General features: G+C 69.3%; 200 protein-coding genes, 4 tRNA genes, 2 rRNA genes and 3 pseudogenes (1 of these 209 cut by a window edge). 90 read left to right on the top strand and 119 right to left on the bottom strand.

Features of this window, described 5'->3' with window-relative positions; translation table 11 throughout:
- From BLQ75_RS09935 to BLQ75_RS09925, 3 genes are all read right to left on the bottom strand, one after another.
- Positions 1 to 75 carry the 5' portion of a DUF397 domain-containing protein gene (locus BLQ75_RS09935; protein ID WP_092600865.1) on the bottom strand. Its footprint begins 117 nt before the window's first position, so 75 of the gene's 192 nt are visible here — the first part of the coding sequence; it begins with the start codon at positions 73 to 75; the stop codon falls past the left edge of the window.
- A 77-nt stretch (positions 76 to 152) separates the two neighbouring features.
- The gene (locus BLQ75_RS09930) at positions 153 to 365 is read right to left on the bottom strand and encodes a DUF397 domain-containing protein (RefSeq protein ID WP_092600863.1); all 213 of its coding nucleotides are present in this window, start codon (positions 363 to 365) and stop codon (positions 153 to 155) included.
- Complete coding sequence (locus tag BLQ75_RS09925; protein ID WP_092600861.1) at positions 365 to 1,240, bottom strand: helix-turn-helix domain-containing protein; 876 nt, start codon at positions 1,238 to 1,240, stop codon at positions 365 to 367. Before BLQ75_RS09925 ends, BLQ75_RS09930 begins: the two co-directional genes overlap by 1 nt.
- 151 nt (positions 1,241 to 1,391) lie before the next feature.
- Here BLQ75_RS09925 and BLQ75_RS09920 point away from each other — a divergent pair, with 151 nt between their 5' ends.
- Positions 1,392 to 1,712, top strand: coding sequence for a hypothetical protein (locus tag BLQ75_RS09920; RefSeq protein WP_092601074.1), 321 nt, complete (start codon positions 1,392 to 1,394; stop codon positions 1,710 to 1,712).
- A 325-nt stretch (positions 1,713 to 2,037) separates the two neighbouring features.
- Here the strand turns inward: BLQ75_RS09920 and BLQ75_RS24700 are convergent.
- The 4 genes and pseudogenes from BLQ75_RS24700 to pgsA form a co-directional block, all read right to left on the bottom strand.
- Positions 2,038 to 3,427 (bottom strand): annotated as a pseudogene (locus BLQ75_RS24700) (amidase).
- 2 nt (positions 3,428 to 3,429) lie between these two features.
- Positions 3,430 to 4,884 carry a sodium:solute symporter family protein gene (locus BLQ75_RS09910; RefSeq protein WP_092600859.1) on the bottom strand — a complete coding sequence of 485 codons (1,455 nt, stop codon included), beginning with the start codon at positions 4,882 to 4,884 and terminating at the stop codon, positions 3,430 to 3,432.
- Positions 4,881 to 5,090, bottom strand: a complete 210-nt coding sequence (locus BLQ75_RS09905) for a hypothetical protein (protein ID WP_211481272.1) — start codon at positions 5,088 to 5,090, stop codon at positions 4,881 to 4,883. Before BLQ75_RS09905 ends, BLQ75_RS09910 begins: the two co-directional genes overlap by 4 nt.
- A gap of 366 nt (positions 5,091 to 5,456) precedes the next feature.
- The gene (pgsA, locus tag BLQ75_RS09900) at positions 5,457 to 6,062 is read right to left on the bottom strand and encodes a phosphatidylinositol phosphate synthase (protein WP_092600857.1); all 606 of its coding nucleotides are present in this window, start codon (positions 6,060 to 6,062) and stop codon (positions 5,457 to 5,459) included.
- Between the two features lie 193 nt (positions 6,063 to 6,255).
- On the opposite strand from pgsA, the gene BLQ75_RS09895 reads away from it, so the two are divergent.
- Positions 6,256 to 6,795: a YceI family protein gene (locus BLQ75_RS09895; protein WP_092600855.1), complete on the top strand. Its 540-nt coding sequence runs from the start codon at positions 6,256 to 6,258 to the stop codon at positions 6,793 to 6,795.
- Positions 6,796 to 7,090: 295 nt separating this feature from the next.
- Here the strand turns inward: BLQ75_RS09895 and BLQ75_RS09890 are convergent, their stop codons facing one another.
- The 4 genes from BLQ75_RS09890 to BLQ75_RS09875 form a co-directional block, all read right to left on the bottom strand.
- Positions 7,091 to 7,666, bottom strand: coding sequence for an HIT family protein (locus BLQ75_RS09890; protein WP_092601070.1), 576 nt, complete (start codon positions 7,664 to 7,666; stop codon positions 7,091 to 7,093).
- 50 nt (positions 7,667 to 7,716) lie between these two features.
- A complete protein-coding gene (thrS, locus tag BLQ75_RS09885; RefSeq protein ID WP_092600853.1) occupies positions 7,717 to 9,741 on the bottom strand; it encodes a threonine--tRNA ligase in 2,025 nt (674 codons plus the stop codon).
- 249 nt (positions 9,742 to 9,990) lie between these two features.
- Positions 9,991 to 12,192 carry a putative bifunctional diguanylate cyclase/phosphodiesterase gene (locus tag BLQ75_RS09880; RefSeq protein ID WP_092600851.1) on the bottom strand — a complete coding sequence of 734 codons (2,202 nt, stop codon included), beginning with the start codon at positions 12,190 to 12,192 and terminating at the stop codon, positions 9,991 to 9,993.
- A 3-nt stretch (positions 12,193 to 12,195) separates the two neighbouring features.
- Positions 12,196 to 13,002 carry an SAM-dependent methyltransferase gene (locus BLQ75_RS09875; RefSeq protein ID WP_092600849.1) on the bottom strand — a complete coding sequence of 269 codons (807 nt, stop codon included), beginning with the start codon at positions 13,000 to 13,002 and terminating at the stop codon, positions 12,196 to 12,198.
- 415 nt (positions 13,003 to 13,417) lie between these two features.
- Here BLQ75_RS09875 and BLQ75_RS09870 point away from each other — a divergent pair, with 415 nt between their 5' ends.
- A complete protein-coding gene (locus BLQ75_RS09870) occupies positions 13,418 to 14,764 on the top strand; it encodes an FAD-dependent oxidoreductase (protein ID WP_092600847.1) in 1,347 nt (448 codons plus the stop codon).
- A gap of 135 nt (positions 14,765 to 14,899) precedes the next feature.
- Positions 14,900 to 16,345: a lipase maturation factor family protein gene (locus tag BLQ75_RS09865; protein WP_092601068.1), complete on the top strand. Its 1,446-nt coding sequence runs from the start codon at positions 14,900 to 14,902 to the stop codon at positions 16,343 to 16,345.
- A 129-nt stretch (positions 16,346 to 16,474) separates the two neighbouring features.
- On the opposite strand, the gene BLQ75_RS09860 is transcribed toward BLQ75_RS09865, so the two are convergent.
- The 7 genes from BLQ75_RS09860 to BLQ75_RS09830 all read right to left on the bottom strand — a co-directional run bounded on the left by BLQ75_RS09860 (position 16,475) and on the right by BLQ75_RS09830 (position 24,763).
- Positions 16,475 to 17,665: a globin domain-containing protein gene (locus BLQ75_RS09860; protein WP_092600845.1), complete on the bottom strand. Its 1,191-nt coding sequence runs from the start codon at positions 17,663 to 17,665 to the stop codon at positions 16,475 to 16,477.
- A 96-nt stretch (positions 17,666 to 17,761) separates the two neighbouring features.
- Positions 17,762 to 18,202 (bottom strand): RrF2 family transcriptional regulator, encoded by a 441-nt coding sequence (locus tag BLQ75_RS09855; protein WP_092600842.1) that lies wholly within the window; start codon positions 18,200 to 18,202, stop codon positions 17,762 to 17,764.
- 311 nt (positions 18,203 to 18,513) lie between these two features.
- Positions 18,514 to 19,746 carry an SAM-dependent methyltransferase gene (locus tag BLQ75_RS09850; protein ID WP_092601066.1) on the bottom strand — a complete coding sequence of 411 codons (1,233 nt, stop codon included), beginning with the start codon at positions 19,744 to 19,746 and terminating at the stop codon, positions 18,514 to 18,516.
- Positions 19,747 to 19,892: 146 nt separating this feature from the next.
- On the bottom strand, positions 19,893 to 21,278 hold the full coding sequence (locus BLQ75_RS09845) for an FAD-binding oxidoreductase (RefSeq protein ID WP_092600840.1): 1,386 nt from the start codon (positions 21,276 to 21,278) through the stop codon (positions 19,893 to 19,895).
- 125 nt (positions 21,279 to 21,403) lie between these two features.
- Complete coding sequence (locus BLQ75_RS09840) at positions 21,404 to 22,357, bottom strand: adenylate/guanylate cyclase domain-containing protein (protein WP_244515380.1); 954 nt, start codon at positions 22,355 to 22,357, stop codon at positions 21,404 to 21,406.
- A 4-nt stretch (positions 22,358 to 22,361) separates the two neighbouring features.
- Positions 22,362 to 22,811, bottom strand: a complete 450-nt coding sequence (locus BLQ75_RS09835) for a universal stress protein (protein WP_092600836.1) — start codon at positions 22,809 to 22,811, stop codon at positions 22,362 to 22,364.
- Positions 22,812 to 23,140: 329 nt separating this feature from the next.
- Positions 23,141 to 24,763, bottom strand: coding sequence for a PucR family transcriptional regulator (locus BLQ75_RS09830; RefSeq protein ID WP_211481295.1), 1,623 nt, complete (start codon positions 24,761 to 24,763; stop codon positions 23,141 to 23,143).
- 217 nt (positions 24,764 to 24,980) lie between these two features.
- On the opposite strand from BLQ75_RS09830, the gene pruA reads away from it, so the two are divergent.
- Together pruA and BLQ75_RS09820 are read left to right on the top strand one after the other, a co-directional pair.
- Positions 24,981 to 26,609, top strand: a complete 1,629-nt coding sequence (gene pruA / locus BLQ75_RS09825) for an L-glutamate gamma-semialdehyde dehydrogenase (RefSeq protein ID WP_092600834.1) — start codon at positions 24,981 to 24,983, stop codon at positions 26,607 to 26,609.
- Between the two features lie 256 nt (positions 26,610 to 26,865).
- Positions 26,866 to 27,792, top strand: a complete 927-nt coding sequence (locus BLQ75_RS09820) for a proline dehydrogenase family protein (protein WP_092600832.1) — start codon at positions 26,866 to 26,868, stop codon at positions 27,790 to 27,792.
- Positions 27,793 to 27,880: 88 nt separating this feature from the next.
- Here BLQ75_RS09820 and BLQ75_RS09815 read toward each other — a convergent pair whose 3' ends face one another.
- Positions 27,881 to 28,468 carry an MmyB family transcriptional regulator gene (locus BLQ75_RS09815; protein ID WP_139182946.1) on the bottom strand — a complete coding sequence of 196 codons (588 nt, stop codon included), beginning with the start codon at positions 28,466 to 28,468 and terminating at the stop codon, positions 27,881 to 27,883.
- Between BLQ75_RS09815 and BLQ75_RS24695 the strand changes: the two are divergent.
- Positions 28,467 to 29,181 (top strand): annotated as a pseudogene (locus BLQ75_RS24695) (SDR family NAD(P)-dependent oxidoreductase). The gene BLQ75_RS09815 and the pseudogene BLQ75_RS24695 sit on opposite strands and share 2 nt — an antisense overlap.
- A 182-nt stretch (positions 29,182 to 29,363) precedes the next feature.
- On the opposite strand, the gene BLQ75_RS09805 reads toward BLQ75_RS24695, so the two are convergent.
- The 4 genes from BLQ75_RS09805 to BLQ75_RS09790 all read right to left on the bottom strand — a co-directional run bounded on the left by BLQ75_RS09805 (position 29,364) and on the right by BLQ75_RS09790 (position 30,235).
- Positions 29,364 to 29,435 (bottom strand) — tRNA-Val (locus tag BLQ75_RS09805).
- A gap of 1 nt (position 29,436) precedes the next feature.
- Positions 29,437 to 29,508 (bottom strand) — tRNA-Cys (locus BLQ75_RS09800).
- A 47-nt stretch (positions 29,509 to 29,555) separates the two neighbouring features.
- Positions 29,556 to 29,627, bottom strand: a tRNA-Gly gene (locus tag BLQ75_RS09795).
- 182 nt (positions 29,628 to 29,809) lie between these two features.
- A complete protein-coding gene (locus BLQ75_RS09790; RefSeq protein WP_043574427.1) occupies positions 29,810 to 30,235 on the bottom strand; it encodes an SsgA family sporulation/cell division regulator in 426 nt (141 codons plus the stop codon).
- Positions 30,236 to 31,060: 825 nt separating this feature from the next.
- Here BLQ75_RS09790 and BLQ75_RS09785 point away from each other — a divergent pair.
- Both BLQ75_RS09785 and BLQ75_RS09780 read left to right on the top strand, forming a co-directional pair.
- A complete protein-coding gene (locus BLQ75_RS09785; RefSeq protein ID WP_092600828.1) occupies positions 31,061 to 31,471 on the top strand; it encodes a TIGR02611 family protein in 411 nt (136 codons plus the stop codon).
- A 49-nt stretch (positions 31,472 to 31,520) separates the two neighbouring features.
- Positions 31,521 to 31,595 (top strand) — tRNA-Val (locus BLQ75_RS09780).
- Positions 31,596 to 32,213: 618 nt separating this feature from the next.
- Here the strand turns inward: BLQ75_RS09780 and BLQ75_RS09775 are convergent.
- Positions 32,214 to 32,612 (bottom strand): phage holin family protein, encoded by a 399-nt coding sequence (locus BLQ75_RS09775; protein ID WP_092600826.1) that lies wholly within the window; start codon positions 32,610 to 32,612, stop codon positions 32,214 to 32,216.
- A 391-nt stretch (positions 32,613 to 33,003) separates the two neighbouring features.
- On the opposite strand from BLQ75_RS09775, the gene BLQ75_RS09770 reads away from it, so the two are divergent.
- Entirely contained in the window at positions 33,004 to 34,050 is a 1,047-nt protein-coding gene (locus BLQ75_RS09770; protein WP_092600824.1) for an LLM class F420-dependent oxidoreductase, read from the top strand.
- Between the two features lie 141 nt (positions 34,051 to 34,191).
- On the opposite strand, the gene BLQ75_RS09765 is transcribed toward BLQ75_RS09770, so the two are convergent.
- Positions 34,192 to 35,238 (bottom strand): D-2-hydroxyacid dehydrogenase family protein, encoded by a 1,047-nt coding sequence (locus tag BLQ75_RS09765; RefSeq protein ID WP_092600822.1) that lies wholly within the window; start codon positions 35,236 to 35,238, stop codon positions 34,192 to 34,194.
- A 194-nt stretch (positions 35,239 to 35,432) separates the two neighbouring features.
- Between BLQ75_RS09765 and BLQ75_RS09760 the strand changes: the two genes are divergently transcribed.
- Positions 35,433 to 36,221: a cupin domain-containing protein gene (locus BLQ75_RS09760; protein ID WP_092600820.1), complete on the top strand. Its 789-nt coding sequence runs from the start codon at positions 35,433 to 35,435 to the stop codon at positions 36,219 to 36,221.
- 570 nt (positions 36,222 to 36,791) lie between these two features.
- Entirely contained in the window at positions 36,792 to 37,031 is a 240-nt protein-coding gene (locus BLQ75_RS09755; protein ID WP_092600818.1) for a hypothetical protein, read from the top strand.
- Between the two features lie 100 nt (positions 37,032 to 37,131).
- Here BLQ75_RS09755 and BLQ75_RS09750 read toward each other — a convergent pair whose 3' ends face one another.
- From BLQ75_RS09750 to BLQ75_RS09730, 5 genes are all read right to left on the bottom strand, one after another.
- A complete protein-coding gene (locus tag BLQ75_RS09750; RefSeq protein ID WP_092601062.1) occupies positions 37,132 to 38,202 on the bottom strand; it encodes a Gfo/Idh/MocA family oxidoreductase in 1,071 nt (356 codons plus the stop codon).
- 63 nt (positions 38,203 to 38,265) lie between these two features.
- Positions 38,266 to 39,000: a response regulator gene (locus BLQ75_RS09745; RefSeq protein WP_092601060.1), complete on the bottom strand. Its 735-nt coding sequence runs from the start codon at positions 38,998 to 39,000 to the stop codon at positions 38,266 to 38,268.
- A 20-nt stretch (positions 39,001 to 39,020) separates the two neighbouring features.
- A complete protein-coding gene (locus BLQ75_RS09740; protein ID WP_092600816.1) occupies positions 39,021 to 40,274 on the bottom strand; it encodes a sensor histidine kinase in 1,254 nt (417 codons plus the stop codon).
- 196 nt (positions 40,275 to 40,470) lie between these two features.
- The gene (locus BLQ75_RS09735; protein WP_092600814.1) at positions 40,471 to 41,100 is read right to left on the bottom strand and encodes an MBL fold metallo-hydrolase; all 630 of its coding nucleotides are present in this window, start codon (positions 41,098 to 41,100) and stop codon (positions 40,471 to 40,473) included.
- Positions 41,097 to 42,182, bottom strand: a complete 1,086-nt coding sequence (locus tag BLQ75_RS09730) for an S-(hydroxymethyl)mycothiol dehydrogenase (RefSeq protein WP_244515378.1) — start codon at positions 42,180 to 42,182, stop codon at positions 41,097 to 41,099. Before BLQ75_RS09730 ends, BLQ75_RS09735 begins: the two co-directional genes overlap by 4 nt.
- 299 nt (positions 42,183 to 42,481) lie before the next feature.
- Here BLQ75_RS09730 and BLQ75_RS09725 point away from each other — a divergent pair.
- Positions 42,482 to 43,270 (top strand): annotated as a pseudogene (locus BLQ75_RS09725) (SAM-dependent methyltransferase); the annotation flags it as partial.
- Between the two features lie 48 nt (positions 43,271 to 43,318).
- Here BLQ75_RS09725 and BLQ75_RS09720 read toward each other — a convergent pair.
- The 3 genes from BLQ75_RS09720 to BLQ75_RS09710 form a co-directional block, all read right to left on the bottom strand.
- On the bottom strand, positions 43,319 to 44,512 hold the full coding sequence (locus BLQ75_RS09720) for an MFS transporter (RefSeq protein WP_139182945.1): 1,194 nt from the start codon (positions 44,510 to 44,512) through the stop codon (positions 43,319 to 43,321).
- Positions 44,513 to 44,726: 214 nt separating this feature from the next.
- Positions 44,727 to 45,917 carry an acyl-CoA dehydrogenase family protein gene (locus tag BLQ75_RS09715; RefSeq protein WP_092600810.1) on the bottom strand — a complete coding sequence of 397 codons (1,191 nt, stop codon included), beginning with the start codon at positions 45,915 to 45,917 and terminating at the stop codon, positions 44,727 to 44,729.
- 23 nt (positions 45,918 to 45,940) lie between these two features.
- Positions 45,941 to 47,161, bottom strand: a complete 1,221-nt coding sequence (locus BLQ75_RS09710) for a CaiB/BaiF CoA transferase family protein (RefSeq protein WP_092600808.1) — start codon at positions 47,159 to 47,161, stop codon at positions 45,941 to 45,943.
- Between the two features lie 307 nt (positions 47,162 to 47,468).
- On the opposite strand from BLQ75_RS09710, the gene BLQ75_RS09705 reads away from it, so the two are divergent.
- Complete coding sequence (locus BLQ75_RS09705; protein WP_092600806.1) at positions 47,469 to 48,125, top strand: GntR family transcriptional regulator; 657 nt, start codon at positions 47,469 to 47,471, stop codon at positions 48,123 to 48,125.
- A gap of 90 nt (positions 48,126 to 48,215) precedes the next feature.
- On the opposite strand, the gene BLQ75_RS09700 is transcribed toward BLQ75_RS09705, so the two are convergent.
- The 3 genes from BLQ75_RS09700 to BLQ75_RS23020 form a co-directional block, all read right to left on the bottom strand.
- A complete protein-coding gene (locus BLQ75_RS09700; protein WP_170837414.1) occupies positions 48,216 to 49,076 on the bottom strand; it encodes a 3-hydroxybutyryl-CoA dehydrogenase in 861 nt (286 codons plus the stop codon).
- A gap of 261 nt (positions 49,077 to 49,337) precedes the next feature.
- Positions 49,338 to 50,042 carry a dienelactone hydrolase family protein gene (locus BLQ75_RS09695; RefSeq protein WP_244515376.1) on the bottom strand — a complete coding sequence of 235 codons (705 nt, stop codon included), beginning with the start codon at positions 50,040 to 50,042 and terminating at the stop codon, positions 49,338 to 49,340.
- Complete coding sequence (locus tag BLQ75_RS23020; protein ID WP_139182944.1) at positions 50,032 to 50,547, bottom strand: hypothetical protein; 516 nt, start codon at positions 50,545 to 50,547, stop codon at positions 50,032 to 50,034. The genes BLQ75_RS09695 and BLQ75_RS23020 overlap by 11 nt, the downstream gene beginning before the upstream one ends.
- A 290-nt stretch (positions 50,548 to 50,837) precedes the next feature.
- Here BLQ75_RS23020 and BLQ75_RS09685 point away from each other — a divergent pair, with 290 nt between their 5' ends.
- Entirely contained in the window at positions 50,838 to 52,070 is a 1,233-nt protein-coding gene (locus tag BLQ75_RS09685) for a serine hydrolase domain-containing protein (protein ID WP_170837413.1), read from the top strand.
- A gap of 152 nt (positions 52,071 to 52,222) precedes the next feature.
- On the opposite strand, the gene BLQ75_RS09680 is transcribed toward BLQ75_RS09685, so the two are convergent.
- Complete coding sequence (locus BLQ75_RS09680) at positions 52,223 to 52,552, bottom strand: DUF2795 domain-containing protein (protein WP_092600798.1); 330 nt, start codon at positions 52,550 to 52,552, stop codon at positions 52,223 to 52,225.
- An 81-nt stretch (positions 52,553 to 52,633) separates the two neighbouring features.
- Positions 52,634 to 53,224: a type 1 glutamine amidotransferase domain-containing protein gene (locus tag BLQ75_RS09675; protein WP_092600796.1), complete on the bottom strand. Its 591-nt coding sequence runs from the start codon at positions 53,222 to 53,224 to the stop codon at positions 52,634 to 52,636.
- A gap of 150 nt (positions 53,225 to 53,374) precedes the next feature.
- On the opposite strand from BLQ75_RS09675, the gene BLQ75_RS09670 reads away from it, so the two are divergent.
- From BLQ75_RS09670 to BLQ75_RS09660, 3 genes are all read left to right on the top strand, one after another.
- The gene (locus tag BLQ75_RS09670) at positions 53,375 to 53,827 is read left to right on the top strand and encodes a peroxiredoxin (protein WP_092600795.1); all 453 of its coding nucleotides are present in this window, start codon (positions 53,375 to 53,377) and stop codon (positions 53,825 to 53,827) included.
- Between the two features lie 146 nt (positions 53,828 to 53,973).
- Positions 53,974 to 55,176, top strand: a complete 1,203-nt coding sequence (lhgO, locus tag BLQ75_RS09665; protein WP_092600794.1) for an L-2-hydroxyglutarate oxidase — start codon at positions 53,974 to 53,976, stop codon at positions 55,174 to 55,176.
- A gap of 206 nt (positions 55,177 to 55,382) precedes the next feature.
- Positions 55,383 to 57,053, top strand: coding sequence for a serine/threonine-protein kinase (locus BLQ75_RS09660; RefSeq protein ID WP_092600793.1), 1,671 nt, complete (start codon positions 55,383 to 55,385; stop codon positions 57,051 to 57,053).
- 172 nt (positions 57,054 to 57,225) lie between these two features.
- Here BLQ75_RS09660 and BLQ75_RS09655 read toward each other — a convergent pair whose 3' ends face one another.
- Entirely contained in the window at positions 57,226 to 58,059 is an 834-nt protein-coding gene (locus tag BLQ75_RS09655; protein WP_092600792.1) for an SGNH/GDSL hydrolase family protein, read from the bottom strand.
- Between the two features lie 319 nt (positions 58,060 to 58,378).
- Here BLQ75_RS09655 and rocD point away from each other — a divergent pair, with 319 nt between their 5' ends.
- The gene (rocD, locus tag BLQ75_RS09650) at positions 58,379 to 59,620 is read left to right on the top strand and encodes an ornithine--oxo-acid transaminase (protein WP_092600791.1); all 1,242 of its coding nucleotides are present in this window, start codon (positions 58,379 to 58,381) and stop codon (positions 59,618 to 59,620) included.
- 19 nt (positions 59,621 to 59,639) lie between these two features.
- On the opposite strand, the gene zapE is transcribed toward rocD, so the two are convergent.
- A complete protein-coding gene (zapE, locus tag BLQ75_RS09645) occupies positions 59,640 to 60,677 on the bottom strand; it encodes a cell division protein ZapE (RefSeq protein ID WP_092600790.1) in 1,038 nt (345 codons plus the stop codon).
- A 55-nt stretch (positions 60,678 to 60,732) separates the two neighbouring features.
- Between zapE and BLQ75_RS09640 the strand changes: the two genes are divergently transcribed.
- The 10 genes from BLQ75_RS09640 to BLQ75_RS09595 all read left to right on the top strand — a co-directional run bounded on the left by BLQ75_RS09640 (position 60,733) and on the right by BLQ75_RS09595 (position 66,057).
- On the top strand, positions 60,733 to 61,503 hold the full coding sequence (locus BLQ75_RS09640) for a pyrimidine reductase family protein (RefSeq protein WP_092600788.1): 771 nt from the start codon (positions 60,733 to 60,735) through the stop codon (positions 61,501 to 61,503).
- On the top strand, positions 61,500 to 62,084 hold the full coding sequence (locus BLQ75_RS09635; protein ID WP_092600786.1) for an RNA polymerase sigma factor: 585 nt from the start codon (positions 61,500 to 61,502) through the stop codon (positions 62,082 to 62,084). The genes BLQ75_RS09640 and BLQ75_RS09635 overlap by 4 nt, the downstream gene beginning before the upstream one ends.
- Positions 62,081 to 62,656 carry an anti-sigma factor gene (locus BLQ75_RS09630; protein WP_092600783.1) on the top strand — a complete coding sequence of 192 codons (576 nt, stop codon included), beginning with the start codon at positions 62,081 to 62,083 and terminating at the stop codon, positions 62,654 to 62,656. The genes BLQ75_RS09635 and BLQ75_RS09630 overlap by 4 nt, the downstream gene beginning before the upstream one ends.
- Before the next feature lie 146 nt (positions 62,657 to 62,802).
- Positions 62,803 to 63,339 (top strand): Asp23/Gls24 family envelope stress response protein, encoded by a 537-nt coding sequence (locus BLQ75_RS09625; protein ID WP_092600781.1) that lies wholly within the window; start codon positions 62,803 to 62,805, stop codon positions 63,337 to 63,339.
- 76 nt (positions 63,340 to 63,415) lie between these two features.
- Entirely contained in the window at positions 63,416 to 63,757 is a 342-nt protein-coding gene (locus BLQ75_RS09620; protein ID WP_092601053.1) for a hypothetical protein, read from the top strand.
- Entirely contained in the window at positions 63,754 to 64,050 is a 297-nt protein-coding gene (locus tag BLQ75_RS09615) for a hypothetical protein (RefSeq protein ID WP_170837412.1), read from the top strand. The genes BLQ75_RS09620 and BLQ75_RS09615 overlap by 4 nt, the downstream gene beginning before the upstream one ends.
- A 66-nt stretch (positions 64,051 to 64,116) precedes the next feature.
- Positions 64,117 to 64,296, top strand: coding sequence for a DUF2273 domain-containing protein (locus BLQ75_RS09610; RefSeq protein WP_092600779.1), 180 nt, complete (start codon positions 64,117 to 64,119; stop codon positions 64,294 to 64,296).
- Complete coding sequence (locus tag BLQ75_RS09605) at positions 64,293 to 64,703, top strand: Asp23/Gls24 family envelope stress response protein (RefSeq protein WP_092600777.1); 411 nt, start codon at positions 64,293 to 64,295, stop codon at positions 64,701 to 64,703. Before BLQ75_RS09610 ends, BLQ75_RS09605 begins: the two co-directional genes overlap by 4 nt.
- Before the next feature lie 169 nt (positions 64,704 to 64,872).
- Positions 64,873 to 65,406 carry a DUF6286 domain-containing protein gene (locus BLQ75_RS09600; RefSeq protein ID WP_092600774.1) on the top strand — a complete coding sequence of 178 codons (534 nt, stop codon included), beginning with the start codon at positions 64,873 to 64,875 and terminating at the stop codon, positions 65,404 to 65,406.
- A gap of 24 nt (positions 65,407 to 65,430) precedes the next feature.
- A complete protein-coding gene (locus BLQ75_RS09595) occupies positions 65,431 to 66,057 on the top strand; it encodes an Asp23/Gls24 family envelope stress response protein (protein WP_092600772.1) in 627 nt (208 codons plus the stop codon).
- A gap of 15 nt (positions 66,058 to 66,072) precedes the next feature.
- On the opposite strand, the gene BLQ75_RS09590 is transcribed toward BLQ75_RS09595, so the two are convergent.
- Positions 66,073 to 66,975, bottom strand: a complete 903-nt coding sequence (locus tag BLQ75_RS09590) for an EamA family transporter (RefSeq protein WP_092600770.1) — start codon at positions 66,973 to 66,975, stop codon at positions 66,073 to 66,075.
- A 333-nt stretch (positions 66,976 to 67,308) separates the two neighbouring features.
- Here BLQ75_RS09590 and BLQ75_RS09585 point away from each other — a divergent pair, with 333 nt between their 5' ends.
- The 3 genes from BLQ75_RS09585 to msrB all read left to right on the top strand — a co-directional run bounded on the left by BLQ75_RS09585 (position 67,309) and on the right by msrB (position 70,189).
- The gene (locus tag BLQ75_RS09585; RefSeq protein ID WP_211481268.1) at positions 67,309 to 68,856 is read left to right on the top strand and encodes an alpha/beta hydrolase; all 1,548 of its coding nucleotides are present in this window, start codon (positions 67,309 to 67,311) and stop codon (positions 68,854 to 68,856) included.
- Positions 68,857 to 69,387: 531 nt separating this feature from the next.
- Positions 69,388 to 69,696, top strand: a complete 309-nt coding sequence (locus BLQ75_RS09580; protein WP_092600766.1) for a hypothetical protein — start codon at positions 69,388 to 69,390, stop codon at positions 69,694 to 69,696.
- Positions 69,697 to 69,760: 64 nt separating this feature from the next.
- Positions 69,761 to 70,189: a peptide-methionine (R)-S-oxide reductase MsrB gene (msrB, locus tag BLQ75_RS09575; protein ID WP_092600764.1), complete on the top strand. Its 429-nt coding sequence runs from the start codon at positions 69,761 to 69,763 to the stop codon at positions 70,187 to 70,189.
- A 542-nt stretch (positions 70,190 to 70,731) separates the two neighbouring features.
- Here the strand turns inward: msrB and hemQ are convergent.
- Genes hemQ through hemE form a run of 3 tightly spaced genes read right to left on the bottom strand, consistent with a single transcriptional unit; the run spans position 70,732 to position 73,991 of the window.
- The gene (gene hemQ, locus BLQ75_RS09570; protein ID WP_043574357.1) at positions 70,732 to 71,430 is read right to left on the bottom strand and encodes a hydrogen peroxide-dependent heme synthase; all 699 of its coding nucleotides are present in this window, start codon (positions 71,428 to 71,430) and stop codon (positions 70,732 to 70,734) included.
- A 58-nt stretch (positions 71,431 to 71,488) separates the two neighbouring features.
- Positions 71,489 to 72,898 (bottom strand): protoporphyrinogen oxidase, encoded by a 1,410-nt coding sequence (gene hemG, locus BLQ75_RS09565; RefSeq protein ID WP_092600762.1) that lies wholly within the window; start codon positions 72,896 to 72,898, stop codon positions 71,489 to 71,491.
- Positions 72,899 to 72,911: 13 nt separating this feature from the next.
- Positions 72,912 to 73,991, bottom strand: coding sequence for a uroporphyrinogen decarboxylase (gene hemE / locus BLQ75_RS09560; RefSeq protein ID WP_092600760.1), 1,080 nt, complete (start codon positions 73,989 to 73,991; stop codon positions 72,912 to 72,914).
- 730 nt (positions 73,992 to 74,721) lie between these two features.
- Here hemE and BLQ75_RS09550 point away from each other — a divergent pair.
- The 6 genes from BLQ75_RS09550 (at position 74,722) to BLQ75_RS09525 (ending at position 82,288) form a co-directional block, all read left to right on the top strand.
- The gene (locus BLQ75_RS09550; RefSeq protein ID WP_092600757.1) at positions 74,722 to 75,300 is read left to right on the top strand and encodes a DUF3000 domain-containing protein; all 579 of its coding nucleotides are present in this window, start codon (positions 74,722 to 74,724) and stop codon (positions 75,298 to 75,300) included.
- Positions 75,301 to 75,835: 535 nt separating this feature from the next.
- Positions 75,836 to 76,489 (top strand): response regulator, encoded by a 654-nt coding sequence (locus tag BLQ75_RS09545; RefSeq protein WP_017976119.1) that lies wholly within the window; start codon positions 75,836 to 75,838, stop codon positions 76,487 to 76,489.
- 89 nt (positions 76,490 to 76,578) lie between these two features.
- Positions 76,579 to 77,844: an HRDC domain-containing protein gene (locus BLQ75_RS09540; protein WP_092600755.1), complete on the top strand. Its 1,266-nt coding sequence runs from the start codon at positions 76,579 to 76,581 to the stop codon at positions 77,842 to 77,844.
- Between the two features lie 281 nt (positions 77,845 to 78,125).
- Entirely contained in the window at positions 78,126 to 79,319 is a 1,194-nt protein-coding gene (locus BLQ75_RS09535; protein ID WP_092600753.1) for a thiolase family protein, read from the top strand.
- Positions 79,316 to 81,424 carry a 3-hydroxyacyl-CoA dehydrogenase NAD-binding domain-containing protein gene (locus tag BLQ75_RS09530; RefSeq protein ID WP_092600751.1) on the top strand — a complete coding sequence of 703 codons (2,109 nt, stop codon included), beginning with the start codon at positions 79,316 to 79,318 and terminating at the stop codon, positions 81,422 to 81,424. The genes BLQ75_RS09535 and BLQ75_RS09530 overlap by 4 nt, the downstream gene beginning before the upstream one ends.
- Before the next feature lie 285 nt (positions 81,425 to 81,709).
- A complete protein-coding gene (locus BLQ75_RS09525; RefSeq protein ID WP_092600749.1) occupies positions 81,710 to 82,288 on the top strand; it encodes a Uma2 family endonuclease in 579 nt (192 codons plus the stop codon).
- 58 nt (positions 82,289 to 82,346) lie between these two features.
- On the opposite strand, the gene BLQ75_RS09520 is transcribed toward BLQ75_RS09525, so the two are convergent.
- From BLQ75_RS09520 to BLQ75_RS09500, 5 genes are all read right to left on the bottom strand, one after another.
- Positions 82,347 to 83,519, bottom strand: coding sequence for a sensor histidine kinase (locus BLQ75_RS09520; protein ID WP_092600747.1), 1,173 nt, complete (start codon positions 83,517 to 83,519; stop codon positions 82,347 to 82,349).
- Positions 83,519 to 84,238 carry a response regulator transcription factor gene (locus BLQ75_RS09515; RefSeq protein WP_092601049.1) on the bottom strand — a complete coding sequence of 240 codons (720 nt, stop codon included), beginning with the start codon at positions 84,236 to 84,238 and terminating at the stop codon, positions 83,519 to 83,521. The genes BLQ75_RS09520 and BLQ75_RS09515 overlap by 1 nt, the downstream gene beginning before the upstream one ends.
- Positions 84,239 to 84,292: 54 nt before the next feature.
- The gene (gene dxs / locus BLQ75_RS09510; protein ID WP_092600745.1) at positions 84,293 to 86,233 is read right to left on the bottom strand and encodes a 1-deoxy-D-xylulose-5-phosphate synthase; all 1,941 of its coding nucleotides are present in this window, start codon (positions 86,231 to 86,233) and stop codon (positions 84,293 to 84,295) included.
- A 232-nt stretch (positions 86,234 to 86,465) separates the two neighbouring features.
- A complete protein-coding gene (locus BLQ75_RS09505) occupies positions 86,466 to 87,725 on the bottom strand; it encodes a class I SAM-dependent RNA methyltransferase (protein ID WP_092600743.1) in 1,260 nt (419 codons plus the stop codon).
- Between the two features lie 133 nt (positions 87,726 to 87,858).
- Complete coding sequence (locus BLQ75_RS09500) at positions 87,859 to 89,865, bottom strand: APC family permease (RefSeq protein WP_092601047.1); 2,007 nt, start codon at positions 89,863 to 89,865, stop codon at positions 87,859 to 87,861.
- Between the two features lie 418 nt (positions 89,866 to 90,283).
- On the opposite strand from BLQ75_RS09500, the gene BLQ75_RS09495 reads away from it, so the two are divergent.
- A complete protein-coding gene (locus BLQ75_RS09495) occupies positions 90,284 to 90,949 on the top strand; it encodes a potassium channel family protein (RefSeq protein ID WP_092600741.1) in 666 nt (221 codons plus the stop codon).
- Entirely contained in the window at positions 90,949 to 91,620 is a 672-nt protein-coding gene (locus BLQ75_RS09490) for a potassium channel family protein (protein WP_092600739.1), read from the top strand. Before BLQ75_RS09495 ends, BLQ75_RS09490 begins: the two co-directional genes overlap by 1 nt.
- A 186-nt stretch (positions 91,621 to 91,806) precedes the next feature.
- Here BLQ75_RS09490 and BLQ75_RS09485 read toward each other — a convergent pair whose 3' ends face one another.
- From BLQ75_RS09485 to dut, 4 genes are all read right to left on the bottom strand, one after another.
- Complete coding sequence (locus BLQ75_RS09485; protein WP_092600737.1) at positions 91,807 to 92,619, bottom strand: DUF3159 domain-containing protein; 813 nt, start codon at positions 92,617 to 92,619, stop codon at positions 91,807 to 91,809.
- Complete coding sequence (locus tag BLQ75_RS09480; RefSeq protein ID WP_092601045.1) at positions 92,616 to 92,993, bottom strand: OB-fold nucleic acid binding domain-containing protein; 378 nt, start codon at positions 92,991 to 92,993, stop codon at positions 92,616 to 92,618. The genes BLQ75_RS09485 and BLQ75_RS09480 overlap by 4 nt, the downstream gene beginning before the upstream one ends.
- A 158-nt stretch (positions 92,994 to 93,151) precedes the next feature.
- The gene (locus tag BLQ75_RS09475) at positions 93,152 to 93,787 is read right to left on the bottom strand and encodes a DUF3710 domain-containing protein (RefSeq protein ID WP_092600735.1); all 636 of its coding nucleotides are present in this window, start codon (positions 93,785 to 93,787) and stop codon (positions 93,152 to 93,154) included.
- Between the two features lie 4 nt (positions 93,788 to 93,791).
- The gene (gene dut, locus BLQ75_RS09470) at positions 93,792 to 94,298 is read right to left on the bottom strand and encodes a dUTP diphosphatase (RefSeq protein WP_092600733.1); all 507 of its coding nucleotides are present in this window, start codon (positions 94,296 to 94,298) and stop codon (positions 93,792 to 93,794) included.
- A gap of 24 nt (positions 94,299 to 94,322) precedes the next feature.
- Between dut and BLQ75_RS09465 the strand changes: the two genes are divergently transcribed.
- Positions 94,323 to 94,841 carry a DUF3093 domain-containing protein gene (locus tag BLQ75_RS09465; protein ID WP_170837411.1) on the top strand — a complete coding sequence of 173 codons (519 nt, stop codon included), beginning with the start codon at positions 94,323 to 94,325 and terminating at the stop codon, positions 94,839 to 94,841.
- A gap of 316 nt (positions 94,842 to 95,157) precedes the next feature.
- Here the strand turns inward: BLQ75_RS09465 and BLQ75_RS09460 are convergent, their stop codons facing one another.
- On the bottom strand, positions 95,158 to 95,460 hold the full coding sequence (locus tag BLQ75_RS09460; protein ID WP_092600731.1) for a DUF4193 domain-containing protein: 303 nt from the start codon (positions 95,458 to 95,460) through the stop codon (positions 95,158 to 95,160).
- 522 nt (positions 95,461 to 95,982) lie between these two features.
- Between BLQ75_RS09460 and cei the strand changes: the two genes are divergently transcribed.
- Positions 95,983 to 96,696: an envelope integrity protein Cei gene (cei, locus tag BLQ75_RS09455; RefSeq protein ID WP_170837410.1), complete on the top strand. Its 714-nt coding sequence runs from the start codon at positions 95,983 to 95,985 to the stop codon at positions 96,694 to 96,696.
- Positions 96,697 to 96,881: 185 nt separating this feature from the next.
- Here cei and BLQ75_RS09450 read toward each other — a convergent pair whose 3' ends face one another.
- Complete coding sequence (locus BLQ75_RS09450) at positions 96,882 to 97,712, bottom strand: inositol monophosphatase family protein (protein WP_092600727.1); 831 nt, start codon at positions 97,710 to 97,712, stop codon at positions 96,882 to 96,884.
- A 63-nt stretch (positions 97,713 to 97,775) separates the two neighbouring features.
- Here BLQ75_RS09450 and ppgK point away from each other — a divergent pair, with 63 nt between their 5' ends.
- The 3 genes from ppgK to BLQ75_RS09435 all read left to right on the top strand — a co-directional run bounded on the left by ppgK (position 97,776) and on the right by BLQ75_RS09435 (position 101,360).
- The gene (gene ppgK, locus BLQ75_RS09445) at positions 97,776 to 98,534 is read left to right on the top strand and encodes a polyphosphate--glucose phosphotransferase (RefSeq protein WP_092600725.1); all 759 of its coding nucleotides are present in this window, start codon (positions 97,776 to 97,778) and stop codon (positions 98,532 to 98,534) included.
- 354 nt (positions 98,535 to 98,888) lie between these two features.
- Positions 98,889 to 100,376, top strand: a complete 1,488-nt coding sequence (locus BLQ75_RS09440; protein ID WP_092600723.1) for an RNA polymerase sigma factor — start codon at positions 98,889 to 98,891, stop codon at positions 100,374 to 100,376.
- A gap of 789 nt (positions 100,377 to 101,165) precedes the next feature.
- Positions 101,166 to 101,360, top strand: a complete 195-nt coding sequence (locus BLQ75_RS09435) for a DUF7455 domain-containing protein (RefSeq protein ID WP_092600721.1) — start codon at positions 101,166 to 101,168, stop codon at positions 101,358 to 101,360.
- A gap of 154 nt (positions 101,361 to 101,514) precedes the next feature.
- Here BLQ75_RS09435 and BLQ75_RS09430 read toward each other — a convergent pair whose 3' ends face one another.
- Positions 101,515 to 103,329, bottom strand: a complete 1,815-nt coding sequence (locus tag BLQ75_RS09430; protein ID WP_092601041.1) for a DEAD/DEAH box helicase — start codon at positions 103,327 to 103,329, stop codon at positions 101,515 to 101,517.
- A 226-nt stretch (positions 103,330 to 103,555) separates the two neighbouring features.
- Here BLQ75_RS09430 and BLQ75_RS09425 point away from each other — a divergent pair, with 226 nt between their 5' ends.
- The gene (locus BLQ75_RS09425; RefSeq protein ID WP_092600719.1) at positions 103,556 to 104,671 is read left to right on the top strand and encodes a YihY/virulence factor BrkB family protein; all 1,116 of its coding nucleotides are present in this window, start codon (positions 103,556 to 103,558) and stop codon (positions 104,669 to 104,671) included.
- Between the two features lie 216 nt (positions 104,672 to 104,887).
- Here the strand turns inward: BLQ75_RS09425 and BLQ75_RS09420 are convergent, their stop codons facing one another.
- Entirely contained in the window at positions 104,888 to 105,139 is a 252-nt protein-coding gene (locus tag BLQ75_RS09420) for a DUF3039 domain-containing protein (RefSeq protein ID WP_043574325.1), read from the bottom strand.
- A gap of 84 nt (positions 105,140 to 105,223) precedes the next feature.
- Entirely contained in the window at positions 105,224 to 105,550 is a 327-nt protein-coding gene (locus BLQ75_RS09415) for a DUF3099 domain-containing protein (protein WP_092600717.1), read from the bottom strand.
- A gap of 173 nt (positions 105,551 to 105,723) precedes the next feature.
- On the opposite strand from BLQ75_RS09415, the gene BLQ75_RS09410 reads away from it, so the two are divergent.
- The 3 genes from BLQ75_RS09410 (at position 105,724) to BLQ75_RS09400 (ending at position 109,395) form a co-directional block, all read left to right on the top strand.
- Positions 105,724 to 107,241 carry a DUF7782 domain-containing protein gene (locus BLQ75_RS09410; protein WP_092601039.1) on the top strand — a complete coding sequence of 506 codons (1,518 nt, stop codon included), beginning with the start codon at positions 105,724 to 105,726 and terminating at the stop codon, positions 107,239 to 107,241.
- Positions 107,238 to 107,663, top strand: a complete 426-nt coding sequence (dtd, locus tag BLQ75_RS09405; RefSeq protein ID WP_092600715.1) for a D-aminoacyl-tRNA deacylase — start codon at positions 107,238 to 107,240, stop codon at positions 107,661 to 107,663. Before BLQ75_RS09410 ends, dtd begins: the two co-directional genes overlap by 4 nt.
- A 763-nt stretch (positions 107,664 to 108,426) precedes the next feature.
- Positions 108,427 to 109,395: a sigma-70 family RNA polymerase sigma factor gene (locus tag BLQ75_RS09400; protein ID WP_092600713.1), complete on the top strand. Its 969-nt coding sequence runs from the start codon at positions 108,427 to 108,429 to the stop codon at positions 109,393 to 109,395.
- 77 nt (positions 109,396 to 109,472) lie between these two features.
- Here the strand turns inward: BLQ75_RS09400 and BLQ75_RS09395 are convergent, their stop codons facing one another.
- From BLQ75_RS09395 to BLQ75_RS09375, 5 genes are all read right to left on the bottom strand, one after another.
- On the bottom strand, positions 109,473 to 110,204 hold the full coding sequence (locus BLQ75_RS09395; protein WP_092600711.1) for a tyrosine-protein phosphatase: 732 nt from the start codon (positions 110,202 to 110,204) through the stop codon (positions 109,473 to 109,475).
- Positions 110,205 to 110,504: 300 nt separating this feature from the next.
- Positions 110,505 to 111,002, bottom strand: a complete 498-nt coding sequence (locus BLQ75_RS23405; RefSeq protein WP_170837409.1) for a hypothetical protein — start codon at positions 111,000 to 111,002, stop codon at positions 110,505 to 110,507.
- 76 nt (positions 111,003 to 111,078) lie between these two features.
- Positions 111,079 to 113,754 (bottom strand): bifunctional acetate--CoA ligase family protein/GNAT family N-acetyltransferase, encoded by a 2,676-nt coding sequence (locus BLQ75_RS09385; RefSeq protein WP_092600709.1) that lies wholly within the window; start codon positions 113,752 to 113,754, stop codon positions 111,079 to 111,081.
- Between the two features lie 65 nt (positions 113,755 to 113,819).
- Positions 113,820 to 114,995 carry an acetoin utilization protein AcuC gene (locus BLQ75_RS09380; RefSeq protein ID WP_092600707.1) on the bottom strand — a complete coding sequence of 392 codons (1,176 nt, stop codon included), beginning with the start codon at positions 114,993 to 114,995 and terminating at the stop codon, positions 113,820 to 113,822.
- A gap of 45 nt (positions 114,996 to 115,040) precedes the next feature.
- Positions 115,041 to 115,895, bottom strand: a complete 855-nt coding sequence (locus BLQ75_RS09375; protein ID WP_092600705.1) for a sulfurtransferase — start codon at positions 115,893 to 115,895, stop codon at positions 115,041 to 115,043.
- A gap of 308 nt (positions 115,896 to 116,203) precedes the next feature.
- On the opposite strand from BLQ75_RS09375, the gene BLQ75_RS09370 reads away from it, so the two are divergent.
- From BLQ75_RS09370 to galE, 3 genes are all read left to right on the top strand, one after another.
- A complete protein-coding gene (locus tag BLQ75_RS09370; RefSeq protein ID WP_092600703.1) occupies positions 116,204 to 116,899 on the top strand; it encodes an iron-dependent transcriptional repressor DtxR in 696 nt (231 codons plus the stop codon).
- Complete coding sequence (galK, locus tag BLQ75_RS09365; RefSeq protein WP_092600701.1) at positions 116,896 to 118,077, top strand: galactokinase; 1,182 nt, start codon at positions 116,896 to 116,898, stop codon at positions 118,075 to 118,077. The genes BLQ75_RS09370 and galK overlap by 4 nt, the downstream gene beginning before the upstream one ends.
- 99 nt (positions 118,078 to 118,176) lie before the next feature.
- Positions 118,177 to 119,136 (top strand): UDP-glucose 4-epimerase GalE, encoded by a 960-nt coding sequence (galE, locus tag BLQ75_RS09360; protein ID WP_092600699.1) that lies wholly within the window; start codon positions 118,177 to 118,179, stop codon positions 119,134 to 119,136.
- Positions 119,137 to 119,265: 129 nt separating this feature from the next.
- On the opposite strand, the gene BLQ75_RS09355 is transcribed toward galE, so the two are convergent.
- The 4 genes from BLQ75_RS09355 to nrdR all read right to left on the bottom strand — a co-directional run bounded on the left by BLQ75_RS09355 (position 119,266) and on the right by nrdR (position 126,299).
- Positions 119,266 to 120,357: a DUF4192 domain-containing protein gene (locus BLQ75_RS09355; RefSeq protein ID WP_092600697.1), complete on the bottom strand. Its 1,092-nt coding sequence runs from the start codon at positions 120,355 to 120,357 to the stop codon at positions 119,266 to 119,268.
- Positions 120,358 to 120,578: 221 nt separating this feature from the next.
- On the bottom strand, positions 120,579 to 122,405 hold the full coding sequence (locus BLQ75_RS09350) for a Xaa-Pro dipeptidyl-peptidase (RefSeq protein ID WP_092600695.1): 1,827 nt from the start codon (positions 122,403 to 122,405) through the stop codon (positions 120,579 to 120,581).
- A gap of 371 nt (positions 122,406 to 122,776) precedes the next feature.
- A complete protein-coding gene (locus tag BLQ75_RS09345; RefSeq protein WP_092600693.1) occupies positions 122,777 to 125,602 on the bottom strand; it encodes a vitamin B12-dependent ribonucleotide reductase in 2,826 nt (941 codons plus the stop codon).
- 154 nt (positions 125,603 to 125,756) lie between these two features.
- Entirely contained in the window at positions 125,757 to 126,299 is a 543-nt protein-coding gene (gene nrdR / locus BLQ75_RS09340; protein WP_092600691.1) for a transcriptional regulator NrdR, read from the bottom strand.
- A gap of 1,005 nt (positions 126,300 to 127,304) precedes the next feature.
- Here nrdR and lexA point away from each other — a divergent pair.
- A complete protein-coding gene (lexA, locus tag BLQ75_RS09335; RefSeq protein ID WP_092601035.1) occupies positions 127,305 to 127,994 on the top strand; it encodes a transcriptional repressor LexA in 690 nt (229 codons plus the stop codon).
- A 259-nt stretch (positions 127,995 to 128,253) separates the two neighbouring features.
- Here lexA and BLQ75_RS09330 read toward each other — a convergent pair whose 3' ends face one another.
- The 4 genes from BLQ75_RS09330 to miaA all read right to left on the bottom strand — a co-directional run bounded on the left by BLQ75_RS09330 (position 128,254) and on the right by miaA (position 132,855).
- Positions 128,254 to 129,303 (bottom strand): hypothetical protein, encoded by a 1,050-nt coding sequence (locus BLQ75_RS09330; protein WP_092600689.1) that lies wholly within the window; start codon positions 129,301 to 129,303, stop codon positions 128,254 to 128,256.
- A complete protein-coding gene (gene hflX / locus BLQ75_RS09325) occupies positions 129,300 to 130,670 on the bottom strand; it encodes a GTPase HflX (protein WP_092601033.1) in 1,371 nt (456 codons plus the stop codon). Before hflX ends, BLQ75_RS09330 begins: the two co-directional genes overlap by 4 nt.
- A 288-nt stretch (positions 130,671 to 130,958) precedes the next feature.
- Positions 130,959 to 131,837, bottom strand: coding sequence for a diaminopimelate epimerase (gene dapF, locus BLQ75_RS09320; protein WP_092600687.1), 879 nt, complete (start codon positions 131,835 to 131,837; stop codon positions 130,959 to 130,961).
- A 91-nt stretch (positions 131,838 to 131,928) separates the two neighbouring features.
- Positions 131,929 to 132,855, bottom strand: a complete 927-nt coding sequence (gene miaA, locus BLQ75_RS09315) for a tRNA (adenosine(37)-N6)-dimethylallyltransferase MiaA (protein WP_092600685.1) — start codon at positions 132,853 to 132,855, stop codon at positions 131,929 to 131,931.
- A gap of 523 nt (positions 132,856 to 133,378) precedes the next feature.
- On the opposite strand from miaA, the gene BLQ75_RS09310 reads away from it, so the two are divergent.
- Positions 133,379 to 134,701 (top strand): DUF349 domain-containing protein, encoded by a 1,323-nt coding sequence (locus BLQ75_RS09310; protein ID WP_092600683.1) that lies wholly within the window; start codon positions 133,379 to 133,381, stop codon positions 134,699 to 134,701.
- A gap of 164 nt (positions 134,702 to 134,865) precedes the next feature.
- On the opposite strand, the gene BLQ75_RS09305 is transcribed toward BLQ75_RS09310, so the two are convergent.
- On the bottom strand, positions 134,866 to 135,390 hold the full coding sequence (locus BLQ75_RS09305; RefSeq protein WP_092601031.1) for an Rv2732c family membrane protein: 525 nt from the start codon (positions 135,388 to 135,390) through the stop codon (positions 134,866 to 134,868).
- Complete coding sequence (gene miaB / locus BLQ75_RS09300; RefSeq protein ID WP_092601029.1) at positions 135,384 to 136,868, bottom strand: tRNA (N6-isopentenyl adenosine(37)-C2)-methylthiotransferase MiaB; 1,485 nt, start codon at positions 136,866 to 136,868, stop codon at positions 135,384 to 135,386. The genes BLQ75_RS09305 and miaB overlap by 7 nt, the downstream gene beginning before the upstream one ends.
- Positions 136,869 to 137,438: 570 nt before the next feature.
- On the opposite strand from miaB, the gene BLQ75_RS09295 reads away from it, so the two are divergent.
- The 4 genes from BLQ75_RS09295 (at position 137,439) to BLQ75_RS09280 (ending at position 140,692) form a co-directional block, all read left to right on the top strand.
- Entirely contained in the window at positions 137,439 to 138,167 is a 729-nt protein-coding gene (locus BLQ75_RS09295) for an amino acid ABC transporter ATP-binding protein (RefSeq protein WP_170837421.1), read from the top strand.
- Between the two features lie 57 nt (positions 138,168 to 138,224).
- The gene (locus BLQ75_RS09290) at positions 138,225 to 139,112 is read left to right on the top strand and encodes a glutamate ABC transporter substrate-binding protein (protein ID WP_092600679.1); all 888 of its coding nucleotides are present in this window, start codon (positions 138,225 to 138,227) and stop codon (positions 139,110 to 139,112) included.
- Between the two features lie 66 nt (positions 139,113 to 139,178).
- Positions 139,179 to 139,829, top strand: coding sequence for an amino acid ABC transporter permease (locus BLQ75_RS09285; RefSeq protein WP_092600677.1), 651 nt, complete (start codon positions 139,179 to 139,181; stop codon positions 139,827 to 139,829).
- The gene (locus BLQ75_RS09280) at positions 139,826 to 140,692 is read left to right on the top strand and encodes an amino acid ABC transporter permease (protein ID WP_092600675.1); all 867 of its coding nucleotides are present in this window, start codon (positions 139,826 to 139,828) and stop codon (positions 140,690 to 140,692) included. The genes BLQ75_RS09285 and BLQ75_RS09280 overlap by 4 nt, the downstream gene beginning before the upstream one ends.
- A gap of 110 nt (positions 140,693 to 140,802) precedes the next feature.
- Here BLQ75_RS09280 and BLQ75_RS09275 read toward each other — a convergent pair whose 3' ends face one another.
- Positions 140,803 to 141,456 carry a type 2 periplasmic-binding domain-containing protein gene (locus tag BLQ75_RS09275; RefSeq protein WP_092600673.1) on the bottom strand — a complete coding sequence of 218 codons (654 nt, stop codon included), beginning with the start codon at positions 141,454 to 141,456 and terminating at the stop codon, positions 140,803 to 140,805.
- Between the two features lie 194 nt (positions 141,457 to 141,650).
- Here BLQ75_RS09275 and edd point away from each other — a divergent pair, with 194 nt between their 5' ends.
- Complete coding sequence (edd, locus tag BLQ75_RS09270; RefSeq protein WP_092600671.1) at positions 141,651 to 143,507, top strand: phosphogluconate dehydratase; 1,857 nt, start codon at positions 141,651 to 141,653, stop codon at positions 143,505 to 143,507.
- A 29-nt stretch (positions 143,508 to 143,536) separates the two neighbouring features.
- A complete protein-coding gene (gene eda, locus BLQ75_RS09265; RefSeq protein ID WP_092600669.1) occupies positions 143,537 to 144,160 on the top strand; it encodes a bifunctional 4-hydroxy-2-oxoglutarate aldolase/2-dehydro-3-deoxy-phosphogluconate aldolase in 624 nt (207 codons plus the stop codon).
- Between the two features lie 233 nt (positions 144,161 to 144,393).
- Here eda and BLQ75_RS09260 read toward each other — a convergent pair whose 3' ends face one another.
- From BLQ75_RS09260 to recA, 4 genes are all read right to left on the bottom strand, one after another.
- The gene (locus BLQ75_RS09260; protein WP_092600667.1) at positions 144,394 to 145,452 is read right to left on the bottom strand and encodes an iron-siderophore ABC transporter substrate-binding protein; all 1,059 of its coding nucleotides are present in this window, start codon (positions 145,450 to 145,452) and stop codon (positions 144,394 to 144,396) included.
- Positions 145,453 to 145,543: 91 nt separating this feature from the next.
- Positions 145,544 to 146,224, bottom strand: a complete 681-nt coding sequence (locus tag BLQ75_RS09255; protein ID WP_244515360.1) for an HAD family hydrolase — start codon at positions 146,222 to 146,224, stop codon at positions 145,544 to 145,546.
- Positions 146,225 to 146,342: 118 nt separating this feature from the next.
- Positions 146,343 to 146,969, bottom strand: coding sequence for a regulatory protein RecX (locus BLQ75_RS09250; protein ID WP_092600665.1), 627 nt, complete (start codon positions 146,967 to 146,969; stop codon positions 146,343 to 146,345).
- Positions 146,970 to 146,986: 17 nt separating this feature from the next.
- Positions 146,987 to 148,066 carry a recombinase RecA gene (gene recA / locus BLQ75_RS09245; RefSeq protein ID WP_092601025.1) on the bottom strand — a complete coding sequence of 360 codons (1,080 nt, stop codon included), beginning with the start codon at positions 148,064 to 148,066 and terminating at the stop codon, positions 146,987 to 146,989.
- A gap of 284 nt (positions 148,067 to 148,350) precedes the next feature.
- Here recA and BLQ75_RS09240 point away from each other — a divergent pair, with 284 nt between their 5' ends.
- A complete protein-coding gene (locus BLQ75_RS09240; protein ID WP_092600663.1) occupies positions 148,351 to 149,082 on the top strand; it encodes a DUF4383 domain-containing protein in 732 nt (243 codons plus the stop codon).
- Positions 149,083 to 149,120: 38 nt separating this feature from the next.
- On the opposite strand, the gene BLQ75_RS09235 is transcribed toward BLQ75_RS09240, so the two are convergent.
- Positions 149,121 to 149,315 carry a DUF3046 domain-containing protein gene (locus BLQ75_RS09235; RefSeq protein WP_092601023.1) on the bottom strand — a complete coding sequence of 65 codons (195 nt, stop codon included), beginning with the start codon at positions 149,313 to 149,315 and terminating at the stop codon, positions 149,121 to 149,123.
- Between the two features lie 347 nt (positions 149,316 to 149,662).
- Between BLQ75_RS09235 and BLQ75_RS09230 the strand changes: the two genes are divergently transcribed.
- The gene (locus BLQ75_RS09230; RefSeq protein WP_092601021.1) at positions 149,663 to 154,258 is read left to right on the top strand and encodes an ATP-dependent helicase; all 4,596 of its coding nucleotides are present in this window, start codon (positions 149,663 to 149,665) and stop codon (positions 154,256 to 154,258) included.
- A 110-nt stretch (positions 154,259 to 154,368) separates the two neighbouring features.
- Positions 154,369 to 154,941 (top strand): GNAT family N-acetyltransferase, encoded by a 573-nt coding sequence (locus tag BLQ75_RS09225; protein ID WP_092600661.1) that lies wholly within the window; start codon positions 154,369 to 154,371, stop codon positions 154,939 to 154,941.
- A gap of 117 nt (positions 154,942 to 155,058) precedes the next feature.
- On the opposite strand, the gene BLQ75_RS09220 is transcribed toward BLQ75_RS09225, so the two are convergent.
- On the bottom strand, positions 155,059 to 156,741 hold the full coding sequence (locus tag BLQ75_RS09220) for a DUF885 domain-containing protein (RefSeq protein WP_092600659.1): 1,683 nt from the start codon (positions 156,739 to 156,741) through the stop codon (positions 155,059 to 155,061).
- A gap of 170 nt (positions 156,742 to 156,911) precedes the next feature.
- On the opposite strand from BLQ75_RS09220, the gene BLQ75_RS09215 reads away from it, so the two are divergent.
- Together BLQ75_RS09215 and BLQ75_RS09210 are read left to right on the top strand one after the other, a co-directional pair.
- The gene (locus tag BLQ75_RS09215; protein WP_092600657.1) at positions 156,912 to 157,538 is read left to right on the top strand and encodes a DUF3153 domain-containing protein; all 627 of its coding nucleotides are present in this window, start codon (positions 156,912 to 156,914) and stop codon (positions 157,536 to 157,538) included.
- A 163-nt stretch (positions 157,539 to 157,701) separates the two neighbouring features.
- Positions 157,702 to 158,823 carry a polyprenyl synthetase family protein gene (locus tag BLQ75_RS09210; protein WP_092600655.1) on the top strand — a complete coding sequence of 374 codons (1,122 nt, stop codon included), beginning with the start codon at positions 157,702 to 157,704 and terminating at the stop codon, positions 158,821 to 158,823.
- Positions 158,824 to 158,860: 37 nt separating this feature from the next.
- Here BLQ75_RS09210 and BLQ75_RS09205 read toward each other — a convergent pair whose 3' ends face one another.
- Positions 158,861 to 159,226, bottom strand: a complete 366-nt coding sequence (locus tag BLQ75_RS09205; RefSeq protein WP_223208055.1) for an Rv2175c family DNA-binding protein — start codon at positions 159,224 to 159,226, stop codon at positions 158,861 to 158,863.
- Positions 159,227 to 159,435: 209 nt separating this feature from the next.
- On the opposite strand from BLQ75_RS09205, the gene pknB reads away from it, so the two are divergent.
- Positions 159,436 to 161,448, top strand: coding sequence for a Stk1 family PASTA domain-containing Ser/Thr kinase (gene pknB / locus BLQ75_RS09200; protein ID WP_092601019.1), 2,013 nt, complete (start codon positions 159,436 to 159,438; stop codon positions 161,446 to 161,448).
- A 99-nt stretch (positions 161,449 to 161,547) separates the two neighbouring features.
- Here the strand turns inward: pknB and BLQ75_RS09195 are convergent, their stop codons facing one another.
- From BLQ75_RS09195 to BLQ75_RS09180, 4 genes are all read right to left on the bottom strand, one after another.
- Complete coding sequence (locus BLQ75_RS09195) at positions 161,548 to 162,987, bottom strand: class II 3-deoxy-7-phosphoheptulonate synthase (RefSeq protein ID WP_092601017.1); 1,440 nt, start codon at positions 162,985 to 162,987, stop codon at positions 161,548 to 161,550.
- Positions 162,988 to 163,276: 289 nt separating this feature from the next.
- The gene (locus tag BLQ75_RS09190; RefSeq protein WP_092600653.1) at positions 163,277 to 164,314 is read right to left on the bottom strand and encodes a 6-phosphofructokinase; all 1,038 of its coding nucleotides are present in this window, start codon (positions 164,312 to 164,314) and stop codon (positions 163,277 to 163,279) included.
- Between the two features lie 242 nt (positions 164,315 to 164,556).
- Positions 164,557 to 165,060 (bottom strand): polyadenylate-specific 3'-exoribonuclease AS, encoded by a 504-nt coding sequence (locus BLQ75_RS09185; protein ID WP_092600651.1) that lies wholly within the window; start codon positions 165,058 to 165,060, stop codon positions 164,557 to 164,559.
- Between the two features lie 99 nt (positions 165,061 to 165,159).
- A complete protein-coding gene (locus BLQ75_RS09180; RefSeq protein WP_092600649.1) occupies positions 165,160 to 165,918 on the bottom strand; it encodes a lysophospholipid acyltransferase family protein in 759 nt (252 codons plus the stop codon).
- A 430-nt stretch (positions 165,919 to 166,348) separates the two neighbouring features.
- Here BLQ75_RS09180 and BLQ75_RS09175 point away from each other — a divergent pair, with 430 nt between their 5' ends.
- Entirely contained in the window at positions 166,349 to 166,819 is a 471-nt protein-coding gene (locus tag BLQ75_RS09175) for a hypothetical protein (RefSeq protein WP_092600647.1), read from the top strand.
- Between the two features lie 144 nt (positions 166,820 to 166,963).
- Here BLQ75_RS09175 and BLQ75_RS09170 read toward each other — a convergent pair whose 3' ends face one another.
- The 4 genes from BLQ75_RS09170 to BLQ75_RS09155 all read right to left on the bottom strand — a co-directional run bounded on the left by BLQ75_RS09170 (position 166,964) and on the right by BLQ75_RS09155 (position 170,256).
- A complete protein-coding gene (locus BLQ75_RS09170; RefSeq protein ID WP_092600645.1) occupies positions 166,964 to 167,428 on the bottom strand; it encodes a hypothetical protein in 465 nt (154 codons plus the stop codon).
- Between the two features lie 259 nt (positions 167,429 to 167,687).
- On the bottom strand, positions 167,688 to 168,914 hold the full coding sequence (locus BLQ75_RS09165) for an ArsA family ATPase (protein WP_092600643.1): 1,227 nt from the start codon (positions 168,912 to 168,914) through the stop codon (positions 167,688 to 167,690).
- A gap of 49 nt (positions 168,915 to 168,963) precedes the next feature.
- Positions 168,964 to 169,407 (bottom strand): SRPBCC family protein, encoded by a 444-nt coding sequence (locus BLQ75_RS09160; RefSeq protein WP_092600641.1) that lies wholly within the window; start codon positions 169,405 to 169,407, stop codon positions 168,964 to 168,966.
- A gap of 60 nt (positions 169,408 to 169,467) precedes the next feature.
- Complete coding sequence (locus BLQ75_RS09155) at positions 169,468 to 170,256, bottom strand: metallophosphoesterase family protein (protein ID WP_170837408.1); 789 nt, start codon at positions 170,254 to 170,256, stop codon at positions 169,468 to 169,470.
- Between the two features lie 235 nt (positions 170,257 to 170,491).
- On the opposite strand from BLQ75_RS09155, the gene BLQ75_RS09150 reads away from it, so the two are divergent.
- Positions 170,492 to 172,303 carry an AMP-dependent synthetase/ligase gene (locus BLQ75_RS09150; protein WP_092600639.1) on the top strand — a complete coding sequence of 604 codons (1,812 nt, stop codon included), beginning with the start codon at positions 170,492 to 170,494 and terminating at the stop codon, positions 172,301 to 172,303.
- 342 nt (positions 172,304 to 172,645) lie between these two features.
- Here the strand turns inward: BLQ75_RS09150 and BLQ75_RS09145 are convergent, their stop codons facing one another.
- Together BLQ75_RS09145 and BLQ75_RS09140 are read right to left on the bottom strand one after the other, a co-directional pair.
- Positions 172,646 to 173,698 (bottom strand): C40 family peptidase, encoded by a 1,053-nt coding sequence (locus BLQ75_RS09145; protein ID WP_092600637.1) that lies wholly within the window; start codon positions 173,696 to 173,698, stop codon positions 172,646 to 172,648.
- A 437-nt stretch (positions 173,699 to 174,135) separates the two neighbouring features.
- Entirely contained in the window at positions 174,136 to 175,707 is a 1,572-nt protein-coding gene (locus BLQ75_RS09140; protein ID WP_211481265.1) for an MFS transporter, read from the bottom strand.
- A gap of 97 nt (positions 175,708 to 175,804) precedes the next feature.
- Here BLQ75_RS09140 and BLQ75_RS09135 point away from each other — a divergent pair, with 97 nt between their 5' ends.
- Complete coding sequence (locus tag BLQ75_RS09135; RefSeq protein WP_092601013.1) at positions 175,805 to 176,467, top strand: TetR/AcrR family transcriptional regulator; 663 nt, start codon at positions 175,805 to 175,807, stop codon at positions 176,465 to 176,467.
- Positions 176,468 to 176,805: 338 nt separating this feature from the next.
- Here the strand turns inward: BLQ75_RS09135 and BLQ75_RS09130 are convergent, their stop codons facing one another.
- On the bottom strand, positions 176,806 to 178,200 hold the full coding sequence (locus BLQ75_RS09130; protein ID WP_211481264.1) for an NYN domain-containing protein: 1,395 nt from the start codon (positions 178,198 to 178,200) through the stop codon (positions 176,806 to 176,808).
- A gap of 124 nt (positions 178,201 to 178,324) precedes the next feature.
- On the opposite strand from BLQ75_RS09130, the gene BLQ75_RS09125 reads away from it, so the two are divergent.
- Entirely contained in the window at positions 178,325 to 180,043 is a 1,719-nt protein-coding gene (locus BLQ75_RS09125; RefSeq protein WP_092600631.1) for a DEDD exonuclease domain-containing protein, read from the top strand.
- An 88-nt stretch (positions 180,044 to 180,131) separates the two neighbouring features.
- Here the strand turns inward: BLQ75_RS09125 and BLQ75_RS09120 are convergent, their stop codons facing one another.
- From BLQ75_RS09120 to ctaE, 5 genes are all read right to left on the bottom strand, one after another.
- Positions 180,132 to 180,563: a TIGR03618 family F420-dependent PPOX class oxidoreductase gene (locus BLQ75_RS09120; protein ID WP_092600629.1), complete on the bottom strand. Its 432-nt coding sequence runs from the start codon at positions 180,561 to 180,563 to the stop codon at positions 180,132 to 180,134.
- A 133-nt stretch (positions 180,564 to 180,696) separates the two neighbouring features.
- Positions 180,697 to 182,382, bottom strand: coding sequence for a cytochrome bc1 complex cytochrome b subunit (qcrB, locus tag BLQ75_RS09115; RefSeq protein ID WP_092600627.1), 1,686 nt, complete (start codon positions 182,380 to 182,382; stop codon positions 180,697 to 180,699).
- Positions 182,379 to 183,581 (bottom strand): cytochrome bc1 complex Rieske iron-sulfur subunit, encoded by a 1,203-nt coding sequence (gene qcrA / locus BLQ75_RS09110; protein ID WP_244515357.1) that lies wholly within the window; start codon positions 183,579 to 183,581, stop codon positions 182,379 to 182,381. The genes qcrB and qcrA overlap by 4 nt, the downstream gene beginning before the upstream one ends.
- Positions 183,578 to 184,384 carry a cytochrome bc1 complex diheme cytochrome c subunit gene (gene qcrC, locus BLQ75_RS09105; protein WP_092600625.1) on the bottom strand — a complete coding sequence of 269 codons (807 nt, stop codon included), beginning with the start codon at positions 184,382 to 184,384 and terminating at the stop codon, positions 183,578 to 183,580. The genes qcrA and qcrC overlap by 4 nt, the downstream gene beginning before the upstream one ends.
- 113 nt (positions 184,385 to 184,497) lie before the next feature.
- Positions 184,498 to 185,109: an aa3-type cytochrome oxidase subunit III gene (gene ctaE, locus BLQ75_RS09100; protein WP_170837407.1), complete on the bottom strand. Its 612-nt coding sequence runs from the start codon at positions 185,107 to 185,109 to the stop codon at positions 184,498 to 184,500.
- Between the two features lie 86 nt (positions 185,110 to 185,195).
- Here ctaE and BLQ75_RS09095 point away from each other — a divergent pair, with 86 nt between their 5' ends.
- The 3 genes from BLQ75_RS09095 (at position 185,196) to trpD (ending at position 187,251) form a co-directional block, all read left to right on the top strand.
- Positions 185,196 to 185,660 (top strand): hypothetical protein, encoded by a 465-nt coding sequence (locus BLQ75_RS09095; protein ID WP_211481263.1) that lies wholly within the window; start codon positions 185,196 to 185,198, stop codon positions 185,658 to 185,660.
- A gap of 105 nt (positions 185,661 to 185,765) precedes the next feature.
- Entirely contained in the window at positions 185,766 to 186,176 is a 411-nt protein-coding gene (locus BLQ75_RS09090; RefSeq protein WP_092600622.1) for a hypothetical protein, read from the top strand.
- Between the two features lie 22 nt (positions 186,177 to 186,198).
- Positions 186,199 to 187,251, top strand: a complete 1,053-nt coding sequence (trpD, locus tag BLQ75_RS09085; RefSeq protein WP_092600620.1) for an anthranilate phosphoribosyltransferase — start codon at positions 186,199 to 186,201, stop codon at positions 187,249 to 187,251.
- Between the two features lie 380 nt (positions 187,252 to 187,631).
- Here trpD and BLQ75_RS09080 read toward each other — a convergent pair whose 3' ends face one another.
- The 3 genes from BLQ75_RS09080 to ctaC form a co-directional block, all read right to left on the bottom strand.
- Positions 187,632 to 187,913: an Lrp/AsnC family transcriptional regulator gene (locus BLQ75_RS09080; RefSeq protein ID WP_043574225.1), complete on the bottom strand. Its 282-nt coding sequence runs from the start codon at positions 187,911 to 187,913 to the stop codon at positions 187,632 to 187,634.
- Positions 187,914 to 187,979: 66 nt separating this feature from the next.
- Positions 187,980 to 188,378, bottom strand: coding sequence for a cytochrome c oxidase subunit 4 (locus BLQ75_RS09075; protein ID WP_043574223.1), 399 nt, complete (start codon positions 188,376 to 188,378; stop codon positions 187,980 to 187,982).
- A gap of 66 nt (positions 188,379 to 188,444) precedes the next feature.
- Positions 188,445 to 189,389: an aa3-type cytochrome oxidase subunit II gene (ctaC, locus tag BLQ75_RS09070; protein ID WP_092600618.1), complete on the bottom strand. Its 945-nt coding sequence runs from the start codon at positions 189,387 to 189,389 to the stop codon at positions 188,445 to 188,447.
- Between the two features lie 363 nt (positions 189,390 to 189,752).
- On the opposite strand from ctaC, the gene asnB reads away from it, so the two are divergent.
- A complete protein-coding gene (asnB, locus tag BLQ75_RS09065; protein WP_092600616.1) occupies positions 189,753 to 191,681 on the top strand; it encodes an asparagine synthase (glutamine-hydrolyzing) in 1,929 nt (642 codons plus the stop codon).
- 246 nt (positions 191,682 to 191,927) lie between these two features.
- On the opposite strand, the gene BLQ75_RS09060 is transcribed toward asnB, so the two are convergent.
- Both BLQ75_RS09060 and BLQ75_RS09055 read right to left on the bottom strand, forming a co-directional pair.
- Positions 191,928 to 193,355: an FAD-binding oxidoreductase gene (locus BLQ75_RS09060; RefSeq protein WP_092600614.1), complete on the bottom strand. Its 1,428-nt coding sequence runs from the start codon at positions 193,353 to 193,355 to the stop codon at positions 191,928 to 191,930.
- A 211-nt stretch (positions 193,356 to 193,566) separates the two neighbouring features.
- Positions 193,567 to 195,723: a glucan 1,4-alpha-glucosidase gene (locus BLQ75_RS09055; protein WP_092600612.1), complete on the bottom strand. Its 2,157-nt coding sequence runs from the start codon at positions 195,721 to 195,723 to the stop codon at positions 193,567 to 193,569.
- Positions 195,724 to 196,092: 369 nt separating this feature from the next.
- Between BLQ75_RS09055 and BLQ75_RS09050 the strand changes: the two genes are divergently transcribed.
- Positions 196,093 to 197,400, top strand: coding sequence for a glutamate-5-semialdehyde dehydrogenase (locus BLQ75_RS09050; RefSeq protein ID WP_092600611.1), 1,308 nt, complete (start codon positions 196,093 to 196,095; stop codon positions 197,398 to 197,400).
- A gap of 181 nt (positions 197,401 to 197,581) precedes the next feature.
- Here BLQ75_RS09050 and BLQ75_RS09045 read toward each other — a convergent pair whose 3' ends face one another.
- Positions 197,582 to 197,947 carry a HesB/IscA family protein gene (locus tag BLQ75_RS09045; protein WP_043574215.1) on the bottom strand — a complete coding sequence of 122 codons (366 nt, stop codon included), beginning with the start codon at positions 197,945 to 197,947 and terminating at the stop codon, positions 197,582 to 197,584.
- Positions 197,948 to 198,207: 260 nt separating this feature from the next.
- On the opposite strand from BLQ75_RS09045, the gene BLQ75_RS09040 reads away from it, so the two are divergent.
- From BLQ75_RS09040 to BLQ75_RS09025, 5 genes are all read left to right on the top strand, one after another.
- Positions 198,208 to 198,846, top strand: coding sequence for a DUF3043 domain-containing protein (locus BLQ75_RS09040; RefSeq protein WP_092600609.1), 639 nt, complete (start codon positions 198,208 to 198,210; stop codon positions 198,844 to 198,846).
- 56 nt (positions 198,847 to 198,902) lie between these two features.
- Positions 198,903 to 199,889, top strand: a complete 987-nt coding sequence (locus BLQ75_RS09035) for an aldo/keto reductase family protein (RefSeq protein WP_092601007.1) — start codon at positions 198,903 to 198,905, stop codon at positions 199,887 to 199,889.
- Entirely contained in the window at positions 199,886 to 200,443 is a 558-nt protein-coding gene (gene cobU / locus BLQ75_RS23835) for a bifunctional adenosylcobinamide kinase/adenosylcobinamide-phosphate guanylyltransferase (protein WP_211481262.1), read from the top strand. Before BLQ75_RS09035 ends, cobU begins: the two co-directional genes overlap by 4 nt.
- Positions 200,444 to 200,662: 219 nt before the next feature.
- Complete coding sequence (cobT, locus tag BLQ75_RS23830; protein WP_244515354.1) at positions 200,663 to 201,730, top strand: nicotinate-nucleotide--dimethylbenzimidazole phosphoribosyltransferase; 1,068 nt, start codon at positions 200,663 to 200,665, stop codon at positions 201,728 to 201,730.
- A 5-nt stretch (positions 201,731 to 201,735) separates the two neighbouring features.
- A complete protein-coding gene (locus BLQ75_RS09025; RefSeq protein WP_092600607.1) occupies positions 201,736 to 202,479 on the top strand; it encodes an adenosylcobinamide-GDP ribazoletransferase in 744 nt (247 codons plus the stop codon).
- 211 nt (positions 202,480 to 202,690) lie between these two features.
- Here BLQ75_RS09025 and BLQ75_RS09020 read toward each other — a convergent pair whose 3' ends face one another.
- The 4 genes from BLQ75_RS09020 to BLQ75_RS09005 all read right to left on the bottom strand — a co-directional run bounded on the left by BLQ75_RS09020 (position 202,691) and on the right by BLQ75_RS09005 (position 206,744).
- Positions 202,691 to 202,975 carry a MoaD/ThiS family protein gene (locus BLQ75_RS09020; protein ID WP_092601005.1) on the bottom strand — a complete coding sequence of 95 codons (285 nt, stop codon included), beginning with the start codon at positions 202,973 to 202,975 and terminating at the stop codon, positions 202,691 to 202,693.
- Positions 202,976 to 203,023: 48 nt separating this feature from the next.
- Positions 203,024 to 204,094 (bottom strand): WD40/YVTN/BNR-like repeat-containing protein, encoded by a 1,071-nt coding sequence (locus BLQ75_RS09015; RefSeq protein ID WP_092601003.1) that lies wholly within the window; start codon positions 204,092 to 204,094, stop codon positions 203,024 to 203,026.
- A 127-nt stretch (positions 204,095 to 204,221) separates the two neighbouring features.
- The gene (locus tag BLQ75_RS09010; RefSeq protein WP_092600605.1) at positions 204,222 to 205,325 is read right to left on the bottom strand and encodes a branched-chain amino acid aminotransferase; all 1,104 of its coding nucleotides are present in this window, start codon (positions 205,323 to 205,325) and stop codon (positions 204,222 to 204,224) included.
- A gap of 123 nt (positions 205,326 to 205,448) precedes the next feature.
- Positions 205,449 to 206,744 carry an APC family permease gene (locus BLQ75_RS09005; protein WP_211481259.1) on the bottom strand — a complete coding sequence of 432 codons (1,296 nt, stop codon included), beginning with the start codon at positions 206,742 to 206,744 and terminating at the stop codon, positions 205,449 to 205,451.
- Positions 206,745 to 206,986: 242 nt separating this feature from the next.
- On the opposite strand from BLQ75_RS09005, the gene BLQ75_RS09000 reads away from it, so the two are divergent.
- Positions 206,987 to 208,480 (top strand): leucyl aminopeptidase, encoded by a 1,494-nt coding sequence (locus BLQ75_RS09000; RefSeq protein ID WP_092600603.1) that lies wholly within the window; start codon positions 206,987 to 206,989, stop codon positions 208,478 to 208,480.
- Between the two features lie 247 nt (positions 208,481 to 208,727).
- Here BLQ75_RS09000 and BLQ75_RS08995 read toward each other — a convergent pair whose 3' ends face one another.
- Positions 208,728 to 209,078, bottom strand: coding sequence for an oxidoreductase (locus tag BLQ75_RS08995; RefSeq protein ID WP_092600601.1), 351 nt, complete (start codon positions 209,076 to 209,078; stop codon positions 208,728 to 208,730).
- A gap of 231 nt (positions 209,079 to 209,309) precedes the next feature.
- On the opposite strand from BLQ75_RS08995, the gene lpdA reads away from it, so the two are divergent.
- From lpdA to lipB, 4 genes are all read left to right on the top strand, one after another.
- The gene (gene lpdA / locus BLQ75_RS08990) at positions 209,310 to 210,680 is read left to right on the top strand and encodes a dihydrolipoyl dehydrogenase (RefSeq protein WP_092601001.1); all 1,371 of its coding nucleotides are present in this window, start codon (positions 209,310 to 209,312) and stop codon (positions 210,678 to 210,680) included.
- A 66-nt stretch (positions 210,681 to 210,746) separates the two neighbouring features.
- Positions 210,747 to 212,510: a 2-oxoglutarate dehydrogenase, E2 component, dihydrolipoamide succinyltransferase gene (sucB, locus tag BLQ75_RS08985; protein WP_092600599.1), complete on the top strand. Its 1,764-nt coding sequence runs from the start codon at positions 210,747 to 210,749 to the stop codon at positions 212,508 to 212,510.
- Positions 212,511 to 212,754: 244 nt separating this feature from the next.
- Positions 212,755 to 213,639, top strand: a complete 885-nt coding sequence (locus tag BLQ75_RS08980) for a TIGR01777 family oxidoreductase (RefSeq protein ID WP_092600597.1) — start codon at positions 212,755 to 212,757, stop codon at positions 213,637 to 213,639.
- Between the two features lie 143 nt (positions 213,640 to 213,782).
- Positions 213,783 to 214,529, top strand: a complete 747-nt coding sequence (gene lipB, locus BLQ75_RS08975) for a lipoyl(octanoyl) transferase LipB (protein WP_092600999.1) — start codon at positions 213,783 to 213,785, stop codon at positions 214,527 to 214,529.
- A gap of 103 nt (positions 214,530 to 214,632) precedes the next feature.
- On the opposite strand, the gene BLQ75_RS08970 is transcribed toward lipB, so the two are convergent.
- Both BLQ75_RS08970 and BLQ75_RS08965 read right to left on the bottom strand, forming a co-directional pair.
- Entirely contained in the window at positions 214,633 to 215,580 is a 948-nt protein-coding gene (locus BLQ75_RS08970; RefSeq protein WP_092600595.1) for an LLM class F420-dependent oxidoreductase, read from the bottom strand.
- Positions 215,581 to 215,633: 53 nt separating this feature from the next.
- The gene (locus BLQ75_RS08965) at positions 215,634 to 216,242 is read right to left on the bottom strand and encodes a TetR/AcrR family transcriptional regulator (protein WP_092600593.1); all 609 of its coding nucleotides are present in this window, start codon (positions 216,240 to 216,242) and stop codon (positions 215,634 to 215,636) included.
- Between the two features lie 105 nt (positions 216,243 to 216,347).
- Between BLQ75_RS08965 and BLQ75_RS08960 the strand changes: the two genes are divergently transcribed.
- The 3 genes from BLQ75_RS08960 to lipA all read left to right on the top strand — a co-directional run bounded on the left by BLQ75_RS08960 (position 216,348) and on the right by lipA (position 218,967).
- Positions 216,348 to 216,839 carry a hypothetical protein gene (locus tag BLQ75_RS08960; protein WP_092600591.1) on the top strand — a complete coding sequence of 164 codons (492 nt, stop codon included), beginning with the start codon at positions 216,348 to 216,350 and terminating at the stop codon, positions 216,837 to 216,839.
- Positions 216,840 to 216,890: 51 nt separating this feature from the next.
- On the top strand, positions 216,891 to 217,826 hold the full coding sequence (locus BLQ75_RS08955) for an oxidoreductase (RefSeq protein ID WP_092600589.1): 936 nt from the start codon (positions 216,891 to 216,893) through the stop codon (positions 217,824 to 217,826).
- A gap of 139 nt (positions 217,827 to 217,965) precedes the next feature.
- Entirely contained in the window at positions 217,966 to 218,967 is a 1,002-nt protein-coding gene (gene lipA / locus BLQ75_RS08950) for a lipoyl synthase (protein ID WP_043574188.1), read from the top strand.
- Between the two features lie 72 nt (positions 218,968 to 219,039).
- On the opposite strand, the gene BLQ75_RS08945 is transcribed toward lipA, so the two are convergent.
- Both BLQ75_RS08945 and BLQ75_RS08940 read right to left on the bottom strand, forming a co-directional pair.
- Positions 219,040 to 219,534 carry a hypothetical protein gene (locus tag BLQ75_RS08945; RefSeq protein WP_425286446.1) on the bottom strand — a complete coding sequence of 165 codons (495 nt, stop codon included), beginning with the start codon at positions 219,532 to 219,534 and terminating at the stop codon, positions 219,040 to 219,042.
- 1 nt (position 219,535) lies between these two features.
- Entirely contained in the window at positions 219,536 to 220,909 is a 1,374-nt protein-coding gene (locus tag BLQ75_RS08940; RefSeq protein ID WP_092600995.1) for a molybdopterin-dependent oxidoreductase, read from the bottom strand.
- A gap of 182 nt (positions 220,910 to 221,091) precedes the next feature.
- Here BLQ75_RS08940 and BLQ75_RS08935 point away from each other — a divergent pair, with 182 nt between their 5' ends.
- Positions 221,092 to 221,817, top strand: coding sequence for a DUF4191 domain-containing protein (locus tag BLQ75_RS08935; protein WP_092600587.1), 726 nt, complete (start codon positions 221,092 to 221,094; stop codon positions 221,815 to 221,817).
- Positions 221,818 to 221,968: 151 nt separating this feature from the next.
- On the opposite strand, the gene BLQ75_RS08930 is transcribed toward BLQ75_RS08935, so the two are convergent.
- Positions 221,969 to 222,424, bottom strand: a complete 456-nt coding sequence (locus tag BLQ75_RS08930; protein WP_170837406.1) for an RDD family protein — start codon at positions 222,422 to 222,424, stop codon at positions 221,969 to 221,971.
- A 206-nt stretch (positions 222,425 to 222,630) separates the two neighbouring features.
- On the opposite strand from BLQ75_RS08930, the gene glnA reads away from it, so the two are divergent.
- Complete coding sequence (gene glnA, locus BLQ75_RS08925) at positions 222,631 to 224,055, top strand: type I glutamate--ammonia ligase (RefSeq protein WP_092600585.1); 1,425 nt, start codon at positions 222,631 to 222,633, stop codon at positions 224,053 to 224,055.
- Positions 224,056 to 224,374: 319 nt separating this feature from the next.
- Here the strand turns inward: glnA and BLQ75_RS08920 are convergent, their stop codons facing one another.
- The 6 genes from BLQ75_RS08920 to BLQ75_RS23825 form a co-directional block, all read right to left on the bottom strand.
- Positions 224,375 to 225,310: an NADP-dependent oxidoreductase gene (locus BLQ75_RS08920; RefSeq protein WP_092600583.1), complete on the bottom strand. Its 936-nt coding sequence runs from the start codon at positions 225,308 to 225,310 to the stop codon at positions 224,375 to 224,377.
- A 127-nt stretch (positions 225,311 to 225,437) separates the two neighbouring features.
- Positions 225,438 to 228,518, bottom strand: coding sequence for a bifunctional [glutamine synthetase] adenylyltransferase/[glutamine synthetase]-adenylyl-L-tyrosine phosphorylase (locus BLQ75_RS08915; RefSeq protein WP_092600581.1), 3,081 nt, complete (start codon positions 228,516 to 228,518; stop codon positions 225,438 to 225,440).
- A gap of 104 nt (positions 228,519 to 228,622) precedes the next feature.
- A complete protein-coding gene (locus BLQ75_RS08910) occupies positions 228,623 to 229,375 on the bottom strand; it encodes a type 1 glutamine amidotransferase (protein WP_092600579.1) in 753 nt (250 codons plus the stop codon).
- A gap of 31 nt (positions 229,376 to 229,406) precedes the next feature.
- Positions 229,407 to 230,258: a GNAT family N-acetyltransferase gene (locus BLQ75_RS08905; protein ID WP_170837405.1), complete on the bottom strand. Its 852-nt coding sequence runs from the start codon at positions 230,256 to 230,258 to the stop codon at positions 229,407 to 229,409.
- 112 nt (positions 230,259 to 230,370) lie between these two features.
- Positions 230,371 to 230,488, bottom strand: a 5S ribosomal RNA gene (gene rrf, locus BLQ75_RS08900).
- 112 nt (positions 230,489 to 230,600) lie between these two features.
- Positions 230,601 to 230,686, bottom strand: a 23S ribosomal RNA gene (locus BLQ75_RS23825); the annotation flags it as partial.

Raw genomic sequence — 230,686 nt, 5'->3', positions numbered from 1 at the left:
CCGGCTGAGCTCGACGCGACCGCTGTTCGGCCCGGACCGGCTCGACTTCCGCCATCCGCGCGGGAGTGCCTTCATACCCGCCCTGCCGTCCCGTCGCTGGTTTCGTCGGTGAGCCCGGCCGGGTTGTCCGGGCCCACCGCACACCGCCGGACTCAGCGCAGCGAACGCAGGAACGCCGTCCACGCCCGACGGTCGAACAACAACGCCGGACCGTGCGGACACTTGGAATCCCGCACCGCCGCGATCTCACCACCCGACAGAGAAGCCGCCTCCACACACGATCCCCCATTGGGGCCACTGCGGCTGCTGCGCCGCCAGGACACTCCGGCCAACTCGGCCGCGTTCCGAACACACCCGTACCGCATCACGTGATCTCCTTAGCGAGCTCGGACAGAAACTCGGCTGACTCCGCCGGGGACAACGCCTGCTCGGCCAACGACTCGAACACCCCGTTGAACATCGCCACCTCATCGACCTCCTCCAGGTAGATCCCACCCCGCTGGTTCTCCAGATACACCACGCCGGGATCACCGACGCGCGGAAATCCCAGCCACTGGAAAGAGCCGAGATGACCTCGATGCGGCCCCACGACGAACGGCAGCACCTGAACGGTGACATTCTCCCACCGGCCCGCCCGCGCCAGATAACGCAGTTGTTCACGCATCACCTCCGCGTCGCCCACCCGTCGTCGCAGCGCCGCCTCGTCGACCACCGCGTGCATCCACAGCGGATCCTCGAGGCGCCAGAGCGCCTCCTGGCGCCGCAGCCGGGCCTCGACCAGCTCGCGCACCTCGACGTCGGAAGGGCCGTCCTCGCTACGCACCAGGGCCTCGACGTAGGGGCGGGTCTGCAGGATGCCGGGCGGGAAGCCCAACTCCCACTCCCGGATACGGTCGGCGCCCCACTCCAGTCCGACGTAGAGCGAGAACCAGTCCGGCACCGCGCGGTTGCCGTCCCACCAGCCCTTCTCCTTGGCCAGTTCGGCCAGCCGCAGGTACCACTCGACGCGATCGGCCGGGACCTCGAAGAGCGCGAGCATCACCTCCAGGTCAGGACCGCTGATCGTGTTGCGCATGCTCTCCATATGAGCGACTTTCGCGGTGCCACATCGAAGTCGCTTCGCGACGTCGCTCTGCTTGAGTCCGGCGGCATCACGCAAGCGTCGGACTTCTTCTGCCAACCAACGTCGCCCGACAGTCGGGCTGACAGTCGGAATCTCCGGCAGTTCAACGTGGTTCACATCTACTCCTGGTAACCACTCAAGCTCGAACGCAGAACTCACCCAAACAGGGAGTAGTGTCAGCAAATTTTGCTATGTATATTTCAACACGACGGTGATCTACTCCACATCATCGTTGCCACTCGTCACGAACACCGCCAAGGAGATAACCATGCGTAATGCCATGACGCTGTACCGGGTGGTCAATCCCGACTCGTTGGGTTCCTACACCGAACTGCTGCACCACGAGCCCACCGAGCACCGTGTGGACGACGCCGCCGCGTGGCCCCGGCTGCGTGAGTGGGCGCTGGCCGTGCTGGGCCGCACCGAAGAACGGTTCGGGATGTACCAGATCGCGATCATGCCGCTGAACGCGCGCGGCCGGCCCGACGAGAACGCCTTCCACGACCTCATCGCCGACGACGTCGAGGTCCTCGAGGACTACCTGTGCTGGTCCGGATGCTCCGAACTCGTTCCCGCACCGGGGAGGTGAGTTTCCGGCCGGTCCGCTTGGGTGGTTGCTCGGCGGAACCTCGCGGCTGGCCGAGCTGGGTGAGTGGTGGGAGTGCGAGCCGCGAGGGGGCTGGGAGTGCGGTCTGCGGGGGTGGTTGGTGTTCGACTTCGGGACCGAAGTCGAACCGCTTGAAGCGGAACGAAAAATCGACACCCGACCGGGAAGGCCCACCACACGCGCCGGTCTCGCTCCGTCTTACGTGGATCACTGGAATACCGGGGAAAACGCCGTTGCGCCGAACCTGAAAACCGCGAGGGCGGAAGTTCGGCACAGTGCCGCGGCGGAAAGTACCGCTCCGGTCGGCTCAGGTCCCGTCGGCGGCCCGCTCGAAGGCGTGCGCGACCCGGAGCAGCTCGAAGTCCTCCCGGTACCGGCCCACGAGCTGCACCCCGACCGGCAGCCCGTCGGCGGTGGAACCCGCCGGAACGGACAGCGCCGGATGGCCGAGCACGGACACGTACGAGCACGAGGCCATCCAGTCCAGGTAGTCCCGCCCGGCCACTCCGGCCACCTCGCGCGGGTACTCCAGCTCCGCGTCGAACGGCGGAAGCTGGCTCACCGGCAGCAGCAGCACGTCGTGGTCACCGAAGAACACCCGTGCCCGGTGGTAGAGCTCGGCCCGCGTCACGGCGGCCCGCCCCAGATCGGGCCCGGACAACTTCCGCCCCTCCTCGATGTTGGCCGCCAGGCTCGGCTTCACCAGCTCCGGGGACTCGTCCAGCAACCGCCCCAGCGACAGCTCGAACTGCCAGGCCCGCAGCGTCCGGAACGTCTCGTCGGCACCGGTGAAGTCCGGGCAGGCCTCCTCCACCCGGCACCCGAGCTCGGCGAACCGCTCGGCAGCGGCAAGCACCACCTCGGCCACCTCGGATTCCACCGGGACACTTCCGCCGAGATCGGCGGACCAGCCGATCCGCAGCCCGCGAAGGTCGCGGTCGAGTTCACCGGCCGACGTCGAGGCGGGCTGGTGCGCCGAGAGCGGGGCCCGCTCGTCGGCGCCCGCCATCACCGACAGCAGCAACGCGACGTCGGCCACCGTGCGGGCCATCGGTCCCTGCGTCGAGAGCGGCGACCAGGGTGTCGGGTTCGGGTAGCTCGGCACCAGCCCGGGGGGACGGGCGCAGCCCGACCACGCCGCAGAAGGACGCGGGATTGCGCAGCGAACCGCCCATGTCGCTGCCGTCGGCCAACGGTTGCATGCCGCTGGCCAGCGCGGCAGCCGCCCCGCCGCTGCTGCCGCCCGCCGACCGGCTGGGGTCGTGGGGATTGCGCGTCACCCCGAACACCGGGTTGAAGGTGTGGGAACCGGCGCCGAACTCGGGGACGTTGGTCTTGCCGAGGCGGATCGAACCAGCGGCACGCAACCGGGCGACGAGCAGCTCGTCCTCCGCCGGGACGTGCTCACGCATCGCGGGGGATCCGAAAGTGGTCCGTACTCCCCCGGTGAGGTGGGTGTCCTTGTGCGCCATCGGCAAGCCGTGCAGCGCACCGACGGGCTCACCGCGTGCGAGACGCCGGTCGGCCTCACCGGCCTCGCGCCGGGCGCGCTGCTCGGTCAGGGTGACGATCGCGTTGATCCCGGGGTTGCGTTCCTCGACGCGCGCCAGGTGCGCCTCCAGGACCTCCCGGGGGGAGAGTTCGCGACGTCGTAACGCGGCGCGCAGCGCCGTGGCGGACATCTCGCGGATGTTCATGATCACTTCCTCGCGGGTTGGGGCCGTTCCACGGACGTGGCCGGGATGCCCTCGTTCCGGGAACGGGCGCGTCGGAGGAACTCCGCCGTCGCGGCCACGGCGATGTTGACCGCGAGACCGAACAGTCCGACGTTGACGTCGCCCGTGGCGACGTCGGCGAACGTCAGCCACACGACGACGAGCTCACCGGCGAGCAGCCCGGACATCGCCGACCGTGCGGACAACCACGGACGCTCCCCGAGCGCCGCGACGAAGGACGGCGCCAGCTGGGCCAGCCCGCTGAAGGTCAGCAGCAGCAGGTTGGCCAGCAGGTCCGGCCGGACGATGCCCAGCACGAGCGCCAGCACCGCCACCACCACGACGACTCCGTGATTGACCGCCAGGCTCAGCCGGTGGTCACGCGCGCGCACGACGTTGTTGGCGACCAGAGTGGACATTCCCATGCACAGCGCCGCCGCGGGCACCATCGCCGCCGAGGCCGCAGCGACCGCGACCACCCCGGTGACCCAGTCCGGCAGCGCACCGGCGGCGAGCGTGAGCAGCACACCGTCGCCGTCAGTCCCCGGGGGAAGCACGAGCGCTCCGGTGTAGCCGATGAGGATCGGCAGGATGATCACGACCTGGTACAGCGGCAGGAACATGTAGTTGCGCCGCAGCGCGCGCGGCCCGCCCGCCGACAGCAGCGGGGGCCACAGGTGCGGCAGCGTCAGGAACATACTGCCGATGGTGCTGATCAGCATCCCGGTGAACCACCACACCGGACCGTACTCACCACCCGAGACCCGCAGCATCTCCGGTCTGCTCGTGCCGATCTCGGCGAACACCGAGCCGATCCCGCCCGCGTAGTGCAGGGGTATCACCACCGCGAGCACCACCATCGCGAGGAGTATCAGCGCGTCCTTGAGGTAGGCGGTGGCCGCGACACCGCGAATGCCGGACCACAGCACGAACAGCACGGTCAACCCCGTGGCCACGACCATGCTCAGCGTCCCGCTGCTCTCGCTGCCGGTGACCAGCGTGACGATCATGCCCAGCCCGGTGATCTGCAACTGGAGGTAGGGCAGCAGGAAGACCACTCCGGTGACCGCGACCAGGGTGCCGAACGCCCCGCTGTCGTAGCGGTGCTCGTAGAAGTCGGCCTGGGTCACGTAGCCGTGCCGACTGCCCAGCCGCCACACCCTCGGCCCCAGGAAGTACAGCCCCACGAAGGCCAGCGGCATGTAGGGAACGGCGTAGGTGGCCGCCGCGCCACCGGTGAACGCGAGACCGGCCACCCCCAGGAAGGTGAAGGTCGTGAAGACCTCCCCCGCCTGGAGGAACCACGTGGTGAGGACGCCGAACCCCCGGTTGCCGACGGCCCACTGCGACAGCTCGGTGGTTCTGCCGCGACGTCCCAGGAAACCGAGCACTCCGATCAGGAGCATTCCCGCGAGCGCGACGCCGAACGTGACGGTCATCGGCCTTCACCGCCGTTCCCGTCACCCCTCCCCCACTCCACGACCGCCAGTGCGGGTGGGATGAGCATCACCCAGACCGATATCCAGACGAACAGCGACGGCACCCCGAACCACAGCCGTGCCGTGTTGACGAACGGCAGCCACACCGACGCGAGCAACGCGACGACCGGCAGCAGTGGAACCAACAGGACGGCTCCGCGTTTCACGATCCCTCCTCGTAGGATGCCGGGGCGAGCCGACCAGGACGCCCGCTCGGCGGAACCCCCACCCCCGTGGAGCGAACCGCCGAGGGCCTGGAGGCGGAACGCCCGGCTCCGTCGGAGCGAACGAGAACCGCGGCCGCCCAAACCCGATCACCGCCCCACGAAACCACGATCACTCCGCGTCGCCAAGCGGCCACCTGGATGCGAACCACGACGGTCCGCGTCGAGGTGGTGTTCGCCCGGTCCGCGGCATCACGTTCGGGAAGATCGGGAAGGCGACCCGCTCACCACCGCCTCGGTCACCGCGCGGATTCGACCGGGGCTCCCCGGCCACCGTTCGGGTGCCACGTCCACGAGCGAGTGGCCCGCTCAACCACCGCGTCGTCCCCGATACGCGCCGAACAGCCGCTGGCCGACGGTGAACACCGACATCGCCGCCAGCCCCCACAGCGCGACGTCGAGCACGTAGGGGACCCCCATACCGTGCAGACCGGTGCCCACCAGCAGGACAACCAGCCGCTCGGCTCGTTCCGCCACCCCGGCCGTGGCCGAGATGCCCTGGGCCTCGGCCCTGGCCTTGACGTAGGAGATGACCTGTGCGGCCACCAGGGAGATCAACAGGGCGAGCCCGCGCACCTCGTCCCCGGTGGTCACCAGCGCCCACCACAGCAGTGCCCCGAACACGGCCCCGTCGGCTATCCGGTCGCAGCCCGCGTCCAGCACGGCCCCGAAGTCACCACCGCTGCCCCGCGCCCGGGCCATCGCCCCGTCGAGCAGGTCGAACAGCAGGAAGACGGTCACCACCAGGGTTCCCGCAAGCAGGAAGCCGGGCGGGAACAGCGTCACGGCGGCCAGGACGCTGCAACCGGTCCCCACCACTGTCACTACGTTGGGTGACACACGGTGTCGCACCAGCCAACCACCGATCGGATCGGTGAGCCTGGAAACCGAGGATCGCGCGAAAACGTTCAACATCGCTTCGTTTCATCCGCCGCCATGCGGGCGATCGCCCGCACCGCGAAGCCTAACCGGCGACAATCGGTGGGCCGAAGCGCACCACGCGCCACGCGCACGGCGAATGAGGTCCGCCACAGCCGGGATGGTTCGAGCACGAACAACCGTTCCCTTCTCCGGAAAGCCCGTTCCCCGACACTCAGGAGGTCCGAACATGACCGAAACCGCTCCCGTCCCCGGCTACACCGTGGGCACCTGGGACATCGACGCGGTGCACTCCGACGTCGAGTTCACCCTGCGCCACATGGGAGTGGGGCGCTCGCGCGGGCGTTTCGACAAGTTCGAGGGCCAGATCGTCACGGCGGAGAACCCGCTGGAGTCGAGCGTCACCGCCACCATCGACACCGCCTCGGTCAACACCGGCAACGCCGACAGGGACGCCCACGTGCGCAACGAGGACTTCCTGGACACGGCCAACCACCCGACCGCGACCTTCCGCTCCACCGGAATCCGCCAGGACGGTGACGAGTGGGTCATCGACGGCGACTTCACCCTGCACGGCGTCACCCTGCCGGTCTCCCTGGAAGTCGAGCCCGGCGGCATCACGGACACCGCCGACGGCGGCAAGATGCTGGGACTGTCCGCGAGCACCACGCTGAACCGCACCGACTTCAAGGTCGGCCCCGACGGCGGCGCGATGCTCGGCGAGAAAGTGAAGATCACCCTGGAGATCGAGGCCACCCTGCGGAAGTGACACCGAAGTGACACCGGCGAGAGCCCGGCGCGCTTCGTCGTGGCGGACCTCGCGGAGCCCCGAACCTCGCGGCCCCGCCCGGGCGGCGTATCCCGCCCCCTCGCTCCGGCGGAGGCGGCTCCGGGCGGGCACCGCTGCCGAACCGGCCGCCCGGCGATCACAACCGGGCCCGGTGGAGCACCGCCGGGGAACCATCGGGGTCGCGCGTCAGTCCGCGCGACCCCGATCTCGCGCTCGCACCCGCCCGCGTTCCGTCATACCGGATCCCGTGGGGCCGGTCCCGGGCGGCGGAGCCTCAGTCCAACCGCTGCCAGGCGTCGGAGAGCAGCTCGCGGGTGTCGCCCAGCAGTTGGGGCAACACCCGGGTGTGACCGATCACCGGCATGAAGTTGGAGTCCCCTCCCCAGCGGGGGACGACGTGCTGGTGCAGGTGCGCGGCGATACCCGCACCCGCCACCGGCCCCTGGTTCAGGCCGATGTTGAACCCGTGCGGCGCCGAGACGCTCCGGATCACCCGCATGGCGCGCTGGGTGAACCCGGCCACGGCCACCGTCTCCTCGTCGGTCAGGTCGGTGTAGTCGGCGACGTGTCGGTACGGCAGCACCATCAGGTGCCCCGGGTTGTAGGGGTAGAGGTTCAGCACCGCGAACACGAGCTCGTCCCGGGCCACGATGAGCGTCTCGTCGTCGGAACGCTCGTCGCCGAGCAGATGGCAGAACGGGCACCCGTCGCTGTTGTCCCCGGTGGGTTTGTTCTCACCCTGGATGTAGGTCAACCGGTGCGGGGTCCACAGCCGCTGCAACGCGTCCGGAACCCCGATGCCGTGCTGCGTGGCCGTCTCGGGCCCTGACTCCTGCCCGGAGCCTCCCATTCCTGTCACGGGCTTCTCCGACTCGTCATCGGCGCCGTTGGGCAGTCGTGTCACACGAGCTCCGCTCCGAAGTTCTCCGCCGTGGGCGAGGCGTTCTCACGACGCTCGACCCAGTGGGAGAGGGCCGCCACGGCCTGCTCGACCGGGACCGCGTTGAGCTGACTGCCGTCACGGAACCGGAACGAGACCGCGTCGGCCTCGACGTCCTTGCCCCCAGCCAGCAGGAGGAAGGGCACCTTCTGGGTGGTGTGGTTGCGGATCTTCTTCTGCATCCGGTCGTCACCACCGTCGATCTCGACCCGCAGTCCCTTGGACCTCAGGAGGTCGAACACCCGCTCCAGGTGCGGCACGTGCTCGTCCGCGATGGGGATGCCGACCGCCTGCACCGGCGCCAGCCAAGCCGGGAAGGCACCGGCGTAGTGCTCGGTGAGCACCCCGAAGAAGCGTTCGATGGAGCCGAACAGCGCACGGTGGATCTTGATCGGGCGCTGCTTGGAACCGTCCGCGGCGGTGTACTCCAGGTCGAACCGCTCCGGCAGGTCGTAGTCCACCTGGATGGTCGACATCTGCCAGCTCCGCCCCAGCGCGTCCTTGGCCTGCACGGAGATCTTCGGGCCGTAGAACGCGGCCCCACCCGGATCGGGGACCAGTTCCAGCCCCGAGCTCTCGGCGGCCTCCCGCAGCGAGTCGGTGGCGCGCTGCCACTGCTCGTCGGTGCCCGAGTACTTCTCCTCGTTCCTGGTGGACAGCTCCAGGTAGAAGTCCTCCAGACCGTAGTCGCGCAGCAGGTCCAGCACGAACCCCAGCAGCGACTTCAGCTCCTCCTGGAGCTGGTCGGGGCTGCAGTAGATGTGCGCGTCGTCCTGCGTCATCCCGCGCACCCTGGTGAGGCCGTGCACCACGCCGGACTTCTCGTAGCGGTACACCGAGCCGAACTCGAACAACCGCAGCGGCAGCTCCCGGTAGGAACGACCGCGCGAACGGTAGATGAGGTTGTGGAACGGGCAGTTCATCGGCTTGAGGTAGTAGTCCTGCCCGGGCTTGCGCACCTCCCCGTTCTCGTCGCGCTCCTCGTCCAGGTGCATCGGGGGGAACATGCCGTCGGAGTACCAACCGAGGTGTCCGGAGGTCTCGAACAGGGTGCTCTTGGTGATGTGCGGCGAGTTGACGAACTGGTAGCCGGCCTGCTCGTGCCTGCGCCGGGAGTAGTCCTCCAGCTCACGGCGGATGATGCCGCCCTTGGGGTGGAACACCGGCAGCCCGGAACCGATCTCCTCGGGGAAGGAGAACAGGTCCAGCTCCGCCCCCAGCCGACGGTGGTCCCTGCGCTCGGCCTCGGCCAGCCACTCCAGGTGCTCGTCGAGCGCTTCCTTCGATTCCCAGGCCGTCCCGTAGATCCGCTGCAGCTGGCGGTTGCTCTGGTCGCCCCGCCAGTACGCCGCGGCCACGCGGGTGAGCTTGAAGGCGGGCAGGAAACGGGTGTGCGGCACGTGCGGACCGCGGCAGAGGTCGCCCCACACGGTCTGGCCGTGGCGGTCGATGTTGTCGTAGACGGTCAGCTCGCCGTCACCGACCTCCATGACCTCGCTGGTGTCGACCTCGTCGGAACCGGACTTGAGGTCGACGAGTTCGAGCTTGTAGGGCTCCGAGGCCAGCTCGGCACGGGCCTCCTCCAGCGAGCCGAACTCGCGGCGCTCGAACTTCTGCCCGGACTTGACGAGCTGCTTCATGCGCTTCTCCAGCGCCCGCAGGTCCTCCGGGGTGAACGGCCGGTCGACGTCGAAGTCGTAGTAGAAACCGTCCTTGACCGGCGGGCCGATCCCCAGCTTGGCCTCCGGGAACAGCTGCTGGACCGCCTGCGCCAGCACGTGGGCCGTGGAGTGGCGGATGACGCCGCGCCCCTCCTCGGTGTCGGCCGGTACCGCGGTGACCTCGACATCGGTTCCGGGTGCCCAGGCCAGGTCGCGCAGCTGTCCCTCGTCGTCGCGTACGACGACGATCGCCTCGGGGCCTTTGGAAGGCAACCCCGCCTGCTGGACGGCGTCGCCGGCCGTAGTGCCCGCCGGTACCTTCACCCGGGACTCCTGCTGGGCTTGGGGCGGCGAGACTGACACGGTTACTCCTACGGTTTGCTGATCGAACGAACGCGAGCCGAAAACCGCTCCGGCGGCGGCGCCACCGAGACGCCCACCGAATACGGAACTCTCCCGTCGATGCTATCGGGCACCGCCACGGCGCCCACCATCCGGCTCGTGGCTGATTCCGCCCTTCCGCGTCCCCGGCGCACCCGGGACTGCCGCTCGGCTCGGCGGCGAGCGGGAGACTCAGGAACTCGTCCCACCCACCCCCTTCACTGGGGCGGCCAGGGCCCGTTCGACCTCCATGGCCGCGAAGGGCTCCCCGGCGTGGTCACCCTGCACGGCGTGAACACCCATCTCGTGCAGCCGTTCGGCCTGCCGCCGGGTGTGCACCCCGCCCGCCACCACCGACATGTTCAGCAGTCTGGCGGCCGTGACCACGCTGCCCACCAGGTGCTCGTCGAGCGGATCGGTCAGCGGCCGCTCGGAGAGCCGTTCCAGGTAACCACCCGCGATGCGTGCCGAGGTGACCGGCAGCTCCCGGAGTCTGCGGGTGTCGGTGTAGCGGGCACCGAAATCGCGGATCACGAGCGCCGCGCCCAGTTCTCGGACGATTTCGACGGTGTCCACGGGGTCACCCACCTCGTCGAACAGCGCGTCCTCCGGGACTCCCAGCCGCAACCGCTCGGCGGGCATCCCGCTGTCGGCGAGGACGCTCCGGAACTCGTTGACCAGGTCGGGATCGCGGAAATACCTGCCGGAGAGATCGACGGCGACCACGGGAGCCCGCTCCCCCAGCCGCCGCATCCACTCCCCGGCGTGTTCGCAGACCTGCCGCAACAGCCAGTTGCTCAGCCTGGTGATCATCCCGGTGTTCTCCGCCAGCTCGACGAACCACGGCGGGGTGAGCTCGCCGAGTTCGGGGTGGTCCCAGCGCAGCTCGGCGTGCATCGCCACGAGACCACCGTCGTCGAGTCTGCGCACGGGGCGGTACTGCACGAAGAACTCGTTGTTGTCCAGCGCGGCCGGCATCTTGGCCGAGAGCTCGAACCGGCGCCGCGCGGCGCTGTTGCGCTCGGCGTCGAACAGCACCCACTGCGCCTTGCCCTCCTCCTTGGCCCGGTACAGCGTGATGTCGGCCTCGCGCAGCAACCGTTCGGCGTCGGTACCCGCGACCGGCTGTTCCACGACTCCGGCACTGGCGGATGCCTTCAACTCGTGCCCGCCGATCCGCACGGGCCTGCGGATCTCCTCCAGCGTCCGCTCGACCAGCGGCACCATGCCCCGTGGCCCCTCGGTGTCCGGCACGAGCAGCACGAACTCGTCACCGCCCATCCGGGCGGCGAGCGCGCCCCACCGCTCGGCGACGGCCTCCATCCGCCGGGCCACGGCGAGCAGCAGATCGTCGCCGATCGGGTGACCGAGGCTGTCGTTGATCGTCTTGAAGCCGTCCAGGTCGAAGTAGCAGATCCCCACCCGTCGATCGGCGGGGACCGGGGAGAGCGCCTCCTCCATCCGGTTGCGCAACCGGGTGCGGTTGGCCAGCCCGGTCAGGGGATCGGTGCTCGCCTGCAGGTTGAGCCGTTCGTAGAGCAGGTGCCGGTCGGTGACGTCGGCGTAGAGCAACACCTGGTACTCCGGCACACCGTTGCCGTCCCGCACCAGCGCGCCGGAGACCTGGGTCCACACGAGCGTCTCGTCAGGGGCGGTGTAACGGACGTCCACCATGAACCGCTCGGACACCTCGGCGACGAGTTCGTCCTCCTTCTCGCGGAGGGAGTCACCGTACTCGGCGTCACACAGCTCCAGCACGTGCCTGCCGAGCAGCTCGGGGCCGGTGGTGCGGAAGATCACCCCCATCGAGTCGTTGACGTCCTGTATCAGGCCGTCCAGTCCCACGATGGCGATCCCCAGCGCGGAGGAGTTGAACACCGCCCGGAAACGTGCCTCGCTGGCACGCAGCGCCTCCTCGGCGTCGTCCCGGGCCTGGCGCACCGCCCGTTGGATGACGTCCTGATCGGCGAGCACGCGTCGCCGAACGGCCCCGACGAACCCCTCGCCGAGCGAGGCGAGCAGCCCGACCGTCCGTTCGGAGGTCTCGGCCGGGGGACGTCCCAGCTCCCGCGCCAACCCGGGCAACCGCGAACCGAGCAGTTCGAGCGTGCGGCGCAGCGCGAGGGGATCGACGAGGTGGACCCCGGCCAGGTCGGCTCCGACCTCGGCCGCGGCCCCGGCGTCGAAGGGCTCCGCCGCGAGGGCCGACAGCAGTCGCTCGGTCCGCTCCTCCAGGAAGCTCCACAGCTCGGGACGGCTCATCGGCACGTAACTGGTGCCGAGCACCGTGCGCGCCCACTGTCGCGCGAACTCCGCCACCCGCGGGTCCGGCGTCCCCTCTCCGGCGGGGGCGGCCGTGTCGGAGCGCTCCGCTTCCGAGGGAGTGTCGTTCATGAGCTACACCTTGTGCCCGACGGCGCCGTAGACCAGTGAACGCGCCGGGTCCTGCCAACGGTCCTCCTCGGTGTCCGGGCGCCACTCCGGCACGTAGACCAGGCCCGGCTCCACCAGTTCGAAGTCCTTCAACAGCCCGCTGATCTCGCCGTGGCTGCGCGCTGTCACCGGATTGCTGCTGTCGGCGTAGAGATCGACGATACTCCGCAGTAACTCTGGATAGTGGTCGCCGGTGACGTGCGAGAAGCCGAGGAAACTGCCCGGGGCCATCCACTCGTGGTAACTCCGCAGGATCTCGGCCGGGCGCGCCGAGTCGGGCACGAAGTGGAACAACGCGACCATCATCACCGCTATCGGACGCTCGGGGTCCAGCAGCCTCGCCGCCTGCTCCGAACCGAGGATCCCGTCGCTGTCGGCCAGGTCGGCCTGGACCACGTCGGCACGGTCGTTGCCCTCCAGGATCGTACGGCTGTGCGCCACGGCCACCGGCTCGTTGTCGACGTAGAGCACGCGTGCCTCCGGGTCGAGCTCCTGGGCGATCTCGTGCACGTTGCCGACGGTGGGGATGCCGGAGCCGATGTCGAGGAACTGCCTGATCCCCTGCCGCAGGCAGTACCGAACAGCCCTGCGCAGGAAGGCCCTGTTGTCCTGCGCCAGCGGTTTGACGTGCGGGACGCGGGACTCGACCTTCCGGGCCAGTTCGCGGTCAACTTCGAAGTTGTGCGAACCGCCCAGGTAGTAGTCGTAGCACCGCGCCGCGCTGGCCTTCTCCAGATCCACGTCCGAGGGCAGCCGACTCGGGTCGGTCATGGAAGCTCCTTTGATCGTGGGCCACCAACGGCACCCCCCGATACCTCGGCCCGTTTCCGGTTCGTCCGTTCGGTCCACGGCGCGGCCACCCCGCTCCCGGTTCCCCGGGACCACCACCGAGAGATCAACACGAATCATATCTGCGACTCGGCGCACTCGATCACTCACCGTCGGTGCTGTTCCTCGCCCGGGGCTCCCCCCTTACTCCTTTCGTGGTGTAACCAGCCTCACCCGTCCACATGGCGGGCCGCACGGTTAGGTATGCCTAAGCTGTTTCGTGGAGAGTCCCACTCGCCGGGCGACCGAGCCGGACCGAAAACCACGGCGCGCCGGAGCGGCACCGTGGTGACACCGCCGCCCAGGAACCGAACCGACACCGTCAACGACGCGAGGGCACCGCCCCGGGAGGAACCCCGTGAGCCATCCGCTTCGAGTAGCCGTCATCGGAGCCGGCCCCGCCGGCGTGTACGCCTCGGACATCCTGACCAAATCGGAGACGCCGGTCGAGATCGACCTGTTCGACAGAATGCCCGCGCCGTACGGGCTGGTGCGCTACGGCGTGGCACCCGACCACCCTCGGATCAAGGGCATCGTCAACGCCCTGCACAAGGTGCTGGAGAAACCGGAGATCAGGTTCTTCGGAAACGTGGAGTACGGCGTGGACTGCAAGCTGACCGACCTGCGCCGGCACTACGACGCGGTCGTGTTCTCCACCGGGGCCGCCGACGACCGCGAGCTGGACATCCCGGGAATCGACCTGCCGCACAGCCACGGCGCCTCCGAGTTCATCTCCTTCTACGACGGGCACCCGGAGGCCCCGCGCGACTGGAACCTGGACGCCAGCGGTGTGGCCGTGCTGGGCGCGGGCAACGTGGCCCTGGACATCGCGCGGGTGCTCGCGAAGCAGCCCGACGACCTGCTGAGCACGGAGATCCCGGACAACGTCCACCGCGCACTGAGCGCCTCCTCGGTGACCGACGTGCACCTGTTCGCGCGGCGCGGTCCCGCCCAGACCAAGTTCACCCCGCTGGAACTGCGCGAACTCGACCACCAGTCGGAGATGGAACTGATCGTGCACCCCGAGGGCTTCGAGCTCGACGAGGCCAGCGAGGAGGCCGTCAGGACCAACAACCAGGTCAAGTCCGTGGTCAAGACCCTGCAGGACTGGGCCCTGCGGGACCCCAAGGGCGACACGCGCCGCCGGCTGCACTTCCACTTCCTGCGGCGCCCGGTCGAGGTGCTGGGAACCGACCGGGTCGAGGGGCTGCGCACCGAGATCATGGAACTGGACGGCAACGGCTCGGTGAACGGTACCGGCGAGTTCGAGACCGTCGAGGTGCAGTCGGTCTACCGCGCGGTCGGCTACCTCAGCTCGGCGCTGCCGGACATTCCCTTCGACCACCGCTCCGGCACGATCCCGCACCACGGGGGACGGGTGCTGGACATGGACGGCGAGCACATCCCCGGCGTGTACACGACCGGCTGGATCAAGCGCGGCCCGGTGGGCCTGATCGGGCACACCAAGGGCGACGCGATGGAAACCGTGAACAACCTGCTGGCGGATGTGACCGAACCCGCGGGCCACGACCGCGAGGCCACCCCGCGCATGTTGGCCGAACGCGGGATCGCCTACACGACCTGGCAGGGGTGGAACCTGCTGGACGAGCACGAACGCGCTCTCGGTGAGCAGCGCGGCAGGGAACGCATGAAGGTCGTCGAACGCGACGAGATGGTGCGCATCAGCCGCGAGGGCACCACCTGACGCGGTGACATCGCACGCCACCGTGCGAGGCGGGTTCGACCGGAATCGATGACGCTCCTACCGTTCGAGCGGTAGGAGCGTTCGCGCCGTGGGCGGGCGCGCGGACCGGTCGACGCCGTGGAGCTGGAGCGGGCGATGAGCTGGGACTGGTTCTGGGCGCCGGAGTACGCTCCGGCGCGGTTCGTGGTGCGGCGGCTGCTCGCGCTGTGCTACGCCATGGGGTTCCTCTGCGTGATCAACCAGTTCCCCGCCCTGCTGGGTACGAACGGGCTCACCCCGGCACCGCGCTTCCTGCGGGCCGTGAGCTTCCGACGCGCGCCCAGCCTGTTCCACGCGCACTACTCGGACCGGTTCGTGGTGGGCTGCGGCTGGTTCGGACTGCTGCTGAGCGCTGTCGCGTTCCTCGGGCTCACCGACCCGCTGCCGCTGTGGGCCTCGATGGCGGTCTGGTTCCTGCTGTGGGGCCTGTACCTTTCGGTCGTCAACATCGGTCGGATCTGGTACTCCTTCGGCTGGGAATCCCTGCTGCTGGAGACCGGGTTCCTCGCCGCGTTCCTGGGCCCCGCCCACACCGAGCCGCCGGTGCTGGTGATCTGGCTGCTGTGCTGGTTGCTGTTCCGGGTCGAGTTCGGCGCCGGTCTGATCAAGATGCGGGGAGACCCCGTTTGGCGGAACCTGACAGCGCTGCACCACCACCACGAGACGCAACCGATGCCCGGCCCGTTGAGCCGGGTCTTCCACCGCCTTCCCGGCCCGCTGCACCGGGTGGAGGTACTGGCCAACCACTTCACCCAACTCGTCGTGCCGTTCGGGTTGTTCGCCCCGCAGCCGGTGGCGACGACCGCCGCGGTGATCATGATCGTCACACAGGGGTGGTTGATGCTCAGTGGGAACTTCGCCTGGCTGAACCTGATCACCATCACACTGGCGTTCGCCGCGATGGACACCACACTGCTCGGTTGGGTACCGGTCGGGGCGCTCACACCGGGTTCCGCCGCCGTAACGGCCACTCCGCTGTGGCACCGGGCTGCGGTGCTGGCCCTGACCGTGCTGATGGTGGTGCTCAGCTACTGGCCGGTCCGCAACCTGCTCGGACGCGCCCAGGTGATGAACCGCAGCTTCAACAAGCTGCACCTGGCCAACACCTACGGAGCCTTCGGCAGCGTCACACGCGTTCGCTTCGAAGTGGTGCTGGAGGGGCGCGGCGCGGAGGACGATCGGTGGTACGAGTACGGCTTCCGGGGCAAACCCGGGGAGGTGACGCGGCGTTCACCGCAGGTGGCCCCGTACCATCTGCGGCTGGACTGGCTGATGTGGTTCGTGGCGATCTCGCCGTCCTACGGCAGGGGCTGGCTGGAGCGACTGGTGGTGGCGATGCTGCGCGACGAACGGCGGATCCTGTCGCTGCTGCGGCACAACCCGTTCCCGCACGCCCCACCGCGTCACGTCCGGGCCCGGCTCTTCCGGTACCGGTTCAGCACTCCGGCCGAGAGACGCGAGTCCGGTGCCTGGTGGGTGCGCACCCCGGTGTCCGAACTGATCCCGGCCGTCTCCCTGGACGACGTGACACCGGACGACTGAACGGCCGCCCCGCCACGGGGACCGAATCCGTCGGTCGCGACCGGCCGCTCACGAGCACGGCCCCACCCTCCGTTCCCGGGACACACCCCGGCGGAACGGCACCATTCGCCCTGTCGGGGCGAGCCCCGGTCACCCCTCGGCGAACCAGGAGTCGGGTTCGAAGATCTCGTAGTGGACGTCCGTCTCGGCGACACCGGCGGAGACCAGCTGCCGGTGCGCCTCGCGCATGAAGGCGGGTGGGCCGCACAGGTAGGCCTCGGTGCCCGGCGGAATCCGCAGTCCCGCCAGGTCGGGCCGCCCCGTCCGCTCTCGCGGCCAAGGCCCTTCGGGACTCTCGTACCAGACGTGCGCCTCGGCGTCGTCGAGCTCGCCGACCAACCGTTCGAACTCGGCACGGAACGCGTGTGTACTCGGGGACCGGTCCGCGTGCACGGCGATGACCCGGCGGGTGGAACCGGTGGCGACGAGGTGGCGCAACATCGCGATCACGGGGGTGCACCCGATCCCGGCGGAAGCCAGCAGCACCGGACCGCTCCCCTCCCCCAGGACCACATCGCCGAACGGGGCGCTCAGCCACAGCACGTCTCCTTCGCGGACGTGGTCGTGCAGCCGGTTCGAGACCTCGCCCTCCGGCTCGCCGTTCACCCTCCTGACGGTGATTCGGAGCGCGTCGTCACGGGGATCGCCGGTCAGGCTGTACTGGCGGATCTGCCGTGCCCCGTCCGGCAGCCTGACCCGGACCGAGACGTACTGTCCGGGCCGCCATTCGGGTGCCGGCCCGCCGTCCACCGGGCGCATCAGGAAGGTCACCACATCCGTGGTCTCGGAAGTGCGACCGTCGACCCGGTACTCGCGCCAGGTGTCGCCGTCCGGCGCCCCCGCCGCCGCGTACAGCTTCTCCTCGCGGGTTACCAGGGACTCGGCCATCAGCCAGTAGACCTCGTCCCAGGCCCTCACGACCTCGTCGGTCGCGGCGTCCCCCAGCACTTCGGCGATCGCCGCGAATAGATTCGCCCGCACGATGCGGTACTGCTCTTGGGTGACGCCCAGCGAAGCGTGCTTGTGCGCGATGCGTGAGAGCATCCGCTCGGGCGAGGTGCCCGGTTCGTCGATCAGCGCGGCGGCGAAGACGGTGATCGAACCGGCCAGCGCCTCCCGCTGCGTCCCGTTCGCCTGGTTTCCCCGGTTGAACAGGTCCCGTGACAGCTCCGGACGCTCGGCGAAGAGCTTGCTGTAGAAACGAGCGGCGATCTCGCTGATGGCACCGCGCACGACCGGCAGAGTGGCGCGGACGGTCTCGGCCGACCTCTCGGACAACATCGGGAACCTCGAATTCGCATCTCGGATTCGTATTTGACGGCGTGCGAAGCCACGATGCCGGTACCTACCGGCACCGGGGCTCGATTCACGGGACGATCAACCGCTCGACGGCGTGGACAGACTCAGCAGGACCGGCCCCGCCGGAGCAGCGACGAGGTCTTCGACGGCGATCGGGTCCAACGAGACGAAGAAGGCTTCCTGGGCGTCCCGCAACGCGGTACGCAGCCGACACGCGTTCCGCAGCGGACAGGGCGGATCATCCTCACAGCCGACGACGTCCCCCTGACCCTCCAGCTCTCGCAACAGCCATCCGACCGAGGCGGAGCGACCCGACACGGTGAGGCTCAGCCCACCACCTCGGCCACGCCGCGCCTCCACCAGACCGAGACGCTGCAACCGGGTGACGACCTTCGCCGCGTGGCTGTACGGAACGGCGACGGCGGCGGCCACCTCACGAGTGGTCGGCGTCGTCTCCTCCAGCACCGCCAGACGCATCACGATACGCAAGGCGAGATCGGTGCTCTTGGTCAATCGCACGGTCGAAGCCTAGCCAAATACGAATCCTGGATTCCACTTCAAGTGATCGGAACCACGCGGGTCGTGGCACTTCGACTTCGCCGTTCGCTGTCGAGCCCCTCACTCACCGGCGGGACCGGCACCGACGGCGCGGCGGCCGGAGAAGAGCGGGAAAGCACTTCCGGCACCGCCCCCGCCCCCAGCTGGCGATCCGACCCTCCGGGTGCGTCTCGCGGGGAAACCGGGGCACGGAACGCCCACCCGTGACCACGCCGCCGCGTCGGGGGCCGGTGGGTCCCCGCCGGACGCCCTCGGCCGAGGAAGCGCCCGGCTCACCAGTCCGGGCGCAGCGGCATGGGACTGATCGTTCCCTCCGAGCGAACTCCCAGCATCTGGTGCAACTGGATCTGGTCGCGCTCGAAGGCCAACCGGGAGGCCGCCATGTACAACCGCCACACGCGAGCGCGGCCGTGTCCGACCTCGGCCACGGCCTTGTCCCAGTTGCGGTCCAGGTTGGCACACCAACCGGCCAGCGTCAGCGCGTAGTGCTCACGCAGGTTCTCCTCGTGCCGGACTTCCAGACCGCTGTCGTGCATCCGGGACATGAGCTCGCCCGGCGGCTCCAGCTCACCGTCCGGGAAGACGTAGCGGCTGATGAACTTGCCCGTCCTCGCCGGGTAGGAACTGTCGGGGCGGGTGATGCAGTGGTTGAGCAGCTTTCCGCCCGGACGCAGCTTGCCCCGCAGGAAGCGGAAGTAGCTCGGCAGCTGCTGCCGTCCGATGTGTTCGGTGAGCCCGATCGAGCTGACCGCGTCGAAGTCGGTTTCCGGCACGTCCCGGTAGTCCTGGTGGCGCACCTCGGCCAACTCACTCAACCCCCGGTCCGCGATGACCCGTTGCGCCCACTCCGCCTGGGACCGCGAGAGCGTGACCCCGACGGCGCGCACGCCGTAGTGCTCGGCCGCGTGCAGCACCATGCCGCCCCAGCCCGCACCGATGTCCAGCAGCCGCATGCCCTCGGTCAGTCCGAGCTTTCGCGCCACGAGGTCGTGCTTGGCGTACTGCGCCTGCTCCAGGGTCGCGTCACCGTGCTCGAACACCGCGCAGGTGTAGGTCATCGAGGGCCCCAGCACCCACTCGTAGAACAGGTTCGACACGTCGTAGTGGTAGGAGATGCTCTCGCTGTCCCTGCGCTTGGAGTGCCTCCTGCCGCTGTTGCCGCGGTTCTCCTGCGGCGGGGGCTGGACGGGCCACCAGAAGCGGTACCCCACCAGCCTGGCCGCCAGTTCGGCACGCAGTTTCCAGGGGATGTCGGAGACCCGGAAGGACGGGAACGCGGCCAGCGCGGTGTACATGTCGCCCAGCACTTCGATGTGGCCGTTGACGTAGGCACGCGCCAGGCCCAGCTCACCGGGAGCGGCTGCCAGGTGCGCCAGTGCCAGCGGAGAGTTGACCACTATGGCGGCGGGCGATCCGGAGGATCCGCAACGACTTCCGTCGTAGGCGCGGAACTCGATCGGCGGATCGTCACCGAACAGACGTGCGAACACGGCTGCCAATGCCATCGTCAAACCCTCCATCTGCGATTACGGGAACATCGTGGACGGGACCGAAGCCGCTCGCCCCGGCCTTTCCGTCGTGTCCGCGACCGGGCGTGCCGCTTCCGGGGCCGGACCGGTGGCGAACGGGAAGAGTGGGCGCGACTCCTCGCTCAGGTACCCAGCACGCACTTGTCGTAGAGGCCGGGGAGCCTGCCCGACTCGTCGTAGCGCCGTTTCAGCCGCTGGTAGGTGGCACCGTCGTAGCGGCGCCAGAACTCCTCCGGCCCGTAGTAGGCGGTCGAGTACAGGGACTTGTGCCCGTCGAGCTCGCTGACCTTGGCCTCGATGGCGCGGTTGTGCGTACCGTCGGCCTGCCCCTCCCGCAGGGGCACCGTGGCCCAGAAGCCGACGTTGACGTACAGCGTCGCCGGGTCCATGGGGTAGAGCGGCCAGCCCTCCCCGTCGCGCAGTCGCACCGGGCAGAGCCAGACGGGGCTGATACCGATCTCGGCGTGGAAGAACTCCAGGAACTCGGCCAGCCGGTCGAGCGGGATCTCCACGTCCTGGATCACCGGTTCACGACTCGGGCGCCCGCGCAGCCGGTTGAGACGGTCGGAGAGGCGGTACCGCTGGTCCAGCGCCACCAACCTGCGGTAGACGTCCGAGCGCAACCACCGACGGGGCCAGAACGGGCGGATCGCCGGGTGCTGCGCGCCGAACGCGTGGGAGCACCAGAACCAGTCGGTGTCCCAGCGCCACAGGTAGTCGCGCACCCGCAGGTGGTCCACCTCCCGCTCGCGGATGGACCGGTAGTAGATCCTGTTACCGGTGTAGTCGCTGTCGTAAGGGGCCCGCGAGGTGAAGGTTCCCAACGTCAGGTACAGCTCGTCCGGGCCGAACACGGTTCCGTCCAGGAAGTCCACCCGTCGGTCCTCCCAGGTTCCGGAGCCGCTGATCCGCCCGATGGCCTCGGCGCACTCCGCCGCGGACCCGAACCGCACGTGCCGCAGCCGTACGTGGTCCCGCACCGGTTGGAGCTCGATCAGCAGCCGCAGCGCGTAACCCAGCGACCCGTAGGAGTTCGGGAAACCACGGAACAGTTCGGCGTGCTCGTTGTCGGGACGTGCCAGCACGACCCTGCCGTCACCGGTGAGGATCTCCATCTCGAGCACGGACTCGTGCGGCAGTCCGTTGCGGAACGAGGAGGACTCGATGCCCAGCCCCGCCACCGCGCCACCGAGGCTGATCGTCTTCAGCTGCGGCACGACCAGCGGCATCAGGCCGTACGGCAGGGTCGCCGCCACAAGGTCCTCGAAAGTGGTCATCCCCTGCACGTCGGCGACCCGCCGATCCGGGTCCACCCGCAGCACCCTGTCGAGCCCGGTGACGTCGAGCCCACCGCCGCTGACCGGCGAGCGGAAACGGAACAGGTTGGACGTGGACTTGGCCAGCCGAACTCGTTCGGAAGCGGGAATCCGGCGGTAGCGAGCTGCCAGCGCGGCGACCTCGTCGGAGTGCTCGACATCACCGGGCGGCGCGGGTGGAACGCTCTCCATGATCTACGACTCTAAGCCGCGACGGCGGTGAAGGCATCCCGTTTTGGGCATCGTCGCGCCCGACCGGGGTTGCGCGTCCGGGACCGCCGGGGAGTCTCCGCCGCTTCCCGTCGGCCCGACAGTCCTCATCCGGCGCGGCGCAGCGCCCAGGCGCGTAGTCCGCGGAAACCGGAAACCTTGTTCGGCCCGAGGGGAGTCAGGGAGAAACGATCCTGATCACGCAGCTCGTCCGCGCACTCCCGGTCCACGAGCACCGACGCGGGCCTGGCCAGCGTGGTGAGCCTGCTGGCGATGTTGACGGTGGAACCGTACACGTCGCCGAACCGGGCCAGCACCCTGCCGTGCGCCAACCCGATCCGCAGCGGTGGCAGGCGCGGCTCCTCGGCGACTTTCTCGTTGAGTGAGAGGGCTATCTCGGCGCCGTCACGGACCGTGTCCGCCACGAACAGCACCTCGTCCCCGACTGTCTTGACGATCCGGCCGTGGTTCTCGGCGATGACCCGGGTGACCAGGTCCTCGAAATCGTCGATCAACCGTGCCAGCTCGCGCTCGCTGTAGTCGCGCACCAGCCTGGTGTAGCCCACGATGTCGGCGAACCCCACCACCACGTTGGGCTCCTCCGGGCCGGTGTCGGCCTCGTCGAGCTCCCGCGCGGCGATGGCCGAGAGGTGCCTGCGCCAGACGTAACCCTGCAGGTTCTCCATCACCGGCAGGATCGCCTCGGCGACCTCGGCGGTGGTCTCGACGTCGGCGGCGAAGGTGTCGCCGAGCACGGCCCGGAAGATCCCCATCTGCCACTCGGCCAACCGCGACATCGTCTGCGCCAGCGAACGCGCGACCGCTGTCTCCAGCTCCGGAGGTATCACCTCGGCCGAGACGAGCTGGTCCACCGTCCGCATGGCCTCCACGTCGTAGTCGGTGAACACCACCGCGTCGGCGGCCACGTGCGCGAATCCCATGGCCTGCCAGAGCCGCTCGGCCCTGGAGAGCTCGACGCCGGCGAGCCGAGCCACGTCGGCCTTGCGGTAGCGGGGATCACCACCGAGCAGCGCCCGCTCCACCGGGTTGTCCGGTGCCACGAAATCATCGTGTGGTTCGAACGACGAGCACATCACACTCCGAACGTCGGGATACCTCCGAGGGAACCGAGCCCAGGATCCGCCCCTTCAACGTGTTCAGGCCACGGCTGCCGACCACGAGCAGATCGGCCGAGCGCCGCTCGGCCGCCTCGATCAGCGAGTCGATCGGCGGACCCAGCACGGGCACGGTATCGATACTGCGCGCTCCGGCGGAACGGGCTTGATCGGTGGCATCCCGCAGGCTGTCCTCGGCGGGCGCGGAACCGACCACCTGGAAGGCCTCCTGCCCCATCTCGTCCAACGCCTGTTCCACCTCGCGTCTGCTGTTGGGATAATACGCGCAGACGATCACCAGGTCGGCGGCGTCACCCGCCAACTGCCCGGCCCGGCGGACAGCACCCATCGAGGGGGACGATCCGTCGGTCCCGACGACCACCGTGCGGTAACCAGTCATCGATCTCTCACTCCCCGCCCGCCGGGCCGCCACCTCGGAACTCCGAGATGTTCACGGGGCGGGAAAACCAGTGTTCCGCCCGGCCCCGCGGCCGACCGGCGTTCCCGTCACAGCGCGGGAACAGCACGACGCAGCGGGACGACAAGCACCCGAAGACCGAAGTGACCCCTTACCGGACGTTGGCGGTAACAACTCGGACGTGTGACTCAACGACCGAGCGGCGAGAGCGTCACGGGGGTCTCGCGCCGTTTACGCCCGACGACTCCCGGACGCCCCACCACCCTCGTGGCAGCACTTCGGACGGCCTCGGACGGAAAGCACCCACCGGATCAGCCGCGCCCGACACCCTCGGTGCGTCTGAGCAGCAGCAGTTGCAGCTGAACGCTGAGCCGTTCGGCCGAGTCGTCCAGATCGAGACCGCCGATCTCGGCGGCCCGCCGGACACGGTGGCGCAGCGTGTTGGGATGGACGTGCAGCGCCAGGCTCGCCCCCCGGACATCGCCGAAGAACTCCAGGTAACACAGCAACGAGCGGGTGAACTCGGTGCCGTTGTCGGCGTCGTGCTCGCGCAGCGTCGCCAGCCTGGGGTCACGCACCCGTTCGTTGTCCCGCAGCATCGTCAGCACCTCACTGAGCAGCACGCGAGAGCGGACGTCGTCGATGGTGGCGACCTCGGCGCTGACGTCGTGTCCGAGCGCGTCGAGAATGCGATCCGCCTCGATCCGGGACACCGGGACCTCGTCCAGCGTGGCGACCACCGAGCCGATCCCCGCCTGGACACCGGAGCGAAGCTGGCCCCGTGCCGCCGTGACGATCTCCTGGGCGAGTCCGGACACCGCCGCGTCGGCGTTGCGGTCCGGCAGGTCCGGCAGCAGCACGTAGACCCGGGAACCGATCGTGGTGACCAACGCGCTGCGGCGGTACGAAGCGGCGTGCACCGAGATCAGGCTGGTCATCTCGGCGCGTTCCAGCTCGATCTCGGAGCGGTTGGACACCTCGGTGTGCTCCCTCGGACGCAGGGTCAGCACCACGACCACGGCCGGTTTCCGGGGATCGGCACCGATGTTCGCCGCGGCGGAGTCGCCGTCTATGCGGCTCTCCAACAACCCCGTCAGCAGGTTCTCCCGGAACCTGGGCGCCATCGTCGACTCGCTGCGCTGCCGGATCAGCTGCAGGGCCGCGACCCGTGCCGCTCCGATCAGCGCGCGGTCGCTGCTCAGGCTGAGCGGTCTCGCCCCCTCCTGCACCCATATGGTGCCCAGCGGCTGCGTCCCGGCGTGGATACCGACCGCCATCCGCCGCCGGATTCCCAGGTCGGGCCGGGGCTCGATGCGGACGACCTCCTCACCGGAGCGCAGCCGCTGGTAGATCCCCCACTCCCGCAGCATGACCAGATAGGGCTCCGGCCCCCGCCTGCCCAGGATGGACAGCCTGCGCAGCTCGTCCACCTCGTCGTCGGAACGCGAGTAGGCGAGCACCCGGTTGGCGGTGTCCTCGATGCTGACGATCCCCTCGGTCATGGCCGCCACGGTCTGCGCCAGCGAGAACAGGTCCCCCAGCGCCTCCCCCACCTCGGTCTCGCCGGTCAGCCTGGCGTTGTCCACGGCCGAGCGGGCGAACGACTCCAGCTGCTCCCAGCGCACCTCGGGACTCACCCCGAGCAGCGCGATCCCGCCGTCGATGGCGGCGTCCCGCAGCGCTCGCGCGTCCTGATCGGCGTCCACCTTGACCGCCACCGCCGCCGCACCGGAACGGGCCACCCGCCGCACCAGCGGGATCGCCGAACGTCCCCGGGAACCGATCACCAGCACGAGATCCCCGGTCCCCGTCCCCGGGGGCTCCTCCGGATCGACGATGACCACGTCGTGAACACCGACGTCGAACCCGCCCGGAGCGGCCAGCACGTCGACCAACGGCTCTCCCACCGCGATCAGCAGCTGGCGCAACGCCACCCCCGAGGTACGCGGTCTTACCTCTTCCCCACCCGTGGCGGCCGGATACCGCTCCTCGGCAGCCAGTTGTTCGATCGTCCAATCCATCACCGACAACGATAGCCGCTCGTACAAGCCGGAGGGGCGGCCGAACTTCTATCCTCGACAGGAGGGAAGGCCGGTGAGCCAAGGTCCGGCCCGCACCCGACACCGACGTCGCGCGAGGAGGCGTAAGACCATGGATGCCATCACTTCGGTCCCGGTGCCGGCCAATGAGCCGGTGAAGTCCTACGCCAGGGGGAGCGCCGAGCGGGAGTCGTTGCAGCGGCGCCTCGCCGAACTGCAGGCCGAGCCGATCGAGCTGACCATGACCATCGCCGGCAAGCAGCGCATGGCGAGCGGAGAACGGTTCAACGTTGTCCAACCGCACAATCATTCCCGCGTTCTGGGCGTCTGCGCGCAAGCGACCAACGCCGACGTCGCCGAGGCGGTGCAGGCCGCCAAGGACGCCGCGGCGGGCTGGGCCGCCATGCCGTTCGACGAACGCGCCGCCGTGATGCTGCGCGCCGCGGATCTGCTCTCCGGCCCGTGGCGCGACACCATCAACGGCGCGACCATGCTGGGGCAGTCCAAGTCGGTGCACCAGGCCGAGATCGAGGCGGTCTGCGAGATGGCCGACTTCCTGCGGTTCAACGTGCACTTCGCGCGCCGCATCCTCGCCGAGCAGCCCAACTCGGTGCCCGGCGAGTGGAACCGGATGGAGTACCGGCCGCTGGACGGGTTCGTCACGGCGATCACGCCCTTCAACTTCTCCGCCATCGCGGCCAACCTCCCGACAGCACCCGCGCTGATGGGCAACACGGTGGTCTGGAAGCCCACCCCCACCCAGCAGTTCGCGGCGCACTACACGATGCGCATGCTGGAGGCGGCCGGACTGCCGCCGGGAGTGATCAACATGGTCACCGGCGACGGACAGGCGGTCGGCGAGGTCGCGCTGACCGATCCGGACCTGGCGGGACTGCACTTCACCGGCTCCACCGCCACGTTCAAGAAGCTCTGGAAGACCATCGGCGAGAACCTGGACAACTACCGGAGCTACCCGCGCATCGTCGGTGAGACCGGCGGCAAGGACTTCGTGGTCGCGCACCCCTCGGCGGACTCGGACAAGGTGGTCACCGCCCTGGTACGCGGCGCCTTCGAGTACCAGGGGCAGAAGTGCTCGGCGGCCTCGCGCGCCTACGTGCCACGCTCGCTCTGGGAGTCCGGGCTGCGGGAGAACCTGATCGAGGCCACCCGGCGCGTCACCTACGGTGACCCGACCGACTTCTCGCACTTCGGTGCGGCGGTCATCGACCACCGCGCCTTCGCCAAGCACAAGGCCGCGATCGACCGGGTGGCCGAGGAGCCCTCGCTGGAGATCCTGGTGGGCGGCGAGTACGACGACTCGGTGGGCTACTTCGTGCAGCCGACCGTCATGGTGGGGACCGATCCCTACGACGAGGCGTTCACCACCGAGTACTTCGGGCCGATCATGGCGGTGCACGTCTACGAGGACAACGACTACGAGCGGATCCTGCGCACCGTCGACGAGACGAGTCCCTACGCCCTGACCGGAGCGGTGTTCGCGACCGAGCGCGGCGCGATCGAACGGGCCCACGAGCAGCTGCGCCACGCGGCGGGCAACTTCTACGTCAACGACAAGCCCACCGGTTCGATCGTGGGAAGGCAGCCGTTCGGCGGCGGACGCGCCTCCGGCACCAACGACAAGGCGGGCTCGATGTTCAACCTGCAGCGCTGGGTCAACCCCCGCGCCGTCAAGGAGACGTTCGACGCGCCCACGAACCACACCTACCCGCACCAGGACTGATTGAAGTTTTCCGGTCGGATTGTCGGACCGCTCGGTCAGCGGGAACCTCCCGCCGACCCTCGCGCCGTCGGGGCCCGACATCGGGTAGGTACTACACAACGTCGGGCCTTCCTCGCGAGAGCGCGGCGCGAGAGTCCCCGCGGGCGATCGGCTGGTGCCGTGGCTCCCGTGCTTCGGAACCGAGAAGCCCCGCGTTCCTCGACAACACGACAGGAAAGCATCAGTGAGCCCGGCACGATCCGCGAGGAGATGAGACATGCTGCGCAGTGTGATGCTGGCCGCGGCCCGGTCCGGTGCGATGCGCCGGCTCGTGGAGGCCAATCCGCTGACCCGGACGGTGGTGGACCGGTTCGTGGCCGGGTCCGAGTCCGACCAGGCGATCGGTGTCACCAGCCGCCTGGCCGAGGAGGGCCTGCACGTCACCCTGGATCACCTGGGTGAGGACACCACCGACGCCCAGCAGGCCGAGGACACCGTACGGGCGTACCAGGGACTGCTCTCCGAACTGCACGCCGCCGGTCTGGCCGGGCGTGCCGAGGTGTCGGTGAAGCTCTCGGCCGTGGGGCAGCAGCTCTCCCCGGACGGGGAGAAGATCGCGCTGGACAACGCCCGCAGGATCTGCGAGTCCGCGGCCGCCGTGGGGACCACGGTCACCCTGGACATGGAGGACCACACGACCACGGACATGACGCTGCGGACCCTGTCCGACCTGCGCGTGGACTTTCCGTGGGTGGGAGCGGTGCTGCAGGCCTACCTGCACCGCACCGAGGAGGACTGTCGGGAGCTGGCCACGGCGGGATCCAGGGTCCGGCTGTGCAAGGGCGCCTACTCCGAGCCGTCCTCGGTCGCCTTCCAGGACAAACAGGAGGTGGACCGGTCCTACGTGCGCTGCATGCGGGCGCTGATGACCGGCGAGGGGTACCCGATGATCGCCACCCACGACCCCCGCATGATCGCCATCGCCACCGAGCTGGCCGGCCGTGCCGGTCGGAGCGCCGACAGCTACGAGTTCCAGATGCTCTACGGCATCCGGCCCGCCGAACAGCGCCGCATCGCCGCCGGGGGGCACAACGTGCGCGTCTATGTGCCCTACGGCGAACAGTGGTACGGCTACTTCATGCGCAGGCTGGCCGAGCGACCGGCCAACATCGGGTTCTTCCTGCGCTCACTGCTGACGCGCTGAGTACGCGCTTCCGCCCGCTCGTCCCGCTGTCACCGCCGATCGGGGGACGGGCGGGCGGAGTTCGTGCGCGGAACGGCTTCGGTACGCGTTACTCTCGCAGCCGGTGCAGTGCTCGTTCCTCGAAGCTGCCCCGGTCCGCGGTCACGAACACCAGCTGCTGGTCGTCCTCGGGCAGCGGCATCACGTCACAGTTGAGCCGCAACGGGCCCGCTCGCGGATGAGTGATCGTCCTCCGGCGGTGACTCGGCACGCGCACCAGGGCCGTGTGCCACGCCCGTTCGAACTCCCGGCTCTCGGTTCGCAGCTCCGACACCAGCGCGTCGAGTGACTCGTCCAACGGGTAACGCGCGAGGGAACCGCGCAGCCGCGACACCGCGATCCACGCGAACTCCTCCCCGCCGGAGGTTTCCCGGATCTCGCCACCCGGGAAGTGCCTGCGGATCGGGTTCGGCTCCCGCCGGAGGTCACCGAGTAGTACGTCCGCGAGCGGGGTGAACGCGACGACATCGTAATGAGCGTCGGTCACCACCGCCGCCACGTCCGGCATCCGGCGCGGCATTCGTTCCACCCGCTGACCAACCCGGTGGGGAGGACGAAGCGGGGGCTCCGGACTCACCCCGGCCGTCCGGAACAGGTGAACGCGTTCGGCCGCGCCGAGCCGCACGCTCGATGCCATGAACGATTCCACTGCACTGGTGGCCGGTGCCAACAAGGGCATCGGCAAGGAGATCGCGCGCCTCTTGGTCACGGCTGGGGACGGGTCCACCTCGGTTCGCGAGACCCCGCACGGGGACTCGCGGCCGCCGAGGAGATCGGTGGTGACGTCGCGGTGCCGCCGATCGACGTCACCGACGACACGAGTATCGCACGCGCCGCGCGGGAACTCGACGAGCTGGACATCCTGGTGAACAACGCGGGGCATCAGCGCCGACGAGGTGCCGGTGACGGAGACCGATCGCGACAGCTTCCGGCGGACCTACGAGACGAACCTGTTCGGGGTGGTGGCCGTCACGAACGCCTTCGTGCCCGCGCTGCGCCGTTCCCACCGTCCCAGGATCGTGAACGTGTCCAGCGGCACCGCCTCGCTCGACCTGAGCACCGGGGCCGAACCAGTGGTTTTCCACCACGGGGACGGACGCGGCCTACCGTTCCTCTGAAACGGCGCTGAACGCGCTGACGGTGTTCTACTCCCACGAACTCGCGGAGGAAGGATTCAGAGTGAACTCGTTGGCCCCCGGGCTGCGGGAAACGGATCTCAACGGGCGCGCCGCCAGGAGCGGCGGGGATCCGGCGGAGGCCGCCGAGGCAGCGATCCGGCTGGCCATGCTGGCCGACGACGAACCGACCGGCCTGTTCCACTCCTGGGACGGCAGCCAGATGCCCTGGTGAGACCAGCGGGAAAAACGACCCGAACCGCGCGGAACCAGCGGTGAGGGGATCCCGGCCATCGACTCGGGCCGCCGGGATCTCCCCGCCCGGGAGAAGCACGGAAAAAACCACGCGCGAGCAGAGCGGTAGAGGCTCCTGAGCCGCTGTCCGGACAACCGGCGAAAGCCGGATCGCTCATTCGGTGCGCGATACTGGGATCGAACCAGTGACCTCTACCGTGTCAAGGTAGCGCTCTCCCGCTGAGCTAATCGCGCGAGGCGGAGGCGGGAATCGAACCCGCGTACAGGGCTTTGCAGGCCCTTGCCTAAGCCACTCGGCCACTCCGCCGAAACCACCGGCCGACAACGTCGGTCAGACGAGCCGGGCGGCCACCGAGCGGATGACGGGATTCGAACCCGCGACCCTCACCTTGGCAAGGTGATGCGCTACCGCTGCGCTACATCCGCATCCCACGACGTCACCGAAGTTCTCCGCTCGGCGCCTCCGCCGTGTTCGGACAAAACTCTAGACCACGCCGTGAACGGCGATCAAACCGGGGGGTCCCATCCGAGACACGAGCACTGCAGCGGGCCGGAGCCCGCCACCACCGTAGAGCCTGCCGCCGCGACACCGGACCCCCCCAACACGATCACGACAGGTCGTGCGGAAGCAGCCTCGTCAGCGCTTCGTCGATGCTGACCCAGAGGCTCTCGTTGCCGGGCACCACGACGTCGTAGGTGCGGTCCAGGAAGTCCGCGAGTTCCTGGGCCGAGGCCTCGAAGACGGCGTGCCCCGAGGGGGAGCTCAACTCGATCACCACGACCTCCGGATCGTCGGCGGCGGGCCTGATCGCCACGTCGCCCTCGCCCGCGTGCGCGATCAGCCCGTCGGCCAGCAGATCACGGGCGAACACCCACTCGACCCAGCCTGAACGACCGGTACGGAACGCCGCGACAACGGCGTAGGGGTCGCGGGTGTCGTAACGCAGCTCCACCTGAACGGGCACGGCGGGCGTCTGCGGAGCCAGCAGATCGAACACCGCTGTCGAGCGAAGGGTCACATGATCGTTACGCATCGTCCTCGCCTTCCTAACTCCCTCCCGGCCGTCGCGAAATCGACCGAGCAACACAGTTGTGACGGTTATCCGGGTCCGTTCGCTCGCAACCGACGAATAGATCACCCGTACGGGGTAAAATTAATTCGCTGAGCTACCACCGAACTCCGCAGCGTAGTCAACGACTCCGAAGGGCGAGAAATTCCACGATTCACCAACCGAGCCTCACCCCCGCCACGCCGGAGAAAACCAGCGGGCACCGATCCCACGATCGAAAACCCGGCCGGTTCCGCGGTAACCCGTAATAGTGCTTCCGGACCTTTCGCACAGCCCACTCGCACCACCCACGGTGGAGCTCGTGCACGAACCCGTAGTCAACGCCCCCAGACGGCCACCACAACGCTCCAACTCCCGACCGACGCTTCGACCACCGCGGGACGCTGATTTCAGGATAGTCGATAGTTATACGACGAGCCGTTTCGCACAAGAGCCGAGGGAGAGGCACACCACAAATATTCACCAAAACGGGCTAATATCAAATACTCCCGGGAAGGGTTCTCACGCCTGAACCCGACGCCCAAAAGCGAGACCGGGGTCACATTGTGATATACACGATCGCGATACCGCCGCGCACGCGACCGGGGGCCACGAACGGAAATATGCGCCGCACGAGCCACTCTACAGACGCCCCCGCGCCACGTAGGCTGGGACACTAGCGGGCGAGGCCCCCCGAAGGAGTAGGATCAGTCAGCTGGCAGGTGTGTTCTGAGCAAGACAGCAGAGCCCGGTTCACAGCAGCGGGAGAACGAGCCGCAGCACGCACACCTCTCGGACTGGCGGGCCCGCGTGCACCGCCTGCGAGAGCGACTCCGCTCGCGCAGGGAACGGATACGCGCCAAGCCGGCACTGAACACCCTGTACCGCTTCACTCTCGGCCTGGTCGGCGGGATCGTCCTGCTGTTGGGAATCGTGATGATCCCTTACCCGGGACCCGGGTGGCTGTGCGTGTTCGCGGGCCTCGGCCTGCTCGCCACGGAGTTCGCCTGGGCTCATCACGTGAACATGTTCGCCAAACACCACTACCAGCGCTGGATCGGTTGGCTGTCCCGCCAGCACCCCGTCACACGCCTGGCGGTGATGACCGCCACCGGACTCGTCGTGGTGGCCACCCTCTGGCTCATCGGCGCCTTTGAGCTGGTCGCAAACGCTCTCGGTCTGGAATGGAGCTGGTTGGCCTCCCCCCTGTTCGACGCCTGAAAAGGATCGTGTAAGCTTCTCGGTGTCGTTGACAGAGGACGGCGACGACGGGCGATTAGCTCAGCGGGAGAGCGCTTCGTTCACACCGAAGAGGTCGCTGGTTCGAACCCAGCATCGCCCACCACGGAACTCACTCCCCGGGGTATGCCGCCTCGGGGAGTTTCACTTTCGGAAGTCCTGGTTTCCTTCCCTCGGGTAAACCCTGGAATCACACTGTAATTCGTGCGCTTTACTCGTCTCCCACGATCGTGTAGAGCTCCGGCTCGACCGAAGTCCTCCCCTGGGCGGGGTTTCTTCCTCCCCCGAGACCTCGATATCCACCGAGCCCGTCACCGACAGCGACCGATCGGCGACAGCGAGTCGAAATCACAATCTCGAGCGGGGATTCATGTACGGCTCGGGGTTCGTTCCTGGTTTTCACACCCGCGCGGTAACACGGTGAATCCTTACATTCGGCCCGCACCGGGCGGAACGCTCCGATCAACCGTGGCAAGAACGCCCTTCGCCCCGGACACCACAATCATTTGACAACCGTTCGCGCCCAACCGAAAACCGAATGTGTCGTCAGGACCGCGAACACCGAGCGCTCATCGTCCCCGCTCGGAACGGATCGATTCTTCCGGCCGCTCGACAACCGAAGACCCGACCGCGGGGAGAGCGATCAACGGATACCCAGCACTCCCCTGCCGCGGCCCCGAGCCGAAAAGCCGACAACCCGGTAACCGGTACGGCGCAACAGCTCTCAGTCGCCGATCGAGGTGGTCCGGCGGACTATCCCGTGCAGCACGCTGCTGACGACAGTGACGATGATCGCTCCCCAGAAGGCGGCCCAGAAACCGTCGACGTGGAACGGCAGCTCAAGCCTGCCCGCTATCCAACCGGTCAACCAGAACAGCAACGCGTTGACCACGAGCCCGAACAGGCCGAGCGTGAGCACGTAGAGCAGGCAGCCCAACGTCTTGGCGACCGGTTTCAGCACCGCGTTGACAACGCCGAACACCACGGCCACGACCAGCAGTGTCAACGCTTGGGCGGCGACGCCCTCGGTTCCCGCTCCCTGGTCCCCGAGCGTGATACCGGGCAGTGCGGTGGTCAACCAGACCGCCACGGCTGTGATCAGGATGTGCACTACGAGCGCCACGATGCTTCCTCCCGTGGTTGCTGCCGTCCGCGGCCACCACGCTACTCGGAAAGATCACCGTGTTCCGGCCCACCGCCGTGATTCCTCCGGTCGTGCTACTGGAGGCTCGGGGCGGACGCCCCTCGCCGGGAACTCGCCACGCGCGCTTCCTGCTCCGAGTGCCCCGCACGGCCGCCCTCTCGGGTTCCACCGGGGTTCCTGTCAGCCGCCGCTCAGCGGTTCGGGCCTGCTCACCCCTCGACGGCGAGAACCAACCTGGAGGATTCCAGGTGCGGGACTGCCGAATCGCCGTACTCGTCGGTAACCTGTGTGCGATCGGTGGCCCTGTCGCGGCCCGTGCCAACACGAACGCGACCCCCACAGCCGACGCAACCGGCAGAAAGCGAGCAGCATGCGGATCGGGATGCCGCTGAACTTCAGCGGAGGTTTCAAGGAGACGGTCGACGAGTTGATCGACTACGAGAAGGCCGGGCTGGACATCGTCTACGTCCCGGAGGCGTACTCGTTCGACGCGGTCAGCCAATTGGGGTTCATAGCGGCCCGCACCGAGCGCCTGGAGATAGCCTCCGGCATTCTGCAGATATACACCAGGACACCGACGCTGACCGCAATGACGGCCGCCGGGTTGGACTTCGTCTCCGACGGTCGCTTCACCCTGGGCATCGGTGCCTCCGGGCCGCAGGTGATCGAGGGTTTCCACGGGCTGCCCTACAGCGCACCGCTGGGCCGCACCCGTGAACTCGTCGAGATCTGCCGTCAGGTGTGGCGCAGGGAGAAGGTCACCCACGAGGGCAAGCACTACAACATCCCGCTGCCCACCGAACAGGGCACCGGTCTCGGCAAGCCCCTCAAGCTCGTCAACCACCCCGTCCGGGAGCGTATCCCGATCATGATCGCGGCGATCGGTCCCAAGAACGTGGCGATGACCGCCGAGATCGCCGAGGCATGGGAACCGATCTTCTACGTCCCGGAGAAGGCCGCCGAGGTGTGGGGAGAACCGCTGGCCGAGGGCAAGGCCAAGCGGGACGACTCGCTGCCCGAGCTGGACACGGTGGTGCAGGCACCGCTGGCCATCGGTGAGGATCTGGAGGAGCTGCTCGACTCGATGCGCCCCATGCTGGCGCTCTACATCGGCGGGATGGGCTCCAAGGGCAAGAACTTCTACAACAATCTGGCCCGTCGCTACGGGTACGAGGCCGAGGCGGAGCGGATCCAGGATCTCTACCTGGACGGCAAGAAGGAGGAAGCCGCGGCGGCGGTGCCTCGCGAACTGCTGACCAAGACCTCCCTGATCGGCCCGGAGAGCCACGTGCGCGAGCGCATCGCCGCGTTCCGCGACTCGGGGGTTACCACCCTGAACGTGACCCCGCTGGCGGGCAGCGCCGCCGAACGCACCGCACTGATCGAGCGGGTGCGCAAGCTGGCCGACGAGGTCTGACCGTCGCTCCCGCGCCCGGCGGGGCGGACGGGCGCGGGAGTGCCCACCGGTGCTCCGCTGTCGAGCCGACGCGCTCGGCGGCGCCCTCGGGTCCTGCCGGGAAGGGGGAAACCTCCCCGCCCCGAAGCGGGGAAAACTCGATCAGCTCGCGTTGAGCACCCGCACCGGTGCCCCCGCCAAGTACTGCCGGACGTCCTCCACCGCTTCGGTGAAGAACGCCCGGTAGACGGTTTCCGAGACGTAGCCGAGGTGCGGGGTGAGCACCGTGCGGGGGGCGCGGCGCCACGGATCGTCGGCGGGGAGCGGTTCGCGCTCGTAGACGTCGACACCGGCACCACCGATGCGGCCCTCGTGCAGCGCGGAGAGCAGCTCCCGCTCGTCGACGATCGGCCCGCGTGAGGTGTTGATCAGGTATGACTCCGGCCCCAGCAGGTCGAGTTCCGCACGCCCCACGAGACCGCGGGTTCGCTCACTCAGCTTCACGTGAATGGTCACCACGTCGGACTCGGCGAACAGCTCCCGCCTCCCGACCGCTCGAGCTCCCACCTGCCGTGCGCGCTCCTCGGTGATGTTCTCGCTGTGAGCGAGCACCTCCATCCCGAACGCACGTCCCACGGTGGCGACCTGGGAGCCGAGGCGCCCCAGCCCGAGGACGCCGAGCGTACCGCCGAGCAGGTCCTTGCCCACGGTGTGCTGCCAGCCGCCCTCGCGCACCGAGCGGTCCTCCTCCGGTATCCGCCGCGCCAGCGCGAGGATCAGCCCCCAGGTGAGCTCCGCGGTGGGAGCCCACTCGGCTCCCTCCCGCATCCCGTTGCCGGTGCCGCACACCGTCACGCCCTGTTCGGCGGCGGCGGCCATGTCGATGACCGCGTTTCCCATACCGGTGGTGACCAGCAGTTCCAGGTTCGGCAGCCGGCGCAGCACCGTCGCGGGAAAGGGAGTCCGCTCCCGCATCGCGACGACAACGTCGAACGGTTCGAGCTCGCGCACCAGCTCCTCGGGATCGGCGATGTGCTCGTCGAACACAGCGACCTCGGCATCGGGGGGAAGGGTGTGCCAGTCCCCGAACTCCCGGGCGACGTTCTGGTAGTCGTCCAGTACGGCGATCCCGAGCGGGCTACCCCGCCCGTTGGCGCTGTCGGCGGAGGCGGAGGAACCGCCGCGGACGAATGTGCTGTCTGCTCGCATGTCTCTCCCGGCTCTCTGGTCGGCTCGTCGGCGCACCCGGCTGCTTACCACCGGGGGCGGCAACACTACTCGGCGGAACGGCCGAGACGGAGGGCGTCGGCGGCATCGCGGGTCGGCGGCCCCGCTCCCACTCGGGCGCGCTGCCGCGCGGGACCGTCCGCGAGCCCCACGAAGTCCACCGGGAGACTGGCGACATGAATACCTCGACCGTGTTCCACCTGCTGCCGTCGGAGTCGTACCACTCGGCCCCCGGGGAGCCGATCACCGCCGCCTCCCTGGAGCGGGAGGGGTTCGTGCACTGCTCCCCGGACGCGGAGACGGCGTTGGCGGTGGCCAACTCGCTCTACCGTTCCACCGAGGAGCAGCTGGTGCTGCTGGAGCTCGACGCCGCCTCCCTCTCCGCACCGGTGCGCTGGGAAGCTCCCGCTCCGGTCCCGCCGGAGGGGGTTCCGGCGGGGACGCTGTTCCCGCACGTCTACGGAGCACTGGACCGGGCGGCGATACGCGGGGTCAGCTACGCACGGCGGGACGCCGAAGACCGCTTCGTCTCGTTCGAGAGCAGGGGCGAGATCGCCGAGCGACTGGATCTGCTGCCCCACCCGGAGGGTGGTTGGTACCGGCGCACGTGGACCTGTGCGCAGACCTCGCGTCCGGAAGGGCGTGGTGTCCGCCCCAGCGCGACGGCGATCTACTACCTGCTTCCCGCGGGGCAACGCTCCCGGTGGCACCGGGTGGAGTCGGACGAGCTGTGGATGTGGCACCGCGGTCCGGCGTTGCTGCTCCGCGGCGCCGGTCGCGGACGGGAGCCCGAGGAGCGTACGGAGGCGGTCAAACTGGGGCCGGGCCTGGCGGACGGACAAGTACCCCAGTCACTCGTTCCCGCCGACAGTTGGCAGTGCGCCGAGAACACCGGGGACACCGACACCCTGGTCAGCTGCGTGGTCTCGCCCGGTTTCGACTTCGCCGACTTCCAGATGATCTGACTCGGTCCCGACGGGACAACGGGGGTCCGACAGGGAATCGTGCGGTTCCGGCCGGCCCGGAGCGGCGGGGAGTCGTGTTGGGCTGAAAGGCACGGTGCCGACGCACCGCCGCTCCACCCAGCTCATCGCCAGCGAGGCGATCACGATGGTGCCCGTGCACGTGGTGGCCGTGACAGCGAAGACGGCAAGAGAGTTCACCAGCAACCACCCCCGAGGATGCTTCGACTCGTGCGTCCGCGTCGGAGCGGCGTGTCCCGCGAGGATCCGTACGGAAGGATTCCGGCCACGCGAACTGACCGTTTCGAGTGCGTCGACTCCCGGTCAACGGTAGAGGCAGGTGCGAAGCAGCGCCGGACGGCGGACCGCGCATCCCCCGAACAGGTGAGCCGGAGGTGTCGCGGCCCCGCGGCGAGGAACCGGCTCCGCGGCACCACCGTGCTCCCTCGGCGGCGGGCGTACCCGCGAGCGCGGCGGTAGCATCACCTCGACGACCCGCGGAGTACGCGTTCGGGGCGATGGCCAACCCCATGACCACCGGGGAGAGACGACCGCTCGGGAGAGGGGATCGGGGTGAGGAACTACTCGGTCCACCTGATCTGCCACCTGCTCGTCGTGCTGACCGGACTCGCGGGCGGCACCGCCTTCGGACTGTGGTTGTTCGACGACAACGCAGCCGCCGGGTGGTTGGCGCTCCTCGCACTGGGAGTGGCGCTGGGTGTGCTGGCGCTGCAGGCCGGACACCTGCGGCGGGAACGAGCAGCGCGTGTACCGCGCGGCCGACGGACGCTGCCGGACCTCGGAACGCGCTGAAGAGCACGCACGTCCCGGACGGACGCGCCGCGACACACCGTCCGGTGCCGCGCGGTGTTCCCGGCCCCCGCGGGAAATCTCACCGGAGCGGAACCGGGACTCACCGAGCCGCTCGGATGTGCTCCACCGAACCGCCCGCCGCCGAGCGGCGCGCCGCCTCGATCACCTCCAACCCCCGCAACGCGTCCGCGGGATCCACCGGAGGCGCCGCGCCCGACTCCAACGTCTCCACCACTGCCGCGTAGAAGTCCTGGTAGCGACCGGGAGCGCTCGGGTGGGGACGCGTCTCCGGCTCGACCCCGAGCGAGCCCCAGCTCTCCCTCGGTTCCTCTCCCCAGCCCTGCTCACCGGGAACGCGGCCCTGCCGCAGCGCCGCCTCCTGGGGATCGAGCCCGTACTTGGTGAACGCCGCCCGGTCCCCCAGGACCCGGAACCTCGGTCCCTGCTGCGCGGCGAGTTTGCTCACCCAGAGGTGGCTGTGCACCCCACCGGTGTGCCGCAGCGAGAGGAAGGTGTCGTCATCGGCGCCCACACCGGGACGGATGGTCTCCGTCTCCGCGTAGACCGACTCGACGTCGCCGAACAGGCACAGTGCCTGGTCGACGAGGTGACTTCCCAGGTCGTAGAGCACTCCGCCCGCTTCCTCCGGGCCTCCCCGGTCGCGCCAGGAGTCCTTGGGCACCGGAACCCAGCGCTCGAAGCGGGACTCGAAACGGTGCACCTCGCCCAGCGCCTCGGAGTCGAGGAGCTCGCGCAGCGTGAGCATGTCGCTGTCCCAGCGACGGTTCTGGAAGACGGTGAGCGGCACCGCGCGGTCGTTCGCACGCGAGATCAGTTCGCGGGCCTCCGCCGATGTGGGGGTGAACGGCTTGTCCACTACGACCGGGATGCCGGCGTCGAGCGCACGTGCCGTCAGGTCCGCGTGACTGCTGTTCGGGGTGGCCACCACGACGAGATCCAGTTCATCGGCACGCTCGAAGAGCTCCTCGGCCGTGGTGTGCACCCGGGTCCTCGGATGCCGCGCAGCCACTCGCTCGGCCCGCTCCGGACTGGAGGTGACCACCGCGTCGAGGCGCAGTCGTGGCTGCGCCTCGATGAGCGGTGCGTGGAAGGCCGCTCCCGCCAGACCGTAACCGAACAGGCCGACCCGAAACTGCCCCGTCGAATCCATGCCCTTCATTACACCAAGCCGCCACATCGCCCCGGATCACGGCACCGGGACGGCGGAGCGTTCTCAGGCGGACTCGCCGCTCCCGCGCCGGGCGGCGGACTCGGCGCCGAGAGCCTCTCCCCGCACCGAGACGTCGTGCCCCGGACGGACCAACCCGGTTTCGTAGGCGAGGATGGCGAGTTGGGTGCGGGAGTTCAGGTTGAGCTTCTGCATCACGTGGTAGACGTGCGACTTGACGGTCAGCTCCGCCAGCCCGAGGCTCTCGCCGATCTCGGCATTGGAACCGCCGCGCGCCACTTCCAGCAGCACGTCGCGTTCCCGGTCGGTCAGCGCGGCCAACTCCACCGAGGCGTCCCGCATCTCCAGCGAGGCGAACCTGTGCAGCAGTCTGCGTGTGACGCTCGGCGCGAGCAACGCGTCCCCGGAAGCCACCGTGCGGACGGCTCTGAGTAGCTCCTCCGGGGGCGCGTCTTTGAGCAGGAAACCGCTGACCCCCGCCCGTAGCGCCGAGTAGACGTACTCGTCCAGGTCGTAGACGGTAAGCATGATCACCGCGGTGCGCCCCTCGGTGCTCCGGACGATCTCGCGGGCGGCGACGATGCCGTCGGTGCCGGGCATCCGCACGTCCATCAAGACCACGTCGGGCCTGCGCCGCCGCACCGCGGCCACGGCACCGCGACCGTCGTCGGCCTCGGCCGTCACTCGGAGGTCCGGCTCGGCCGACAGCAGGGCCACCAACCCACCACGGATCATCGCCTGGTCGTCGGCGACCAGTACGTCCGTGACCGACTGCGTCACCACGAGCGGACCTCCTCGGATCACTCCGGGTCCGAAGTTTCCGGGCACGGTAGCACGGCCGACAAGCGAAACCCGTTCGGAACAGGATGCGCCGTCAACGTTCCGCCGAGCAACGACACCCGCTCGCGCAGCCCGATCAACCCGTGCCCGTTGGCCCCCGAATCGCTCTCCGGCGCCGGTGCGGCGGATCCCGTCCTTCCGAGCACGTCGGTGGTGTGGTTGCTCACCTCGATGTCCAACCTGGTGGACTGGTAGCACAGCGACACGCGGGCGTAACCCCGGCCGGCGTGCTTGAGCACATTGGTTATCGCCTCCTGCACCACCCGGTAGGCCGTCATCTCGATCCCGGGGTCGAGTTCGCGCACTCGGCCGCACCGCCGCAATCGCCAGCTCACCCCGGTGCCGCTCACCGACTCGATCAGTTCGTCCAACCGGGCCAGACACGGTACGGGAGCCCGATCCCCGTCCTCCCCCGGGGCGGCCTCTCCTTCCTGGCCCCCGTCCGGGACGACGCGCAACGCGCTGAGCAACTGGCGCATCTGCTCCAACGAGGACCGAGAAGTCCGTTCGAGCTCGCCAAGCGTGTCCCTGGCGTGGTCGGGGTCACGGTCCACCAGGGAGCGTGCCACTCCGGCACGGAGCGCCACCACCGACAGGTTGTGCGAGACGATGTCGTGGAACTCCCGGGCGATCCGGGCCCGCTCCACCGCCGCCGCGTCCCGGGCGAGCTGGTCGCGCGCCTGCTCCAGCAGGCTCACCGCCTGTTCCAGCTGGGCCGCCTGCCTGCGCTTGACCCGCATGGCCCTTCCCCAGCCGAGCACCATGACCACGTTGACCAGCGCGCCGAGCAGCATCACGGTAGCGGCGTGCGGTGGCAACGACGGCAACCTGCTGATCGGCCAGATCATGGCCAGCGCGCCCGCGCCGAGGGTGGCGGGCAGCTCACCGCGCACGCACACCGAGTACACGCTGATCAGAATGGCCAGATTCAGCGGGCCGACGGGTTCCTCGATCCGGGTGAGCACGATGGTCACCGTCACCAGCACGACCAGGCTCACCCACGGCAGGAAACGCCGTAGCAGCAGGGTCGCCACGGCGGGCAGCCCGAGCAACAGCGACCAGCGAAACGTCTCCTGCTGGTTGGACGGCAGGAAGACGACGAGCAGGTGGCAGCCCACGAAGACCGACACCAGCCCCAGTTCCAGCAGTGTTCTGCGCCATCGCCACCGAACCGGGAGCGGTGCGGAGGTGGCGCCGGGATTCCCGCCACGCAAGAGGGTGTCCTTTCGGAGTGCGGGCCCGACCGTACCGGGCACACCGAACAGCCGTTACCCCCTCGCGCGGCGGGAGTCGCCCACGTGCTCTCGTGCGGAGGGATGATACGTGACGTGGTTCCCGCTCGGCGTACCACTTCACCCGCCGCTACTGAGGGACCATCAGGGGCCAACCCCGAAACCCGAGGTGACGGACTTAATACCCCCGGTCCCGCCACTCACCCAAGTGGGGTCGCTCGGTCGCGATCGTGGTGCTGGGGCCGTGCCCGGGACGGACCGTGGTCTCGTCGGGCAGGGTGAACAGCCGGTTCTCGATCGAGTCGATGATCACGCCGAAGTCCGAGTAAGAGCGCCCGGTGGCCCCCGGGCCACCGGCGAAGAGGGTGTCACCGGTGAACACCGTGTTCAGATCCACCGAGTACAGGCTCACCGCCCCGGGAGCGTGGCCCGGTGTGTGCAACACCCGCAGCCCGGTCCCGGCGACCCCGATCACCTCCTGGTCGGCCAGCATCCGGTCCGGCTCCCGCTCCGGATGGGTCATCCGCCACAGCACCAGATCCTCCGGGTGCAACAGGATCGGTGCTCCCACGGCCGCCGCCAGCTCGGGGGCGAACCGCACGTGGTCGTCGTGGCCGTGGGTGGCGACGATCGCCAGCACGTCGCGGTTACCGACCAGCTCCAGGATCGCGGACACGTCGTGGGGTGCGTCCACGACGACGCACTCGTGGTCGTCCCCGACCACCCAGACGTTGTTGTCCACTTCGAAGGTCTGCCCATCCAGGGAGAACGTCCCGGAGGTGGTGGTGTGGTCGATACGCGCGCTCACAACACCACCACCGAACGGAGAACGTCACCGTTGCGCATCCTCCCGAAGGAGGACTCCACGTCCTCCAGTCCGATCTGTTCGGTCACGAACTTCTCCAGCGGAATCCTGCCCTGCAACGACATCTCCACCAGCGCGGGAAAGTCCCTCGTGGGCAAGCAGTCCCCGTACCAGCTCGACTTCAGCGCCCCACCCCTGGCGAACACGTCCAGCAGCGGCAGGTCGAGCCGCATGTCGGCAGTGGGCACCCCGACCAGCACCACCGTGCCCGCGAGATCACGGGCGTAGAAAGCCTGCTCGTAGGTGCGGGGGCTGCCGACGGCCTCGATCACCAGATCAGCGCCGAACCCGTCGGTGGCATCGCGGATTCCCGCCACCGGATCGGTCCGAGCGGCATCCACCGTGTGGGTGGCGCCGAACTCGCGTGCCCACTCCAGCTTGCGGGGGTCGGTGTCCACGGCGATCACGCGGCGCGCTCCGGCCATGACGGCACCCGTCACGGCGCCGTCGCCCACGCCACCGCAGCCGATCACGGCCACGGTGTCACCCGGACCCGCCGCCCCGGTGTTGACGGCCGCGCCGATCCCCGCCATCACTCCACAGCCCAGCAGACCGGCCACGGCGGGCCGGGCGGCCGGATCGACCTTGGTGCACTGCCCCGCGGCCACCAGCGTCTTCTCCGCGAAGGCCCCGATCCCCAGTGCGGGGGACAGCGCGGTGCCGTCGCGCAACGTCATCGGCTGGGTCGCGTTGTGGGTGTCGAAGCAGTACTGCGGGCGTCCACGGCGGCAGGCCCGGCACCGGCCGCAGACCGCACGCCAGTTGAGCACCACGAAGTCGCCGACGGCGGTGTCGGTGACATCGGGGCCTACGGCCTCGACCACCCCGGCGGCCTCGTGCCCCAGCAGGAAGGGGAACTCGTCACTCACCCCGCCGTCGCGGTACTGCAGGTCGGTATGGCACACCCCGCAAGCCTGTACGCGCACCAGGGCCTCCCCCGGGCCGGGGTCCGGAACCAGCACCGTGGTCACCTCGACCGGCCGGGACGCGCCGGTCGCGACCACCCCACGAACCTCGTTCGCCACCAACAACCTCCGGGAATCGAGCGGAACACCACAGCTTGATCATCGTCGTACGACAGCCGGGCGAGCACAACCACGGCATCGGGATCATCGCTCGATCGAATTGTCGGAGAACCACGGCCATCGTGCGGGTCGGTCCACCGTCCGATCACATGTTAAGCACACTCAGTCACCGTGGAACTACACTGTGATTGCGCCCTTCGCCGTCACCCCGCCGGAACGGCACGAGTTCCACGGTGAACCTCCCGCACCGGGCCGCTCCGTAACGTTCCACCACCGGAAGAGAGAAACAGGATGTGGGCATGATCTGGGAAGAGTCCCGATACCGACGGCAGATGGACCTGACACGTCCCTGCGGCGCGCGAATCACCGATGCCTTCCTGGGCGGTTGCCACAACTTCGGGGTGGAGCGCGAGTTCGTGGAACGTGCCGAACGGGCGGTACCGGGGATCACCACCACCGTCCGGGAGAGCCGGGCCTTCCTGCGCCGCACGGTCGACCACTCGCTGAGATCGGGAATCAGGCAGTTCATCGATCTCGGCTCCGGGCTGCCCACGGTAGGACACATCCACGAGATAGCGGGCAGGATCACCTCGGACCACCGAGTCGTCTACGTGGACAACGAACCGCTGACCGCCGCACACGGTTCACGGCTGCTCGCGGACCACCCGCAGGCGGCGCTGCTGCACGAGGACTGCCGCGAGATCGACTCGATACTCTCGGCCCCCGAGCTGCGGCGGCTCATCGACCTGGACGAACCGGTGGCGCTGATACTGACCGGGGTGGTGCACTCCCTCCCGGAGAGCTCGGACCCCCGCTCGCTGGTCAGGGCCTACCGGGACAGCCTCGCGGTGGGTAGCCACCTGGTACTGGCGCACTTCACCGACAGTTTCTGCCCGGAGCGGACACGGGCGCTGCAACGGTTGTACGCGGAGAGCTCGGACCCCATGTTCGCTCGCAGCACCGGCTGGATCGACAGCCTGTTCGGCGACTTCGAGATACTCGATCCCGGAGCGAGGCCGCTCACCGAGTGGCGCCCCGATCCCCGTGGCACCGCCGAGGCGGAACGGTGCCAGGTGCTCTACGGCGGGATCGGCCGCAAGCGGTCCGGAAGCGAGCTGAACCCGCCCGCGGTGAGTTCAGTGGGCGCGCCGCGCGGCGGTGCGGCGCCGGACGACCCACAGCGCGAGGGCGGCGAGCAGGGCGACGAATCCCGCGGCGGACCACGCCTCGGCCAGCCCCGCGCGAGCGGCCAGTACGCCGAATAGCAACGGGCCGCAGCTGCCACCGATGTAGACACCGGTCTGGCTGACCGAGGTCGCGCTGGCCACTCGCCCCGGGTACAACCCGGCGACCGCGAAGTTCAGCAGCCCCGGCCAGGCCCATCCCGCGCCGAACGCGACGACCGCGCCGACGAGGAAGGCCGCGGGCAGCGGAAAGGCCATCAGCACGAAACCCGCGGAACCGACCGACAGCAGCAGGACGATCACCCCCACGGGGTTCGGGTTCCTGCGGTCGGCCAGCACCCCCATCGTCAACCTCATGCACAGCCCGGCCACCGAACCGACCGCCAGGACCATTCCGGCGGCACCCGGCCCGAACCCGACATGGACCCCCGTGGTCGTCACGAAGGACCCCAACGAATTCGCCGCCGCCGAGGCGAAACCGGCGGCCAGGGCTATCAGCAGCAGTACGTCCCTGCCCGGCGGAGCGATCCCGGTCTCGGCGCTCGTGGCGCGCTCCCCGTGTACTACCACCCTCGCGGGCGCGAAGACCGCCGCGCACAGTCCCACCAGCGCCGCGCCCGCGAAGGCCCACCGCCAGCTGAACGTCAGCGCGACTGCCGGGACCGCCAGCCCTGCCAGCAGGGTGGAGGCCGGGATCGCGGACTGCTTGATGCCGAAGGCGGTGGCACGGCGGTTCGGGGGCACGCACTGGGAGATCAGCAGGTTCGAGGCCGGCTGCCCCAGGGCGTTGGGCAGACCGGCCAACCACGTCATGACCAGCAACCAGCCCACGTGTCGCGAAGCGGCGATCCCCGAGGAGCACACCGCGCTGCCCACCGCGGCCAGCCGCATCGCCGGGACGGCACCGATCCGTTCGGACAACCAGCCCATCAGGCGTGAGGAGAGCGCCGCCACCGCGAAGAACCCCGCGGCACCGAGACCGAGCACGGCCGGGCCGAAACCGAACTCCCGCTGGAGCTGCACGCCGAGACCGCCGACGAGGAAGGCGGGCAGGATTCCCACGGTCACCACGGCCGCGACCGCCAGCAACGCACGTCCGGGCAGTCGAACCGTGGGTTCGCGCGTCAACGGCATCGCGTCCGGCATCACGGCACCCGTTCCTGGTCGGCTCCGACGGTCGGCCCAACGGCGTCATAGCACTCCGGGCCGCTGCGCCGAACGGAGGAGTGACCGATCCCTCCCCGAGATGCCACCCCGTCACCGCCTCGGCCGATCCGGAATCGCCGGTTCGGGACCGTCGGGACGGCGACCTCCCGGGAGATCCACGGCAGCGGGCACCGATCCGGCCTCGGTCCCGTTCTCAGTCCCGGAAGGCCTGCACCCCCGTCATGGCCGCCCCGATCGTCAGCGCGTGCATCTCGGAGGTTCCCTCGTAGGTCAGCACGGACTCGAGGTTGGTCATGTGCCGCATCACCGGGTACTCCAACGAGATCCCGTTGGCCCCCAGCACGGTCCGCGCGGTGCGGGCCACCTCCAGCGCCCCGCGCACGTTGTCCAGCTTGCCGAAGCTGACCTGTTGCGGCAGCAGTTTGCCCTCGTCCTTGCGCCGCCCCAGGTGCAGCGCCAGCAGTCGACCGTTGTGCACCCGCACAGCCATGTCGGCGAGTTTGGACTGGGTGAGCTGGTGACCGGCCAGCGGCTTGCCGAACTGTTCGCGGGTGGTGGAGTAGTCCAGGGCAGCACGCAGACAGCTGTGCGCCGCACCGTTGGCTCCCCAGACGATGCCGTACCGGGCCTCGTTCAGGCAGCTCAGCGGGCCGCGCAGTCCCACGACCTCCGGCAGCACCGCGTCCTGCGGCAACCGGACCTCGTCGAGCACCAGCTCACTGGTGACCGAGGCGCGCAGCGAGAGCTTGTGGTGGATCTCCGGCGCGCTGAAACCCGGTGTGCCGGTGGGAACCACGAACCCTCGGATTCCCTCCTCCGTGGTGGCCCACACGACGGCCACATCGGCGATCGTGCCGTTGGTGATCCACATCTTCCGGCCGTTGAGCACCCAGTCCGTGCCGTCCCTGCGTGCCGAGGTGCGCATCGAGGCCGGGTCCGACCCGTGGTCCGGCTCGGTCAATCCGAAGCAGCCGATGGTCTCCCCCGCCGCCATGCTCGGCAACCAGTACTGCTTCTGCTCCTCGGACCCCCAGCGCCATATCGCGAACATGGCCAGCGAGCCCTGCACCGAGACCAGCGAGCGGAGACCGGAGTCGCAGGCTTCCAGCTCCTCGCAGGCCACCCCGTAGTCCACCGCGGACATCCCGGCGCAGCCGTAACCGTCCAGGTGCATCCCGAGCACGCCGAGCTTGCCGAGTTCGCGCGCCAACTCGCGTGCGGCGGGAAGCTCGCCGCGCTCGAACCAGTCCCCCACGTAGGGCCCCACCCGGTCACGGCACAGTGCCCGCACGCTCTCCCTGACGGCCAGTTGTTCGGTGGTGAGCTCGTCGTCGATCCCCAGCGGATCACGGGGGTCGAAGTCCGGGCGGAATCCGGCGTTCATCTGCTCCAGCCTCCAGGCAAGCGTCAGATCGGGTGAATGTCCATCCCCGACCCAGTGAGGTCGCGGGAGTACGACTCGGGTTCGGGAGCGGCCGGTGGGCCACCACGGCCGAAGAGCCAGTCCAGGATCTCGGTGGTGTGTTCTCCCAGCCGGGGCGGCGCCGTGGGGCGAGCGTGACCGGACTCGGAGAGCCCTATCGGGTTGCGCACCCCCACCGCCTCCCCATCCTCATGGGAGATCGTGGGCGCGAGCCCCAGGGACTCCGCGTAACGCACCGCCCCCGAGAGGTCGTTGACCTGCCCACAGGCGATCCCCACCCGCTGCAGTCGTTGCTGCCAGGCGGCAGCGGGGCGCGCACCGAGCACGTTCTCCAGCTCGGCCACGAGCTCCTCCCGGTTGCGCACCCGGTCGGCGTTGGTCGCGAACCGCGCGTCCTGCGCCATGCCGACGAGCCCCAGCGTCTCGGTGAGCCTGCGGAACTGCTCGTCGTTGCCCACCGCGACGGCGAGGGAGGCGTCCTCGCAGCGCAGCGTCTCGTACGGGGCGATGCTGGGGTGGCGGTTGCCCATCCGCTCGGGGCTCTCCCCGGTCGCCAGGAAACCGCCGACCTGGTTGACCAGACCGGACAACAGGCTGGAGAGCAGGTTGACCTCGATGTGCTGACCGGTTCCGGTGGACTCGCGCCGGCGCAGCGCCGCCATGACGCCGAGAGCCGCGTCCTTGCCGGTGAGCACGTCCACGACGGCCACGCCCACCTTGGTGGGAGGCCCGTCCGGTTGACCGGTGATGCTCATCAACCCGCCGACCGCCTGCACGACGAAGTCGTACCCGGCCAGTTCCGCCCCCTCGGCTCTGCCGAAGCCCGAGATGGAGACGTACAGCAGCCCGGGATTGTCCGCCCGCAGGGTCTCGTAACCGAGCCCGAACCGTTCCAACGAGCCCGGCCGGTGGTTCTCCACCAGCACGTCAGCGCGACGCGCGAGCTCGACGGCGGCCTCCCGGTCGCGCTCGTCGGTGAGGTCGAGCGCGACACTGTGCTTGCCACGGTTGAGCGACTCGAAGTAGGCCGAGCTCGACTCCGTCCAGGGCGGCCCCCAGGACCGGGTGTCGTCCCCGCTGCCGGGGCGCTCGACCTTGACGACGGTCGCGCCGAGATCGGCGAGCAGCATCGTCGCGTAGGGGCCTGCCAGCACCCGGCTGAAGTCCGCGACGAGCACACCCTCCAGCGGCAGAGTCCGCGCCATTCGGCTCTCACCTTTCCGCACTCACGGCGCGTTTCGCGTTCTGTGACTGCCCACCCACCGCCGTTCGGAGGCGACCGCGGTCCCCGGACGCGCGGACGGCCGCCGCACCGGTTTTCCGGAGAGGCGGACGGCTTGCGCCAGCGTAAAGTTGGATCCAATATACAGTTGAACGGGCACCGGTCAAGCCGAACCGGACGTGCGCGGACCCGTCGGCCCGGCCGCATCGGTCAAGTAGCGGCCCTAACGAGGAGGACACGGGCCCGCTCCCACGGGACGCTCGGCTCCGACCTCGGACCACGGGAGCGAGATGCCACGACCGCCGACGACCCAGCAGTTCGTGCTCGACGAACTGCGCAGGGCGATCCTGTCCCGCGAACTGGCACCCAACCAGCCGATACGCCAGGACAGCATGGCCCACACTCTGGGGGTCAGCCGGGTACCGCTCCGGGAAGCCCTCAAGACGCTCGAAGCCGAGGGGCAGGTGGTCTACCGTCCGCACCGGGGTTACACGGTCGCCGAACTCTCGCTGGCCGATCTGCTGGAGGTCTACCGGCTGCGTGAACTGCTGGAGACCGAGGCCGCGACGCTCGCCCCGGCCAGGGCCGGTGAAGAGGACGCGGCGCGGGTGCGGGAGGAGCTGCACGCGGTCGCCGGGGCGGCGGCGCACGACGACCTGGTCGAGATGATCTCGTCCAACCGCCGGTTCCACTTCGCGCTGCTGGAACCGGCCGGGATGCCGTGGCTGATGCGCATGGTGCGCACGCTGTGGGACACCACGGACGCCTACCGCGCGGTGTACTACAACTCTCCCGAGAACCGGGACCGCGTGCTGGCGGAGCACGAATCGATCGCGCGTGCCTTCGAGGCACGCGACGGCGCGGAACTGGCCCGGCTGCTGCGGCAACACCGGGAACACGCCGTGACGGCGTTGCGGGCGACGTTGGACCCACCGGCGAACGACTGACGTCGCTCGCGGGCCCGGCCACGGAGCACGTCGCCCGGCGGGATCCCGCCGGGCGAGCGCCCCGCCGACCGGCGGGCCGGAAAACGGCGGTCAGTACTGGTAGAAGCCCTTTCCGGACTTCTTGCCCAACAGCCCGGCGTCGACCATGCGTCGCAGCAGCGGCGGAGCCGCGTAGCCTGGGTCGCCGTACTCGGTGTGCATGGAGTCGGCTATGGCCACGACAGTGTCCAGTCCGACCATGTCCGCCAGCGTCAGCGGCCCCATCGGGTGGGCACAGCCGAGCACCATGCCGTTGTCGATGTCCTCGGCCGAGGCGAAGCCGCTCTCGTACATCCGCACGGCCGAGAGCAGGTACGGCACCAACAGCGCGTTGACCACGAAACCGGCCCTGTCCTGGGCCCTGATCGGCTGCTTGCCGAGCTGTTCGGTCGCGAACTCGCCCGCCCGTCGCACGGTCTCCTCGGTGGTGACCAGCGAGGGCACCAGTTCGACGAGTTTGAGGACCGGGACCGGGTTGAAGAAGTGAATGCCGATGACGTTGCCGGGACGCTCGGTGGCCCCGGCCAGTTTGGCGATCGGGATGGACGAGGTGTTGGAGGCCAGCACCGCCTCCCGGTCGGTGACGATCCGGTCCAACTCGGCGAACACGGAAGTCTTGACCTCGGGGTTCTCCGCCACGGCCTCGACCACCAGCTGCCGGTCCGCCTGGTCCGCCAGCCGGGTGGTGATGTTCAGCCGTTCCAGGGCCGAGTCCCTGGTGGTCTCGTCGAGCTTGCCGTTGCCGACCGCGCGGTCCATGGACTTCTGGATCCTCGCCCGGGCCGCCGCCGCGGCGTTCTCGTCGATCTCGGAGAGCACCACGTCGAGTCCGGCCCGGACACTGACCTCGGCGATGCCCGAGCCCATCAGGCCGCCGCCCACGACACCCACACGTTGGATCTGCCCCACCACTGAGTTCCTTTCGCCTCACACCCGGCCGGGGAGCGACCGCTCGCCGTCCGGGCACCGCTCGATCCGACTATTACCGACCAGTAACCTCGGTGGCCGACAACTCTAGTAGCCCGGTACCGGAACGGAAACCAGGCCGTGTCACCCCGGGCTCGTGCCGACGCTCGGTGATGTGCCGCCGAACCCGCGTCCGGAGTCGGCGCGAGCCGACCGCGAGTGCGCGCCCGCAACCCGAACCGAGGGAGGACCGAACGAAAATCCCGATCAGGAGGTGGTCGTCGGAAGCAGGTAACGAGAGAACCAGGCACCGGCCGCCTCGGCCACCCGTTCCAGCGCCCCCGCCTCCTCGAACAGGTGGGTGGCGTGGGGCACCCGATGCACCTCGTGCTCGACGGTGAGCTCGCGGGCGACATTCTCGTTGAGCCGCAGCACCTCGGCGTCCCGCTCACCCACGATGAACAACGCGGGCGCCCGCAGCCCGGCGAGCCGCTCCGTCGCCAAATCGGGGCGCCCGCCCCGCGAGACCACCGCGCGCACCTCGCGCGGGCGACGGACCGCGGCTCCCAGCGCGGCAGCGGCTCCGGTGCTGGCGCCGAACAGCCCCAGCGCGCGGTTCCGGAGATCCTCACGCTCGGCGATCCGGTCCAACACTCCCAGCACCCTGGCGGTCAGCAGCTCCACGTCGAACCGTATCCTGCCGTCCCGCTCGTCCTGGAGTCGCTCTGACGGCGTCAGCAGATCCAGCAGCAACGTGGCCAGCCCCATCCCGTTCAACCACCGGGCCACGGCGACGTTGCGCGGGCTGTGCCGCGAGGAACCGCTGCCGTGCACGAACACGACCAGCCCGGCCGCTTCGTCGGGCCCGGTCAGATCCCCGGTCAGCTCCTCGCCGCCCGCCGCCTCCCGGGCGGGCAACGAGATCTCCGCCCTCACCGGACCACCGGCTGTGGGGTACCGTTCAGCGTTCACTGTCCTCCACCCGTTCGGCGTCCTCCTCAGGGGCCCGCTCCACCACCTCGGGATCGGTGGCATCGATCCCCTCGGTGGAGGAAGCGCTCAACCCGGTGCTCTCGACCCGCTCGGCCTCCACCACGGTCGCGCCGTTCGTACGTATCGGCCACTCCTCGGCCGTGCCCGTCTCCCCACCGGACTCAGGGGCTTCGGACAGCTCCCCGGGTCCGACCGCCGATGCGGAGTCGGCGGACTCGGCCGCCCGCTCACCGAAGTCGGGGCGCTGCTCGGACAGCCGCTGGTCCAGATCGGGCACCTCCGCGTGCTCACTCGGCGTCGGACGCCGCCTGGTGACCTCGGACCAGTCCTCCGGCGGTTCGAGCCCACCTTCCAACGGGTCGACCGCTAGCTCGTCCTCGTCCAGATCGGCGGCCGACTGCAATCGCGCTGGATCCGTCGGCTGATCACCGCTGGAAACGGCCTCGTCGGCCGAAGGTGTCTCACCGTCCAACGGATCCGACATCGTCACCTCCGTCTTCCACGACGGTTCACCCCGTCGACCGTGGGGCTCGCCGCCCGCACGATTACCCGCTCGGGTCCACCGCGCAAACTCCGGGGACGACCTCTCGGGCGGGCTCAACGGGCGCGGAGCACCACGGGCCGCTGTGGTGCCTGTCGCGGACGGGCAGGATGTACGAGAATGCGATGGGATCGGGGCTTTCCGCCCCGGAGGACGGACCACCGTCCTCGCCGGGAACCGGCACCGGCGGGACGGGCCCGCTCGCGCGGCGGCCGTGGAAGGGAGTTCACGACGTGGGGCAGCTACAAACCGAGGTCGAGGCCACCGACGTGGGGCTCTGCCCCGAACGGCTGGAACGGATCGAACAGCACTTCGCGGAGTACGTCACCGACGGCAGACTGCCCGGCTGGCTGGTGCTCATCGCACGGCACGGCAAGATCGCCCACCTGCGCACCCACGGGATGCGCGACCTGGAAGCCGGGCTCCCGGTGGAGACGGACACCATCTTCCGCATCTACTCGATGAGCAAACCGGTCACCTCGGTGGCGGCGATGATGCTCTACGAACGGGGGCTGCTCGAACTGACCGACCCGGTCGCCGAGTACCTGCCGGAATTCGACCAGCCCCGCGTCTACACCGGCGGTTCCGCCGCCGCCGCGCAGACCCGCCCCGCCACCGAGCCGATCAGGATCTGGCACCTGCTCACCCACACCGCCGGGCTCACCTACGGCTTCCACCGGATCCACCCGGTGGACCAGATGTATCGCGATCAGGGCTTCGAGAACGGCTACCCGGAAGGACTCGACCTGGCGGGCGCCTGCGCCGCTTGGGCACGACTGCCGCTGCTGTTCGACCCCGGTGATGCCTGGAACTACTCCGTGGCGACCGATGTGCTCGGACGCGTGGTCGAGGTGGTCTCCGGCAGCACGCTCGACGAGTTCTTCCGCGGGAACATCTTCGAACCACTGGACATGCGCGACACCGACTTCGCCGTCGCCGAGTCGGAACAGGACCGGCTGGCCGCGCTCTACAGTGTGGACCGCAACCGTCGCGCGGTGCGCAACGAGCGATTGAACCGGGTGGGTACCGAGTTGCCGCACGTGCTCTCCGGAGGGGGCGGGCTGGTCTCTTCAGCCCGCGACTACCACCGCTTCACGCAGATGCTGCTCGGCGGCGGAACGCTCGACGGCAACCGGCTGCTGAGCAACCGCACCGTGGGATTCATGACCCGCAACCACCTGCCCGGCGGGGCGGACCTGGCCGACATGGCGATGGGGTCGTTCTCCGAGGTCACCAACGCGGGCAAGGGATTCGGACTCGGCTTCTCGGTCAACGACCGCCCGCAGGCGTCGAAAGTGCTGTCCTCACAGGGGCAGTACGCCTGGGGCGGCATGGCCAGCACCGCGTTCTGGGTCGATCCGGCGGAGGACCTCACGGTGCTGTTCCTGACCCAGCTGATGCCCTCCAGCGTTCACCCGATCAGGACGCGCCTGCAGGCGCTGGTCTACCAGGCACTGGTCGACTGACCGGGCTCTTCGACCATCACAGGGTGAGCGTGCGGTGGCACCTCGCCACCGCTCCCGGCCCGGTGTCGAGCGGTCGGCGACGCGAAGCACCCGGACGGACGCCCCGAACACCACCGGCCCCCGTGCCTGGGAGCCGTATCCCTACGGAGCGCTCAGCTACCGCGGTTGTACCCCAGCTCCTCCACGATGGGATTGCTCGCCGTCTCCGTCTCGTGCTCGGCGAGCCCGTCGGCGGTGCGCCCGGTGTTCTGGTCCGCCTTGTCCGCCTCGGTCTGCCCCGCCTCGGCGGCCGGGTCGAGTTGGAGCGAACGCCCCACCTCGGTGAGGTTCCCGTACTCGTCGGCGCGCGGCATGGCGCGCAACGCGGCCAGCGTCTCCTCGTCGGCCTCGTTGGCCTCAGCGTGCGCGACGAGCTGGTCCTTGTCCGCCGGGAAATCCACCCCGGACAGACTGGCTCTCAGCTTGGCTCGATCGACTGCCACTGTCTTCTCCCTCCTCCGCGCTCCGGTGCTCCCGGTGGATTCCCCGGCACCGCGCCCCTGACGCGGTTGCCCACCCCGCGATCAACCGACATCGGTGCTGGGGGCGCTGCGGGACTGGGAACGATGTCTGCCCTCGGCGATCTCCTCGACCGCCTTGGCGCAGAAGGCGTCGAGGTCATCGGGATCACGACTGGTGACCAGGCCGGAGTCGACGACCACCTGTTCGTCTGTCCACTCGGCCCCGGCGTTGCGCAGGTCCGTGGCCAGACTCGGGTAGGAGGTCAACCGACGGCCACGCACCACGCCCGCCTCGATGAGCGTCCAGGGCGCGTGACAGATCGCCGCGACGGGCTTCTGCGCCGCGAAGAAGTCCGCGACGAATCGAACGGCCTCCGGCACCCGGCGCAGCGCGTCCGGGTTCGCCACCCCTCCCGGCAGGACCAACCCCGCGTAGTCCTCGACGTCCGCGTCCCCGACAATCTGGTCCACCGGAAACGTGTCCGCCTTGTCGAGGTGGTGAAACGCCTGCACCGAACCGGAGGAGACCGAAACCAGCTCCGGCTGCCCGCCGGCCCGCTCGACGGCCTGCCAGGGCCGCGTCAGCTCCACCTGCTCGATTCCCTCACCGGCGACCAGGAAGGCCACCCGCAGTCCGCTCAGGCTTCCGGACATGTCGGGGACCACCTCCCCTCGACATCGACGGACGCGATCCGTGGCATCGCGGTACCCGGCGCGGACGAGCGCCAAACCTCGCTCCGACCGGCGCGGGGATCGCCCCGGGTAGGTTGGGGCGGGAGCGAAACCGATCATCGGAGGCGTCAAGTGCAGTCGGGCGAACTCGTACCGGATTTCGAGCTGGCGGACCAGTACGGAGCGCGCCGCTCGCTGTCCGAACTGCTGACCGGAGGCATCGTCGTCCTCTTCTTCTACCCGGCGGCCATGACCCACGGCTGCACGGCCCAGAGCTGTCACTTCCGGGATCTGGCCGCCGAATTCGCCGTGCTGGGGGCCCAACCGGTCGGCATCAGCCCGGACCCGGTGGACAAGCAGGCTCGGTTCGCGAGCACGAACTCGCTGGAGTTCCCGCTGCTGTCCGACGCGGACGGCGCGGTGGCCCGCCGTTTCGGCGTTCGACGCCGCTTCGGACCGCTCCCCGTGAAGCGCCACACCTTCCTCATCGACCGCGACAGCCGGATTCTGCGGGTGATCCGCGGCGAGTTCCGGATGGCGGCCCACGCGGACAAGGCGATCGAGTTCCTGCGGCAACGTGCTTGACAGCGGCCCACGCCTCGCGGGGTTAGTGCGGCGGGCCAGCGCGAACGAGCTCAACCACTCCGCTCCCGGCCCGGCCCCGGTCGCGTCGACCGGCGGCCACGTCCGGGGCCATCGCCGCGGGAACGGCGTACTGGAAGGGGAGACCCGTGACCGAACAGACCGTCGGCGTCATCGGTGGCGGCATCGTCGGGCTCGCGGTGGCGCGCGAGCTCAGCCGACGACACGAGAGCGTGCGCGTCCTCGTGTTCGAGAAGGAGGACCGGCTCGGGGCGCACCAGACCGGGCACAACTCCGGTGTCGTGCACGCCGGTATCTACTACCCACCCGGCGGCCTCAAGGCCGAGCTGTGCAAGCGTGGGCGCTCTATGCTGCGCGAGTACTGTTCCGAACGGTCGGTGCCGTACGTCGAGTGCGGCAAGCTCGTGATCGCCGTCGACGAGTCCGAACTGGGCCGCTTCGACGCCCTGGAGGTGAACGCGCGCCGCAACGGCGTACCGGGGCTGCGGCGGGTGTCGGGCTCGGGTATCACCGAGATCGAACCCCACGCCGACGGAGTGGCCGCGTTGCACTCCCCGGAAACCGCGATCACCGACTACGCGGCGGTGGCCGCCGCGCTGGGCGAGGACGTCGGGCGGGCCGGTGGCCGCGTGCTGCTCTCCACCGCCGTGACCGGGTTGCGGCGTCGGCACGACGGCATCGATGTGGTCACCACCGGCGGGGTGCACCGAGTCGACCGGCTCGTCGTCTGCGCCGGACTGCGTTCCGACCGGGTCTCGCGTTGGGCGGACGGCGCGGACGGGCCGCGAATCGTGCCGTTCCGCGGGGAGTACATGCGCCTCGCGCCGTCGGTTCGTGAACTGGTCCGCGGCATGATCTACCCCGTGCCGGACCCGCGCTACCCGTTCCTGGGAGTGCACTTCACCCGCCGCGTCTCGGGCGAGGTCGAAGTCGGCCCGAACGCCGTACTGGGGCTCGCCAGGGAAGGCTACCGTCGTCGGGACGTCTCCCCCGGACAGCTGCGCGACATGGCCTCCTGGCCCGGGTTCTGGCGGATGGCCCGCGCGCACTGGCGCACCGGGGTGCGGGAGGTGGTGGGCAGCCTGTCGGTCAGGGCCTACATGCGTTCGGCGAGCCGGTACGTCCCCGCCGTCGGGCCGGCCGACGTGCGACGCGCCGGTTCCGGAATCCGCGCGCAGGCCGTGGACCGGGACGGGTCGCTGGTGGACGACTTCCGGATCAACCACGCCGACGGCGTCACCACGGTGCGCAACGCGCCTTCCCCCGCGGCCACCTCCGGCCTGGCGATCGCCGAGCACGTGGTCGACCGGATGGAGTCGGAGTCCCCGTAGCGGATTCCGGAGAGCGCTCGGCGGTGTCGGGGAGCGCGTGGATCGCACCCGGCGGTGTACTCGGGCGTGTGGAGCCGGCCCGCTCAACGCGGACCTTCCGGTTGTCCTCGTCAACCCTCGGACGGTGCCGAACGTCCCCGGTTCGGAACCGTGTGCCCGTCCCGACCCATTAGGCTTGGTTGGCGAGACGGTGAAGGGGGAGCTCAGTGCAGCCGCTGTTGAGCAGCGAGCCGAGCAAGGTCGGGGACTATCGGCTGTTCGCCCGTATCGGCAAGGGGGCGATGGGTGCGGTTTACCTCGGATGTTCCCGGGGAGGGCGTCCGGTGGCGGTGAAGGTGGCCAAACCGGAGCTCGCCGAGGACGCCGAGTTCCGCGAACGGTTTCGTCGGGAGGCCAGCATGTCGGCCTCGGTCGGCGGTTTCTGGACCGCCACCGTGGTCGACTCCGACCCCGAGGCCGAGCACCCCTGGCTGGCGACCGAGTACGTGCCGGGGCCGACGCTGCACCAGGCGGTGACCGAGCACGGCCCGTTCCCGGAGCACACCGTGCGCAGGCTCGGGGCCGGTCTGGCCGAGGCGTTGCAGGCGGTGCACCGGGCCGGGCTGGTGCACCGCGACCTCAAGCCCTCGAACGTGCTGCTCGGCCCGGACGGCCCACGTGTGATCGACTTCGGGATCTCCAGAGCCATGGCGGCCACGGGCATGACCGCCACCGGAATGTTCTTCGGAACGCCGGGCTTCTTCTCCCCCGAGCAGACCACCGGCGGGGAGATAGCCCCGCCCAGCGACGTGTTCTCGCTGGGCGCGGTGCTGGTGTTCGCCTCGACCGGAACCGCGCCGTTCGGCAACGAGAACAGCGCCGCCATGCTCTACCGGGTGGTCCACACCGAGCCGGACCTGGGCCCGGTGCCCGAGGGTCTGCGCTCGCTGATCGCCTCCTGCCTGGCGAAGGATCCCAACGCGCGCCCGAGCACCGGTGAGCTGCTCGACCACCTCGGGCACTCCGGTTCACCCGACGGCGAGTGGCTACCTCGGGGGGTCACGGCGCTCATCTCGGCACACACCGCAGAGCTGGACCGGGTGTTCCGCGGCGATCTCCCCTCGACGGGTGGCGGGGCGAAAGGCACGCGGGGCGCGGAACCCGTGCCGCCGGACCACTCCCCCACACCCCGTGACAGCGGGAACCACGACCGGCACGGGTCGGTCGCGGCCGGCGCGACACCCGCCGCCGCGCCAAAGGGGACGGCGGTCGCTCCGGCTTCCCGTCCCCCGGAGGCGGGGCGGCCCGAAGCTCGCCCGAACGGCGGAGCACACGTGGCCGCACCACCGCCGGACCAGACGGAGCAGCCGCTGGTGCGGCCGGACCTGCCGGGGCCGACCTTCCACAGCGGCAGGCGGATCAACGCGCTGCTGTGGTCGGCGTTCTCCGGGCTGCTGGCCTACGGCACGGTGGTGCTGGCGGCGAACACCGGAGCCGGGGGCTCGGCGCGGGTGCTGCTGGTCCTCGGGGTGTTCCTGCTCGTGCTCAGCAGCGTGCTGTGCCTGGGGCAGGCGCTTACTCCCGGCATCCGTGTACGGATCAACAGCGACGGGCTGCGGATATCGCGTATGGGACTGCACCGCGAGATCCCCTGGAGCCGGGTCAGCAGGGTCGGTCTGGTCGGCAACGGCAAGAAGCAGGCCCTGACGGTGTGGGTGCACCGCGAATTCACCCCGCATCCCAAGTGGTGGCACCGTACCCGCGAGTACTACGGGGGCAACAAGATCTTCTCCGTGGGGGCCACCGGAGGGTGGTGGCGGAGGCGGCGCGAGGCCCGAAGGCTTCGCGCCGCCCTGCGGCAGTACGCGCCGCGCAGTTACGATCCCCGACTGCTCTGAGCTCTCGGTACGGTCCTCCGCGCCCCCCGGCGGCGGGCCGGGGATCGTACCGGCACTTCCCCGCGTCGCGGGAAGTTCGAGGTGGTCACGTCCGGCCCCGAGAAGCCGCCGGATCGTACTCGGCTACGGGCGCGGTGCCGGTCCGGCGACCGGACCGGCACACCCGAGGGAATCACCGCACCCGTGAGCTCTGCGCGTCGAAGAACCCGGCGAGTTCGGGCAAAAAGCCCTGTTCGTGCCCGGCGGCGTTGGGGTGGAAGGACTCCTCGATCGGGTAAGACAGGCCGTTGATCCAGGGCTGCCCACCGCACACACCGTGCCCGGCGAACTCCTCACGCACGTCGCGGAACGAGAATCCGGCCGCCTCGGCCTGTTCGGCGATCACGCTGTTGAGCGTGTCGGCGGCCTCGTTGAGCCTGCCCCGTTCGAACTCGCTGAGCAGCGACAGGCAGGGCCCGAGCTCGAACAGCCGGGGGTAGCCCACCACCGCCACCCGAGCGGCCGGAGCCGCATCCGCGATCGCGTCGTAGGTACCGGCGAGTTCGGCGGGAAGCTGCTGGGTCGCGTAGTTCTCCGCCTCGGTGACCACGTCGTCGCACGCCTGGTCCCCGCCGGTGGTGCAGGTGGTGACGACCTCACCGAATCCCGCGTCGTTGCCGCCGACCGAGACGGTGACCACATCGGTGCTCGCGCTCAGCGCGGCGACCTGCTCGTTGACGACGTCCGGGGTCTTCGCGCCGCCGCAGGCGACGAAATCCAGGGAACCGACCAGGCCTCGGTCGGCTATCAGTTCGGGGTAGGCCTGCGGGCTCCGCAGGCAGTCACCGCTCTCGGGGGTGTAGTTCCCGATCCCCACGCCGGAGGCGTAGGAGTCCCCGAGGGCCACGTACTCGACCGCATCGGCACGGTCCTCAGCGGTGGCCGCACTCGCGACGGGGGCCAGGAACGGGAGCAGGACGGCAGCCAGAACGGTGGAACAACGGTTCGACAGCGCGGATTTGCGCACGGGACACCTCCGGTGGCCTTGATCGACCGTTCGTGATTATCAACACACCGGAGATCACGGAAGACGAACACGACGAATCCGGCCGAATTGGCTGCGATCGTGTGAGAGGCCGTCGCCGGAAAGCCGGAAGGCCCCGGAGTCCGCACGGAGCAGCGGGCACGCGCAGCACGCGAAGGCGGCACCGACCGGCGTTCGCGAACACCCGACAGTGGGATGTACGCAACGAACGATCATTCGTGGCACCGACGACGCAACGAACAACCAAAGGAAGCAATGTGTCTCGGCTGAAAGTGTCGCCGTGACGACATAACCTGTTGCCATGACAGCGGCCGTACCCGGCGTGCGCGGCACGCCTTCCGAGACATCCGAGTTCCTGGCACTGGACGAGACCTACTCCGCGCACAACTACCACCCGCTCCCCGTGGTGCTCGCGAAGGCGTCAGGAGCGTGGGTGACCGATGTGGAGGGAAACGACTACCTCGACTTCCTCGCCGGGTACTCAGCGTTGAACTTCGGGCACCGGCACCCGGAGCTGACCGCTGCCGCGATGGAGCAACTCGAACGGGTGACGTTGACCAGCAGGGCGTTCCACCACGACCAGTTCGGCCCGTTCTGCCGGGAACTGGCGGAGCTGACCGGCACTGAGATGGTGCTGCCCATGAATTCGGGGGCCGAAGCCGTGGAGTCGGCGGTCAAGGTCGCCCGCAAGTGGGCCTACCGGGTCAAGGGCGTCGCCGAGGACCGTGCGGAGATCGTCGTAGCCGGCTCCAACTTCCACGGGCGCACCACCACGATCGTCTCGTTCTCCACCGACCCCGAGGCCCGTGCCGACTACGGCCCCTACACACCGGGTTTCGTCGTCACCGAGTACGGCGACGCGACCGAGGTGGAATCGGCGATCACCCCGAACACGGCGGCGGTCCTCGTGGAACCGATCCAGGGCGAAGCCGGGGTGATCGTCCCGCCCCCGGGCTACCTGCGCGAACTGCGGAGGCTGTGCGACGACAACAACGTGCTGCTGATCGCCGACGAGATCCAGTCGGGACTGGCTCGCACCGGCGAGCTGCTGGCCAGTTCGCACGAGGGCGTGCGAGCGGACCTCTACACCCTGGGCAAGGCCCTCGGCGGCGGTATCCTGCCCGTCTCCGCGGTGGTGGGCAGCCGGGCGGTGCTCGGGGTTCTGCGTCCCGGCGAGCACGGTTCGACGTTCGGGGGCAACCCGCTGGCCTGCGCGGTGGGCCGGGCCGTGGTGAACCTGCTGTCCACCGGACACTTCCAGCAGCGGGCGCGTGAACTGGGTGCCCGACTGCACCAGCGTCTGGAGGGGCTGGTCGGACACGGGGTGTCCGAGGTCCGGGGGCGTGGCCTGTGGGCGGGCGTGGACATCGCCGCGGGCGGCCCCGATGGGCGCGACGCGGCCGCGGAACTGATGCGGCACGGCGTGCTGTGCAAGCAGACCCAGGACCGCACGCTCCGGATCGCCCCGCCGCTGGTCATCACCCCCGAGGAGCTGGACTCCGGTCTGGACGCCGTCGAACGGGTGCTGACCGCGAGCCGGTGAGCACCCAGGCCCGATCGGCTCAGGAGGTCTCCAGTTCCCGCGACAACGCGGTGAGCCTGCTCAGCGCGCGGAGGTACTTCTTGCGGTAACCGCCCGCCAACATCTCCTCGCCGAACAGCGCGGACAACGGCTCGCCGGAGACGCGCACCGGCACCGCGCGGTCGTAGAGGCGGTCCGCCAGCGCCACGATCCGCAGCGCCACCCCCTGGTTCGGCACGCTGTGCAGCCCGCCGAGGTGGACCGCGGTGACGTCGTCGACCATCCGCCCGTACTTCGACGGGTGGACCCGCTGCAGGTGGGCGCACAGCTGTTCGAAGTCGTCGAACGTGGCACCCGGTGTCAGGCGTGCCCGTTCGGCGAGTTCGGTCTCGTCGAGCGGCTCCGGCGGCTCGGGCAGATCGCGGTGGCGGTAGTCGGGTCCGTCGATGCGCACGACGCGGAACCGCTCCGCCATCGCGTGGATCTCCCGTAGGAAGTCGACCGCGGCGAACCTGCCCTCCCCCAGCTTGTCCGGCAGCGTGTTCGAGGTCGCGGCCACCTTCACCCCGGCTTCGGTGAGCTTGCTCAGCAACTGGGTGACCAGCATCGTGTCGCCGGGATCGTCCAGCTCGAACTCGTCGATCGCCAGCAACCGGTGGTCGGAGAGCCTGCGCACCGCCTCGTTGAATCCGAGCACACCCACGAGGTTGGTCAGCTCCACGAACGTCGCGTACGCCTTCGGTCCCTCCACCTCGTGCCAGAGCGAGGCGAGCAGGTGCGTCTTGCCGACGCCGAACCCCCCGTCCAGGTAGAGTCCGGGCAGGCTCCGAGCGCCGCCGCTCCTGCTGCCCCGGCCGAACAGCGCCCGCAGCCAGGAACCTCCCCCCGAGGCGGAGCGCCGGGTCTCGGCGGCGAACTCGCGGCAGGCGACGACGGCGTCGGCCTGGCTCGGTTCCCCGGGGTTCGGCAGGTAGTTGTCGAAGCTGACCTCGTCGAAACGCGGCGGGGGCGTCAGCGCGGCGACCAGCTCGTCGGAACCGAGCTCGGGATGGCGGTCCACCAGGCGCGGCATGCTCATGTGGGCACTGTAACCGGAGGCTCCCGCTCGTCCGCCGCCGTGCTGAGATGGGGGCATGCATCAGCTGTGGCCCCTTCCCGGACCGAAACAGGTGGACAGCGGGTCGGAAACGGCCGACGACCTGGAGCGCTTCTACGAGTACCCCTCCGCCCTGACCCGCCCCTGGCTGAGGGTGAACTTCGTCTCCAGCCTGGACGGCTCGGCCGCGGTGGACGGCGGTTCGCGCGGCTTGTCCAGCCCGGCGGACCGCCGTGTGCTCTCCCTGGTCAGGGACCTCTCCGATGTCGTACTGGTGGGGGCGGGCACCGCCGCTGCCGAGGACTACCGGGGGCTGCGACGCACCGAGAACCGCACCAGGCGACGAGCGGAGCGCGGACTGGGCGAGGTTCCCCCCGTGGCGGTGGTCACCGGGAGCGGTTCCGTCGACCCCGACTCGCCGCTGGTGACGGACACGATCGTCCCCACGATCGTGCTCACCAGCGAGACGGCGCCCTCCGACCGCCTCGCGGCGTTGAGAGCGGCGGGCGCGGAGGTCGTCACCGCCGGACGAACCGAGGTCGATCTCCCGACAGCACTGCGCGAACTGGCGCGGCGCGGGTTGTATCGCATCGGCTGCGAGGGAGGTCCCGGCTTGTTCGGCTCGCTGATCGCCGCCGACCTCGTCGACGAGCTCTGCCTGACGGTGTCTCCGCTGCTGACCGGCGGGAACAGCAGTAGGATCGCCACAGGCCCGGTGACGAGGACGCCGCGCGGCATGCGGCTGCTCTCGGCGCTGTACGCCGACGAATCGATGCTCCTGCTGCGCTACGGGAGATTGACCGAGTGACCGACGGGGTCGATTCCGCCCAACAGGCCGACGAGCGCGTCGGGGACGACAGCGCCCTGCTCATGGCGGCCAAGAGCGGCGACACCTCGGCCTTCGACCTCCTGGTTCGCACGCACACCGACAGGCTCTACCGCGTGGCGCTGCGGATCGTGGGCGACCCCGCGGAGGCCGAGGACGCGGTCCAGGACGCCTGGGTGTCCGCCTGGCGCTCGCTGTCGACGTTCCGCGGTGACTCCGCCGCGGCCACGTGGCTGTACCGGGTGGTAACCAACGCCGCGCTGAGCCAGATCCGCAAACGACGTCCCACGGTGCCGATGGACCTGACCGACGAACATCTGGCACCGGCGGGAAACACGGGCAATCCCGAGGGCACGGCGTTACGGGAGGAAGAGACCAGAAGAGTGCACGCGGCGATATCCCGCCTCGAACCCTCCCAGCGGCTGCCACTGGTGCTGCGTGAACTCGAGGGGATGAGCTACGAGGAGATCGCCGAAGTGCTGGAGGTGAACATCACCGCGCTGCGGGCGCGGCTGCACCGAGCCCGTCTGGCACTGTTGGCCGAGCTGAAGGAGGTGCCTTGAACGAAGAGACCTTCGCTTCGGAGCGGCTCCTGCCCTGTGGTCACCGTGTCGGCGAGCTGATCGGTTATCACCTGGACGGTTTCTCCTCCGAGTTCGCGGAGCACCTGCGGGGGTGTCCGCACTGCCGGGCCGAGCTGGACGAGATAGCCCGCCGGTGGCAGCCGGTGCGCCGACTGGCGCGGACGCGCGTGGTTCCCTCGGACGATCTGGTCGAGCGGACGCTGACCACCCTGCGGGGGTTGCGCGACAGACACGGTGGTGACCCGCTGGAGCTGTCGCAGGAACACGGCACCCTCCGGATCCAGTCGCCCGCGACGTTGACCCTGACCCGCAGGCTGAGTACCGAGGTGCTGGCGGACTTCCCCGGCATGGCGGTGCGTTCCTGCCTGGTGACCGACGACGCGGTTCGCGTCGACCTGGTGGCCACCTACCCGGCCGCCGCGCACGAACTGCTTCCCGAGATCCACCGGCGCCTGACGGCGGCCTTGCACGACTTCCTGGGGGCGGGCACCCCCGAACTCTCCGTGCGGCTGGTCGACGTCGCGGCACCACGCGACGGCACCGAGCAGTGAGCCGAACAGGGCACTCCCCGATCGGGTGATACCGCGCACTGAGCCGTAAGGGTGGGGGACGAATTAGCATCTGATCGGGTAGGAGCCCACACCGGGAGCACGTCACGCCGCGGACGACGACCGGTACTTTCCCGAAAGGAGTCGGCATGACGCAGTCAGGCAGCACCTCCGCCCGTTCCACCAAATCAGGGTCGTCCCAGTCGGAGCAGTCGGAGACCCCGGACGTCACCGGCATTCCCGAGTCCCGTTCGGGAGGAACCCCCGCCCGCCTCGCCGACGACACCTCGCAGGGCAAGACCAGCATCTCCTCGTCGGTGGTGCAGAAGATCGCCGGGATCGCCGCGCGGGAGATCTCCGGGGTCTACTCGATGGGAGGAGGCGTGTCCCGGGCGTTCGGCGCCCTGCGCGAACGGATTCCGGGCGGCAGCGGGAGTTCGAACATCTCGGGTGTGCAGGTGGAGGTCGGGGAACGACAGGCCGCGATCGACCTGGACATCGTCGTGGAGTACGGTGCCGCCATCGTGGACCTCGCCCGCGCGGTGCGCCGCAACGTGATCCACAGCGTGGAACGCATGTGCGGACTGGAGGTGACCGAGGTCAACATCTCGGTCAACGACATCCACCTCCCCTCCGAGGACGAGGAGGAGGCGCAGCAGAACGGTGCGGGGTCCCGCGTGCAGTGACAGCACGGGAACGGCCGCCGACGAGCGACCGCTCCGGGAACGCTCCGCTCCCCAGCCACGGCACGAGAGCACGAGGATGAGCACGGACCAGGGCACCGAACGGGCACACGAACACCTCGCCGAGCGGATAGCGGCGGCGGTCCTCGAACATCCCTGCGTGGCTCGACTCGACGGCGGGGAGCACGGCACCGTCGCCACGTACCTGCCGGGACGTCGGGTGACCGGCGTTCGCACCGGGGCGGACACCGAGGGTCCCACCGAGGTGTGCGTCGTGCTGCTGCCGCGGCGCCCGCTGCCCGACCTGGTGGCCGAGATCCGCGAGAGGGTCCGTGAAGTGACCGGCGAAGCGAGGACCGACGTGACGGTCGCGGACGTGGTGGAGCCGGAGTCGAGCCAGCGGGCGGGTGAGCGGACGTGACCGCCCCGCGCCGACACCCCGGGGACACCCGGAACGCCCGTACCCGGCTGCGGGAGTTCGTGCGCACGAACCACCCCGACGTCGGTGGCGATCCGGAGGTGTTCGCGGCCGGGCTGGCGGAACTGCAAGCGGCACGGGACGGTGTGCCTCCCTCCCCCGAAACACCGACCCCCCTACCGGCCGATCACGGGGACGGCCCCGTCGTGCTCGTGCACCGGCACGGGCTGCGCGGACTGCTGGCCCGGATGCGGGACTGGCGGGAGCGCCGCAGGCGCGGCCCGCGAGTCGTGTGACCCGCGCGGGGTCGGCCGAGTACCGGGCGAACGCACTGGCTCGCTGATGAACAGGAAGGTTGTGCCATGAACGCGACGCAGACCGGCTTGATAGCCGGGCTGATTCTCGGCGTAGCGGTTACCACGGGAGGTTTCACCGCCTTCCTGGTCACGTTGGCGGTCGGTCTGATCGGTTTCGCGGTGGGCCGGTTCGTGGACGGCGACATGGAGTTCGGTGATCTGTTCGGACGGGGCAAGGTCTGTTGAGCGGGACAGCCGGCACCACCGAGACCTCCACCACCACACCCCCGGCGCGGGGGAGCGTGGCCGAACCGGCGGAACGCGGCGGACTGCGGATCGACCGGAGCGTGCTGCGCAGGATCGCCGAACACGCGGCGGACGCCGAACCGGACTGCGTCCGGGTACGCCGCCGCGTGGCGGGCCTCGGCATGGGCGAGCACGGCGCCACGGCACGAGTGGCCGGTCCGGACAAACAGCTGCGGATACGTCTCGACCTGGCGCTTCGCTACCCGGCGCCGATCTCCGTCGCGGTGGGATCCATTCGCGAACGGGTGCGCACCGATCTCGAACGCATGGCGGACTGCCGCGTGTCCTCGGTCGACGTGACTGTCACGGCACTGGTCCCGCACCCCCGCGCACCACGAGTGGAGTGAGGGGCGGTTGAGCGCCACCCGTCGCGGCCGGAGCGGCCGAGGCTCCGCGGCGACCCGGTTCGCACCGCTCTCGGAGGAGCCGCCCCGGAGGGATCGGACCGGCCCGGACGCTCAACCGGTCACCGCCACCGATGACCTGACCGACTCACGCCGGAAGGATCCCTGAACGATGCGCGCGTTCGTCCGAGTTCTCACCACGCTGTTGGGACTGCTGGTCCTGGCGGCGGGGCTGCTGCTGGTGGTCGAGGCGGTCAGGGCGGCCGCCTTCCCCGGAGCGGATCCACTGCCGGTGGACCGGGCCACGCTGCGAGAAGCGCTGGTCGGGGTCTCCTGGCGGGACACCGCGGTGCGGACGGGGGCGGCCGTGACGGCCGTGATCGGTCTGTTGCTGATCCTGGTGGCGGCCCGAGCGGGCAGGGGCTACGTCAGGCTGCACGACCCCGCGCCGGAAGTGGTCGTGGTGACCCGCCCCCGGGCGTTGGCCCGGATGGTGGGCCACCTGGTCCGGGAACAGGACGGCGTGGCGCGGGCCTCGGTGGTGGCGCGCCGCAAGGCGGTGCGGGTCAACGCCGTCAGCGAGTTCACCGAGGTCGGCGACCTCGAACCACGGCTGCGGGAGACGGCGCGAGCCGCGACGGAGGAGCTGCCGCTGGTCACGACGCCCAGGGTTTCGGTCGCGGTCAAACCCGCCAGAAAACGATGAGCACGGCCCTGTCGAGGAGCGATCATGGCGGTCGAACAGTCGAGCACACCACGACGCACCGCGCGCGGCCCGAACCGGCTGGGGCGCTCGCTGACCTTCGAACGGTCGGTCGTTCACGCGGTGGGTGGGCTGGCCGTACTGGTGGGTGCGCTGGCACTGCTGGTGGGCTCGGGCGTGCTCGGGACCTACCGGGCCCGGCGCCCCGTGCTGGACCCGCTGCTGGAGCAGTGGATTCGGGACAATCCTCGGTTGAGCCTCATCGTGGTGGCCGCGCTCGGGGTGCTGCTGGTGCTGCTGGGCCTGTGGTGGACGATCCACGCCCTTCGCCCGGAGACACGCCCCAACGTCCACATCGGTGGCGGTGACGCCGGAAGCACCTCGCTCGCCGCCGGGGCGTTCACCGACGCGGTGCGCACGGACGCGCGCGAGGTCACGGGCGTCACACGAGCACGGGTGCGCACCACCGGAACACCCGAGAACCCCGGACTGCGGTTGGTGCTCTCGCTGCAGCAGGGCACCGACGTACGACAGGTCTGGGAGGAACTCGACGACAGGGTGCTCTCCCGCGCACGGGAGGCGCTGCGCGTCGAGACGCTCCCGACAGTGGTCCGCTTGGAGCTGGACAGCTCACCGGCCCAGCGCGTGCGTTGACGCCCGTCGCACCGCTCACGCTCCCTTGGCGCTCCTGGTGGAGCCGATCGACGCGAGCACCACGCAGCCCACCGCCAACCACTGCACGGCGCCGAGCGCCTCCCCCAACACGAGGAGTCCGGCCAGGGCCGCCACGGCCGGCTCCAGGCTCATCAGCACACCGAACACCCGGCGCGGTATGCGCCGCAGGGCCTCCAGCTCCAGCGAGTAGGGCAGCACGGAGGACATCAGCGCCACGACGAGCCCCACGGCCAGCACGTGGGGGTTCAACAGGGCGGTGTTCGACTCGACCACGCCGAACGGCAGCACCAGCACCGCCCCCACGGCCATCCCCACGGCGAGCCCACCGCCTCCCGTGGTGCGATCCCCGAGTTTGGCCCCCATGAGGATGTAGCCCGCCCAGAACACCGCGGCCAGCAGCGCGAGGCCCACCCCCACCGGATCGAGCCCTCCCTCCACGCGGGAAAGCAGCAGCACCCCGGCCGCCGCGAGCAGTGCCCAGACCACGTCGAGCTTGCGCCTCGATCCGAACACCGCGACGGCCAACGGCCCGAGGAACTCGATCGTCACCGCGACACCGAGCGGTACTCGCTCGAAGGAGTGATAGATGCTGGTGTTCATCCCGGCGAGCATGGCGCCGTAACCGGCCACCACCAGGAAGGTCCTGAGCTCCATCCGCAACGAGGGACGCCACACCAGCAACAGCACCAGCGCGGCGAAGGTGAGCCTGATGGCGCTCACCCCGAACGCACCGGCCATGGCGAACAGCTGTTTGGCGAAGGCCGCACCGACCTGCAGACTGATCATGCCGGTGACCACGAGCATCGGTGGCGGCACCGCCCCGAAGGCCCTCGCGGTGAGCGCGCCGAACCGCCCGGCGTTGTGACCGGTGCCCGATGCCTCGTCCAACTGTGCCACGGTCGCGTTCCACTCCTGTCCGATTCGATGTTTCCGGACCCGCCGCCACCGGCTCGACGCGTGCGAGTGCCCGCCGCGCCCCGGCTGTCCGGGATATCGGGGCCGGTGGTGCCGACGGATGTCGAGGGGTTCGGTGACCGGTGTCGTCACCCCGGCACGTGTGAGGGACCGGCCGGACGGCAGACTACTGCAACGCCGCACCGCCGGTACCACCGATGTGCGCGCCGCGACCGTTCACCCGCTGCTAACGCCGAACGTGCGATGATCCTCGGAGTGCACAGCGGGCGGAGGGCGCCCGTCCGAACCGGCACACCGCGCCAAGAAGGAGTTCCCGTGCCGCGCGTCATCGGCAGAGTCGGTGCCATCCTGCTGCTTCTGGTGCTCACGGCGTGCTCCGCCGGGCCTTCCGACCGCCCGGCCGTCGCCTACCGCGGGGAGGAGCAGCCCGGCACCGGAAGTCCCGGTACTTCCGAGCCGCGAACCGTGCCCCCGCTGGGACCGTCGAGTCGGGACGCGCTGGACTGGTCGGACTGCACCGAGGCGACCAGGCGAGAGCTGCCTCCGGGAGGCCCCTCCGGGGACGTGCGGTTCTCGTGTACCCACCTGCTGACCAGTCTCGACCCACCCGGTGCCGTCCGAGGCGGCACCACGCGGCTCGCACTGCTGGCAGCGGGCTCCGGTGACGTCCCGCTGGTGGTGGTCAACGACGTCAGGGGTGAGCCGGGAACCGTGTTCGCCGCCCGCCTGGCCTCGGAGCTGCCCGAGGAGGTGCTGCGCGAGTTCAGGATCATCGGCATGGACCGCAGAGGCACCGGGGACTCGGATCCGGCGAACTGCGTCCCCGAGCGGGAACGCGAGGACATCCTACGGTTCGACACGCGGGCCAGCGACGACTCGACGCTGGACGAGCTGCTGGAATCGGTGCGCACGGCCAGCCAGAAGTGCCTGCTGGAGCTGGAACGACGAGCCCAGGCGTACGACACGCGCCACACGGCGGACGACCTGGAGGAGCTGCGACTGCGACTCGGGGTTCCCCGACTGCACGCCATCGGACGTGGTGAGGGATCGCGCGTGTTGAGCGTCTACGCCCGGGATCACCCCGACGCCGTGGGCAGGATGGTCCTCGACGGAGCGCCCGATCCGACGTTGCGAACCCAGGCGCAGCTGAAACGACGTGCCGAGAGCGCCGAGCGGACCTTCGACGTGTTCGCCGAGGACTGCGTGAATTCTGGTGGGTGTCCGCTGGGCGACTCCCCCCGGGAGCGGCTGGACGCTCTCATCGAACGGACCCGCGAGCGCTCGCTGCCGACGGGCGGGGCTCCGCTCACTTCGGGAGAGCTGACCAGGGCTGTGCTGCACGGGCTGGGCGACCGGCAGAACTGGCCGCGGCTGGGCGAGGCCATCGCCGCGGCGGAGAACGGGGAGGGCGGCCCGTTGGCCGAATTCGTCCGGAACTCCGAGGCCGGGGCCGATCGCCTGGGGCAGCGGATGGTGACGCGCTGCAACGACACCATGCTGCGGCTCCCGCCGGAGCGGGCGGCCGACACGGCCGAGGAGTGGGTGAACAGCGGACCGCTGTTCGGCGGAGTTTTCGCCCAGCGGCTGATCAGGTGCTCCGCATGGCCCAGACCACAGCAGGCGCTACCCTCACCCGGCAACGTCCAGCTGCCGCGCATACCGGTGATCGCCACCGAGAACGACCCGCTCACCCCCGCGACCGGCAGTGAGAACGCGGCGGCGGCGCTGTCGAACGGAAGCACGGTGAACTGGCTCGGCAGCGGGCACGGCGCCCTGGGACGTTCCGAGTGCGTCACGGGACTGGTCAGCGACTTCCTCGTCTCGGGGGAGCCACCGCCCCGAGACGCGGCCTGTCCGGCGTGATCCACCGCCCCCCCCCCCCGACCCCGCCGGTCGTCGTGACGCCCCCGTCCCGGCGACCGGCACGGCCGCAGCGTGCTCCCCGCGACTCGCACTCACCGCGAAGGCCCGGCTGGGTCGTGGATGCACGACCGGTTCCGAGTCTGCCGGATCGGGAGTCGGTGGGGGCTGCCGGCAACCACCCCCACCCACCGGGGTCGGGTCGACGAAGTCCTGTCAGCAGCTGCTGCAGCACCCGCAGGACGGTCCGCTGCAACTGGCGCAGCAGCTGCAGCCGCCGAACTGTGTCTCCGTCGCGGTCTGTGCCACGGCTTGCTCCATGACGGCCTCCCTGTCGCAGGAATATCGACACATCGATCCTGCCCCGCTTCCCGGGCCACCGATACCGCTGGACGGGCGACAAAACGTCGATGAACACCATGGCCGCCACGTCGTTCCGCTGACGGGCTCCTCGACGGCATCCGTACCGATCAGGTGGGTTCCGCCCGGGACGAAAGGAACGCACGGAGGAGCACGTACGGTTACCGTGGGGATATGGCACGCGCCGAGCACGGCGAACCGGACGAGCCGGCCGGCCGTTTCGCCGACGACCTGATAGGACTCGACCCGCACGACCCGGAGGCGCAGGCGTTCGCCGCGCATCTGGACCGGATGCAGCACTGCGGCTCCCGGGCCACCGTCGAGGGCATGTTGCAGGGAGTCGACGAGTTCGCGCAGAGCGCGAACCGGCTGCGGGGCGAGCGCAGACTGCTCGCGGTGGTCGTGGTCGCCCTGATCCTGCTCGGAGTGGTCTTCACGATATGGAACGCCCTGGTCTTCGTGGTGGCCGCGTTCTCAGCCTGAGATCCGTCCCCGAGATCCCCTCGCCTACGGTGCCGCCGCCGGCACACGGAACTATCGTGGAGGTATGGATCCGGTAGTGGGAGCCACCCCGAAGGTCGTCAAGTCGGAACAGCAGTGGCGCGAACAGCTCAGCCAGGAGGAGTACGCCGTGCTGCGCAACGGAGCCACTGAGGCCCCGTACAGCGGTGATTACGTGGAGGAGAAGACGTCGGGCGTCTACGAGTGCCGCGCCTGCGGCGCCGAACTCTTCCGCAGCGGCACCAAGTTCGAGTCGCACTGCGGCTGGCCCTCCTTCTGGGACCCCAGCGACTCGGAGGCCGTCCTGCTGCGGGAGGACCGGTCCCACGGGATGGTGCGGGTGGAGGTGCTGTGCGCGTCCTGCCACAGCCACCTGGGGCACGTCTTCGAGGGTGAGGGCTACCCCACCCCCACCGACCAGCGCTACTGCATCAACTCCGTCGCACTGCGGCTGGAGCCGGACGAGAACGCTTGACGGAAGCGATCGGGCGGGCGGAACTCCGGCCGGCAGCGACTCACCCGGGAGGTGACGCGTAGCGCCCTCGCCCAGGTGGGGAGGGTTCCGGCCGGGGTTCCCCGACGCCCGGGCGGGGCAGGCCGGTCACCGTCAGCCACCGCGAAGCCGGGACGACGTGCGTGGCGCCGCCGGAACCCCGACCACACCTGACGATTCGCGGTCGCCTCGGGAGCGGGAAAGAGCGGACGGTCGAAACCACGGTGACGGCCACGGTTTCACCGAGGATCCGTCTCCGGGGTTTCGAAGAAACTGGCGACGGTCACACCGGTTCCCGTGTTCGTCCCGAGCGCTCGCTCCCGCTCAGCGAGGAGATCCGGTTCGGGCCGCTGCCGCCGACGCGGTCTTCCGAGGGGCGGGATCACGCGAACAACGACCCACCGGCGACACGGGAGCGGCGGGACGGCCCCCTCAGCCACGTCCGGACGAGCCACCGCACCGGAACACGACCACGAAGCGGCACGAGCACCGGATCGACAAGACGTCCGACGCCGCACAGAACCTCACGGCAACCGCGCGACCAGGTCCTCAGCGCCGACACGCGGGCCGGTGTAGAACGGGGTCTCCTCACGCACGTGCAGCCGGGCCTGGGTCCCGCGCAGGTGCCGCATCAGGTCGACGAGCCGGTGGAGCTCATCGGCCTCGAAGGACAGAATCCACTCGTAGTCGCCCAGCGCGAAGGCGGGAACGGTGTTCGCCCGCACGTCCGGGTAGTCGCGGGCCTCCTTGCCGTGCTCGACGAGCATGTCCCGGCGTTCCTCGTCCGGGAGCAGGTACCACTCGTAGGAACGCACGAACGGGTAGACGCAGACGTAGGCACGCGGCTCCTCCCCCGCGATGAACGCGGGCACGTGGCTCTTGTTGAATTCAGCGGGGCGGTGCACGGCCACGTTGCTCCACACCGGCTCACTGGCCCGGCCGAGCGGCGTGTCGCGCCGGAAGTCCGAGTAGGCAGCCTGCAGGTCCTCGATCCGGGAGGCGTGCCACCAGATCAGGAAGTCGGCGTCGGCGCGCATCCCGGAGACGTCGTAGAGGCCGCGCACCACCAGGTCCGAGGACTCCTCGACCCCTTCCAGGAACCGCCTGGTGGTCACCCCGGCCTTCTCCCGGTCCTCGGGGAGCTCCCCGGGCCGGACGCGGAACACCGACCACATGGTGTAACGGATGGTCTCGTTCAACTCGGCGTAGTTCAGGCGGGCCATGACGCCAGTCTGCCACCGGGCGGCTCGGCCGCCGTCGGGAGGTCGGCGGGAGTGTGCCTCAACTCGCTCCGAGCCGATCGGCGATCGTCGTGGCCGCCGACTCGCCGGTGGCCACGCACGCGGGCACCCCGACACCGTGCAACGCGGCACCCGCGACCGCCAGACCCGGCGTCCGGGACACCGCGTCCTCGATCTCGGCGACGATCTCCCGGTGCCCCACGCCGTACTGCGGCAGTCCACCACCCCACCGGACGACACGGCTCTCCAGCGGCGCGTCGGGGACCCCGGTGAGCTCGGCCAGGTCGGCGCTCACCCTGCGCACCAGCTCCCCGTCGTCCGGGCGCAGGTCCGCCGGGTCCCCCCTGCCGACCGAGGCCCGGACCAGTGCCTGACCGCCGCCGCCACGCAGGTGCGGCCACTTGCGGCTGGAAAAGGTGAACGCCTTCGCGGTGAACGGGGTGCCGTCCGCGTGACGCTCCCCACGCGCCAGCAGGACACCGGAGGCGTCCGGCAGCTCGACGTGGGACGGCAGGGCCAAACCGATCACGGCCATGGAGGCGAGCCGGATGCGACCGAATCCCTCGGCCGCCCGGGGAACCGCTCCGGCGAGCAGTCGGCGGGCGGCTGGGGGTGGAACGGCCAGCACGAGCGCGTCCACGTCGAGGGTGCGGGGGCTGGGGGCCGTACCGATCGACAGGCTCCAGCCACGGCGCAGCGGACGCAGCTGGCGCACCGGCAGTCCCAGTTCGAAACTAGCCCGCGAGCGCTCGCGCAGTTCGGACAGCAGGGTGTCGTAGCCGTCCCGGAACGCCCCGAACACGGGGGGCTTGTCCGCACCCGGCGGGGTGGGCTCGGGCATGGCCGCGTTCACGGCGGCGGTCAACGACTCGGCCCCCGCGTCCAACGCGTCGGCCAGCGCCGGCATCGTGGCACGCAGCCCCAACGCGTCGGCGGAACCGCCGTAGACGCCCCCCAGCAACGGCTCCACGAGGCGTTCGACCACCTCGTGGCCGAACCGCTTCCGCAGCAGGTCGCCGACCGAGGCGTCGCCCCCGGTCAGCAGCGGCGGTTCGAGTTCGGGCTCCCGTTCGACGGCGCGGACCCCGCTGTCCGAGAGGACTCCGCTGACGGCCCGGCCGGAGGCCGGGACCCCCATGAGCATCCCCGCCGGTAGCGCCCGGTTCTCGCCTCCGGCGCGCACCCTCGCCGAGGCGGGTCCGGGGTGGACCAGTTCGCCGTCGAGTTCGAGCTCCTCGGCCAGCCGGAGCACCTCCGGGCGCCGCGCCAGGAACGCCTCGGCTCCGAGGTCGTAACCGCGGTCGGCGAGCCGAACGGTGCGCAGTTTCCCACCCGTGCGCTCGGCCTGGTCGAACACGAGGATCTCGGCGTGCTCCCCCAGCAGCTCGCGCAGCCGGTAGGCGGCGGTCATCCCCGCCACGCCACCGCCGATCACCGCGACCCTGGACATCCCACGCCCTCCGTCAGCCTCGGTGGGAGTGCACGAAGTCGACCAGCCTGGTCAGCATCTCGGGATCGGTGTCCGGCAGCACCCCGTGCCCGAGGTTGAAGACGTGCCCACCGGCCGACTCGCCCTCGGCGAGTATCCGTTCGGTCTCACCGCGCACCGCCTGCCAGTCGGCGAACAGCACGGCCGGATCCAGGTTTCCCTGAACCACGGGACGCGACTCCCCTCGCCGCTCGATCCGAGACACCGCGGTGTCCAGCGGAACCCGCCAGTCCACGCCGACCACGTCCGCACCGGACTCGTGCATCGCCCCGAGCAGCTCGCCGGTCCCCACCCCGAAGTGAATCCGGGGGACCTCGCCACCGGTGTACTCCGCGATCCCCCGCAGGATCCGGCTGGTGTGCGGCTGCACGTAGGTGACGTAGTCGCGGGGGGAGAGCGCACCGGCCCAGGAGTCGAACAGCTGAACCGCGTCCACCCCGGCGTCGACCTGCACCCGCAGGAAGTTCAGCGTGGTCTCGGCGAGCTTGCCCAGCAAGGCGTGCCAGGTTTCCGGATCGGAGTGCATGAGCGCCTTGGTGCGCTCGTGGTTGCGGCTGGGGCCGCCCTCGACCAGGTAGGAAGCCAGGGTGAACGGCGCCCCCGCGAAACCGATCAGCGGGGTCCGCCCCAGCTCGTCGAGCAACAGCCGGATCGCCTCGGAGACCCCCTCGACGTGCTCGGGTTCCAGCTGCGGCAGGGCCGCCACGTCGGCGGCACCGCGAACCGGCTGGTTGACCACGGGACCCGTCCCGGAGACGATGTCCAGCCCCACGCCCGCCGCGTAGAGCGGGAGCACTATGTCGCTGAACAGGATCGCGGCGTCCACCCCGTGCCTGCGGACCGGCTGCATGGTGATCTCGCAGACCAGGTCGGGGGTGAGACAGGCCCGCAGCATGGGGACGCCTTCCCGTACCCGGCGGTACTCGGGCAGGGAACGGCCGGCCTGTCGCATGAACCACACCGGGGTGTGCTCGGGTGTCCCCCCGTTCGCGGCCACCAGCAACGGAGCATCGTCGAGTCGGCGCCGGTTGGAGACGTGCGTGGGATCGGTCATCGGGAGTCCTCCGCTGGTTCGAAAGAGCTGGCGGCGCCGTGGGGCCGGTGCGGGGCCCCGATCGCCGACACGACGAAGTGTCGCGGAGTGGGAAGGAGCGCGGCCGAGCGGGGGCCGCCCGGTACCGCGGCGGCTCCGGCGAGCGGCCCGTTCGGGTGTCCGGTCTCCGGAGGCAACGCCCGTGCCCCGCCCTGTTCCGGGGACCGTCGAAACGAAGTCACGGGATGTGCCCCGGTGCCCGGCGCCCCGTCACGCGCTGTCCGGACCATCGCCATCGGCGTCGGCAGCGCGCGCCGCTCGTCGAAACGGGCCATTCCGAAAGTACCCCTCGGTAGTGCTCTGCCGGATCCTGCCGCGTCGGTCGCGCGTCGTACCCGCTGGGACGCTCACAGCCCGCACCGCCCCACGCGAGCGGTGTGCCACGACGGGTTCACCGCCTCGCGCTCCCACGGTCACCGCGGCACGGTACCCGCCCGGAGCGGGACCACCGCGGGCGAGCGCCGACGGACGGCTCCACCGCGCGACCGCACCGGAGTCCGGAGCCACGACGTCCCACCGGTTTCCGTGGAACGGGCCGGTTCCGTTGCCGGGCCGGAACGGCGGATCCGCCGGGACGAGTCCTTCCTCATGCTCGCACGTCCGGATACGGGGACACGCGTCCGGTGGACTGTTCGTGATCTCCGGCGTGGCGCCGCCAAGTGGTTCCGGAGGGGTCCTACAGTCCCCTGCTGTGACCGAGATGTCGGCGATTCCCATGGTTTTCCGGGACGCGGTGGAAACACTGAAGTCCCCTCCTCCGCGCAGGGAGATCGAGCTCAGCGAGATCCGCCCCCCGAAGCGGCTCGCACCGTGGACGCACGCACTCGCCGCCGAGGCGAGCGGCCCCGAGGGGACGGCTGTCACGGCACGGCTGGTGCTGTTGCACGACCCGGACGGGCAGCCGTCCTGGGACGGTGTGCTGCGACTGGTCGCCTACCTGCGTACCGACGTGGGCAGCGACCTGGCCTCCGACCCCGGCGTCGCGGAACTGGGGTGGTCGTGGCTGGCGCGGGCACTGCACTCGTGCCGGGCGGAGTACACGGCGCTGGGGGGCACGGTGACCGTGACCTCCTCGGCCCGGTTCGGTGAGATAGCGGAGCCGGCTCAGGAGCACGAGCTGGAGTTGCGGGGTTCGTGGACCCCCTCGGAGACCGACCTCTCGGCGCACGCCCGGGCTTTCCAAGAGATGATCACCGCCGCGGCCGGGTTGCCGCCGGTAGGGGTGAGTGTGTTGGGCAACCGCACCCCCGAACGCCGCAGGCACGTCTGAACCGCCCGCCCGGCGGCGAGACCGTGCCGGGAAGCGGTTCATGCCGGACCAGCCCCGGCAGTCCGCTCAACACGGGCGTACCGGTCACCGAAGCCCCTTCCGGACGAACGGAATCCACCTGCCTGTTCCGGGCAGCGAGCCGTTCGCTCTCGGCGAAAACCACCGAGGCGTCACACCCCGGTGCTCCGTACCGGACCGGAAGGATCGAGCACACGAAGATCGAAAGCGCTGTATCGAATCATTACGTTCCGGCGTTAACACTGTTTTTTATTACCACCCGAAAGAAGTAGGCAGCGTCACATCGAAGGCAACTCGATCGGGATACATACCCGTTTGATCGTCCCAATAATCCGCTCGGACGGTTACGCTACAACCTGAACGACACCACTTTCGGTCGATCAGTGGCGCGGCTGATCGGCCGAGAGTCCCGGTGCCGGTCGGGGGGCACGACCGACTCCAGGGAGGTAGTGACGTGGCTGCCGTCGGCTTAGGTCAGGCCGCTCGTACCACGCCAGCCGGTGCATTGCCGGCTAACATGGTTCCGCATCCGCGGGAAGAGCTGTTCACGGTGCTCGTGGTGGACGACCATCCGCTGCTCCGGGAGGCCATATCCTCCCGGCTGCTGCAGATGGGCGCCGGCACGGTGCACGAAGCCGCATCGATGGCCGAGGCCAAGGCACGCGCCTTGGCCACCGGTCCGTGCGATCTGGCAGTACTCGATCTGGGACTGCCCGACGGGACGGGTGTAGACCTGGTTACGGAACTGCGTACCCAGGGCTGGCCACGCATCGTGGTGCTCGCCTCGTCCGACGACCCCTACGCGGTTCGGGCCGCCTTTCAGGCAGGGGCACAGGCCTACCTGCTGAAATCGGCCTCACCCACAGTGGTCACGGACGGAGTGCGCCGCGTGCTGGACGGCGGGGTCTACGCCGATCCGAACGTGGCTCCGGTACTGGCTGCCGGTACCCGGGTTCCGGGTACCGACAACACGCCGCGCGAGCTGTCCGCTCGTGAGATCGAGGTGTTGCAGCTGGTGGCCGATGGTCGATCCAACAAGGAGATCGGCGAGACGCTCAATTTGTCCGCTCTCACGGTGAAGAGTCACCTGTCGCGGATCGGGCGCAAATTGGGCACCGGAGACCGAGCCCAAATGGTCGCGTTGGCAATGCGGGCCGGAGTGATTCGATGACCTGACAACGCACATCGAACCGGTCCGGGACCGGTGAATCGGACCGTTCGGCTCCCTCAGTCGACAGAGGGACGTATCGTCTGGGAGCCGTGGATGCTGTTCACCCCGAATCCGCCGAACCGGACCGCTCCGAACCAGTGTTGCTGACACGTCCCGCTGGTGGTGTTCCACCCGTGGTCGAGCAGCCCCGATCCCTTCGCCTCGCCGCAGCGGCTCTGACCGCGGGCAGCGGGCCGATCGCGATCGACACCGAACGTGCCTCCGGGTACCGCTACTCGCAGCGGGCTTACCTGCTGCAGTTACGCCGCGAGGGCAGCGGCACGGTGTTGATCGACCCGATCGCGCTCAACGGGGATCTGGGGCCGCTCGTCTCCGCACTCGGCGACACCGAATGGGTACTGCACGCGGCCTCGCAGGACCTGCCGTGCCTGGCCGAGCTCGGCCTGCGCCCGAACCGGCTCTTCGACACGGAGCTGGCGGCCAGGCTGGCCGGTTACGAACGGGTGTCACTCGGCGCGCTCACCGAGCGGCTGCTGGCGTACCGGCTGGAGAAGGGCCACGGCGCGGCCGACTGGTCTCGCAGGCCGCTGCCACGCGAATGGCTGGTGTACGCCGCCCTGGACGTGGAACTGCTGGTCGAGCTGCGTACCGCGTTGCACGCGGAGCTGGACAGGCAGGGCAAGCTGGACTGGGCGACGCAGGAGTTCGAGGCCGTCCGCACCACACCGCCCACCCCCGCCCGCTCGGAACCATGGCGCCGCACCTCCGGTATCCACCGGTTGCGGACCCCGGTACAGCTGGCGATAGTGCGTGCGCTGTGGGAGCTGCGCGACGACATCGCCCGTCGCCGGGACATCGCACCGGGCCGAATCCTTCCGGACAATGCGATCATCCGAGCGGCACAGGAGAACCCCGCCACCAGGGAGGATCTGGTCGCGCTGCCGGTGTTCGGCGGCAAGCAGCAGCGCAGGCGCTCGGGACAGTGGTTCGAGGCGCTGCGTGGCGCCCGGGAACTCGACAAGGACGCGCTGCCCTCCACCGCCGCCCCGACCGACGGCCCGCCCCCCGCGAACAGGTGGGCGGAGCGGGACGCCACCGCGGCCGCCAGGCTGAACGCGGTCCGGAACGTGCTGAACGGGATCGCCGAGGAGAACAGGCTTCCGGTGGAGAACCTGCTGCTGCCCGATCTGGTACGCAGGTTGTGCTGGCAGCCGCCCTCGGAGATCGCGGTGGAGCCGATCGCGGAACACCTGCGGGAGCGTGGTGCCAGGCGGTGGCAGGTCGAGCTGACGGCGGAACCGATCGCGAAGGCGATCCGCGAGTCCGACGACACCCATGCCGACCAGGGGGGATAATCCTCCCGGCAACCGGCGGAGGCACGCGTTCCCCGTTCTCGTGGCAACGGCTCGGCGGGTGTGGTCCAGTAGACACCGATCCCGGTGGTTACCGTTCGGTAATGAGCGCTAGAGTGCACGTTACCGGCCGGTAGCGGCATGGCCCGCCGTCGGGCAGCGTGGCCGCCCGGTCTGCGCGTACCCACATCGACAAGGAGCACGCCGTGGCAGCACCTGCGTCGGCAACAGCCGACACGAGCAGCGGCCCCGCATCGGCGGGAGCGCCGCGTGCCCTCAGGAACGTGGTCTTCGTCGACGGCGTCCGCACGCCGTTCGGCAAGGCAGGCACCAAGGGCATGTACGCCGAGAACCGCGCGGACGACCTGGTCGTCAAGGTCATCCGCGAACTGTTGCGGCGGCAGCCCGAACTCCCCCCGGAACGGATCGACGAGGTCGCGATCGCGGCCACCACCCAGATCGGCGACCAGGGACTGACTATCGGCAGGAACGCGGCGCTGCTGGCGGGACTGCCCAAGTCCGTCCCGGGATTCGCGATCGACCGGATGTGCGCCGGCGCGATGACGGCGGTAACCAACATCGCGGGCGGCATCGGGTTCGGAGGCTACGACATCGCCATCGCGGGCGGTGTCGAGCACATGGGCAACCACCCCATGGGTGAAGGGGTGGACCCCAATCCACGGTTCGTCTCCGACAACCTGGTCGACTCCTCCGCGCTGGTGATGGGCTCCACCGCCGAGAACCTGCACGACCGCTACCCGAACCTGACCAAGCAGCGCACCGACGCCTACGCGGCCCTCAGCCAACAGCGCTACGAAGCGGCGGCCGCGGCGGGCAAGATCGCCGCCGACCTCGTTCCGGTCGCCACCCGCTCCAGCGAGAGCGGCTGGGGGCTGGCCACCGCCGACGAACCGCCGCGTCCGGGAACCACCGTGGAATCGCTGCAGGGCCTCAAGACGCCCTTCCGCCCCCACGGGCGCGTGACCCCCGGTAACTCGGCGGGGCTCAACGACGGCGCGACCGGCTGCGTGGTCGCCGACGAGGAGACCGCCCGTGAACTGGGGCTCTCCGTCGGGATGCGCATGGTCGGCTACTCCTTCGCCGGTGTCGAACCGGAGGTCATGGGAGTGGGGCCCGTCCCGGCCACCGAGAAGGCGCTCAAGCGCGCCGGGCTGACCATCGACGACATCGGGCTCTTCGAGATCAACGAGGCGTTCGCGGTCCAGGTGCTGGCCTTCCTGGAGCACTTCGGAATCGCCGACGACGACCCGAGAGTCAACCAGTGGGGCGGAGCCATCGCCTGCGGGCACCCCCTGGCCTCCTCCGGCGTGCGGCTGATGACCCAGCTTTCCAGGCAGTTCGCCGAACACCCCGAGGTCCGCTACGGCATCACCACGATGTGCGTCGGCTTCGGCATGGGCGGCACGGTGATCTGGGAGAACCCGAACCACGACGAGACCGCCGGGGGCGCCAAGTGAGCATCGACAGCGAAACCACAGCCCTGTTTCCCGACGAGGTCGTGACCCACGCCCACACCCGGGTCGTCGAGGTGCCGGGAATACGCGGCAGGGTCGCGCTGATCACGGTCGACAACGGCTACGACCACACCAGGCCGTCCACGTTCGGTCCCGCCGGACTGGCCTCGCTGGACGCCGCGCTGGACGAGGCGTTCGCAGCCGAACCCGCCGCCATCGCCGTGACCGGCAAACCGTTCGTGTTCGCCGTCGGGGCCGACCTCTCCGGCATGGGCCAGCTCGGGGAGCGGGAGTACGCGCACCGCATCGCCAAGGCCGGACACGACGTGTTCCGGCGGCTGACCGAGTCCGAGATCCCCACCTTCGCCTTCGTCAACGGCGCCGCCCTGGGTGGGGGACTCGAACTCGCGCTGTCCTGCCACTACCGCACCGTGGCCGACAACGCGGGCGCGATCGCGTTCCCGGAGTGCTTCCTGGGGCTGTTCCCCGGGTGGGGCGGCACGCAGCTGCTGCCCAACCTGATCGGTGCCGACCAGGCGGTAACCGTGATCCTGGAGAACGCGCTGAACCAGAACAAGATGCTCAACCCCGAGAAGGCCACCGGGATGGGCATCTTCGACGTCCAGCTGGAATCCCCCGACTTCCTGGAGGAGTCGCTGCGCTGGGCCGCTGACGTGATCAACGGCTCCCGCACGGTGCGGCGCGCCGAGATCGACCGCGGCCAGGCCTGGGACGACGCGCTCAACCGCGCCAGGGAGATCGCGGCGAGCAAGACGCACGGCGCCTCCCCCGGCGTGGACAAGGCCGTCGAGCTACTCGAGATCGCCAGGAACGGCGACCTCGACGCCGGTTACGCGGCCGAGACCGAGGCCTTGGCCGACGCGCTGATGACCGACGAGCTGCGCGCCGGTCTGTACGCCTTCGACCTCACCCAGAAGCGGGCGAAGAAACCCGCCGGTGCCCCGGACAAGTCGTTGGCCAGGGACGTCAACAAGGTGGGTGTCGTCGGTGCGGGGCTGATGGCCGGACAGCTGGCCCTGCTGTTCGCGCGGCGCCTGGAGGTGCCGGTGGTGCTCACCGACATCGACCAGGAGCGCATCGACAAGGGCGTTGCCTACGTGCACGGCGAGATCGACAAGCTCGGCGCGAAGGGGCGGCTCTCGCAGGATGGGGTCAACCGGCTCAAGGCGCTGGTCACCGGTTCGCTCGACAAGGGGGCCTTCGCCGACGCCGACTTCATCATCGAGGCCGTGTTCGAGGAGATGTCGGTCAAGCAGCAGGTGTTCGGCGAGCTGGAGCAGCACGTCTCGCCGGAGGCGGTGCTGGCCACCAACACCTCCTCGCTCTCGGTCGGCGAGATGGGCGCCAAGCTCGCCCACCCCGAACGGGTGGTCGGCTTCCACTTCTTCAACCCGGTCGCGGTGCTGCCGCTGCTGGAGATCGTGCGTGGCGAGCGGACCGACGACGCCACGTTGGCCACCGCGTTCGCCGTGGGCAAGAAGCTCAAGAAGTCCTGCGTGCTGACCGCCGACACCCCGGCGTTCGTGGTCAACCGACTGCTCACCCGTTTCCTCGGCGAGGTCATCGCCTCGGTCGACGAGGGGACCCCCTTCGAGGTTGCCGACCGGGCGCTGAACCCGCTGGGGTTGCCGATGAGCCCGATGGTGCTGCTGCAGCTGGTCGGGCCCGCCATCGCACAGCACGTCAACGAGACCATGCACGCCGCCTACCCGGAGCGGTTCGGGATCAGCGACAACCTGCGGCGGTTCGTCGACGCGGGCAAGACGGCCGTGTGGACCACCGACGAGGCGGGCAACCAGATCGTCGACCCCGAGGTCGCCGAGCTGTGGCAGCAGGGCGACAACCCGCTCTCCGAGGAGCAGGTCCGTGATCGCGCGCTGCGCGCGCTGGCCGAGGAGGCGCGGATCATGCTGGACGAGGACGTCGTCGTCGAGGCCGCCGACCTCGACCTGTGCATGCTCCTCGGTGCGGGCTGGCCGTTCTGGTTGGGCGGCATCACTCCGTACCTGGACCGTTCGGGCTACTCCGAGCTGGTCAACGGCAAGCGCTTCCAGCAGCCGGGGGTGGCCAGCCTGCCCAGCAGCTGAGCGAGCGTTCCGGAGACTCCGGCCGGGAGTCACGGAGTGGCCGGTGCTCGAGGGCCGGGACGGTACCCACCGTCCCGGCCCTTCTGGTGTGGAGTGGTCCGCGACGCCCCGAGCGGAGCAGGCGTCGCGCACGGATTCCTCGGAGCCCGTGCCGATTCGTTCCCGGTGACGGCGCTCGCGTGGGTAGCCTCGGAGCACAGCTGTCCCCGGCGCACGGTGAATCGCACGCACGGCGGCTCGCCGGTCGTGGCAGGATGGATCGCGAACGAGGTGAGGTGATGCTCGGTGACCGCGCTTGTACAGCACGAGATCGGCCCGTTCACGATCGACGACTGGCACGCGCTGCCCGCCCGCGCCGACGGGTCGCGCCTGGAACTGCTCGAGGGGTACTGGCTGGTGACGCCACCACCGAGCGGCCCGCACCAGTGGGCCGAGAAACAGCTCGTGAACTTGCTCGACAGGGCCATCGCGTCCACGCCGAACGCGCTGTACGCGGTGGGCGGCATCGGCGTGGAGCTCGGCACCGCGCGGCGGACGGCGCTGATCCCGGACTTCGTGGTGCTGGACACCGCCCCCATCGGCAACTCGTTCGGCGCCGAGCACGTACGGCTCGCCGGAGAGATCTGGTCACCGGGCAACACCGCACGGGAACAGCGCGACAAGCTGGACGCCTGCGCCGATGCGGGCATCCCGTTCTTCTGGAGCGTGGCCCAGGACGGTCGTGGGCCGACCGAGCTGGTGGCCTACCGCCTGGACGGGGGACGGTACACCCCCGCCACATCGGTGCGCCTGGGTGACGGACCGGTACACATCGAGGAATCACCCGCACCGCTGGAACCGGACATCGCCACCCTGCGGCTCTGAGAGCCCTCACGCGGGCGCTTGCCGAGGTGGTGGTTACCCGGGGTTCAGCCGGGGCTCGTCACCGCGCGGCGGGAAGCCGCACGGTCACCGAGAGTCCGCCTCCGGGAACCGGACACGCCGAGACGCTGCCCCCGTGCGCCCCGGCCGCCGCACGTACGATGGACAGGCCGAGCCCGGCGCCGGTACGGGCGGTGCGCTCCGCACCGACCCGTCGGAACGGTTCGAACAACCCCTCCACCTGGTCCGGGGAGATCTCGGCTCCCGAGGAGGCGACCGTCAACGAGGTCCACTCCCCCGAAGTGCCGGTGATCACGGCGATCCAGCCGTTGTCGGTGTTGTACCGCACCGCGTTCTCCAGCAGGTTGCCCACCACCCGTTCCAACAGCGCCGGATCCCCCATGGCGAAGGCGGAGGCGGGACTCACGTCCGTCCGCAACCCCGACCCGCGCGTCTGTTCGTCCAGGGTTCGCAACGCGCCGCGCGCCAACTCGGTGAGGTCGACCGGCTCGCGGCTCGGCAGTTCGGCCCCCTCGGTGCGGGCCAGCAGCAGCAGCGACTCGACGAGTCGCTCGGACTTGGTGGTCGCCTCGCGCACCACCTCCGCCATCCGGCGCAGCTCGGCCGCGTCGGCATTCGGGTCGGACAGCGTCACGTCGAGTTCGGTGCGGATCACCGACAGCGGCGTGCGCAGCTCGTGACTGGCATTGGCCACGAAGCGGTGCTGGGACTCGAACGCGCTCTGCAGCCGGTCCAGCATCCCGTCGAAGGTGTCGGCCAGCTCGGCGACCTCGTCCCTGGGGCCGTCCAACCGGATCCGTTCCCCGAGCGAACGCGCGGAGAGCCGCCGCGCGGTGCCGGTCACCTCGTGCAACGGCCGCAGCACCCTGCCACAAACCGTCCAGGCCAACACGGCGGCCGCGAGCACGACGGCCACGAACGCGAAACCGCCCGCCAGCAGCACCCGTTCGCGCGCGCGGCTTCGCAGCGCCTTCCCGAGCTCGTCCGCCGAAACCGACACGCCGTCCACGCGCACCGTGGTTCCGGAGGGAATGCGGGGCACCGCGGCCACGACGTCTCCAACCAGCAACCAGCCGAGCCACAACAGCAGACCGCTGACCAGGGCGACCAGCACGGTAGACAGAATCGTCAGTCGTAGTCGCAGTCCGGGCCCCCGCCGCTCGGCGGGCTCCGAGCCCGTGAAGCGCCGCGCGGGACGAACCCGGAGCGGCATCACTTCTCGCCCGTACCGGAGACCTCGGCGTCCGGGGCCTCGGAGGAGCCCCGGGAGTCAGCAGAGGGAACGCGGTATCCCGAGCCGACCACCGTCTCGATGACGCTCGGTTCGCCGAGCTTCTTGCGCAACGTCATCACCGTCACCCGCACGGTGGTGGTGAACGGATCGGCGTGCTCGTCCCACACGCGTTCCAGCAGCTCCTCGGAACTGACGACGGCACCGCGCGCGGCCAGCAACACCTGCAGGACCCCGAACTCCTTGCGGGTCAGCTCGATTTCGCCCCCACCGCGGCGGACCCGCATCCTGGCCGAGTCCAGTTCGAGGTCCCGCGCGGTCAGCAGCGGCGGCGTGGCGGGGGTGGAACGCCTTCCCAACGCCCGCACCCTGGCCACGAGCTCGTCGAAGGCGAAGGGTTTCGCCAGGTAGTCGTCGGCCCCCAGCGAGAGCCCCTCGACCCGGTCGTCGACCGTCCCACTGGCCGTGAGCATCAGCACCCTGCTGAGCTCCTCGGCCTCGACCAGCTCGGCGCACAACCGGTCTCCCGACAGCGAGGGCAGATCGCGGTCCAGCACGACCACGTCGTAGCGCGTCACCGCGATCTTCTCCTGGGCCGCCAGGCCGTCGTAGGCGACGTCCACGGCGAGCCCCTCGCGTCTGAGCCCGCGCGCGACCGCGTCGGCGAGCGGCTGTTCGTCCTCCACCACAAGGATCCGCACGTGTTCACCGTGCCACAGCACGGTGGTGCCGGACGATCAGGGCGACGGCTCGCATCACTCCGGTCGCGGAGTGTCCAGATCGGTGGCGATGTCCCCCTCCTCGTCGAGTCGCCCCTCCAGGCGGTCGGCGACCCACTCGGTGATCCTGCGCGCCACGTCCTGCTCGGTGAGTCCGAGCTCGGCGAGCACCTCCCCGCGCGAGGCGTGGTCCAGGAAACGGTTCGGAACCGCGAGATCGCGCAACGGGACGTCGACGTCGGCGTCGCGCATGGCGGCGGCCAACGACCAGCCGAACCCACCGTGCCTGCCGCAGTCCTCGAGGGTGACGACGAGACTGTGCTCACGGGTCATGTCGAGCACCGCGTCGGGAACGGGGAACACCCAGCGCGGGTCGACGACGGTGACTCCGATCCCCTGCGCCGAGAGCCGCTCGGCCGCGGCGACGGCGAGTTCGCCGAAGGCACCGACGGCGCTCAGCAGCACGTCCCGGTTCTCGTGCTCGCCGGGGCGGCGCAGCACGTCCACTCCTCCGACCCGTTCGAGCGCGGGCACCTCGTCTATGACCGTTCCCTTGGAGAAGCGCACCACGGTGGGGCCGTCCTCGACCGCGACCGCCTCGCGCAGCTCCTCGCGGAGGGTGACGGCGTCCCTGGGGGCCGCGACCCGAATGCCGGGGATCACGCCCAGCACGGACAGGTCCCACATGCCGTTGTGACTGGGGCCGTCGTCCCCGGTGATCCCGGAACGGTCCAGGGTCACGGTCACCGGCTGCCGGTGCAGCGCCACGTCCATGAGCAACTGGTCGAAGGCCCGGTTGAGGAAGGTGGAGTACACCGCGAACACCGGGTGCAGACCACCCATCGCCATCCCCGCGGCCGAGGTCATGGCGTGCTGCTCCGCGATGCCCACGTCCACACACCGCTCGGGGTACTTCTTGGCGAACTTGTCCAGTCCGGTCGGACCGAGCATGGCCCCGGTCAGGGCGACGATGTCGTCGCGCTCCCCACCTATCCGGACCAGTTCGTCCGAGAACACGTTGGTCCAGCTGGTGGCGCTGGGGCCAGTGGGGGCTCCGGTGGCGGGATCGATGACCTTCACCTGATGCATCTGGTCGGCCTCGTGGTTCTCCGCCGGGGCGAAACCGTTCCCCTTCTGAGTGACAGCGTGCACGATCACCGGACCACCGAACGCCTTGGCCATCCCGAGGGCGTAGTCCAGCGCCCTGAGATCGTGCCCGTCCACCGGGCCCAGGTACTTGATCCCGAGGTCGGAGAACATCACCTGCGGGCTCAACGCGTCCTTGATGCCCCGCTTGGCCGCGTGCAGCCCGGTGTAGAGCGGCCTGCCGACCACCGGGAGATTGCGCACGGTGCGTCGACCGTTCTCCAGCGCCCGCTCATAACCGGGACGCAGCCGCAGCGAGGCCAGGTGCTCGGCCAGGCCACCGATCGTGGGCGCGTACGAACGCCCGTTGTCGTTGACCACGATCACCAGCGGACGTTCCTGGTCGGCGGCGATGTTGTTGAGGGCCTCCCAGCACATGCCACCGGTCAGCGCGCCGTCACCGACCACGGCCGCGACGTGGCGGTCGGAACCGCTCAGCCGGAACGCCCGCGCCAGCCCTTCCGCGTAGGACAACGAGGTGGAGGCGTGACTGTTCTCGACCAGGTCGTGCTCGCTCTCGGCCCGGGACGGGTAGCCGGACAACCCACCGCGTTTGCGCAGTCGGTCGAAGCCCCGCTGCCTGCCGGTGAGGATCTTGTGCACGTAGGACTGGTGCCCGGTGTCGAACACGATCGCGTCGTGCGGTGAGTCGAACGCACGGTGCAGCGCCAGGGTCAGTTCCACCGCACCGAGGTTGGGGCCCAGGTGACCACCCGTGCGCGAGACCTTCTCGATCAAAAAAGACCTGATCTCGGCGGCGAGCTCAACCAACTCACCGTGCTCCAGGCGCTGGACATCGGCCGGACTGTGCACGGACTCCAGCAGCGTCACCGCTCCACCTCGCTCGTCGTGACCGGCTACAGGTCGATTGGGAAGGGCCGGTCCGCCTCACCGGCCGGCCTGGTCCGCACCGCGCGACCTCCTCGCTGAGTGGGCCGCGTTGTGCGGACTTCGGTTGTCACATCACGTACTACCCGTCATGTACTACAGGGCCACCACGTGACTTCGCCAGTCTACGGAGTCACGAACGAGGCGGCTCCACAAGGCGGCGCGACGCGCTGACTCACGAATCCCGTTCAGTATCCTCCAACAGAGCGATGCATTCCACGTGTTGGGTCATCGGGAAGGCGTCGAACGCCTCCAACCGCGCCAGCCGGTACCCGTGCCCCTGGAACAGACCGACGTCGCGCGCCAGGGCGGCCGGGTCACAGGCGACGTGGACCACCCTGCGGGGCCTCGCCCCGGCGATCGCCTCCACCACGGCACCACCCGCACCCTTGCGGGGCGGATCGAGCACCACCACGTGCGGGGCGGGAATCGTCGGCTCGGCCACCAGGCGCTCCACCCTGCCGGACCGGACACGCACCTGCGGCAGATCGGATAAGTTCGCCTCCGCGTCGCGCACCGCCGATTCCCCGGACTCGACCAGCACCACCTCCCCGCTGGGCCCCACCTGCCGCCCGAGCACGGCCGCGAACAGCCCGACACCGCCGTAGAGATCCCACGCCCGTCCTCCGGACGGGACGTCGGCCATCCGCGCCACGACCTCGGCGAACCGCTCGGCAGCGGCCGGATGCACCTGCCAGAACCCGTCCGAGCGAACGCTCCACTCCCGTCCGGCGGCCGTCTCGTGCGCCGTTCCGGTTCCCCGCACCTTGCGCGCGCGCTTGGTCGGCCGGGCGCCGCGTCCGGCCGAGCCCCGGGACCGAACCGAGTACTCGGTGACGTGCACGCCTCCCGAACCGTCCCGGGTGACCCCGAGTTCGGAACCCGGCGTCCAGGTTCGGGAGGTGACTCCGTCCAGCGCTCCCTCGACCGTGATCGGACAGTCCCGCACCGGTACGACCCGATGACTGCGGTGCGCCCGGAAACCGGGCCGACCGCTCTCGTCCACGGCCAACCGGACACGGCTGCGCCAGCGCAACGGCCCACCGGGGAGGGGAAGCACTTCGACCGGATGTTCGACCCCGGCGAGTCTGCTCAGCTGCTCACCCACCACGGCTGCCTTCAGCTCCCGCTGCACGGCGGGATCCACGTGCTGCCAGTCGCAGCCGCCGCAGCGATCGGTCCCGCGTGACATGTCGGCCAGCGGGCAGGGCGGCTCCACTCTGCCCGGCGCGGCTTCGAGCACGGCCACGGCGTCGGCCCGGCAGAACCCGCCGCCGCGGTCCTCCGTCACCAGCGCCTCCACCGTCTCTCCGGGCAGGGTGTGCCGCACGAATACGACCCTCCCCTCGTGACGAGCCACGCAGTGCCCGCCGTGTGCCACCGCACCGATCTCGAGGCGGAGCCGCCGCCCTTTCCAGTCCGGTTTCTCGTTCAACTGAGTAGCTCCAATCGGTGGAAATCTCGCCCTCCTACCGGCGGACGGGTCGAGCACGGGGTGGGGGCCGCTACCAGGAGCCCGGGAACGAACGAGGAACACCGCACCCGAAGTGGGGCACGACCGGGACCGCTCAACGTCGTCCGTTGCCCTTCTCGTCCTGCCCGGCTCCCCAACGCACCGAACCGCGCGGCGTGGGCGCGCGCAGATCCACCCTGGTGGAGGACTCCAACTGCCAAGGGACGCTGGTGACCATCACACCCGGCTCGAACAACAACCTGCTCTTGAGACGGAGCGCACTCTGATTGTGCAGCAGCTGCTCCCACCAACGACCGACCACGTACTCCGGGATGAAAACGGTCACCACGTCGCGGGGACTGTCCCGCCGGATCCGCTTCACGTAGTCCACGATGGGACGAGTGATCTCCCGGTAAGGGGATTCGAGCACCTTGAGCGGCACCGCGATCTCACGCTCCTCCCACGCCGCGACGAGTCGCCTGGTGTCCGAGTCGTCGACGTTGACGGTGATGGCCTCCAGCTCGTCGGGACGCGTGGCGCGCGCGTAGGCCAGTGCCCGCATACTCGGCAGGTGCAGCTGCGAGACCAGCACCAGTCCGTAGTTGCGGGACGGCAGCACGGCCGGGCCGTCGGTGCGCCGCAATTCCTCGCTGACCCGGTCGTAGTGCTTGCGGATGCCGCGCATCAGCACGTAGCCGGCCGCCATGGCCGCGATCGCGATCCAGGCACCGTGCACGAATTTCGTGATCAGCACGATGAGAAGCACCGTGGCCGTCATGGCGAGACCGATCGAATTGATCACGCGCGCCCGGCGCATGCTCGCCCGCGCGGCGGGGTCCTCCTCGGTGCGTAACCGCCGGTTCCAGTGCCTGATCATGCCGCTCTGGCTGAGCGTGAACGAGACGAAGACGCCGACGATGTAGAGCTGGATCAGCTTGGTGACCTCGGCCTCGAACACCAGGACCAGCACGATGGCGAATCCGGCCAGGAACAGGATGCCGTTGGAGAAGGCGAGCCTGTCACCGCGGGTGTGCAACTGCCGGGGAAGGTACCGGTCCTGCGCCAGGACCGAACCGAGCAGCGGGAAACCGTTGAACGCGGTGTTGGCCGCCAGCACCAGGACGAGGCCGGTGAAGAAGATCAGGTAGTAGACGGCTGGGCTGAAACCACCGAACACCGCGTGCGCGAGCTGCGCGATCAGCGTCTTCTGCTCGTACCCCTCCGGCGCCCCGACGAGCTGGTGCCGCGGGTCCTCCGCGATGACCACACCGGTGATGCGGGCCAGCATGAGCAGCCCCATGAACATGGTGACGGCGATCAACCCCATCATCAGCAGGGTCGTGGCCGCGTTGCGCGGTTTGGGCTTGCGGAATGCGGGGACGCCGTTGCTGATGGCCTCCACCCCGGTCAACGCGGCGCTGCCCGAGGAGAAGGCCCGCAGCACGAGGAACGCGAAACCGAGTCCGGCTATCTGGGAGGGTTCCCGCGCCAGTTCGAACCCCGCGCTCTCGGCGCGCAGCTCGTCACCGAGCACGTAGGTGCGGTACAGCCCCACGACGATCATGCCGAGGATACCCAGCACGAAGGCGTAGGTCGGCACGGCGAAGGTGGTCCCGGACTCGCGGGCGCCCCGAAGGTTCAACGCAGTTAGCAGCGCGATGGCCCCCACGGCGAACGCGACCTTGTGCGTGGCCACGAAAGGTATGATCGAGCCTATGTTGGCTGCCGCCGAGGAGATCGACACAGCCACGGTGAGCACGTAGTCGACCAGCAACGCGCTGGCGACCACGAGCCCCCAGCGACGACCGTGGTTGACGGTGGCGACCTCGTAGTCACCGCCGCCCGAGGTGTAAGCACGAACGTTCTGGCGGTAGGAGGCCACCACGACCAGCATCACCGCGACCACCACCAGGCCGATCCACGGGCTGATCGCGTACGCCGAGACCCCGGCCACCGACAGCGTGAGCAGGATTTCCTGCGGCGCGTAGGCGACGCTGGACATCGGATCCGAGGCGAACACCGGCAGGGCGATGCGCTTGGGCAGCAGCGTGCGGGAGAGCCGATCACTGCGGAACGGTCGTCCTACCAGCAGGCGCTTGGTCGCGGTCGCGAGCTTGGACACGGCCAAGAGCGTAGGAGGCATCCCGCCAACCAGCGCCGCGGGATCGAAACATCGATCCGGGCGCGATGTCCCGCCGCTGGAGGGGTGGCGGGAGCGGAGAGTCCCCTCGCCGACCGGCGAGAGGACGCCGACCGACTACCTCGCAGTTCCCCGCCCCCCCCCGGGAGCGTGCACCGGAATCGGACGACTCACCCGGGGCCGCCCCCCTGAGGGACAGAACTCCGCCTCACTCGATACGGTGCACCGGCCCGCCTCGACGTAGCGCGCCGTGTCGATCAGACCTGTCATCCGCCACCGGATCGGGTCGTTTCGAAACACGGGGGCCGTACAACACCGGCGGGTACTGTCAGAGCTGTGGGAAGGGGCACGGATCCCGTCGCGATGGGTCCGGCAACCAGCCGAGAGCGAGGAACCGGTCGTGCATGTCGTGATCATGGGCTGTGGCCGAGTGGGGGCTTCCCTCGCGGCCGCACTGCAACGGCTGGAGCACACCGTGGCGGTGGTGGACAAGAACGGTGAGGCGTTCCACCGGCTGAGCAAGCAGTTCCACGGTCAGTGCGTGACCGGGAACGGCTTCGACCGGGACGTGCTCACCGAAGCCGGGATAGGCCGGGCCGAGGCGTTCGCCGCCGTTTCCAACGGGGACAACTCCAACATCGTCTCCGCGCGCGTCGCCAGGGAAACCTTCGGTGTGGATCACGTGGTCGCTCGAATCTACGATCCGAAGCGGGCCGAGGTGTACCAGCGCCTGGGAATCCCGACGGTGGCCACGGTGCCGTGGACCACGGACAGGTTCCTCCGGATGCTGCTCCCCGAGGGAGTGGCGACGGAGTGGCGGGACCCCTCCGGGTCAGTGGCCGTGTTGCGACTCCCGATGCACGAGGGATGGGTGGGCAGCCGCATCCGTGACCTGGAGACCGCCACCGGCTGCCGGGTGGCGTTCATCATGCGGTTCGGCAACGGTGTGCTGCCGAAACCCGACACGGTGGTGCAGGCCGACGACGCCGTCTACATCGCGGCCCTGTCGGGAACGATCACCGAGATCACCGCAACGGCGCAGCGCCCACCCGAGGAGACCGAGTAATGCGCATCGCCATCGCCGGAGCAGGCGCGGTCGGACAGTCCATCGCCGGAGAACTCCTCGAGGGCGGGCACCAGGTCATGCTCATCGAGCGCTCCGCGCAGAACTACCAGCCCAGGGCCATCCCCGGCGCTCAGTGGGTACACGCCGACGCCTGCGAGCTCTCCTCGCTGGAGGAGACCGGCATCGAGACCTGCGACGTGGTAATAGCCGCCACCGGTGACGACAAGGTGAACCTGGTGGTCTCGCTGCTGACCAAGACGGAGTTCGCGGTCCGGCGGGTGGCGGCGCGGGTGAACGATCCCCGCAACGAGTGGTTGTTCAACGAGGCGTGGGGGGTCGACGTCGCGGTCTCGACACCGCGCATGCTCGCCGCGATGGTGGAGGAAGCTGTCAGCGTCGGCGACATCGTCCGGCTGATGACGTTGCGGCAGGGGCAGGCCAACCTGGTGGAGATGACCCTGCCCGAGGGCACCCCGCTGGCGGGTCGACGGGTACGCGATCTGACGCTTCCGTCGGACGCCGCGCTGGTCACCATCCTCCGGGGCGGGCGGGTCATCGTCCCGCAACCCGACGACCCGCTGGAGGCCGGCGACGAGATGCTCTTCGTCGCCTCGGGCGACGTGGAGCAGCGGATCAGCGAGCTGGTGCACGATCCGCCCGCCGTGGAGTGAGAGCCGGGAGACCCAGTCCGAGCGGGCTGGCCGGCCCGCTCGGGTGACCGCGAGGCGCGAGCCACCGCTGGTCATTGCCTCGCCTGGGCCCACCGCCGAAACGTGGTACGGCGGCGGGGTTCCACGGCACGAACATCCCGGGGGTGAACCGAGGGAGCCGAGCTCCACTGTTCCTACCGGACGGCCTCACACCCCCGATCCGGGACGCGGAGCGGCCACGTCGCCGCTGCCGCTCACCGATCCCGGAGAAGCGGTCCCACCGTCCCGCTCGGCCACCTTGCCCGCCCGTCGGATGGCCCAGACCGTGACCAACAACGCCAGCGCCGTGAGCGGATAGCTCATCGCGATGCGCGCCACCGCGAGCCACCCCGTCTCGTCCGCGGCGTAGAGCCACTGCTGCACCACGAACTTGGCGACGAAGACCACGGTCCAGGCCAGCGTAGCCAGATCGTAACCGGTCATGGCTTCGCGCTGGTGTCGCCACCGAAACCCCTGCCCGTTGAGCAAGGACCAGGCGACTCCCACCAGGGGCCACCGCACGAGCATCGAGACCAGGAAGACGCCGCCGTAGAGCAGGCTGGTCCAGATTCCCAGCAGGAAGAAACCCTTGGCGTCCCCGGTGCGGTAGGCGATGAAGGAACACACCGCCACGCCGATCACACCCGAGATCGCGGGTTGCAGGGGTTCCTTACGGACGATCCGCACCACGGCCAGCAACAGCGAGCTCGCGACGGCGATCCAGATGGCCGGGACCATACCGACCAGCGAGTTGGCGACCACGAACACGACGATGGGAACGGCGGAGTAGGCGAGGCCACTGACGCCGCCCATCTGCTGCAGCAGTGTCTGCTCGGTTCCGTCCGCCCCGGCGGCGGGAACGCGCACCCCGAACGGCGCCCTGGGTGGATCGGCCACCTCGGTGGATTCGCCGTCGGACGCCTCGTTGAAACTCCGGACGGGATCCGTCCCGTCCGGAGTCGATGAACCGGATTCAGTCATGCGGTGTTCTGCAACTCGTAGTAGGGATTGTAGAGAACCTTGTGACCATCACGATCGGCAATTCGACCGCGTGCCTTGATAGTCCGACCGGGTTCGATCCCGGTGATTTGACGTCTGCCGAGCCAAACCAGGGTCACCCCGTCCGTACCGTCGTACAACTCGGCCTCCAGCGTGGGAACCGAGGCCTTGGGAGCCATCCCGACACAACGGACGCGGCCCAGCACCTCCGCCTGTTCACCACATTTGCAATCACACGCGCGCCGTGCTCCGCTCGCCCTGGACCTCTCGGAGAGGTCGTCGGCGTCGAGTTCGGCGACGTCACTCGTGAGGCGGCGTACGAGGCGGCGGAAGTAGCCGTCTCGGGTATTGCTCATCTCGCGCTCCCGTGCGCAGTGGGCCAGTGTGCCCGCGCGGGTTCCACCCGTGCGATTCAAGCCTAGTCTCGTAGTCCAGCCTCATCGGGACAACGAGAACACGGTCGGAGAGGATTCCCCGAGACCGGTTCCCACCCCGGCCGGACTCCGAACGGTCGTCAGGTTCCGGCCTGTTCCTGCTGTCGCTGGATGTGCTGTGCGATCTCCTCCGGGAGTTCTATCGGCAACGGGGTGCGCACCGGCATCGGCTCCGTACCACGGTCGACGATCGTCTCGTCGATCACGGCGTAGAGCAGCTTGGTGCACGCGTCGAGGTCCTCGGAAGGACTGGCCGCCACACCGCGCAGCAACCAGCGCGGCCCGTCCACCCCGACGAACCGCAGCGACGTCCGATCCGTGTCGGCGACGATCTCGGTGTCCCAGATGCCCTGCTCGTGGCGGACCTCGGCTCCGTCGGAACGCAGCTGCTCCACCAGCTCCTGTCGCACCTCCTGCCAGAGGTCTCCGGTCCGGGGAGCGGCGAACGCGCTGACCGTGAGCCGCCCGGAAGGAGTCAACAGGTGCACCGCTCGCACGGGCCCCGCCGGATCCACCTCCACCTGCAGCTGGCTGTTCTCCGGAACGGGCAACCGCACCGAGCCGAGGTCGAGTCGCTCGACCTCGTCGTGGGGGGCCTCCTGCCTGTCGTAGGGACCGCCCTCGGGAACGGAGTCCACCTCACCGTGGTGGTCCTCCCCGATCTCGGAGCCACCCGCGTCATCCTCGCGCCCGTCGCGACGGCGCCATCCGAACATCCCGTCAGACCTCCGTACTACCGGTCGTATTGCCTGTGTCGCCGACTTCGGCCGAAACCGTCAACGCGTCGTGACCTCCGGTCGAACCATAACCGCCGGAACCGCGTACCGACTCCGGCAGTTGGCCGACCTCTTCGAAAACAGCGTGTTCGACACGCTGCACCACCAACTGGGCTATTCGGTCCCCGCGCCGGAGCACGATCTCCCGGTCCGGATCGTGGTTGATCAAGCACACCTTGATCTCGCCCCGATAGCCCGCGTCAACGGTTCCGGGAGCGTTGACCACTCCGAGCCCCGACCGGGCGGCGAGTCCGGAGCGCGGATGCACGAACCCGGCACAGCCCTCCGGGAGGGCCACGGCGATGCCGGTTCCCACCACGGCCCGCCTGCCGGGAGGCAGCACGAGATCCTCGGTGGTGACGAGATCCGCGCCGGCATCGCCGGTTCTGGCGTAGGACGGCGGCGGCACGTCGGGGTCGAGACGATTAAGCAGGACCTTCACGCTTGGCACGGGGCGCAAGACTACCCTGAGGACGTGTCGGATAGTTCAGAAGCGGTCCCCAACAGTGGTCCCACGACCGGGTCGAATGACGCGGGCGGATCGGTCCGCTACCGCGAACGGCTGCACGTGTCGTGGTGGAGCTGGCCGCTGCCGCTGATCGCGGCCGCGCTGCTGGCAGCCGAGGTGCACATGGGATATCCGGGCGTTCGCGCCTGGCTGCCCTACGTGGTGTTGCTGCCGCTTTCGGTGGCCCTGCCGCTCTGGCTCAGCAGAACACGTGTCGTCGTGACCGACGAGGAGCTACGAGCCGGCGACGCCCGGCTCCCGCTGCGTTTCGTGTCCGATGTCGAGGTGATCCCCCGGGAGCGGAAACGGCGGGCGCTGGGCCCGGAGCTGGACCCGGCCGCCTTCCTGATGCACAGTCCCTGGGCTCCCACGGCGGCGCGAATCTGGTTGGACGACCCCGACGACCCGACGCCCTACTGGGTGATCAGCACGCGTCATCCGGAACGCCTCGCCGAGGTGCTGGGGGCCGTCGAGAACTCCGAGTAGGGCACTTCCGGACGAGCGCGCGGCCCTCACCGGCCCGGACGGCGCGACGCGATGTTCACATGTCGCGCGAGCGGTTCGGCAACCGTGGGACCACCCGACGGTGCAGCTCCACCCTCGCCGGCCCGGGCGGGACGGGGCCGGGATCTCCGGGGAGACACCGGCACCCGTGGTGCCCCCGAGGGCGTCCTTCCACCACGGAACTCGCGCCCCGGGACACCGCTGGTACTTACCGGCACCTGCCGAGCCGGGGACAGCGGACTGGACGTGTGCCCTGTCTCACATCCAGCCCGCCTCGAACTCTCGCCGCCCGCGGAGTTCAGGCCGCGCAGTCGCGGCACACGTACTTTCCGTTGCGCTCCCCCGCCAAACGGTTGCGGTGGTGCACCAGGAAGCAACTGGAGCAGGTGAACTCGTCGGCCTGCTTCGGCAGCACCTTGACCGTCATCTCCTCACCGGAGAGGTCGGCGCCCGGCAGCTCGAAATTGTCCGCGATCTCACCCTCGTCCGTGTCCACGGCACCGGACTGAGCGTCATTGCGCTTGGCCTTGAGCTCCTCCAGCGAGTCCTCCGGCAGATCCTCGCTCTCACCGCGCCGCGGAGCGTCGTAGTCGGTGGCCATCTCGTTTCACCCCTGCATTTGTGGAGATTTGCAATGGTGTGCCGCTGGTCAACGTTCCAGGGCTCCAATTTGTGCCCGCACCCGAGAGTGGCGGAGGTCTCCGTTTGTCCTGCGCTCCAAGTTCCCCCGAAACGAGCGACCAACCTCCGCCGTCACAGCGTGGAGCGCGGGAAGGGTAGCTCATCCCGAAACGGGACACGCACCGGGTCACCCGTAGGTGTGGTATGTGCTGCAGCCCGCCGCGCGGGAGTCCGGTGAACCACCTCACGACGTGGCAGGGTGGGGATCGTCGAGAACTCCGAGAACCACACCGACGGTGACCGGAGATAGTGCGCGCTGTCCCGGGAGTCCGCAACACGAGGACTACAGCGGGCAACAACTTCGACACGACTGCCCGCGCGGTGCCGCGTAGCCTCGCTACAACACCTAAGCTGGCCGTGCGGACAGTCGATTCGGCACGCGACCGTTTCGATCGAACTCACCGGGACGAACGACGGCTCGATCAGGGGAGGCTGGCAGAACGTGTCCACCGCGAGCACAGGAAGAGGGCTGCGGGGTCCGCGGTATCGACGCCGGCGTCCATTGCCCGCGTTGATCCTGCTCGCCGTACTCGCACTGCTGTCCGGCTTCGTCTGGACCAGGGTGTTCGAGTCGACCGAGACCGTGGAGATGGCGACCCGGTGCAACGTGCCGGCCGCCGACCCGGGAACCTCGGCGGCCAAGCCGGGAGACCCGCCCACCAGGACCCGGGCGGGCACGATGCTTCCCCGTGACGCCCTGGACGACACCGCGCCGATACCACCACAGGACGTGCCGGTGCACGTGTTCAACGCCAATGGGGAGGCCAACCAGGCCACGCTGGTCAGTGAGGAACTCAGCAGCCTCGGTTTCGCGAAGGGCGGGGAACCCGCCAACGACCCGGTTTACACCGACCTCGACCTGAAGTGTCACGGACAGATCCGGTACGGCCGGGCTGGAGCCGGGGCGGCCCGCACGCTGAGCCTGATGGCTCCCTGCGCGCAGTTGGTGCGCGACCAGCGTTCCGGTACGACGGTGGACCTGGCGCTGGGATCCGAGTTCGACAGCGTTCGAGCCACCCAGCAGGCCCAGCGAGTGCTGCAACAGCTCAGGAACTGGGCGAAGGAGAACCGTAGCCAGGGGGCCGATCAGCAGCGGGTAGGAGAACCGGACGTGTCCGGGAAGTTGCTCGAGGCCGCACGCGACGTGCACTGCTGACACCAGGCCGCCCTTCGCCTGCCTGGAGCCCCCCGCTCGACCGAGACCACGCAGTTCCGCGTCGCCACTTTCCCGCGGCGCCGTGCTCGTTCCGGGGCTCCCCGAATCGGCGCGAGCCCCGGAGGGGACCCCCGAGTGGGGTCGCACCGACCGGACGAGCCCGTCGACCCCTACAGTGGTCCCGGTCAGATATCGGCTGCCTCGTACTTGAGCAGCACGGCGGTCAGTTCGTCGGCGATACCGGGAGAGGCGCAGAGGATCGCCTCGTCCCCCAGCCCGTCGGTGGTTTCCTCCCCCGGCAGTCGCAGCCGAGCTCCCGCCTCGGCGGCGATCAGGGCACCGGCGGCCCAGTCCCAACGGGACAGGCCGTGCTCGTAGTAGCCGTCCAACCATCCGGCCGCCACCGCGCACAGTTCGAGGGAGGCCGCACCGCCACGCCTGATGTCGCGTATCTCACCGAGCAGCTCCCGCAGCAGCGAGGCCTGCCGGATCCGGCGTTGCCGGAGATAGCTGAACCCCGTCCCGAGCAGCGCCAGGTCGAGCCGCCCCGAGTCGGACACTCGGAGCGGCCGCCCGTCGAGCTCGGCCCCTCGCCCCGAGGCGGCGCTCCAGACCCGCCCCGAACAGGGCTCCACCACCGCTCCGGCCAACGAGGCGCCGTCGAGCTGCGCGGCGATCGACACCGCGTAGTTCGGATATCCGTAGAGGTAGTTGACCGTGCCGTCGATGGGATCGACCACCCAGCGCAGCCCGTCCTCCGCCGCGGCTCCGCCCTCCTCCTCTCCGAGCACTGGTTCGCCCGGGCGAAGTTCGGAGAGCCTTTCCCGGATCAGCTTCTCCACCGCGCGGTCGGCGGCGGTCACCACGTCGGTCTCGGTGCTCTTCGTGGCCACGACACCCGTGGTGGCGATCTCGCTTCGCATGGTGAGGGCCAGCTCGGCGGCCTCCCGCGCGACACTTACCGAAGTGGCGCGTAATTCCGCGACGTCATACTGATGTGTCAAACCCACGTTCACATCGCAACACAGCGCGGTTAAAGTCTGCACACCTCGTCCTGAATCGAATAGGAAGGATCAGGCATGGGCACTGCCCGCGGATTCGGCATTGACATCGGCGGCTCCGGCATCAAGGGATGCCCGGTCGATGTCGAGGGTGGAGTCCTGGCCGACGAACGGCTGCGCATCTCGACTCCCCACCCCTCCACACCGGAAGCCGTGGCCGACGTGGTCGCCGAGATCGTCGGCAAGTTCGGCTGGGACGGCCCGGTGGGCATCACACTACCCTGCGTGATCAAGAACGGTACGGCGCTGACAGCGGCCAACATCGACGAAGACTGGATCGATACAGACGCCCAGGGCATGTTCGCCAAACGGCTCGGCAGAGCTCGTGAGCAAATCGTGATGCTCAACGACGCCGACGCCGCGGGTCTGGCGGAGATGCGTTTCGGCGCCGGAGCGGATCGCGAGTCCGGGCTCGTAGTCGTTCTCACCTTCGGCACCGGCATAGGCAGCTCCGCGTTCCTCGACGGGCAGCTGCTGCCGAACACCGAATTCGGGCACATCGAAGTCGCGGGGCGGGACGCCGAGGCGGAGGCCGCGGCCTCGGTCAAGGACACCCTCGAACTCAGCTACGAGGAGTGGGCCCCGAGGGTGAGCAGGTACATCCGGAGCCTGGAGAAGTTCCTGTGGCCCGACCTGATCATCGCCGGCGGAGGCGTCAGCAAGAAGGCGCACAAGTGGCTCCCGCTACTGCAGACCCGTACCCCGATCGTGGCGGCGTCACTGAAGAACGACGCGGGTATAGTCGGTGCCGCCACAGCCGCCGCGCAACGCGCGTAACATTCGGCTGTAGTGCGAGAACGGTCGCGCCGACCCTCCCGACCCTTACACCGGGCGTTCCCGTCAGGGGAGCGTGCGGCGTGGGCCCGGAGGTCGCATCGCGGCGGACGGTGAACGTGGTTCCGGGCGCGAGGAACCGGGCCGTTCGGGATCCCGTGCACACGACACGGGGCTCTGATCAGCCTTGCAGCGGAACAGCACTCACCTGACGCAGTTACAATGGAACACGTCCCACCGAATTCACGGCCTTCCGGCACGCCTCGTAGGGCTCGAACGGTGGGTTGTCCCCGACCCCTGGCGGCCGAGGTTTCGCGCCCCCGGCCAGCCCTGACAGACCGTCGCGAAAGGGCGTACGTGGCAGCCGCAGAAACCGCAACCCGACGCTCCGGCTCCGCTGCAGCATCAGGCGGGGCCCGGTCCGAGCCCAGCAAGACGAAGACCGCTTCGAACACGGAGACGGCCCCGGCGGCCGAAGCCGACGAAGCGTCGAGTTCCTCGTCCACCACCAAGAAGAGCTCCAAGGGCTCGGCCACGACAAAGTCGAGCGGAACCAAGTCCAGCGGAACCAAGTCGAGCGGGACGAAATCGACCGGGAGCAAGTCGACCGGCCGCAAGAGCACTTCCAAGTCGTCGAGCAAGACGACGAAGAAGACCACGAAGTCGGCCGGCGCCAAGACCGCGTCCCAATCGACGGGGGAATCGACTCCGGACCAGGCCAACGGCGAGAACCTGGAGATCGACGAACCGATCGAGACCGACCTGACTTCGGCCAACATCGGCGACCTCGACGACATCGAGGTCGACATCCCCGAGGAGCCCGAGGTCGTCGAGGACGAGGAAGGCAAGACCGATCCGGATTTCGTCTGGGACGAGGAGGAGTCCGAAGCTCTCCGGCAGGCCCGCAAGGATGCCGAACTCACCGCTTCGGCCGACTCGGTCCGCGCCTACCTGAAGCAGATCGGCAAGGTCGCGCTGCTCAACGCCGAGGAAGAGGTCGAGCTCGCCAAGCGCATCGAGGCGGGTCTGTACGCGGCCGAACGCCTGCGGCAGGCGGAGGAGGCCGGAGAGATGCCTCCATTGCAGCTGCGGCGGGACCTGCGCTGGATCGTGCGCGACGGTGAGCGTGCGAAGAGCCACCTGCTGGAGGCCAACCTGCGGTTGGTGGTCAGCCTCGCCAAGCGCTACACCGGGCGGGGGATGGCCTTCCTGGACCTGATCCAGGAGGGCAACCTGGGCCTGATCCGTGCGGTCGAGAAGTTCGACTACACCAAGGGCTACAAGTTCTCCACCTACGCCACCTGGTGGATCCGGCAGGCCATCACGCGCGCCATGGCCGACCAGGCCCGCACCATCCGCATCCCGGTCCACATGGTCGAGGTCATCAACAAGCTCGGCCGCATCCAGCGTGAGCTGCTGCAGGATCTCGGTCGCGAGCCCACTCCCGAGGAACTCGCCAAGGAGATGGACATCTCCCCGGAGAAGGTGCTGGAGATCCAGCAGTACGCCCGGGAGCCCATCTCGCTCGACCAGACCATCGGTGACGAGGGTGACAGTCAGCTCGGTGACTTCATCGAGGACTCCGAGGCCGTGGTGGCCGTGGACGCCGTCTCGTTCACCCTGTTGCAGGACCAGCTGCAGTCGGTGCTGCAGACGCTGTCGGAGCGGGAGGCCGGTGTGGTCCGGCTCCGGTTCGGACTGACCGACGGACAGCCGCGCACGCTCGACGAGATCGGTCAAGTGTACGGCGTCACCAGGGAGCGCATCCGTCAGATCGAGTCCAAGACGATGTCGAAGCTGCGGCACCCCTCGCGGTCGCAGGTGCTGCGCGACTACCTGGACTGAGGCGCGTCCCGCCCGCGCGGGATACCTCTTGTGCCCGGAATCCGCTCGTGGCCGGAACGGAGAACCGACTCCGCCGCCCTCTACCCGGGCAGGAGGTCCAACAGGGCAACCGGCGCTCCAGGCGCCCACCTCGGGACCCGAGGTGGGCGCCTTTTTTCTGCTTGGGACGAAAACCCCGCCGCCCGGCCGCTACTCCCCGACGCCCCGCGACGCCCGACGGGTGCCGTTGGGACACCGGGAACGGCCACTCGCGCACTGTCCGCGGCAACCGACATCACCGGAAAGGGCCGAGAAGTCCCGCGCGATGAGCGGTCGAAGGATCTCCATCGCATTACTCCTCGGCCACACGTCACCGAGAAGAGCTCCCTTCCACAGAACATACAAGTGATTCACGTCACAATTTTCGTTCAATACGCCGGGAACAGCCCCCATCCGCCCGTTCGCCCACAGCGGAACCCTTCGCAGCGGAACAGCCGAAAATGTGTCGGAAAGCACTTCGAAAACCTCTTGCCCGTTGCAACAAATCACAGCTCGTGACTTGAGAAATCAGATATTTTTCCTGGTCAACCAGCCGATCGCGATCGGGACTACAGTGTGCTCCCAGTCACTGCGCCATTCGGGCATTTCCGGGTGACGCAACTCGCTGATCGACGTTGGAACAGTGACGCGAGGCCAAGTGTCTGTAAGAGTGGAACTTGCGACACCGGCCCCGTCGCCAGCGGGCTACCGGTGGTTGCAGCAGGATCGAGGCGTCGGGTACCCCCGACGCCGGGACGGAGGGAGATTCCGATGCCTGACACGCTCACCCGCCCCGAGTTGACCGCCGCCGACCGCTGTGACCGCTGCGGGGCCGCCGCAAAGCTCAGGGCAGTTCTCCAGTCCGGCGGAGAGCTGCTGTTCTGCGGACACCACGCTCGCGAATTCAAGTCGGGGCTCAACGAGATCGAGGCCGATCTCCAGGAAGACGAACAGATCGAGCTCTGAGACTCCACGGAGGCGAACCGTCGGATTGACGGGGAACCGGGTCGGTGACCCCGGAACCGGCGATTCCCGGCAACCCGCTCCGGAGTTCGAACGACGAGGACGAACGTGCCCGGTCGGATCCGATCCGACCGGGCACGTTCACGTTCCGGACCTCTCACCAGGAGCGCAGCGTGGCGATGCGTTCCTCCAGCTGTTCGATGGTGGCGCTGGCCGTCGGCGGACCGCCGCAGACCCGACGCAGCTCCTTGTGGATCGCCCCGTAGGGCTTGCCGGTCCGCTGGTGGTGCAGCGAGACCACCTTGTTGAGCTCCTTGCGCAGGGCCTTGAGGCGCTCCTGCACGCTCTGGGGACGCTGGTTGGCCCCGTCCGACCCTCCCGCACCGGCTGTGGCCCCGCTTCCCGCCCCGGACGCCGGCGCGGCGGGCTGCTCAGCCTTGTGCTGCCGCTCGCGCTTGTCCACCTCGCGCAGCTGCTCCTTCTGACGCTGCTGCAACAACGCCCGCACCTGATCCGGTTCCAGCAGACCGGGCAGGCCGATGTAATCCTGCTCCTCCTCAGTGGTGGCGAACGCGGCGGTCCCGAACGAGGAGCCGTCGTAGATGACCTGGTCGAGCTCGGCCTCAGCGCCCAGGGCCGTGTAGGGCTGCTCGTTCTCACCCGGCTCGTCCCGCTGCCGGTTCGCCTCGACGAGCTCCTGGTCGTTCCAGCCCTCCTTCTCGCGCTGCGGCTTGCCGAGCACGTGGTCCCGATCGGCCTCCAACTGGCTGGCGAGCTCGAGCAGCACAGGGACGCTGGGCAGGAAGATGCTCGCGGTCTCGCCGGATCGCCTCGCACGTACGAACCTGCCGATGACCTGCGCGAAGAACAGCGGGGTGGAAGCGCTGGTGGCGTAGACCCCCACGGCGAGCCGGGGGACGTCCACCCCCTCGCTGACCATCCGAACCGCGACCATCCACCGATCGTCGGACTCGGCGAACTCCGCGATGCGCTCCGAGGCCTGCGGATCGTCGGAGACCACCACGACCGGCTCCACGCCACTGATCCGCCGCAGCGTCTTGGCGTAGGCGCGGGCGCTCTTCTGGTCCGAGGCGATCACCAGCCCTCCGGCGTCGGGCATCCCGTCCCGGCGGAGCTGGGTGAGCCTGGTGTCGGCGGCCTGCAGCACCGAGGGAATCCACTCCCCACCCGGATCCAGCGCGGTGCGCCACGCGCGAGCGGTCTGCTCGGCGGTCATCGGTTCACCCAGTCGGGCGGTGAACTCGTCCCCCGCACTGGTCCGCCAGCGGGCCTCCCCCGAGTAGGCGAGGAAGATGACCGGACGAACCACCCCGTCCCGTAACGCGTCGGAGTAGCCGTACAGGTGGTCCGCCTTGCTGCGCTGCGCCCCGTCGGAATCGGGTTCGTAGGTGATGAACGGGATGGGGTTGTCGTCGGAGCGGAACGGAGTGCCGGTCAGGCTGAGCCTGCGCTGAGCCGGTGTGAATGCCTCGCGGACGGCGTCGCCCCAGGACTTGGCATCACCGGCGTGATGGACCTCGTCCAGGATCACCAGCGTCTTCCTGCGCTCGGTGCGCACCCGGTGCAGATTGGGATGCGTGGCGACCTGCGCGTAGGTGAGCACCACCCCTCGGTAGTCCCGGGAGGTCGTACCGTCGGAGTTGCTGAACTCGGAGTCGAGCGGAATGCCCGCACCGCCCGCCGCGAGCGCCCACTGGTGCTTGAGGTGTTCGGTGGGGGTCACCACCGTCACCGCCTCCACCGTTCGATCCGCCAACAGCTCGGCGGCCACCCGGAGCCCGAAGGTGGTCTTACCCGCCCCCGGAGTGGCCACCGCCATGAAGTCCCTCGGCTTACTCGCGAGGTACCTCGTCAGAGCTCTGCGCTGCCAGTCGCGCAGCGGCTTCTCGTTGGCCTTCGACGGGTCGCTGAGCACCGAACGAACGGATTGGTCAACTTGCGCCTCGGACACGCTCGTCTGCCACTCCTTTCCGATCAACACCCCCGGCCGGAGCCATCCGCCTCAGTCGGCCGAACTACTCGGCGGCGATACTTCGTGCGACACCGAGAACCCCCGGGAGCCTACCGCTCGCCCCCGCGCCAGCGAGCCCGCAGGGGCGGGGCCGGTCGAGAATGAGGAGCCGTGACGACGACCGCTCGTACAGCGGCCACCGGTGCGACGACATCCTGGAAGTGGCATGAATCCGAGTTCCAACCGCGACGGGCGGAGGCGCTCACGCGGCACGGCGCGCGGACTCTCGCGCCTGGTGGGGCACACCCTGCGCAAGTCGTGGGACGACGACATCTTCTCGGAGTCGGCCGCCGCCGCGTTCTGGCAGACACTGTCGCTGCCGCCGTTGCTGCTGGGCCTGCTCGGCAGCCTCGGCTTCGTGGGCGAGTGGTTGGGGCCCGAAGCGGTCGGGGCCATGCAACGGCGAATCGTGGAGTTCGCCGGTACGGTGTTCAGCGACAACGTCGTCGACCAGATCATCCGCCCCACCGCCGCCGACATCCTCACCAGCGGCAGGACGAGAGTGGTCTCGGTGGCGTTCCTGCTGTCGCTGTGGGCAGGCTCGTCCGCCCTCGCCTCCCTGATCGACTCGATCACCCTGGCCTACGACCAGTACATGGTCCGCAACCCAATCTGGCAACGGGTACTGGCACTGCTGCTGTACCTGGCCAGTCTGGTGATCGCGGTACTGGTCCTGCCCCTGACCGCACTGGGCCCCAGGTGGCTGCTGGACGTGATGCCGGAATGGCTGCGTACGGACGTGACCATGCTCATCCGGTTGCTGTACTTCCCCGTGACCGGGACGCTGCTGGTACTGGCGCTGGCGACGCTGTACAAACTCGCGCTCCCCCGCAAGCTTCCCTGGCACCGCGGCCTGCCCGGAGCGCTGCTGGCGATGCTGGTGTTCCTGTGCTCCAGCGTGGGACTGCGCGTCTACATAACCTGGGTGACCAGCACCGGATACACCTACGGCGCGCTGGCCACCCCCATAGCCTTCCTGCTGTTCGCCTTCTTCATCGGCTTCGCCGTGGTGGGCGGGGCGCAGTTCAACAACGCCATCCAACGGACGTGGCCCGCCGGGATGACACGGCGGGAACGACGACGCTGGCGACGGCTGGAGATGCATCGCGCCGCGCAGCGGCTGCGCACCGAGCGGGGCTACGAGGTCTGGCGGGAAGGAAACTCCCGGAGCCGGCAGGACAACCGGGACCAGGACACCCCGGGGGCACGCCCCACCGGTGCGCCTCCGAAGACCGAACCGCCTCCCCACGGGCACCCGCCGACCGGCCCCGCGCCACGATGAGGACTCCACGACAGGCGGCGCCCCGCCCGGTGTCCCCGGGTACACCCATCCCGCGCGGACCCCCGGGATAGAGGTGGACGTGTCGAGGGCCGCCGGACGCGTCGGATCCCACTCGACACGGGCCACCAGGCCCCGAGGTTCCGATCACGCGGGGGTGACCGGCCACGCGAACGAGCCCCCGCACGGACTCCGAAGCGGGACAGCCCGCGAGTGGTCCTACTCGTCGTCGCCGCCGGGCGGAAGCCCCTCGAAGATCTCCTTGCACTCCGGGCACACCGGGGAGCCGGGCTTGGCCGACTTGGTCACCGGGAAGACGGCACCGCACAGCGCCACCACGTGACTGCCCATCACGGCGCTCTCGGCGATCTTGTCCTTCTGGACGTAGTGGAATACCTCGGGCCGGTCGTCACTGGTCTGCTCAGTGTTCTCCGGCCGGGTGTCGGTCTCGGGAAGGGTAGTCGTACTCATAACACCATGATGCCCCACGCGAAGGACCGCCGACGGGATCGGTGGCGGCACTCCCGCGAAATCACCCGCGGCTGAGCGCCGCGGTCACCGGCCGTCGATGATCCGGTGCTCCGAGGTCTCCACCTCCCGCTGCCGGGAGCTCCGGTGAAACCGGTTGACGTGCTCACTCTTGCGCGGCGGCCGATCGTTGGCGACCAGCACCGCTATCCAGGGCAACGGAATGGAGACGGCGATGATGAGCAGGGAAAGCCACCAGATCGGATAGACCAGGACGGCCAGCACCAGGCACGGGATGCGCAAGGACATCATCAGGGCGTACTTCTTGCGCCTCGCCGCCTGCTGATCGTCGTACGACGGCTCCGCCTCGGTGATCAGCACCGGGGTGTCGTCACTACGCTGGAAGCCACTCACGACACCACCTCCACACTCGCATCGTCCCACTCACCCGCACCGCGACGCAGGCCCCCACGGGGAATCGGCCCCGGAAAAAGCGAGAGCGGCGGAACCCACCTCTCCGACGACGTCGTCGCGACGGTCAGGGGCGCGCCGAACCGGGAGGACAAAGCCGTGTGAGGATCGAGGACGTGATTCCCGAACTGTCGCACGACCGCATCGACCGACTACGCGAAGCATTGCTGGCCGCGAACTACACCGCCGACGGGGTGGTCGACTCGTTGGGGCCCCATGCCCACGCCGCCCTGGGCAGGGGCGAACCCGAACCGGCGATCCGAGCCACCGCCGAGGTCGGGGCGCTCGGCACGCTCATCCGCCTGTTCCTCGTCGGGGATCCGGTGGCCCCGGAAGCGGCCGAGCGGGCGCTGCGCCCGCTTCCTCTGGAGGAGGCACTGGCCGGGGGCATCCTCGTGCGGGACGGCGAGTCGGTGCGTGCCGGGTTGGACATCCGGCCGCACGCCGCCACCGGGAACTCGTGGTGGATCATCTCCGACCTGGACGCGGAGGTGCGTCCTCCACACCTGCCGGTTTCCCGCGAGCACGTCCTCGGCGTGGGGCAGGCTTCGCTGAGCCTGGTCCGCGCCACCCCCACCAGAAGGGTCGGCTCGCTGCTGGACCTGGGAACGGGGTGCGGGGTGCAGGCGCTGCACGCGAGCACACACGCGGACCACGTGACCGTCACGGACCTCTCCGAGCGGGCCCTGGCACTCGCCGAGGCGACCTTCCGGTTGAACCGGATCGAGGTGGAGCGGCTCCGGGGCGACTGGTTCTCCCCCGTGGAGGGCCGCCGCTTCGACCAAGTGGTGTGCAACCCGCCGTTCGTGGTCGGCCCAGCCCGGACCGACTTCGTCTACCGCGACTCCGGGATGTCCGGTGACGACGCCAGCGCCCTCGTGGTGGGCAGGGTTCCGGAACTGCTCGACGAGGAAGGCACCGGGCACGTGCTGGCCTCCTGGCTGCACCGGGAGGACGAGGACTGGCGGGAACGGGTCAGCGGCTGGCTGCGGCACGACGACGTGGACGCCTGGTTCGTGCAACGCGATGTGGCCGACCCCGAGCTCTACGTCGGCACGTGGCTGCGCGACGCCGGGATGGACCCGAAGTCGGACGCCGGTCGGCGCAAGGCCGAGGAGTGGCTGGAGTGGTTCGAGGCCAACGATGTGACGGCTGTCGGCTTCGGTTTCGTGACGCTGCGCCGCACTTCCGGGGGGCAGCCCGGACGGGTGGTCTGTGAGGACCTCCGACAGGCCTTCGACGATCCGCTCGGCGCCGAGGCCGAGGAGTGGCTGCGCAGGATCGAGTGGCTCCGGCAGCGCCCCACCTCGGAGGAACTGCTGGGCAGCCCGCTGGTGACCGCTCCCGGTCTGGTACTCGAACAGGTCAGCTCCCCGGAGTCGGACGGCTGGAGCACGTTCGTGCACCGGCTGCACCGCACCGACGGCCCCGGATGGCAGCACGAGGTCGACGAAACGGGGGCCAAGCTGATCGCGGGCTGCCAGGGCGCGCTCGCCACCGACGAGCTCCTGGAACTGCTGGCAGCCGGCTATGGGGCCGATCCGGTGGAACTGGCCCGCTCGGCCGAGCCGGTGCTTCGTGAGTTGATCCAGCACGGCATGCTGCTGCCCGCGGAATGGCGGGAGCAACGATGAGAGCCGTGGTGACCAGGGTCACGAGAGCCGCCGTGCGGGTGGACGGTGAAGTCGTGGGCAGCATCACCGAACCCGGACTGCTCGTGCTGGTGGCGGCGACCCACTCGGACAGCCCCGACCAGGCGAGGACGATGGCGCGCAAGCTCCACGAGCTGCGCGCGCTGCGTGAGGAGCGGTCCTGCGCCACCGCCGACGCCCCACTGCTGGTGATCAGCCAGTTCACGCTCTACGGGAGCACCCGCAAGGGCAGACGACCGTCCTGGAGCGAGGCGGCGGCCCCCGAGCACGCCGAACCACTGGTGGAGACCGTGGTCGAGCACCTGCGCGAGCGCGGCGCCCGCGTGGCCACGGGGGTGTTCGGGGCCGAGATGGCGGTGGACAGCACGAACGACGGGCCGTTCACACTGCTGGTGGAGACCTGACGGGCTCCCGGTCCTCTCGCGACGTTTCCGCGGGACCGCCCCCGGAGTCCGGTGACCTCCCGGCGAGGTTCGGGCCACCCCCGAGACGTGGGCCGCCCGCCCAACGGCGTTGCCGTGCCCGGTAGGCGGTGCGCACTCGACGGCTCCGCCGGAATCCCGCAACGTTCCCGGGTCGGGCGAGGAACACCGCCTCACCACGCCCGCTCCGCCCGCGCCGGGCCATTCCAACTCTTCGGCGCTGGAACGTCGTCGGGGGCGCCACGACGGTTGGCGGCCGTCCGGGTTCCCGAAAACCGGACATCGGGAATGTGACGACGCTGACGTCCACCGTTCGACGGATCCGGGAACGATTTCGAAGCCGTGTGCGTTTTCCGGGTAACCAAACCACAACACAACGCCCGACCTCCGGTCACCATGACCGGCGCACCGGACGAGCCCACGCACCACCGCCCCACGGTGGCGGTGTGGGAGCACCGGAAGGGCGGCGACACGCGACAACGGACATGCGACAGGCCGCGAGACAGCCGTTTCCGAGTACCCGAACCACAAGGCCGCAGTTCTGTTCCGCCGGTTCGACCCCGCCATGGCCGACCGCGCGGACACCGAGAACCGAACCGACCCAACCGCCGGCACCACCGGGCAACGATACTACCGACGAAGGACGAACCGTTCCCACCACACCGAGCGTACCCGTCCTTCGTCCGGCGCGGTGGCGTGCCGACGCACCGGCACCCGACAACCAGCCCGTCAGGGAGGTAGCTCTATGACCGTCCCGCAGACCACAGCCCCGGACGTCACCAACGAGGCCGACCTCGACAACCAGGGGCCATCGGCCGATCTGGTGCGGGTCTACCTCAATGGTATCGGGCGTACCGCGCTGCTCAGCGCCCAGGACGAGGTCGACCTCGCCAAACGAATCGAAGCGGGTGTGTTCGCCAAGCACCTGCTGGACACCGAGGACATGACCAGGGAGCGTCGCGCCGAGCTCAAGGCGGTGGTACGCGACGGCCGTGACGCGAAGAACCACCTGATGGAGGCCAACCTGCGGTTGGTGGTCAGCCTCGCCAAGCGCTACACGGGGCGGGGGATGGCGTTGTTGGACCTGATCCAGGAGGGCAACCTGGGCCTGATCCGTGCGGTCGAGAAGTTCGACTACACCAAGGGCTACAAGTTCTCCACCTACGCCACCTGGTGGATCCGGCAGGCCATCACACGCGGCATGGCCGACCAGAGCCGCACCATCCGCCTTCCGGTCCACCTCGTCGAGCAGGTCAACAAGCTCGCCCGGATCAAACGGGACCTGCACCAGAAGCTCGGCAGAGAGGCGACCGAGGAGGAGATCGCCACCGAGGCGGACATGCCGGTGGAGAAGGTGATCGACCTCATGGACCACTCCAAGGACCCGGTCAGCCTGGACATGCCGGTCGGTTCGGAGGAGGACGCTCCGCTCGGGGACTTCATCGAGGACTCCGAGAGCGCCGACGCGGAGAACGCCGTGATCTCCGGTTTCCTGCAGGACGACCTCCGCCGTGTGCTGGACACCCTGGAAGGTCGTGAGCAACAGGTGATCCGGATGCGCTACGGCCTGGACGACGGGCAGCCGCGCACCCTGGACCAGATCGGCAAGGCGTTCGGCCTGTCCAGGGAACGAGTTCGCCAGATCGAGCGGGAGGTCATGTCCAAGCTGCGGCAGGGCGACCGGGCGAACAAGCTGCGTTCCTACGCGAGCTGAGCCGGGAAGTTCCCGCACCGGGGTGACCGGACCCGCTCGTCCGGCACCCCGGGGTGCCCGCGGTGACCCGGGCGACGTCACTCCCCGGGGAGGAGGAACCGCCGTCGCCAGCTCTCGATCTCATCGGCGCTCGCTCCGTGCCGCATCAGCCACCCGGCGGCACCGTCGCGGTGTGACTCGATGCGCTGGAGCGCGTGCTCGATGGCGTACGCCGGAGCGGAGACGAGTTCGTTGACGTCGGACTCCTCCACTCCCGGTGGCAGTTCCGGCGTGATCCGGAGCCGCCGGAGCACCTGGTGCATGTTGCGGTCGGTGTGCGTGTAGTCGGCGACCACCGCGTCGTAGCGAACCCCCGCCGTACGCAGCAGCAATGCGCAGACCACACCGGTGCGGTCCTTACCGGCGGCGCAGTGCACCAGCACGGGACCGTCGGTCTCGACGGCGATCCGGAACGTCTCCAGCAACCGCTTCGGCGCGAAGTCCAGGATGTGGCCGTACAGCTCCGACAGGGTCCGCCAGGGGTCCTCGCCCGACTCGCTCCGCAGCCCTTCGAGCAGCGGAATCCGGTGAACCGTGCTCACGCCCTCCAGCGGGTGCACGGCATCGCTTTCCGCGCCGGTGTCGCGCAGATCTATCACCGCGCGGGGCGGCCAGTGGGTAGCCTCTTCCGGATGCCGGTCTCCCGCGTACGGGGCATCGCCGCGTAACAGCACGCCCTGCCTGGTGGTGACGCCGTTCTCGACGGGCAATCCCCCCAGGTCTCGAAAGTTGACCAGTCCGTTCGGAACGCCGCCGCTCCGTTCTGCCATGGGAATGCGACCTTTCGTCGTAACACGTGCCCCGGAAATCTTCCGCACACGCAATCATCGACAGGGTCGCAGTTTTTCCGCCCGGTCTGAAGGCTCCGGCCGTGGCAACGGCGCGGAGAACGCAGCACCGGCATGCACACCTCTCCCGCGGGGAGAAGCCTCCCGCGGGAGAGCACAGACCCTCGCCGGACTGTCCGGGGAATCGGTGGCGCTGCTTCCGCACCCCACGTCTTGCGAGCCCCGGAGCCCGAGACCTCGAACGACGGGGAACGACGACGCGGCGAGCACGGGCGGAGCCGCTCACCCGTCCGCGGGTACCTTCACCTCGCGCTGGGTGAGAATCACGGTTCGATCCGCGAGAGGCTCACTCAGTGAGGCGACGACCGGTGGATAGCGCAGATCCATGGTGCACGGCCCGGAAGGCTCCTCGGTCTCCTCGACGAGAGCGAGCTCGACCCGTTCCGCGTTCTGCTCGGTCACCTCGGCGCGCACACTGCCGCAGCCGCCCTCCTGGCCGATCGCCACGATTTCCCTGCCCGAGTTCCTCGTCCACACCTGGCGCGGGTAACCGTCCGGCAGCGCGGACGCGTCGACCCGCTCGGCGGGCACCTCGGTACCCTTCAGGGCCCGCTGCGGGGGCTGTCCGGCACCGCCGGAAGACCCACCCGTGGAGCTCTGCTGCTCGGAGGGCGGTGGTGGCGGTTGAGCTCCGAAACCGACGTCGGACTGCTTCTCGGCACAGGCGGTCAGCGCGAACAGCATCGCGCAGGCACCCAGTAGTGTTGGTAGACGTCTCATACCGGATGGACGTGGGCACCCCACCAACCGGTTGCGCCGCGTGGCTCATTGGCGACAACCCGAAACGGGAACCCGGTCACCGAAGCCTGCGAGGTCCGGAGTCGGGCGAGTCGGGCGTCGGCCCCAGGCCGAGCACCACCCCAGTCACGTAGGCCCCCGAGGGAGCCGCGAGCACCGGTTCCAGCACCAGCTCGCGCACCTCGGGAAGGTCCTCGGCCAGGGTGGCCACGCGCAGCACCAGGTCCTCCATCGCTCCCAGGTCGGCGGCCTGCCCACCGCGGTAGCCGGTGAGCATCGGCGCGGCCCTGGGAGCCCTTATCAGCGCCGAGGCATCGGTGTCGGTCAACGGCACGGCGCGATAGGCCCGGTCACCGATGAGATCGTTGGCCGGCCCGGCCAGTCCGAAGGACACCAGCGTCCCGAAGGAGGGATCGTCCAGCAGACGGATCACGCAGGACGTCCCCTTCGGTGCCATCCGCTGCACGTAGAGCTCCGCCGTGCCGGAAAGCCCGCACAGGTCACGGTAGGCGGTTCGTACGGCTTCGGTGCCGCCGAGGTCGAGCCGCACCCCCGCCAGATCCGTGCGGTGCCGGAGCCGCTCACTGGCCGACTTCAACGCCACGGGAAGCCCGACCTCCTCGGCGGCGGACACGGCCGAGTCCTCATCGGAGACCAGCCGGAACGGCACCACCTCCACCCCGTAGCACGCGAGTAGGTCCACCGCCTGTTCGTCGGACAGCCGACGGACTCCCCGCCCGGTCCACTCCTCGACCGAACGACGGGCTCGCTCGACGTCGATCCCCTCGGGGCGGACGAACTCGCCCTGCGGGGCGGCACGCCAGTTCGCGTACCGCGCTGCCCGGGCCAGCGCCAGCACCGCTCGTTCCGGGCTGGGATAGGACGGGACGGAACCGGGGCCGGGGGTGCCGTCCGGCCCCGGGACGGCGAGTTCGTCGGGCACTCCCTCAGCGGCCAGAAAGGTGCTCACCACGGGTTTGGTGCGCAGTGTTCCCGCCTCGTGCAGCGCGGTGCGCAGCTGTCTGGCGTAAGCGGCACCCGGCACGGCCACGGGCGGGGCGAAGACGGTGACCAGGGCGTCCACTTCGCTGTTCTCGGCAGCCGCGCGCACGGCAGCGGCGAACTCCTCCGGCCCGGCGGCCGCCCCCACGTCCACGGGATCGATCACCGGACGCAACCCCTGCTCCAGGGCGGCGTCGGCGGCCAGCATCCCCAGCGCGCTCGAGTTGCCCACGATCGCCACGCGTTCCCCGCCGGGCAGCGGCTGGTGCGCCAACAGCAGCGCGGCGTCGAACATCTGCGCCACGGACTCCACCCGGATGACGCCCGCCTGGTCGAACAGCGCCTGCACACTGGTCTCGTCGACGCGTACCGAGGTCGCCGCCAGCCCGGCCCGCACCGCGTTGCGCCCCGACTTGACCGCGATTATCGGCTTGCTCCGGCCGAGCCTGCGCGCCAGGCGGGCGAACTTGCGGGGGTTGCCGAAGGATTCCAGGTACAACAGCACCACGTCGGTGGCGGTGTCGGTCTGCCAGTACTGCAGCAGATCGTTGCCGGAGACGTCGGCCCTGTTCCCCGCCGAGACGAACGTGGAGACCCCGAGACCGCGTTCGGTGGCCGCCGCCAGGATCGCCACTCCCAGCGCCCCGGACTGACAGAAGAACCCGGTTCTGCCGCGCCCCGGCAACGTAGGGGCGAGACTGGCGTTGAGCCGCTGTGCGGGGTCGGTGTTGACCACGCCCAGGGCGTTGGGCCCGACCACGCGCATGCCGTACACCCGCGCCTGGTGAACCATGCTGCTCTCGGCCTCCCGACCGCTGGGGCCGGCCTCGCTGAACCCCGAGCTGACGATCAGCAGCGCCTTGACCCCCTTCGCCAGGCAGGCCTCCAGCACCTCGGCCACACCACCGGCGGGGATGGCGATCACCGCCAGATCGACCTCGTCGGGGATGTCGTGCACCGAGGCGTAGGAACGCACCCCCCGCACAGCCCGGTGCTCCGGGTTGACCGGGTACACCGGGGCGGCCGAGTCCGCCCCGAGCAGGTTCGCCAACACCGCGTGCCCGATCTTGTCCGGATCGGTGGAGGCCCCGATCACCGCTACCGAGCGCGGGTGCAGCAGGTTGTGCACGCTGCGGGCCTCGGCGGCCTGTTCGCGGGCCCTCGCTACGGCCACCGACTCCTCGGTCGGATCCAGTGGGAACTCCAGACGGACCAGGCCCTCCTCCATGGCACGCTTGACCTGGTAGCCCGCGTCCCGGAACACGCGGACCATCTGGGAATTCTCGGCGAGGACCTCGGCCACGAACCGGCTGAGACCACACTCCCGGGCGGCCGCTGCGAGGTGTTCCAACAGGATCGAACCGAGTCCCCTGCCCTGGTGCCCGTCCTGGACCACGAAGGCGACCTCGGCCGACTCGGACCCGCTGAGCCGATCGAAGCGCCCCACCGCGACTATGTCGTCACCCAGCAGCGCCACCAACGCCACCCGATTGACGTAGTCGACCCGACTGAAACGATCGACGTCCCGCTGCGGCATACGCGGGTAGGGGGAGAAGTAGCGGTAGTAGCGAGTCCGATCGCTGAGCCTGCCGTGGAAGGCCACGAGCTGGTCGGCGTCGGCGGGAACGATCGGGCGCAGATGGACCGTTCCCCCGTCGGAGAGGACGACATCGGCCTCCCAGTGTCGCGGGTAGGGAGCTTCCCGCTGCTGCTCGCTCGCGGAGTCTTCCACCGTGAACCTCTCAGCGACTGCCCTGCAACTCGTTCAGCCGAGGACCACCCGTTGCCGGAGGACGCTCAGTCCCTGCTGTCCGCGGGATCCAACCCGTGCAACGGGAAAACGGCGTGCCGCGTGTCCCGGACAGCGGCATCCACCGAGCACTCGACCGTCCCGTCCCACGGGGTGAATCCCGGATCGTGCCAGTCGGTCATCGAGGTGGGCAACGGCACGTTGCCCGCGACCGTGGCGGCGTGGGCCATCCAGTCGGCCGGGACGTTCCGGTGGGCCGGGACGTCCCGGTCGAGAGCCGTGGCGAGCAGGTGCGTCCAGGCTCGGGGAACGACCCGGTAGAGCGCGTACCCTCCTCCGCCCAGGATCAACCACTTCCCGCCCGCGTAGCGATCGGCGAAGTCCCGCAGCGCGCGGTAGGCCGCACGCTGCCCGTCGACGGACAGCGACAGGTCGGCCAGCGGGTCCTCCCGGTGCGGGTCGGCCCCGCACTGGGTCACCAGCACCTGCGGGGCGAAGGCCTTCAGCAGCGAAGGGACCACGGCGTGCAGCGCCCGCGCCCATCCCGCGTCGTCGGTGCCGGGGGGCAACGCCACGTTCACCGACTCGCCCTTCGCCGCCCCGTCTCCGACCTCCGTGGGAAACCCCGTACCGGGCCACAGGGTGTGGGGGTGCTGGTGCAGCGAGATCGTCATCACCCTGGGGTCGTCCCGGAAGGCCGCCTGCACCCCGTCGCCGTGGTGCACGTCGATGTCCAGGTAGGCGATCCGTTCCACCCCGTTGGCCAGCATCCAGGCGATGGCCACCGCGCAGTCGTTGTACACGCAGAACCCGGCGGCGTTGTCGGCCATGGCGTGGTGCAGCCCGCCCGCCAGGTTGACGGCCCGGTCCGCCCGCCCGGAGACGATCTGCTCGGCCGCCGTTATCGAGGCCCCGGCCACCAGCGCCGAAGCCTCGTGCATCCCCTCGAAGACCGGATTGTCCGCGGTGCCGAGGCCGTGGCCCACGTCCGGCCCCTCGCTCGGCGCGACACGCACGGCTTCCAGGTAACCGGATGTGTGGCTCCGTGCGAGTTCGGCCTCCTCCGCCTGCCGGGGGACCAGCGGACGCACGCCGTCGAGCACCCCCAGCGAACGCGCCAGTCGCATCGTCAGGTCCAGCCGGACCGGGTGCAGCGGATGATCACCACCCAGGTCGTAGGACAGCAGGGAGTCGTCCCAGACAACCGCGCACTCGTCGCTCATGGTTGGCAAGCTACCCGCCACCGGGGCAACGGCACATCCGTTCGATCACCCCGATTCGGCTCCGGTCGCGACGGGACGCTCCGGCGAGGACGACCACTCCGACCACGAACCCGGGTAGAGCACCGCCGGGTTCTCCGGACCACGCAGTCCCGCGTACTCCAGCGCGAGAATCACCGAGCAGGCGTTGATCCCCGAACCGCAGTACGCTCCCACCTCACCTTCCCCGGTGACGCCGAGTTCGGTGAAGCGCTCAGCCAGTTCCGCGGGTGAGCGCCATGCTCCGTCGGCCACGTGCCCGGCCGCCGGAGCGTTGTACGCACCGGGGATGTGCCCGGCGCGCGGGTCCACCGGTTCGGTCTCACCCCTGTAGCGCTCCCCGGCCCTGGCGTCCAGCAGAACGCCGGTACGCGCCAGTCGCCGCGCTCCGTCGGCGTCGGTCACCGGCATGTTTCCGGGGTGGACCACGAAGTCCCCCGGGGCGGGATCCGGAACCTCGGTGGTCACCGGCAGTCCGGCCGCCACCCACGCCGCGAACCCGCCGTCCAGCACGAACGCGCGGGCGTGTCCCGCCCAGCGCAACAACCACCAGGCCCGTGCCGCCACCGAGCCGTCGCCCGAGTCGTAGACGACGACCGGCCGGTGGGCATCCATCCCCGCCGCGCGAAGCGCCCGTTGCAGGACCTCGGGGTCCGGCAGCGGATGACGCCCTCCGCGCTCGCCTCCTGGTGGAGCCGCCAACTCGGTTTCCACGTCGACGAACAGCGCCCCGGGCAGATGTCCCTCGGCGTACTCCTCGGCACCGGCGGGGCCCAGCAGGTTCCAGCGAACGTCCAGCACGGTGGGGGGCTCGGCCCCGGCGAGCTCCGATTCGAGCCGCCCGGGCGTGATCAGCGGAGTCATTCGAACCTCCGTTTCGGTTCAGGTGGTCCCATCATCGCCCGGAGCACGACGGGCCCGGCCGCACGGCCCGCCGCGTGGGACGCGATCCGAGCTCCGAGTCCCGGCCGGGGCGGGGCCGCTCACCCGGGGACCGCGCGTCGCTGACGGGCGACCTTCCGGGACGCGTTCGGCCGGACCACCGCCGGGCCGATTCCGGACGGAGACGGGATCTCCGGAGGGCTCGGACGGTGACCGATGACTCGGACCGGGCAGCCGTCGTCGACCTCCGTCCGGGCTAGCATTGGAGGTGGACCGAATGGGGAGCTGGCGTGAACGATCTCATCGATACCACCGAGATGTACCTCAAGACGATTTACGAACTTGAGGAGGAGGGGCTCGTCCCGCTCCGAGCCCGCATCGCGGAGCGGTTGGAACAGAGCGGGCCGACCGTCAGCCAGACCGTGGCCCGGATGGAACGGGACGGACTGCTGTCGGTCGCCGAGGACCGGCATCTGGAATTGACCAAGGCCGGCAGGGAACGAGCGATCGGTGTCATGCGCAAGCACCGTCTGGCCGAACGCCTGCTGGTCGACGTCATCGGTCTGGAATGGGAGCACGTGCACAGCGAGGCGTGCCGTTGGGAGCACGTGATGAGCGAGGCGGTGGAACGCAAGCTCGTCAACCTGCTCGGAGCACCGAGCACCTCCCCCTACGGAAACCCCATTCCGGGACTGGACGACCTGGGCGTCGGTGACGGGGCGCCCGAAGTGGACACCGAACTGCAACGCGTGGACGAGATAGCCCGCAACGGCGGGGGGCACGCTCTGGTGTGCAGGATCGCCGAGCACGTACAGCTGGATCCCGAGCTGATGAACTCGTTGAAGACCGTGGACGTGATCCCCGGTAACGACATCGAGATAGTTTCCGTGGTCGGCAGCAACAAACCGATCGACGTACGAGGCGACTCCGGGACCACGCAGCTGCCGCCGTCCGTCGCGCACGCCGTCCTGGTCCGGCCCCGGTGAACGGGGCGGCGGAGCGAGCCACGAAGGCCTTCGTGGCGGAGCACAGGGCGGATCCCGACGCGGTCTGGTCGGCTCCCGGCAGGGTCAACCTGATCGGCGAGCACACCGACTACAACGACGGCTATGTGTTTCCGTTCGCGCTGCCGCACCGCACCGCGGTGGCCACGCGAAGGCGGGACGACGGCCTGCTGACGATAGCGACGCACGGCTCGGACGGGGCGTTGCAGCGTGCCGGAGCGGTGTCGCTGGAGGCGCTCGAACCGGGCGAACCCGGCGGGTGGGCGAACTACCCGGCGGGGGTCGCCTGGGCTCTCCGGGAGTCCGGTGTCACCCTGCCCGGTGCGGATCTGGTCATCGCCGGGGATGTTCCCACCGGAGCGGGGTTGTCCTCCTCGGCGGCCCTGGAGTGCGCCACCGCGCTGGCCCTGCTGGATACGGCGGGTCGGGCGCTCGACGGGCCGGAGGCACCGGAGGTCATGGACGTCGCCCGGTGGACCCGGCGGGCCGAGAACGACTTCGTCGGGGCGCCGACCGGACTGTTGGACCAGACCGCCTCGCTGCGCTGCGAACCGGCCCACGCGCTTTTCTTCGACATACGTTCGGGCGATACCGCGCAGGTCCCGTTCGACGCGGCGGGCAGCGAGCTGGAAGTGCTGGTCGTCGACACCCGGGCGAACCACTCGCACAGCGAGTCCGGTTACGGGGATCGGCGGAGAGGATGCGAGCAGGCGGCCGAACTGCTCGGTGTCCCGGCGCTGCGAGACGTGACCGCCGCCGAGCTGGATTCGAGCCTGCGGGAGCTCCCCGAACGGTTGCGTCCGTTGGTGCGGCACGTGGTGACCGAGAACGACAGGGTGCTGGAGACGCTGCGGCGACTCCGGCGGGGCGAGCTCACCGAGGTCGGTGAGCTGCTGACCGCTTCGCACCGGAGCCTGCGGGACGACTACCGGGTCTCTTGCGAGGAGCTCGACGTCGCCGTCGAGGCGGCGCTGGAATCGGGCGCGTTGGGGGCCCGGATGACCGGAGGCGGTTTCGGGGGGTCGGCTATCGCGCTGGTCTCCTCCGAACTGCGCCCCCGGACGGAGCGGGCCGTAAGCGAAGCGTTCGAACGGCGCGGCTTCACCGCACCACGGCTGTTCACCACCGTCCCCTCCTCGGGAGCGGGACGGGAATCGTAGGCGCTGCGGGGCCCGTTCGGCGGGGGCCGGAGCGCCTCGGTAGACGTGTCGGAAGTCGTCCTTGGTTGTGAATCGATACCGCCGGGAGGGAAAGCAACGGTGAAACTGCTGGTAACCGGAGGCGCTGGGTACGTGGGCAGTGTTTGTGCCGCCCGGCTGCTCGAAGCGGGCCACCAGGTGGTGGTGCTCGACGACCTGTCCACCGGGCACGCCGACGCCGTGCCCGAGGGGTGTCGGCTGGTGACCGGCGATGTCGCCGAGCGTGCCGGGGAGGTTCTCGCCGAAGGATTCGACGGTGTACTGCACTTCGCGGCCAAGTCGTTGGTGGCGGAGTCGATGCGGGACCCGGCACGCTACTGGCACGGCAACGTGCTCACCTCGGTGCGCCTGTTGGACGCGATGCGCGAGCACGGCGTCACGCGAATCGTGTTCTCCTCCACCGCGGCGGTCTACGGACAGCCCGAGTCGGTCCCGATCACCGAAGAGGCACCGACCCGCCCCACCAATCCCTACGGGGCCACCAAACTGGCCATCGACCACGCCATCACCTCCTACGCCACCGCCTACGGTCTGGCGGCCACGAGCCTGCGCTACTTCAACGTCGCGGGCGCCCACGACGGGTTGGGCGAACGGCACACCGTGGAGACGCACCTGATTCCGATCGTTCTCGAAGCGGCACGCGGACTGCGGGAACAGGTCCACATCGCGGGTGACGACTGGCCGACCCCGGACGGCACGTGCGTGCGGGACTACATCCACGTCCGTGACCTCGCGGAGGCGCACGTGCTGGCGTTGGAGAAGTCCCTTCCGGGCAATCACCGCATCTACAATCTCGGCAACGGCACGGGGTTCTCGGTCAGGCAGGTCATCGACGCCTGCCGCGACGTGACGGGCAGGCGAATCCCCGCTGAGGTGGCGGAACGCCGCCTCGGTGACCCCGCCACCCTGGTGGCCTCGAGTGAGCGGGCCCAGCAGGAGCTGGGATGGTATCCGCAACGCCGCGAGATCGAGGAGATCGTGCGCGACGCGTGGGAGTTCGTCCGCGACGACAGGGGATGAACGAGGTCTCCAGCCGGGGCCGCGTGCCCGCCTCGGCGGGCGAGGGTTTCCTCCTGCCCCGGGCACGCCCACAGGACTCCCCGGACTGCCGGGCAGCTGGAGATCCCCACCGGGTGCTCCCCGCCGGAATCAGGTTTCCTCCTGCTCGATCATCATCCGCGCGTCCGCGGCGGTGTCGCGCACCACCACCGCGAGTTCCCGAGGGCTGATGCCGGAGTCCAGCGCCCGCCGTAGCAGCTCCCCCAATCGGTGTGCCGGTCTGGTGTTCTCGACCCGTTCCAGCGCGACGCTGGCCAGTGCTCCGTCGCCCCGCAGGTAGGCGGAGAAGGCCAGCAGCGCGGCGACGTCGGCGACCTCGGGCTCGGGTGCCTTCCGCACGAGCGTGAACCACAGCTGTTCGGCCGCGCGGGACCACGGGGTCAACGCGGCGCCCATGGCGAGATCACGCACGCGGTAGTCGGACAGCGCCACCAGCACCCGCAGCAGGTCTTCCTCCGTCAACGGCCTGCCGCGCGCGGTACGGCGAATCGCGCCGAAGACCGCCTCGGTGTCGGCTGCGCACGTGGCCGCCTCACCCCGGTGGGGTTCGGCCTCGTCCTGCAGGAGGTTCAACTTCGCGGACCAACGGGACCGGATCTCCGAGGACTCCGGGGTCAGCGTCGCGGCGAGTTCCTGCCTGCTGGAGAACGTGACCGCTCCGGCGACGGCCAGCTCGGCCGCCAACGGCGAGGAACCGGGATCGGGCGTCATGCCTTCCCACTGCTCGTCGTAGCAGCGCCAGACCCCGTCCGGACGGACCTCGGGGGTCCAGAGCGCCCGCACGAGGGGTATCCCCGCTTCGCGCAGAACCTGCCGCAGGGTCTCCACCAGTTCGGAGTGCGGTGGAGGATCGGGGGTTTCCGGGTGCGGAGCGGATGGCCGGGGACAGGCGGGAGCCACCTCCTCCCGGGAGCCGCTCCCCACGACCGCCCCCATCACCCCGTCGGGAGCGTCATGCGAGATCGGCCCCTCCACCAACTCCCGCACCAGTTCGTGGCGACGCAGCGGCCCGGGGAGATCCACTCGTGCGGTCAGCCCCAGCCGCGAGACCTCCGGTCCACCGTGCAGCGTGGTCAGCACCAGTGAGTCGCGGGGGTAGAACCCGAGCAGGTGCGGGATCGCCGCCACGTATTCCTGCGGGGCCGAGAGCCGGACAGTGCGTTGTTTCGCGGTAGAACCCATGCCTCCAACATCGGCGTTCGGAGGCGGGGACGGAAAATCGGATTCCGGCGGCTGTGGAAACTCTGGAGGACTGTGCACAATTGGTTCATCCGGCCGGGCTGGAACCCGGGCCGGAGCACGGCCCGGCCGTGGCCGGCGCCGGGCCGTGCTCGCTCATCGCCGCCCTCGGCGGGATGTGCTGCGTGCTCCCCGGAGGAACGCGTAAGCGCCGGAGAAACCCCTCAACCCGCCGAGTGCCCGGCGGACCTTCCGAATACGCCGTTCCGCTTGCCGGGACCGAGCACCACGGGGAGGCGGAGCTCGGTCCCCGAAAGCGCCAGGCTCAGACCGCCACCGGCGGGCGGGCGCAACGTGTAGTCGTGGTCACTGGAGAGCACGATCAGCCCGAGCTGGTGCCCTCGCCGAAGGACGTAGTCGTCGGGCATCATGTTCACCTCGATCCGGTACCGCTGCCCCGGTTCGACCGGAGTGGTCCGCTCAAGCGAACGTCGGTTCTGCGGATCGGTCCAGCCCCGGGTTACCGTGGTGATCGTGCCGTCCGGAGCACGGTCGACCAGTGCGGCGGTGACGTTGGCGGCCGGACGGTCGAACGACAGGGCGAGGCGGGCTCGCACCGTTCCGCTGATTCGAACCCGTCGAGGGACCTCACGGGTGAAATAAGCCAGCCGATGCGGTGAACGAGCCGCTTTCGCGAGTTCCTCCACGGTCCTGCTCGCGTCGTCACGCAGGGTTTCGACCGCCCCGGCCGGGCCACGACCGAACAACCGTAGACCACCCCGCTCGGCCCCACCCGGTGTGGGACTCAACGACACCTCGCGAGCGGCTGGTGCGGGCCACTCCCACTCGCGGTGCCAACTGCCGTCGGCACGTTGGATGGTCACCCTCGGTTCGAGGCGGACACCGTTGTTCACTCCGTGCAAGTAGTGCGTGAACCAGCGGTTCAGCGTACGCAGCCACTCGTCCCGGCGCACTCCGATGGGGTCGAGATGTCCCCCCTGATGCCACCAGATCCGGTGCTCGACGCCGTGCTCGCGCAACGCCTCGTACCACTGGGCGACCTGCCTGGTCTTGACGTTCCAGTCGTCGAGCCCGTGCACCGCCAGTACCGAGGCTTCGATCCCGGAGACGTCGTCGAGGTAGTCCCGTTCCTCCCAGAACTCGTTGTAGTCCCCGGTCAGGCGGTCCTGCTCGCGGCGCAGCCGTTCGATCACCGCCGAGCAGTCACTGTCGTTGGTGTGCACGTACTCGGCGAGGACATCGGTGTCCTCGCCCTGGTAACCACCGGGAGCCACCACGGCACCGTCCGAGCGGTAGTAGTCGTACCAGCTGGATATCGCCCCGATCGGCACGATCGTCTCCAGCCCCGCCACCCCGGTGGTGGCCACGGCGTTCGGCAGCGTCCCGTTGTAGGAGACCCCCATCATGGCGACCTTCCCGGTGGACCAGTCGGCCACCACGGGCTCACCCGCGGAGTCGTGGGCGGGGGCCCGGCCGTTCAGCCAGTCGATGACCGACTTGGCTCCGAGAGTCTCGTTGCGTCCGCCCGAGGTCGGGCAGCCATCGGAAGCCCCGCTGCCCAGGGACTCGGCGTAGACGACCGCGTACCCGCGTTCCAGCAGGAAGTCCTGGTAGGCCCAACCGATCTCGGCGGCTTCGGCTCTGCCGGAGGCGGAACCGGTACTCGCCGCCCGCCCGCTGACCCGGTCCGGGACGTAGAGCTCACGGTTAACATCGTGATTGGTGACCGGATTGCCCCCCGCGAAGTAGGGGCTGGCCCGGTACACGACCGGGACCCGCATCCCGCGCTCGGTCTCCTCCGGACGGACGAGTTGTACGTGCACCCTGTCGTCACGCCCGTCGCCGTCACTATCCACTCCGGATTTGACGTACAGATCCTCGCGCACGGCTTCGGAAGCGTCGAACACGGGTTGTGCCGCACCGTGCTCGAACACCGGTTCCGGTGACCGGGTGGTCTCCGCCGCCGCGGGTGCCCCACTCAGCGGGAGGACCACCAGGGCGGAGACGACAGCCACTCGCGCTCGCCACATGCGAACTCCACGATCAGGTTGCAAGGTCAACCAGCACCTTGCCACCCACCGGGGGAATGTCAATCACGAAACGCGGCGGCTTTGCGCCAACGTGTCACCGGAGAACCACGCGGGTCCCACCCGTCCAGTGAGGACGAACCGTCCCACACGTCAGAACCGGCGATGAGGAGGCCCGGGGAGGCTCCGTGGTCGGACGACCAAGCCACGGAAACTCACGGAGCTCCGGCGCGGAGGACGAGACGGGGGAACCGACCTCGCGGCCGGTTCCCCCTCAGCGGCGTAGCACGGTGCCCGCTCGACTCGCTCCGCGCTACGACGGCACGGAGCTCGCACGGCTGGCTACCGCTGACGAGCCGGCTCAACCACGGCTGTCAGCTACACCCGGAGGTGGCGCCGCAGCCCTCGCAGAGGTAGCAGGAGCCCGACGGCCGCATCTTGGTACCGCACGTCATGCACAACGGCGCGTCGGCCGCCTTGCCGAGCTTGAGTTCCAACAGCTCGGTGGAGCTGCCCGCCTCGGAATCCTCGGAGTGGTTCTGCACCAGGGGCCTGGGCTGCTCGGCGTAGTCCACCGATCCCCGCATCGACTCCACGTGGTTGGAGGTCTCGGCCTCCTCAGCACCGTTGACCTGCTCGGTGCGCTCCTGGGCGGTGAAGATTCCCAGCTGCGCCCGCTTCTCGTAGGACAGGTGGTCCAGGGCCAGCCTGCGGAACAGGTAGTCCAGCACGCTGCTGGCCATCCGCACGTCCGGATCGTCGGTCATACCGGCGGGTTCGAAACGCACGTTCTGGAACTTGGAGACGTAGAACTCCAGCGGGATGCCGTACTGCAAGCCGACCGAGATGGACATCGCGAACGCGTCCATCACACCGGCCAGGGTGGAACCCTGCTTGCCGAGCTTGATGAAGATCTCGCCGAGGCCGTCGTCCGGATAGGACCCGGCGTGCAGGTAGCCCTCGGCTCCGCCGACCGTGAAAGACACGGTCTGGCTGGGACGCTTCTTGGGCAGTCGCTTGCGGACGGGCCGGTACTCGATCTCCTTCTCGACCCGCTTCTCACCCTGGGCCTTGTCACCGTTGCCCGCGGACAGCGGTTGTCCGACCTTGCAGTTGTCCCGGTAGATGGCCAGGGCCTTCAATCCCAGCCGCCAACCCTCGAAGTAGATCTCCTGCACGTCCTCGACCGTGGCGTGCTCGGGCATGTTGACGGTCTTGGAGATCGACCCGGACAGGAACGGCTGCACGGCGGCCATCATGCGCACGTGCCCCATGGGGGCGATGGAACGCTGGCCCATGGCGCAGTCGAAGACATCGTAGTGCTCCGGACGAAGCCCCGGAGCGTCGACCACGTGACCGTGCTCGGCGATGTACTCGACGATCGCCTCGGCCTGCTCGTCCGGGTAACCCAGCGCACGCAGCGCACGCGGCACGGTCCGGTTGACGATCTGCATCGAGCCGCCGCCGACCAGCTTCTTGAACTTGACCAGCGCCAGGTCCGGCTCGACACCGGTGGTGTCGCAATCCATCATCAGGCCGATGGTTCCCGTCGGCGCCAGCACCGACGCCTGGGCGTTGCGCCAGCCGTTGCGGCTGCCGATCTCCAGTCCCCGCTGCCAGACCTGGGTCGCCTGCTCGTGCACCATGGTGTCGTTGTGGTGGTAGGTCCGCACCAGGTCGTTGGCGGCGGCGTGCTTGCGCATGACACGCTGGTGGGACTCGGCGTTGCGAGCGTAGCCCGCGTACGGTCCGACCGCACCGGCGAGTTCGGCGGAGCGCTTGTAGGCGGTACCGGTCATCAGCGAGGTGATCGAGGCGGCCAGCGCCCTCCCGCCGTCGGAGTCGTAGGCGTGGCCGGTGGCCATCAGCAGCGCACCGAGGTTGGCGTAGCCGATGCCGAGCTGCCGGAAATCCCGCGTGGTGCGGCCGATCGACTCGGTGGGGAAGTCGGCGAAGCTGATCGAGATGTCCATCGCGGTGATCACGATCTCGACGGTGCGCCGGAACAGCTCCGCGTCGAAGGTCAGATCCTCGCGCAGGAACTTCATCAGGTTCAGCGAGGCCAGGTTGCAGCTGGAGTTGTCCAGGTGCAGGTACTCGGAGCAGGGATTCGAAGCGGTGATGCGGCCGGACTCCGGACTGGTGTGCCAGTCGTTGATGGTGTCGTCGTACTGGATTCCGGGGTCGGCGCACTCCCAGGCCGCCCGCGCCATCCGATTGAACAGGTCCTTGGCCCGCACGTTGTCGGTGATCGACCCGTCGGTGCGCGCCCGCAGGCCGAACTGGCCATCGCTTTCCACGGCACGCATGAACTCGTCGCTGACCCGGACCGAGTTGTTGGCGTTCTGGTACTGCACCGAGACCATGTCGGAGCCGCCGAGGTCCACGTCGAAGCCCGCGTCGCGCAGCGCGCGGATCTTGTGCTCCTCCTTGGACTTGGTCTCGATGAACTCCTCGACGTCGGGGTGGTCCACGTCGAGCACGACCATCTTCGCGGCGCGTCGTGTGGCGCCCCCCGACTTGATGGTCCCGGCCGAGGCGTCGGCTCCCCGCATGAACGACACGGGCCCGGATGCGGTACCGCCGGAGGAGAGCAGCTCCTTGGAGGAGCGGATGCGTGACAGGTTCAGCCCCGCTCCCGAACCACCCTTGAAGATGAGCCCCTCTTCCTTGTACCAGTCGAGGATCGACTCCATCGTGTCATCCACCGAAAGGATGAAGCACGCCGAGACCTGCTGCTTCGAACTGGTCCCCACGTTGAACCAGACCGGCGAGTTGAAGCTGAACACCTGGTGCAGCAGCATGTAGGTCAACTCGTGCTCGAACACCTCGGCGTCCTGCTCGGTGGCGAAGTACCCGAATTGGAGACCGTTGCGGACGTAGGTCTTGACCACCCGGTCGATCAGCTCCCGCAGGCTGCTCTCCCGCTCCGGGGTGCCGAGGGCACCGCGGAAGTACTTGCTGGTGACGATGTTGACCGCGTTCAGCGACCAGAAGTCCGGGAACTCGACATCGCGCTGCTCGAAATTGACCGAGCCATCGCGCCAATTGGTCATCACGACGTCGCGACGTTCCCAGTTGACCTCGTCGTAGGGGTGCACACCCTCGGTCGTGTAGACGCGCTCCACCCGGATGCCCGCCTCACGGCTACCCGACTCCGACTCCCCTGCGGCTGTCGGGGTACCGACGGTTTCTGTCATGATTCGAGCCTCTCCCTTTTCGCTCGCTCTCCTGCTGCCACCGTCCGGGCTCCCCGTCCGGCTCGGTCGCGTCTTTCGTCGCGGGGCATCGCCCGAACGAGCCCCCCGCTTGTGCTTCGCGCCGCCCTTCCGGCGCGCCGCCCCCCTGCCCGGTTTAGGCATTCGTACTCGCCTCGTCCCGCTGACCGGTGGATTCGTTCTCCTCTTCGCCGTTCGAGGGACTCCCCTCGGAGACGCCCCCGTCCACGGGGTCGTCCACCCTGCGCAGTTCGGCTATCTCGCGCTCGAAGTCCTCCACCGAGGTGAACGAGCGGTAGACGCTGGCGAACCGGAGGTAGGCGACCTCGTCCAGCTCGCGCAGCGGCCCGAGGATTCCCAGGCCCACCTCGTGGCTGGGCACCTCGGGAACACCGAGCGACCTGATCGTTTCCTCGACCCGGTGGGCGAGCTGCTGCAGGGCGTCCTCCTCGACCGGGCGCCCCTGACACGCGCGACGGACCCCCCGCACGACCTTGTCCCTGCTGAAGGGTTCGGTCACCCCCGAACGCTTCACCACCGTGAGAACCAGTTCCTCGACGGTGGTGAACCTGCGCCCACAGCTCGCGCAGGACCTCCTGCGGCGGATCGACTGCCCTTCCTCGACTTCACGGGAATCGACGACGCGCGAGTCGTCACCTCGGCAGAACGGACAACGCAATCGCCAGTCATCCCTTCGACACGGCCCGATGGCCCACGAGTACGCAACGGGCGAGAGCCGATGCGCCGCGGGCGGTTGGCACCACTGGACGCGCACGGCCACCGAAAAAGCGGCCACGCTCAAGTGATGGATTAATCACAACGATGCAACTACTAGATGTTGTGGTTGAGCCTAATCCCGGACCGCATCATAAGCAAATCGGGAACCGGATCGTCGACCGCCCCCCGTTACCCGATCAGCTCCCAGCTCGACGACCGGATCGGAGTCGCGAAGCGGTGTCCGTCACCCCAGCAGTACCGACATCCCCGCGAGCACGACGAGGCCCCACGCCCCCAACGCCACCGCGGCGAGCCAGACCACCTCGACGAACGCGCGGCGAACCGCCGACCGCGACACGTTCCCACGCGCGCGGGTCCCACCACCGGGCCGCGGACCCGCCGTACCGGCACAAGCGACCGGGCCGCGCTGCGCACCACAGCCAGGAGAACGCCCCCACCTCGGGCACCCACCCGCCGCACGGGAGACCACCGGATCACGCGAGGGCGCCGGGGAAAGATACCGCGCTCGGCGATCAGGGGCAGCGCGGCACCCACCGCCCTCACACTTCCGAACGACAACACGAAACACCGGCATCACGACTCCGCAACGGATCGTCGGTATCGATCGGCCCGACCCCCTGGCCACCGGCGCCACGACCGGAGCACCGGCACCCCACCCGACCGTGAATCGAACACCAGTTCGATCGAACTGCTGTACGAACGGTGTAGCATGGCATCCGGCCCGGCGCGAGAGGGCGAACTTGATCGACATCGGAACGTTCCGCGTGACCTCCGAAGACTTCACCCGAACCGGCCCGACAAAAGAAGCAGCGCACCGAATTCACTCGAACTGGTGTTTGATCCCGCCTCGAACGCCGTTTATCCTGAAAAGGTGCGTGCACGCGCGAGCGGCGATGGACAGGAGTACGTGGTGACCGGCTACACGTCCGACCGGCTCGACGACGGAATGTCCGGGGAAACCGAGACGACGGCCACGGAGAACAGTGGCGGTGACGCCTCCCCTCCGGAACCGGCGGACGATCTCACCTCCCGCCAGCGCAGCGTGCTGGACACGATCCGACAGTGGATGCGCGACTACGGCTACCCGCCCAGCGTGCGCGAGATCGGCGACACCGTGGGGCTGACCTCGACGTCCTCGGTCGCTTACCAGTTGCGTGTACTCGAAGGACGCGGCTACCTGCGCCGTGACCCGCACCGTCCGCGCACGGTCGGGGTCGTGACCAACGACGAACCGGGTTCCCCCGAACTACCGGAGAGCTCGAATCCCGCCTACGTTCCGGTGGTGGGACGTATCGCGGCGGGCGAGCCCATCCTCGCCGAGCAGTCCGTGGACGAAGTGTTCCCGCTCCCCCGAGAGGTGGTGGGAGAAGGCTCACTCTTCCTGCTGAGCGTGGTGGGCGATTCCATGGTGGACCTGGCCATCACGGACGGCGACTGGGTGGTGGTCCGGCAACAGCCCGACGCGGAGAACGGGGACGTCGTAGCCGCGATGCTCGACGGTGAAGCCACCGTCAAGACCTTCAAACGCACGGCGGAGCACCTGTGGCTGCTGCCGCACAACGACGACTACGACCCGATCCTCGCCGATGAGGCCACCGTGCTCGGCAAAGTGGTGGCCGTGCTGCGCAAGATGTGACCGCACACCCGGATCGAAGGAGTCAGCCCGGTTTTCGGGCACAAGTCATTCCGCTCTCGAAACGAGACCTCCCGGCCGACATGTGCGCATCGGATGTCGGTGTTGTGCCGCGACGACCGGGCCGTCAAAACCGATCATGCCACTGGCCCCCACGGAAACGAACGGGGCACACCTGAGCAGTACGCCGTCACGACAGCGGGCACTCCAGCACTGGAATGATCAGTTTCAGACGCTCGCCAACGGCGGGATCACGCGAGGCTCATCGCCGCCTGCGGGCGCGACGGCGTACTCCCCCGAGCAGGAGAAGCGACGTCACCACGGCCACCCCACCGAGCCCCAGCAGCACACGCCGGGTGGGCGGGAACCACCGCTCGGATGACGAGACCGGCCGGTCCGCTGAACTCGTGGTGATGACGGTGTCCTCCGCTCTGGCCGCCACTGAGCTCACCGCGTTCTCGACGGCTCGCACCGGCGCCAGCTTCTCGCTCGCGGTCAACATGTCACCGTCCGGTTCGAACGCGATGGCCTCCCCTTGCGGCTCGTTCGGCAGCGGGACACGCACCGGATCACGGCGCAATGCCTCCACCACGTCACCGTCCGGGGCCGGGTACAGGTATGCGTCGGTATAGGTACGTACCGCCACCACGTCGTGGCGGGACGACACGGCACCACCCGTGACCACCACCGAGCCGAACGAGGCAGGCAACGGCCCGCCCGGCGTGTCGGTGGGCTCCAGCGACAGCGTGCCCACCCGTTCGAGCTCGACCGGTCCCCGGCCGTCCAGCGCGGCCACCGGTCGGTATATTCCCGCCTCACCCCACGGGTGCTTGGTCACGATGTGAGGCACACCGTCCCGCCCCAACAACAGGGCCTCGGCGTCCCGAGGACCGTCGGGGTACTTCAACCGGTGGAGTTCGACCGCCCCGGAGGGCTCCAGCACGTGCACCGCCACGGTGTCCCTGCGGGAGCTGTTGTCACCGGTGTCCGCGAGCCAGAGCGTGCCGTCCGCCCGCCGTGCGAGGTCCTCGACGTCGTAGGGATCGACATCGGCGGAGCGCACGCCGACGACCGAGCAGTCCCCCGGATCGAGCTCGTAGACACGCACCGCGCTGCCGCCGTCCCCGACCGCGAACCAGTGCCGCGGGCCCGCCGCCAGCCCCGACAGCTCGGCGAGCCGTTCGTCCCGGGGCGTGCACCGGACCCGAGGTTCGGCGGTTCCCGCCTGCCCGACGGCTTGCCAACCGCTCAGGGCTGGGCAGGCGGCCAGCAACAGCACCACGGTGACGCGTCGGAACCGGGAACCGCTCACCCCGTGGTCACGAACGGTTCGAGCGCGTTCGCCAGATCCGTCCGAACCTTGGCGCGCAGCCTCGTCCCCTCCGCGGTGTGCTCCCGCTCCACGAGTTCTCCCTCGGTGTGAACCCGGGAGACGAGCTCTCCCCTGGTGTAGGGCACCAACGCGTCCACGTAGACGTCCGGCTTGGGCAACCAGTCGGCGAGGGCCCTCTTGAGCTCCTCGATCCCCTCTCCGGAACGCGCCGAGACGAAGATCGCCTCCGGCAGGAGCCTGCGCAGCTCCACCAGCTTGGTGTTGTCCAGGGCGTCGGCCTTGTTCACCACGACCAGCTCCGGCGGGACCGAACCTCCCTGCTCGGCACTGATCTCGGAAACGACCTCACGTACCGCGCTCACCTGTTCCTGTGGGGCGGGGTCCGTGCCGTCCACCACGTGCAGCAGCAGATCCGCCCTGGTCACCTCCTCCAACGTGGAGCGGAAGGCCTCGACCAGCTGGTGCGGCAGGTGCCGCACGAAACCGACCGTGTCGCTGAGGGTGTAGGGCCTGCCGTCCGGGGTGCGGGCGCTGCGGGTGGCCGGGTCCAGAGTCGCGAACAGCGAGTCCTCCACCAGCAGCCCGTTGCCCGTGAGGGCGTTGAGCAGGCTGGACTTGCCCGCGTTGGTGTAACCGGCGATGGTCACGCCCGGCACCGCGTTGGCCACACGGCGCGAGCGCTTGGTCTCCCGGATCGTGCTCATCGAGGCGAGCTCCTTACGGAGCTTGCTGATGCGCTTGTGGATACGACGACGGTCCGTCTCCATCTTGGTCTCACCCGGACCGCGGGTACCCACACCACCGTTACCGCCACCGGCGCGACCACCGGCCTGCCGGGACATCTTGTCACCCCAACCGCGCAGCCGCGGCAGGTAGTACTGCAGCTGGGCCAGCTCCACCTGGGCCTTGCCCTCCTTGGAACTGGCGTGCTGGGCGAAGATGTCCAGGATCAGAGCCGTGCGGTCCACAACCTTGATCTTGAGTTTCTCCTCCAGCTGCCTGAGCTGACCCGGTGCGAGCTCACCGTCGCAGATGACGGTGTCGGCCCCGGCCGCGAGCGCGATGTCGCGCAGTTCGCGTACCTTGCCCGAGCCCACGTAGGTCGCGGGGTCGGGGCGATCCCTACGCTGGACGACCCCGTCCAACACCTCCGACCCCGCGGTCTCGGCCAGCCTGCCGAGCTCGGCCAGGGATGCCTCGGCCTGGGCGGAGGTGCCCTCGGTCCAGACTCCGACCAGCACGACCCGTTCGAGTCGCAGCCGTCGGTACTCGACCTCGGTGATGTCGGACAGTTCGGTGGAAAGACCGGAGACACGACGCAGCGAAGCGCGTTCGGCCCGCTCCATCTCCCCGACGGAGGGTTCCCGGGAGTCGAAGCTCAGGTCTTCGCCCGTCGTCCGTACGTCAGCGCCGTCCGTGCCGGTGTTCCACTCGGTCACGGCGGGGCTCTCCTCGGTGTTGTATAGGCTTCTCAAGTAATCCTGACTCAGTCACTCGTGGGTATCCGGCTACGGCCCGGCCGATCCGGAAGTAATACCCGTACGAGTGGGCCCGGCCACGCCGTGGCCACCACCGCCCCGGGATGCCGGCTCGGCCTTGCCACCATGTATTGTTACACGAGCGCCCAGTGCTTTTCACTGGATCGCACCCGAAGTAACCAACGCGGGCTCTTCGACATTCCCCCACCACCCGGCGTCGAGCCGGCCGCGGGCGACGAGCTCGGCGGGCCCGGTCAGCGTGGTGGTCTCGGGCGTGACTTCGACTTCCACCGTTCCACCCGGCACGTGCACCAGCCGGACCCCGTTCTCCGCTCCGGCCGCGCGCAGCGCTGCCACGGTGGCGGCGACGGTGCCGGTCCCGCACGAACGCGTCTCACCGATACCGCGCTCGTAAACCCGCATCCGCACCTGCCGCTCGTCGAGCGGTTCCACGAGTTCGATGTTCACGCCCGCCGGGAACAGCTCGGGGTCGTAGCCGGGCCGTACGGACAGGTCGAGTTCGGCGACTCCGGTGGTGACGCAGACCAGGTGGGGATTGCCGAGGTCCACGGCCAGCGCTGACATGGCGTAACCGGCGATGCCGAGGCTGGAGTGCCCGAGCACGGTAGCCGCCCCCATGTCCACGGTCACGCGGCCGTCCTCCCCGGCGACGACGCTGCGCAGCCCGGCACGCGTGCCCACCGGAACGGTTCCGGTCGACACCAACCCCGACTGAAGCAGGTAGCGGGCGAAGACACGCACCCCGTTACCGCACATCTCGGCCACGGAACCGTCGGCGTTGCGGTAGTCCATGAACCAGGCGTCGGCGGGGACGTCGGCGGGCAGTTCCTCGCCGAGCAGACCACCCGGTACGACGCGCAGCACACCGTCGGCGCCCAGCCCGCTCCGCCGGTCGCACAGCGCGCGCACCCGTGCCGTCGTCAGCTCGAGTTCACCCCGGGGGTCTGGCAGCACCACGAAGTCGTTCTCGGTGCCGTGCCCCTTGAGAAATTCCGGTCCCGCGTAAGACTGCACCGCTCCAGTCTATCCGCCCCGAACCTCCCGATCCGGTTCACACCGGGTGTTCCGGACACCCGGGCGGAGGGGACGGCCCCGCACGACCCGCTCACCACGGATCGACGTGACGCCGCAGCCGGGAGATCTCGGCCACGAGATCGGCCCGATTCGCGTCGAACCAGTGAATACGCCCGTCCCTGCGGAACCAGGAGCGCTGCCTGCGCACGAAACGCCGCGTGGCCCGCGCGGTCTCGGCCGCCGCCGCGGTCATGTCCCCGGCCTCGTCGAGCTCGGCCAGCACCTGCTGGTAGCCGAGCGCCCTGGACGCGGTACGCCCACGACGCAGCCCGAGACGTTCCAGCCCACGGACCTCGTCCACCAGCCCCTCGTCGAACATCTCGGCGGCTCGCGTGTTGACCCTGGCGTCGAGTTCGCCGACGGGGCGGTCCAACCCCACCAGCAGGGTGTCGTAGCGGGGCGGCCCGGGCGCGGGCAGGTTGGCCGAGAAGCGGCGGCCGGTGAGCTCGATCACCTCCATGGCCCGGACCACCCTCCTGCCGTTCGAGGGTGGGATGGACTCCGCCGCGGGCGGGTCGAGCTCGGCGAGCTCGCGGTGCAGCGCCTCGGTGCCGATCCGGTCCAGCCGCCGCTGCCAGCGCTGCCGCACCGAGGGGTCCGTACCCGGGAAGTTCAGCTCGTCCAGCACTGCCTGCACGTACAGTCCGGAGCCCCCTACCAGGATCGGTGTGGTTCCGGATTCCAGCAGCCGTTCGACGTCGGCCCTGGCGTGCCGCTGGTAGGCGGCCACCGAGGCCGTTTCGGTGACGTCGAGAACATCCAGCTGGTGGTGCGGAACGCCGTGCCGGGCCTGCGGTGGGAGCTTGGCGGTGCCGATGTCCATACCCCGGTAGAGCTGCATGGCGTCGGCGTTGACCACCTCGCCGTCCAGGAGTTCGGCCAGTCGCAGCGCCAGTTCGGACTTGCCCGTGGCGGTGGGACCGAGAACGGCCACCGGGCGTGGCGTCGTGGCGGGCATTCCTCCAGCTTAGGCACTCCGCGCGGCACGGTCCGGCGGGTGGTCGCCCCGGGCCGGTACGGCCACCGCGGGCCGGGGACTTCACGAGCCCCACCGGGGGACACGGGCCCACCGGTTCGCTCGACCCGACCGAATGAACTCCCGCGAGCCGCCCCGCCGTCCACGCGCCGACACGCGGTAGTCACGAAAAAGCCTTCCTACCGCCAACGGGGTGGTGTCGTCCAATATCGTGGTGGGGACACACTCACAACGAAAGTTGTCACCGGGCGCTTCGGCCACTCGTTCGGACCAGAGCCGGCTCCGCCGTCCCCGGAGCCGGTCCTCGATCGGACCCACCGGTCGTACCGGCTTCGCTGATTGACGGCGTCGGCTGCCTCGGACTGGTCGACACGCGCCCGAGCTGTTTGAATGCGCCGACGGCGGCACACCCGACAACGTGCCGCCGGGGTGCCGGGCCCCGTCCTACGGCGGGGCGCTCGTGTTCGACACGAGCACCTGAGCGGGCAGAAGGAGGAAGCCGGCCATGACAGACCAGGACACGACGCCGAACACCGCCGACGCGTCGGCGGCCGCGGACTCGACGACGAGTGGTTCGGGACGTGGCGCCGCGCCCGCGGTACCGATCGCTTCCGGCGATCCGGCGCGCTGGGGCCGGGTCGACTCCGAGGGTGAGGTTTACGTACGAACCTCCGAGGGAGAACGGTTCGTCGGATCGTGGCAGGCGGGAGACGCCGACGAAGGGCTGGCCCATTTCGCACGAAGGTTCGACGATCTCCGCACCGAGGCCGAGCTGCTGGAGACACGGCTCTCCTCGGGCTCGGGTGATCCCAAGCAGACGTTGTCCAACGCCAAGCACCTGCGCGACGGCCTCCCGGGGGCCTCCGTGGTCGGCGACGTCGACTCGCTGGCGGCTCGGCTGGAACACATAGTCCAGCGTGCCGAGGAGGCCGTCGAACGCGCCAAGGCTGAGCGCGAGAAGGCGCGTGCCGAGGCGGTGGCCCGCAAGGAGGCGCTGGTCGAGGAGGCCGAGCAGATCGGCGCCGAGGCCACCAACTGGAAGGCCGCCGGGGACAGGCTGCGCGCCATCTTCGAGGAGTGGAAGGGCGTCCGGGGCGTCGATCGCAAGACCGACGAACAGCTCTGGAAGAGGTTCACCAAGGCCCGGGACGCTTTCAACCGGCGTCGAGGGTCGCACTTCGCGGAGCTGGACCGGCAGCGCAACGCGGCCAAGGAACGCAAGCAGGAACTGGTCGACGAGGCCGAATCGCTGACCGAGTCAACCGACTGGGGCCCCACGGCTGACCGCTACAAGCAGCTGATGAGCGAGTGGAAGTCGGTCGGGCGCGCTCCCAAGGACAGCGACGAGGCGCTCTGGAAGCGTTTCCGTTCCGCGCAGGACAGGTTCTTCTCCCGTCGTTCCGAAGCGTTCGCCGAGCGCGACGCCGAGTTCGCCGAGAACGCCAAACGCAAGGAGGAGCTGCTGTCCGAGGCGGAGCGGATCGATCCGTCCGCCGACCTGGGCGCCGCCCAGGCGCAGTTGCAGCGCATCCAACAGCGCTGGGACGAGATCGGCAAGGTGCCGCGGGAACGCATCCGCGAACTCGAAGGCAGGCTGCGGGCGGTCAACGACCGGGTCCGCTCGGCCGCCCAGACCGAGTGGCGCCGCACCGACCCGGAGGCCCAGGCCCGGGTCGAGCAGTTCCGCGAACGGGTGGAGCAGTACGAGCAGCAGGCCGCCAAGGCACGCTCGGCCGGTAACGAGAAGCGTGCCAAGGAGGCCGAACGGCAGGCCCAGCAGTGGCAGGAGTGGCTCACCGCCGCGGAGAACGCCCTCGCCGATCGCTGAGCGCCCGGTGAACGCTCGGCAGGAGGAACCGGCGCGTCGCGCTTACCGGAACGGGAGGCGACGACGCCGGTTCCGTGCCGACTCACCCGCTCGACGCCGGAACCCGCCTGAAGGGTCGGCGGAAAGTTTTCGAGGAGAGTCCCGGAGAAACACGGTCGACGCCCCTAGGGACGGGACCACACGATTCGCAGCCACTGCGTGGCCAGCACACCCATCGCGATCACCGCGATCACCAGCCCGAACGAGGGCCCCTCCTGTCCGGCCGGAACGGTCTGGCGGGACCAGATGGCGATGACCCCTTCCACCGTGACCACTCCGCAGAACATGGCCGCCACCCAGGCGATCGACCAGCGGCGGGTGGCCAGCGCCAGTGCCCCCAGCAGGATTCCCGCCACGGTGGCGTTGACGGAGAACAACCGGGGCAGCAGCCCGACCTCCAACGCGGGGTCCGCCTGGCCCGCCACGATCTGCCACCCCTGGGCACCGCCGACCCACGGCAGCACGGCGGTCAGCACCAGAACCAACATGACGCCGGTGATGACCATCGCGCGAGCACCGGGATCGATCCTGCGAGCGATATCCCGCTCGGCACGGGACAACTCGGCACGGAACCGCTGCTGACTGACCTGGTCCACTTCCTCGTCTCCGTCCGGACGCGGTTGCTGTCCACCGGAATTCTCGCTCAACATCCGCACCCCTGCCCGGCCGTGCTCTCGGCGGTCTCCGCGTTCGGGGCACCGAAGGAGGGCAGCCCGAGGCTGACCCCCGAGGTCTTGGGGCGCTGGCCGCTCTCCCAGTGGTCACCGGCGACGGTGCGGCGGTGTCGGTGAATCCCCTCGTCCGCCAGCAGGTGGTGCGGTGCGGCGCGGCTGATCGTGGTGTGCACGAGATCACCCGGACGGAGTTCACCGTCGAGCTCCCCGGTCGGGGTGAAGTGCACCAGCCTGCCGTCCCTGGCACGTCCGGACCAGCGCTCGGTGTGCGCGTTCTTGCGACCCTCGCCCTCGGCGACCAGTAGTTCGACCTCGCTTCCCACCAACTCCTGGTTGGCCTCCAGCGAGATCTCGTTCTGCAGCTGGATCAGGCGGTCGTAGCGCTGCTGCACCACCTCCTTGGGCAGCTGTCCCTCCATCTCGGCGGCGGGGGTGCCCTGCCGCTTGGAGTACTGGAAGGTGAAGGCGCTGGCGAACCGCGCCCTGCGCACCACGTCGAGCGTCGCCTCGAAGTCCTCCTCGGTCTCGCCCGGGAAACCGACGATGATGTCGGTGGTGATCGCCGCGTGCGGCATGGCCTCCCGCACCTTGCGCACGATGTCGAGGAAGCGCTCTGCGCGGTAGGAGCGCCGCATCGCCTTGAGCACGCGATCGGACCCCGACTGCAGCGGCATGTGCAGCTGAGGACACACGTTGGGGGTCTCGGCCATCGCCTCGATCACGTCGTCGGTGAAGTCCCGGGGGTGCGGCGAGGTGAAGCGCACCCGCTCCAGGCCCTCGACCTCGCCGCAGGAACGCAGCAGCTTGCCGAAGGCGTAGCGATCGCCGAACTCGACCCCGTAGGCGTTGACGTTCTGCCCGAGCAGGGTCACCTCGAGAACACCCTCGGAGGCCAGCGCGCCCACCTCGGCCAGCACGTCACCGGGGCGACGGTCCTTCTCCTTGCCGCGCAGCGAGGGCACGATGCAGAAAGTGCAGGTGTTGTTGCAGCCCACCGAGACCGAGACCCAACCCGAGTAGGCCGACTCGCGGCGGGCGGGCAGGGTGGAGGGGAACTTGTCCAGCGATTCCAGGATCTCGACTTCGGCTTCCTGGTTGTGCCTGGCGCGTTCGAGCAGCGTCGGCAGCGACCCCAGGTTGTGCGTGCCGAACACGACGTCCACCCAGGGGGCCCGCCGGACTATCTCGCCGCGGTCCTTCTGTGCCAGGCACCCTCCGACGGCGATCTGCATACCGGGGTTGCGCTGCTTGTCCGCCCGCAGCCGTCCGAGATTGCCGTAGAGCCGGTTGTCGGCGTTCTCCCGCACCGCACAGGTGTTGAACACCACCAGGTCGGCCGTGTTCTCACCCTCCTCACGCACGTAGCCGGCTTCTTCCAGCACTCCGGAGAGTCGTTCGGAGTCGTGCACGTTCATCTGGCAGCCGTACGTGCGCACTTCGAATGACTGAGGCACCCGCTTGTCCGTCACGTTCCCACCATATCCCCTGGTAGAAAGCAGTCATCCGTGGTATGGAACTCGCCCCGGCAACCCGCCCCCGGGTGGGGAACAGCTCCAGGTCACCGGATCGGAGGATGTTCGCGGCCACGCACCCGGGCTGGGGAGAAACCCGGTGGAGCACACGCGGCGCCCGGTGGTCGAGGCCGCAGGCGGACGAACTCGAAGGCCGGAAACGACGCCGGTGACGAGGACGGCGGTGCCGCGTCGGCACGCCACACGCCTGATCGACGACGCTTCCGCTTCGGAACCCGGTCGGGCCCGGCGAGCGCGGCCACGGGTCTCGTCCGTAACCGGCCGGCCACCCCGGGCGAGCGACTGGGGAACACCCCGCGTGAACAACCGGGCCGCCGCCGCGCTCGACATTCCGCGTGACGCGCCGGAAACGGGGAACGTAATCGAGTCGCAACCTCCGTTGGTGGCTCGGTCCTGGACTCAGCGACTCACGCACCTTAGGTTGCCTTCATCGTGTTCGCCGTTTCCGACCGGTCTGGAGATCGAATGTCCGAAGTTTCCACGGATACGCCGATGATCCGGGTATCCGCGGTCGACAAGTACTTCGGGTCACTGCACGTACTCAAGGACATCAACCTGGATATCCCCCGGGGACAGGTCGTGGTGGTTCTCGGCCCCTCCGGCTCCGGCAAGTCCACCCTCTGCCGAGTGATCAACCGGCTGGAAACGATCGACTCGGGAGCGATCTCGGTCGACGGAGTACCGCTTCCCGAGGAGGGCCGCGCGCTGGCCGAGTTGCGGGCCGACGTCGGAATGGTGTTCCAGCAGTTCAACCTGTTCGCGCACAAGAGCATCATCGACAACGTCACGCTGGGGCCGATCAAGGTCCGCAAGCTCGGCAAGGACGAGGCCCGCGAGGAGGGCATGCGACTGCTGCGCCGGGTGGGCATCGCCGACCAGGCCGAGAAGTACCCCGCACAGCTCTCCGGCGGGCAGCAGCAACGCGCCGCGATCGCACGGGCACTGGCCATGCGCCCCAAGGTGATGCTGTTCGACGAGCCCACCTCGGCGCTGGACCCCGAGATGGTCAACGAGGTGCTCGAAGTGATGGCGGGGCTGGCCGAGGAGGGCATGACGATGCTCGTGGTCAGTCACGAGATGGGTTTCGCCCGCCGTGCCGCCCACCGGGTGCTGTTCATGGCCGACGGCGAGGTCGTCGAGGACGCCGCCCCCGACACGTTCTTCGATTCCCCCGAGTCGGAGCGCGCCAAGGACTTCCTGGGCAAGATCCTCACCCACTAGAACCTCTCGGCCCACGGATCTCGATCGGTTCCACGATCACCACTGGAAGGGACATCCATGCGTAACGGCAAGCTGACCGCCGCGGCCATCGCGGCGTCGGTGGGCCTGCTGCTCAGTGCCTGCGGAGGCGGTTCGGCCGACGAGGAGGGCTTCTCCGCCCCGGTCGCCGACAACCCCTCGTTCGAGGACGGCACCACGATGGCCGAGTACGCCGAATCCGGCGAGATCACCATCGGGACCAAGAAGGACCAGCCGCTGTTCGGGCTGGAGAACCTCAACGGCGAGATGCAGGGCTTCGACGTCGCCATCGGCGAGATCATCGCGGGCAAGCTCGGCATCCCGGCCGACAAGATCAACTGGAAGGAAACCCCGAGCAAGAACCGCGAGCTCTATCTCGAACAGGGCAAGGTCGACATGGTCGTGGCCACTTACACGATCAACGACAAGCGTGCCGAACGGGTCACCTTCGCCGGACCGTACTACGAGGCCGGCCAGGATCTGATGGTCAAGCGGAGCAACGACTCGATCACCGGCCCGGAGTCGCTGCGCGACAGCGACGCCAAGGTGTGCTCGGCGCGGGGATCCACGCCCTCCGAACGGATTCGCGAGTACATCGACAACTCCCGGCTGGTGCTGTTCGACACCTACTCCAAGTGCGCCGACGCGCTGCGCAACGGCCAGGCGCAGGCGGTGACCACGGACAACTCGATCCTGATGGGCCTGGTCAGCGAGAACGAGAACAAGTTCAAGGTGGTCGGCGAGACTTTCAGCGAGGAGCCCTACGGCGTCGGGATCGCCAAGGGCGACACCGACTTCTGCCGGTTCATCAACGAAAGCCTGCGGACCGCCGCCGAGAACGGCACCTACCAGGAGGCCTGGAACTCCACCGCGGGCAAGGTGTCGGAGAAGACACCGGAACTGCCCGAGCTGCGGTCCTGCAGCTGAGCCGTACCCGCCTGTACAGGGGCACCGGCGATCCCGGTGCCCCTTTTCAGCTTGCTGGAGTTAACCGTGCAAGTCCTTATCGACAACTACCATCTCTACCTGCGGGGGCTGGGCACGACGCTGCGGATCTGCCTCTACGCGGGTCTGCTCACCCTGGTGGTGGGAACGTTCATCGCGGGGTGCCGCGTCGCTCCGCTCACCCCGCTACGCGCGTTCGGCACCGCCTGGGTGACGGTGTTCCGGAACTGCCCGCTGGCCGTGGTGCTGTTCTTCATGGCGTTCGGCATCCCCGCTCTCGGTGTGAACGCCTCGTACTTCGTGTTCGGCACCATCGGGCTCGCGCTGTACACCTCGGCGTTCGTCTGCGAGGCGATCCGCAGCGGCATCAACGCCGTGTCACCCGGCCAGGCCGAGGCGGCCCGGTCCGTGGGGCTCGGTTTCGGGCAGACCCTGCGGTTGGTGATCCTGCCGCAGGCGGTGCGCAGCATCATCCCCCCGCTGGGCAGCGTGATGATCGCGATGATCAAGAACTCCGCGATCGCGGGCGCCTTCGGAATCGGCGGTGATCTCTACGCGGTGGGAATCCGGCAGTCCTCCGCCCAGGGTGAGGCGATCATCCCCGTGCTGGTGGGCGTGGCACTGGGCTACCTGATCATCACCATCCCCGCCGGCCTGCTGCTGAGCTACGTGGAACGGAAGGTGGCGATCGCGCGATGAGCGAGTCGGTGCTCTACGAGGCGCCCGGACCACGCGCCAAACTCCGTGCCCGTTACGCGAGTGCCGTGACCGGCCTGGTGCTGCTCGCCGCGTTCGCGTGGGTGATCTACCGGCTCGCGCGGGCGGGCGAATTCACCTACGACAAGTGGGGCCCGCTGATCGACCCGGGCAACGAGAACTTCGCCCCACTGTGGACGCTGCTGGGGCGGGGACTGGTCAACACCCTGCTGGCCGCCGGTTGGTCCATCCTGTTCTCCCTGGTCATCGGCACGATCCTCGCGCTGACCAGGGTTACGGCCGCGGCCTGGTACCGCTGGGCCGTGGTCGGGGTGATCGAACTGCTGCGCGGCACCCCGGTGGTGGTGCTGATCTTCTTCGCCTACCAGGCGCTGCCGGTCGTGGGACTCGACCTGCCGGTGATGTGGTCGCTGGTCATCGGGCTGACCGCCTACAACTGCGTGATCATCGCCGAGATCGTGCGCGCGGGGATCGACTCGTTGCCCAAGGGGCAGAGCGAGGCGGCCTACGCGGTGGGCATGCGCCGGGGGCAGGTCATGGTCAGCGTGCTGCTGCCGCAGGCGTTCCGGGCCATGCTTCCCGCCCTGATCAGTCAGCTGGTGGTCGTGCTCAAGGACACCTCGCTCGGCTTCACGATCAGCTACCCGGAGTTCGTGCAGCGCGGCGAGACCGCCATCGAGAACCTCGGCAACCCCATCCAGCTCTACCTGTTCATCGCGTTGATCTTCATCGTCATCAACTACACGCTGAGCAAGCTCGCGGTCTACACCGAGCGCAGGCTGAGCCGGGGCCGCAGGTCCGCCGCGACGGAGGAACCGGAGAGCGCCGCGGCCACCGGGGACTGAACACGCCGCGGGGAGGCGACGGTACGCGGGAGCGGACCCGACCTCCTCCCCGGGGCCGGTCCAACCGACAAGCGATCCGAGCCGGGCGCCCGGCTCGGCGAGCGTGGGGATCAGCGGGGGATCTCGGGAGCACGAGCGCGGGGACGCCTGTCCCGCAGCGTCTCCTCCGCCGCTTCCTCCCACCGCCCGTCGTCGACGGCGTCGGCGAGGATCGCGCGGAGCCTGTCGCGGAACTTCTCGTCGCCCTCGGCGATCCCGACCCGACGTTCGACCGGCCGCTCGGCGGGTCCGGTGACGACGTAGGGAGCCACCACGGTCACGCCCTCCGCCGTCGTCCGGAACCCGCCGAGCAGGACGTCCACGCCGCCCCGGTCGAGAGCCCCGGTACGCAACGAGGAAGGTAGCAGACGGAAGGCGACCCCGGACTCGGGATCCAGGTCCAGCCCCGCCGCGAGGATGCTGGCGATCCGCGTGTCGAAACCGCGGTACTCCCCCTCTGCCCGCCGCACGAAGTCGGAGGCGTCGTTGGGGACGCCGACCAGCAGCTCCCCACGGGAGCGGATCCGGGACACGGTCGGCGATCCGGGCAGCTCCACCCCTCCGGTGGGAACGACTGAGGAAGTAACCGGAGGCGCGGAGCCCGTGTCCCGCTCCAGCGGGGGAAGCTGGGCGGCCCCCCGCTCGTCTCCGGTGGTCGCGCAGGCGGAGAACAGCAGCACGGAGATCACTCCGAGCACCGTGCGGGGGACCACTCGCAGCCACATGCTCGTAATCCTCGTCCTGTTCGCCCGGCGGTGTCCACCTGGCCCACGAGGTGTTGCGGTAGGCTCGGGTTCGACTGGATCGGTTGTGAGACGTGGTTGACACGGGATAGGGTCCGCAACCGGTTCAGACCAATCGAGGCGCCAGTGTCGTCGCCCGCCCGTACCGCACCCCCGTACGCACCGGGAGGCGATGAGTGACACCGACAGACGTGCACCCCGTTGTCCGCGAAGTAACCGACCGTATCGCCGAGCGCAGCTCCGCCTCGCGCCGCGACTACCTGGAGCGGATTCGCGCCGCCAAACACACCGAACCGGCCAGGGCCAACATGGCCTGCAGCAACCTCGCCCACGGCTTCGCCGCCATCAGCGGCACCGACCGGGAGGCCGTGAAGGGCCTCGTCCGTCCGGGCGTGGCCATCGTGTCCGCCTACAACGACATGCTCTCCGCGCACAAGCCCTACGCGGAGTTCCCCGAGTGGATCAAGGAAGCCGCCCGAGGCGAGGGCGGTGTCGCGCAGTTCGCCGGCGGGGTCCCCGCCATGTGCGACGGCATCACCCAGGGGCGCGACGGCATGGAACTGTCCATGTTCTCCCGCGACGTCATCGCGATGGCCACCGGCGTGGCGCTCTCGCACGAGATGTTCGACTCCGCGCTGCTGCTGGGCATCTGCGACAAGATCGTGCCCGGCCTGCTGATCGGCGGGCTGACCTTCGGGCACCTGCCGATCACCCTGGTCCCCGCCGGCCCCATGCCCTCCGGTCTCCCCAACGGTGAGAAGAGCCGGATCAGGCAGCTGTTCGCGGAGGGCAAGGCCACCCGCGAGGAGTTGCTGGAGGCCGAGTCCGCCTCCTACCACTCCCCCGGCACCTGCACGTTCTACGGCACGGCGAACTCCAACCAGCTCGTCGTGGAGATGATGGGGCTGCACCTGCCGGGATCCACCTTCGTGCCGCCGGGAACACCGCTGCGCAGGGCACTCACCGAGGAGGCCGCCAGGAACGCCGTCCGGGCCGCGAAGTCCGAGGAGGCTCCCTCGATCGGAGAGATCATCGACGAGCGCGCCATCGTCAACGGCGTCGTGGCGCTGCTGGCCACCGGGGGATCGACCAACCACACGATGCACCTGCCCGCGGTGGCCTCGGCGGCCGGTATTCAGCTGACCTGGGACGACTTCTCCGACCTTTCCGCGGTGGTGCCGCTGCTCGGCAGCGTCTACCCGAACGGCTCGGCCGACATCAACCACTTCACCGCGGCGGGCGGGGTACAGACCCTGGTCGCCGAGCTGCTCGATGCCGGACTCGTGCACCCGGACGTGCGAACCGTCGCCGGGGACGGGCTGGAGCGCTACCGGCAGCAGCCCTTCCTCGAGGACGGTGAGCTGGTCTGGCGGGAAGGACCGGGCCGCAGCCTGGACACCAGCGTGCTGCGGGGCGTCTCCGACCCCTTCGACTCCGAGGGCGGCCTGCGGGTGCTGGAGGGCAACCTGGGGCGCTCGGTCATGAAGGTCTCGGCCGTCAAGCAGCAGCACCGCTCCGTGACCGCCCAGGCACGGGTGTTCGACGACCAGGAGCGGTTCAAGGCGGCGTTCCAGGCCGACGAGCTCAACCGCGACGTCGTCGTGGTGGTGCGCAACCAAGGGCCCCAGGCGAACGGGATGCCCGAACTGCACGGACTCAGCCCCGGCCTCGGTGTGCTGCAGGACCGTGGTTACCAGGTCGCGCTGGTCACCGACGGGCGCATGTCCGGCGCGTCCGGCAAGATCCCCTCCGCGATCCAGGTGACACCGGAGGCCAGTGCCGGTGGCGCGTTGGCGAAGGTCCGCGACGGTGATGTGCTCCGGGTGGACGGCGAGCAGGGCACGCTTGAAGTGCTGGTTCCCGACGACGAGCTCGCCGCGAGGGAACCCGCCACACCCGCCGCGCTGCACCAGTTCGGCACGGGGCGCGAGCTGTTCGCCACCTTCCGGCAGGCGGTCGGCCGAGCCGACCAGGGGGCCAGCGTCTTCCCGACGCCGGAGCAGCAGCGCTCCCACGACGAAGTCTCCGCCTGAGCCACCAGCAGAACCGAACGGATTCCACGATGCGAGCCGCAACCGACATCCTCGAGATCAGCCCGATCATCCCCGTCGTCGTGCTCGACGACGCCGCCCACGCCGTTCCGCTCACCCAAGCGCTGCAGCGTGGCGGCATTCACACCATCGAGGTCACCCTCCGCACCCCGGCCGCCCTGGAGGCGATCGAGCGGATCACCGGTGAGGTCGAGGGCGTCACGGTGGGGGCCGGGACGATCACCCAGCCGGGGCAGGCCAAGGAGGCGGCCCGGGCCGGAGCGGAGTATCTGGTGACGCCGGGCAGCACCGACCGCCTGCTCGACGAGGTGGCCGAGACGGGCCTGCCCGCACTGCCCGGGGTCAGCACCGTCTCCGAGGCACTCCGGTTGGCCGAGCGCGGCATGCGGGCGCTGAAGTTCTTCCCCGCCGAACCGGCGGGTGGGGTGCCCTACCTCAAGGCGCTGAGCAGTCCACTGCCGGACCTGACCTTCTGCCCCACCGGGGGGATCACCCCGGACAACGCCGGGCGCTACCTGGCACTGCCCAATGTGCGCTGCGTCGGTGGTTCCTGGCTCGCCCCGAAGGAAGCGCTCGGCAAGGGTGACTGGGGCCACGTCGAGGCCCTGGCTCGGCAGGCGGTTTCGCTGGGCTGACCGAGAGGCCGGGAGGGCTCCGTCGACTCGGTTCTCCCCGCGCCCGCCCCGCGGCACCTCGGGGTGGCGGCGATCTCTCGCGAAATCGACGCCACCCGGTGCGGCGGTGCGACCCCGTGCGCGGCGATTCCTCGCGAAACGTACGTCCTCGCGAAACGTACGCCGGTACGTGGGCGGGTGCCTCACCGCCCCACGCACCGGCTGGGTCCGTTCCGAACCCGAGCGGCCCGGAGTCACTTCACCGGTCGGACCTCGGTGCTCGGATCACCGTCGATCGCGGCCGCCAGCCGGGGAACCAGGCCGTCGAGCGCTGTGGGCAGGCTGAGCGGGCTGGAGAAGGACACCGCTCCGTTGAGCGCGGTCTGGCGCGGCATCCTGATGTCGCGTCCCTGCTTGGCGACGTCGAGCTGCTGGTAGACCTGCTTGCGGGCGATGCTGTCCTCGGGAGCGCCGTAGACCCCCAGCAATAGGACATCGGCTTCGAGCAGCCCCAGGCGCTCCTTGCTGAGCTGCTGCGGTTCCCGGTTCTCGCCGGAGAACAGTCGCTCGGTGGCGGAGGGGAGCTGGAACCCGAGCGAGCGCAGCAGTCGCGGCGCCGGTCCTTCCGCGTAGACCCACGCCTGTCCACTGATGGAGGTCGCCAACAGGCCGGTGGCACCGTCGAACTCCGGATGCCGCGAGCGGGCCTCGGCGAACCTGCCCTCGATGTCGGTGACGAGCTGCTCGGCTTTCTCACTACTCCCGAGGGCCTTGCCGATGATTCTGGTCATGTCCTGCCAGGGCACGCCGTAATCGGCGAACTCGGCTGGCTGGGCGACCGTGGGCGCGATTTTGGAGAGCTTGTCGTACTCCTGCTTCTTCAGCCCGGAGTTGACCCCGATGATCACGTCCGGTTCCAGGGCCGCGATCCGCTCGAACTCCAGTTCCTGGCGCGCCAGCACCTCGGGCATCTCGCGGTCGCCCAGCTTCTCCCTGGCCCACGGCCACAGCGCGCCGTCCTTCCCACCGAACCACTCGCGGGTGGCTACCGGGGCGGTGCCGAGCGCGAGAACGGTGTCCTGATCGGTCAGCCCCACCGTGACGACGCGCTCGGGGCGCTCGGGAATCTCGGTGGTGCCGTGCTTGTGCTCGATGCGGACCGGAAAGGCACCCGAGCCGGAACCGGAACCCGAACCGGACCCGCCGCTCCCCTTCCCGGGAGCACAGGCCGTGAGCAGTAACACCCCGGCACCGCCGAGCAGACCTCTGCGGCTGATCTCGGAACGGGCGGGACCGAACTTGTCGCGTGGCATTGCACACCCCAACTACCGGAGTCGATGTTTAGGTTAGCCTAAACAAATCGAAATGCCCGGTTCAAGGGCGCCCCACCCCTTGCGGGCGGGATCACAGCACCACCGCCGCGGTGAGTCGCGTCACCGCCTCACGCAACGAGTCCGCGACCGGACTGCCCGTGTTCTCCAGGGCCTCGCGGGACATGACACCGGTGGCGACCAGCACGCAGCGCGCCCCGACCTCCTCGGCCGCGTGCGCGTCGTCGACGACGTCGCCGATGACGGCCGTCTCCGCCGGCTCCAGCTCCAGCGAGCGCAGGTGCGCGCCGAGGAAGGCCGCCTTAGAACCGCCGACGTCGGAGTCGCGCAACCCGTCGATCCGCCCGAATACCGGGCCCAACCCGAACCGTTCGACCAGCGGCACCAGCTCGTCGTGGAAAAACATGGAAAGCAGTGACTGACTGCCGCCCCGTTCCCGCCACTCCCGCAGGGCGTGCGGCGCGTCGGCCGCCAGTTCGCAGGTGTGCAGCGACCGCCGGTAGGTGTCGTGGTAGATGCGGTCGATGGCCCGCCAGTCCCGCTGATCGAGCTCGCGTCCGAGCACCCGCTCGTAGGCCCCGCGCAGTGGCCTGCCGAACACCGCGCGCCAGCCGGCGAGATCGACCGGCTCGACCCCGTAGGCGGCGCAAACGGCGTTGACCGAGGCCACCACGGCCTCGTTGTCGGCGAGCAGCGTGCCGTTCCAGTCCCACACGATGTGCCGCGTCGGCGGCAGTTCACCAGATCCGCTCACCGGCGGATCCTATCGTCGCTGCTCGCCTCCACGGGGGCCGCACCGGAAACCCCCGCTCGCCGGACGGCCGACACCGACCGACCGTTCCGCGCGGCAACCGACGCCGCACGGGAACGGCTCAGTCATCGGGTTCGAACCACAGCTCCTCGTCCGGCGCGGAAGCTTGCACCCCGGTGGACTCCAGTTCCTCCCGAACCACGCGAAAGGCCAGCGCCCGGCCGTACCCCTTGCGCGCGAGCAGCCCCAGCAGCCGCCGTGTCCTGGTCCGCGCATCGACGGCGGTCATCCCGCGCGCCCTGCGACGCACCAGTTCCCGGGCCCGTTCCACCTCCGCGTCGGTGTCCACCGACTCCAGCGCCTCGGCTGCCGTGTCCTCGTCGATTCCCTTGTCGCGCAGTTCCTCGCGGAGCGCGCCGCGTCCCAGTCCCCGCTGTCGATGACGACCACGCACCCACTCCGCCGCGAAGGCGGCGTCGTCGACCAGTCCGGCCGCCGCGAACCTGTCGAGCACGGTCTCGGCCGTATCGGTCGCCACTCCCTTTCGCCGCAGGGCACGCAACAGCTCCGCACGACTGCGTGCCCTGGTAGCGAGCAGCCGGTAGACGGTATCGCGCGCGGTCCGCTCCTCCGCCGGGCTCTCGGGGGCCCCGTCCGGAACGTCCCCGGAAACCTCCCCTGCGACCGGTCCCGACGCTTCTCCGGGAAGGGGCCGAACGCTGCCCGCCCCGGATTCGGTGTCAGCCACGACAGCCACCGACCCGATCAGAACTCGACGGGGGCCGGCTCGCTCTGCTGCTGCTCGGCGGTGTCGGCGCCCGCCTCCGAACCGATCCCCATCTTCTCCTTGATCCGCTTTTCGATCTCGTTGGCCACGTCAGGATTGTCCCGCAGGAACTTGCGGGCGTTCTCCTTGCCCTGGCCGAGCTGATCCCCCTCGTAGGTGTACCAGGCACCGGACTTGCGCACGAAGCCGTGCTCGACCCCCATGTCGATCAGCGAGCCCTCGCGGCTGATGCCGTGACCGTAGATGATGTCGAACTCGGCCTGCTTGAACGGTGGGCTGACCTTGTTCTTGACCACCTTCACCCTGGTGCGGTTGCCGACCGCGTCGGAGCCGTCCTTGAGCGTTTCGATGCGCCGCACGTCCAGTCGCACCGAGGCGTAGAACTTCAGCGCCTTGCCGCCGGTGGTCGTCTCCGGGGAGCCGAACATCACGCCGACCTTCTCGCGGAGCTGGTTGATGAACACGGCGGTGGTCTGCGAACTGTAGAGCGCCGAGGTCAACTTGCGCAGTGCCTGGCTCATCAGCCGCGCCTGCAACCCCACGTGGCTGTCGCCCATCTCGCCCTCGATCTCGGCCTTGGGCACCAGCGCGGCGACCGAGTCGATGGCGATCAGGTCCAGCGCACCGGAGCGGATCAGCATGTCCGCGATCTCCAGCGCCTGCTCACCCGTGTCGGGTTGGGAGACCAGCAGCGAGTCGGTGTCCACACCGATCGCCTTGGCGTACTCGGGATCCAGGGCGTGCTCGGCGTCGATGAACGCCGCCGTGCCGCCCGCCCGCTGGGCGTTGGCCACCGCGTGCAGGGCCACCGAGGTCTTACCGCTGCTCTCGGGGCCGTAGATCTCGACGACGCGCCCACGCGGCAGTCCGCCGATGCCGAGCGCGACGTCCAGTGCGATCGAGCCGGTGGGAATCGCCTCCACCGCCGGACGGGTGTCCTCGCCCAGCCGCATCACCGACCCCTTGCCGAACTGCTTGTCGATCTGGGCGATGGCCAGTTCGAGAGCCTTGCTCTTGTCGTTGCTCTTGTCGCTGCCCTTGTCGGATGCTGCTGCCATCGGGTCCACCTCGGTCGGGTCGAATGTCGTGGTCTCGGGGCCGACGCTACGGGTCAGGGCCGACAATCCGACCTCGGGTCGGCGGATCCGTGGACAACCTGCCCCGCTGTGGACCCATTCTAACCGAACTGGTGTTCGACAGCTCCACGACACTCCGCCGTACCGGCTTCCCACCGGGTGCGATCTGCCCCCGCCGGGAGGAGACTGAACCTGTCCCGCCGGCCTCCCACCGCCGGGGAGACGACCACTACGGCCCGCCACGGCGGGCCTCGGGAGGTGGCCGAATGCGGATCGATCGTTACCTGCCGCCGACACACTGGCTGAGCAAGGTCTACCGTGGCGGCGCCGCCGCCTTCGGAGGCGCGCTGATCGCCTTCGGCATACTCGGTTTCACCAACAACCTCGGGTTCTTCTCCACCAGCGGTCAGCAGATCCTGGGGCTGTCCACGAACGGACTGCTGTCGCTGATCTCGATCGTGGTGGGTGCCGTGCTGATCGCCGCCGCCGCCATCGGCGGCCCGCTGGCCTCCACCACCACCGCCACCATCGGAGCGCTGTTCCTGCTCTCCGGCCTGGCCAACCTCGCAGTGCTCGAAACGCGGTGGAACCTGCTGGCGTTCGAGATGCAGAACGTGGTGTTCAGTCTGGTGGCGGGCATGCTGCTGCTGTTCGTCGGGCTGTACGGCAGGGTCAGCGGCGGCCTTCCCGAGGACAACCCGTTCGTGCGCTACCGGCACCGCGAACCACCGGAGGGAGAGGTTCCCGAGCAGCGCACGGCCGAACAGGAGCGGGCCGAGGAGCTGAGGCCCCTGGCCGAGGCCGAGGTGGCGTTGGGAGAAGGTCACGCCACCCCCGAGCAGGAACAGCTCGTCCGCGCCGAGGCCCTGCGACTGGCCCGAGCGGAGCGACAGCGCGCCTATGAGCACTACGCCCACATCCAGCGGGCGCTGCGAGGCGAGCGGGAGACCTCAGAATCACGCCCCTCCGGCTCCCGGGAGCCCGACACCGGCGGCTGAGGGCCGGCCGTCCCCTCCGCCGGACGCGGGGCGGGGTTTCAGCGCCGGTTCCCGGGCACCTCGAAGCTCTCGCACAACACCGCCCAGACCCGCTTGGGCTCCCAGCCCGCTTCCAGGGCCTGATTGACGGTGCGCTCACCCAGCCCCGCCAGTACGTGGTCCCTGGCCAGAGTGTCGGCGCGGAGCTCGCCGAACTCCTCGGCCATTCGCTGCCGCAGAGCCGTGTAACGCATCCACACCAGACTACGTGCACCGCGCCGCCCGAACGCGCCTCGGCCGGGCGGGGCTCGCTACGGGCGAGCGGAGCGACGCCCCGGCATCAGACCCCAGTACCGGGATCGGCGACGCCGCTCGCGGTACGCGCCCCGGAGCGGGGCCGCGGGATAGGCTGGTGCCATGTCGCAGGCGGAACTGACCGGACTGTCCTCGGTGTGGGGGCAGGTGGCCCTCGCTGCCATGCTGCTGATCGTGGTGATCCTGCTGCTGCGCAGGCTCTGGAACCAGCGGGGGCGTTGAGCACGGCCGACACCGTGGGAGCGGAAACGGCGCACGTGTCGGACCGTTGCTCCACGATGGGAACGTGACCGACCCACTGGAGCGGTTCTCACGACCGACCCGGGAGTGGTTCCGCGAGACGTTCGACGCACCCACGCCCTCGCAGGCCGAGGCCTGGCGGGAGATCACCTCCGGACAGCACACCCTGGTGATCGCACCCACCGGCTCGGGCAAGACGCTGGCCGCGTTCCTGGCTGCGCTGGACGACCTGACCACCTCGACTCCTCCGAGCGACCCGAAGCGGCGGTGCCGGGTGCTGTACGTCTCACCCATGAAGGCGCTCGCCGCGGACGTGCGCCGCAACCTGCGCACCCCACTGTCCGGGATCGAGCGGACGGCACACCGGCTGGGCGAGGAGATCTCGGATATCAGCGTCACCAGTCGCACCGGTGACACTCCTCCCCGGGAGCGCAGGGCGTTCGGACGACGTCCCGCCGACGTCCTGGTGACCACTCCGGAATCGTTGTTCCTGCTGCTGACCTCGGCCTCGCGGGAGGCGCTGCGCGGGGTGGGGACGGTCATCGTGGACGAGGTGCACGCCGTGGCCGGCGGCAAGCGCGGTTCACACCTGGCGGTGTCTCTGGACAGGTTGGACGAGCTGCTACCGGCTCCGGCCCAGCGGATAGGTCTCTCGGCCACGGTGCGGCCCGTCGACGAGGTGGTCGAGTTCCTCGCAGGCGGGCGTCCCGTCCGGGTCGTCCGGCCGCCCGATCCGAAGCAGGTGGACGTCTCGGTACGGGCACCCGTGGCGGACATGGCCCACCCCGAGACGGGTAGCGAGGGTGGACAGGACTCGAACGGAAGCCGGGCACCGTCGGTGTGGCCCGCGCTGCGGGAACGCGTACTGGAGTTGGTCGAACAGCACCGTTCCACGATCGTGTTCACCAATTCACGCAGACTCGCCGAGCGGCTGACCGCCGGACTCAACGAGCTGGCCGCCGAGCGCCGTGGCGCGGGCGAGGCCGCCGCGCCGACCGGAGGGCCCCGGTCGTTTCCCGCGGCCGCCGTCGGCTCTTCGGGCGTCACCGGCGGCGTCGGAGCGGTCGTGGCCCGTGCGCACCACGGCTCGATGTCCAAACAGCAGCGCACCCGGGTGGAGGAGGAGCTCAAGTCGGGTGAGCTGCCGTGCGTGGTCGCGACCTCCTCGCTGGAGCTGGGGATCGACATGGGCGCGGTGGACCTGGTCGTACAACTTGAGGCCCCTCCCAGCGTGGCGTCGGGCACGCAACGGATCGGGCGGGGCGGGCACCGGGTCGGCGAACCCTCGCGCGGGGTGGTCTTCCCGAAGTTCCGAGGTGACCTCGTCGGGTGCGCGGTGGCGGCGGAACGGATGCGGTCCGGGCTGATCGAGGCGCTGGAAGTACCGCGCAACCCGTTGGACGTGCTGGCGCAGCAGATCGTGGCGGCGGTGGCGATGGATGTCCGCGAGGTCGGCGAGCTGGCCGCGCTGCTGCGGCGGTCGGCACCGTTCGCCCGGCTGCCCGACTCGGCCCTGCGATCGGTGCTGGACATGCTCGCCGGGCGCTACCCGAGCGAGGAGTTCGGCGAGCTGCGGGCCAGGATCGTCTGGGACAGGACCACCGACGAGCTGCGCCCGCGTCCCGGCTCGCAGCGGCTGGCCGTCACCTCCGGCGGAACCATCCCGGATCGGGGGATGTTCACCGTGGTCACGCGGGGTGCCGAGGCGGCGGGGGCCGGTCGGAGGCGGGTCGGCGAACTCGACGAGGAGATGGTCCACGAGTCCCGGGTGGGCGACACCTTCCTGCTGGGAACCTCCTCGTGGCGGATCTCCGAGATCACTCCCGACCGGGTGATCGTGGAACCCGCCCCCGGTACCCCGGCGAGGATGCCGTTCTGGAAGGGGGATTCGACGGGCCGACCGCTGGAGTTCGGCCGCGCCGTGGGGGGTTTCCTCCGCGAGATCGCCTCCGCCGACCCCGAGGCCGCGCGCGCACGGGCGCACGAGGCCGGATTGGACGCCCACGCCCGGGAGAACCTGCTGGCCTACACCGAGGAACAGCGGTTGGCGACCGGCCGCGTGCCGGACGACCGTACGATCGTGGTGGAACGGTTCCGGGACGAGCTCGGCGACTGGCGGGTGGTGGTGCACTCCCCGTTCGGGGGACGGGTCAACGGGCCGTGGGCGCTGGCCATCGGCGCCAGGCTGCGGCAGCGCGGGGGCGCGGACGTGCGACCGGTGTCCTCCGACGAGGGAATCGTGCTGCGCGTGAGCGACGCGCTCGACGATTCCGGGGCCGAGGTGGCCCCGGGGGCCGAGGACGTCGTGATACCCCCGGAAGAGGTGGAACAGCTGGTCACCGACTCGATATCCGGTTCGGCACTGTTCGCCGCCCGCTTCCGGGAGTGCGCCTCCCGCGCGCTGCTGCTACCGCGTCGGGACCCTCGGCACCGCGCCCCGCTGTGGCAGCAGCGGCAGCGCGCCACCCGGCTGCTGGAGGTCGCCGCACGTTACGAGCACTTCCCCGTCGTGCTGGAGGCCATGCGGGAGTGCCTGCGGGACGTCCACGACGTCGCCGGGCTGCGCGAGCTGATGTCGGAGATCGCCCAGCACCGGATCCGGGTGGTGGAGGTACCCACCACCGGCCCGTCCCCCTTCGCGCGGACCCTGCTGTTCGGCTACGCCGGGACGTTCCTGTACGAGTCCGACGCCCCGCTCGCCGAACGCAGATCGGCCGCGCTGAGCCTGGACACCACGCTGCTGGCCGAACTGCTCGGCTCGGAGGAGATACGGGAACTGCTCGACGCCGAGGTGGTCGCGGAGGTGGAGAACGGCCTGCTGCGGTTGGATCCGCGGCGCCACGCCCGCGGGCCGGAGGAAACGGCCGACATGCTGCGCGCGCTGGGCGACCTCACCGAGCCGGAGGCGACCGCCAGGGGTGTCGGCCGGGAGTGGCTGGTGGAGCTGGAGGCACAGCACCGGGCGCTGCGAGTACGTGTCGCGGGCGAGACCAGGTGGATCGCGGTGGAGGACGCGGGCAGGTTCCGGCAGGCACTCGGGAGCGAGCTGCCCGGCTGGGTCCCCGAGGTGTTCACCGAACCGGTGGAGGACCCGCTGGGAGAGCTGGTGGCCCGATTCGCGCGCTGCCGGGGACCGTTCCGGGCCGCCGCGCTCGCCGAACGGTTCGGGTTGAGCTGCGCCTCTGTCACGGAGGTCCTGGAGCGGCTGCGCGCCTCGGGTCGGTTGGTGCGCGGCGAGCTGCGCCCGGTGGGTGCGGGCGGCGACGGTGGCACCGAGTACTGCGACGCCGAGGTGCTGCGCAGGCTGCGCCGGGCCTCGCTGGCCAAGCTGCGTTCCGAGATCGAACCCGTCGAGCCCGCCGCGCTGGGCAGGTTCCTGCCGGTGTGGCACGGCGTCGACTCGTGGCGGGAGGGCTCTGCCCCCGAGGTGCTCGCGGTGGTCGAGCAGCTGGCCGGCGTTCCGCTGACCGCGGGTTCGCTGGAGTCGCTGGTGCTGCCCGCACGGGTACCCGATTACCGGCCCGGGATGCTGGACGAGCTCACCACGAGCGGCGAGGTGGTCTGGGTGGGGGCCGGTGCCTTGGCCGGGGAGGACGGTTGGGTGTCGCTGGCGCCCTCCGACATCGCCGAACTGGTGCTTCCGGACCGGGTGGGTCCAGCCGGGAGCTCAGGACTTCACGAAGCGATCCGGGAGGCCCTGTCCGGCGGCGCACTGTTCTTCCGGCAGCTCGCGGACCGGGCAGCGGAGCTGCTCGCGGGACGGGAGGAGGCGAGGCCAACCGACGCGGCGACGGTCTCGGCGCTGTGGGACCTGGTGTGGTCCGGTGAGGTCACCAACGACACCCTGGCACCGCTGCGGGCCGTGCTGTCCGGCGGCTCGTCCCCTTCCCGCCCGAGGCGACTCCCCCGGCGCCGGGGGAGGTACGCGAGGCCGACCTCGGTCCGGGCCGGGGCCACCGGTGGTTCCGGCCCGCCGAGCGCGGCGGGGCGCTGGTCGCTCGCACCGCTGCCCAGCTCGGACGCCACCCGCCGCGCGACGGCGCGCACCGAGACCTTCCTGGAGCGGCACGGCGTGCTGACCCGCGGCTCCCTGGAGGTCGAACGGGTGACAGGCGGGTTCGCGGCGGTGTACCGGGTACTGCGGACCATGGAGGAGTCCGGTGGCTGCGGACGCGGATACGTGGTGGCCGGGTTGGGACCCGCGCAGTTCGCCGCACCCGGCGCGATCGACCGGCTGCGCGCCTTCGACGGTTCGTCCCCACCGGCAGAACCAGGTCGGGCGGTGCTGCTCGCCGCGACCGACCCCGCCCAGCCGTACGGCGCGGCGCTGCCCTGGCCCGACGTGGTCGGCGACACCCGACACCGCCCCGGACGCCGGGCCGGGGCACTGGTGGTGCTCGTCGAAGGGGAACCGGTGTTCTACGTCGAACGGGGCGGTAGATCGCTGCTGTCGTTCACCGAGCGAGAGCCCCGGTTGCGGGCCGCGGCCGAACGGCTGGCGGAGGCGGTGCGCGAGGGCACGCTGGAGGGGTTGTCGTTCCGGCGCGCCGACGGTGTCGGCGCCATCGGCAGCGGACTGGCCGAAGTCCTCGTCGCGGCCGGGTTCCGTGCCACTCCGCAGGGGCTGCGCCTGCGGAACTGAAACCGACGGAGCCGAGGCCGCGCGGAACGCTGTCGCCGAGGAACCCGGGGTGAAGTTCCCGCTCCCACCGGCGGGCGGAACCGATGGTCCATCCTCTAGGGTGCGGAGCTGTGACCGCTGCACCGTCTCCGCGTTGCGAACGAGTGGTGGAACTCTCCGCCGACGAGCTGCGTGCCAGGCTGCCCGAAGCCGTACGGGTGTACGTGACGGCCATGGGCTACCCCCACTGGGCGACGCAGCAGCGCATTCCGATCTGGTCGGCACACATGTCACGCGCGGGCTGGCGCTGCGTGGCGGCGTTCAACGAGCGCGACGAGCTGAGCGGCATCGGATACGGCTATTCGGGAGCCACCGGGCAGTGGTGGCACGAGCAGGTACGGCGGGGGATGCTGGAGCGCATGCCGCAGCAGCGGGCGCACGAGTGGCTGGACGACTACTTCGAGTTGACCGAGCTGCACGTCCACCCGGACACCCAGGGGCAGGGGCTGGGGGAGAGCATCCTGCGCAGGCTGCTCGCCTCCGCTCCGGGCAAGAACGTGCTGCTGTCCACTCCGGAGGGGCCCACCCGAGCCTGGCGGCTCTACCGCCGGGTCGGTTTCGTCGACGTGCTGCGCGACTATCGCTTCAGCGGGGATCCCCGTCCGTTCGCCGTGCTGGGCCGCACGCTGCCGCTGGACACATGAGCACGGAGCGTTCCCGGCCCCTTCCGGTCACCGGGACCGCTCCACCGGGCGTCGGACCGGCTTTTCGCGCGCCTCGGCGCGGGCGGGAACGTACTGCCCGCGCCGAGGCCGGGTCGGTCACAGGTACGAGAGCTGCTCCCGCAGGGTGTCCAGCCCCATCGGCCCCATCTCGAGCGCGTCGCGGTGGAACCGTTTGAGGTCGAACTCCTCACCGTGGCGTTGCCGCGCCTCCTCCCGGGCCGACAACCACAGCCGCTCACCGAGCTTGTAGGAGGGGGCCTGGCCCGGCCAGCCGAGGTAGCGGTCTATCTCGTCACGCACGTTGGCGGTATCGGTGATGGTCCGGGTGAGCATGAACTCCAGCCCCAGCTCCGGCGTCCAGACCTCGCCCTCGTGGAACCCGGTCCCCTCCGGGATACGGAGCCGCAGGTGCATGCCGATGTCCACGATCACGCGCGCGGCCCGGAAGAGCTGCTCGTTGAGCATGCCGAGCAGATCACCGTCGTCCGACAGGTAGCCCAGCTCGCGCATGAGCCGCTCCGCGTAGAGCGCCCATCCCTCGCCGTGGGCGGAGACGAAGCAGCTCAACCGCTGGAACTTGTTCAACCTCGCCGCCTGGTGGACGGCCGTGGCGATCTGCAGGTGATGCCCCGGAACTCCCTCGTGGTAGACGGTGGAGACCTCGCGCCATGTGGAGTACTCGTCCTTGTCCGGCGGTACCGACCACCACATGCGTCCGGGCCTGCTGAAGTCGTCGGTGGGCGGGGTGTAGTAGGCACCGGTACCGCCGCCGGGCGGGGCGATGCGGCACTCCAGGTTCATCAACCGCTCGGGCACGTCGAACTGCGTGCGGCTGAGGTCGCGCAGCGCCTGGTCGGAGAGCCGCTGCATCCACTGCGCGAACGCGCGCTGACCGTGCACCCGGTAACGCGGGTCGGCGTCCAGGGCCGCGGCCGCCTCCGCGAGCGTGGCCGAGGGCTTGATCCGGTCGGCGACCCGCTTCATCTCCGCCTCGATCGAGGCGAACTCCTGCCAGCCCCACTCGTACGCCTCACGCAGATCGAGCTGCGCGCCGGTGAAGTACCGCGACCACAGGCGGTAGCGCTCCTCCCCGACCGCGTCCTCCGCCGGGGCCTGCGGCAGCAGCTGCCCGCGCAGGAAGTCGGCGAGCCCGGCGTAAGACTCGGAGGCGAGGTTCGCGGCGGCGTTGAGCTCGTCGCGCAGCGCGGGCGAGACATTCTCGGCGCGGGCGACCATATCGCCGAAGAACGACCTGCCGTCGGTCCTGCCCGACCAGGTGTCGCACTGTTCGGCGACGCGTTTGACCTGCCGCGCCGCCGCGACGTCTCCCCTGGCGGCCGCCTCGGACAGCCCAGCCGTCAGCCCCTTGACGGCCTCGGGCATGGCCGACATCCGCTTGGCGATGTCGTCCCACTGCCGCTCGTTCTCACCCGGCATCAGGTCGAAAACCTGCCGCAACTCCTGCACCGGGCTCGCGATGACGTTCAGCGCCGACATGTCGGCCCCCGCGTCGTGCAGCTCGACGTCGAGCCCGACCCGCTCGGTGAACACGGCTTTGGCGATCCGTTCCGACTCGTCGTCGGGCTCGACGGCGGCGATCTCCGCCAGGGCACGGCGCGCGAGTTCGCCCCGTTCGGTGTGGCCGTCCGGCGAGTAGTCCGGCAACTCCCGCTGGCCGACGGAAAATCCCAGCGTGGTCGCGGCGATCGGATCGAGCTCCGCGAGCTCTTCGACGTATCTGTTGCTGATCTCGTGCACGCCCCGGGCCTCGGTTGACATGGCAGCACGCTACCTCGCCGCCCCGAGGGACCGAACACGGATCCGGCTCACAACGGGCGCCCACCACGTCGCGCACCCGGTGAAAAACGCTGTGACGTGGCACGATCACAAAGGTGCGGGGTGTGTGGTGTACCGGTAACGCGACTCGTTCCCGATGGAGCGCGTCGCTGATGATCATGCTTGTGGGCATCCTGCTCTCCGGGTGTCTGAACGCGACCGTGTCGCTGAGCATCAACGGTCAGGACGAGGTCTCCGGTCAGGTGATGGTCGCCGTTCCGCCGACCTCGGACCGGCGCGACTTCCGGCTGCGGATACCGGACGAGCTGTCCGACAAGGTCAATCAGCATCCGTACCGGCAGGGGGAGAGCCGCGGTTACAAGATCGAGTTCGACGAGCTCGACTTCGACGAGCTGGAACGGCTCGCGGCCGGGCTGAGCGGGTCGAACTCGCGGTACAAGCTCTCCGTCTCCAGGTCCGGCTCGCTCGTCGAGGTGGACGGCTCGGTCGACCTGACGCCACTGGCCGAGACCGATTCGGAAGTGCTGGTGGAGATCAGCGCCCCTGGGGAGGTCACGACCACCAACGGTGAGATCAACGCGGGGATGGTGAGTTGGCACCCCCGTCCGGGCGAGGTCACCGAGATATCGGCGACCTTCCAGTTCACCGACGCCAGAAGCGCGGGGTTGTTCGGCTGGTCGATGGTGCTGGGCGGGGTCACGTTCGGTACGGCGCTGTTGGTCGCGGTGCTGGCGCTGGTGACCCGCCAGCGCGCCCGTTCCGAGAGCGGCAGGCGCTGACCGGCACGGCTCCGGACGAAAGCCGCAGGTACCTCCCGGGCGGCGGGAAGAGGCCCGATCCGGCGAGGAATCGGCCACGACCCCCGGGGCGGGAGCGGGTGCGACGGACGGGCCGCCGTACCCCGCGATACGAACGCACGCGCTCGTCACGGAGGATGAAGGCATGCCCCTCGATAACCTCTCGGCCGAGGCCGAAGCCACTCTCACGGTGGATCGCGATGTCGCGGAGCACGTGAGCCGGACGCTGGCCGACTACCTCCGCGGCCGGGTCCAGGAGTGCGCCGAGCTGGACCCGGCCATCTCGGAGGCTGCCGAGGCTGTCTCGGAGTTCGTGCTGCGAGGTGGAAAGCGCCTCCGCCCCACCTTCGCGTGGTGGGGGTGGCGGGCCGCGGGACAGGGTGACAGGGGCGAGGAAGTGGCGAGCATGCTGCACGCCGCCAGCGCGCTGGAACTGATCCAGACGTGCGCACTGATCCACGACGACCTCATCGACCGGTCGGACACCAGGCGCGGCAGCCCGACCGTGCACGTGCGGTTCGCCGGAACCCATCGGGACAACGGCTACGCCGGAGACCCGGAACGGTTCGGTCTGGCCGCTGCCGTGCTGCTCGGCGATCTCGCGCTGAGCTGGGCAGACGACATGCTGCACTCCGCCGGGCTCGCACGACGAGCGCTGGCCCGGGGGCTGGAACCGTGGCGGGCGATGCGAACCGAGGTACTGGCCGGCCAGTACCTGGACATGCTCGGGCAGGCGCGCGCGGACGATTCCCCCGAGACGGCGCTGCGGATCGACGAGCTCAAGTCCGCCTCCTACACGGTCGAACGCCCGCTGCAGTTCGGGGCACTGATCGGCGGGGCGGAGGCCGACACGGTGTCGACGCTGCGCCGCTTCGGTTCGGACATAGGTGTGGCGTTCCAGCTGCGCGACGACCTACTCGGTGTTTTCGGCGATCCCGAGGTCACCGGTAAACCGGCGGGCGACGACCTGCGGGAGGGAAAACGCACGGTGCTGGTGGCCGAGGGGATGCTCCGCGCCGGACGCCGGCACGACGAGGCCGCCTCGCGACTGCTGAACTCCGCGCTCGGCGACCCCGAGCTGACCCGCTCGCGCGTGGAACTGGTGCAGGAGGCGCTCACCCGGCTCGGTGCGGTCGACGCCGTGGAGCGCCGCATCGACGACCTGACCGAATCCGCGATGTCGGCCCTGCACAGCGGCGAACTCGCGGATCCCGCCGCGACGAGACTCGAAGAGCTCGCCGTCACGGTGACCGACCGGAACCGCTGAGGCCACGGGGTCTCCGGAGCTCAGGACCGCGTGCCGATCACAGCGCCATGGCCTGTGCACGCCGCTTGACCTCGCGGCCGCGGTCTCCACGCAGCGCGTCGATCGGTGTCCCGGGCAGGGTGTCGTCGGGGGTGAACAGCCATTCGAGGATCTCGTCCTCGGTGTAGCCGTTGTCCCGCAGCAGCGTGATGGTGCCCGGAAGTCCCTTGACGACGGCTCCTCTCGTCAGGAACGCCTCGGGGATCACGAGCTCACGCTCCCGGCGCATCGCCACCAACTGCCCGTCACGGATCAGTTGGTGCACTCTGGTCAACGGGTAGCCGAGACGCTCCGCGACGGCGTGAAGGGAAACCACGTCCACGTCGGTGGAAAGTACATCCGGAGCGGAAGGAACCGAACTCACGCCGACCAGCGTGCCACTACGCCGATCAAATTTCCACCTCGGTATGCCGCCCACGGCGAGGCCACGACCTCGCCTACCATCGGTAGCGTGTTCGAGGGTGAGTTCGGGAGCATCCGCACCAGGTGCGGGATGACGACTCCCATCCAGGCGAGGAACGCCGAGCCGAACCGGCCCGGAGGACCGGGCTCACCCCGGGCGGTGGCGGTTCCATGAACTCCACACCCCCGGAGAACGGCACGAACGATCCGCTCGGCCACCTGCTGGAGCGGCGCTACCGGGTGGACACCGTGCTCGCGCGGGGTGGCATGTCCACGGTCTACCGGGGGCTGGACACCAGGCTGGACCGTCCGGTCGCCCTGAAGGTGATGGACTCCCGGTACGCCGGTGACCAGTCCTTCACCGAGAGGTTCGACCGCGAGGCCCGGGCGGCGGCGCGGCTGCACCACCCCAACATCGTCTCCGTCTACGACCAGGGCGTGGACCGGGAGACACCGGGCGAGAGCAGGCTCTACCTGGTCATGCGACTGGTCGAGGGAGGAACGCTGCGTGACCTGCTGCGAGCTCGTGGCCCCCTCCCACTCCCGGTCGCGTTGACCGTGCTGGAAGCGGTGCTGGCCGCGCTCTCGGCGGCGCACCGGGCCGGGATGGTTCACCGCGACATCAAGCCGGAGAACGTGCTGATCGGCCGTGACGGCTCGGTGCAGGTGGCCGACTTCGGACTGGTGCGGGCTGCGGCGGAGGCGGGCTCCACCAGCGGGGACGTGATCCTGGGAACCGTGGCCTACCTCGCACCGGAGCAAGTGACCTCGGGGGCGGCCGATGCCAGGTCGGACGTCTACGCGGCCGGGGTCGTGCTCTACGAGCTGCTGACCGGCCGCCCGCCCTACACCGGCGACACCGCGCTCTCGGTCGCCTACCGGCACGTCAACGAGGACGTGCGCCCGCCGAGCGAGCTGGTCGCCGACCTGCCCGCGGCGGTGGACGAACTGGTCCTGCGGTTGACCCGCCGGGACCCGGCCGGCCGTCCCACCGACGGCGCGGCCGCGCTGCGCGAGCTGCGGGACGCACGTGACGGACTGGGGCTGACCGCCGTGCCGGTGCCGGTCCCCCACCCCGGCGATGCGGCGGGAGGGGAGCCCTCCGCCCCGCCCACCGAACGGATCTCGCCGCTGGAGTCCACGGCCTCGGCCCGTAACGGCGCCACCAGCACACCGGGCCCCCAGGGCACCCGTGCGTTGCGGCGTCCGGCGGACTCCCCCGCACCGTCCTCCTCGGAGACCACCAACGAGATCGCACCGGTGCCTGACGAGGACCACTCCCCCACACGGGGAAGCCGCCGGGGTGGCAGGACGCTGGCCGTCGTGGGAGTCGTGCTGCTGCTGGGCGCCCTGATCGCGGGGGGCTCGTGGCTACTGGGCGGCAACTCCTACGTGCGAGTACCTGAACTGTCCGGGAAGTCACTGACCGAGGCCGAGGAAGCGTTGCACGCCAGGGAACTCGAACCCGACGTCTCCAGGGCGTTCCACAACACGGTGCCGGAGGACACCGTGATCAGCACCGCCCCGCAGGAGGGGACTCGGATGCGCAGCGGCGGTCAGGTGGAACTGCGCGTCTCGCGGGGACGGCCCACCGTTCCGGAGATCGAGCGAGGCAGCCGGGTGAGCGAGGCGCAGAGCGAACTGCGCAACGCCAAGCTCTCCCCGAAGCTGGACTCCTCGGTCAACCGCTACCACGAGAGCGTGCCGAAGGGCAGGGTGATCGGAGTAGAACCCGCTCCCGGCACCGAGGTGCGCACGAGCGGTTCCGTCACGATCATCGTGAGCCGGGGGCCGCGGCCGGAGCCCGTGCCCGATGTCGGGGGCATGGGACGCGAGCAGGCGTTCACCGCGCTCGAGAAGGCGGGGTTCGAGCCCTACGAGGCAGGACGTGAGTTCGCCCGGGACGTCGCCAAGGACCACGTGGTGCGGACCAGCCCTTCGGCGGGCACCGAGGTTCCGATGAGCGGCGAACCACGGGTCGGGGTGGTGCTGTCCAACGCAGTCAGCGTGCCCAACTTCACTGGCAAGACCGTGGAGCAGGCACGTCAGCAGGCCTCGCGGGCCGGGCTGACGCTGCGGGTCAACTCGGTGTTCGGCAGGGACAACGGTCGAGTGGTGCGGCAGGACCCCGGCCCGGGCAGCGCCGTGAAGCGCGGAACGCAGGTGCGGATCACGGTGTTCTGAAGGACCACCGGGCGGGCCGGATCGGGCTCGGGGGTCCGAGCCCTGCCCGTGGGCGGGAGCGCGAGGGTGCCGAGCGGGCCCGGCACCCGAACTCGCACCTCAGCCCCGCAGCATCTCCGCGATCAAAAACGCCAGTTCCAACGACTGCTGGGTGTTCAGCCTCGGATCGCAGGCTGTCTCGTAACGACCGGCCAGGTCGGTGTCGGAGATGTCCTGAGCCCCCCCGAGGCACTCGGTGACGTCCTCACCGGTGTGCTCGATGTGGATGCCGCCGGGATGCGTGCCCAGCCGGTGGTGCACCTCGAAGAAACCCTGCACCTCGTCGACCACCCGGTCGAAGTGGCGGGTCTTGTAACCGGTGCTGGACTCGTGGGTGTTGCCGTGCATCGGGTCGCACTGCCAGATGACCTGGTGGCCCGAGGCCGTGACCTTCTCCACGATGGGCCCGAGCGCGTCGCGGACCTTGTCGTTGCCCATCCTGCTGATCAGGGTGAGCCTTCCCGGCTCGTTGTGCGGATCGAGCCGTTCGACGTACTCGAGCGCCTGCTCCGGCGTGGTCGTCGGTCCGATCTTGAGGCCGATCGGGTTGGCGATCAGTTCGGCGAAGGCGACGTGCGCGCCCTCCGGCTGCCGAGTCCGCTCCCCCACCCAGAGGAAGTGTCCGGACAGGTCGAACAGCATCGGCTCGGGACCACTCGTGTCCAGGCGCAGCATCGCCCGCTCGTAGTCCAGCACCAGTGCCTCGTGGCTGGAGTAGAAGTCCACGCCGTGCAGGCTGGTGTCGTCCACGCCGCAGGCGGACATGAAGCGGAGCGCACGATCGATCTCGGCGGCGATGGACTCGTAGCGTTCCCCGGCGGGTGAGTTGCGGACGAAGTCCTTGTTCCAGTCGTGCACCCGCTCCAGTCCGGCCATACCGCCGTTGGTCAGGGCACGCGAGAGGTTCATCGTCGCGCTCGCGTTGGCGTAGGCGCGGATCATGCGGGAGGGGTCGTGCCCGCGGGCCTGTTCATTGGCCACCAGCGAATTGACCATGTCGCCCCGGTAGGCGGGCAGCCCGAAGGAGTCGGTGTCCTTGGAGCGCGGCTTGGAGTACTGCCCGGCCATCCGTCCTACTTTGACGACCGGGGTGCTCGCGCCGTAAGTCAGCACCACGGCCATCTGCAGCAGGGTCCGGATACTGGCACGGATGTGCGGCTCGGTGTTGTCCGCGAAGGTCTCCGCGCAGTCGCCACCCTGCAGCAGAAACGCTTCACCGCGCGCCACGGAGGCCAGGTTGCTGCGCAGCTGCCGCACCTCGGAGGGGACGGTCACCGGCGGTACGCTCTCCAGCACCGAGCGCACGTTGCGCACCTGTTCCGGGTCCGGCCACCGCGGCTGCTGAGCCGCCGGGCGGGACAACGCCTCGTCGAGGCGGGTCCGCAGGTCGGCGGGCAGCGGTGGGAGTTCGGGAAGCGTGTCCACCGGCACGTCGACGGTCCACGATTTGAGACCGTCCGAAGGCGCGCCCTGAGCTGCTGTTTCGGGGTCAACGGGCATGTTGCCCAGCGTAGCGGTTCCGTCTCGCATCCTGTGATGCTGTCCCGAGTGTTGAACAGCACGTCCCCGCGCCCCGGTACGGAGTGCTGGGCCTGCCGGCGTCACGCAACAGCGATGTGCCCGTGGACCTCGGGCGAGGGACCGTGGAGGGAGCGCCACGCGGAAGCGGACACGCTCCGGTGACGATCTCCTGACCGGGACGCGCGGGCGGAGTGGTCGACCGCCCCTCGACCGAGGGGCGGTCGACCGACCGTTCCGGGGAGAGCCCGGCACCCGGTTCCGACCTGTCTCAGCCGAACAGGGCCTGGGCCTCCGTGTAGCGGTGCAGTGGGACGGTCTTGAGCTTCGCGGTGGCCTCAGCCAGCGGGACCCGCACGATCTCCGTCCCGCGCAGCGCGACCATGGAGCCGTACCGCTCCTCGACGAGCGCGTCCATCGCGTGCAGCCCGAACCTCGTCGCGAGCACGCGGTCGTAGGCGGTGGGAGTCCCCCCGCGCTGGGTGTGGCCGAGCACCACGGCACGCGACTCGTTACCGGTGCGTTCCGCGATCTCCTCCGCCAACCAGGTGCCGACACCACCGAGCCGTACGTGCCCGAACGCGTCCCGCTCGCCGCCCTGGAGTACCTCGGCGCCGCCCTCCGGGATCGCTCCCTCCGCGACCACGATGATCGGCGCGTACTGGCGTTCGAACCGGCGGGTCACCCAGTCGCAGACCCAGTCGACGCTGAAGCGCTGCTCCGGGCCGAGGATCACGTTCGCGCCCCCGGCCAGGCCGGAGTGCAGGGCTATCCACCCCGCGTGCCTGCCCATCACCTCCACGACCAGTGCACGGTGGTGCGATTCGGCCGTGGTGCGCAGCCGGTCTATCGCCTCGGTGGCGATGTGCACGGCGGTGTCGAAACCGAACGTGTAGTCGGTGGCGTCGAGGTCGTTGTCGATGGTCTTGGGCACCCCCACCACCGGGACGCCCTCCTCGAACAGCCCGTTGGCGACGCCCAGCGTGTCCTCACCGCCGATGGCGACGAGCGCGTCGATCCCGTGCTCCTCCAGCGTCCGTTTTATCCGAGCTACGCCGTCGGCCTCCTTGTAGGGGTTGGTCCGGGACGAGCCCAGGATCGTGCCACCGCGGTCCAGGATCCGCTCGACCTCCTCGAGCCCGAGCGGCGTGGTCAACCCTTCGAGCGGTCCACGCCAACCGCTGCGGAAACCGACGATCTCCTTGCCGTGCACTTCGATCCCCTTCCGGGTGACCGCACGGATCACAGCGTTGAGACCGGGGCAGTCCCCACCACCGGTCAGCACCCCGATACGTTCGGCAGCCGACATCCCGCCTCCTCGAAAACACGTAACGCCAACGGCGTGATATTGATCTCAGCGGGAGAGCCTTTCACGGACTAAATCGGTGCAGCAAGTATCGAAACGTGCGCGATGTGTGACTGTCGAGACCGGTTTGCGACTCCTCGCACCTCGAACCGGCCACCGCCACGAGGGGAAATCGCCGGAATCGTTCCGGCCGGGTCACCGGTCGAGCGCGGGCGGCGGGACCACGACGGCCGGGAGCGGTGCGACTACCGGCGGAAGCACCCCAGTTCCCGCATCCGCTGCTCGATGACCTGCCAGCGCCGCAGGTTGTGCCTGGCGTCGGCCAGCGCGTCGTGTGCGTTGGTGGGCGCGGAGGGCAACTTCGGTTTGCCGACGGCTTCCCACTGCTGCCGCAGGTCCCTGGTGAACTTGGGAATCCTGGGCGGCAACGCGGGCATCGCTCCCCAGAGCTGGGCCAGCGCGACGTGATCGTAGGCGGCGTACCAGGCCCACAGCTCTATCTCGGACCGCTGCGCGGTCAGGAACCCGTAGAGTTCGTCCCGGATCGTGGCCCGGGAACGCCAGAAACCGGAGCCGGGCGGGGGCAGCTGCGGTAACACGTGCTCACGCACCCACGGCCCCGCGCGCCCGGCCTCGAACTCCGTGGAGACGGCGTAGAACTCCCGGCCCGTCTCGTCGACCACACCGATCGAGACCAGCTCGATGGTGTGGCCGTCCTCGATGAACTCGCAGTCGTAGAAAAACCGCACTGGAAAAGGGTATGCTCTCCCGCCCAGACGACGGAGGCGCCCCGAAGGAGGGAGTCGGAGGACGGAACGCCGAGCGCCCGGTGAGGCGGGAGAGCGCGACTAACCCGCCTTCGAGTCCGGAACCCGCTTCTCGGCCTGCTTGGCCGCCTGCCGCTCCCGCTTGCTGATCACACGTCCGCGCTCGGCGATGTCGTCCTTGGCCCGGTCGGCGTAGATGTCCACGTACTCCTGACCGGAGAGCTCCATCAAGGAGTACATGATCTCGTCGGTGATGGAACGCTCCGCGAACCGGTCACCGGCCAGACCTTCGTACCGGGAGAAGTCGAGCGGTTCCCCGACCCGAACCCGCACGCTGTAAGGGCGCCATATCTTGGAACCGAGCGGGTTGACCTTCTCCGTCCCGATCGTGACCACCGGTATCACGGGCACATCGGCTTCCAGTGCCATGCGGGCGACCCCGGTCTTGCCCTTGTAGAGCCTGCCGTCCGGCGAACGTGTTCCCTCGGGGTAGACCCCCAGCAGCCGTCCTTCCCGCAACAGGCGGATACCGGTGTCCAAGGCGGCCTGTGCCGCCGCTCCGCTGGAACGGTCGATCGGCACCTGCCCGACTCCGCTGAAGAAGGTCCGTTTCAGCGCGCCGATGATTCCCTTCCCGGTGAAGTACTCGCGCTTGGCGAGGAAAGTGACCCTGCGGGGCAGCATCAACGGCATGAGGAAGGAATCGGCCACAGCCAGGTGATTGCTGACCAGAATCGCCCCACCGGACTCCGGGACGTGGTGAGCGCCTTCCACCTTGGGCCGGCACCACAGTTTTATGAGGGGCCCGAGAAGAACGTACTTCATCACCCAGTACAGCACCGCGTCGCTGCCTCCCTCACGGCCGGATTACGTTGACAGGGTACGGAGCCGCTGTGCGGCACACAACGCGGGGCCGAAATCACGATCGTCACAACACGCCCCCGCGCGTCTTCGTCACCGGGAGACGCCGCACCACGGTGGATCGCTCGTGCGGGTGAACATGGCAGAGTGTGACCGTGCATGAACACGCGAGCGGTGTGGGTGAACGGTCTCCGGGCGGATTCGACACGACGCTTTCGGGCGCGCCCCGAACACGACCTTGCCCACTCGGCGCCGAACAGCGACCCTGGGAACGAGCGGCGCACTTCAGCGGTGCGTCGTTCGACCGGATCGTTGCAAGCACAGTCACCCCTGGGGAGCGGAAAACCGTGACGGCGGAACCGGTCTCCCACGAGCCCACCATCCACCTCGAGCGCGTCAGGAATCCCGTATGAACACGCGCCATGAGAACGCCGACGGCCCCGAAGACATCGACAAGGCTTTCGCGGAGATCGTGGCCGAGTTGGAGCGCGATTCCTCGCTTCCGCAGTGGCCCGGGGACTCCGGAACCGAGGCCGCGGCGACCACCGGGACCACGAGCTCCGAAGCGCCACCCGTGACCGGTGAGGACGACGGCCCCCGCGACTGGACACCCCCGGAGGCCGAGGAGGACGAGGGGCACTACGAGCCACCGGAACCGCCCCCGCTGCCCAAGCCCGGCGCAGGCACCGTGGGGGGCGTCGTGCTCGTGGCGCTCGGGCTGCTGATCCTGTTCGTACCCCTCGCGGCGAGTTCACTGGGGCCCCTGACGCTGCCCGTGGGGCTGATCGCGATCAGCGGCGGTATCGGCTGGCTGTTGCTGCGGCTGCGGCAGGGCTCCTCCGACGACGACTCGGGCTGGGACGACGGCGCCCAGGTCTGAGGGCCCACGACGGCGCTGGGCCGCCCACCGGTCGTTTCCCCGCGCTTCGAACACCCGATCCGTGCCACGGGTCGCCTCCGTGCGACGCGCCGGTCGCGAACGGGAGCGCGCCGGTTCCGATCCCGTGCCCAGGGGGATACAGGGTCAGACGGGAGAATCCTCGACGAGTACGTTGCCGTGCACCCGGCGCACGGTGATGGGGTGGACCCTGGGTTCCGCCGTTTCCGAATCGGCGCCACCGCTTGGCCACCGATCGCCGCCGTCGGTTGCCCCCGCGGTGGCGGGCTCATCAGCGGCGTCCTCCTCGGTGGCGGCGGTGAACGCCTCGCGCAACGAGGTCAGCAGCCCCAGGAACTGTTCGGGCAGCCCACCCGCGTGCGACCTCGCGTTCGCCTCGCGGAGCACCGACTTCGCGACGCACAGCGGACAACCGTCCGCACCTGGTCCCGCCTTCTCCGCGAACGTCCGCAGGAGGGGGTGTTCACCTCGGGAGAGCGTGTTCAGCCACTCCTCCGCCCTGGCCGCGAGTGCCAGCAGCAGCGAGCGCAGCTCCTCGACGAGCCGATCGTGATCGCCCGTGGTCGGTGAACCGATGTGTTCCTCGTGCAATACCGCTCACCTGTTCTCCGGTCGGTGGGTGCTCTGCTCGCGGGTGTTAGCTGGGCAAGCTGGTCCTTGTCCGATCGAGCGCGGAGGTGCCCCGGTTCTTCCGTCCGGTACGCCCTGGCACGTCCCGAGCGCGATGCGACCGGGAACATCCCCGCCGCCGTTCGGGCGGTGAGCCCCGACCGAGGCCGCCGTACGGGTGGGAACCGGGACAACGGCTCCTCTCGGTCGGCGGGCAGGAGCCGCCCGGGTGGAGAGAAGGTCAACGCATCCACTGCGCCGGGTCCGGCCGGAAGGTCACCCTCACGCCGTCGTCGCCCGCCGTCGCCTCCACCGCCACGCAGCGACGCAGCACCGAGGGCAACGTGATCAATCTCCGGTGCCCGTCCACCGTCACGGCCAGCTCGTCGCCGATCCGGGCCAGGTCGAGCTCCGCCCCTCGGGTCAGGGGCACGGCTATGCGCAGAGTGTAACGTGGTTCCGGGCCGTTCCCGTCACGGTCGACCTCGATCACCGGAGCGCGCTCCGTACTTGCGATCGGGTCGGTTCCGCCGTAGATCTCGCCGCCCAGCTCCAGCAGCGGATCGGCTCCGACCGGTTCCTCGGCGCGATGTTCCACGGTGCGCAACGGCAGTCCCATCTGTTCCAGCTCGCGCAGCACCCCGCGCTGCTGCTTCCGACGGGTACGCAGCCAGGTGGCCGCGGCTCCCCTGGCCGAACCGGGATCGGGGACCACCCGGTTGGCGATGACACCGTCGACGTGGATCTGCTGCAACGCGAGCGAGGTCAGGGTGCGGCGGGTCTCTGCGGCCACGACCGATTCCGGGGTCGCGACGAGCCGAACACTGGTCTCTTGTGAGGTGAGCAGCTCGGCCAGCGAGTTCAATCGCTCGGCGAGCCCGCCCAGCGCCTCGGCGACCGCGTCCCAGCGTTCGGTGCGGTCGCTGCCCGCCATCCCCGCGAGCATGCCCCGCACGACCCGACGGTGGGTCGGGAACAGCCGCTCCAGGTACCCCGCGAGCGCTTCCGGCATGGTCAGCAGCCGCAGGGTCTCGGCGGTGGGGCCGCAGTCCACGACCACGGCGTCCCATCGGTACTCGGTGGCCATGCGCCGGACCTCGGAGAGCGCCAGCAGGTCCTCCACGGCGGGCAGCCGGGTGAGCTCGGCGGCGTCGAGCTCGGACACCCCGGCACCGGTGAGCACGGTGTGCAGGTGCTCACGCAGTTCGGACCAGGATCGGTCGAGCAGGCCGCGGGTCCGCACCTCGGCCGCGTACAGCCGGCCACGGACGTGCTCGGCGGTGTCCGGTGACCGGACCACCCGCGGCGTGTCATCGAGCTCCGTCCCCAGGCAGTCGGCGAGGGAGTGCGCGGGGTCGGCGGAGACCACCAGCACCTCGCGCCCGTGGGCGGCGGCGCACGCGGCGGTCGCCGCCGCGAGCGTGGTCTTGCCGACCCCGCCCTTTCCGGTGAACATCAGAATTCGCAAGCTCGACCCTCGTTCGCCCGGCCGAACCGCGCGGTGTCCGTCGGCGGCACTAGTCGGCCGATTCCACGCGGCGCTTGAGTTCCTTCAGCGCGGTGTCCATGATCATCTTTTCCGCCTTGCGCTTGAACATCCCGATCATGGGGACGGACAGGTCGACAGCGAGGCTGTAGGTCACCTCGGTACGTCCCGGCTCCAACGGCCGCAGGGTGTAGCTGCCGCGCTGCGACTTCTGCACCTGCCCCTCCACCAGGGTCCAACTCACCGAGAGACCGTCGGTGCTCCACTCGTAGGCGAGCGTGTAGGTGTCCTTGACCACACCGGCGTCCAGCACGAAGCGGACACGCTCCGCGGTCCCCTCCGCCGTCCAGGAGAGCACCTCGGTCTCCTTGACCGCCTCGGCCCACTCGGGATAGGCGCCGAAGTCGGCGATCACTGTCATGATCTCAGCGGCCGGGGCCTCGATCACGATGGACTGGGTGGACTGGTCGACCATGTCGCGCAGATTACAGGTCGTCCACCCGTCTCCGAGCACTGGCGGGAGGGTTGGGGCGGTTCACCACCGCAGCACATAGGGCCTGCCGAGCTGCTTGAAGTGCCCCACGTTGACGCACTCGGTACGGCCGACACGCGTCCGTGGCGACAGCGGTTGGTGCACGTGGCCGAACAGCGACCAGTGGGGACGGTCCCGGTGGATGCGCCGCAGGGCTCCCGAGGAGCCGAGCTCCTGGCGGCGGGCGACCACGTCGTAGACCAGTTCGGGAACCCGGGGCGGCACGTGGGTGCAGAGCACGTCGACGGGCTCCATCCGGTCCAGCACCGCGTCGAACTCCGGTTCGGTGCGCAGATTCGGCACCCACGGCAGATCGCGCCGCAGGGTACCGCCGGGAGGCAGCAGGGCCCCACCCGCGAAACCGAACCGCAGACCGCCGATCTCGACGGTCTCGCCGTCGAGGGCGCGGATGCCGTCCCCGGTGAACTCGGACCACAGGGTCGGGTCGTCCACGTTGCCCGCCGTGGCGTAGGTCGGCGCCGTCATCGCCGCGAACAGCTCGGCGTACTGCTCACGCACCGCCTGCCGAACCACGGCGGCCGGGTCGGAAAGGCTGTCCCACAGCGAGCGCAGGTAGGAGGCGATCTCCGAACCTCGGTTGTTCCGCCGCAGCCACGCGAAGTGCCCGACCTTCTCGGGCCCGAACACCGCACCCAGTATGCCCTTCTCGTGGTCGAGATAGTCCACGAAGTCGATCAGGTCGCCGAGTACGACCAGTGCGTCGGCGCCGTCGCCCGCACGTTTGAGGTCCTCGACGTTCCCGTGCACATCCGAGACCACGTGCACCCGCAAGGTGTCTCCGTTCGCCGCTGAATCCGCTGCCCGACCAACCTAACCGGCTGACGTGCCCTCGGACGAACCAACCCGACGGGTGCCGGAGGCGGGCGGCGGGAGGTAGGGGGAACAATGCGTCGTACGACACATCCCGGCCGATCGGCACGATGCCGAGGGCACGGGGGGCTACCGCCCAGTAGCGCTCGGGGTTAGGTTGTCCATCACAATTTGGCGTGCTTTCGGAGGATGCAACGTGCGAGAGTTCAGCGCCCCCGCCACCGTCACGGTGGCCGCCGAGGAGAACCTCACCGACATGGTGTGGGCCAATGCCGAGCGGTTCGGCGACGCGGTCGGCTTCCGCCGCAGGGTGGACGGCACCTGGGTGGACGTGACCACGGCCGAGTTCGCCGCGCAGGTGCTCGCGGTGTCCAAGGGGCTCATCGCGGCAGGTCTGCGCCAGGGCGACCGAGTGGGGTTGATGTCCCGGACCAGGTACGAATGGACCCTGTTCGACTTCGCGATCTGGTCGGCAGGGTGCGTGACCGTACCCGTCTACGAGACCTCCTCGGCCGACCAGATCGAATGGATCATGAGCGACTCCGAGGCCGCCGCTCTGATCGTGGAGTCGCCCGAACACCGCGCCGAGGTGAACTCGATAATCGGCAACCTGCCGAACGTGGAACACGTCTGGCAGATCGACGGCCCCGTCGACGACGGAGGCTCCACCGCTGTCGCCGAGCTCACCTCGGCGGGTGCGGAGATAGCCGACGAACGGGTGCACGAGCGCCGCCGCGCCGTCGGAGCCGATGACACGGCCACCCTGATCTACACCTCGGGTACCACGGGCAGGCCGAAGGGCTGCGTGCTGACGCACCGCAACATGCTCGCCGAGGTCCGTGGGGACCTCGACGCGTTCCCGCAGCTGATGCGGCCCGGCAACTCGATGCTGATGTTCCTGCCCATGGCGCACGTACTGGCCAGGGCCATCTCCATCTCCTGCGTCTACGCGCGGCTGACCCTGGGCCACACCGGCGACGTCAAGGACCTGGTCAACGACCTGGGCTCGTTCCGGCCCACCTTCGTGCTGGCGGTGCCCCGCGTCTTCGAGAAGGTCTACAACACCGCCAAGCAGAAGGCTCACGGGGAAGGCAAGGGCAGGATCTTCGACGCGGCCGAGGCCACCGCGGTGGCCTACAGCCGGGCCAAGAACGAGTCCGGTGGTCCCGGGCTGGCGCTTCGCGCGAAGCACTTCGTGTTCGACAAACTGGTCTACGGCAAGCTGCGCGCCGCGTTGGGAGGCCGCTGCGAAGCCGCGGTCTCGGGAGGTGCGCCGCTCGGCGAGCGGCTGACCCACTTCTACTTCGGGGTGGGAGTACCGGTCCTGGAAGGCTACGGCCTGACCGAGACCACCGCCGCCGCCGCGGTCAACGTGGAGGACGACTATCGGATCGGCACCGTCGGCAAACCGATCGCGGGCACCACGATCCGCATCGCCGACGACGGCGAGGTGCTGGTCAAGGGGGACGTGGTCTTCCACCGCTACTGGAACAACGACGCCGCCACGGCGGACTCGCTGGAGGACGGCTGGTTCCACACCGGGGACCTCGGCTCGCTGGACGAGGACGGTTTCCTCCGGATCACCGGCCGCAAGAAGGAGATCATCGTCACCGCGGGCGGCAAGAACGTGGCGCCGGCCGTGCTGGAGGACCACATCCGCGCTCACCCGCTGATCAGCCAGTGCATGGTGGTGGGTGACCAGAAGCCGTTCATCGGTGTGCTGGTGACGCTGGATCCGGAGTTCCTGCCGTCCTGGCTGGCCGAGCGGGGCAGGCCCACCGACACCCCCGCCGGCGAACTCGCCGAGGACCCCGAGATGCGGGCCGAGGTGCAGCGGGCGATCGACGAGGCCAACCAGGCCGTGTCCAAGGCGGAAAGCATCAAGCAGTTCCGCATCCTGCCGCAGGACTTCTCCGAGGACCGGGGGGAGATGACCCCCAGTCTGAAGGTCAAGCGCAACAAGGTGGCCGAGAACTACGCCTCGGAGATAGCCGCCATCTACTCCTGATTGAAATTTTCCGGTCGGATTGGCGGATCGCTCACTCGGCGGAACCTCTCGCACGGCTCTCGCCGCGGGCCCGGAGACATCGAGTAGGTACTACGCCACGCCTCCGGCGTCCTCGCGAGAGCCGCACGGGAGAACCCGCGGGTGATCGCGTTGGTGACGTGGCTTTCGACGAGTCGAAACCGAAGAAACCCCCTTTCCTGTCGACACAACACCACGGGAAAACATCAGTGCGGAACGAAAAAGCGGGGCGGGGCACGTCATCGGTGCACCGCCCCGCTTCGTCCGTACCCGCCCGGCTTCGTCCGTCACCGAGAGGACGGTTTCCGGGTGAGTGTGGCCGGATCAGCCCACGACGCGGCGCATCCGGTTGATGGGGGCGATGTCGTCGTAGGGGACCACCTTGACCACCTGGCCACTGGTGGGCGCGTGCACGGCCTTGCCGTTGCCCACGTACATGGAGACGTGGCTGACCGGGCTGTAGTAGAAGATGAGATCACCCGGCCGCAGCTGCGAGGCCGAGATCGGCTGCCCGACCTGGGCCTGGGCGCTGCTGGAACGGGGCAGGTCCACACCGGTCTGGGCGTAGGCCCAGTACATCAGGCCCGAGCAGTCGAACTGACTGGGTCCCTCGGCGCCGTAGACGTAGGGCGAACCCTGTTTGCTCAGGGCCGCCTGCACGGCCCCGGAGGCCGAACCGGCGCCACCGGCGTACTCGTAGTCGGTCTCCCCGCCGCCCTGGTAGGCCTGCTCCTGCTCGGCGGTCAGCTCCTCGAGCTTCTCCTCGACCTCGGCGATGCGATCCTCCATCGCCGCTTTCTTCTCGGCGATCTCGTCCTGGATCTTCTTCGCGTCGGCCTCGGCCTGCGCAGCGCGCTTCCTGGCCTCCTCGGCCCGCTTCCTGGCCTCCTCGGCCCGCTGGGTGGCCTCGGAGAACTCCGATACCGCGTTCTGCTTGTCCCGCGCCAGTTCGTCCAGGATGGAAGCGCGGTCGAGGAAGGCGTCCGGCGACTCACTGGAAAGCAGCGCCGAGAGCTGGTTCATCCTGGAGCCCTGGTAGACGGACCTGGTCAGTTCGTCCACCTTGCCGCGGAACCGCTCCTCCTTCGTGTGGGCCTGCTCGACGGCCTTCTCGGCCCGCGCGGCCTCCTCCTTGGCCTTCTCCAGGTCGGCGAGACGGGCCTCGTGGTCGTCCTTGGCCCGCTTGTACTTCTCGGTGAGCTTCTCGGCCTTGCGGGAAAGCTCCTGCAGCTGCTCGACCGCGTCGGACCTGTTGTCGGGAAGATCGGGGTCTGCGATGGCAGGCGCGGAGCTTACTGTGACGGCGGTGGCAACCGCCGTGGCCGTCAGTGCTCCCCGCATCGAGCGTTTGAGTCCGTGCGAGGCCACGTCGCGCATTGCTCCTTCGTCCACTCGGCCGCCCTCTCGGGAAGAGTGTTCCGCGACGGGCACGGGGTTCCACCGGCGAATTCGGTCGCACCGCGAGCGGGCGCCCCCGAAGGGGTGCGCTCAGTACCGATGGCGTGCCCGGGAGGTTTCCCGGGTCGGCTCCCCCGACGAGCCGATCAGGCGGCAACTCCGCGGAGCCGCCCGGTTTGGGCAACTGATCGCCGCGAAGTCTCGGTTAGGTTACGAGAGGTCGCCCGTACAGTCCAGAGCGGGGGGCGTAATACGACAGTATGTGATCGATTCATCTGACCGAGTGAGACTTTGCGCCACTGAACTTCCGGGCGGCGCGGCGATTTCCCGGGAAATCGCCGCGCCGCCGATGCCAGCGGCACCGCCTCACGTAACGGCCCCTTCCCCGACGTCGGTGGTTGCCGTGCAGTCGGTATTTACGTGCCAGCGGTCTCACCGCCTCCGGTGGTGTCGGTACTGCCCGTGGGAGGGATATGGCGCAGGAGGGTGGCTGCGATGACCGCGAGGGCGATCAGCAGGGCCGCGCTGAGCCCGCTCGCGGTGTTCAGACCGGCGGTGAAGGCTTCGCGCGCGGAGACGAGCAGGGTAGCGGCCTGGTCCTGGGGTAGTTGCTCGGCGGCGGCGAGGGCACCGTTGAGGGTGTCCCGGCTGGCCTCAGCCGTCTGGGGCGGGATACCGGCGGGCACTGAGTCCCACATCTGGATGCGGTAGATCGCTGTGGCGAGGGTGCCCATAATCGCCACACCTAGGCCGACGCCGAGTTCGCCGCTGGTTTCCGACATCGCCGCGGCCGATCCGGCTTTGTCCGGTGGGGCCGAGCCCACGACCATGTCGGTGGTCAGCACCCCCATCGGGCTAAGTCCCAGCAGTGCGACGACGCCGGCTGCGATGAGCCACCCGAGTCCGTTGCTCCCGGTGACCTGAGTGATCAGGAGGAAACCGAGTACCGAGACCAGTGCTCCACCGGCGATGGTGAAGGCCGGGCGCAGGCGGCGTGCGACAAACGGGGTCAGCAGGGAACCGATGATCGCGGCCAGGGCCAGTGGGATCATCCACAGCCCCGCTCGGAGCGGGGCGAGTCCGGCGACCAGCTGCAAATACTGCGGGTAGAGGTAGTTGACGCCGTTGATGGCCAGAATGCCGAGCAACAGCAGGGCCAGGGCAGCACAAAAAGCGCGACTGCCGAACAGTTGCACGTCGACGAGTGGGTCGGCCAGCCTGCGCTGTCTGCGTATGAACACTACCCCGGCAAGGAGTCCGACCACCATCATCGTGCTCGACAACCAGGACGGGCCGTGGGTGGGGATTTCCTTGAGACCGTAGACGATCGGCAGCAGCGTTGCCAGGGACAGCGCAACGCTGGTCAGGTCCAGCCTCCCCGGGTTCGGGTTGCGGTGTTCGAGTAATACCGCCGGGGCCAGCACCACCAGCAGCAGCATGACCGGCACCGCCAGGAGGAACACCGATCCCCATCCGAAGGCCGTCAGCAGGGCGCCACCGATGATCGGGCCCAGTGCTGTTCCAGCCGAGAAAGTCGTCATCCAGATCGCGATGGCGACCCCACGTTGTCGGGGATCGGGGAACATGGTGCTGATCAGAGCCAGTGTGGACGGCATCAGGGTAGCCCCCGCGACACCGAGTACGGCACGGGCGATGATCAGCATCAGCGGGGTGCTCGCGAAAGCCGCCGCCAGGGAGGCCGCGGCGAACGCGGCCGCTCCGATCATCAATAGCCTGCGTCGGCCGACCCGATCGCCGAGGGTGCCCATCGTGATCAGGAAACCGGCGATCATGAACCCGTAGACATCCATGATCCACAGCAGTTGTGTGCTGCTGGGAGCCAGATCGGCACTCAGATGCGGGGCAGCCAGAAACAGCACGCTGACGTCCAGCGCCAGCACGAGCAGCGGCAGGGTGAGCACGGCCAGCCCGACCCACTGCCGTGGTGCCGCCCGCAGTACGGGATCAGGTGCAACGGATGAGGACACGCAGCCTCCTCGAGTCACCGGAAGACAGCAACTTGCACTTCCAGGCGATAATATTATATTACGATCCGTATCGTAATTTATATAGTAGACTGGTGCAATGACCTCCCAGTCGGATTCCACGCCCTCGCACAGTGGCCGCCCCCGCGATCCGCAGATCGACATGGCCGTGCTCGAGGCCACGCTGACCGTGCTCGACGAGTCCGGCTACGGACAGCTCGCCATCGAAGAGGTCGCGCGCCGCGCGGGTACGACCAAGCCTGCGATCTACCGTCGCTGGTCGAATCGACCGCGGCTGGCCCTGGCCGCTCTGGCCACCCGACTCGGCGGCGTAGAGACCCCCGACAGTGGCTGTACGATTTGCGACCTCACCGAAGGTCTCAACGTCTTCGTCGCGGCGTTTCGCAGGATCCACCCGGACGTACTCAGTCCCCTACTGGCCGACTGCACGGCGGACTCGCGTCTGCACGACGAGTTCATGACCACGCTGTTCGATCCCCCTCGGGCCGCCGTGGCCCGGATGCTCGACCACGCCGTGGCCCGGGGCGATCTGCGAGCTGACCTCGACCGCGGCCTGATCCTGGACATGCTCGGCTCCCTGGTGTACTACCGCGCCCTGTTCGGCCACGCCCCGACCACCGAATCCGAGGTCGATCACGCCGTGGAAGCCCTCCTGCGCGGCATCGCCACCGACTATCCCGCCCTCGTCGAACACAGCCGACAACTCACCGGCGATCCACAGACCCACAACACCCACGCATGAACCGGGCCTGTCATACAGTGCGGAAGTCGGATCTGGCGTATCCCGGCTCTTCCCCTTGCCAGGCCGCGAGTTCCCCGGTGGTGGAGTCGACTTCTGCCGGTACGGGTTTGAACGCGCGCGGTTCGTGGTGAAGTTCCTCGGTGGCGTAGGCCCGAAGCGGCTGATGTGGGCCCGCAGGTAGGGCTCGATCCGAGCGAGCTCGTTGGCTGTGATGGCCCACCCCGCCGTTACCGGCTCGCGGACAATGTCGGCGATGTCGACTGCGTTGCGGAAGATGACCAAGTTGGCTAGCCGTAACTAACCGGCCCTCGACCAAGAGGACTCACCATCGTGCGGGGTCAGAGTGGATTGACGCGCTCCAGCAGCACGGCCGAGGCCACCGCGTAAGCTCCCCTCCGTCGCACCGAGTTGACCACTTCACGGTCCGAAGTGGCCACGACGATCTGGCGGCCGTCGGGTTCGGCGTCTACCAGCTCGCGAATCACGTCGTCGGCCTGCACGTCGGGCTCGCTGAACAGCACCCGGACCCCGCGCGGCCCACTCCTGGGGACCGAGACGACGTCGGCCCCGTCGAAGACGACCGTCACCTCGGCACCGGACCTGGCGGCCAGCACCGCGAGCTGGTGTGCCAACCGGTCGCGCTGGTCGGCCAGCGGCAGCTCCGGATAACCGGTCTTGGTCACGTTGTAGCCGTCCACCACGAGATGCACGGCCGGCAACGCCAGCAGTCGGTCCAGCGCGGCCACATCGGACACGTCCTCGGTGGAGGCCGCCTGCGCGCGCACCCCGCCCACGGTGTCCGCGGGCTTGTGCCCACCACTGTCGTGCCCACGCCTGGCGGGACCGAGCTCGCGTCGCAGCCCGGCCACCGACCCCTCCAGGGTCTCCAGCAGCAGGGCCAGTCTGACCTCGTCACCACGTCTCGCCTCGCGCGCGGACTGCCGCGCGGTCTCCGCCTCGCGGTCGGAGCGCTCGGCTCTGGTGCGCTCCTCCGCCGCTCTCGCCCGGTCACGGTCACGCTCGGCCACGAGCTCGGCCATCTCCCGGTCCTTCTGCTCGGTCACCCGCTCCAACTCGGCCGCCAGCCGCGCCACCTCGTCCTTCTGCTCCCGGAGACGGACCCCCTGCTGACGCAGTCGGTTGCGCAGCCGGTCGGCATCGGAGCTGTTGTGCCGTTCGGCGGAACGGGCCAGTCGATTCGCCTCCTCGAGCTCACCGCGCAGTCGCTCGTTGTCAGCGGCGAGCCGCTCCGCCCGGGAGACCGCCGAGTCGCGCTGCTCGCGTAACTTGCCGTGCTCGACACGGTGGCCGATGAGCTCGACGTAGTGGGCGGCGGTCACGGTGTTCAGCAGCACGGCCGCCGTGGCCGCCGCCAGCGGGTCCGCCTGCTGCTGTTCCAGTGCTTCCGGATGCTTCTTGCGGCACCAGTCCAGCACGGCAGTGTGAAACACCGCCGAGTCCCGCATCGCGGCCAACAGGTCGGACTGGCCGAGCTTGGCCCGCTTCGCGACGGTGAAACGCGTGATCGGGCGCAACCGCACCGGCACGTCACCGGGACGCATCGCTCCCAGCGCCGCGGCCGCCAGTTCCGCTATCCGGCCCCGCAGCGGCCCCGGAAGCCCGTCCCAGTCGACGACGGTTGCGTCATGGCTTCCCGGCGGGTCGCTCTCCGTCCCTGGGGCCTCGTTGGCTGCTTGAGGGTCGACGTCGTCGCCCGATGTAGGCGGTATCACTCTTCCAGGCTAAGTGTTTGTCCTGCCACTACAGCATCCGGCGGTTTCTCCGTGTCGGTTCGGGCCACCGGGTCGGACGGCCTGCCCCTCACCCGCCGCTCGGGAGGGCATACCGTCGTTGTCGATGAGCCGGATCGCCGAAGACCAGCAACTGTCCTTCGACGAACTGGGACAGCCGCTGCGCGACGTCAGTTTCGTGGTCCTCGATCTGGAGACCACGGGCGGCCGGGCCGCCTCGGACGAGATCACCGAGATCGCCGCGGTCAAGGTGCGCGGCGGACGGACGATCGGAGAGTTCTCCACCCTGGTCAATCCGGGACGGCCGATACCTCCGAGCATCTCGTCGATCACCGGCATCACCGACGCCATGGTCGCCGACGCTCCGCCCCTGGCCGCCGTGCTGCCGTCTTTCCTGGAGTTCTGCGCGGGAAGCGCGCTGGTGGCGCACAACGCGAGCTTCGACACCGGCTTCCTGCGAGCCGCCTGCGAGCGGTCGGACCTGAGCTGGCCCGCACCGCCGGTGGTGTGCACCGTCCGACTGTCACGCCGCGTGCTCTCTCCCGACGAAACGCCGAACCACAAACTCGCCACCCTCGCCCGGGTCCTCGGCGCGAGAACCACGCCACGACACCGCGCGCTGGACGACGCGCGGGCCACGGTGGACGTGCTGCACGCCCTGCTGGAGCGGCTCGGAAGCCACCACGTGTACTCGTTGGAGGACCTGCTCGACTACCTGCCGCGAGTGACACCGCAGCAGCGCCGCAAGCGCACGCTGGCCGACGGGCTGCCCGACTCGCCGGGGGTCTACCTCTTCCTGGGCCCGAACGACGAGGTGCTCTACGTCGGGACGGCGACGTACCTGCGCAGACGAGTGCGCCAGTACTTCACGGCGGGTGAACGGCGCGGCAGGATGCGCGAAATGGTGGCGCTGGCCCATCGAGTGGACCACGTGGAGTGCGCGCACGCCCTGGAGGCCGAGGTCCGTGAACTGCGGCTGCTGGAAGCGCACCAGCCGCGCTACAACCGGAGGTCCAAGTTCCCGAGTTCCGTGTGGTGGATCTCGCTGACCGAGGAGCCGTTCCCCCGGCTGACGATCACCCGGAAACCCGGGAGCTCCTCGCTTGGGCCGTTCCGGAGCCGGAAGGCCGCCGGGAACGCGGTGGAGGCCCTGGAGGACGCCACCCGGTTGCGGGGCTGCACCGACCGGATTCCGAAAGGCGGGGGCTCCCGGCGGCACCCCTGTGCCGCGCACGAGATGGGACGCTGCGGCGCACCGTGCGTCGGATACGAGGGGACAACGGACTACGAACCACGGGTGGTACCGGTCCGGGAAGTGCTGTCGGGCAGCGGTGACTCCGCGCTCCGACGGCTGCGGGACACGATAGCGGAGCTGTCCGAGACGCGGCGCTTCGAGGAGGCTGCCACGCACCGGGATCGCCTAGCCGAGCTCGTCCGCGGCCTGGACCGGGGACACCGGCTGGCAGCGCTGGCATCGGTGCCGGAACTGGTGGCCGCGCGGCCGGATGGTTCCGGCGGCTGGCTGTTCGCGGTGGTGCGCCACGGCAGACTGGCCTCCGCCGGAACGGCGCCACGAGGCACCCCACCGATGCCTGTGGTGGACCGGCTCCAGGCGGCGGCCCGGACGGTGCTGCCGGGCGAAGGCCCCCTGCGTGGTGCTCAGGTGGACGAGGTCCAGGCGGTCCACCGGTGGCTCACCGGAGGGGACGCCAGGATGGTGCGGTGTGACTCCCCCTGGTCGGAACCGGCGGGTGCGGCGGGGAGCTGGCGCGAGTGGGCGGAGTCCGCCTCGAGGGCGCGCGTTCCCTACGAAGGAGCCGACTGACCGGGGTCACTCCTCGCTCCGCCGGACAACCCGCCGAGCGGGCCCCGGCCGCCGCCCGGCGCACCGCGCGGGTGCGGTCGTCGGCCGCTCAGCCGTCCTGCCCGGACAGATCACCGCTGGTTGTCACTCTGGTGGGACGCAGGTACACCGCGAGCTGTCCGGGACCGGCGATCTTGCCGCCCACCCGCTCGGCCTTCTCCGCACCGACGTAACGGGCCGCGACGGTGGTGGCGACCCGCAGCACCTCCGCCTGTTCGGCGGTGGTCTCCGCGTCGCCCTGGATCTGCACGAAGGTGCGGCCGCTCTGCTCGTCCACGCACATCGCCAGTCGCGGATCCCTGGCGATCGCCGCTGCCTTGGCGCTGTCCGCCGAGGTGTTGAACACGATCCGGTCCCCGTCCCGCGCGAACCACACCGGCACCACCAGCGGCCGACCGTCCGCCCCCAGGTAACCGACCTTGCCGGTGCGCCCTCCCTCGTCCAGGAACGAACGCACCTTCTCCGCCGTGATCGTCGTCATGGCGTCCACGGTAGTGCCGAGCCTCCCGTTGGGCACGTCGCCACGGAAAACGGACCGGCAGGAAAAAACCGGTCGGTCCGGGACGTACCGACGTCCCGAACCGACCGGTGATCACGACAGCGGCCTCGCGGCATCACTCCTCGGGTTGACGAGTCCTGCCACCGACCAGCTCGCCCCGCTCCGATTCCTCGGAGTCCTCGTCCTCCTGGTGCGCCTCCAGGCCGTGTTCCTCCTGGCGAGCGTGCTCCAGCGCGGCCGTCTCCACCGAGGGGTCCGGTTTGAGCCAGCCACCCTCGACCGGTTTGCCCGCCGCACCGAGCTTGTTCATCTTCTTCGGCACCGGGGCACCCTGGTACTCCAGCTCCACGGGATGGCCGTGGTCATCGACCGGTCCGAGCGGCTGGTGCACCTCGACGAACTCACCGTGCGGCAGCCGCTTGATGATGCCGGTCTCGATACCGTGCTCCAGCACCTCGCGGTCGGACCGCTGCAGCCCGATGCAGACGCGGTAGGTGATGAAGTACGCGATGGGCGGAGCCACCAGCAGACCGATCCTGCCGATCCAGGTCATCGCGTTCAACGAGATGTCGAACTTGAAGGCGATGATGTCGTTGGCACCCGAGATCATCAGCACTGAGAAGAAGGTCAGCGCCATCATGCCCAGGCTGGTGCGCACCGGAACGTCCCTCGGACGCTGGAGGAGATTGTGGTGCGCCTCGTCCCCGCTGAGCTTGCGCTCGATCAGCGGATAGGCGAGCGCGACGGTGAATATCAGCCCCATGAACAGCACCGTCGGGAAGAACACCGCGGGGATCGTGTACTCGCCCCACAGGTAGACCTCCCATGCGGGCCAGAGTCGGCTGGAACCGTCGGTCCAGATCATGTACCAGTCCGGCTGCGAGGCCGCCGACACCTGCGAGGCGTTGTACGGACCCAGGTGCCAGATCGGGTTGATCTGGAAGACACCGCCCATGATGGCCGTGACACCGGTGACGACGGCGAAGAAGCTGCCCGCCTTGGTGGCGAACACCGGCATGATCCGGACGCCGACGACGTTGCTCTCCTTGCGTCGCACACCGGGGAACTGGGTGTGCTTCTGGTACCAGACCAGCGCCAGGTGCACCGCGATCAGCCCGAGGATGATCCCCGGCAGCAGGAAGATGTGCATCATGTAGAAGCGCGGGATCAGCTCGGTGCCGGGGAACTCCCCGCCGAACAGGATCCAGTGGATCCAGGTGCCGACCACGGGGATGGACAGCGCGATCCCGGAGGCGATGCGCACACCGGTACCGGACAGCAGGTCGTCCGGCAGCGAGTAGCCGGTGAAGCCCTCGAACATGCCGAGGATGAACAGCAGGATGCCGATCATCCAGTTGGTCTCCCTGGGACGCCGGAACGCGCCCGTGAAGAACACCCGCAGCATGTGCGCCACGATCGAGGCCATGAACAGCAGCGCGGCCCAGTGGTGCACCTGCCTGGCGAACATTCCGCCGCGCACCTCGAAGGAGATGTCCAGCGCGCTGGCGAAGGCGCGGGACATCTCGATGCCGCGCAGGTTGGTGTAGGCGCCCTGGTACTGCACCTCGGCCATCGACGGGTCGAAGAAGAAGGCCAGGTAGGTACCGGTCAGCAGCAGCAGGACGAAGGTGTAGAGCGCCACCTCACCGAGCAGGAACGACCAGTGGGTGGGGAACACCTTGTTCATCTGCCGACGAAGGCCCGAGGCTACGTGGAACCGTTTGTCGACCTCGTCGGCCTGCTGGCCGACGGCACGCTGCAACGCACCTTCCGACTTGGTCGGGGTAGTGATCGAACTCATGAATTCCGCTCCCAGTAAGCCGGGCCGATCGGCTCGATGTAGTCGCTCCGCGCCACGAAGTAGCCCTCCTCGTCCACGGTGATCGGCAGCTGCGGCAGCGCGCGTGTCGCGGGACCGAAGACCGGCTTGGCGTAACTGTTGGCCACGTCGAACTGCGACTGGTGGCACGGGCAGAGCAAGCGGCCGGTCTGCGCCTCGTACAGCGAGGTGGGGCATCCCAGGTGGGTACAGATCTTCGAGTAGGCGTAGTAGTCGCCGTAGTTGAAGTCCTCCTGGCCCTTGCGCTCCACCGGGGAGTCACCCGGCCGCAGTCGGATCAACATGGTCGGGTTGTCGGAACGGCGCAACGCGTGCAGCAGCGCCTCCTCGTTGTGCCGCTCGGACTCCCGGAACGGGAAGACCGTCTCGAAGCCGCCCGGCGAGAGGTCCTGCGGGCGCACCAGCGAGATGTCGTGCGGATCGCCGGTGTTGCGACGCAGGTAGACCTTCTCACCGTTGGTCTGCATCCAGCCGGTGTGGTTCAGCGAGTCGGGCCCCGTCTCCGCCCAGGGGTTCTTGACCATGCCGCCGAGCACGAGCACACCGGTCCCGAGGCCGAAGGCCCCGGCGCCGAATCCGGCGGTCCGCTTGATCATCGAGCGCCGGGCGATGGTGCTGCGGTTGCCGGCGTCGGCCAGTTCCGCGACCGTGGTCTGGCGGTCCAGTTCGGAGGAACCGTGACCGTCGTGCCGCTGCTGCACCGCCGTCTCGTGCGGCATGAACTTCTTGGAGTACAGGATGGCCCCGATGCCCACCGACAGGATCGACAGCCCCAGGAAGAAGCCGATCAACGGGTTGTACAGCGAGTACAGGAAGTGGCCCCGCTCGTCGACCAGCGGGTTGACGTAGCGCCACGGCCAGAAGATGAACACGCCGATGAAGGCGAGGGCCGACAGTCCCGCCAGCGAGAACCAGGCCGCCACCGCGCGCTCCGCACGGCGTTCGGCACGGGTTCCCTTGACCGGCCAGGGGTCCGGGTACTCGACGAGCTCGACGTCGTCCTGGGCGAGTCCGAGACGTACCTTCTCGTCCCGGCTCATCTCCGCGAGCTCGGCGTCGGTCGGGTTGGTTCCCGCTCCCGCCGCGGCGTGCTCTTCGGCGGAGCGTTCCTCGTCGTGCTGTTCGCTGCTGCTGTGTCCGCTCATATCCCGCTCACTCATGCCCTGGCTCCGATCCACAGCGTGAGGCCGACGAGACTACCGAGCCCGATGACCCAGGCGACGACCGTCTCCGGGCCCGGACCGTAACCGCCGAGCGCGTTGCCCCCGGGGTTGTTGTTGCCGTCGGTCACCGACTTCACGTAGGCGATGATGTCCTTCTTCTCGTCCGGTGTGAGCTGGCGCTCGGAGAACTTGGGCATGTTCTCCGGTCCGGTCTCCATCGCCTCGTAGATCTGCTTCTCGGACGCGGGGTCCAGGTTCGGGGCGTACTTGCCCGAGGAAAGCGCGATACCGCGCCCGGTGAAGTTGTGACAGGAAGCGCAGTTCAACCGGAACAGCTCGGCACCGCGTGCGGGGTCGTCCCCCTGGAGCGCCTCGCCCTCCTCCTTGGGCTGCTCGGGTCCACCACCGACGGCCTGCGCGTAGGCTGCCAGCGCCTGGATCTCCTTCTCGGAGTACTTCGGAGACTTGCGCGGAGCTTGCGCCTCCTGCCGCATCAGCGGCATCCGGCCACTGGAGACCTGGAAGTGCACGGCCGCACCACCGACACCGATCAGGCTGGGGCCTCGATCCTCAACGCCCTGCAGGTTCTCGCCGTGGCAAGTGATGCAGGCTTTGCTGTAGAGCTCCTTACCCTGCCTGATCAGTGCCGGGTCCTCGGCCGCGGTGGCGGTTTGCGGCTCGGGGAGCAGCACGCTGTACAGGCCGCCCGCAGCCACCAAGGCGATTCCGAGCGCCAGCACACCCGAAAGCCGTCGCCGGAACTTGGAACCCGCGCGGTTGCGTTTCTTGTTGGTGGTCATGAGTGCGCAAAACCCTTGCTGTCATGTTCGGGGTGGTTCAGCGGCAACAACATCACGCTCTGACTTCTCGCCTCGCTGCCCTACCCATGGCTGTCACGACGTCCGCCGCCGCGTCACGGCACCAGGTAGATGACCATGAACAGGCCGATCCACACGATATCCACGAAGTGCCAGTAGTACGACACGACGATCGAGGCCACCGCCTGAGCCGGCGTGAACTTGCTCATCCTGGTGCGGATCATCAGGATCACGAACGCGATCAGCCCGCCGATCACGTGCAGCCCGTGGAAGCCCGTGGTCATGTAGAAGACGGTGCCGAACGCCGAGCTGGCCATCGTGGTGTGGTGCTCGGTGATCAGGGTGTAGTACTCGCCCGCCTGACCCAGCACGAAGACGAGTCCCATGGCGAGCGTGAGCATGTACCAGCGGCGGAGGCCGTAGACATCGCCGCGCTCCGCCGCGAACACACCCCACTGGCAGGTGAACGAGGAGGCCACCAGAATCACCGTGAACGGTAGGGCGTAGGCCACGTTGAGTTCCGCGGGCGGGGGTGGCCAGTGACCCTCGTTCTGGGCTTTCACCGTGAAGAACATGGCGAAAAGCCCCGCGAAGAACATCAGCTCGCTGGCCAACCAAACGATGGTGCCCACGCTGACCATGTTCGGCCGGTTCAGCGAGTGCACGCGTTGACTGATTGAGGGCGCTGCCGTTGTCACGCGACGCATTATGTCGCGGACGATTTCGCGGCGCCCGGTCGGGTCCCGGCAGCGCCTCGCTCACCTACTACGAGATCCACGGGAGGTTACCCCGCGTGAACATCCGCAATGGCCTGTCGCGTCTGCTTCGCCTGAAAGGGGGTTCTCGGGGTGCGGGATTCCCCGACCCGGACGACCCGAACCTGGTGATCGTGGTGGAGGCGGCGGACGAAACGGAGTCCGCCTCCGAAGTACTGGCCCGCTCACCTGCGTGGAACCCGGAAGCACCCGCCGTGCTGCGCTACCGCTTCGCGATCGGCACCACCGCGTCGCGAGACCTCCGCGCGCCACTGGAGGCCGAGGGATGGCTACTGCGCACCGGCACGGGAACGGAGAGCTCCACACCGACCGCCGAGCCGGAACCGGCGACACTGATCGCGCAGTGTGTTCGTCCGATCGATGCCGTGACGTGTGCCAGGGAGAACTCCCGCATGGTGGGACTGGCGCAGCGACACAGGGCACGTCTGCTCGGATGGCAGGCCCTGCAAGCCCCACTCCGGAATGATCGGCCACGTAAGTGAGGTGTATTACCCTCCGGAGCGCGGTCACGGATACGATGCGAACACGCGTGACCACCCGGCACGACCCCCGTCCTCGCCGGGCACACCGGCGACCAAGGAGTGTTCATGAGCACATCGACGAGCGACGTCCTCGTGTTCAGCCACCGCCAGGAAGTCCGTGAGGCGATCATCACAGCCGTCGGGCGCCGCCCTTCCCCCGACATCAGGCGGGTGCACTACATTGAGGCATCGACGGTGGCCGAGGTGATCGGCGAGGTGGACGCCGGAAACGTGGATCTGCTGATTCTCGACGGTGAGGCCCAGCCCACCGGCGGCATGGGAGTGTCACGGCAGCTGAAGAACGAACTCGCCTCGTGCCCGCCGACCGTGGTCACCGTGCGACGCAAGGACGACCGGTGGCTGGCAACCTGGTCCCAGGCGGACGCGGTACTTGTTCACCCGCTCGACCCGTTGGCGGCGGCAGAGTCGGTGGCCGAGGTGCTGCGTGCGCACGCACTGCCCGCCACCAGCGGCTGACACGGACTCTCGAGGACGCCAAGTGCAGACAGCGACAACGACCTGGCCCGACCTGCTGAACCGGCTCGTCTCCGGTGAGGACCTCGCCGTGGCGGAGACCGCCTGGGCCATGGACCAGGTCATGACCGGCGAAGCCACCCCGGCCCGAATAGCGGCGTTCGCGGTCGCGCTGCGCGCCAAGGGGGAAACCTCGTCCGAGATCACCGGCATGGCCGACGCGATGCTCGCGCACGCGCGTCGGCTGGAGGTCTCCCGCCGTGCGGTCGACGTGGTCGGCACCGGCGGGGACCGGGCCGGCACGGTCAACATCTCCACGATGACCTCGGTCGTGCTGGCTGCCTGCGGGGCGACGGTGGTCAAGCACGGCAACCGCGCGGCGTCCTCGAATTGCGGTACCGCCGACGTCCTCGAAGAGCTCGGGGTCGCGATCGACCTGCCCCCGGCCGGCGTCGCGCACTGCGTGGCCGAGCTGGGAATAGGCTTCTGCTTCGCGGGACTGTTCCACCCGGCCATGAAGCACGCCTCGGCCCCCCGGCGGGAGATCGGGATTCCTACCGCGTTCAACGTGCTCGGACCGCTGACCAACCCGGCTCGCCCCAGCACCGGCCTGATCGGTTGCGCGGACCGGAGGCTGGCTCCGGTGATGGCCGAGGTCTTCGCACGACGTGGCCACTCGGTGCTGCTGGTCAGCGGTGAGGACGGCATGGACGAGATCACCACCACCACGAGCACCACAGCCTGGGTCATCGGCGACGGCCGGGTCCGGCAGGAACGGATCGAACCGACCGAACTGGGACTGCCGCTGGTCGAGGCCGAACAACTCCGGGGCGGCGACGCCACGGTGAACGCGGGAGTGGTTCGCGACCTGCTGGACGGCCACCGGGGCCCGGTCCGCGATGCCGTGCTGCTGAACACGGCGGGGGCGCTGGCCGCCTACGAAGGGCCCGTCACCGACCTGAACGAACGGCTGGGCCACGGCCTGGAACGTGCGGCCGAGGCCATCGACTCGGGTGCCGCCGCACGCCTGCTCGACTCCTGGGCGCAGCTCTCCGGCAAGCTGCGGGAGAGCGGGTGAGCGCGGACGACTCCGGTTTCGCACCATCCGCCGGTGAAGCCGCTGGTGGTGGCTCCGGGAATCGTCTCGGGGTGAGGCTGCCCAGGGGAAGACGAAAAGGTCCTGGACCAGCCGCTACCAGCGGAGGCGGCGTTCCACGTGCCCGAGAGACGGCACCCTGACCACGAACTACCGCCATCTTCACTGAATACGCGTACGCGTGGGCGATACGGTTCAGGCTCGCTTCGACGCGGCAGGCGACGGACAACCACTCCCGCGGCTCGCGAAAAAGGCCCGACGCTGGGTAGCAACTACCCGAGGTCGGGCCTGGCCGCGGCGAGAGCCGTGCGTGAGGTTCCGCCAACCGGGCAGGCAAGCAAACCGTGCCCGAGTCGAATCCCTCAGGACTCCAGACCGATGGAGAAGGTGGCCTCGGTGTCCAGCTTCGAGTACGAGCGGAACGCGATGTGGGTGTCGGTGTCCAGCACTCCCTCGACCTTGTTGATCGCGCCCGGCACGATCTCGGCGATCCGCTCGTGCTCGGAGGCCCGGATCATCGCGATCAGGTCGACGTCACCCGCGCAGGAGTAGACCTCGGTGACACCGTCGATGTCGGCGATCTCCTGGGCGGCCTCGGTCAGGCGCTCAGCTGCGGTTCGGATCAACACGAACGCGGTAATCACGGTTGGGGACCTCCTGCTGCGGGACTCGGGGCGACTCGTGCGCACCGAGTGAAGGCACCTGACGGCTCACTCGTGGTTGGGGCCGGTGTGGTACTCGAAGACCAGACCGGACACGGTGATCAGCACCGCTCCGGCGCTGAGCACGATCATCCACACGTGCCCGAAGGCGAGCGCCACGCCGGTCAGGGCCGAAGCGGCCGCCAGCCCGAAGGGCCAGTAGCTGCCGGGGCTGAAGAACCCGAGGTCACCCGCGCCGTCACTGATCTCGGCCTCGTCCCGGTCCTCCGGCCGCAGCTCGATGCGCCGTGCCACGAACTGGAAGTAACTGCCGATCAGCAACGACAGCGCACCGACCAGGATCAGCGCCACCGTACCCACGGGTTCCTTGGCCCAGAGTCCGTAGACCAGGGCCGACAGGAAGAAGAAGAAGGTAATGATGTTGAAAATCTTGGCTTCGACCCTCATGGAGTCCTCACTCTCACCCCGTGCGCCGCGCGCGACGCACTCGGACCTGGTTCCCCGTCCACACCGTCAGTCGCCCGCGCCGACGGTCTGACCACCCTGGGTCTGCGGCGTCGAGCTCTGCCGGTCGGGATCGAACGGGATTGTCGTCACCGAGTTCGGGTCGCAGAGCTCACCGCAGTCCATCTCGGTCAGCGCCTCGGCCGTGGTGTAGGGCTGGCCCGTGCTGGGGTTCACCCGCGTACGCAGATCCATGAAGCGCTCGAACTTGTCCGGCGAGAGCGCGCGGACCTCGAAGTTCATCATCGAGTGGTAGGTGCCGCAGAGTTCCGCGCAACGTCCGACGAACGATCCCTCGCGGTCGATCGTGTTCTGGAAGACGTTGTCCTGATTGTTCTTGTCCGGGTGCGGGAAGGTGTCCCGCTTGAAGTGGAACTTGGGGACGAAGAACGAGTGGATGACGTCATTGGAACTGAGCCGGTACTCGACGTTGGAGTCGGTCGGCAACACCAGCAGCGGAGTCCAGTCGGTCGTGCCGACGGTGCTGACCGCTTCCCCGTTCGGCGTGGTGTAGCCGGGGTAGCGGAACTCCCAGTTCCACTGGAACGAGATCACGTCGACGGCGACGTCGGGTTCCTCCTCGGCCTGCACCTCCTGCTGGGTGGTGGCCGTGAAGTAGAACAGCACGACGACCATGACGAAGGGGATGACCGTGTATATGATCTCGAGCGGGTTGTTGTACTGGAACTGACGAGGCAGCTCGTCACTCTTCTTGCGGTGGAAGGTCACCGTCCAGAAGATCAGCCCCCACACCAGTACACCCACCGCGAGAGCCGCGATCACCGACCAGGTCCACAGCTGGCGCATGGCATCGGCGTCACTGGTGACACCGGTGGGCCAGCCGAACCGCAGGACCTGGTCAGGCGAGCAGCCCGTGGCCACGACACACACCAAGCCGACCAGTCCACCGACCTTGACCAGCCGTGGCACTCGGGTCCCGTCTTTCAGGGCCACTGCGCGACGCCTCCTCCATGTGAAACTCACCGGCACGGCGCTGGCGTTGCTCCCCCGACCCCTGGTTCGAGGCGGGAAGATCGGCCGCCGGAATACTGTAGCGACCCTAGCCCAGTAGTAGCCGCGATACTGCTCCGGGGTCGTGACGCCGCCCGAATCATGGTCGTGCCCACGACCGAAGATCACCACTCAGCGGGCCCGTCACGCGACGCGCGGCGGAGACTCCCCGGGGCGACACGCGCACGGGCACAATGAACCCGTGCGTGCGGCCCTCACGCCGCCACACGGCATACTGTAGGACGATCACCCCTACTGGGCTTGAGCGAACCCGACAACCCGCGACACGAGAGGTGCGCGAGACGCGTGTGCGGCCTGCTTGGACTGGTTTGTCCCACCGAAGAGAACGCAAGCAACGCAACGAACGCGGTGGCCAACGCGCTGCCGTGTCAGCGGCACCGAGGACCGGACGAGAGCGACACGTGGCAGGGAGGCGAAGTCGTCTTCGGCTTCAACCGCCTGTCGGTCATCGACGTCGAGCATTCGCACCAGCCGCTGAGCTGGGGCCCACCGGAGTCACCGGGCCGATACACGATCCTGTTCAACGGTGAGATCTACAACTACCTGGAGCTGCGGGCCGAGCTGACCGAGCAGTACGGCGCCACGTTCAACACCGACGGCGACAGTGAGACGATCATCGTCGCCTACCACTATCTGGGAACCTCGATGGTGGGACGACTGCGCGGGATGTTCGCCTTTCTGATCTGGGACAACGAGCGACACGTGGTCTTCGGTGCGCGGGACCCCTTCGGGATCAAACCGATGTACTACGCGACCGGCCCCAACGGAGTCGCCTTCGCCAGCGAGAAGAAAAGCCTGCTGCACCTGGCGGCCACCCTCGGGATCAACGAGGACGTCGACCGCCGTTCCCTGCAGCACTACCTGCTGCTGCAGTACGTGCCGGAACCGGAATCGCTGCACCGCTCGATCCGGCGGATCGAGTCGGGGACCTCGTTCACCGTGGCGCCGGGCGGCCAGCTGGTCACCGAGCGGTACTTCTCCCCCAACTTCACCGCACGTGAGATTCACAACGACGGCGAGGCCAACCGACTGCACAACGAGATCGTCGACGTGATGCGCGACTCGGTCGCCAAGCACATGCGCGCCGACGTCACGGTCGGGGCCTTCCTGTCCGGCGGGATCGACTCGACCGCCATCGCCGCGCTGGCCAAGGAGCACAACCCGGACCTGATCACGTTCACCACCGGGTTCGAGCGGCAGGGCTACTCGGAAGTCGACGTGGCGGCGGAGTCGGCGGCGGCCATCGGTGTCAAGCACGTCGTGCGGACCGTTTCCGCGGAAGAGATGATGCGGACGCTGCCGCTGATCATCTGGTATCTCGACGACCCGGTCGCCGACCCGGCCCTGGTGCCGCTGTGGTTCATCGCCCGGGAGGCGCGCAAACACGTCAAGGTCGTGCTCTCCGGGGAGGGCGCCGACGAGCTGTTCGGCGGCTACTCGATCTACCGGGAGCCGCTTTCGCTCGCGCCGTTCGAACGCGTCCCCGGCTCGGTGCGCAAGGTGATGGGGCGGGTCTCGACCGCGATCCCGGAGGGCGTGCGCGGCAAGGACCTGCTCCGCAGGGGCGCGCTGCCGCTGGAGGAGCGCTACTACGGCAACGCGCGGATCTTCCGGGACGAGCAGCTGCGGAACCTGCTGCCGGACTTCGACCCGAACGTCTCGCACACCGACGTGACCGCGGCTGCCTACCGGACCTCGCAGGGCTGGGACCCGGTGACCCGGATGCAGCACGTGGACCTGTTCACGTGGCTGCGGGGCGACATCCTGGTCAAGGCCGACAAGGTCACCATGGCCAACTCGCTGGAACTGCGGGTGCCGTTCCTCGATCACGAGGTGTTCCGCACCGCGAGCACGATCCCGCTGGAACAGAAGATCACCAAGGAGACCACCAAGTACGCGCTGCGCCGCGCGCTGGCCAAGGTGGTGCCCGGCCACGTGCTCAACCGGCGCAAGCTCGGTTTCCCGGTCCCCATCCGGCACTGGCTGCGCGACGAGATGCACGACTGGGCACGCGACATCATCAAGGAGTCGCAGACCGACGCCCTGTTGAACAAACCCGCCGTGCTGCAGCTGCTGGAGGAGCACCGTTCCGGCGTGCTCGACCACAGCCGCAGGTTGTGGGCGCTGCTGGTGTTCATGATCTGGCACGGGATATTCGTGGAGAACCGGCTCACGCCAGAGGTGCCGGAGCCCCACTACCCCGTGAAGCTTTAGTGAATCTCTCGATTCTTCTCGGCTCGGTTTGCGCGACGGTGCGGATAGCGGAACCTCTCGCACGGCTCTCGCCGTGGGAGGCCCGACATCGGGTAGCGAACACAACGTCGGGCCCTCCTCGCGAGAGCCGCACGCGAGAACCCGCGGCGGTGCCGACCGCGAGGGTGGCCGGAGTTCAGCTTTGAGGCATCGCTTGCGCGGCGATTTCGCGAGAAATCGCCGCGCAAGCGAGTCGAGGGGCGGTGTTCAGCCGGCGGTGGAGGTCGACGTCGCGGTGCCGCGCTCCGGCGCGGTCGCCGGAAGGATGTCGTGCCAGCGGTTGAAGACGTTGTCGGGGTCGTACTCGGCCTTGACCCGCGCCAGTCGCCGGTAGTTGTCCTCGCCGTAACCCGCCCTGACCCGATCCTCGCCCTCGTCGCCGATGAAGTTGAGGTAGACGGCCCCGGTGCTCCACGGACGCATGTCGGCGCGCAGTTCGCGCACCCAGCGGACGGCGCTCTCGTCAGTGGCGGGATCCGACCACAGACCGAAGGGGTGTACCACCCACGGAACCGAGTGGTCCGACATCGCCGCCCCCACGCCGTCGGCCGCGACCGCCCCACCCCACGGGAACAGCACGTGCTGCGACGGGGAGGGGACCGGCATGTCGTGGGCCCGGGCGCAGAACCGATCCAACGCCTCGTCGGGCAGCTCGGCCATGTACTCGGCGGACCAGTAGTTGCGGTAGCCGGGCGGGTCGTCGAGCAGCGACTGCAGGTCGGCGTAGTCGATGTCGTCGATCAACTCCCCGGCCGGTCGCAGTCCCAGCAGGGGGCGGATCAACTCGCGCAGCCGTGTCTGATTCCCCATGAAGGTGACCAGCACCGCGCAGCAGAGGGCATCGACGAGTTCGGCGGGCACGAACTCCTCCGGCGGCCCGTTCAGGTAGATCAGACCACCGCTGATCTCGTCCGGCGCCCCTGCGATGAAGTCCCGGTACTCGCCCGCCACGGCACGTCCGCGCTCGGCGGGCCAGATCAGCAGCGCCATCGAGAACTCCGGGATCTCGTGCAACCGGAACGTCAACGAAGTGGCGATGCCGAAGTTGCCCCCACCACCGTGCAGCGCCCAGAACAGCTCCGGGTTCCGCTCGGCGTCGGCGCTCACTCTCGACCCCGAGGCGGTGAGGAGGTCCACCGAGACCAGACTGTCGCAGGCCAACCCCCATTTCCGCTCCATCCAACCGGAACCGCCTCCCAGCGTCAGTCCCGCTACCCCGGTGGTGGAAACCCGCCCGCCGGTGGTGGCGAGGTGGTACGGCCGGGTAGCACCGTCGAACTCCCCCCAGAGCGTGCCGCCGCCCACGGTGGCAAGACGTCCGGCGGGGTCCACCGACACGTGGTTGAACCGGCGCATGTCGATGACCAGCCCGCCGTCGACGAGACTCGCGCCCGCGACGCTGTGCCCGCCGCCTCGTACCGCGATCTCCAGCTCGTGCTCCCGCGCGAACCCCAGTGCCCGGCGAACGTCCTCGACGTCGGCGCACTCGGCGATGGCTGCGGGACGGTCCTCGATCATCGCGTTGAAGATCTCGCGCCGTCGCGCGTAGTCCGCGTCCCACGGGGTGCGGATCGCGCCGTGGAACCGAGCACGGAGCTGTTCGAACGCTCCGGCTTTTCCGTCCTGTCCGTTCATCTCCGGTCACCTCGACTTCGGGCCGTCGAGTCGTCAACGAACGGTTCCGGTGAGCCGCCCGTACCACCAACGCTAGGAAGCACCGGACAGCGACGACAGGGCACGAAGTCCACAGCCTCCCCGAGGGGTCCGGTCCCACCGCTCGGGAAGTCCGGCCCCCGGATGTTCTCCGGGGCACCGGACTCGTCGGGCCGTTCGACACCGGCACCGGTCAGCCGGTGTAGCGACGGGCCACCACCTCCGGTGTGTCCAGGTTCCTGCCCGCGTCCATGTTGTGGGCCAGCTGGACGAACTGGCTCATGGACCACGCGAGCGGAGTGGCCGCTCCCGTTCCCTCGCCGAATACGAATCCGTCACCGGACTCGCGGTCCCAGACCTGCTCGGGGATGAGGTAGCCCTCGTTGGCCATCCCGGCCATCGTCTCCAGGTGGGTACCGGCCGAACCACCGGAGGCGATCTCGTATTCACCGCGTTCGCCGGTCAACAGCGGCCACAACCTGCCGATACCCTCTCCCGTGTAGGGCTCGCCCCCGGTGGCCTCGCCGTAACCGTCGTGGTTGTAGCGATACCAGCCGGGACCGTTCGGAGTCATGACTCGCAGCCGCTCGTCGGTTTCGGGCAGCGAGTCGAGCACCGCCGGATCGTCGGCGGGCTTGACGCCGAGTCGCACCAACTCCAGGAATCCCGCGTCGACCACGGCGCGCTCGTCGTGGCAGCCCCCGCCGTTGTTCAGGCACAGCCGGTGGCCGTTGTTCGGATCACCGTCGTCGTCCACGCGCTGGTAGTACTCGCCGTCACCGTGCGGACCGTTCGTGGTGAAGGTCCAGTCCTCGACCTCGCGCTGCCACTCGTCGGCGGTGGTGAGATACCGCCGCGCGGCTCGGTGGTCACCGTGCTGCCGGGCGATGTCGGCCGCGGTGACCAGGCCCGCGATCTCGGCCGCGATGGTCGACGGGGAGTAGCCGCTCTCCTCTTCCCAACGCTCCTGCGGCGTGGCGGGACCGTTCTCGACGATGAAGTCGGCGGACTCGCGGAGCTTGGCCCACTCCTCGTCACCGGTCCGGCCGAGCTGGTGCGCCAGCACGATGGGGTAGGCGACTTCGTCCAACTGCAGACTCGGCCAGTGCGGTTCGCCGTCGAGCCAGGTGTTCTGCGGGAACGAACCGTCCTGTCGCCACTGCACGTCCAGCAGGTAGTCGAGCGCCCGGTTCGCGGCGGCACGGTCACCCATCGCCATCGCCGCCGTCGCGGTATGGTACAGATCACGCGCCCAGACCAGATGGTAGCCACCGGTACAACAGCTGTCGGCGTTCTTGGCGCCTCCCCAGGGGATCGAGGTGGACGCCACGAAAGCGCCCCGGTAGGTCTTGTCCTCCTGGGACTTCAGCGTCATGGCGGCGACGTTGTACTGGGTGATCAGCCCACGCGAGGCGACGGAGCGGGGGACGTGGTCGATCGAGGCGAGGTAGCGGTGCCAGCCGACGTCGTACCCACGCCTGGCCGCGTTGTAGCCGTCCGCCAGCGCGGCCCGTGCGGTCGACTTCGCCGCCGCCCTGTCGGCGCCGAAGCCGAGGGCGAGTGTGAAGGTGCTGTCGGTGCCGACCGGGATGCGTGCCGTCTGCACCAGGTTGCCGGGGTCGGCGGCCCGGTCGTAGCGGTTGTCGAGCCGGTGGTCGGCCCCGAGGTCACGGTAACCGTCGCTGGCGGTACCGCTGTAGCCGCTCGTGACGGCGTCGAATCCGTTCGACGAGGCCAGCGCGCTGGCCACTTCGCCGTCGCTGGCGACCAGGGTCCCCTCGGACGTGGCTCCGCTGTCGCCCATCCCGCTGCCGTTCAGCGAGGGGTTGTAGAGCGCGTAGAGCCGTAACGGGCCGCCTTCGAGCACCTCGAAACGCGTCCGGACCAGCAGCGCCGAACGCCGGGGGTCGGTTACGTAGGTCTTGGTGATGCGGTACCTGCCGTCGCGGTCGGTGTTGACCTGCCGGTACCGCAGCGAGCGCGAGTCGGGTAGCCGGATCTCACGCGTGGTGGCGTCGCGCTCCAGTTCGGTGAAGCTGCGCCCGTCGCTGACGACGTACTGCATGTCCTGCACGTTCGGCACGTCCAGGCGCGGGTAGTAGACCTCGTTGAGGATTCCCTGCCCCAGGGTGTGCCAGACCTTCGACTCCAACGTGGTGGAAGTACCGACACCTCGCTTCGCTCCCGTCGTCCACGCCGAGGAGATGCCCGGGGCGCCCGGGGCGGATGTGGGGGCGGCTCCGGCCGGCGCTTCCACCACGAGGCCGGCCACCAGGGCGAACACGGCGGCGGGGAGCACGGTCGCGCGGCCGCCCTCGCGCCACCTTCGCCGCTTCGGCGGTGATGCCATCTTGGAATCCTCTCCACTGCTCGAAAGGTCGGTGAACCACCTCCCGGGGACCGCACGAGGCCCGGCCGGTGATTCGTTCGGCACGGGGTTCTACACACGTAACGGCACTTGCGCAATCGATAAAGAAGAGTTCCCGGCAAAAGGGTTTCTTTCAGCTGTCAAGAATTTCCGGATCGCCACCCGGAGAAATCCGGATCGGAACCGAAACGAGCGGGAAACCCCTGAGGAGATTTCCGCGGGTTTTCGCAATACCCCGAAAAGAGCATTCCGTCCGTGATTCCGGACATGATGTTCTACTCGCAGTGACCGACTCACCACGATCCCGCCGATGGATACGAATCTCCTACCCTGGACGGTGTGAGCACCACTATGCCGGAAAAATCACAGACGAATCTCGACGAGAGCACGGACGCCGTCCGCCAGGACGTGCTGTCCGCCGCGCGGGGGGCGCGGGAGGCGGCAGAGCAGTTCGCGGCGGCGACTCGCGAGACGAAGGATGCCCTGCTGGCGGCGATGGCCGACGCGCTGTCGCGCCGCGCCGGGGAGATCCTCGACGCCAACGAGTTCGACCTCACGGCCGGACGCGAATCCGGCATGTCGGAGGCGATGCTGGACCGTCTGAAGTTGACCGAGTCGCGCGTGACCGAGGTCGCTTCCGGGCTGCGCACGGTGGCGGGCCTGCCTGACCCGGTCGGAGAGACGGTGCGCGGCAACGTACTGCCGAACGGGCTGGAGCTCCGGCAGGTGCGGGTACCGCTCGGCGTGGTCGGCATCGTCTACGAGGGGCGCCCGAACGTCACGGTGGACGCGGCGGGACTGACCCTGAAATCGGGCAACGCCGTGCTGCTGCGCGGCTCCTCCTCGGCCGCGCGTTCCAACGCCGCCCTGGTCTCGATCCTGCGGGACGTCCTCGTCGAATCCGGCTTCTCACCCGAGCTGGTGACGCTGTTGCCGTGTACGGAGCGTTCCTCCGTCCGACACCTGGTCACCGCCCGTGGGCTGGTCGACCTGGTGATTCCGCGCGGCGGTGCCGGACTGATCTCCACGGTCGTCGAGCAGGCGACGGTGCCGGTCATCGAGACCGGTGTCGGCAACTGCCACGTCTACGTGGACCGCGCCGCCGACACGGACAAGGCACGGCAGGTGGTGATCAACGCCAAGACGCGCCGGGTCAGCGTGTGCAACGCGGCGGAGACGCTGCTGGTGCACCGGGAGGCTGCCGAAACCCTGCTGCCGGACCTGGCCCGGGAGCTGAGCGGAGCAGGTGTGACGCTGCACACCGACGAACGCGCCGCCGAGGCGATCGGGGACGCGGCACCGGTCACCCCCGCCACACGGGAGGACTGGGACACCGAATACCTGTCGATGGACCTCGCGGTGGCGGTGGTCGATTCCCCGGAAGCGGCAATGGACCACATCTCCCGGCACGGCACGGGACACACCGAGGCCATCGTCAGCGAGGACGTCTCCGCCGTTCGGCGGTTCACCACGCGGGTGAACGCGGCCGCGGTCGTGGTCAACGCCTCCACCGCCTTCACCGACGGAGGGCAGTTCGGCATGGGGGCCGAGATCGGGATCTCGACGCAGAAGCTGCACGCCCGCGGCCCGATGGCCCTGCCGGAGCTGACCACCACGAAGTGGCTGGTGTGGGGCGACGGGCACACCCGCCCTCGGTAGACTTCGTCGGCTCGGCCGCCTGATCGCCGCGCGGCGGAACCGCTCTCCGGCTCCCGTCGCGGCGCGGAGGGGTCCGACGACTACGTGTGGGCGATGAACGGCCCGTGACGGAGAGCACGAAAACGGGGACGGCGCGGTGAGTGATCGCCGCACCGTCCCCGCACGAAGGCGGTCGTCCCGCTCAGTGGAACGAGTCACCGCAGGCGCAAGAGCCGCCCGCGTTGGGGTTGTCGATCGTGAAGCCCTGCTTCTCGATCGAGTCCACGAAGTCGATCACGGCGCCCTGCAGGTAGGGGGCGCTCATCCGGTCGACGACCACGTCCAGGCCGTTGAAGTCACGCACCGCGTCCCCGTCGAGCGTGCGCTCGTCGAAGAACAGCTGATAGCGCAGTCCGGCACACCCACCCGGCTGCACCGCGATGCGCAGGTGCATGTCATCGCGCCCCTCCTGGTCCAGGAGGGTCTTGGCCTTGCTGGCCGCCGAGTCGGTCAACGTGACGCCATGAGCGGGCGCCTCGGTCTCCACGGTTGTCTCCTGGGCGGTCATGGCTCTCCCTTGCGGTTAGCGGCTGCTGGCAGGTTCCCGCGACAGTCAACGGTCACGGTAAGTGCGAGTATTCCCGCGGGCCAACCCGCGCACGCCGATTGTGACACCCACGGGTAGCACCGCACATGGTACGCACCGGAAACGGTGCTCGTCCGGAGAAGCCGGCCCCTCGCGGCCCGGTTCCCGACTGAGCGGACCCGTGACCACCCGCCTCCGGAGTCAGTATTCATGGTGCGGAGGCTTTCACTTACGCTGGTGGTGTGAAGTTCCTCCGTCGCAACACCGCCGAGCAGAGCGCCACCGTCGACACCGACGAGCACGGTGACGAGGCGACGCGGGAGGACGCCGCCGATCCGACCCGCCCCAAGGGCAGGCCGACCCCGAAACGTCGGGAGTCCGAGGGCAAACGCCGCGGTCCGGTCCCGCCACCGCCGCGCACCCAGCGCGAGGCGTTCAAACGGATGCGCCGCAACAAGCCGGAGCGGCGCAAGGCCGCCGCCGAACGGCGCGAGCGGATGATGGCGGGTGACGACCGCTACCTCATGCCCCGCGACCGGGGCCCGGTTCGGGCCCACGTCCGCGACATCGTGGATTCCCGCAGGCACCTGATGGGGCTGTTCATGCCGCTGGTGCTCGTGGTGTTCGCGGCGACGCTGGTGCGGATCCCGCTGGTTCAGCAGGTGGCAACGGTGTTCTGCCTGGCACTGCTGATAACGATGATCTTCGAGGGCACCATGCTCGGGCGGCTCGTCACGAAGCGGGTACGCGCCAAGTTCCCCGACGCCCGGGACAAGGGGATCAGCCTGGGGTGGTACGCCTTCACCCGCGCGATGCAGCTGCGCAAACTCCGCGTCCCTCGCCCGAGGGTCACTCCGAAGGACATCAACCAGGTGGGGTGAGGACCGCGCGGTGACACCACTGGGCGCACGGGCGACGTGGATCTAGGCTGATGGTCATGGAGTTTCGTCGGCTCGGCCACAGCGGCCTGAACATCAGTGAGATCGCCTACGGCAACTGGCTCACCCACGGTTCGCAGATCGAGGAGGAACAGGCACAGGCGTGCGTGCTGACCGCACTCGATGAAGGAATCACGACCTTCGACACCGCCGACGTCTACGCGGCCACCCGCGCCGAGTCGGTACTCGGGCGCGCGCTGTCCGGCGTACGCCGGGAGAGCATCGAGCTGTTCACGAAGGTCTACTTCCCCACCGGCCAGGGACCGAACGACCGGGGGCTGGGGCGTAAGCACATCATGGAGTCCTGCGAGGCCTCGCTGCGCAGGCTGCAAACCGACTACGTCGATCTCTACCAGGCACACCGGTTCGACCGGACCGTTCCGCTGGAAGAGACCATGACGGCTTTCGCCGACCTCGTCAGGCAGGGCAAGGCGCTCTACATCGGTGTTTCGGAGTGGAACGCCGAGCAGATCACCCGTGCGGCCGAGTTGGCGCGCGAACTGCGCGTACCGCTGGTTTCCAACCAGCCCCAGTACTCGATGCTGTGGCGGGTGATCGAGTCCCAGGTCGTCCCGACGTGCGAGCGGGAAGGCATCGGGCAGATCGTGTGGTCGCCGATAGCCCAGGGCGCGCTGAGCGGCAAGTACTTGCCCGGCCGGGAGGCCCCCGCGGGCTCCAGGGCCACTGACTCGGAGGGCGGGGCGAACATGATCTCGCGCTGGATGCGGGACGAGGTCCTCGAACCGGTACAGCGGCTCAAACCGATCGCCGAGGACCTCGGGCTGTCCATGGCCCAGCTGGCCGTCGCCTGGGTGCTGCAGAACTCGAACGTCTCCGCCGCGATCATCGGGGCCTCCCGTCCCGAGCAGGTCACCGACAACGTGCGGGCGGCAGGAGTGAAACTGGAGCAGGACGTGCTCGACAAGATCGACGACGTGATCGGGCACGTGGCCGAGACCGACCCGCGTCACACCACGACACCGTGAGCGTCCCCGCCCACCGCACGCTGGTGCTGGGCGGAGCGCGCTCCGGCAAGTCCGCCCACGCCGAGGGGCTGCTCCCCCCGGAAGGAGCCGCCACCTACGCCGCCACCGCCCGGCGGGACCCCGACGACCCGGAGTGGAACCGGCGCATCGCCGAGCACGTCGCACGACGCCCGGACGACTGGCGGACGGTCGAGACCCCGGAACCGGCGGCCCTGGTGGAACTGTTGGACAACGCCCTGGGGACGGACCCACCGATCCTGGTCGACGACCTGGCGACCTGGTTGACGGGCGCGCTGGACGACGCCGGGGCGTGGGAGGGTGCCGATTCGGCCCTGGAAACCGTGGAGCGGCAGCGCGGCGAGCTGGTGCGCGCATGCGCCTCCTGCCGGGCACGGCTGGTCCTCGTCTCCGCCGAGGTGGGGCTCGGGGTGGTTCCGGGCAACAGGGCGGCACGGCTGTTCCGCGACGAGCTGGGGGCGCTCAACGCGCGCCTGGCCGAGGTCTGTGACGAGGTGCTGTTGCTGGTCGCCGGACTACCACTGCGACTACGTTGAGTAGCTGTCATACGCTGAGTTCCCGGAGTCGGTCACCGCGAGCACGCCCCGGCCCGGGAGTTCGGCGGCGGTGCGTCACCGGAAGCGGTGTTGCCACGCACGGCTCCTGCCGAACGACTACGGAGGTAAGGCTTGTCCACGGTGTCCGATTCACAACCGGGGGGCACCCCCTCGGCAGAGCCGGCGGACGGAACGGACCGGCCGGGTGTCGATTTCGGCGTGGTGAGGCCACCCGACGAGCAGGCGCACCGGCAGGCCGTGGCGCGCCACGCGGGACTCACCAAGCCCGCGGGTTCGCTCGGCAGGCTGGAGGAGATCGGTGTCTGGGTCTCCGCCAGGCAGGGAACCTGCCCGCCCCGGCCGTTCGACCGCCCCCGGGTCGTGGTCTTCGCCGGCGATCACGGGATCGCCACCAACGGAGTCTCGGCCTACCCCAGCGAGGTCACCGCGCAGATGGTGGACAACATCCTCGCGGGCGGGGCCGCGGTCAACGCGCTGGCCGCCAACGCGGGGGCAGGGGTGCGTGTCGTCGACATGGCGGTGGACGGCGAGACGAACCGTACGGTGGCCGCCTACAAGATCCGCAGGTCGTCCGGCTCCCTCGACGTCGAGGACGCGCTCACCGAGCAGCAGGCCCTCGACGCCGTCACCGCGGGCAGGGCGCTCGCGGACGAGGAGGTCGACAGCGGCGCGGACCTGCTGATCGCCGGTGACATGGGCATCGGCAACACCACCCCCGCCGCCACCCTCATCGCCGCGCTGACCGAGAGCGAACCGGTCGCGGTGGTGGGACGCGGCACCGGCATCGACGACAGCGCGTGGATGCGCAAAACCGCGGCGATCAGGGACGCGCTGCGACGTGCCCGCAAAGTGGTGCACGATCCGGTGGCGCTGCTGCGCACCGCCGCTGGAGCCGACCTCGCCGCGATGTCGGGCTTCCTCGCCCAGGCAGCGGTGCGCCGCACCCCGGTGATCCTCGACGGCGTGGTGGTGGGCGCGGCCGCCATGGTCGCCGAAGAACTCGTTCCCGGGGCCGCGCGCTGGTGGATGGCCGGGCACCGTTCCGTGGAGCCGGGAGCCGCGCTGGTGCTGGAGCACCTGGACCTGCGTCCGGTGCTGGATCTCGAGATGCGACTCGGCGAGGGATCGGGAGCGGTGGCGGCCCTGCCGGTCGTCAACGCCGCGATCAGGGTGCTGGGCGAGATGGCGACCTTCGCCGAAGCCGGCATCGAGGGCCCCACCGAGTCCGAGACGACGGGCTCCTCGCCCGCCGACGCCGCGGACTGAGCGGCGTGGGGGGACTGCGACTGGCGTTCGCCTGGTTGAGTGTGCTGCCGGTGCGGGTCGACGGCGTCGACGAGCGCACCGGCAGGCAGGCCATCTCCCTCGCCCCCCTGGTGGGTGCAGCGCTGGGAACGTTCGCGGCTCTGCTGCTGTGGGTGCTGTTCGCGCTGGGAGCCCCCGGGCTGCTCGCCGGACTGCTCACCGTGGCCGCGCTGGCGTTGGCCACCAGGGGAATGCACATCGACGGACTCGCCGACACCGTGGACGGGCTGGGCTGCTACGGCTCCGCGGAACGCGCGCTGTCGGTGATGCGCGACGGCAGCACCGGACCGTTCGCGGTGGCGGGGCTCGTCCTCGTGATCGGGGTGCAGGTGACGGGACTCGCCGAAGCCGCCTCCCACGGCCGGTGGGGTGTGGTGGTGCTGGCCTGCGCCGGTGGGCGGGCGGCCTTCCCGCTGTGCTGCAGGAGAGGAGTCCCGGCCGCTCGTGCGGACGGCATGGGCGCGCTGGTGGCGGGTTCGCAGCCCCTCCCGACCGTGTTCGCCTGGTGGGCGGTGCTGCTGGTCGCGGCGGGATTCGCCACTGCGGGGAACTGGTGGGTCGGTCCCGTCGCGGTGGTGCTGACCTTCGGCGCGCTCTGGGCACTGAGCGGACACGTACTGCGCCGCTTCGGCGGAGTGACCGGCGACGTGCTCGGAGCCTGCTGCGAACTGGGCACCACGCTGCTGCTGGCGCTGTGCGCCCTCGGCTGAACTCTCAGGGTTGGCAACTCGGTTGTCGTAGCTGGTCGAGAAGCGGAATCTCTCGCGGGCTCTCGCTCCGGGAGGTCCGACATCGGGTAGCGGCCTACACGACGTCGGGCCTTCCTCGCGAGAGCCGCACGGGAGACCCCGCGGCGGTGCGGGCTGCGAGAGGGGTGGGGGCTCGGGCCGCGCGAGTGGTCGGAGTTCGACTGTCGCGGATCTATCCACCCGCGACCGAGGGTACGATCATCACCTCGGCACCGTCACTGAGCGTGGTGGCGGCACCGTCCAGCGCTCGGCACTCGGTGCCGTCGACGTAGAAGTTGACGTAGCGGCGCAACGTCCGCGTCTCGTCGCGCAGCCTGCGCTCCAGCGCCGGGTGGCTGATCGCCAGCTCGTCGAGCAGTTGCCGCAGCGTGGCACGCTCTTCCAGCGACAGCCGCAACCTGCCCGCGCCGTCGGCGGTGGAGCGCAGCATTCGCGGTATCACCAGGGTGATTCGCATGATCGCCTCCCGTCTCGTGGTGCGGTCGCTCACCGGTGGACGTGGGCCTCACACCACGGCCGCGCGCAGCGACAACACGTCCGGCAGGTGTTCGGCGACCAACGTCCAGCTCTCACCCCGGTCGGAGCTCGCGTAGACCTCACCGGAGCGGGACCCGAAGTACACCCCGGCGGGATCGGCGTCGTCGAGGCAGAGCGCGTCACGCATGACCGCCGACCAGAAGCCCTCCCCGGGCAGTCCCTCCCCCATGCCTTCCCAGGAACGGCCCGCGTCCCTGCTGCGGTAGATCCGGCAACTTCCCTCCGGCGGGAAGCGGTGCGCGTCCGCGACCAACGGGAACGTGTAAACCGTGTCGGGATCGGTCGGGTCCACACCGATGGGGAAACCGAAGTCGGCCGGAAGCCCTTCCGCGATGGACTCCCAGGTGTCGGCACCGTCGTCGCTGCGGTAGACACCGTGGTGATTCTGCAAGTAGATCCGGTCGGGGGCCGAGGTGTTCCGGGCCATCTTGTGCACGCACTGCCCGAACTCCGGGTACTCGTCCTCCGGCATGAAGTAGGCCCGGATACCGCTGTTCGCCGGGTTCCACTCGGAACCGCCGTCCACGGTGCGATACACCCCGCCGGTGGACATCCCCACCAGCACGCGGCTCGGCTCCCGGGGATCGGGCAGGATCGTGTGCACCGCCTGCCCGCCCGCCCCCGGGAACCACTCGGCGCGGTGCGGGTGGTCCCACAACCCCCGGACCAGTTCGTAGTTGCTGCCACCGTCCTCGGAACGGAACAGGGCGGACGGCTGTGTCCCCGCGTAGATCACCTCGGGTTCACTCACCGGGCCGGGAACGATCTGCCAGACACGCCGCAGCGCCGTTCCGGTGTCAGCGGGAAACGCGATGGGGGCGTGGTCGGGCTCCTGCCAGCTGTGCCCCAGATCGTCGCTGGTGACCAGGGTCGGCCCGAAGTGGGGACTCTCGGTCCCCGCCAGCAGGCGTGGCGCGCTCCGGGTGTCGACAGCCACAGCGTAGACCTCGGTCATGGGCAGCTGGGGGCCCGTCACCTGCCAGCCACCACCGTCACCGTTCCGGCGCGCCAGCCACAGCCCCTTGCGGGTGCCGATCATGAGCAGTACGGACGAGGACACGGCCGCCTCCAGTCGGGACGTGATTGGGCTCTCACCGGAAAGGTACGCCGAACCACCGACAATCGCCGTGCCACGCGGAACCGCCCGCCCCGGGGGCCTACGGCGCTCAGGCCAGCTTCGTCATCCACCCCTCGGGATCGGGCAGTCGACCGTACTGGATGCCGGTCAACTCCTCCCGGAGCCGCATGGTCAGTTCTCCCGGGGTGCCGTCACCGATCGTGAACTCGCCCTCGCTGTACTTGACCCTGCCCACCGGGGTGATGACAGCCGCGGTTCCGCAGGCGAACACCTCGGTGATCTCACCGGACAGCGCCTTCTCCTCCCATTCGTCGGTGGTGATCCGGCGCTCCTCCACGGCGAGACCGAGCCGCTCCCCCATCCGCAGCAGTGAGGAGCGGGTGATGCCGGGCAACAGGCTTCCGGTCAGTTCCGGGGTGACCAGTCGCGCGTCCGCTCCGGAACCGAACACGAAGAACAGGTTCATGCCGCCCATCTCCTCCACCGCGCGCCGCTCCACGGCGTCCAGCCAGACGACCTGGTCACACCCCTGCTCGGCGGCCTGGCGCTGCGCCACGAAGGAGGCGGCGTAGTTGCCCGCGAACTTCGCGGCCCCGGTGCCGCCCGGGCTGGCGCGGACGTACTCGCGACTGAGCCACACGGTGACCGGCTTCACGCCGCTGGCGAAGTAGGAGCCGGCCGGGGAGGCGATCAGCGTGTACAGATAGCTGCCCGCCGGACGGTTGACCCCGAGGGAACGCTCGGTGGAGATCATGAACGGTCGTAGGTACAGCGAGCTCTCGCCCTCCGAGGGCACCCACTGGGAGTCGGCCGAGACCAGTTCGCGCAGCGAGTCGAGAAAAGCCTCCTCCGGCAGCTCGGGCATGGCCAGCCTGCGTGCCGAGGCCCGGAACCGGGAAGCGTTGGCACTGGGACGGAACGAGGCGATCGAACCGTCGGGCTGGTGGTAGGCCTTCAGTCCCTCGAAGATGGCCTGGCCGTAGTGCAGCACCGTGGTGGCCGGGTCCAACTCGATGGGGTGATAGGGCTCCAACCTGGCGTCGTGCCAACCCTGCTCGGCGCTCCACCGCGCGGTGACCATGTGGTCGGTGAAGTGGTTCCCGAACCCGGGGTCGGCGAGTACCTTCGCGCGATGTTCGGCGCTTGCCGGCTTCGGGTTCTCGGTCCGGGAGAAAACGAGGGGTTGGCTCATGGACGTACCGTATCGCGCGCCTGAGAGCAGTGGAAACCTGACCGGAAAAAGTTTGCCGTCCGAGTGTTAATAGTGCTTATGGTCGGCCGCACGACCGTCGAACCCCGTTCGGTGTTCGCGCGATCACGGGGTGTCGGGGCCACCCGGGCGGTACTCCCGCGGCCGCTCCCGACCACTTCGGCGCGCCCGTTGACCCACCACCGCGAGCAGGGGCGCGCCGACCGCCACGCCCAGCGTGATCCCCATCGCGGGCACCGGCATGCTCATGGCGAGGACCACCGAAAGCCCCATCCCCAGGCAGGCCGTCCGCCTGGGCAGTTTCCGCCCCTCCAGCAACAGCACCCTCGTCGCCGCGTTGACCAGCGCGTAGTGGACCAGCAGACAGCATGCGGCGACCGAGACGGCCAGTTCCGGTTCGACGAACCACGCCAGCGAAGCGGCCACCGCGGCCACCGCCAGGTCGAACGCGACGGGAGTGCCCGAGGCCCCGCCGCGCCGCGCCAGCAGCGGCAGTTCACCGTCGGCGACCAGGGCCGTCCCCGTGGGACGCGCCGACTCCAGCACCGCGAGCAGCACCGGGAGCGCGGCCAGCGCGACCCCCAGCCCCACTCCCGAAGTCAACGCGGCCGCGTCGGCCGCACGCAACGCGTCGAGCAGCGGAGCGGGTGACAGCGCCAACCTGGCCGAACCGAGCTGGTACAGCACCGCCGACAGCAGCGCGGTCAGCACCACACCGACCACGAGCAGCACGGCCGGCAGCGCCCGTCCCACCGCGGCGGACGGAAGGCGAACGTTTCCGCGCGAGGGGGTGGTCAACCGCTCGAACCCCGCGAAGGCGAGGAACAGCACCCCGGCCGCCCCTGTCACGGCCAGTGGCCCGCTCGTCGGAGCTGCCGGAGCTACCGGTGAGTCCACCGGCGTGATGCTCAGACACGCGGTGATCACCACCACGACCACGGCGAGCGGCGGCACCAGCCAGAGCCAGCCGGCCGCTCCCCTGATCCGCAGCCCCGCGGTGGACACCAACACCGCGAACAGCGGGAGCGAAACCGCCGTCGACGACTGCGGCGTCGGAAGGTGGCGAGCGGCCGTGCCCGCCACCGCCGCCATCGCGGCCGCATGGCCGAACAGCCCCGTACCAGCGGCGATCCGGCCGGGAACCGTCCCCAGCTTGTCCCGCACGCACACGTAGCCCGCGCCGGGAGCGCGATAGGACTCGGCCTGGCACCGCGCGGCGAGCGCGGCGCACCAGGCGGTCACCACCGCCACCGGGACGGCGAGCGGCACCCAGGGCCCCGCGATCGCAGTGGCCGGTGCCGGGGCGAGGAAGACCCCGGCCCCCAACATCGCACCGAGCCCGAGCGGAATAGCCCGCAGAACCGCCGCGGAACCGGCCGGGCCCACCGATCGTTCGGTCACGCAAACCATCCTCGTAGTAACACCGATCCCCCACGAGAACCGTACTTCCGAAGGAGAATCGCCGGTACCGAGGGAACGGGGTACTCCTCGCGGTGGGTGATCCCTCGGCGACGTGCCGACACGAACACGGGCTGGTACGCGCCGGGGCGGACACGCCGTTCTACAGTGCCTGCGGAAGCGGTACGTGGTGGGCGGGTGCTACTCGCACCGGCCCCACGGCACAACAGCGGGAGGAGCCACAGGTGACAACCCCCAAACTCGCCCTGGTCGACGGCAGCGCGGCGAAACTGACGGTGGAGACACTCGTCATCGGAACCGTGGAGGGCCCGGACGGGCTCGAACTGGCGCCGGGAACCAACGAGATCGCCGCGGCCTTCGACGGCAACCTGACCGAGACACTGACCCTGCTGGGTGCCACCGGCAAGGCCGAGGAGGTCGTCAGACTGGCGGCGAGTGGGTCGGTACGGGCGGAGGTCCTGCTCGCGGTCGGTCTCGGCAAACGCGACCAGCAGGAGGAGATCCCCGGCGAGTCGGTGCGGCGCGCCGCGGGAGTCGCGGCGCGGTCGATGACCGGTGTCTCGCACGCCGCCACCACGCTGTCCGCACTGGACGTCTCGGCAGCGGTGCAGGGAACCGTGATGGGCTCCTACGCGTTCACCCGGTACAAGTCCTCCCCCGGCGACGAACCGGTGGGCAAGATGGACTTCGTGGTCCCCGACTCCAAGGAGGACGCGGCGAAGTCCGCGCTGAAGGGCGCCACCGTGATCGGGGAGGCGGTCAACAACGCCCGGGATCTGATCAACACACCCCCGAACGACCTGCCTCCCGCCGCCATGGCGGACCGCGCCTCCGAGCTCGGGCGCCAAGCGGGACTGGAGGTCGAGGTGCTGGACGCCGACGATCTCCGCAAACACGGCTACGGCGGCATCCTGGGGGTCGGTGAGGGGTCCTCCCGCCCCCCGAGGCTGGTCCGGATGCGGCACAAGGGCCCGAAGAACGCCCGGAAGGTCGCGCTGGTCGGAAAGGGCGTGACCTTCGACACCGGCGGCATCTCCCTCAAGCCCGCCGCGGGTATGGACGAGATGACCTCGGACATGTCCGGCGCCGCCGCGGTCGTCGCGACCATGGTGCTGGCCGCCAAGCTCAACTATCCGCTCGACATCACAGCCACCGTCCCGATGGCGGAGAACATGCCGTCCGGAACCGCCTACCGCCCCGGCGACGTGCTGACCATGTACAGCGGCAAGACCGTCGAGGTTCTCAACACCGACGCCGAGGGCAGGCTCATCCTCGCCGACGCGATCACGCGCGCCTGCGAGGACGAGCCGGAGTACCTGATCGAGGCATCGACCCTGACAGGTGCCCAGCTGGTCGCCCTGGGCAAGCGGACACCCGGCGTAATGGGCAGCGAGCGGTTCCGGGACCGCGTGGCGGAGTTGTCCCGGGCTGTCGGCGAAGCGGGGTGGGCCATGCCGCTGCCGGAGGAGCTGCGCGGTGACCTCGACTCGAAGCTGGCCGACATCGCCAACGTCACCGGGCAGCGCTGGGGCGGGATGCTGGTCGCCGGACAGTTCCTCAGTGAGTTCGTCGCCGAGGACGTGGCCTGGGCGCACATCGACGTGGCGGGACCGGCGTACAACTCGAACTCCCCGTGGGGTTACACCCCCAAGGGCGGCACCGGTGTGCCGGTGCGGACGATGGCCGCCGTGCTTGCCGACATCGCCGAACGAAACTGACGAGAACCCGCGACGGAGCTCGCTCGTGGAGCCGGGCAGTCGGCTCGCGGGGGCGGCGCCCCGGCCGCGTCGGGCCGACTCCTCCATCGGCGACCACGCGACGGGCGGGCCCGGCCTCGCGATGTGCCCGACTCACGCACCGGGGACAGCCCGGTCGTCGACGGCCGAGCTCCCGAGCGGGCCAGGTTTCCGCTGTGGCTTCCCGGACTCAGCCGCTCCACCCGTCGCGAGTACCGCCGCCGACCGGTCACTCCTCCAGCCGGCGGCGGTACTCGCGACGGCGCAGCACGCGCTGCCTGCGCTGGTAGTCACGCATGCGCTGCGGGTATCCCACCTTGTTGACCTCGTAGAACGGGATGCCCAATCGGTGTGTGAAACGAATCGCGGCATCCCTGCCTCCGATCCGACGCCGCGTCCACTCACCGTCGTGGGCGACGAAGACTATCGTCGTCTCCGTCACCTGCGTCGGCGGCTCCAGGAACCCCTCCACACCGTGACGCTCGGCCGCCCACTGCCGGAGGTGCTCGGTGTCCTGGTCCCGCTCGGGTCGCGTGCGTCCGGACCGGCCACGACGGCGCAGACGCTCGAACAGCCCCACGGTTTTCCCTCCTTGACCGGATACCACGATATTGCCAGCCGGGGCATAAAAACTACCGCCGCGGCGTTGTACTCCGTGGTAAGTGTGATCTTCGCTCCATGTGCGCCGGGAACACGGGCAGCCCGTCTCGCGCCCGTGGCTCACGTGGTGACAAGATGGCCTGCGGTGCCGGAGGACCGCTCCGAGCGCCGGTAACGAGTCGAAGAAATGATGCCTGTCGAGGAGTGCGAAGTGACCGACACGTCCGCCGATCTAGTCATTCTCGGTGGCGGCTCCGGCGGCTACGCCTGCGCGTTCCGCGCGGCGGAGCTGGGCCTTTCCGTCACCCTCATCGAAAAGGACAAGCTCGGTGGGACCTGTCTGCACCGAGGCTGCATCCCCACCAAAGCGCTGCTGCACGCCGCCGAGGTCGCGGACTCGGCCCGGGAGAGCTCCCAGTTCGGTGTGAAGGCCTCCCTCGAGGGCATCGACATCGATGGTGTCAACTCGTACAAGGACGGCATCGTCAGCAAGCTGCACAAGGGGTTGCAGGGGCTGGCCAAGGCCCACAAGGTCAACTACGTGGAGGGGGCGGGCACCCTCGTCGACGCCAACACGGTGGAGGTCGACGGAACCCGCTACACCGGCACCAACGTGGTGCTGGCCACGGGTTCCTACTCCAAGACGCTGCCCGGACTGGAGTTCGGCGGCCGGATCATCGCCAGTGAGCAGGCGCTCAACCTCGACTACGTACCGGAGAAGGTCGTCGTGCTCGGCGGCGGCGTCATCGGCGTGGAGTTCGCCAGCGTGTGGCGTTCCTTCGGGGCCGAGGTGAACATCGTCGAGGCGCTGCCGCACCTGGTCCCCAACGAGGACGAGTACTGCTCCAAGCAGCTCGAACGCGCCTTCCGCAAGCGGGGGATCAAGTTCTCGACCGGGGTGAAGTTCACCGGCGCGGAGCAGACCGACGACGGCGTGACCGTGAACCTGGAGAACGGCGAGACCATCGACGCCGACCTGCTGCTGGTGGCCGTGGGACGCGGGCCGAACACGGCCGGGCACGGTTACGAGGAGGCGGGCGTGGCACTGGAGCGCGGATTCGTGCGCACCGACGAGCGGCTGCGCACCAACCTGCCCGGTGTCTACGCGGTCGGCGACATCGTCCCCGGTCTGCAACTGGCGCACCGCGGCTTCCAGCAGGGCGTGTTCATCGCCGAGGACATCGCCGGGTTGAACCCGCCCGTCATCGACGAAGCCGGAATCCCGAGGGTCACCTACAGCAACCCCGAGGTCGCCTCGGTCGGGCTGACCGAGAGCGCGGCCAGGGAGCAGTACGACAAGGTGGAGACCTTCACCTACGACCTGGCGGGCAACGGCAAGAGCCAGATCCTCAAGACCGCGGGTGCCGCCAAGATCGTTCGTGCCGCCGACGGCCCGGTGCTCGGCCTGCACCTGATCGGCGACCGAGTGGGCGAGCTGATCAGCGAAGCCCAGCTCATCTACAACTGGGAAGCGCTTCCGGAGGACGTGGCTCCGCTGGTGCACGCCCACCCGACCCAGTCCGAGGCGCTCGGTGAAGCGCATCTCGCCCTGGCGGGCAAACCGCTCCACGTACACGGCTGACGCACTCCGCTCAACCGGTCACGTCAGAGCCCATCACACGCCACGAGTACGAGGAGTCAGCAACAGATGGCCTTCTCCGTCCAGATGCCGGCACTCGGTGAGAGCGTCAGCGAGGGCACGATCACCCGGTGGCTCAAACAGGTCGGCGACACCGTCGAGGTCGACGAACCCCTCCTGGAAGTCTCCACCGACAAGGTCGACACCGTGTTTCCCTCCGCCGCGGCTGGGGTGATCCAGCAGATCATCGCCAGCGAGGACGACACCGTCGAGGTCGGCGGCGAACTCGCGCTGATCGGGGACAGCGGTGAGCAGGCCGCACCGCAGCAACAACCGGCTGCCGAACAACCCTCGCCCGGGTCGGAGGAACCGGCCGCCGCGCCCCGAACGGAGCCGACCCCCGAGCCGTCGTCCCAGCCCACGGCCGAGCGGCCCGCGCAGGGCACCGACGTACACATGCCGGCACTCGGTGAGAGCGTCAGCGAGGGCACGATCACCCGGTGGCTCAAACAGGTCGGCGACACCGTCGAGGTCGACGAACCCCTCCTGGAAGTCTCCACCGACAAGGTCGACACCGAGGTTCCCTCTCCGGTGGCGGGCACGATCCTGGAACTGTCGGCCGGTGAGGACGACACCGTCGAGGTCGGCGCCAAGCTCGCGGTGGTCGGCGACCAGTCGGCGGCACCGGCTGGCCAGCCCGCCTCGACGCCCGCTCCCGAACCGACCCCCGCACCGGCTCCGGAACCGCCGCAACCCACCGAGCCGCAGTCCGCGCAGCGGGCGGAGCCGTCTCCGGCCCCCGCGCCCCCCAGCGCGCAACCGGCTCCCACGCAGCAAGCTCCGGCGCAGCAGACCTCCGAGGCCACGGGCTCCGAGAGTTCGGCACCCTACGTGACCCCGCTGGTGCGCAAGCTGGCCAACGAGCACGGCATCGACCTGAACACGTTGCGGGGCACCGGAGTCGGGGGGCGCATCCGCAAGCAGGACGTGCAGGCGGCCATCGCGCAGCGGTCGAGCGGTGAGCGAACCGCGTCGCAGCCCGCCGCCGCTCCCACCACCGAACCCGCCACCTCCGCCGCGGGGCAGGAGCCCTCGCCTGAGGACAGGACGCTGCGCGGCACCACCCAGAAGATGTCGCGGCTGCGGCAGGTGCTCGCCCAGCGGATGGTGGACTCGCTGCAGACGGCGGCCCAGCTGACCACCGTCATCGAGGTCGACGTCACCCGGATCGCCCGGTTGCGCCAGCGCGCCAAGGACGACTTCGAGGCCTCCGAAGGGGTCAGGCTTTCCTTCCTCCCCTTCTTCGCCAAGGCCACGGTGGAAGCGCTCAAGCTGCACCCCAAGCTGAACGCCTCCATCAACGAGGAGGCCAAGGAGATCACCTACCACGGCGCCGAGCACCTGTCGGTCGCCGTGGACACCGACCGGGGACTGCTGACTCCCGTCATCCACGACGCCGGTGACCTCAACCTGGGCGGGCTCGCCCGCAAGATCGCCGACGTGGCCGAGCGGACCCGGGACAACAGGATCAAGCCGGACGAGTTGTCCGGGGGCACGTTCACGCTGACCAACACCGGCAGTCGCGGCGCCCTGTTCGACACCCCGATCCTGAATCCGCCACAGGTGGGGATGCTGGGAACCGGCGCCGTGGTCAAGCGACCCGTGGTCGTCTCCGACGAGGCGGGCGGCGACACCATCGCCATCCGCTCCATGGCCTACCTGGCGCTGTCCTACGACCACCGACTCGTCGACGGTGCCGACGCCGCGCGTTTCCTCAACACCGTCAAGCAACGGCTCGAGGAGGGCGCCTTCGACGCCGATCTCGGGCTGTGAGCTCGCGGGCCTCGCACGGCCGGTGACGTGGCCGTCCAGGTACGGCTTCCCGGGGCCGTCCACTTCGGTGGGCGGCCCCGTTCCTCATCCACGGGTCTCCTGCTGGGGCACGGACCCGGCCGGGTCTCGAGCCGTCCCGGTCCGGAGCGGGCTCGCGCGCCGGAGCTCCACGGGAGACGACAGTTTCCCCACCTGATCGAGTGAGTATCTCGCACTTTGGCGATCATTGCGACAGGATCGGGGCATGCGTGTGGTAATCGCCGGATCATCCGGCCTGCTCGGAAGCCATCTCGTGCCCGCCCTCCGGCACGCCCGCCACGAGGTGATACGTCTGGTGCGGCGCGACTCGAAGGCCCCGGACGAACGTGGCTGGGACCCCGAGACCGGGGTGATCGAGGAGGGCACCCTGGACGGCACCGACGCCGTGATCAACCTGTGCGGTGCTCCGCTCGGTGGCAAGAGGTGGACCGCCGAGCGCAAGCGGGAACTGCTCCGCTCTCGGACCCGACCGACCGCCGTGCTGGCCGAGGCGATCGGAGAACGCGGTGTTCCGACGCTGATCAACGCCTCCGGCGTGGATTTCTACGGTGACACGGGCGGCAGAGTGATCACCGAAGCGGCGGGCCCCGGCAGTGGTTTCCTCGCCGATCTGTGCCAGCGTTGGGAAGCCGCCGCCGAGGCGGCGGCCCCCGCACGGGTGGTTCGGCTGCGCACCGGCCCCGTGCTGGCGCCTTCCGGAGGTCTGCTCGGTCAGCTCAAACCGCTGTTCTCGTTCATGCTCGGAGGCAGGCTCGGCGACGGCACGCAGTACATGCCCTGGATCTCGTTGGACGACGAGATATCCGCCATCAGGTTCGTGCTGGAGAACCCCCGGATCTCGGGGCCGGTCAACATGACCGGCCCCGAACCGGTCAGCAACGCTGAGTTCACCAGGGCGCTGGGCGAGGCTCTCGGCCGCCCGGCACCGTGGATCATCCCCGGATTCGCGATGCGGGCGGTGCTCGGCGAGTTCGCTCAGGAGGTCGCGCTGACCGGGCAGCGGGCGGTTCCCTCGGTGTTGGAGGAGCACGGCTTCACCTTCCAGCACCGGACGGTGCGTTCCGCGCTCGGAGCGGCGGTCTCAGCCTGATCGGCACTCACACGATATATCGGGAAACTCGCTCTCTCATCCTCCGCTCTTCCCACGTGGAACGGCGATTCCGGGAAGACTGCGCCGTGGCGGGTGGCGCGGCCGGCGGTAGGGTGGCGTCCGTCAGCGGTAGGGTGGCGTCCGTGAGTCACGGTGAAACCTCGTGCCGAGCCTCGGGCCAGCCGATCGAGGTGCACGAGCTTGGCACGATCGACTATCTGACGGCTTGGCGACGCCAGCAGGAACTGGCCACTGCCCGCGCCGAGGGAACCGGCCCGGACACCCTGCTGCTGCTCGAACACCCCTCGGTGTACACCGCCGGAAAACGAACCGAGCCGGAGGACCGGCCTCGGGACGGCACCCCGGTGATCGACGTGGACCGGGGCGGGAAGATCACCTGGCACGGCCCCGGTCAGCTGGTCGGCTATCCGATCCTGCGACTGGCCGACCCGGTCGATGTGGTCGACTACGTGCGCAGGCTGGAGCAGGCCCTGATCCGGGTATGCGAGCGGTTCGGACTGCGGACCGGTCGAGTCGAAGGACGCAGCGGGGTGTGGCTCGCCGCCGACGGTGAACGGCCCGAACGCAAGATCGCGGCGATCGGGATTCGGGTGCAGCGCGGCGTGACCATGCACGGGTTGGAGTTGAACTGCGACGCCGACATGGCCGAATTCGATCGGATAGTTCCCTGCGGAATCAGCGATGCCGGAGTCACTTCGCTCTCGGCCGAGCTCGGCAGGGACGTCACGGTGGCCGAGGCACTCCCCCTGGTGCGCGAGGCCGTTCCGGAGGCGCTGGAGGGAACGCTCCCGGTCACCGAGTGCGACGTCAGGAAGCAGCAGGAGGCACCGGCGGGCGTGACGTTCGCGCTGGACCCCGAACTGCGTTGACCCGCCGCCGGTCGCGGAACGAACACACCGGCTCGGGTGCGGTGAGCGAACGACGCTCGCCCACCGCACCCGTCGCGGCGAAGCCGCCCCGGCGGGATCTCCGTCAGTCGAGCCCGCTCGCCACCTCGGAGGCGACCAGCTCGATGTGATCCAGGTCCGACAGGTCGAGCACCTGCAGGTACAGCCTGGTGATACCGGTGTTCCGCCGCCACTGACCGATCTTGTCCACCACCTCGGCGGGAGTTCCGGCGAGCCCGTTGGCGCGGAGTTCGGTCACGTCACGACCGATGGCCTCGGCGCGCCGTGCGACCTGGGCCTCGTCCTTGCCCACGCAGAGGACCAGCGCGGCCGAGCGCACTATCTCCGCCGGGTCCCGGTCGATCTCGGCGCAGGCCCGGCCGACCCGTTCGAACTGTGCCGCCGCGGTCTCCTGGTCGACGAACGGCAGGTTGAACTCGTCGGCGAACCTGGCCGCGAGCTCCGGCGTCCTCTTCTTGCCCCCTCCCCCGATCAGGACGGGTGGCCGGGGCCGCTGCACCGGCTTCGGCAGCGCGGGCGACTCGCTGAGCCGGTAGTGGGTTCCCGAGTGGTCGAAGGTCTCCCCCTCCGGGGTGGCCCACAGACCGGTGATGATCTCCAGCTGCTCGCTGTAACGCTCGAAACGCTCCTTCAGCGGCGGGAAGGGGATGCCGTAGGCCGTGTGCTCCTCCTCGTACCAGCCGCTGCCGAGCCCGAACTCGATACGTCCGCCGGACATCTGGTCGGCCTGCGCCACCGACACGGCCAGCGGCCCGGGAAGGCGGAACGTCGCGGCGCTCATCAGGGTTCCCAACCGTAGCCGGGAGGTCTCCCGCGCCAGCCCGGCCAGTGTCAGCCATGCGTCGGTCGGTCCCGGCAGACCGCTGGATTCCCCCATCCGCAGATAGTGGTCGGAGCGGAAGAAGGCGTCGTAGCCCGCCGCCTCCGCGGTGCGGGCGACCCGGAGCAGATCGTCGTAAGTGGCCCCCTGCTGGGGTTCGGTGAAGATTCTGAGCTTGAATTCCTCGGTCACGTCCCGAGGCTAACCGGCTCCCGAGGTACGGGCGCGGCGTGCCGGGGCTCCGCTCAACCGTCACGCAGCCCGCGCAGCAGTCGCTCCAGGGCCTCACCCACCTCCACGCTGGTCCGGTTGGGATCGTCCGATCCGGCTATGGTCGCGGCGCCGGAAGCGAGACCACCGAAGATCACCCGAGCCAGCACGTCCACGGACATCGTGCCCTCGATGCGCCCGGTGCTCACCAGTCGCTGCACGCTCGCGCGCACCAGCCCGAAGGTGTAGCGCTCCCCGAGGTCGTACCAGCGCTGGTAACCCAGCACCACGGGACCTTCCTGGGCGACGATCCGCTGGAAGGGAGCTTCCAGGCAGACGCGGAGGAAGGCGTCGAGTCCGGCACGCAACTCCTCCCAAGGGTCGTTCTCCCCCGGCATCACGTCGGACAGCCGGGTGACCACACCGATCTCGACGGCCTCGAAGGCGGCCTCGAACAGCGCACGCTTGCCACCGAAGTGGTGGTAGAGGGCGCCCTTGGTCACGCGGGCCCGGCCGGTGATCTCGTCCAACGACGCCCGGGCGTAGCCGCGTTCGGTGAACAGCGTGATGGCGGACTCCACCAGCGCGGCACGGGTGGATTCCGAGTACTCGACCCGGCGAGGTCGCTCTGTCGCCCTACTCACATCGCTTCACCATACCGCCGGTATGTACGAGCTGATACTTTTGGTCACAACCGACATACCGTCGGTATGCCACACACCACAGGTACGGCCACTTGCGAGGTAGGCATGTCCTGGCAGCAGTTCCACCGCAGGCAGGCAGCGATCCGATTCCTGCTGGAGCGACTCGCGAAGACCCCGGAACAACTACCGGACCCCCGCGCGCACGACGAGCTGTCGGACGTCTTCGACGACCGGGAACAGCTGTTGTGCGCGCTGCAGCACAAATGGACGCAGCAGTTGACGGGGCGACTCGACGCGCGGCTGGGCGAGTGCGGCGGGCGCGGCGGCGACCGCCTGGAGGCGGTACGGCGGGCCTGGCAGGACACGGCCACCGCCAACCCCGTGCTGCGCGAGGTGCTGGATCGGCACGTGACCGCCCCCGAGGGCGAACTGCGCCGGGCCGTGGAACGGGAGCGGCGGCTTCTGGCTCTGACCGGTGGACTGGCCGAGCACTCCGAACCCGAAACCGAGATCAGCCGTTCCGGTGCGGCACTGCTCCGGCTACTGCACTCCTCGGAACGCCCGGAGGCGGAATTCCCGCTACCGGTGACGGTCTGAACGAACAACCGAAGTTTGTTCGAGAACCCGGTGGGATATAGAAATGCGGCCATGACCAAGTGGGACGAATCAGCCGTGCCGGACCAGTCCGGGCGGACCGTGCTGATCACCGGCGCCAACTCCGGGCTGGGGCTGTACAGCGCGCGCGTCATGGCCGCCCGAGGTGCCCGGGTGCTGCTCGGGTGTCGGGATCCCGAACGCGGGCGGCGAGCGGTCGAACAGGTCGGGCAAGCCGCACACGTACCCCCCGAGCTCGTCGAGCTCGACCTCGCGAGTCTGGGCTCGGTGCGCGAGGCGGCTTCCCGGGTCCGCGAACGCACCGACGACCGCCTCGAAGTGCTGATGAACAACGCGGGGGTGATGGCCACTCCCCCGCGCCGCACCACCGACGGGTTCGAACTGCAGTTCGGAACCAACCACCTCGGACACGCCGCGTTGACGTGGCTGCTGATGCCCGCGTTGCGCGGCGGGGAGAAGCCCCGGGTGGTGACGCTGTCCAGCCTCGCGCACCACGGCAACGGGCTGGACATCTCGGACCCGAACTTCCTGCACCGCCGGTACTCCCCGCTGCGGGCGTACTCCCAGTCGAAGCTGGCGAACCTGATGTTCAGCAGGGAACTCGACTCCAGAGTCCGAGCCGCGGGACTCGACGTCGTCAGCGCGGCCGCGCACCCCGGCACGACCGAGACGCAGCTGGCTCCGAACTCCGCGCGGCAGCGCGCGCTGCCCTCGTTCGTCGGCGAACTCGTGAGCAGGGGAAACGCCCTGATCACCCAGCGGGTGGAGCTCGGAGCGCTGCCCCAGTTGTACGCCGCCACCGCACCGGGCGTACGCGGCGGGGACTACTTCGGCCCCGCCCGGCTGGCCGAGACACGCGGCCACCCCAAACGCGCCAGGCTCAGTCCCGCGGCACGCGACGACGCCAGCGCGTCGCGGCTGTGGGAGCTCACGGCCGAGCTGACCGGGGTCACTCCCGAGCCCACCTGAACCTCGGTCTCCCCGATGGGACCACGTACCGAGCCCCCGTCCGGGGCGTCTCGCCGCCGCCGAGCGCCCCCTGGGGGGGGGAGATACGGGTGAGCTCGGTCATTGTCGTTCCCCGGTGGACGAGGCGTAGCCTGTCCCCGTGACTGTGGCACCGGAGGGGCGGAAGATGTTGCGGCTCGAGGTCCGCAACAGTCAGACGCCGATCGAGAAGAAGCCGTCCTGGATCAAAACGCGCGCTCGCATGGGCCCGGAGTACCAGGAGCTCAAAGGGCTGGTGCGACGCGAGGGCCTCAACACCGTCTGCGAGGAGGCGGGCTGCCCCAACATCTTCGAGTGCTGGGAGGACCGGGAGGCCACGTTCCTCATCGGCGGTGACCAGTGCACCCGTCGGTGCGACTTCTGCCAGATCGACACGGGCAAACCGGCCGAGCTCGACACCACCGAACCCCGGAAGGTCGCCGAGTCGGTACAGGCCATGGGGCTGCGCTACTCGACCGTGACCGGTGTCGCCAGGGACGATCTGGACGACGGCGGTGCGTGGCTCTACGCGGAGACGGTGCGGCGGATCCACGAGCTCAACCCCGGCACGGGCGTCGAGCTGCTGATCCCCGACTTCAACGCCGAACCCGACCAACTGGCCGAGGTGTTCGGTTCCCGCCCCGAGGTTCTCGCGCACAACGTCGAGACCGTGCCGCGCGTGTTCAAGCGGATGCGCCCGGCGTTCCGCTACGACCGTTCGCTGAAGGTACTCACCCTCGCCCGCGAGGCGGGGCTGGTGACCAAGTCCAATCTCATCCTCGGCATGGGCGAGACGCCGGAGGAGGTCGAGCCGGCGTTGCGCGACCTGCACGAGGCCGGCTGCGACATCATCACCATCACGCAGTACCTGCGCCCCAGCCCCCGGCACCATCCGGTGGACCGCTGGGTCAAGCCCGAGGAGTTCGTGGAGCACACCAAGGCCGCCGAGCGCATCGGGTTCCCCGGCGTCATGGCGGGTCCGCTGGTGCGCTCCAGCTACCGGGCCGGGCGCCTCTACGCCAAGGCGACCGAGCACCGCGGCATGCCGCTGCCGGAGAACCTCGCCCACCTGGCGCAGGCGGGCACGGCCGCACAGGAGGCCAGCAACCTGCTCTCGCGCTGACCCCCGGCACCGGCTCCTGTCGGACGACACGAGGGGCCGGTCCTGGTTGGAGCCGTGCGGCCGTGGCGGGGATCAGCGTCCGCCACGGCCGGTTCCGGCACGTCGGGTGCGCAGAGTGCGGATCAGGTAGCACAGGCCCGAGACCGCGAACATCGCTGCGGTCAGTAACAGCCAGCGCCCCAGGAAGGGCTGTTGGGTCTGCCCGGTGGCCGCGTGGTAGGTGAACGCCCCCTGTCTGATGATCCCGGGCAGGAACACCAGCAGCAACAGGCCGGAGCCGAGCACCGGCAGGCGTAGGTAGTTCACCGGGCCGGGCCCTTCTTCTCCTCTCCGAAGCGCTCCCGCTCCCAGCTGGAGCAGTCGGTCCGCGGCGGCGTAGACGGGGAACAGCACCAGGTCGTGCAGCACCACCGCGGCCAGGAACCAGACCAGCATGCGGGTGGCGCTCGGATTCGGCAGGAGCAACAGCACCACGTAACCGGTCAGCGCGAACGCCCCGGACACCACCAGCAGCCGGGCGGGGCCCGCACCGTAGGCCGTTGAGAACCGTCGCAGCACAGCGGACACCTCAATCGCTCCCGAACTCGATGTCGCGCACCCACTTGGTGTTGTGCACCCCCGGTAACGCGGGGACTATCACCCGGGCCGGATAACCGTGGTCCATGGACAGGTCGACGCCGTTAACCCGCAGGGCCAACAGCGCGTCGGGATCGAGCACCTGGTTGGCCTGTAGTGTCGCGGCCCGGAACGCACCGATGGTCTCGACCGAACTCACCCTGGCCCACCCCGGGACGGGGTTGCCGGCCAGCTCCGCCAGGTCCCGCAGCCGCACCCCGCTCCAGCGCTGGGTCGTGGCCCAGCCCTCCACGCAGGCTATCGGCAGGGTCGCGGTGTGCTGCGGCATGGCCAGCAGCTCCCGGCGGGAGAACCTCCTTCGGCCGGTCGGGGACCGCAGCACGAGCCGCCACTCTTCTCCGGTCTCGCCCGGGTCGATCCGCGCCGCGGCCGCGGTGCGATTGACCTGGAAGTCGTTGGGCCCCGACCCCGGCGTTCTGCCGCGGGGCAACAGCAGGGCGGTCCGCCGCACGGGCCCGCCCACCACCTGGCCGATGCTGAGCACCCCCAGCAGCAGCGATCCGGCTCCGACCAGACCGAGCGCACCGCGACGACCCATCGTGGGAGCGGCCGGTTCGGCCGCCACCAGGCCGGTGCTGTCCAGCGGCTCCGGACGCGTCGCGCTTCTGGAGGTGCGCAGCTCGGAACGCAGGGAGCGGGAACGCAGCGCGGTGACCATGTGGGGAAGCTTGACAGCGACGTGCACCACGAACCCCGCGATGAACACCCAGGCGCCGTAGTAGTGAGCGGTGTAGAAGCTGAACCCGAACACGTAGTCGTACTGGATGTTGAGCACCCCGGTCACGATCTCGAACAGCACACCGCCGACCAGCAACAGCAGCGAGAGGCGCTCCAGGAGCTTCGCGGGGGAACGGGCCGGCGGCCATTCGAACAGTTTCGGGACCACCGACCAGAGCTTGGCCAGCACCACCGGGATGAGCACCAGCCCGAGGATCACGTGCGTCCCCTGGTTCAACACGTACAACCAGGCAGGGCTGGTGGGCCACTCGAACGGGGGCAACCGCAGCCAGCCGACCTCCCGGGGAAAGGCCTGGCCGAACTGTGGCCCGTAAGCGATGTAGGAGAGCAGACCGGTGATGGTCACCAGCGGCAGGCTCACCAGCAGCACCGCGCCGAGAACCGAGGTCAGCCAGGGACCTCGCAACGGGCTGCGCCATGTCCGAGCCCTGCGCGCCCCCGAGGGACGGAGCCGGGTCAACGAGCGCCACACCCCCGCAGGGAAACCGAACTCCGATTCCTCCAGGGGATCACGCCGCCCTGTCGCGGGCGGAGCGGACTCGGCGAGCGCCGGGGGTGGTGGGGACATCCCGACGGCATGGAAAGTGGCTTCCAGCTGGTAAGGGGCGGCCAGGCACACCTGCGGCACCTCCGGGTGAGGGTTCCGGAGGGCAGTGTAGGACGACGCGGTGCCCGACCGGGGCATTTTCGGAGTGGAAACCCCGGAGACCGTATGGACGTGCTCCTGAGGCTCCGCCGTATCCTGGTGCTATGGCCAAGCAGGACCGGGCCGCCAAGAAGGAAGCGGCCAAACAGAAACGGCAGGCGTCGAGCGGTCGTTTTAAACAGCTGTTCGAGGCGTTCAAGATGCAACGCCGGGAGGACCGGCTGCTCGTACCGCTCATGCTGGCGGTACTGCTCGGTGCGGCAGTGGTCGCGTTCCTGCTCGGTCTCGTCTGGGGGCTGGAGTGGTTCTTCCTGCCCGTGGGCGTCGCGTTCGGCGCGTTGGGCGCGGTGATCGTGTTCGGCAGACGTGTGCAGCGCAACGTCTACAGCAAGGCCAGTGGCCAGCCAGGGGCCGCGGGATGGGCGCTGGAGAACATGCGCGGCAAGTGGGAACTGACCCAGGGCGTCACCGGGACCAGCCAGCTGGACGCGGTCCACCGGGTGGTGGGCAAACCGGGCATCGTGCTGGTCGGCGAAGGGGAACCCCACCGGGTCAAGAACCTGATGGCCCAGGAGAAGAAGCGGATCTCGCGCCTGGTCGGCGACACCCCCATCTACGAGATCATGGTCGGCGACGGGCAGGAGCAGGTTCCGCTGCGCAAGCTGCAGTCCAACATCATGAAGCTGCCCCGCAACATCAACGCCGGGCAGATCGACTCGTTGGAGAAACAGCTCGAGGCGCTGGGCAACAGGGCGAACCCGATGCCGAAGGGACCGGCCCCGCAGGGCGCGAAGATGCGCAACATGCAGCGCGCGAGCCGCAGGAAGTAACGGAGCACGGCAGAGCGCGGCGCGTGCCGCGCTTTCCGCTCGATGACGAGCGGATCACTCGCTTCCCCCGAATGAGTGAAGCGGTTCACCATCGTGTCACCAGCGGGCACTGTAGCCACCGAGGGCGGCATCGCCCCTGGTCAACGGCTGGTCAACGGCGCAGCACCACGGTGCCGCTGAGTCGATCGTGCCACGAGCGACCGTCCATGTTCCACAACACCGCCGGTACGATCACCGCCGTCAGCACGCAGCGAAGCAGCGCACGGGGCAGCCCCACGGCGGGGGTGCCGTCCACCCGGGCCACCCAGACTCGCGCCACGGCCATTCCGGGTGTGAACCCGAAGAACGCGACGGGCAGCACCGTGATCAGCGTCCACGACAGCAGACTCCAGTTACCGGGGAGCTCCGGTGCGGTGAAGAGCCCGGCCACCAGCGCCGCGAGCACGATGTCGACCAGAAATCCCAGCGCGCGCCGCCCGGTGGGCGCTACGGCCCCGGACCCCTGTTCGGGCAGCCCGAGACGTTCGCCGCGCCAGCGTTGCTCCGGTTCTCCCGACTCCCGCACGGCAGCGGGGCCGGAGAGCCAGGAACCGAGTATTCTACCCACATGACCAGCATACGGGGCGTTCGGACGCGGCCGACGAGGCCCGGCCACACCCGGTTCGGCATCGAAAATGAAACGAACTGTTTCGTTAACGTCGGCGAAACACGCGAGTGACGACCGGGCAACACCCCGACCCTAATGTCGTTCCCGAGCCGGCGGCGCGGAACTGCCCCGGTGAGCGGTACCAACGCGTGAAGGAGCCATCGAGGGTGTTCAAGAATCCAGACGAGGTCCTACGCTTCATCTCCGACGAGGGCGTGAAGTTCGTCGATGTTCGGTTCTGCGACCTGCCGGGCGTCATGCAGCACTTCACCGTCCCCGCTTCGGCGTTCGACCACGACACCTTCACCGAAGGGCTGGCCTTCGATGGTTCTTCGGTGCGTGGTTTTCAGTCGATCCACGAGTCGGACATGCTGCTGCTGCCCGACCCGTACACGGCCCGTATCGACCCGTTCCGGATCGAGAAGACGCTGATCCTCAACTTCTTCGTGCACGACCCGTTCACGTTGGAGCCCTACAGCCGCGACCCGCGCAACATCGCCCGCAAGGCGGAGCAGTACCTGAGCGAGTCCGGCATCGCCGACACCGCCTTCTTCGCCTCCGAGGCGGAGTTCTACATCTTCGACTCGGTGCGCTACTCCGAGGACGCGAACTCCTCGTTCCACGAGGTCGACTCGATCGAGGGCTGGTGGAACACCGGCCGCGCCGAGGACGGCGGGAACCTGGGTTACAAGACCCGCTACAAGGGCGGCTACTTCCCCGTCTCGCCGTACGACCACTTCGCCGACCTGCGCAACGAGATGACCACCGAGCTCGCCAAGGCCGGGTTCGAGGTGGAGCGGGCCCACCACGAGGTCGGCACCGGCGGCCAGGCCGAGATCAACTACAAGTTCAACACGATGCTGCACGCCGCCGACGACCTGCAGCTGTTCAAGTACATCATCAAAAACACCGCGTGGCGCCACGGCAAGACCGTGACCTTCATGCCGAAACCGCTGTTCGGCGACAACGGGTCCGGCATGCACTGCCACATGTCGCTGTGGCAGGGGGGCTCGCCGCTGTTCCACGACGAGTCCGGCTACGCGGGACTGTCGGACACGGCGCGCTACTACATCGGCGGCATCCTGCACCACGCCCCGAGCCTGCTGGCGCTGACCAACCCGACGGTGAACTCCTACCACCGCCTGGTGCCCGGCTTCGAGGCGCCGGTGAACCTGGTCTACTCGCAGCGGAACCGTTCGGCGTGCATGCGCATCCCGATCACCGGCACCAACCCGAAGGCCAAGCGGGTCGAGTTCCGCTGCCCGGACCCGTCCGGCAACCCCTACCTCGGCTTCGCCTCGATGCTGATGGCGGGGCTGGACGGCATCCGCAACAAGATCGAGCCCGCGGACCCGATCGACAAGGACCTCTACGAGCTGCCGCCGGAAGAGGCCAAGAGCGTGCCGCAGGTTCCCTCCAGCCTCAGCGAGGCGGTCGACAACCTCGAGTCCGACCACGAGTACCTGCTGGAGGGCGGCGTGTTCACCGAGGACCTGCTGGAGAACTTCATCTCGCTCAAGCGCGAGAACGAGATCGACCCGATCCGGCTGCGCCCGCACCCGCACGAGTTCGCGCTCTACTTCGACGTGTGATCGACGGTTCGAGCACATGGCGCTACGGGCCCCGCCGTCGGCGGGGCCCGTTTCGTTCGAACTCCCGCCCGAACCTCACCGGAGATCGTCAGAGGCCGAAGACGGTCGGGTACCGGATGACGCCGGTGGGCACCGGAGGCGGGGACGATCGTGGTGCACGGCGCCCTCGGACGTTCGGCGACGACGCACCGGTGGAGAGCCGACCCGCACCGCCGTGCCACCAGGCCCTGCCGGAACCACGCGGAGCGGCGGGGACGATCGGTTTCCGCGGCCGGAACACCGACCTCCCCGGACCGCTATCGGCGCGTTCGTGGGCGGATCACTCGACGGTGAGCGCCAACTTACCCCGCACGTGACCCTGCTCCAGCAGTTCGTGAGCCTGGGCCGCCTCCCGCAGCGGGAACGTGCGCTGCACCTCGACACGCAGCTCACCACGATCGATCAGCTGGCCCAGCCAGGTCAGGTCGGCGGTGTCCGGGCGGACGAACACGTAGTGCCCGCCCTGCTGCAGCACTGTCTCGGGATCCTCCACCGAGGCGTGCCGCGTGCTGTCCCGCAGAATCCCCGGAGTCTCGCGCAGCGCGGTTCCCCCCGCCATGTCCACGGCGGTGTCGAGCTTGCCGTCCCCACCGACGAGTTCCGCGACGCGTTCGGGCAGGCCCGCACCGTAGGTGACCGGCTCCGCGCCCAGCTGCCGCAGGAACTCGTGGTTGCGTTCCGAGGCCGTACCGATGACGCGCGAGGCTCCCAGCGCGAACGCGATCTGCACCGCCAGATGCCCCACTCCACCAGCCGCGGCGTGCACCAGCACGGAATCACCGGAACCGGTGTCCACCGCACGCAGCATCTGCAACGCGGTCAATCCCGCCAACGGGAGCCCGGCGGCCTGCGCGAAGTCCACCGAGCGCGGCTTGTGCGCCAGCGTGCGCTCCGGGGCGGCCACGAGTTCCGCGTAGGTGCCGTACTGCACGTGGTCCTCGCGCACGTACCCCACGACCTCGTCACCTGGCTTGTACTCGGTGACGGCGGGGCCGACGGCCCGCACCACTCCGGCCAGGTCCCAGCCGGAGATCAACGGGGTGTGGTGCGGGAAGAGCCCGCGCAGGTAACCGCGGCGGATCTTCCAGTCCACCGGGTTCACCCCCGCTGCCCTCGTCTCGACGAGCACTCGGTCGGGGCCGACCAGCGGATCGTCCAGTTCCTGATACGAAAGAACGTCGGGTTCGCCGAATTCGGTGAGCGCGATAGCCTTCATAATCGATACAACGACGTCTTCTCGGGCTCTTATTCCTACGTTCGGAGCAGTCCGGTCGAAGCGTGTCCCGAGCGTCCCGGTCTTGTCGGCACCGGGATCCGCCAATCGAACTCCGGGAAAGTCCCGATCAACGCGGTGAGTCCTCGTAGAAGACCCGTTCTACCACGGCTCTGGCACGCCTGGTGGCGCGCAGGTAGTCGTCGAGCACCTGCCCGGCGTCCGAACCCGCCGGATACCCCAGCGCCGCCGCCACGGCGTTGAGCTCCCGGGAGTGTTTCGGAAGCTGGTCGCTCCCCTTGCCACGCACCAGCATCACGGCGTTGCGGGCCCGCATGGCCAGCGTCCACGCGTTCTCCAAGGTCGTGGCGTCCTCCTCGGAGAGCAGCCCGGCCCGGATCGAGGCGTGCAGCCCGGCCACGGTCGAGGTGGTGCGCAGTTCGGGGAACTCGTCGGCGAAACGCAGCTGCAACAACTGCAGCGTCCACTCCACGTCGGCCAGTCCACCGCGTCCCAGCTTGGTGTGGGTCGTCGGATCGGCACCGCGCGGCAACCGTTCGGCGTCGACTCGGGCCTTGACGCGCCGGATCTCCCGCACCTTGGTGAGATCCAGCCCTCCCCGGGGGTAACGGATCGGATCGACAGCGGCGCGGAACCGCTCCCCCAACTCCGCGTCGCCGGCCACCGGGCGCGCGCGCAGCAGGGCCTGGGCCTCCCAGACCTGCGCCCAGCGCTGGTAGTAGTTCAGATAGGAGTCCAGGGTGCGGACCAACGGTCCCGACCTGCCTTCCGGCCGGAGGTCGGTGTCCACCTCCAGCGGCGGGTCCTGGCTGGGTTTGCCCAGTACCCTGCGCACCTGCTCGACCACCGCCGTCGCGAACCGCACGGCCGTGCTGTCCCGCACTCCCCCCTCGGGTTCGCACACGAACATCACGTCGGCGTCGGAGCCGTAGCCGAGCTCGGCACCGCCCAGCCTTCCCATTCCGATCACCGCTATCCGGGCAGGCAGCTCAGCACCGCTGACCACCCCGTTCGGACCGGACCACTCCGACCTGGCCGCCACGTCACGGATGGCGGCGTCCAGCGTGGCCTGCAACACCGCCACCCACACGCTGGAAAGCGCGGCGAACACATCGTGCGGCGGGAGCACACCGAGCAGATCCCCCGCCGCCACCCGCAGCAGTTCGTGCCGCCGAAGCGAACGTGCCGCCGAAGCGGCCCGCTCCGGATCGACGTGTCGCGAGACCGCGCTGCACAGCGAACCCGCCACCTCGTCCGGGTCCCGCCCCGACAGCTCGGAGGTGTCGGCCAACAACCGCAGCACCTCGGGAGCACGCACCAGCAGTTCCGGGACCAATTTGGAGGTCCCCAGCAGGAAGGCAAGTCGTTCGGCCACCACGGCCTCGTCCCGGAGCAACCGCAGGTACCAGGGTGTGTCGGCCAACGCCTCGGAGACGTTGCGGTAGGCCAGCAACCCACCGTCCGGATCGGGTGTGCGCCCCAGCAGGTCCAGCAGCACCGGCAACAGAGTGCCCTGGATACTGGCACGGCGGGTCATCCCCGAGGTCAACGCGGCGATGTGGCGCAGCGCGCCCTCCGGGGAGGTGTAGCCCAGCGCGGCCAGCCGATCGACGGCGGCACCTGTCGTCAACCGCAACGCCTCGGTGGGAACCTTGGCGACGGACTCCAGCAGCGGGCGGTAGAAGAGCTTCTCGTGCAGCCTGCGCACCCGGTTGCTGTGCTTGCGGTACTCACCGAGCAGCACGTCGGCGGCCTCCTGGCTGCCCTGCGAACGCAACCCGAGGGAACGGGCGAGGCGGTGCAACGTGGTGCGCTCGGTCGAGGAAGGGAACAGGTGCGTGCGACGCAACCTGCGCAACTGCAGCCGGTGCTCCACCCGCCGCAGGAAAGCGTAGGAGTCGGCCATGCCACCGGAGTCGCTGCGGGCCACGTACCCCCGTTCCCCCAGCGCCCGGAGCGCCTCCATCGTGCAGCGCGACCGAATGTTCTCGTCGCCCCTGCCGTGCACCAGTTGCAGCAGCTGCACGGCGAACTCGACGTCGCGCAACCCGCCCCTGCCGAGTTTGAGTTCACGGTCGGCCTGTTCGGTGGGGACGTGGTGCTCCACGCGTTGCCGCATGGAACGGACGTCGGCGACGAAGTCCTCCCGCTCGGCCGCGGTCCAGACCAGCGGCCGCAGCGCCTCCGAGTAGCGCTCGCCGAGTTCCACGTCACCGGCCACCGGACGCGCCTTGAGCAGCGCCTGGAACTCCCAGGTGCGGGCCCAGCGGCGGTAGTAGCTCAGGTGCCCGTCCAGGGTGCGTACCAGCGCACCGGCCTTGCCCTCCGGCCGCAGTGCCGCGTCCACGTCGAAGAAGGCCGCCCCCGCGACGCGCATGAGCGTGCTGGCCAGCCGGGTCGCCGGAGCGACGTCCTCCTCCGCGTCGGCCACGAAGACGACGTCGACGTCGCTGACGTAGTTCAGCTCCCGTCCACCGCACTTGCCCATAGCGATCACCGACAGCCGGGGCGTGTGCTGCCCGGAGAGTTCGGAGGCGGCCACGGCCCACGCCGCGCGCAACGCCGCGACAGCCGCGTCGGAGAGCCACCCCGTGACCTCCTCGTAGGAGGGAGCGGTGAGATTCGGATCGACCACACCCGCCAGGTCGACGGCGGCGATCTCCAGCAGCAGACCACGATAGGCCGCCCGCAGCGGAGCGACCGCGGCGGTACTGTCCACCGTGGCCAGCGGCCGTTCCGGAACTCCTCCTTCGGGGGAGGGGCTGTCCACGGCCCCGACGCTGTACAGCAGCTCGGCGCTGAACTCGTCGACACCACGCCACCGGACGTCCTCACCGCCCAGCCGACGCCAGTCGTCGGGGTGCGCGACCAGGTGGTCCGCCAACGCGCTCGAATAGCCGAGCACGGCCAGCAGTCTGGCGCGCAGCCCGGCTTCGGAGGTGAGCCGCTCGACGAGCTCACCCCACTGCCGTCCCAACGACTCCCGCAACCTGTCCACCGAGTGCAGCGCCAGATCCGGGTCGGGCGTGCGGGAGAGGGTTTCCAGCACGGCCTCCGCCTCCGGCAGCGGACCGCTGTCCCCCCACCAACCGGCCGCGCGGAGCTGGTTCTCCGCTCGCTCGACGTCGCTGAATCCGTACCGCGCCGGGGACGGCACCGCCCCTGAGCGCTGCCAGTTGGCTTGGGCCATGCCCGTACCGTAATCCGAAGCAGCGGTCGTGGGGATCCGGCCGTGGGGTTTCTCCTTTAACGAACGGGACAGTTGATCCCCTCCCGGCAGCGCCCCCACCGGAATCAGGCCAGCGGAAGGGACCTGGTGGTGGTTCTTTCCTGGGGCGGAGTCGCGGCGAGCTCGAAGAACCGTCGCGCCACCGGCTGCCAGGTCTCGGCGAGGTCGTCGTGGAACTCGCGGAGGTGTTCGGGATCGAACTGCCCGGCACGCGCGCTCCGGGCGAGCTCCGGATCACGCTCGGCCAGCCCGCGGACGATCTCGGGCGTGGTCTCGATGTGGAACTGGAAGCCGTAAGCCCGGCTTCCGACGCGGAACGCCTGGTTCTCCCCCATCGGCGAGGCAGCCAACAGCTGAGCGGTAGGCGGCAGGGTGCTGATCTCGTCCCGGTGGAACTGGAACACGTCGGGGGTCAGCGGCAACGGGCCGACCAGCACGTCCTCGGCCGCCGCGTCCCGCTTCGCGACCAGCAGGGTTCCCGCCTCCGGGCCGTCACGGCGGGGAGCGGTCCGACCACCGGTCGCCGTGGCCAACAGCTGCGCCCCGAGCCCGATCGCCAGTACGGGCATGCCGGTGGAGGTCGCGCTGCTGAGCAGCTTCCTCGCCGAAGCCAACCAGGCGTGCTCCAGATCCGCCCGAGCGTTGGTCTCCCCACCGAGCACCACGAGGCCGGAGTGTTCTTCCGGAGTCCCCGGCAGCTCGTGGCGCCACGGATCGAGCACGTCGAGTTCGGCCCCGAGCTCCGAGAGCCATTCACCCAACCTGCCGATCGGGGCGTGTTCGGACGGTTGCACCACGAGAATCCGCACTCCGGTCATGCCCGCCAGGATACGAACAGCGGCGTCCGAATCACACCGGGTGCAGCGCGATCTCGTGCGTGTCGTGCACCGGGCGGAAGCCCAGGCGTAGGTAGACGGAGTTCGACGTGGGATTGGCCAGGTCCGCGAACAGCACTATCCGGCTCGCTCCCGCCCGCCAGGCCCGCCTCGCGGCCGATGCCGTGACGGCCGCACCGTATCCGTTGCGGCGGAACCGCGAAGGAGTGTAGACGTTTCCGATCCTGGACATCCCGCGCCTCGGGATGGTGTAGAAGGCCATCGACACCGGGCGAACACCGTCGGACCACAGCACCGGAACACGTCCGCTGTCCATGAAGGACCGCAGTCTCCGCTCGGAGGGTTCGGTACCGATCGCGACGTCTCCGGCGTCCCTGGCGTACTCCGCACGCCAGTCCGCCAGCCAGGTGACATCGGACTCGAAGAAACCACGCTCCTCTCCGTCCACCTCTACCGGGAAGTCCAGAGTGCCCAGTCGGTAGAGGCGCTGACGAGTTCTGAGCTCGCGGCTAGCTCCGGTCTGACGACACCATTCCGCCGAGATCCGGTCCACGAATTCGGCCGGACCTCGCAGGGAACCGGGCTCCGGATCGTGTGCACGCAGCGCCTCCACCGTCTCGGGGAGAGCCGAACCCGAGCACGGCAGGGCTCCGACGTCCCCCGGAAACGGCGGCGTGCGGAAGTAGGCTCCGAGGACGGTTCCCGCCTCGTGCAAGGTGAGCAGCACAGGACTCGTACCGGCCTCGTATTCGCGTGCCTCCGCCAACACCGTCACCGGAATGGTGTGGCGAACAGGGTCGGTCAAGTAGGACGGTTCGGCGAACCGCCGGAACGAGGCGAACGAATCGTGGGGGGCGACGCGCATGACCAACATGCTCGACAGCCCGGCGCACGGGGGCAACCGGTTTTTCCGGTGCCGGGGGGTGGTATGAGTGCGGCCCCACCCCCGGGGTGGGGGTGGGGCCGGTGGGGGGTTGGGTCGGCGGTGTCCGTGTCTCCCACACCCGTGGGGGTGCAGTACCTGGGGCGCTGGAGGGCTTAGCTGCCGGGTTCGGGATGGGGTCCGGGCGTGTCTCCTCCGCTGTGGCCACCGACCCAAGTGTTGGGGGCTGTGTGCCAGCCGGTTGTGTTCAATTGGGGTGATGGGGGGTGGTGGTTGGGTGGGAGCCGTATAGTGGTGGCGAGGGTGTGCTGCTGTGGGGTGCGGGGGGTGTCGTCGTTCGGCGGGTTAGTACCCGTCCACTGAACACATTGCTGTGCGTACATGTCGGGCCTATCGACCCAGTCGTCTGC

The sequence above is a fragment of the Actinopolyspora xinjiangensis genome (genome assembly GCF_900104475.1).
In the GTDB taxonomy this organism is placed as follows: domain Bacteria; phylum Actinomycetota; class Actinomycetes; order Mycobacteriales; family Pseudonocardiaceae; genus Actinopolyspora; species Actinopolyspora xinjiangensis.
Note: the sequence above shows the minus strand (reverse complement) of the source record. Positions and strands in the feature narration are given on the sequence as shown.

Excerpts from the sequence above, each read along its gene's own strand:
- BLQ75_RS09930 (WP_092600863.1), bottom strand. The coding sequence starts at position 365 with ATGCGGTACGGGTGTGTTCGGAACGCGGCCGAGTTGGCCGGAGTGTCC.
- BLQ75_RS09920 (WP_092601074.1), top strand. The coding sequence starts at position 1,392 with ATGCGTAATGCCATGACGCTGTACCGGGTGGTCAATCCCGACTCGTTG.
- BLQ75_RS09910 (WP_092600859.1), bottom strand. The coding sequence starts at position 4,884 with ATGACCGTCACGTTCGGCGTCGCGCTCGCGGGAATGCTCCTGATCGGA.
- pgsA (WP_092600857.1), bottom strand. The coding sequence starts at position 6,062 with ATGTTGAACGTTTTCGCGCGATCCTCGGTTTCCAGGCTCACCGATCCG.
- BLQ75_RS09895 (WP_092600855.1), top strand. The coding sequence starts at position 6,256 with ATGACCGAAACCGCTCCCGTCCCCGGCTACACCGTGGGCACCTGGGAC.
- BLQ75_RS09890 (WP_092601070.1), bottom strand. The coding sequence starts at position 7,666 with ATGGGAGGCTCCGGGCAGGAGTCAGGGCCCGAGACGGCCACGCAGCAC.
- BLQ75_RS09880 (WP_092600851.1), bottom strand. The coding sequence starts at position 12,192 with ATGAACGACACTCCCTCGGAAGCGGAGCGCTCCGACACGGCCGCCCCC.
- BLQ75_RS09875 (WP_092600849.1), bottom strand. The coding sequence starts at position 13,002 with ATGACCGACCCGAGTCGGCTGCCCTCGGACGTGGATCTGGAGAAGGCC.
- BLQ75_RS09865 (WP_092601068.1), top strand. The coding sequence starts at position 14,900 with ATGAGCTGGGACTGGTTCTGGGCGCCGGAGTACGCTCCGGCGCGGTTC.
- BLQ75_RS09860 (WP_092600845.1), bottom strand. The coding sequence starts at position 17,665 with ATGTTGTCCGAGAGGTCGGCCGAGACCGTCCGCGCCACTCTGCCGGTC.
- BLQ75_RS09850 (WP_092601066.1), bottom strand. The coding sequence starts at position 19,746 with ATGGCATTGGCAGCCGTGTTCGCACGTCTGTTCGGTGACGATCCGCCG.
- BLQ75_RS09845 (WP_092600840.1), bottom strand. The coding sequence starts at position 21,278 with ATGGAGAGCGTTCCACCCGCGCCGCCCGGTGATGTCGAGCACTCCGAC.
- BLQ75_RS09835 (WP_092600836.1), bottom strand. The coding sequence starts at position 22,811 with ATGACTGGTTACCGCACGGTGGTCGTCGGGACCGACGGATCGTCCCCC.
- pruA (WP_092600834.1), top strand. The coding sequence starts at position 24,981 with ATGGATGCCATCACTTCGGTCCCGGTGCCGGCCAATGAGCCGGTGAAG.
- BLQ75_RS09820 (WP_092600832.1), top strand. The coding sequence starts at position 26,866 with ATGCTGCGCAGTGTGATGCTGGCCGCGGCCCGGTCCGGTGCGATGCGC.
- BLQ75_RS09815 (WP_139182946.1), bottom strand. The coding sequence starts at position 28,468 with ATGGCATCGAGCGTGCGGCTCGGCGCGGCCGAACGCGTTCACCTGTTC.
- BLQ75_RS09790 (WP_043574427.1), bottom strand. The coding sequence starts at position 30,235 with ATGCGTAACGATCATGTGACCCTTCGCTCGACAGCGGTGTTCGATCTG.
- BLQ75_RS09770 (WP_092600824.1), top strand. The coding sequence starts at position 33,004 with ATGCGGATCGGGATGCCGCTGAACTTCAGCGGAGGTTTCAAGGAGACG.
- BLQ75_RS09765 (WP_092600822.1), bottom strand. The coding sequence starts at position 35,238 with ATGCGAGCAGACAGCACATTCGTCCGCGGCGGTTCCTCCGCCTCCGCC.
- BLQ75_RS09760 (WP_092600820.1), top strand. The coding sequence starts at position 35,433 with ATGAATACCTCGACCGTGTTCCACCTGCTGCCGTCGGAGTCGTACCAC.
- BLQ75_RS09750 (WP_092601062.1), bottom strand. The coding sequence starts at position 38,202 with ATGGATTCGACGGGGCAGTTTCGGGTCGGCCTGTTCGGTTACGGTCTG.
- BLQ75_RS09720 (WP_139182945.1), bottom strand. The coding sequence starts at position 44,512 with ATGCCGGACGCGATGCCGTTGACGCGCGAACCCACGGTTCGACTGCCC.
- BLQ75_RS09715 (WP_092600810.1), bottom strand. The coding sequence starts at position 45,917 with ATGAACGCCGGATTCCGCCCGGACTTCGACCCCCGTGATCCGCTGGGG.
- BLQ75_RS09710 (WP_092600808.1), bottom strand. The coding sequence starts at position 47,161 with ATGGCGCGGACTCTGCCGCTGGAGGGTGTGCTCGTCGCGGACTTCAGC.
- BLQ75_RS09705 (WP_092600806.1), top strand. The coding sequence starts at position 47,469 with ATGCCACGACCGCCGACGACCCAGCAGTTCGTGCTCGACGAACTGCGC.
- BLQ75_RS23020 (WP_139182944.1), bottom strand. The coding sequence starts at position 50,547 with ATGTCGGATCCGTTGGACGGTGAGACACCTTCGGCCGACGAGGCCGTT.
- BLQ75_RS09675 (WP_092600796.1), bottom strand. The coding sequence starts at position 53,224 with ATGTCCGGAAGCCTGAGCGGACTGCGGGTGGCCTTCCTGGTCGCCGGT.
- rocD (WP_092600791.1), top strand. The coding sequence starts at position 58,379 with ATGACAGCGGCCGTACCCGGCGTGCGCGGCACGCCTTCCGAGACATCC.
- zapE (WP_092600790.1), bottom strand. The coding sequence starts at position 60,677 with ATGAGCATGCCGCGCCTGGTGGACCGCCATCCCGAGCTCGGTTCCGAC.
- BLQ75_RS09640 (WP_092600788.1), top strand. The coding sequence starts at position 60,733 with ATGCATCAGCTGTGGCCCCTTCCCGGACCGAAACAGGTGGACAGCGGG.
- BLQ75_RS09625 (WP_092600781.1), top strand. The coding sequence starts at position 62,803 with ATGACGCAGTCAGGCAGCACCTCCGCCCGTTCCACCAAATCAGGGTCG.
- BLQ75_RS09620 (WP_092601053.1), top strand. The coding sequence starts at position 63,416 with ATGAGCACGGACCAGGGCACCGAACGGGCACACGAACACCTCGCCGAG.
- BLQ75_RS09610 (WP_092600779.1), top strand. The coding sequence starts at position 64,117 with ATGAACGCGACGCAGACCGGCTTGATAGCCGGGCTGATTCTCGGCGTA.
- BLQ75_RS09600 (WP_092600774.1), top strand. The coding sequence starts at position 64,873 with ATGCGCGCGTTCGTCCGAGTTCTCACCACGCTGTTGGGACTGCTGGTC.
- BLQ75_RS09595 (WP_092600772.1), top strand. The coding sequence starts at position 65,431 with ATGGCGGTCGAACAGTCGAGCACACCACGACGCACCGCGCGCGGCCCG.
- BLQ75_RS09580 (WP_092600766.1), top strand. The coding sequence starts at position 69,388 with ATGGCACGCGCCGAGCACGGCGAACCGGACGAGCCGGCCGGCCGTTTC.
- msrB (WP_092600764.1), top strand. The coding sequence starts at position 69,761 with ATGGATCCGGTAGTGGGAGCCACCCCGAAGGTCGTCAAGTCGGAACAG.
- hemQ (WP_043574357.1), bottom strand. The coding sequence starts at position 71,430 with ATGGCCCGCCTGAACTACGCCGAGTTGAACGAGACCATCCGTTACACC.
- hemG (WP_092600762.1), bottom strand. The coding sequence starts at position 72,898 with ATGTCCAGGGTCGCGGTGATCGGCGGTGGCGTGGCGGGGATGACCGCC.
- hemE (WP_092600760.1), bottom strand. The coding sequence starts at position 73,991 with ATGACCGATCCCACGCACGTCTCCAACCGGCGCCGACTCGACGATGCT.
- BLQ75_RS09545 (WP_017976119.1), top strand. The coding sequence starts at position 75,836 with ATGGTTCCGCATCCGCGGGAAGAGCTGTTCACGGTGCTCGTGGTGGAC.
- BLQ75_RS09520 (WP_092600747.1), bottom strand. The coding sequence starts at position 83,519 with ATGCCGCTCCGGGTTCGTCCCGCGCGGCGCTTCACGGGCTCGGAGCCC.
- BLQ75_RS09490 (WP_092600739.1), top strand. The coding sequence starts at position 90,949 with ATGCGCATCGCCATCGCCGGAGCAGGCGCGGTCGGACAGTCCATCGCC.
- BLQ75_RS09485 (WP_092600737.1), bottom strand. The coding sequence starts at position 92,619 with ATGACTGAATCCGGTTCATCGACTCCGGACGGGACGGATCCCGTCCGG.
- BLQ75_RS09480 (WP_092601045.1), bottom strand. The coding sequence starts at position 92,993 with ATGAGCAATACCCGAGACGGCTACTTCCGCCGCCTCGTACGCCGCCTC.
- BLQ75_RS09475 (WP_092600735.1), bottom strand. The coding sequence starts at position 93,787 with ATGTTCGGATGGCGCCGTCGCGACGGGCGCGAGGATGACGCGGGTGGC.
- BLQ75_RS09460 (WP_092600731.1), bottom strand. The coding sequence starts at position 95,460 with ATGGCCACCGACTACGACGCTCCGCGGCGCGGTGAGAGCGAGGATCTG.
- ppgK (WP_092600725.1), top strand. The coding sequence starts at position 97,776 with ATGGGCACTGCCCGCGGATTCGGCATTGACATCGGCGGCTCCGGCATC.
- BLQ75_RS09435 (WP_092600721.1), top strand. The coding sequence starts at position 101,166 with ATGCCTGACACGCTCACCCGCCCCGAGTTGACCGCCGCCGACCGCTGT.
- BLQ75_RS09425 (WP_092600719.1), top strand. The coding sequence starts at position 103,556 with ATGAATCCGAGTTCCAACCGCGACGGGCGGAGGCGCTCACGCGGCACG.
- BLQ75_RS09420 (WP_043574325.1), bottom strand. The coding sequence starts at position 105,139 with ATGAGTACGACTACCCTTCCCGAGACCGACACCCGGCCGGAGAACACT.
- dtd (WP_092600715.1), top strand. The coding sequence starts at position 107,238 with ATGAGAGCCGTGGTGACCAGGGTCACGAGAGCCGCCGTGCGGGTGGAC.
- BLQ75_RS09400 (WP_092600713.1), top strand. The coding sequence starts at position 108,427 with ATGACCGTCCCGCAGACCACAGCCCCGGACGTCACCAACGAGGCCGAC.
- BLQ75_RS09395 (WP_092600711.1), bottom strand. The coding sequence starts at position 110,204 with ATGGCAGAACGGAGCGGCGGCGTTCCGAACGGACTGGTCAACTTTCGA.
- BLQ75_RS23405 (WP_170837409.1), bottom strand. The coding sequence starts at position 111,002 with ATGAGACGTCTACCAACACTACTGGGTGCCTGCGCGATGCTGTTCGCG.
- BLQ75_RS09380 (WP_092600707.1), bottom strand. The coding sequence starts at position 114,995 with ATGAGCGACGAGTGCGCGGTTGTCTGGGACGACTCCCTGCTGTCCTAC.
- BLQ75_RS09375 (WP_092600705.1), bottom strand. The coding sequence starts at position 115,895 with ATGACTCCGCTGATCACGCCCGGGCGGCTCGAATCGGAGCTCGCCGGG.
- BLQ75_RS09355 (WP_092600697.1), bottom strand. The coding sequence starts at position 120,357 with ATGGGTTCTACCGCGAAACAACGCACTGTCCGGCTCTCGGCCCCGCAG.
- BLQ75_RS09350 (WP_092600695.1), bottom strand. The coding sequence starts at position 122,405 with ATGTGGCGAGCGCGAGTGGCTGTCGTCTCCGCCCTGGTGGTCCTCCCG.
- BLQ75_RS09345 (WP_092600693.1), bottom strand. The coding sequence starts at position 125,602 with ATGACAGAAACCGTCGGTACCCCGACAGCCGCAGGGGAGTCGGAGTCG.
- lexA (WP_092601035.1), top strand. The coding sequence starts at position 127,305 with ATGTCCGGGGAAACCGAGACGACGGCCACGGAGAACAGTGGCGGTGAC.
- hflX (WP_092601033.1), bottom strand. The coding sequence starts at position 130,670 with ATGGAGCGGGCCGAACGCGCTTCGCTGCGTCGTGTCTCCGGTCTTTCC.
- miaA (WP_092600685.1), bottom strand. The coding sequence starts at position 132,855 with ATGCCCGCCACGACGCCACGCCCGGTGGCCGTTCTCGGTCCCACCGCC.
- BLQ75_RS09310 (WP_092600683.1), top strand. The coding sequence starts at position 133,379 with ATGACAGACCAGGACACGACGCCGAACACCGCCGACGCGTCGGCGGCC.
- BLQ75_RS09305 (WP_092601031.1), bottom strand. The coding sequence starts at position 135,390 with ATGTTGAGCGAGAATTCCGGTGGACAGCAACCGCGTCCGGACGGAGAC.
- BLQ75_RS09295 (WP_170837421.1), top strand. The coding sequence starts at position 137,439 with ATGATCCGGGTATCCGCGGTCGACAAGTACTTCGGGTCACTGCACGTA.
- BLQ75_RS09290 (WP_092600679.1), top strand. The coding sequence starts at position 138,225 with ATGCGTAACGGCAAGCTGACCGCCGCGGCCATCGCGGCGTCGGTGGGC.
- BLQ75_RS09280 (WP_092600675.1), top strand. The coding sequence starts at position 139,826 with ATGAGCGAGTCGGTGCTCTACGAGGCGCCCGGACCACGCGCCAAACTC.
- BLQ75_RS09275 (WP_092600673.1), bottom strand. The coding sequence starts at position 141,456 with ATGTGGCTGCGAGTGGTCCCCCGCACGGTGCTCGGAGTGATCTCCGTG.
- eda (WP_092600669.1), top strand. The coding sequence starts at position 143,537 with ATGCGAGCCGCAACCGACATCCTCGAGATCAGCCCGATCATCCCCGTC.
- BLQ75_RS09260 (WP_092600667.1), bottom strand. The coding sequence starts at position 145,452 with ATGCCACGCGACAAGTTCGGTCCCGCCCGTTCCGAGATCAGCCGCAGA.
- recA (WP_092601025.1), bottom strand. The coding sequence starts at position 148,066 with ATGGCAGCAGCATCCGACAAGGGCAGCGACAAGAGCAACGACAAGAGC.
- BLQ75_RS09240 (WP_092600663.1), top strand. The coding sequence starts at position 148,351 with ATGCGGATCGATCGTTACCTGCCGCCGACACACTGGCTGAGCAAGGTC.
- BLQ75_RS09235 (WP_092601023.1), bottom strand. The coding sequence starts at position 149,315 with ATGCGTTACACGGCTCTGCGGCAGCGAATGGCCGAGGAGTTCGGCGAG.
- BLQ75_RS09220 (WP_092600659.1), bottom strand. The coding sequence starts at position 156,741 with ATGTCAACCGAGGCCCGGGGCGTGCACGAGATCAGCAACAGATACGTC.
- BLQ75_RS09215 (WP_092600657.1), top strand. The coding sequence starts at position 156,912 with ATGATCATGCTTGTGGGCATCCTGCTCTCCGGGTGTCTGAACGCGACC.
- BLQ75_RS09210 (WP_092600655.1), top strand. The coding sequence starts at position 157,702 with ATGCCCCTCGATAACCTCTCGGCCGAGGCCGAAGCCACTCTCACGGTG.
- pknB (WP_092601019.1), top strand. The coding sequence starts at position 159,436 with ATGAACTCCACACCCCCGGAGAACGGCACGAACGATCCGCTCGGCCAC.
- BLQ75_RS09195 (WP_092601017.1), bottom strand. The coding sequence starts at position 162,987 with ATGCCCGTTGACCCCGAAACAGCAGCTCAGGGCGCGCCTTCGGACGGT.
- BLQ75_RS09190 (WP_092600653.1), bottom strand. The coding sequence starts at position 164,314 with ATGTCGGCTGCCGAACGTATCGGGGTGCTGACCGGTGGTGGGGACTGC.
- BLQ75_RS09175 (WP_092600647.1), top strand. The coding sequence starts at position 166,349 with ATGAACACGCGCCATGAGAACGCCGACGGCCCCGAAGACATCGACAAG.
- BLQ75_RS09160 (WP_092600641.1), bottom strand. The coding sequence starts at position 169,407 with ATGGTCGACCAGTCCACCCAGTCCATCGTGATCGAGGCCCCGGCCGCT.
- BLQ75_RS09145 (WP_092600637.1), bottom strand. The coding sequence starts at position 173,698 with ATGCGCGACGTGGCCTCGCACGGACTCAAACGCTCGATGCGGGGAGCA.
- BLQ75_RS09135 (WP_092601013.1), top strand. The coding sequence starts at position 175,805 with ATGACCTCCCAGTCGGATTCCACGCCCTCGCACAGTGGCCGCCCCCGC.
- BLQ75_RS09125 (WP_092600631.1), top strand. The coding sequence starts at position 178,325 with ATGAGCCGGATCGCCGAAGACCAGCAACTGTCCTTCGACGAACTGGGA.
- BLQ75_RS09120 (WP_092600629.1), bottom strand. The coding sequence starts at position 180,563 with ATGACGACGATCACGGCGGAGAAGGTGCGTTCGTTCCTGGACGAGGGA.
- qcrB (WP_092600627.1), bottom strand. The coding sequence starts at position 182,382 with ATGAGTTCGATCACTACCCCGACCAAGTCGGAAGGTGCGTTGCAGCGT.
- qcrA (WP_244515357.1), bottom strand. The coding sequence starts at position 183,581 with ATGAGTGAGCGGGATATGAGCGGACACAGCAGCAGCGAACAGCACGAC.
- qcrC (WP_092600625.1), bottom strand. The coding sequence starts at position 184,384 with ATGACCACCAACAAGAAACGCAACCGCGCGGGTTCCAAGTTCCGGCGA.
- ctaE (WP_170837407.1), bottom strand. The coding sequence starts at position 185,109 with ATGCGTCGCGTGACAACGGCAGCGCCCTCAATCAGTCAACGCGTGCAC.
- BLQ75_RS09090 (WP_092600622.1), top strand. The coding sequence starts at position 185,766 with ATGAGCACATCGACGAGCGACGTCCTCGTGTTCAGCCACCGCCAGGAA.
- BLQ75_RS09075 (WP_043574223.1), bottom strand. The coding sequence starts at position 188,378 with ATGAGGGTCGAAGCCAAGATTTTCAACATCATTACCTTCTTCTTCTTC.
- BLQ75_RS09060 (WP_092600614.1), bottom strand. The coding sequence starts at position 193,355 with ATGAACGGACAGGACGGAAAAGCCGGAGCGTTCGAACAGCTCCGTGCT.
- BLQ75_RS09055 (WP_092600612.1), bottom strand. The coding sequence starts at position 195,723 with ATGGCATCACCGCCGAAGCGGCGAAGGTGGCGCGAGGGCGGCCGCGCG.
- BLQ75_RS09050 (WP_092600611.1), top strand. The coding sequence starts at position 196,093 with ATGCCGGAAAAATCACAGACGAATCTCGACGAGAGCACGGACGCCGTC.
- BLQ75_RS09045 (WP_043574215.1), bottom strand. The coding sequence starts at position 197,947 with ATGACCGCCCAGGAGACAACCGTGGAGACCGAGGCGCCCGCTCATGGC.
- BLQ75_RS09035 (WP_092601007.1), top strand. The coding sequence starts at position 198,903 with ATGGAGTTTCGTCGGCTCGGCCACAGCGGCCTGAACATCAGTGAGATC.
- BLQ75_RS09020 (WP_092601005.1), bottom strand. The coding sequence starts at position 202,975 with ATGCGAATCACCCTGGTGATACCGCGAATGCTGCGCTCCACCGCCGAC.
- BLQ75_RS09015 (WP_092601003.1), bottom strand. The coding sequence starts at position 204,094 with ATGATCGGCACCCGCAAGGGGCTGTGGCTGGCGCGCCGGAACGGTGAC.
- BLQ75_RS09010 (WP_092600605.1), bottom strand. The coding sequence starts at position 205,325 with ATGAGCCAACCCCTCGTTTTCTCCCGGACCGAGAACCCGAAGCCGGCA.
- sucB (WP_092600599.1), top strand. The coding sequence starts at position 210,747 with ATGGCCTTCTCCGTCCAGATGCCGGCACTCGGTGAGAGCGTCAGCGAG.
- BLQ75_RS08980 (WP_092600597.1), top strand. The coding sequence starts at position 212,755 with ATGCGTGTGGTAATCGCCGGATCATCCGGCCTGCTCGGAAGCCATCTC.
- BLQ75_RS08960 (WP_092600591.1), top strand. The coding sequence starts at position 216,348 with ATGTCCTGGCAGCAGTTCCACCGCAGGCAGGCAGCGATCCGATTCCTG.
- BLQ75_RS08955 (WP_092600589.1), top strand. The coding sequence starts at position 216,891 with ATGACCAAGTGGGACGAATCAGCCGTGCCGGACCAGTCCGGGCGGACC.
- BLQ75_RS08940 (WP_092600995.1), bottom strand. The coding sequence starts at position 220,909 with ATGTCCCCACCACCCCCGGCGCTCGCCGAGTCCGCTCCGCCCGCGACA.
- BLQ75_RS08935 (WP_092600587.1), top strand. The coding sequence starts at position 221,092 with ATGGCCAAGCAGGACCGGGCCGCCAAGAAGGAAGCGGCCAAACAGAAA.
- BLQ75_RS08920 (WP_092600583.1), bottom strand. The coding sequence starts at position 225,310 with ATGAAGGCTATCGCGCTCACCGAATTCGGCGAACCCGACGTTCTTTCG.
- BLQ75_RS08915 (WP_092600581.1), bottom strand. The coding sequence starts at position 228,518 with ATGGCCCAAGCCAACTGGCAGCGCTCAGGGGCGGTGCCGTCCCCGGCG.
- BLQ75_RS08910 (WP_092600579.1), bottom strand. The coding sequence starts at position 229,375 with ATGACCGGAGTGCGGATTCTCGTGGTGCAACCGTCCGAACACGCCCCG.
- BLQ75_RS08905 (WP_170837405.1), bottom strand. The coding sequence starts at position 230,258 with ATGCGCGTCGCCCCCCACGATTCGTTCGCCTCGTTCCGGCGGTTCGCC.